The 230,686-nt window shown below is 66.0% G+C and carries 177 protein-coding genes, 4 tRNA genes and 55 pseudogenes (2 of these 236 only partly in view); 110 read left to right on the plus strand and 126 right to left on the minus strand.

Annotation, left to right across the window (positions count from 1 at the left end):
• Nucleotides 1-552, minus strand: the 5' portion of a protein-coding gene (locus tag NHF48_RS12410; protein WP_253071289.1) for a fumarylacetoacetate hydrolase family protein. The gene continues 468 nt to the left of window position 1, outside the view; the window shows 552 of its 1,020 coding nt (coding positions 1-552); the start codon lies at nt 550-552; its stop codon lies off the left edge, out of view.
• A gap of 151 nt (nt 553-703) precedes the next feature.
• Here NHF48_RS12410 and NHF48_RS25990 point away from each other — a divergent pair, with 151 nt between their 5' ends.
• From NHF48_RS25990 to NHF48_RS12425, 4 genes are all read left to right on the plus strand, one after another.
• A complete protein-coding gene (locus NHF48_RS25990; RefSeq protein WP_446741152.1) occupies nt 704-1,030 on the plus strand; it encodes a DUF6894 family protein in 327 nt (108 codons plus the stop codon).
• Between the two features lie 82 nt (nt 1,031-1,112).
• Nucleotides 1,113-1,847, plus strand: coding sequence for a Crp/Fnr family transcriptional regulator (locus NHF48_RS12415; RefSeq protein WP_253071290.1), 735 nt, complete (start codon nt 1,113-1,115; stop codon nt 1,845-1,847).
• Nucleotides 1,848-2,073: 226 nt separating this feature from the next.
• Nucleotides 2,074-3,507, plus strand: a complete 1,434-nt coding sequence (locus NHF48_RS12420; protein ID WP_253071291.1) for a DEAD/DEAH box helicase — start codon at nt 2,074-2,076, stop codon at nt 3,505-3,507.
• Nucleotides 3,508-3,564: 57 nt separating this feature from the next.
• Nucleotides 3,565-3,831 carry a hypothetical protein gene (locus NHF48_RS12425; RefSeq protein ID WP_132896051.1) on the plus strand — a complete coding sequence of 89 codons (267 nt, stop codon included), beginning with the start codon at nt 3,565-3,567 and terminating at the stop codon, nt 3,829-3,831.
• A 222-nt stretch (nt 3,832-4,053) separates the two neighbouring features.
• Here NHF48_RS12425 and NHF48_RS12430 read toward each other — a convergent pair whose 3' ends face one another.
• The 5 genes and pseudogenes from NHF48_RS12430 to NHF48_RS12450 all read right to left on the minus strand — a co-directional run bounded on the left by NHF48_RS12430 (nt 4,054) and on the right by NHF48_RS12450 (nt 7,967).
• Nucleotides 4,054-4,719: a nitroreductase gene (locus NHF48_RS12430; protein WP_253071292.1), complete on the minus strand. Its 666-nt coding sequence runs from the start codon at nt 4,717-4,719 to the stop codon at nt 4,054-4,056.
• Nucleotides 4,720-4,831: 112 nt separating this feature from the next.
• A complete protein-coding gene (gene hslU, locus NHF48_RS12435; protein WP_253071293.1) occupies nt 4,832-6,127 on the minus strand; it encodes an ATP-dependent protease ATPase subunit HslU in 1,296 nt (431 codons plus the stop codon).
• Between the two features lie 122 nt (nt 6,128-6,249).
• Nucleotides 6,250-6,793: pseudogene (gene hslV / locus NHF48_RS12440) on the minus strand (ATP-dependent protease subunit HslV).
• A 314-nt stretch (nt 6,794-7,107) separates the two neighbouring features.
• A pseudogene (locus NHF48_RS12445) lies at nt 7,108-7,341 on the minus strand (3TM-type holin); the annotation flags it as partial.
• A gap of 88 nt (nt 7,342-7,429) precedes the next feature.
• A pseudogene (locus tag NHF48_RS12450) lies at nt 7,430-7,967 on the minus strand (glycoside hydrolase family 108 protein).
• Nucleotides 7,968-8,501: 534 nt separating this feature from the next.
• Here NHF48_RS12450 and NHF48_RS12455 point away from each other — a divergent pair.
• Nucleotides 8,502-10,785 (plus strand): annotated as a pseudogene (locus tag NHF48_RS12455) (NADP-dependent malic enzyme).
• Nucleotides 10,786-10,996: 211 nt separating this feature from the next.
• Here the strand turns inward: NHF48_RS12455 and NHF48_RS12460 are convergent.
• Both NHF48_RS12460 and NHF48_RS12465 read right to left on the minus strand, forming a co-directional pair.
• Nucleotides 10,997-11,074: transfer RNA gene (locus tag NHF48_RS12460), tRNA-Pro, on the minus strand.
• A gap of 93 nt (nt 11,075-11,167) precedes the next feature.
• Nucleotides 11,168-11,476, minus strand: a complete 309-nt coding sequence (locus NHF48_RS12465) for a putative quinol monooxygenase (protein ID WP_253071294.1) — start codon at nt 11,474-11,476, stop codon at nt 11,168-11,170.
• Between the two features lie 170 nt (nt 11,477-11,646).
• On the opposite strand from NHF48_RS12465, the gene yajC reads away from it, so the two are divergent.
• The 4 genes and pseudogenes from yajC (at nt 11,647) to NHF48_RS12485 (ending at nt 14,877) form a co-directional block, all read left to right on the plus strand.
• Nucleotides 11,647-11,991, plus strand: coding sequence for a preprotein translocase subunit YajC (gene yajC, locus NHF48_RS12470; protein ID WP_056066746.1), 345 nt, complete (start codon nt 11,647-11,649; stop codon nt 11,989-11,991).
• Nucleotides 11,991-13,596 (plus strand): annotated as a pseudogene (gene secD / locus NHF48_RS12475) (protein translocase subunit SecD). The gene yajC and the pseudogene secD overlap by 1 nt, the downstream one beginning before the upstream one ends.
• Before the next feature lie 14 nt (nt 13,597-13,610).
• Nucleotides 13,611-14,576: a protein translocase subunit SecF gene (secF, locus tag NHF48_RS12480; protein WP_132737393.1), complete on the plus strand. Its 966-nt coding sequence runs from the start codon at nt 13,611-13,613 to the stop codon at nt 14,574-14,576.
• 7 nt (nt 14,577-14,583) lie between these two features.
• Nucleotides 14,584-14,877 carry an Mth938-like domain-containing protein gene (locus NHF48_RS12485; protein WP_342454640.1) on the plus strand — a complete coding sequence of 98 codons (294 nt, stop codon included), beginning with the start codon at nt 14,584-14,586 and terminating at the stop codon, nt 14,875-14,877.
• Between the two features lie 221 nt (nt 14,878-15,098).
• Here NHF48_RS12485 and NHF48_RS25085 read toward each other — a convergent pair whose 3' ends face one another.
• From NHF48_RS25085 to NHF48_RS12495, 3 genes and pseudogenes are all read right to left on the minus strand, one after another.
• Entirely contained in the window at nt 15,099-15,749 is a 651-nt protein-coding gene (locus NHF48_RS25085) for a glycosyltransferase (protein ID WP_342454748.1), read from the minus strand.
• Nucleotides 15,732-16,043 (minus strand): annotated as a pseudogene (locus NHF48_RS25090) (glycosyltransferase); the annotation flags it as partial. The pseudogene NHF48_RS25090 and the gene NHF48_RS25085, both read right to left, overlap by 18 nt.
• A gap of 619 nt (nt 16,044-16,662) precedes the next feature.
• Nucleotides 16,663-17,325, minus strand: coding sequence for a class I mannose-6-phosphate isomerase (locus NHF48_RS12495; RefSeq protein ID WP_253071295.1), 663 nt, complete (start codon nt 17,323-17,325; stop codon nt 16,663-16,665).
• A 319-nt stretch (nt 17,326-17,644) separates the two neighbouring features.
• On the opposite strand from NHF48_RS12495, the gene NHF48_RS12500 reads away from it, so the two are divergent.
• Nucleotides 17,645-18,544, plus strand: coding sequence for an outer membrane protein assembly factor BamD (locus NHF48_RS12500; protein ID WP_435368546.1), 900 nt, complete (start codon nt 17,645-17,647; stop codon nt 18,542-18,544).
• 80 nt (nt 18,545-18,624) lie between these two features.
• Nucleotides 18,625-20,291, plus strand: a pseudogene (gene recN / locus NHF48_RS25095) (DNA repair protein RecN).
• A gap of 135 nt (nt 20,292-20,426) precedes the next feature.
• Here the strand turns inward: recN and NHF48_RS12520 are convergent.
• Together NHF48_RS12520 and NHF48_RS12525 are read right to left on the minus strand one after the other, a co-directional pair.
• Nucleotides 20,427-20,771 carry a hypothetical protein gene (locus NHF48_RS12520; RefSeq protein WP_253071299.1) on the minus strand — a complete coding sequence of 115 codons (345 nt, stop codon included), beginning with the start codon at nt 20,769-20,771 and terminating at the stop codon, nt 20,427-20,429.
• A 125-nt stretch (nt 20,772-20,896) separates the two neighbouring features.
• Nucleotides 20,897-21,868, minus strand: a complete 972-nt coding sequence (locus NHF48_RS12525; protein WP_133020412.1) for an SDR family oxidoreductase — start codon at nt 21,866-21,868, stop codon at nt 20,897-20,899.
• Nucleotides 21,869-21,980: 112 nt separating this feature from the next.
• Between NHF48_RS12525 and ligA the strand changes: the two genes are divergently transcribed.
• The 8 genes and pseudogenes from ligA to NHF48_RS25995 all read left to right on the plus strand — a co-directional run bounded on the left by ligA (nt 21,981) and on the right by NHF48_RS25995 (nt 33,434).
• Entirely contained in the window at nt 21,981-24,104 is a 2,124-nt protein-coding gene (gene ligA, locus NHF48_RS12530; protein WP_253071300.1) for an NAD-dependent DNA ligase LigA, read from the plus strand.
• Nucleotides 24,105-24,310: 206 nt separating this feature from the next.
• Entirely contained in the window at nt 24,311-27,781 is a 3,471-nt protein-coding gene (locus tag NHF48_RS12535; protein ID WP_253071301.1) for a TonB-dependent receptor, read from the plus strand.
• 137 nt (nt 27,782-27,918) lie between these two features.
• A complete protein-coding gene (locus NHF48_RS12540) occupies nt 27,919-29,064 on the plus strand; it encodes a sensor histidine kinase (protein ID WP_082441718.1) in 1,146 nt (381 codons plus the stop codon).
• On the plus strand, nt 29,061-29,858 hold the full coding sequence (locus NHF48_RS12545; protein WP_031393111.1) for a LytR/AlgR family response regulator transcription factor: 798 nt from the start codon (nt 29,061-29,063) through the stop codon (nt 29,856-29,858). Before NHF48_RS12540 ends, NHF48_RS12545 begins: the two co-directional genes overlap by 4 nt.
• A gap of 209 nt (nt 29,859-30,067) precedes the next feature.
• Nucleotides 30,068-30,820 carry a cell wall hydrolase gene (locus NHF48_RS25100; RefSeq protein WP_342454641.1) on the plus strand — a complete coding sequence of 251 codons (753 nt, stop codon included), beginning with the start codon at nt 30,068-30,070 and terminating at the stop codon, nt 30,818-30,820.
• Entirely contained in the window at nt 30,817-31,083 is a 267-nt protein-coding gene (locus NHF48_RS12555) for a hypothetical protein (RefSeq protein ID WP_253072528.1), read from the plus strand. Before NHF48_RS25100 ends, NHF48_RS12555 begins: the two co-directional genes overlap by 4 nt.
• A gap of 480 nt (nt 31,084-31,563) precedes the next feature.
• Nucleotides 31,564-33,166 (plus strand): annotated as a pseudogene (locus NHF48_RS12560) (ABC-F family ATP-binding cassette domain-containing protein); the annotation flags it as partial.
• A 118-nt stretch (nt 33,167-33,284) separates the two neighbouring features.
• Nucleotides 33,285-33,434 (plus strand): hypothetical protein, encoded by a 150-nt coding sequence (locus tag NHF48_RS25995; RefSeq protein WP_446741153.1) that lies wholly within the window; start codon nt 33,285-33,287, stop codon nt 33,432-33,434.
• A gap of 133 nt (nt 33,435-33,567) precedes the next feature.
• On the opposite strand, the gene NHF48_RS12565 is transcribed toward NHF48_RS25995, so the two are convergent.
• Nucleotides 33,568-33,888, minus strand: a complete 321-nt coding sequence (locus NHF48_RS12565) for a DUF3297 family protein (protein WP_253071302.1) — start codon at nt 33,886-33,888, stop codon at nt 33,568-33,570.
• Nucleotides 33,889-33,994: 106 nt separating this feature from the next.
• Nucleotides 33,995-34,399 carry a hypothetical protein gene (locus NHF48_RS12570; protein WP_056066696.1) on the minus strand — a complete coding sequence of 135 codons (405 nt, stop codon included), beginning with the start codon at nt 34,397-34,399 and terminating at the stop codon, nt 33,995-33,997.
• A gap of 211 nt (nt 34,400-34,610) precedes the next feature.
• Between NHF48_RS12570 and NHF48_RS12575 the strand changes: the two genes are divergently transcribed.
• The gene (locus NHF48_RS12575) at nt 34,611-35,483 is read left to right on the plus strand and encodes a L,D-transpeptidase family protein (RefSeq protein WP_342454642.1); all 873 of its coding nucleotides are present in this window, start codon (nt 34,611-34,613) and stop codon (nt 35,481-35,483) included.
• Nucleotides 35,484-35,694: 211 nt separating this feature from the next.
• Here the strand turns inward: NHF48_RS12575 and typA are convergent, their stop codons facing one another.
• A complete protein-coding gene (gene typA, locus NHF48_RS12580; RefSeq protein ID WP_253071303.1) occupies nt 35,695-37,539 on the minus strand; it encodes a translational GTPase TypA in 1,845 nt (614 codons plus the stop codon).
• Between the two features lie 90 nt (nt 37,540-37,629).
• The gene (locus NHF48_RS12585) at nt 37,630-38,241 is read right to left on the minus strand and encodes a DUF2268 domain-containing putative Zn-dependent protease (RefSeq protein WP_253071304.1); all 612 of its coding nucleotides are present in this window, start codon (nt 38,239-38,241) and stop codon (nt 37,630-37,632) included.
• A gap of 15 nt (nt 38,242-38,256) precedes the next feature.
• Here NHF48_RS12585 and NHF48_RS12590 point away from each other — a divergent pair, with 15 nt between their 5' ends.
• Nucleotides 38,257-38,403 (plus strand): hypothetical protein, encoded by a 147-nt coding sequence (locus NHF48_RS12590; RefSeq protein ID WP_253071305.1) that lies wholly within the window; start codon nt 38,257-38,259, stop codon nt 38,401-38,403.
• Entirely contained in the window at nt 38,366-38,692 is a 327-nt protein-coding gene (locus tag NHF48_RS12595) for a hypothetical protein (protein ID WP_263816852.1), read from the plus strand. Before NHF48_RS12590 ends, NHF48_RS12595 begins: the two co-directional genes overlap by 38 nt.
• 352 nt (nt 38,693-39,044) lie before the next feature.
• On the opposite strand, the gene NHF48_RS12600 is transcribed toward NHF48_RS12595, so the two are convergent.
• Complete coding sequence (locus NHF48_RS12600) at nt 39,045-40,058, minus strand: zinc-binding alcohol dehydrogenase family protein (protein ID WP_253071307.1); 1,014 nt, start codon at nt 40,056-40,058, stop codon at nt 39,045-39,047.
• A 152-nt stretch (nt 40,059-40,210) separates the two neighbouring features.
• Between NHF48_RS12600 and NHF48_RS12605 the strand changes: the two genes are divergently transcribed.
• From NHF48_RS12605 to NHF48_RS12625, 5 genes are all read left to right on the plus strand, one after another.
• Nucleotides 40,211-41,422, plus strand: coding sequence for a toxic anion resistance protein (locus NHF48_RS12605; protein ID WP_133020402.1), 1,212 nt, complete (start codon nt 40,211-40,213; stop codon nt 41,420-41,422).
• 5 nt (nt 41,423-41,427) lie between these two features.
• The gene (locus tag NHF48_RS12610) at nt 41,428-42,135 is read left to right on the plus strand and encodes a hypothetical protein (RefSeq protein ID WP_253071308.1); all 708 of its coding nucleotides are present in this window, start codon (nt 41,428-41,430) and stop codon (nt 42,133-42,135) included.
• A 403-nt stretch (nt 42,136-42,538) separates the two neighbouring features.
• On the plus strand, nt 42,539-42,802 hold the full coding sequence (locus NHF48_RS12615; protein WP_253071309.1) for a hypothetical protein: 264 nt from the start codon (nt 42,539-42,541) through the stop codon (nt 42,800-42,802).
• Between the two features lie 13 nt (nt 42,803-42,815).
• The gene (locus tag NHF48_RS12620; RefSeq protein ID WP_253071310.1) at nt 42,816-43,283 is read left to right on the plus strand and encodes a hypothetical protein; all 468 of its coding nucleotides are present in this window, start codon (nt 42,816-42,818) and stop codon (nt 43,281-43,283) included.
• A 58-nt stretch (nt 43,284-43,341) separates the two neighbouring features.
• Nucleotides 43,342-43,674, plus strand: coding sequence for a hypothetical protein (locus NHF48_RS12625; RefSeq protein WP_253071311.1), 333 nt, complete (start codon nt 43,342-43,344; stop codon nt 43,672-43,674).
• Nucleotides 43,675-43,680: 6 nt separating this feature from the next.
• On the opposite strand, the gene NHF48_RS12630 is transcribed toward NHF48_RS12625, so the two are convergent.
• The 3 genes and pseudogenes from NHF48_RS12630 to ubiA form a co-directional block, all read right to left on the minus strand.
• Nucleotides 43,681-44,445, minus strand: coding sequence for a 3'(2'),5'-bisphosphate nucleotidase CysQ (locus NHF48_RS12630; RefSeq protein ID WP_253071312.1), 765 nt, complete (start codon nt 44,443-44,445; stop codon nt 43,681-43,683).
• Between the two features lie 43 nt (nt 44,446-44,488).
• Nucleotides 44,489-45,837 (minus strand): annotated as a pseudogene (locus tag NHF48_RS12635) (TldD/PmbA family protein).
• 9 nt (nt 45,838-45,846) lie between these two features.
• Nucleotides 45,847-46,774: pseudogene (gene ubiA, locus NHF48_RS12640) on the minus strand (4-hydroxybenzoate octaprenyltransferase).
• Between the two features lie 98 nt (nt 46,775-46,872).
• On the opposite strand from ubiA, the gene NHF48_RS12645 reads away from it, so the two are divergent.
• From NHF48_RS12645 to NHF48_RS12655, 3 genes and pseudogenes are all read left to right on the plus strand, one after another.
• Complete coding sequence (locus tag NHF48_RS12645; protein WP_165895495.1) at nt 46,873-47,034, plus strand: hypothetical protein; 162 nt, start codon at nt 46,873-46,875, stop codon at nt 47,032-47,034.
• A 363-nt stretch (nt 47,035-47,397) separates the two neighbouring features.
• On the plus strand, nt 47,398-48,168 hold the full coding sequence (locus NHF48_RS12650) for a 16S rRNA (uracil(1498)-N(3))-methyltransferase (RefSeq protein ID WP_253071313.1): 771 nt from the start codon (nt 47,398-47,400) through the stop codon (nt 48,166-48,168).
• A 117-nt stretch (nt 48,169-48,285) separates the two neighbouring features.
• Nucleotides 48,286-49,633: pseudogene (locus NHF48_RS12655) on the plus strand (glutamate--cysteine ligase).
• 110 nt (nt 49,634-49,743) lie between these two features.
• On the opposite strand, the pseudogene NHF48_RS12660 reads toward NHF48_RS12655, so the two are convergent.
• A pseudogene (locus tag NHF48_RS12660) lies at nt 49,744-51,017 on the minus strand (methyltransferase family protein).
• Nucleotides 51,018-51,601: 584 nt separating this feature from the next.
• Nucleotides 51,602-52,351, minus strand: a complete 750-nt coding sequence (locus tag NHF48_RS12665; RefSeq protein ID WP_235524791.1) for an RMD1 family protein — start codon at nt 52,349-52,351, stop codon at nt 51,602-51,604.
• Between the two features lie 299 nt (nt 52,352-52,650).
• Between NHF48_RS12665 and NHF48_RS12670 the strand changes: the two genes are divergently transcribed.
• The 3 genes from NHF48_RS12670 to NHF48_RS12680 all read left to right on the plus strand — a co-directional run bounded on the left by NHF48_RS12670 (nt 52,651) and on the right by NHF48_RS12680 (nt 54,844).
• Nucleotides 52,651-53,313 (plus strand): DUF2490 domain-containing protein, encoded by a 663-nt coding sequence (locus NHF48_RS12670; protein WP_253071314.1) that lies wholly within the window; start codon nt 52,651-52,653, stop codon nt 53,311-53,313.
• Between the two features lie 120 nt (nt 53,314-53,433).
• Nucleotides 53,434-54,531, plus strand: coding sequence for an alpha/beta fold hydrolase (locus NHF48_RS12675; RefSeq protein ID WP_253071315.1), 1,098 nt, complete (start codon nt 53,434-53,436; stop codon nt 54,529-54,531).
• A 94-nt stretch (nt 54,532-54,625) separates the two neighbouring features.
• On the plus strand, nt 54,626-54,844 hold the full coding sequence (locus tag NHF48_RS12680; RefSeq protein ID WP_120300599.1) for a hypothetical protein: 219 nt from the start codon (nt 54,626-54,628) through the stop codon (nt 54,842-54,844).
• A 103-nt stretch (nt 54,845-54,947) separates the two neighbouring features.
• Here NHF48_RS12680 and NHF48_RS12685 read toward each other — a convergent pair whose 3' ends face one another.
• Nucleotides 54,948-55,220, minus strand: a complete 273-nt coding sequence (locus tag NHF48_RS12685) for a hypothetical protein (RefSeq protein WP_253071316.1) — start codon at nt 55,218-55,220, stop codon at nt 54,948-54,950.
• A gap of 291 nt (nt 55,221-55,511) precedes the next feature.
• Nucleotides 55,512-56,054, minus strand: coding sequence for a GDSL-type esterase/lipase family protein (locus NHF48_RS12690; RefSeq protein WP_263816853.1), 543 nt, complete (start codon nt 56,052-56,054; stop codon nt 55,512-55,514).
• A 153-nt stretch (nt 56,055-56,207) separates the two neighbouring features.
• Between NHF48_RS12690 and NHF48_RS12695 the strand changes: the two genes are divergently transcribed.
• Nucleotides 56,208-56,696, plus strand: coding sequence for a metallophosphoesterase family protein (locus tag NHF48_RS12695; protein ID WP_253071318.1), 489 nt, complete (start codon nt 56,208-56,210; stop codon nt 56,694-56,696).
• A 55-nt stretch (nt 56,697-56,751) separates the two neighbouring features.
• Here NHF48_RS12695 and NHF48_RS12700 read toward each other — a convergent pair whose 3' ends face one another.
• Complete coding sequence (locus NHF48_RS12700) at nt 56,752-57,639, minus strand: LysR family transcriptional regulator (protein ID WP_253071319.1); 888 nt, start codon at nt 57,637-57,639, stop codon at nt 56,752-56,754.
• A 294-nt stretch (nt 57,640-57,933) separates the two neighbouring features.
• On the opposite strand from NHF48_RS12700, the gene NHF48_RS12705 reads away from it, so the two are divergent.
• Nucleotides 57,934-58,839 carry an aldo/keto reductase gene (locus tag NHF48_RS12705; RefSeq protein WP_253071320.1) on the plus strand — a complete coding sequence of 302 codons (906 nt, stop codon included), beginning with the start codon at nt 57,934-57,936 and terminating at the stop codon, nt 58,837-58,839.
• 128 nt (nt 58,840-58,967) lie between these two features.
• Nucleotides 58,968-59,912 (plus strand): NAD(P)/FAD-dependent oxidoreductase, encoded by a 945-nt coding sequence (locus tag NHF48_RS12710; protein WP_253071321.1) that lies wholly within the window; start codon nt 58,968-58,970, stop codon nt 59,910-59,912.
• 231 nt (nt 59,913-60,143) lie between these two features.
• Here the strand turns inward: NHF48_RS12710 and NHF48_RS12715 are convergent.
• A tRNA-Ser gene (locus tag NHF48_RS12715) sits at nt 60,144-60,234 on the minus strand.
• 88 nt (nt 60,235-60,322) lie between these two features.
• Between NHF48_RS12715 and NHF48_RS12720 the strand changes: the two genes are divergently transcribed.
• On the plus strand, nt 60,323-61,180 hold the full coding sequence (locus NHF48_RS12720; protein WP_253071322.1) for a peptidylprolyl isomerase: 858 nt from the start codon (nt 60,323-60,325) through the stop codon (nt 61,178-61,180).
• Here NHF48_RS12720 and NHF48_RS12725 read toward each other — a convergent pair.
• The 11 genes and pseudogenes from NHF48_RS12725 to NHF48_RS12780 form a co-directional block, all read right to left on the minus strand.
• Entirely contained in the window at nt 61,177-62,031 is an 855-nt protein-coding gene (locus NHF48_RS12725; RefSeq protein WP_253071323.1) for a pirin family protein, read from the minus strand. The two genes, NHF48_RS12720 and NHF48_RS12725, sit on opposite strands and share 4 nt — an antisense overlap.
• A 1-nt stretch (nt 62,032) precedes the next feature.
• On the minus strand, nt 62,033-62,605 hold the full coding sequence (locus NHF48_RS12730; protein WP_253071324.1) for an NADPH-dependent FMN reductase: 573 nt from the start codon (nt 62,603-62,605) through the stop codon (nt 62,033-62,035).
• A gap of 10 nt (nt 62,606-62,615) precedes the next feature.
• Nucleotides 62,616-63,410, minus strand: coding sequence for a DODA-type extradiol aromatic ring-opening family dioxygenase (locus NHF48_RS12735; RefSeq protein WP_253071325.1), 795 nt, complete (start codon nt 63,408-63,410; stop codon nt 62,616-62,618).
• A gap of 76 nt (nt 63,411-63,486) precedes the next feature.
• On the minus strand, nt 63,487-64,554 hold the full coding sequence (locus tag NHF48_RS12740; protein WP_253071326.1) for a spore photoproduct lyase family protein: 1,068 nt from the start codon (nt 64,552-64,554) through the stop codon (nt 63,487-63,489).
• 36 nt (nt 64,555-64,590) lie between these two features.
• Nucleotides 64,591-65,124, minus strand: a complete 534-nt coding sequence (locus tag NHF48_RS12745) for a response regulator transcription factor (RefSeq protein WP_056412686.1) — start codon at nt 65,122-65,124, stop codon at nt 64,591-64,593.
• Entirely contained in the window at nt 65,121-67,157 is a 2,037-nt protein-coding gene (locus NHF48_RS25105) for an SURF1 family cytochrome oxidase biogenesis protein (RefSeq protein WP_342454643.1), read from the minus strand. The genes NHF48_RS12745 and NHF48_RS25105 overlap by 4 nt, the downstream gene beginning before the upstream one ends.
• Entirely contained in the window at nt 67,154-67,537 is a 384-nt protein-coding gene (gene cyoD / locus NHF48_RS12760) for a cytochrome o ubiquinol oxidase subunit IV (protein WP_056063531.1), read from the minus strand. Before cyoD ends, NHF48_RS25105 begins: the two co-directional genes overlap by 4 nt.
• Nucleotides 67,534-68,157, minus strand: a complete 624-nt coding sequence (gene cyoC / locus NHF48_RS12765; protein WP_093400566.1) for a cytochrome o ubiquinol oxidase subunit III — start codon at nt 68,155-68,157, stop codon at nt 67,534-67,536. Before cyoC ends, cyoD begins: the two co-directional genes overlap by 4 nt.
• A 19-nt stretch (nt 68,158-68,176) precedes the next feature.
• Nucleotides 68,177-70,178: pseudogene (cyoB, locus tag NHF48_RS12770) on the minus strand (cytochrome o ubiquinol oxidase subunit I).
• A 10-nt stretch (nt 70,179-70,188) separates the two neighbouring features.
• On the minus strand, nt 70,189-70,350 hold the full coding sequence (locus NHF48_RS12775; RefSeq protein ID WP_253071327.1) for a hypothetical protein: 162 nt from the start codon (nt 70,348-70,350) through the stop codon (nt 70,189-70,191).
• Nucleotides 70,350-71,429, minus strand: coding sequence for a COX aromatic rich motif-containing protein (locus NHF48_RS12780; RefSeq protein ID WP_446741154.1), 1,080 nt, complete (start codon nt 71,427-71,429; stop codon nt 70,350-70,352). Before NHF48_RS12780 ends, NHF48_RS12775 begins: the two co-directional genes overlap by 1 nt.
• Nucleotides 71,430-71,643: 214 nt before the next feature.
• On the opposite strand from NHF48_RS12780, the gene NHF48_RS12785 reads away from it, so the two are divergent.
• The gene (locus NHF48_RS12785; protein WP_253071330.1) at nt 71,644-72,975 is read left to right on the plus strand and encodes an MFS transporter; all 1,332 of its coding nucleotides are present in this window, start codon (nt 71,644-71,646) and stop codon (nt 72,973-72,975) included.
• A 324-nt stretch (nt 72,976-73,299) separates the two neighbouring features.
• On the opposite strand, the gene NHF48_RS12790 is transcribed toward NHF48_RS12785, so the two are convergent.
• Nucleotides 73,300-74,460, minus strand: a complete 1,161-nt coding sequence (locus tag NHF48_RS12790) for an MFS transporter (RefSeq protein ID WP_253071331.1) — start codon at nt 74,458-74,460, stop codon at nt 73,300-73,302.
• Nucleotides 74,461-74,520: 60 nt separating this feature from the next.
• On the minus strand, nt 74,521-75,138 hold the full coding sequence (locus NHF48_RS12795) for a flavin reductase family protein (protein WP_253071332.1): 618 nt from the start codon (nt 75,136-75,138) through the stop codon (nt 74,521-74,523).
• A 51-nt stretch (nt 75,139-75,189) separates the two neighbouring features.
• On the opposite strand from NHF48_RS12795, the gene NHF48_RS12800 reads away from it, so the two are divergent.
• From NHF48_RS12800 to NHF48_RS12810, 3 genes are read left to right on the plus strand one after another with little or no spacing between them, the layout of a single operon-like run.
• Nucleotides 75,190-75,936 (plus strand): cytochrome b/b6 domain-containing protein, encoded by a 747-nt coding sequence (locus NHF48_RS12800; RefSeq protein ID WP_253071333.1) that lies wholly within the window; start codon nt 75,190-75,192, stop codon nt 75,934-75,936.
• Complete coding sequence (locus NHF48_RS12805; RefSeq protein WP_253071334.1) at nt 75,933-76,694, plus strand: molybdopterin-dependent oxidoreductase; 762 nt, start codon at nt 75,933-75,935, stop codon at nt 76,692-76,694. Before NHF48_RS12800 ends, NHF48_RS12805 begins: the two co-directional genes overlap by 4 nt.
• A gap of 50 nt (nt 76,695-76,744) precedes the next feature.
• Nucleotides 76,745-77,971, plus strand: a complete 1,227-nt coding sequence (locus tag NHF48_RS12810; protein WP_253071335.1) for an SAM-dependent methyltransferase — start codon at nt 76,745-76,747, stop codon at nt 77,969-77,971.
• A gap of 163 nt (nt 77,972-78,134) precedes the next feature.
• Here the strand turns inward: NHF48_RS12810 and NHF48_RS12815 are convergent, their stop codons facing one another.
• On the minus strand, nt 78,135-78,587 hold the full coding sequence (locus tag NHF48_RS12815) for an EF-hand domain-containing protein (protein ID WP_253071336.1): 453 nt from the start codon (nt 78,585-78,587) through the stop codon (nt 78,135-78,137).
• Between the two features lie 89 nt (nt 78,588-78,676).
• Between NHF48_RS12815 and NHF48_RS12820 the strand changes: the two genes are divergently transcribed.
• Nucleotides 78,677-79,921, plus strand: coding sequence for an argininosuccinate synthase (locus NHF48_RS12820; RefSeq protein WP_253071337.1), 1,245 nt, complete (start codon nt 78,677-78,679; stop codon nt 79,919-79,921).
• A gap of 122 nt (nt 79,922-80,043) precedes the next feature.
• Nucleotides 80,044-81,634, plus strand: a pseudogene (locus NHF48_RS12825) (hypothetical protein).
• On the opposite strand, the pseudogene NHF48_RS12830 reads toward NHF48_RS12825, so the two are convergent.
• The 4 genes and pseudogenes from NHF48_RS12830 to NHF48_RS12845 all read right to left on the minus strand — a co-directional run bounded on the left by NHF48_RS12830 (nt 81,594) and on the right by NHF48_RS12845 (nt 84,466).
• Nucleotides 81,594-82,743: pseudogene (locus tag NHF48_RS12830) on the minus strand (GNAT family N-acetyltransferase). The pseudogenes NHF48_RS12825 and NHF48_RS12830 sit on opposite strands and share 41 nt — an antisense overlap.
• A 43-nt stretch (nt 82,744-82,786) precedes the next feature.
• Nucleotides 82,787-83,251: a RidA family protein gene (locus NHF48_RS12835; protein WP_253071338.1), complete on the minus strand. Its 465-nt coding sequence runs from the start codon at nt 83,249-83,251 to the stop codon at nt 82,787-82,789.
• A 307-nt stretch (nt 83,252-83,558) separates the two neighbouring features.
• Nucleotides 83,559-84,185, minus strand: a complete 627-nt coding sequence (locus tag NHF48_RS12840) for an HAD family hydrolase (protein WP_253071339.1) — start codon at nt 84,183-84,185, stop codon at nt 83,559-83,561.
• Complete coding sequence (locus NHF48_RS12845) at nt 84,182-84,466, minus strand: DUF3572 domain-containing protein (RefSeq protein WP_056054478.1); 285 nt, start codon at nt 84,464-84,466, stop codon at nt 84,182-84,184. Before NHF48_RS12845 ends, NHF48_RS12840 begins: the two co-directional genes overlap by 4 nt.
• Before the next feature lie 36 nt (nt 84,467-84,502).
• Here NHF48_RS12845 and NHF48_RS12850 point away from each other — a divergent pair.
• Nucleotides 84,503-84,866: pseudogene (locus NHF48_RS12850) on the plus strand (response regulator).
• 357 nt (nt 84,867-85,223) lie between these two features.
• Here the strand turns inward: NHF48_RS12850 and rpmG are convergent.
• The gene (gene rpmG / locus NHF48_RS12855; RefSeq protein ID WP_055881863.1) at nt 85,224-85,391 is read right to left on the minus strand and encodes a 50S ribosomal protein L33; all 168 of its coding nucleotides are present in this window, start codon (nt 85,389-85,391) and stop codon (nt 85,224-85,226) included.
• 530 nt (nt 85,392-85,921) lie between these two features.
• On the opposite strand from rpmG, the gene NHF48_RS12860 reads away from it, so the two are divergent.
• The 4 genes from NHF48_RS12860 (at nt 85,922) to NHF48_RS12875 (ending at nt 89,841) form a co-directional block, all read left to right on the plus strand.
• Nucleotides 85,922-86,488: a TMEM165/GDT1 family protein gene (locus NHF48_RS12860; protein ID WP_056063575.1), complete on the plus strand. Its 567-nt coding sequence runs from the start codon at nt 85,922-85,924 to the stop codon at nt 86,486-86,488.
• Between the two features lie 61 nt (nt 86,489-86,549).
• A complete protein-coding gene (locus tag NHF48_RS12865) occupies nt 86,550-87,047 on the plus strand; it encodes a Dps family protein (protein ID WP_253071340.1) in 498 nt (165 codons plus the stop codon).
• 265 nt (nt 87,048-87,312) lie between these two features.
• On the plus strand, nt 87,313-88,905 hold the full coding sequence (locus NHF48_RS12870) for a cisplatin damage response ATP-dependent DNA ligase (protein WP_253072418.1): 1,593 nt from the start codon (nt 87,313-87,315) through the stop codon (nt 88,903-88,905).
• Between the two features lie 204 nt (nt 88,906-89,109).
• The gene (locus NHF48_RS12875; RefSeq protein WP_253071341.1) at nt 89,110-89,841 is read left to right on the plus strand and encodes a virulence factor; all 732 of its coding nucleotides are present in this window, start codon (nt 89,110-89,112) and stop codon (nt 89,839-89,841) included.
• A 196-nt stretch (nt 89,842-90,037) separates the two neighbouring features.
• Here the strand turns inward: NHF48_RS12875 and NHF48_RS12880 are convergent, their stop codons facing one another.
• Both NHF48_RS12880 and NHF48_RS24325 read right to left on the minus strand, forming a co-directional pair.
• Nucleotides 90,038-90,835 carry a glutaminyl-peptide cyclotransferase gene (locus NHF48_RS12880; protein WP_263816858.1) on the minus strand — a complete coding sequence of 266 codons (798 nt, stop codon included), beginning with the start codon at nt 90,833-90,835 and terminating at the stop codon, nt 90,038-90,040.
• A gap of 67 nt (nt 90,836-90,902) precedes the next feature.
• On the minus strand, nt 90,903-91,775 hold the full coding sequence (locus NHF48_RS24325) for a cold-shock protein (RefSeq protein WP_274705141.1): 873 nt from the start codon (nt 91,773-91,775) through the stop codon (nt 90,903-90,905).
• A gap of 302 nt (nt 91,776-92,077) precedes the next feature.
• Here NHF48_RS24325 and NHF48_RS12895 point away from each other — a divergent pair, with 302 nt between their 5' ends.
• The 5 genes and pseudogenes from NHF48_RS12895 to rpoN all read left to right on the plus strand — a co-directional run bounded on the left by NHF48_RS12895 (nt 92,078) and on the right by rpoN (nt 96,426).
• Complete coding sequence (locus tag NHF48_RS12895; protein ID WP_056063589.1) at nt 92,078-92,698, plus strand: ribonuclease D; 621 nt, start codon at nt 92,078-92,080, stop codon at nt 92,696-92,698.
• A gap of 224 nt (nt 92,699-92,922) precedes the next feature.
• A pseudogene (lptC, locus tag NHF48_RS25115) lies at nt 92,923-93,312 on the plus strand (LPS export ABC transporter periplasmic protein LptC); the annotation flags it as partial.
• A 45-nt stretch (nt 93,313-93,357) separates the two neighbouring features.
• Nucleotides 93,358-93,906: an LptA/OstA family protein gene (locus tag NHF48_RS12905; protein WP_253072419.1), complete on the plus strand. Its 549-nt coding sequence runs from the start codon at nt 93,358-93,360 to the stop codon at nt 93,904-93,906.
• Nucleotides 93,907-94,040: 134 nt separating this feature from the next.
• The gene (gene lptB, locus NHF48_RS12910; RefSeq protein WP_056063598.1) at nt 94,041-94,823 is read left to right on the plus strand and encodes an LPS export ABC transporter ATP-binding protein; all 783 of its coding nucleotides are present in this window, start codon (nt 94,041-94,043) and stop codon (nt 94,821-94,823) included.
• A gap of 121 nt (nt 94,824-94,944) precedes the next feature.
• Entirely contained in the window at nt 94,945-96,426 is a 1,482-nt protein-coding gene (gene rpoN / locus NHF48_RS12915) for an RNA polymerase factor sigma-54 (protein ID WP_263817036.1), read from the plus strand.
• A 161-nt stretch (nt 96,427-96,587) separates the two neighbouring features.
• Here rpoN and NHF48_RS12920 read toward each other — a convergent pair whose 3' ends face one another.
• Complete coding sequence (locus NHF48_RS12920; protein WP_253071344.1) at nt 96,588-98,228, minus strand: S10 family peptidase; 1,641 nt, start codon at nt 98,226-98,228, stop codon at nt 96,588-96,590.
• A gap of 62 nt (nt 98,229-98,290) precedes the next feature.
• Nucleotides 98,291-99,289, minus strand: a complete 999-nt coding sequence (locus NHF48_RS12925; protein ID WP_253072420.1) for a ligase-associated DNA damage response exonuclease — start codon at nt 99,287-99,289, stop codon at nt 98,291-98,293.
• 93 nt (nt 99,290-99,382) lie between these two features.
• Between NHF48_RS12925 and lepB the strand changes: the two genes are divergently transcribed.
• Nucleotides 99,383-100,321, plus strand: a complete 939-nt coding sequence (gene lepB / locus NHF48_RS12930) for a signal peptidase I (protein ID WP_253071345.1) — start codon at nt 99,383-99,385, stop codon at nt 100,319-100,321.
• Nucleotides 100,322-100,390: 69 nt separating this feature from the next.
• On the opposite strand, the gene NHF48_RS12935 is transcribed toward lepB, so the two are convergent.
• Complete coding sequence (locus NHF48_RS12935; protein WP_253071346.1) at nt 100,391-100,978, minus strand: hypothetical protein; 588 nt, start codon at nt 100,976-100,978, stop codon at nt 100,391-100,393.
• Between the two features lie 136 nt (nt 100,979-101,114).
• On the opposite strand from NHF48_RS12935, the pseudogene NHF48_RS12940 reads away from it, so the two are divergent.
• The 3 genes and pseudogenes from NHF48_RS12940 to NHF48_RS12950 all read left to right on the plus strand — a co-directional run.
• Nucleotides 101,115-103,511, plus strand: a pseudogene (locus tag NHF48_RS12940) (ligase-associated DNA damage response DEXH box helicase); the annotation flags it as partial.
• Between the two features lie 207 nt (nt 103,512-103,718).
• Complete coding sequence (locus NHF48_RS12945) at nt 103,719-104,702, plus strand: retroviral-like aspartic protease family protein (protein ID WP_253071348.1); 984 nt, start codon at nt 103,719-103,721, stop codon at nt 104,700-104,702.
• Between the two features lie 59 nt (nt 104,703-104,761).
• Nucleotides 104,762-106,170 (plus strand): annotated as a pseudogene (locus NHF48_RS12950) (M20/M25/M40 family metallo-hydrolase).
• A gap of 402 nt (nt 106,171-106,572) precedes the next feature.
• On the opposite strand, the gene NHF48_RS12955 reads toward NHF48_RS12950, so the two are convergent.
• Nucleotides 106,573-108,546: a potassium transporter Kup gene (locus tag NHF48_RS12955; RefSeq protein ID WP_253071349.1), complete on the minus strand. Its 1,974-nt coding sequence runs from the start codon at nt 108,544-108,546 to the stop codon at nt 106,573-106,575.
• Nucleotides 108,547-108,672: 126 nt separating this feature from the next.
• Here NHF48_RS12955 and pdeM point away from each other — a divergent pair, with 126 nt between their 5' ends.
• Nucleotides 108,673-109,335, plus strand: a complete 663-nt coding sequence (gene pdeM / locus NHF48_RS12960) for a ligase-associated DNA damage response endonuclease PdeM (RefSeq protein ID WP_253071350.1) — start codon at nt 108,673-108,675, stop codon at nt 109,333-109,335.
• 156 nt (nt 109,336-109,491) lie between these two features.
• On the opposite strand, the gene msrA is transcribed toward pdeM, so the two are convergent.
• From msrA to pabB, 4 genes and pseudogenes are all read right to left on the minus strand, one after another.
• A complete protein-coding gene (gene msrA / locus NHF48_RS12965; RefSeq protein ID WP_253071351.1) occupies nt 109,492-110,151 on the minus strand; it encodes a peptide-methionine (S)-S-oxide reductase MsrA in 660 nt (219 codons plus the stop codon).
• A 63-nt stretch (nt 110,152-110,214) separates the two neighbouring features.
• Nucleotides 110,215-110,364, minus strand: a complete 150-nt coding sequence (locus tag NHF48_RS12970; protein ID WP_167397741.1) for a hypothetical protein — start codon at nt 110,362-110,364, stop codon at nt 110,215-110,217.
• A gap of 211 nt (nt 110,365-110,575) precedes the next feature.
• The gene (locus tag NHF48_RS12975; protein WP_121905087.1) at nt 110,576-111,775 is read right to left on the minus strand and encodes a pyridoxal phosphate-dependent aminotransferase; all 1,200 of its coding nucleotides are present in this window, start codon (nt 111,773-111,775) and stop codon (nt 110,576-110,578) included.
• Nucleotides 111,776-111,825: 50 nt separating this feature from the next.
• Nucleotides 111,826-113,586 (minus strand): annotated as a pseudogene (gene pabB, locus NHF48_RS12980) (aminodeoxychorismate synthase component I).
• An 80-nt stretch (nt 113,587-113,666) separates the two neighbouring features.
• Between pabB and NHF48_RS12985 the strand changes: the two are divergent.
• Nucleotides 113,667-114,346, plus strand: a pseudogene (locus NHF48_RS12985) (MBL fold metallo-hydrolase).
• A 269-nt stretch (nt 114,347-114,615) separates the two neighbouring features.
• Here the strand turns inward: NHF48_RS12985 and NHF48_RS12990 are convergent.
• Both NHF48_RS12990 and NHF48_RS12995 read right to left on the minus strand, forming a co-directional pair.
• Nucleotides 114,616-116,243 (minus strand): annotated as a pseudogene (locus tag NHF48_RS12990) (M28 family metallopeptidase).
• The gene (locus NHF48_RS12995; RefSeq protein WP_253071352.1) at nt 116,240-116,683 is read right to left on the minus strand and encodes an MAPEG family protein; all 444 of its coding nucleotides are present in this window, start codon (nt 116,681-116,683) and stop codon (nt 116,240-116,242) included. The pseudogene NHF48_RS12990 and the gene NHF48_RS12995 overlap by 4 nt, the downstream one beginning before the upstream one ends.
• A gap of 215 nt (nt 116,684-116,898) precedes the next feature.
• Between NHF48_RS12995 and rpmF the strand changes: the two genes are divergently transcribed.
• The 5 genes and pseudogenes from rpmF (at nt 116,899) to NHF48_RS13020 (ending at nt 119,983) form a co-directional block, all read left to right on the plus strand.
• Nucleotides 116,899-117,078 (plus strand): 50S ribosomal protein L32, encoded by a 180-nt coding sequence (rpmF, locus tag NHF48_RS13000; protein ID WP_056054400.1) that lies wholly within the window; start codon nt 116,899-116,901, stop codon nt 117,076-117,078.
• 41 nt (nt 117,079-117,119) lie between these two features.
• The gene (gene plsX, locus NHF48_RS13005) at nt 117,120-118,148 is read left to right on the plus strand and encodes a phosphate acyltransferase PlsX (protein WP_253071353.1); all 1,029 of its coding nucleotides are present in this window, start codon (nt 117,120-117,122) and stop codon (nt 118,146-118,148) included.
• Nucleotides 118,145-119,114: pseudogene (locus NHF48_RS13010) on the plus strand (beta-ketoacyl-ACP synthase III). Before plsX ends, NHF48_RS13010 begins: the two are co-directional and overlap by 4 nt.
• A gap of 94 nt (nt 119,115-119,208) precedes the next feature.
• On the plus strand, nt 119,209-119,508 hold the full coding sequence (locus NHF48_RS13015; RefSeq protein ID WP_056063634.1) for an integration host factor subunit alpha: 300 nt from the start codon (nt 119,209-119,211) through the stop codon (nt 119,506-119,508).
• Between the two features lie 115 nt (nt 119,509-119,623).
• Nucleotides 119,624-119,983, plus strand: coding sequence for a MerR family transcriptional regulator (locus NHF48_RS13020; RefSeq protein WP_253072421.1), 360 nt, complete (start codon nt 119,624-119,626; stop codon nt 119,981-119,983).
• Nucleotides 119,984-120,053: 70 nt separating this feature from the next.
• On the opposite strand, the gene NHF48_RS13025 is transcribed toward NHF48_RS13020, so the two are convergent.
• From NHF48_RS13025 to NHF48_RS13035, 3 genes and pseudogenes are all read right to left on the minus strand, one after another.
• On the minus strand, nt 120,054-120,569 hold the full coding sequence (locus tag NHF48_RS13025; RefSeq protein ID WP_056490139.1) for a MucR family transcriptional regulator: 516 nt from the start codon (nt 120,567-120,569) through the stop codon (nt 120,054-120,056).
• Nucleotides 120,570-120,991: 422 nt separating this feature from the next.
• On the minus strand, nt 120,992-121,276 hold the full coding sequence (locus tag NHF48_RS13030) for a hypothetical protein (protein ID WP_253071354.1): 285 nt from the start codon (nt 121,274-121,276) through the stop codon (nt 120,992-120,994).
• 313 nt (nt 121,277-121,589) lie between these two features.
• Nucleotides 121,590-122,016, minus strand: a pseudogene (locus NHF48_RS13035) (organic hydroperoxide resistance protein).
• A gap of 117 nt (nt 122,017-122,133) precedes the next feature.
• On the opposite strand from NHF48_RS13035, the gene NHF48_RS13040 reads away from it, so the two are divergent.
• Entirely contained in the window at nt 122,134-122,583 is a 450-nt protein-coding gene (locus tag NHF48_RS13040; RefSeq protein WP_253071355.1) for a MarR family winged helix-turn-helix transcriptional regulator, read from the plus strand.
• Between the two features lie 104 nt (nt 122,584-122,687).
• On the opposite strand, the gene NHF48_RS13045 is transcribed toward NHF48_RS13040, so the two are convergent.
• Nucleotides 122,688-123,248, minus strand: coding sequence for an alpha/beta fold hydrolase (locus NHF48_RS13045; protein ID WP_253071356.1), 561 nt, complete (start codon nt 123,246-123,248; stop codon nt 122,688-122,690).
• A gap of 4 nt (nt 123,249-123,252) precedes the next feature.
• Nucleotides 123,253-123,606, minus strand: coding sequence for an alpha/beta fold hydrolase (locus NHF48_RS13050; RefSeq protein WP_253071357.1), 354 nt, complete (start codon nt 123,604-123,606; stop codon nt 123,253-123,255).
• A gap of 110 nt (nt 123,607-123,716) precedes the next feature.
• Between NHF48_RS13050 and NHF48_RS13055 the strand changes: the two genes are divergently transcribed.
• The 4 genes from NHF48_RS13055 to NHF48_RS13070 all read left to right on the plus strand — a co-directional run bounded on the left by NHF48_RS13055 (nt 123,717) and on the right by NHF48_RS13070 (nt 127,624).
• Nucleotides 123,717-124,646, plus strand: a complete 930-nt coding sequence (locus NHF48_RS13055; RefSeq protein WP_253071358.1) for a LysR family transcriptional regulator — start codon at nt 123,717-123,719, stop codon at nt 124,644-124,646.
• Nucleotides 124,647-124,707: 61 nt separating this feature from the next.
• Nucleotides 124,708-126,315: a sensor histidine kinase gene (locus NHF48_RS13060; RefSeq protein WP_253071359.1), complete on the plus strand. Its 1,608-nt coding sequence runs from the start codon at nt 124,708-124,710 to the stop codon at nt 126,313-126,315.
• Nucleotides 126,312-126,896, plus strand: coding sequence for a response regulator transcription factor (locus NHF48_RS13065; protein WP_253071360.1), 585 nt, complete (start codon nt 126,312-126,314; stop codon nt 126,894-126,896). Before NHF48_RS13060 ends, NHF48_RS13065 begins: the two co-directional genes overlap by 4 nt.
• 245 nt (nt 126,897-127,141) lie before the next feature.
• Nucleotides 127,142-127,624 carry a PilZ domain-containing protein gene (locus NHF48_RS13070; protein ID WP_263817037.1) on the plus strand — a complete coding sequence of 161 codons (483 nt, stop codon included), beginning with the start codon at nt 127,142-127,144 and terminating at the stop codon, nt 127,622-127,624.
• Nucleotides 127,625-127,711: 87 nt separating this feature from the next.
• On the opposite strand, the gene NHF48_RS13075 is transcribed toward NHF48_RS13070, so the two are convergent.
• Nucleotides 127,712-128,197, minus strand: coding sequence for a DUF2846 domain-containing protein (locus NHF48_RS13075; RefSeq protein WP_253071362.1), 486 nt, complete (start codon nt 128,195-128,197; stop codon nt 127,712-127,714).
• Between the two features lie 338 nt (nt 128,198-128,535).
• Here NHF48_RS13075 and NHF48_RS13080 point away from each other — a divergent pair, with 338 nt between their 5' ends.
• Nucleotides 128,536-128,874: a hypothetical protein gene (locus NHF48_RS13080; RefSeq protein ID WP_253071363.1), complete on the plus strand. Its 339-nt coding sequence runs from the start codon at nt 128,536-128,538 to the stop codon at nt 128,872-128,874.
• A gap of 77 nt (nt 128,875-128,951) precedes the next feature.
• The gene (locus NHF48_RS13085; RefSeq protein ID WP_253071364.1) at nt 128,952-129,908 is read left to right on the plus strand and encodes a bifunctional methionine sulfoxide reductase B/A protein; all 957 of its coding nucleotides are present in this window, start codon (nt 128,952-128,954) and stop codon (nt 129,906-129,908) included.
• 142 nt (nt 129,909-130,050) lie between these two features.
• Here NHF48_RS13085 and NHF48_RS13090 read toward each other — a convergent pair.
• A pseudogene (locus NHF48_RS13090) lies at nt 130,051-130,302 on the minus strand (winged helix-turn-helix transcriptional regulator); the annotation flags it as partial.
• A gap of 85 nt (nt 130,303-130,387) precedes the next feature.
• Here NHF48_RS13090 and NHF48_RS13095 point away from each other — a divergent pair.
• Nucleotides 130,388-131,122, plus strand: coding sequence for an SDR family NAD(P)-dependent oxidoreductase (locus tag NHF48_RS13095; protein ID WP_253071365.1), 735 nt, complete (start codon nt 130,388-130,390; stop codon nt 131,120-131,122).
• A 165-nt stretch (nt 131,123-131,287) separates the two neighbouring features.
• Nucleotides 131,288-133,114, plus strand: a complete 1,827-nt coding sequence (locus NHF48_RS13100; RefSeq protein ID WP_253071366.1) for a DUF885 domain-containing protein — start codon at nt 131,288-131,290, stop codon at nt 133,112-133,114.
• Between the two features lie 128 nt (nt 133,115-133,242).
• Here the strand turns inward: NHF48_RS13100 and NHF48_RS13105 are convergent, their stop codons facing one another.
• The 11 genes and pseudogenes from NHF48_RS13105 to NHF48_RS13160 form a co-directional block, all read right to left on the minus strand.
• Nucleotides 133,243-134,919, minus strand: coding sequence for a GMC family oxidoreductase (locus NHF48_RS13105; RefSeq protein WP_253071367.1), 1,677 nt, complete (start codon nt 134,917-134,919; stop codon nt 133,243-133,245).
• A gap of 53 nt (nt 134,920-134,972) precedes the next feature.
• Nucleotides 134,973-135,806, minus strand: a complete 834-nt coding sequence (locus tag NHF48_RS13110) for a sugar phosphate isomerase/epimerase family protein (protein WP_253071368.1) — start codon at nt 135,804-135,806, stop codon at nt 134,973-134,975.
• The gene (locus tag NHF48_RS13115; RefSeq protein ID WP_253071369.1) at nt 135,803-136,207 is read right to left on the minus strand and encodes a gluconate 2-dehydrogenase subunit 3 family protein; all 405 of its coding nucleotides are present in this window, start codon (nt 136,205-136,207) and stop codon (nt 135,803-135,805) included. Before NHF48_RS13115 ends, NHF48_RS13110 begins: the two co-directional genes overlap by 4 nt.
• A 174-nt stretch (nt 136,208-136,381) precedes the next feature.
• A complete protein-coding gene (locus tag NHF48_RS13120; RefSeq protein WP_253071370.1) occupies nt 136,382-136,669 on the minus strand; it encodes a family 16 glycoside hydrolase in 288 nt (95 codons plus the stop codon).
• 53 nt (nt 136,670-136,722) lie between these two features.
• A pseudogene (locus NHF48_RS13125) lies at nt 136,723-137,217 on the minus strand (3-keto-disaccharide hydrolase); the annotation flags it as partial.
• Nucleotides 137,214-138,125 (minus strand): hydroxypyruvate isomerase family protein, encoded by a 912-nt coding sequence (locus NHF48_RS13130; protein WP_253071371.1) that lies wholly within the window; start codon nt 138,123-138,125, stop codon nt 137,214-137,216. The gene NHF48_RS13130 and the pseudogene NHF48_RS13125, both read right to left, overlap by 4 nt.
• Nucleotides 138,122-138,391: a c-type cytochrome gene (locus NHF48_RS13135; RefSeq protein WP_342454646.1), complete on the minus strand. Its 270-nt coding sequence runs from the start codon at nt 138,389-138,391 to the stop codon at nt 138,122-138,124. The genes NHF48_RS13130 and NHF48_RS13135 overlap by 4 nt, the downstream gene beginning before the upstream one ends.
• 132 nt (nt 138,392-138,523) lie before the next feature.
• Complete coding sequence (locus NHF48_RS13140) at nt 138,524-139,648, minus strand: Gfo/Idh/MocA family protein (RefSeq protein ID WP_253072422.1); 1,125 nt, start codon at nt 139,646-139,648, stop codon at nt 138,524-138,526.
• Between the two features lie 17 nt (nt 139,649-139,665).
• Nucleotides 139,666-140,730: a sugar phosphate isomerase/epimerase family protein gene (locus NHF48_RS13145; RefSeq protein WP_253072423.1), complete on the minus strand. Its 1,065-nt coding sequence runs from the start codon at nt 140,728-140,730 to the stop codon at nt 139,666-139,668.
• Between the two features lie 282 nt (nt 140,731-141,012).
• Nucleotides 141,013-141,573 (minus strand): annotated as a pseudogene (locus NHF48_RS13155) (MFS transporter); the annotation flags it as partial.
• Nucleotides 141,464-141,979, minus strand: coding sequence for a hypothetical protein (locus NHF48_RS13160; protein WP_253071372.1), 516 nt, complete (start codon nt 141,977-141,979; stop codon nt 141,464-141,466). The gene NHF48_RS13160 and the pseudogene NHF48_RS13155, both read right to left, overlap by 110 nt.
• A 125-nt stretch (nt 141,980-142,104) precedes the next feature.
• On the opposite strand from NHF48_RS13160, the gene NHF48_RS13165 reads away from it, so the two are divergent.
• The gene (locus NHF48_RS13165; RefSeq protein WP_446741155.1) at nt 142,105-143,250 is read left to right on the plus strand and encodes a LacI family DNA-binding transcriptional regulator; all 1,146 of its coding nucleotides are present in this window, start codon (nt 142,105-142,107) and stop codon (nt 143,248-143,250) included.
• 147 nt (nt 143,251-143,397) lie between these two features.
• Here the strand turns inward: NHF48_RS13165 and NHF48_RS13175 are convergent.
• Nucleotides 143,398-143,473: transfer RNA gene (locus NHF48_RS13175), tRNA-Thr, on the minus strand.
• 187 nt (nt 143,474-143,660) lie between these two features.
• Here NHF48_RS13175 and NHF48_RS13180 point away from each other — a divergent pair.
• Together NHF48_RS13180 and NHF48_RS13185 are read left to right on the plus strand one after the other, a co-directional pair.
• On the plus strand, nt 143,661-144,761 hold the full coding sequence (locus tag NHF48_RS13180) for a PAS domain-containing protein (protein ID WP_253071373.1): 1,101 nt from the start codon (nt 143,661-143,663) through the stop codon (nt 144,759-144,761).
• A gap of 76 nt (nt 144,762-144,837) precedes the next feature.
• Nucleotides 144,838-149,454, plus strand: a complete 4,617-nt coding sequence (locus tag NHF48_RS13185) for an NAD-glutamate dehydrogenase (protein WP_253071374.1) — start codon at nt 144,838-144,840, stop codon at nt 149,452-149,454.
• 163 nt (nt 149,455-149,617) lie between these two features.
• Here the strand turns inward: NHF48_RS13185 and NHF48_RS13190 are convergent, their stop codons facing one another.
• The 8 genes and pseudogenes from NHF48_RS13190 to NHF48_RS13220 all read right to left on the minus strand — a co-directional run bounded on the left by NHF48_RS13190 (nt 149,618) and on the right by NHF48_RS13220 (nt 158,061).
• Nucleotides 149,618-150,736 carry a PepSY-associated TM helix domain-containing protein gene (locus NHF48_RS13190; RefSeq protein ID WP_253071375.1) on the minus strand — a complete coding sequence of 373 codons (1,119 nt, stop codon included), beginning with the start codon at nt 150,734-150,736 and terminating at the stop codon, nt 149,618-149,620.
• Between the two features lie 189 nt (nt 150,737-150,925).
• Nucleotides 150,926-151,610 (minus strand): annotated as a pseudogene (locus NHF48_RS13195) (Fe2+-dependent dioxygenase).
• Nucleotides 151,604-152,971, minus strand: a complete 1,368-nt coding sequence (locus NHF48_RS25125) for a TonB-dependent receptor (RefSeq protein WP_342454647.1) — start codon at nt 152,969-152,971, stop codon at nt 151,604-151,606. The pseudogene NHF48_RS13195 and the gene NHF48_RS25125 overlap by 7 nt, the downstream one beginning before the upstream one ends.
• Nucleotides 152,964-154,184 carry a TonB-dependent receptor gene (locus tag NHF48_RS25130; protein WP_342454648.1) on the minus strand — a complete coding sequence of 407 codons (1,221 nt, stop codon included), beginning with the start codon at nt 154,182-154,184 and terminating at the stop codon, nt 152,964-152,966. Before NHF48_RS25130 ends, NHF48_RS25125 begins: the two co-directional genes overlap by 8 nt.
• Before the next feature lie 71 nt (nt 154,185-154,255).
• Nucleotides 154,256-154,451 (minus strand): annotated as a pseudogene (locus NHF48_RS13205) (ribbon-helix-helix domain-containing protein).
• Between the two features lie 70 nt (nt 154,452-154,521).
• Nucleotides 154,522-156,288: pseudogene (gene cobT, locus NHF48_RS13210) on the minus strand (cobaltochelatase subunit CobT).
• Between the two features lie 65 nt (nt 156,289-156,353).
• Entirely contained in the window at nt 156,354-157,358 is a 1,005-nt protein-coding gene (gene cobS, locus NHF48_RS13215) for a cobaltochelatase subunit CobS (RefSeq protein ID WP_056052421.1), read from the minus strand.
• Nucleotides 157,359-157,536: 178 nt separating this feature from the next.
• The gene (locus NHF48_RS13220) at nt 157,537-158,061 is read right to left on the minus strand and encodes a J domain-containing protein (protein WP_253071376.1); all 525 of its coding nucleotides are present in this window, start codon (nt 158,059-158,061) and stop codon (nt 157,537-157,539) included.
• Nucleotides 158,062-158,198: 137 nt separating this feature from the next.
• Between NHF48_RS13220 and NHF48_RS13225 the strand changes: the two are divergent.
• The 6 genes and pseudogenes from NHF48_RS13225 to NHF48_RS13250 form a co-directional block, all read left to right on the plus strand.
• A pseudogene (locus tag NHF48_RS13225) lies at nt 158,199-158,477 on the plus strand (BolA family protein); the annotation flags it as partial.
• A gap of 9 nt (nt 158,478-158,486) precedes the next feature.
• Entirely contained in the window at nt 158,487-159,194 is a 708-nt protein-coding gene (locus tag NHF48_RS13230) for a glutathione S-transferase (RefSeq protein WP_253072426.1), read from the plus strand.
• A 134-nt stretch (nt 159,195-159,328) separates the two neighbouring features.
• On the plus strand, nt 159,329-159,775 hold the full coding sequence (locus tag NHF48_RS13235; RefSeq protein WP_263816867.1) for an NUDIX hydrolase: 447 nt from the start codon (nt 159,329-159,331) through the stop codon (nt 159,773-159,775).
• Between the two features lie 4 nt (nt 159,776-159,779).
• Nucleotides 159,780-160,679, plus strand: a complete 900-nt coding sequence (locus tag NHF48_RS13240) for a pirin family protein (protein ID WP_253071377.1) — start codon at nt 159,780-159,782, stop codon at nt 160,677-160,679.
• 229 nt (nt 160,680-160,908) lie between these two features.
• Nucleotides 160,909-161,782, plus strand: a pseudogene (locus NHF48_RS13245) (alpha/beta fold hydrolase).
• Nucleotides 161,783-162,066: 284 nt separating this feature from the next.
• Nucleotides 162,067-162,547, plus strand: a pseudogene (locus tag NHF48_RS13250) (RcnB family protein).
• 61 nt (nt 162,548-162,608) lie between these two features.
• Here NHF48_RS13250 and NHF48_RS13255 read toward each other — a convergent pair.
• Nucleotides 162,609-163,634, minus strand: a complete 1,026-nt coding sequence (locus NHF48_RS13255; protein ID WP_253071378.1) for a DUF2332 domain-containing protein — start codon at nt 163,632-163,634, stop codon at nt 162,609-162,611.
• Between the two features lie 44 nt (nt 163,635-163,678).
• Between NHF48_RS13255 and hisG the strand changes: the two genes are divergently transcribed.
• The 14 genes and pseudogenes from hisG (at nt 163,679) to NHF48_RS13325 (ending at nt 175,743) form a co-directional block, all read left to right on the plus strand.
• Nucleotides 163,679-164,347, plus strand: coding sequence for an ATP phosphoribosyltransferase (gene hisG, locus NHF48_RS13260; RefSeq protein ID WP_253071379.1), 669 nt, complete (start codon nt 163,679-163,681; stop codon nt 164,345-164,347).
• A 125-nt stretch (nt 164,348-164,472) separates the two neighbouring features.
• Complete coding sequence (gene hisD, locus NHF48_RS13265; RefSeq protein WP_253071380.1) at nt 164,473-165,768, plus strand: histidinol dehydrogenase; 1,296 nt, start codon at nt 164,473-164,475, stop codon at nt 165,766-165,768.
• Between the two features lie 220 nt (nt 165,769-165,988).
• Nucleotides 165,989-166,444 (plus strand): transcription antitermination factor NusB, encoded by a 456-nt coding sequence (gene nusB, locus NHF48_RS13270; protein ID WP_056488135.1) that lies wholly within the window; start codon nt 165,989-165,991, stop codon nt 166,442-166,444.
• 113 nt (nt 166,445-166,557) lie between these two features.
• Nucleotides 166,558-167,450, plus strand: a pseudogene (gene thiL / locus NHF48_RS13275) (thiamine-phosphate kinase).
• Nucleotides 167,451-167,542: 92 nt separating this feature from the next.
• Nucleotides 167,543-169,699, plus strand: a complete 2,157-nt coding sequence (locus tag NHF48_RS13280; protein ID WP_253071381.1) for a sodium-translocating pyrophosphatase — start codon at nt 167,543-167,545, stop codon at nt 169,697-169,699.
• Between the two features lie 242 nt (nt 169,700-169,941).
• Nucleotides 169,942-170,619: a hypothetical protein gene (locus NHF48_RS13285; RefSeq protein ID WP_253071382.1), complete on the plus strand. Its 678-nt coding sequence runs from the start codon at nt 169,942-169,944 to the stop codon at nt 170,617-170,619.
• A gap of 36 nt (nt 170,620-170,655) precedes the next feature.
• The gene (locus tag NHF48_RS25135) at nt 170,656-171,897 is read left to right on the plus strand and encodes an alpha/beta hydrolase family protein (RefSeq protein ID WP_253071383.1); all 1,242 of its coding nucleotides are present in this window, start codon (nt 170,656-170,658) and stop codon (nt 171,895-171,897) included.
• A 102-nt stretch (nt 171,898-171,999) separates the two neighbouring features.
• Nucleotides 172,000-173,274, plus strand: a complete 1,275-nt coding sequence (locus tag NHF48_RS13295) for a DNA methyltransferase (RefSeq protein WP_253071384.1) — start codon at nt 172,000-172,002, stop codon at nt 173,272-173,274.
• A 2-nt stretch (nt 173,275-173,276) separates the two neighbouring features.
• A complete protein-coding gene (locus NHF48_RS13300; protein WP_253071385.1) occupies nt 173,277-173,486 on the plus strand; it encodes a hypothetical protein in 210 nt (69 codons plus the stop codon).
• A gap of 169 nt (nt 173,487-173,655) precedes the next feature.
• On the plus strand, nt 173,656-173,874 hold the full coding sequence (gene infA / locus NHF48_RS13305; protein WP_031441079.1) for a translation initiation factor IF-1: 219 nt from the start codon (nt 173,656-173,658) through the stop codon (nt 173,872-173,874).
• A gap of 48 nt (nt 173,875-173,922) precedes the next feature.
• Complete coding sequence (locus tag NHF48_RS13310) at nt 173,923-174,489, plus strand: Maf family protein (protein WP_253071386.1); 567 nt, start codon at nt 173,923-173,925, stop codon at nt 174,487-174,489.
• A pseudogene (locus NHF48_RS26000) lies at nt 174,482-175,431 on the plus strand (ribonuclease). The gene NHF48_RS13310 and the pseudogene NHF48_RS26000 overlap by 8 nt, the downstream one beginning before the upstream one ends.
• Complete coding sequence (locus NHF48_RS13320) at nt 175,428-175,613, plus strand: DNA gyrase inhibitor YacG (protein WP_253071387.1); 186 nt, start codon at nt 175,428-175,430, stop codon at nt 175,611-175,613. Before NHF48_RS26000 ends, NHF48_RS13320 begins: the two are co-directional and overlap by 4 nt.
• Before the next feature lie 54 nt (nt 175,614-175,667).
• Nucleotides 175,668-175,743: transfer RNA gene (locus tag NHF48_RS13325), tRNA-Phe, on the plus strand.
• Nucleotides 175,744-176,043: 300 nt separating this feature from the next.
• Here the strand turns inward: NHF48_RS13325 and NHF48_RS13330 are convergent.
• From NHF48_RS13330 to NHF48_RS13350, 5 genes and pseudogenes are all read right to left on the minus strand, one after another.
• Entirely contained in the window at nt 176,044-177,051 is a 1,008-nt protein-coding gene (locus tag NHF48_RS13330) for a 5-(carboxyamino)imidazole ribonucleotide synthase (RefSeq protein ID WP_253071388.1), read from the minus strand.
• An 84-nt stretch (nt 177,052-177,135) separates the two neighbouring features.
• Nucleotides 177,136-177,590: pseudogene (gene purE / locus NHF48_RS13335) on the minus strand (5-(carboxyamino)imidazole ribonucleotide mutase).
• Nucleotides 177,591-177,809: 219 nt separating this feature from the next.
• The gene (gene gpmA / locus NHF48_RS13340) at nt 177,810-178,496 is read right to left on the minus strand and encodes a 2,3-diphosphoglycerate-dependent phosphoglycerate mutase (RefSeq protein WP_056052480.1); all 687 of its coding nucleotides are present in this window, start codon (nt 178,494-178,496) and stop codon (nt 177,810-177,812) included.
• Between the two features lie 123 nt (nt 178,497-178,619).
• Nucleotides 178,620-179,737: pseudogene (locus tag NHF48_RS13345) on the minus strand (M14 family metallopeptidase).
• Nucleotides 179,738-179,748: 11 nt separating this feature from the next.
• Entirely contained in the window at nt 179,749-180,288 is a 540-nt protein-coding gene (locus NHF48_RS13350) for a DUF4136 domain-containing protein (protein ID WP_253071389.1), read from the minus strand.
• 245 nt (nt 180,289-180,533) lie between these two features.
• Between NHF48_RS13350 and ykgO the strand changes: the two genes are divergently transcribed.
• Both ykgO and NHF48_RS13360 read left to right on the plus strand, forming a co-directional pair.
• Nucleotides 180,534-180,659 carry a type B 50S ribosomal protein L36 gene (gene ykgO / locus NHF48_RS13355; RefSeq protein ID WP_003046794.1) on the plus strand — a complete coding sequence of 42 codons (126 nt, stop codon included), beginning with the start codon at nt 180,534-180,536 and terminating at the stop codon, nt 180,657-180,659.
• Between the two features lie 4 nt (nt 180,660-180,663).
• Nucleotides 180,664-181,280 (plus strand): annotated as a pseudogene (locus NHF48_RS13360) (HAD-IA family hydrolase).
• Between the two features lie 111 nt (nt 181,281-181,391).
• On the opposite strand, the gene NHF48_RS13365 reads toward NHF48_RS13360, so the two are convergent.
• Nucleotides 181,392-182,006 (minus strand): L,D-transpeptidase family protein, encoded by a 615-nt coding sequence (locus NHF48_RS13365; RefSeq protein ID WP_263816891.1) that lies wholly within the window; start codon nt 182,004-182,006, stop codon nt 181,392-181,394.
• 204 nt (nt 182,007-182,210) lie between these two features.
• Here NHF48_RS13365 and NHF48_RS13370 point away from each other — a divergent pair, with 204 nt between their 5' ends.
• Nucleotides 182,211-182,915 (plus strand): murein L,D-transpeptidase catalytic domain family protein, encoded by a 705-nt coding sequence (locus tag NHF48_RS13370; protein ID WP_253071391.1) that lies wholly within the window; start codon nt 182,211-182,213, stop codon nt 182,913-182,915.
• On the opposite strand, the gene NHF48_RS13375 is transcribed toward NHF48_RS13370, so the two are convergent.
• The 7 genes and pseudogenes from NHF48_RS13375 to NHF48_RS13400 all read right to left on the minus strand — a co-directional run bounded on the left by NHF48_RS13375 (nt 182,897) and on the right by NHF48_RS13400 (nt 193,219).
• On the minus strand, nt 182,897-184,024 hold the full coding sequence (locus tag NHF48_RS13375; RefSeq protein ID WP_253071392.1) for a glycosyltransferase family 2 protein: 1,128 nt from the start codon (nt 184,022-184,024) through the stop codon (nt 182,897-182,899). The genes NHF48_RS13370 and NHF48_RS13375 overlap by 19 nt on opposite strands.
• 29 nt (nt 184,025-184,053) lie before the next feature.
• A complete protein-coding gene (locus NHF48_RS25150; protein ID WP_342454651.1) occupies nt 184,054-185,106 on the minus strand; it encodes a hypothetical protein in 1,053 nt (350 codons plus the stop codon).
• Complete coding sequence (locus NHF48_RS25155) at nt 185,045-186,565, minus strand: DegT/DnrJ/EryC1/StrS family aminotransferase (RefSeq protein ID WP_342454652.1); 1,521 nt, start codon at nt 186,563-186,565, stop codon at nt 185,045-185,047. The genes NHF48_RS25150 and NHF48_RS25155 overlap by 62 nt, the downstream gene beginning before the upstream one ends.
• A 139-nt stretch (nt 186,566-186,704) precedes the next feature.
• A complete protein-coding gene (locus NHF48_RS13385) occupies nt 186,705-188,513 on the minus strand; it encodes a CocE/NonD family hydrolase (protein WP_263816892.1) in 1,809 nt (602 codons plus the stop codon).
• 195 nt (nt 188,514-188,708) lie between these two features.
• On the minus strand, nt 188,709-189,008 hold the full coding sequence (locus NHF48_RS13390; RefSeq protein ID WP_253071394.1) for a hypothetical protein: 300 nt from the start codon (nt 189,006-189,008) through the stop codon (nt 188,709-188,711).
• A 17-nt stretch (nt 189,009-189,025) separates the two neighbouring features.
• Nucleotides 189,026-191,858: pseudogene (locus tag NHF48_RS13395) on the minus strand (M16 family metallopeptidase).
• A gap of 119 nt (nt 191,859-191,977) precedes the next feature.
• Complete coding sequence (locus NHF48_RS13400; RefSeq protein ID WP_253071395.1) at nt 191,978-193,219, minus strand: DUF1624 domain-containing protein; 1,242 nt, start codon at nt 193,217-193,219, stop codon at nt 191,978-191,980.
• Nucleotides 193,220-193,483: 264 nt separating this feature from the next.
• On the opposite strand from NHF48_RS13400, the pseudogene NHF48_RS13405 reads away from it, so the two are divergent.
• The 3 genes and pseudogenes from NHF48_RS13405 to NHF48_RS13415 all read left to right on the plus strand — a co-directional run.
• Nucleotides 193,484-193,723: pseudogene (locus NHF48_RS13405) on the plus strand (TonB-dependent receptor plug domain-containing protein); the annotation flags it as partial.
• Between the two features lie 217 nt (nt 193,724-193,940).
• A pseudogene (locus NHF48_RS13410) lies at nt 193,941-194,741 on the plus strand (TonB-dependent receptor domain-containing protein); the annotation flags it as partial.
• A gap of 115 nt (nt 194,742-194,856) precedes the next feature.
• Nucleotides 194,857-195,378, plus strand: a complete 522-nt coding sequence (locus NHF48_RS13415) for a TonB-dependent receptor domain-containing protein (RefSeq protein WP_253071396.1) — start codon at nt 194,857-194,859, stop codon at nt 195,376-195,378.
• A 21-nt stretch (nt 195,379-195,399) separates the two neighbouring features.
• On the opposite strand, the gene NHF48_RS13420 is transcribed toward NHF48_RS13415, so the two are convergent.
• A complete protein-coding gene (locus NHF48_RS13420) occupies nt 195,400-197,637 on the minus strand; it encodes a TonB-dependent receptor (RefSeq protein ID WP_342454653.1) in 2,238 nt (745 codons plus the stop codon).
• Nucleotides 197,638-197,681: 44 nt separating this feature from the next.
• On the opposite strand from NHF48_RS13420, the gene NHF48_RS25160 reads away from it, so the two are divergent.
• Nucleotides 197,682-197,816 carry a hypothetical protein gene (locus NHF48_RS25160; protein WP_342454654.1) on the plus strand — a complete coding sequence of 45 codons (135 nt, stop codon included), beginning with the start codon at nt 197,682-197,684 and terminating at the stop codon, nt 197,814-197,816.
• 314 nt (nt 197,817-198,130) lie between these two features.
• Here the strand turns inward: NHF48_RS25160 and NHF48_RS13425 are convergent, their stop codons facing one another.
• On the minus strand, nt 198,131-199,438 hold the full coding sequence (locus NHF48_RS13425; RefSeq protein ID WP_253071397.1) for a sugar porter family MFS transporter: 1,308 nt from the start codon (nt 199,436-199,438) through the stop codon (nt 198,131-198,133).
• A gap of 200 nt (nt 199,439-199,638) precedes the next feature.
• On the opposite strand from NHF48_RS13425, the gene NHF48_RS13430 reads away from it, so the two are divergent.
• Nucleotides 199,639-200,661, plus strand: a complete 1,023-nt coding sequence (locus NHF48_RS13430) for a spore coat protein U domain-containing protein (RefSeq protein ID WP_263816893.1) — start codon at nt 199,639-199,641, stop codon at nt 200,659-200,661.
• Here the strand turns inward: NHF48_RS13430 and NHF48_RS13435 are convergent.
• The 14 genes and pseudogenes from NHF48_RS13435 to NHF48_RS13500 all read right to left on the minus strand — a co-directional run bounded on the left by NHF48_RS13435 (nt 200,650) and on the right by NHF48_RS13500 (nt 213,361).
• On the minus strand, nt 200,650-201,495 hold the full coding sequence (locus tag NHF48_RS13435; protein WP_263816894.1) for a mechanosensitive ion channel family protein: 846 nt from the start codon (nt 201,493-201,495) through the stop codon (nt 200,650-200,652). The two genes, NHF48_RS13430 and NHF48_RS13435, sit on opposite strands and share 12 nt — an antisense overlap.
• Nucleotides 201,386-203,044 carry a DUF3772 domain-containing protein gene (locus NHF48_RS13440; protein ID WP_253071399.1) on the minus strand — a complete coding sequence of 553 codons (1,659 nt, stop codon included), beginning with the start codon at nt 203,042-203,044 and terminating at the stop codon, nt 201,386-201,388. The genes NHF48_RS13435 and NHF48_RS13440 overlap by 110 nt, the downstream gene beginning before the upstream one ends.
• A gap of 517 nt (nt 203,045-203,561) precedes the next feature.
• Nucleotides 203,562-205,675, minus strand: a pseudogene (locus NHF48_RS13445) (ATP-binding protein).
• Between the two features lie 52 nt (nt 205,676-205,727).
• Nucleotides 205,728-206,087 carry a lysozyme inhibitor LprI family protein gene (locus NHF48_RS13450; protein ID WP_342454655.1) on the minus strand — a complete coding sequence of 120 codons (360 nt, stop codon included), beginning with the start codon at nt 206,085-206,087 and terminating at the stop codon, nt 205,728-205,730.
• Nucleotides 206,078-207,140: pseudogene (gene bioB / locus NHF48_RS13455) on the minus strand (biotin synthase BioB). Before bioB ends, NHF48_RS13450 begins: the two are co-directional and overlap by 10 nt.
• Complete coding sequence (locus tag NHF48_RS13460) at nt 207,137-208,672, minus strand: methylmalonyl-CoA mutase family protein (RefSeq protein WP_446741156.1); 1,536 nt, start codon at nt 208,670-208,672, stop codon at nt 207,137-207,139. Before NHF48_RS13460 ends, bioB begins: the two are co-directional and overlap by 4 nt.
• Before the next feature lie 91 nt (nt 208,673-208,763).
• A pseudogene (locus tag NHF48_RS25165) lies at nt 208,764-209,018 on the minus strand (methylmalonyl-CoA mutase family protein); the annotation flags it as partial.
• 100 nt (nt 209,019-209,118) lie between these two features.
• A pseudogene (locus NHF48_RS25170) lies at nt 209,119-209,292 on the minus strand (methylmalonyl-CoA mutase family protein); the annotation flags it as partial.
• Nucleotides 209,293-209,552: 260 nt separating this feature from the next.
• Entirely contained in the window at nt 209,553-210,338 is a 786-nt protein-coding gene (locus NHF48_RS13475) for an enoyl-CoA hydratase-related protein (protein WP_253071400.1), read from the minus strand.
• 10 nt (nt 210,339-210,348) lie between these two features.
• Complete coding sequence (gene mce, locus NHF48_RS13480; protein ID WP_253071401.1) at nt 210,349-210,774, minus strand: methylmalonyl-CoA epimerase; 426 nt, start codon at nt 210,772-210,774, stop codon at nt 210,349-210,351.
• Complete coding sequence (locus NHF48_RS13485; protein WP_253071402.1) at nt 210,771-211,106, minus strand: hypothetical protein; 336 nt, start codon at nt 211,104-211,106, stop codon at nt 210,771-210,773. The genes mce and NHF48_RS13485 overlap by 4 nt, the downstream gene beginning before the upstream one ends.
• Before the next feature lie 168 nt (nt 211,107-211,274).
• Nucleotides 211,275-211,490, minus strand: a complete 216-nt coding sequence (locus tag NHF48_RS13490; protein WP_133020237.1) for a hypothetical protein — start codon at nt 211,488-211,490, stop codon at nt 211,275-211,277.
• Nucleotides 211,487-211,771, minus strand: coding sequence for a hypothetical protein (locus NHF48_RS13495; RefSeq protein ID WP_133020236.1), 285 nt, complete (start codon nt 211,769-211,771; stop codon nt 211,487-211,489). Before NHF48_RS13495 ends, NHF48_RS13490 begins: the two co-directional genes overlap by 4 nt.
• Before the next feature lie 59 nt (nt 211,772-211,830).
• Nucleotides 211,831-213,361 (minus strand): annotated as a pseudogene (locus NHF48_RS13500) (acyl-CoA carboxylase subunit beta).
• A gap of 100 nt (nt 213,362-213,461) precedes the next feature.
• Here NHF48_RS13500 and NHF48_RS13505 point away from each other — a divergent pair.
• From NHF48_RS13505 to NHF48_RS13515, 3 genes and pseudogenes are all read left to right on the plus strand, one after another.
• Nucleotides 213,462-214,232 carry a helix-turn-helix transcriptional regulator gene (locus tag NHF48_RS13505; RefSeq protein WP_263816895.1) on the plus strand — a complete coding sequence of 257 codons (771 nt, stop codon included), beginning with the start codon at nt 213,462-213,464 and terminating at the stop codon, nt 214,230-214,232.
• Nucleotides 214,184-214,432 (plus strand): annotated as a pseudogene (locus tag NHF48_RS13510) (ImmA/IrrE family metallo-endopeptidase); the annotation flags it as partial. The gene NHF48_RS13505 and the pseudogene NHF48_RS13510, both read left to right, overlap by 49 nt.
• Nucleotides 214,433-214,490: 58 nt before the next feature.
• Nucleotides 214,491-214,856, plus strand: a pseudogene (locus NHF48_RS13515) (short-chain fatty acyl-CoA regulator family protein); the annotation flags it as partial.
• A gap of 124 nt (nt 214,857-214,980) precedes the next feature.
• Here NHF48_RS13515 and NHF48_RS13520 read toward each other — a convergent pair.
• From NHF48_RS13520 to NHF48_RS13545, 6 genes and pseudogenes are all read right to left on the minus strand, one after another.
• Nucleotides 214,981-216,345 carry an ammonium transporter gene (locus NHF48_RS13520; protein ID WP_253071403.1) on the minus strand — a complete coding sequence of 455 codons (1,365 nt, stop codon included), beginning with the start codon at nt 216,343-216,345 and terminating at the stop codon, nt 214,981-214,983.
• Nucleotides 216,346-216,357: 12 nt separating this feature from the next.
• Nucleotides 216,358-216,696, minus strand: coding sequence for a P-II family nitrogen regulator (locus tag NHF48_RS13525; protein WP_056053652.1), 339 nt, complete (start codon nt 216,694-216,696; stop codon nt 216,358-216,360).
• Nucleotides 216,697-216,971: 275 nt separating this feature from the next.
• Nucleotides 216,972-218,537, minus strand: a pseudogene (purH, locus tag NHF48_RS13530) (bifunctional phosphoribosylaminoimidazolecarboxamide formyltransferase/IMP cyclohydrolase).
• Between the two features lie 235 nt (nt 218,538-218,772).
• A complete protein-coding gene (locus tag NHF48_RS13535; protein WP_253072431.1) occupies nt 218,773-220,488 on the minus strand; it encodes a heparinase II/III family protein in 1,716 nt (571 codons plus the stop codon).
• A gap of 21 nt (nt 220,489-220,509) precedes the next feature.
• Nucleotides 220,510-221,163 (minus strand): annotated as a pseudogene (gene rpe, locus NHF48_RS13540) (ribulose-phosphate 3-epimerase); the annotation flags it as partial.
• Between the two features lie 164 nt (nt 221,164-221,327).
• Nucleotides 221,328-222,606, minus strand: a pseudogene (locus NHF48_RS13545) (RsmB/NOP family class I SAM-dependent RNA methyltransferase).
• 106 nt (nt 222,607-222,712) lie between these two features.
• Between NHF48_RS13545 and NHF48_RS13550 the strand changes: the two are divergent.
• On the plus strand, nt 222,713-222,871 hold the full coding sequence (locus tag NHF48_RS13550; RefSeq protein WP_082441494.1) for a DUF1674 domain-containing protein: 159 nt from the start codon (nt 222,713-222,715) through the stop codon (nt 222,869-222,871).
• Nucleotides 222,872-222,892: 21 nt separating this feature from the next.
• Here NHF48_RS13550 and NHF48_RS13555 read toward each other — a convergent pair whose 3' ends face one another.
• Nucleotides 222,893-223,306 carry an acyl-CoA thioesterase gene (locus NHF48_RS13555; protein WP_253071404.1) on the minus strand — a complete coding sequence of 138 codons (414 nt, stop codon included), beginning with the start codon at nt 223,304-223,306 and terminating at the stop codon, nt 222,893-222,895.
• A 181-nt stretch (nt 223,307-223,487) separates the two neighbouring features.
• On the opposite strand from NHF48_RS13555, the pseudogene clpB reads away from it, so the two are divergent.
• A pseudogene (clpB, locus tag NHF48_RS13560) lies at nt 223,488-226,069 on the plus strand (ATP-dependent chaperone ClpB).
• Between the two features lie 74 nt (nt 226,070-226,143).
• On the opposite strand, the gene NHF48_RS13565 reads toward clpB, so the two are convergent.
• The 3 genes and pseudogenes from NHF48_RS13565 to NHF48_RS13575 all read right to left on the minus strand — a co-directional run.
• Entirely contained in the window at nt 226,144-227,124 is a 981-nt protein-coding gene (locus tag NHF48_RS13565) for a TonB-dependent receptor domain-containing protein (RefSeq protein WP_253071405.1), read from the minus strand.
• Between the two features lie 52 nt (nt 227,125-227,176).
• Nucleotides 227,177-227,281 (minus strand): annotated as a pseudogene (locus tag NHF48_RS13570) (hypothetical protein); the annotation flags it as partial.
• Nucleotides 227,282-228,716: 1,435 nt separating this feature from the next.
• A pseudogene (locus tag NHF48_RS13575) lies at nt 228,717-229,241 on the minus strand (TonB-dependent receptor plug domain-containing protein); the annotation flags it as partial.
• Between the two features lie 314 nt (nt 229,242-229,555).
• Here NHF48_RS13575 and NHF48_RS13580 point away from each other — a divergent pair.
• Nucleotides 229,556-230,038, plus strand: coding sequence for a hypothetical protein (locus tag NHF48_RS13580; RefSeq protein WP_263816896.1), 483 nt, complete (start codon nt 229,556-229,558; stop codon nt 230,036-230,038).
• 11 nt (nt 230,039-230,049) lie between these two features.
• Here the strand turns inward: NHF48_RS13580 and NHF48_RS13585 are convergent.
• Nucleotides 230,050-230,686: pseudogene (locus tag NHF48_RS13585) on the minus strand (M23 family metallopeptidase) (it continues 207 nt past the right edge of the window).

A 230,686-nucleotide genomic window follows, 5' to 3' on the forward strand; every position in this document is an offset into this window, starting at 1 on the left:
TTCGCCGGGGATCAGGTTGCGCAAGGAGACGTCGTTGGTCAGCCCGACCAGCAGGATCGCCGCCAGCGCCTCGTCGCGACTCGCGCCGAGCGGGACGTCGCCGGTAACGACGACGACTTCGCCCTCCATGTCACAACCCCAGGACTCGTCGGCGAGCGGAATCGGATCGCGGGGCCCGAGGAACCCGTCCGAGCCACCCTGGTACATCAACGGATCGTGCCAGAAACTGTCGGGCATTTCCGCCGCACGCGCCTGTCGTACGAGCGCAACATGATTCACGTAGGCCGAGCCATCCGCCCATTGATACGCACGCGGCAAGGGCGACTCGGCATCATGCTCGTGGAATCGCCGCATCGGGATCATCTCGTGCTCGAGATCGGTCGACAAATTCTTGAGGTCGATCGAATGCCGGTCCCAGTCGTCGAGCGCGGCCTGCAGCGTCGGCGCGATGTGGCTCGCATCGGCATACCAGGCGAGGTCGTTGGAGACGACCACGAGCTTGCCGTCTCGTCCACGGATGGTGTCGGGATGCTTCAGGCTGGCCAGTTTCATGGGGCGGATCCTCTATATGTTTGTACGCATCCTACGCCCGTGACGGAGTTCAAGTCGAGCATGCCGCGTGCAGCAAACCTGATTTTGGTAAGAGCGGAGCCAATGTCGACCTGATAGGTTCGAACTTGCGTAACGGTCGAGGAAGGTAAGCATGCCCAGATACTTCTTCGATATCGACAACCATAAACACGTCAACGACGACGACGGCACGAATCTGGCGGACGACGAGGAAGCACGCGTTCAGGCGGTTATCTTCGCAGGTGATTATCTCAGCGATCATCCGGGGGATCGCACGCGACGGCGCTCGGTTCAGCGTAGCCGTCCGGAACGAGGCGGGCAGCGTTCTGCTCACGGTCACGGTGACGATCGACGAAACGAGCTAGCCGAACGGCTGGGCCTCGTTTTTCGCCGCGGTCCCGGCAATCGCCGCATAAATGTCATAACATGGGTTTTGTCGGCACGGTCAATCCTGGGATAAGGTGCGTATTGTTGCAACGCGCTATTCCAGAGAGGGTGACAGCGAGAAACGAGTGCTCCTGCACTGGATGCGGAGAGTGCACGTGGATATCTCCACCGTGACTGAGAAGGTGTTACGGAAGTTCGAATCGCGGATGGCGATGGGTGCGGACGATCGCGCGCAGATCGCGGCCTTGCCGTTCAAGGTGCGGACGATCGATGCGTCGACCTATATGCTGCGCGAAGGCCAGCGCCCGACGCGCTGCGCTTTCATTCTCGAGGGGCTGGCCTATCGGCAGAAGCTGACGCCGAACGGCGAGCGCGAGATCGTGTCGATCCTGATGCCGGGCGAGTTCGTCGATCTGCAGAACCTGTTCCTCGATGAATCCGATCATGACATCCAGGCGCTGACGCGACTGACGCTGGCCGAAGTGCCGATCGCGGCGCTGCGGCTCTTCATCGAGGCGTGTCCGGCGGCGGGCCAGGCCTTGTGGATAGACGCGCTGATCGAGTCGTCGATCCACCGCGAGTGGCTGTTGAATGTCGGGCGGCGCAATGCGCGGAGCCGGCTGGCGCATTTGCTGTGTGAATTTTCGGTGCGGTTCCAGAAATCGACGCTCGCCGATGCGATGGCGTATGAGTTGCCGATGACGCAGGAGCAGTTGGGCGATGCGCTTGGGCTCACCCCCGTACACGTCAATCGCGTGCTGAAATCGCTCGAGACCGACGGCCTGATCGCGCGCAAGAAGCGCCAGGTGAGCGTGATCGACTGGCCCCGCCTGCGCGATGCCGCCGAGTTCAACGAGCGCTATCTGCACCTTGGCCAGATCCGCCGCTGACCCCGCCATGGGTGCAAAAACGGGCCTAAGGTTGACTTTTCGACCGTGATACGCCAGATGGCCGCTATCGAGGCGTAATGCAGCGTGATTGGACCCTAGCCGGTCTTAGCTCCGCCTCGGTCGTTTCCAACGGGCTTCCCTTTTCACGCGGGGTGTCAAAACACCACCGCCCCTCGCGCGTCCTTGTGTGGATTCGCGAGCCCGGCATCTATTTGAGAGACTATTCATGTCATTTGCAAACCTCGGCCTTGCCGAGCCGCTCGTCCGTGCGCTCGAAGCCAAGGGCTATACCGAGCCGACGCCGATCCAGGCACAGTCGATCCCGATCCTGCTCGAGGGCGGCGATCTGCTCGGCATCGCGCAGACCGGCACCGGCAAGACCGCGGCGTTCGTGCTGCCGTCGATCCAGCGCCTGACCGAAACCCAGAAGCGCGTCCTGCCGACGCATTGCCGCATGCTGGTGCTCGCGCCGACGCGCGAACTCGCCAGCCAGATCGCCGACAGCGCCCGCGCCTACGGCCAGTTCAGCAAGATGTCGGTGACCACCGTGTTCGGCGGCACCAGCATCAACAAGAACCGCCAGGACCTGAGCCGCGGCGTCGACATCCTCGTCGCCACGCCGGGCCGCCTGATCGACCTGATCGAGCAGGGCTTCTGCAACCTGTCGATGATCGAGATCCTCGTGCTCGACGAAGCCGACCAGATGATGGATCTCGGCTTCATCCACGCGCTGAAGAAGATCGTCCGCATGCTGCCGAAGAAGCGCCAGACTTTGTTCTTCTCGGCGACGATGCCGGTCGCGATCCGCGAGCTGGCCAGCCAGTTCCTGCTCGACCCGAAGACGGTGTCGGTGAAGCCGGCTGCGACGACCGCCGAGCGCGTCGACCAGTATGTCACCTTCTGCAACCAGTCGGAGAAGCAGGCGCTGCTGACGATCACGCTGGCCGATCCGGCGATCGACCGCGCGCTCGTCTTCACGCGCACCAAGCATGGCGCCGACCGCGTCGTGAAGCTGCTGGCGGGTAACGGCATCGCGTCGAACGCGATCCACGGCAACAAGAGCCAGGGCCAGCGCGAGCGGGCTCTCGGCGAATTCAAGCAGGGCAAGGTCAAGGTCCTGATCGCGACCGACATCGCCGCACGCGGCATCGACGTCTCGGGCGTTTCGCACGTCATCAACTTCGAGCTGCCGAACGTCGCCGAGCAGTATGTCCACCGCATCGGCCGTACCGCGCGTGCGGGCGCCAGCGGCATCGCCGTCGCCTTCTGCGCGGACGACGAGAAGGCCTACCTGCGCGACATCGAGCGGATCACCCGCCAGAAGGTCCAGGTCCGGTCGCTGCCGGACGATTTCGTCAACCTGTCGAACCAGATCAAGCAGACGCGCGTGAAGACGATGGGCGCCGATCCCGAGGTCCGGATCGACCGTCCGCGCGATCCGGCACGTCCGCGCGCGACGCATTCGCCGCGGGCGACCGGTACGACCGGTCGCAACTATGCGGGTGCTAGCCGTGGTGGCCAGGGTGGCGGCGGCGGTCAGGGCGGCGGCGGTCGTCCGCAGGGCGGTGGTCGTCCCGGCGGCCAGGGCGGCGGTGGCCGTCCGGCTGGTGGCGGTGGCCGTGGTCCTGCACGTGGCGCGGGTTCGGGCCCGGCACGCTAAGGAGCATTCGTTAGCCTCGCGGGTTTGGTGTAGACCGGTCCCGCGAGGAGAATGCTCATGGACGTTTCCACTACACCTGTCGCCGAACGCGTCGCGCGCGTGCTGGCGGGACAGCGGATCAGCGCGAATGCCGGCGGCGATGCCGAGTCGGCTTCGCGGCTGATTGACGCGGCTTGGGCGGATTATCTTCCCGATGCGCTGGCGGTGCTGAAGACGTTGCGCGAGCCGGATAAGGCGATGGCTGCGGCGGGTGATCCGGCGGTCTGGGAGGCTATGATCCTTGCGGGGATCAAGGGGGCCAAGCCGGTGACGGTGGTCCTCTAGAAACTTGTTTCCCCGCGAAGGCGGGGACCCAGTCTGGGCACCCGCCTTCGCGGGTGAACAAGCTTTGCGACCGAAGAGATCGAGTGCGTGCACCACCCCGGCGGAGGCCGGGGCCCAATTGGCAAGGCCGACGTGACGAGGCGCTTCGCTCCGTTACCATCGTTACCCAATTGGCCCCGGCCTTCGCCGGAGTGGTGTTTTGGTTAGCGTCGATGGCTTAAATCAGCTGATCGTCGTCAGCCATTCCGCTTCGTCCGCGCGCTCCGTGCGCAACGCATTGGCAGGTGCCCTCTTGTCCTCGTAGCCGATCGCCATGCCGCAGAAGAGCATGCGGTCTTCGGGCATGTTCAAGACCCTGCCGACCGTTGCCGGATACATCGCCCAGCATTCCTGCGGGCAGGTGGCGAGGCCGGCGTCGACCGCGAGCAGCATCAGGTTTTGCAGGTACATGCCGAGGTCCGACCATTGCGGCGGGCCCATGCGCTTGTCGACGGTGCAGAAATACGCGGCGGGGGCGCCGAAGAAATCGAAGTTTCGGGCGAACCATTTCTGCCGCGCCGGCTTGTCGTCGCGGGGGATGCCGAGGTGGGCGTACATCGCTTCGCCGACGGCGTAGCGGCGGTCTCGGTATGGGGCGACGAGGTCTCGCGGGTAGACGTCGTAGGCTGGGGTTTCGGTTGCGCCGGTGGCGAGCGTGTCCGCCATCGTCGCCTTGAGGCGGACCAGCGGTTCGCCTTGGACGATGGCAACGTGCCAGGGTTGGAGATTGCCGCCGGTTGCTGCTCGGGACGCTTTTACCGCGATGTTGTGGAGGAGTGCGGGATCGACCGGCGTGTCGAGGAAACCGCGAACGGAACGGCGAGCGGCGATGGCTTCGGTCACGTCCATGGGTTCTCCTACGCATTTCCGTTTTCCTGCGTACGCAGGAACCCAGGGTTACGAGCGATGCCCTTTTATACCCTGGATTCCTGCGTTCGCAGGAAAACGTTAGGCCTGCCAATCACAGCACGAACCGGCTCAGGTCGGTGTTGCGGGCGATTTCCTTCAGCTGGCTGTCGACGTACGCGCCGTCGATAACGAGGTTCGAGCCGCCGCGGTCTTCGGCGTTGTAGCTTACTTCTTCGAGCAACTTTTCCATGACCGTCTGCAAACGCCGCGCGCCGATGTTCTCGATCTCCGAGTTCACCTCGGCGGCGATGCGCGCGATCGCGGCGATGCCGTTTTCGGTGAACTCGATGCCGACGCCTTCGGTCGCGATGAGCGCCTTGTATTGCAGCGGCAGCGACGCCTTGGTGTCCGACAGGATCGCGACGAAATCGGCTTCGGTGAGGCCTTTCAGTTCGACGCGGATCGGCAGCCGGCCCTGAAGTTCGGGGAGAAGGTCGCTCGGCTTGGCGACGTGGAACGCGCCGCTGGCGATGAAAAGGATGTGGTCGGTCTTCATCGGGCCATACTTGGTCGCAACCGTCGTGCCCTCGATTAGCGGGAGCAGGTCACGCTGGACGCCTTCGCGGCTGATCGAACCGCCGCGGCCGTCGGAAACCGCGATCTTGTCGATCTCGTCGAGGAAGACGATGCCGTTGGCCTCCGCGTCGGCCAGCGCCGCGCGGCTGACCTCGTCCTGGTCGAGGCGCTTGTCGGCCTCTTCCTCGACGAGCTTGTCCCAGGCCGCGTGGACGGTGAGCTTCCGGCGCTTCAATTGCTGGCCGCCGCCGAACGACTTCATCATCTCGCCGAGATTGATCATCTGCGGCGCGCCGCCGGGAATTTCGAACGGCGTGGTCGGCGCCTGCTCGACCTCGATCTCGACTTCGGCGGAGTTCAGATGACCGTCGAGGAAGCGCTGCTTGAAGCTTTCGCGCGTCGCGGTGCTCGAATCCTTGCCGACCAGTGCGTCGAGCAGGCGACCCATCGCCGCTTCTTCCGCCTTGTCCTTGACGGCGATGCGGCGCCGTTCCTTTTCGAGGCGGATGGCTTCCTCGACGAGGTCGCGGGCGATCTGCTCGACGTCGCGGCCGACATAGCCGACCTCGGTGAACTTGGTCGCCTCGACCTTCACGAACGGCGCGTCGGCGAGCTTGGCCAGACGGCGGCTGATCTCGGTCTTGCCGCAGCCGGTCGGTCCGATCATCAGGATGTTCTTGGGCGTGACCTCGTCGCGGAGGTCTTCGCTGAGCTGCTGGCGGCGCCAGCGGTTGCGCATCGCGACCGCGACCGCGCGTTTCGCGGCGGCCTGGCCGATGATGTGGGCGTCGAGCGCGGCGACGATTGCCTTCGGGGTGAGCTGGTCGTTCATTTTGTTACCTTCTCCCCTCCCGCTCGGGAGGGGTCGGGGGAGGGCGTGGCCGCAGCGGAAGGCTTGGGTGGGGGTATATTTCAGCCCCTCTTCCCTAGCCCCTCTCGCAAGCGGGAGGGGAATTAGCTAGTCGAATCCATCGTTTCGACCGTGAGGCGGTCGTTGGTGTAGACGCAGAGCTCGGACGCTATGCCCATTGCCTTGCGACACAGGACTTCGGCGTCGGTCTCGTATTCTACCAGCGCTCGGGCCGCGGCGAGCGCGTAGTTGCCACCGGAGCCGATCGCCGCGACGCCGTTCTCGGGTTCGAGGACGTCGCCGTTGCCGGTGAGGATCAGCGTGACGTCCTTGTCGGCGACGATCATCATCGCTTCGAGGTTGCGGAGGAACTTGTCGGTGCGCCAGTCCTTGGCGAGCTCGACCGCGGCGCGCAGGAGTTGGCCCTGATGCGCTTCAAGCTTGCGTTCGAGGCGTTCGAACAGCGTGAAGGCGTCGGCGGTCGCGCCGGCGAATCCGCCGATGACGCTGCCGTCACCTAGGCGGCGGACTTTGCGCGCGTTGGGTTTCATGACGGTCTGGCCCATCGAGACCTGGCCGTCGCCGATCACGACGACCTTGCCGCCGCGGCGGACCGGAGAGGATCGTGGTGCCGTGCCATGTCGGCATGGCGTGGTGGGGTCGTTGCTCATGGCAGCGATGTAGGGTTTGGTTTTGGGGGTGCAACGCCCCCTGCCCGAACGCGCGCCGTTCGTCGGCGGACCTCCCGTTCGTGTCGGCCATCCCACTTCCGTTCGTCCCGAGTAGCGATCGAGCTTGTCGAGAGCGCGTATCGAGGGATTGAGGTTGCGCGTGTCACCTGTACCTCGATACGCGCCCCTCGATACGCCCAAGGGGGCTACTCGGTCGCTACTCGGCACGAACGGGTGTGGGGAGTGCGAGCGATTTGTTCTTCGCGAATGACATCCCGGGACGGGCGCACTTCATCGCCCCTTCCCCCATTCTCGCGCCACCGTGTAGCCGAGATAGCCCGTGCCGAAGAGCGCGTAGAGCGGTTCGGGGATCGCGTTGAGGTACGCGGACATGCCCGCAGCGATCGCCTGAGCCATCTGCGGGCGGACCGCGGCGATCAGGCCTGCGGGGATCGCGCCGAGCAGCAATGCGTACATCACGTAGAGAAAGGTGGGGCGGGCGCGGGTGATCCAGGGGTCTGGTGCTGGATCAAGGGGTTGCGGGGTCATTGGCTGTCTCCGGCAATCTGGAAGTGCACAAAGTTCACACGCTGGGAGCGTTTTCGCAGAGGCCTCAGACGCGGTTCGCGAGCCAGCCGTAGAGGAAGGCTTCGTTCGCGGGACGGGTCTCGGCGAGCGCGACATAGCGTTCGCCTTGGAGGGCCTCGATCGCTTTCAGGAGCACGGTTTCGCCGCCGGGTTTGCGGCGGGCGAGGAAGGCTTCGAGCGCGGTGAGCGTGGCGGGGCCGATGCGGCCGTCCAGGATCATGTCCGGGTAGTCGGTGGCGCCGCGGTTCAGCGCGTTGAGGGCGCGCTGGAGGAAGGTGGCGGCGACTGCGGGGCCCATGTTGATGCCCGTGTCGAAGAGTTCTTCGGCGATTTTAGGGGCTCGGGGGGGCGATCTGGTCGAAGGCCGGGCGGGTCCAGTAGAGGCGGTGGTAGATGGTTTCCGCCTGGTCGCGGGGGAAGTTGCGCATGTCTCCGGGGTAGCCGTTGGTGCGGGCTACGCTTTCCGTGATGCCGTAGCGGGTGGGGCCGCCTCGGTCTGCGGGGTGGTTCGAGTAGCCGCCTTCGCGGTCGATGACGGCGTCGATGAGGTGGTCGATGGTCATGGCTGGCTCCCGGTTTTGTTGGGGGGCGAGCGAACCATATTGGTTTGTTGTAGGACAGGGGAATTTGGCGGATCATGCCCTGCATCGTTCCCTCACTTCCGCTCTCTACCGTTCCCCCGCGGAGGCGGGGGCCAGGGTTACGGCGGACGCCGCTCGTAATTCCTGGGCTCCCGCTTTCGCGGGAGAACCGAAAAGGGAGCCCGGCCCATCCGATTAGATCGCACCTCCCCGGCGGAGGCCGGGGTCCAGTTGGGGAACGGTGCTGAGGGAGGGCGGCGCTTCGTTACCCCCGACGTTCCAACTGGGCCCCGGCCTTCGCCGGGGTGGTGGCCAGTTCCCGGGTGGCATCCAGCTCTGGGGTGATGACCAGTTCCAGGGTAGCCAGCGTGCCCCCCCGCCACCCAAACCGACGCTACGTCCGCGCGGGGTTGGCGGATCGGTGTGCCTAAGGCTATGCGCTCCCTTGAACATTCGCCGCGGGCTCTGTCTGCGCGCCCACCCGGTCGCCGCCGCGGCCGACAGGTTAGGAAGACCATGGAAGACGATTTCCGCAAAGCCGCGCTCGATTATCACCGCTATCCAAAGCCCGGGAAACTCTCGGTCGAGGCGACCAAGCGGATGGCGACGCAGCGCGATCTCGCGCTTGCGTACTCGCCGGGCGTGGCTGCCGCGTGCGAGGAAATCGCCGCCGATCCGGACAAGGCGCGGGATTACACCGCGCGGGGCAACCTGGTTGCGGTCATCACCAACGGTACCGCGGTGCTCGGGCTCGGTGCGATCGGTGCGCTCGCGTCGAAGCCGGTGATGGAGGGCAAGGCGGTGCTCTTCAAGAAATTCGCCGGGATCGACTGTTTCGACATCGAGATCGACCAGCTCGACCCGCAGGCGTTCATCGAGGCGGTCCGCGTGCTCGAGCCGACCTTCGGCGGGATCAATCTCGAGGATATCAAGGCACCCGAATGCTTCGAGATCGAGACGAAGCTGCGCGAGCTGATGAACATCCCGGTGTTCCACGACGACCAGCACGGCACCGCGATCGTGTGTGCGGCGGCGGTCCGCAACGTGCTCGAACTGCGCGGCAAGCGGCTCGACCAGATGAAGCTGGTGACGTCGGGCGCGGGCGCGGCGGCGCTGGCGACGGTCGACCTGCTGGTGTCGATGGGGCTCAATCCCGAAAACGTCACGCTGACCGATATCGCCGGCGTCGTGCACAAGGATCGCGGCGACGTGATGCCGCCGAACATGGCGCGGTACGCGCGGACGACCAACGCGCGGACCCTGCCGGACGTTCTGGAGGGGGCGGACATCTTCCTCGGGCTGTCGGCGCCGCGCGTGCTGAAGCAGGAATGGCTGCATCTGCTCGCGCCCGATCCGCTGATCCTGGCGCTGGCGAACCCCGAGCCCGAGATCCAGCCGGCGCTGGTGCATGCGACGCGACCCGACGCGATCATCGCCACGGGCCGCTCGGATTTTCCGAACCAGGTCAACAACGTGCTGTGCTTCCCGTTCATCTTCCGCGGGGCGCTCGACGTCGGTGCGACCGAGATCAACGAGGCGATGAAGGTCGCGGCGGTCGACGCGATCGCGGCTCTCGCACGCGCGACGGCTTCCGATGTGGTGGTCACCGCTTACGGTGGCGCGACGCCGGTGTTCGGGCCGACCTACATCATCCCGAAGCCGTTCGATCCGCGGCTGATCCTGCATGTCGCGCCGGCGGTGGCGAAGGCGGCGATGGATTCGGGCGTGGCGACGCGGCCGATCGAGGATTTCGACGCGTATCTGCGCGACCTCGAAGTGTTCGTGTATCGCTCGGGCCAGCTGATGCGGCCGATCTTCGCGCGCGCCAAGCAGGCGGGGCGCTCGATCGCATATGGCGAGGGCGAGGACGACCGCACGCTGCGCGCGGTGCAGACGGTGATCGACGAAGGGATCGGGCGGCCGGTGCTGATCGGGCGGCGCGAGGTGATTGCCGAGAAGATCCAGTCGAGCGGACTGCGGATGGCGATCGGCACCGACGTCGAGGTGCTCGATCCGGGTACCGACCGCGAAGTGTTCGATCCGCTGCTTGCCGGGTATAACGCGCTGGTCGGTCGTCGCGGATCGCCGCCCGACAGCGCCGAGCGGGCGCTGCGGACTCGGCCGAGCGTGGCGGCGGCGATGCTGCTGCGCGAGGGGGCGCGTCGATGCGGCCTTGTGTGGTGGCATCGGCGACTGGTGGACGCAGATGACCTACGTCATGCCGCTGATCCCGCGGATGCCGGGCGTCTCGCGCCTGTATGCGATGTCGGCGGTGATCCTGCGCACCGGCAGTCTTTTCTTCTGCGATACGCATGTGACGGTCGATCCGACCGCCGAGCAAATCGCCGAGATGACTTTGCTCGCGGCCGAAGCGGTACGGGCGTTCGCGATCGAGCCGAAGGCGGCGTTGCTGTCGCATTCGAGCTTTGGTGCGTCGCGGTCGCCCTCGGCGCAGAAGATGCGCGCCGGGCATGCGTTGCTGAAGGACGCGGCGCCGGAGTTCGAGTTCGATGGCGAGATGCACGGCGATGCGGCGTTGTCCGAGGCGCTGCGGCGGCGGTTGGTCGCGGACAGCCCTTTGACCGGGTCGGCGAACCTGCTGGTGATGCCGAACATCGATGCGGCGAACATCGCGGTGTCGTTGCTGTCGGCATCGACCGAGTCGCTGCCGCTGGGGCCGATGCTGCTGGGGCTTGCCAAGCCGCTGCAGATGATGGTGCCTAGCGTGACCGCGCGGGGGATCGTGAACCTCAGCGCAGTGGCGGTGGGTCATGCGGCGACGGTGAGCGAGACGGCCTAAACCTTCTTCTGCCCCCCCCCCTGGCAGGGGGGGGTTGGGGGCGGGTCGGCTTCCGCCTGTTCGGACCGGTGGGGCTCGAGCCGGCCTACCCACCCCCAGCCCCCTCCCTTTCAGGGAGGGGAGCGCGGTTGTGGGCAGGGCGAGCGTCGCGCAAGAACCAACGCACGCCGCTTGGCCAGCAGCGCCGCGTCTTTTCATCGATGTAAGAAAATGGTCGGAGCGACAGGATTCGAACCTGCGACCCCCCACACCCCCAGTGTGGTGCGCTACCAGGCTGCGCTACGCTCCGACCGAACGGGCCGCATAGCAGCCCGAGCCGCGCGCTCTACGCAGGGTCGGCGCGCGATGCAAGTCGCAACGCCGCTCGCCCGCAAGAATTGCCTCAGTCGCCCATCAGCGTACGCCAGAAGCTGCCGTCATAGGCCTTCACGCTAACCTGCTCGATGGTGTACGCGCGCAGGGCGCGACCAAAGGCCTTCTGGTGTTCGGCCTGGCCGTGCGCGGCGATCGCCTCGGGACTCGCCCAGCGTTCGGAGATCCGGATCAGGTCGGGATCGACCAGGTCGAGCGCGAGATTGTAGAACTCGCAGCCGTCTTCCGCGGCGCAGGCGGCCATGTGCGCGATCAGCGTGTCGGCGATCTTCGCGCCGTCGCCTGCGGCCAGCTTGATATGTCCCATCACCAGAATCATCGCATCTCTCCTGTTTCGTGCCGGTTTCGCCGTGACTTCATCGTGGTCTCTACACGAACCGTCCGCGCCTGCGTCAGTTGCACGCGACATCAAGCGATGATAGCGGGCGGACCAATGCGACCGGCCGCGCGGCGCGCGAACCGAGCCACCCTTCACAGATACGGAACTCCATGTTCATCTCACCAGCATACGCCCAGGCCGCAGACGGCGCCGCCACGACGGCGGGAGGCGGGATCGCCTCGTTCCTGAGCCTCGCGCCGCTCTTCCTCGTGTTCGTCGTGTTCTATTTCCTGATGATCCGCCCGCAGCAAAAGCGCATGAAGGCGCTGCAGGCGTCGGTCGCGGCGGTGAAGAAGAACGACAGCGTCGTCACCTCGGGCGGGATCCTGGGCAAGGTGACCAAGGTCGAGGATAATGTCGTCGAGGTCGAGATCGCGCCGAATGTCCGCGTGCGCGTCGTCAAGGCGACGCTGACCGACATCACCAGCCCTAACACGAAGCCGGCGAACGACTGATGCTCGACTTCCCGCGCTGGAAAATCGGGTCGATCATCGGGTTGCTGGCGGCATTGTGCCTGCTGGCGATCCCGAGCTTCCTCCCCCGAGAGCACCACGAGCCAATGGGGGCGGATTCCGCATCCGCATATCAACCTCGGGCTCGATCTCGCCGGCGGCAGCTACCTGCTGCTCGAGGCGGATACCGCCGACCTCGCCGCGACGCGGATCGAGGCGATGCGCGACAGCGTCGCGGGGACGATGCGCAACGGGACGCCGCGGATCGAGATCGGCGACATTTCGACGCGGGGCGGCCAGCTGACCTTCCTGCTGCGTGATCCGAGCCAGGTCGATGCGGCGCGCGAGCGCCTGCTGGCGATCACCGGCGGTGGCGCCGGGATGAGCGGCCAGCGCGAATGGGACATCACCGTCGTCGACACGAGCCGGTTCGTGCTCAAGCCGACCCAGGCCGGCCTGACCCAGGCGGTCGACACCGCGATGAAGGACGCGACCGAAGTCGTCCGTCGTCGTATCGACGCGCTCGGCACCAAGGAGCCGACGATCGTTCGCCAGGGCGCGACGCGGATCGTGGTGCAGGTGCCGGGGCTAAAGAACCCGCAGGCGCTGAAGGAGCTGATCGGCAAGACCGCCAAGCTCGAGTTCAAGCTGGTCGACGAGACCGCGAACCCGGCTGACCTGGTCAAGGGGATCGCCCCGGTCGGCAGCCAGGTGCTGCCGTATCCGGGCAACCCGCGCGGCGTGCCGTTCATCGCGGTCAAGCGATCGGTGATCATCTCGGGCGACCAGCTCGCCGATGCGCGCCAGGAGTTCGAACCGCAGACCAACGCGCCGCAGGTGGCGATCACGTTCGACGCGGTCGGCGGCCGACGCTTCGCCAAGGTGACGACCGAGAACACCAACAAGCCGTTCGCGATCATCCTCGACAATTCGGTGATCTCTGCGCCCAACATCAACGAGCCGATCCTCGGCGGTCGTGCGTCGATCTCGGGCAACTTCACCGTCGAGTCGGCCAATGCACTGGCGATCTCGCTGCGGTCGGGCAAGCTGCCGGTCAATTTGAAGACGATCGCCGAGAGCACCGTCAGCCCCGATCTCGGCAAGGATTCGATCCGCGCTGGCGTGCTCGCGTCGATCGTCGCCGCGCTGCTCGTGATCGTGTTCATGTTCGTCACCTATGGCCGGTTCGGCCTGTATGCGAACCTCGCGGTGGTCATCAACATCCTGGTCATCGTCGCGGTCATGGCGATGCTGAACGCGACGCTGACGCTGCCGGGTATCGCCGGGTTCGTGCTGACGATCGGTACCGCGGTCGATGCCAACGTGCTGATCAACGAGCGTATTCGCGAAGAGCGGCGACGCGGGCGTAGCGTCGTCCAGTCGGTCGAGCTCGGCTACAAGGAAGCATCGCGGACGATCTTCGAGGCCAACGTGACGCACGCCATCACCGGCGTGATCATGCTGCTGCTCGGCTCGGGTCCGGTGAAGGGCTTCGCGGTCGTGCTGCTGATCGGGATCTGCACGTCGGTGTTCACCGCCGTCACGTTCACGCGGATGATGGTCGCGCTGTGGCTGCGGAAGAACCGCCCCACCACGATCAATATTTGAGGCGGGAGATTACCATGCGCCTGCTGAAACTCGTACCCGACAACACGAACCTGAAGTTCGTCTCGCTCCGCAAATGGGCGTTCGGGCTGACCCTGCTACTGTCCCTGCTCGCGATCGGGCTGGTCGTGACGAAGGGCCTCAACATGGGCGTCGACTTCGTCGGCGGCGTCCTGATCGAGGAGAAGTTCGCGACCCCGCCGTCGATCGACGCGGTCCGTACCGAAGTCGACCGTCTCGGCGTCGGCGAAGCGTCGATCCAGTCGTTCAGCGATCCCAAGACGCTGTCGATCCGCCTGCCCGTGCCCGCGGGCGATGAAGGCGCGACCAACCGCCTCGTCAAGAAGGTGTCGGACGACCTCGCGGTGAAGTTCCCCGGGGCGACCTTCTCGAAGTACGACACGATCTCGGGCAAGGTCTCGGACGAACTGATCAGCAAGGGGCTGCTCGCGGTCGGCCTCGCGATCCTGGGCATCGCGCTGTTCGCGGTGGTGCGGTTCGAGTGGCAGTTCGGCGTCTCGACCGTCGTCGCGATCGTCCACGATCTGTTGATGACGCTCGGCTTCTTCGCGCTGACGCAGTTCGAGTTCGACCTGAACATCGTCGCGGCGGTGCTGACGATCATCTCGTATTCGATCAACGACAAGATCGTGATCGACGACCGTATCCGCGAGAATATGCGCCGGTACCGGAAGATGGACATGCGCGAGATCATCGACCTGTCGGTGAACGAGACGCTGCCGCGTACCGTGATGACCTCGGTGACGATCCTGCTCGCGCTGGTCGCGATGCTGGTGCTCGGCGGCCATGTGCTGCGCGGGTTCACCGCGGCGATGATCCTGGGTATCGTCGTCGGGACCTACTCGTCGATCTACGTGTCGTCGTCGCTGCTGATCACGCTGGGTCTGCGGGCCGACCCTGCTCCGCGCAAGGGCGGCGTGCAGGACGGCGCCGAGCGGGTTGGTCCGAAGGTCGAGCGTTGATCACATCATGAGGATGGACCGCGAGAAGACCGATGGGCCGATGATCTCGGCGATCGGTCGGGCCGGGTTCAAGGTCGACGACGGGTATTATACCGCTTTGTCGATAAGTCCCGAGCGTGCGGATGGCTGGGAGCCGCCGGCGTTCGAAGCGCTCGGCGAGGCGGACGTGGCGGCCTTGCTGGCGGTTGATCCGCCGCCGGAGTTCCTGTTGTTGGGTACCGGTTCCGCGCTTCGCCAGCCGCCGCTTGCGTTCAAGAAGGCGGTCGAGGCACGGGGGGTTCGGGATCGAGGCTATGGATAGCCGGGCTGCCGCCTCGGGCTTGGGCGGTTCTGCGTGGTGAGGGTCGCTGGATCGTGGCGGCGTTGTACCCGCTCGAGGGGTGATCTGAGGCTGCCGATCCTCCCCCGCCATTGGGAGTTGTCGCCGTAGGTGACGGAGGAGGAGCACGCGCAACCGACGTTTCCCTTTCCTCCCCCTCCGTCTGGCAAGGGCCAGCCACCTCCCCCTGGCGGGGGAGGATTCTAAATTCGGTGTTCCGCGGCCAGCGTTGCGAGGTGCTCGTAGAGCGCGGTGGTGTTGGCTTCCCAGGTGAAGCTGGTGACCGTGGCGCGGGTGGTTTCAGGCGCAGGAGGATCGGCTAGAAGCGCGCCGATCGCGGCGGCGAACGCTAGCGGGTCGCCGATCGTGACTCGGCCTGCTTCCGGCGATGTCACCACGTCATGCGCGCCGCCGGCGTCGGTGATGACGATGGGTGTACCGCAGGCAAGCGATTCGACCCAGGCGTTGGCGAGGCCTTCGGACTCGGAGGCAAGCGCGCTGACATCGGCAGCGGCGATCAGCTTCGGGATTTCGGCGTGCGGCACGGCGCCCAGCAGGCGGACGCGGTTGGCTATGCCGAGTCGTGCGATCTGCGCTTCCAGTGTCGCGCGCGCGGGGCCCTGTCCTGCGATGAGCAAAGTGACGCCGGGGAGCGCGGCGACCGCGTCGATGACGATGTCGTGGCCCTTGCGCGGGATCAGCGCGCCGACCGAGACGACCAATGGGCCGGCGACGCCGAGGGCTCCCTTGGCGGCGGCGCGATCGACGGGATGGAAGCGGTCCTGGTCGACGCCGGTGTGGTGGACGCGGATGCGGTCGGCCGGCAAGCCCATCGCGACCATGTCGGCCTTCATTGCGGCGCTGACCGCGAGCATGCCCGTGGCGTTGCGGCCTGCGGCGCGGACCTGCGCGGCGGTGGCGGGTGCGTTGCCCCAGATGTGGATGTCGGACCCGCGCGCCTTGATCGAGACGGGGACGCCGTAGCGCTTGCCGAGCGCGACCGCGGCAGGGCCGTCGGGGAAGAAGAACGAGGCGTCGATGACGTCGAACGCGAAGTTTTCGCGGATCGTGTCGAGGACGGGGATGAGCGCGCGCTGCAACGCTGCGGCGTGGTGGCGGCCCCTGGAGGAACGGGCGGACGGTGAAGCGCGGGCGGTGGAGGTCGATGCCCTTCCAGCGTTCGTGCGTCGCGAGCGTGGCGAGGGTCGCGTAGTGGCCGAGGCGGCGGAGCGGGCCTGGCGGGAGGCCTATCGGTGCTACCGCTTGCAATGAAACGTCGGGGTGCGCGGCGAGGCCGAGCGTCTGGCGTTCGACGAAGACGCCGAAATTGGGGCGGGTCGCATCCGGGAACAGGGTGGAGAGGGTTAGGATGCGGAGCATGGACTGGGGGTTACAGGGGGTGGGTTAATGCGGGGTGAGTTTGGGGCTCGATGTCGTGGAACGCGAACTTGCTCACAAGACTCCACCCCGGCGGAGGCCGGGGCCCAGTTGGGGGACGTAACTAACGGAGCGTGGTTCTCCATTATTGCCACCTTTCCACCTGGGCCCCGGCCTTCGCCGGGGTGGAGTTCATGTGAGGAATGGTTGCCCTCGATTACATTGTTTCTCCGCGAAGGCGGGGACTCAGACTGGGCTCCCGCCTTCGCGGGAGAACAAGGAGGTGGGACGTGAAGGTGCCCTCAGATTCGCTTCGCCAGCGGATACGCGAACAGAACGTCCGCATCCGCACTCGTCGAGACCGTCTCGCTGCCCGTCATCGTTGCGCATTCACCGGCCTTGAACGCGACGCCAGCGACATCGCCCGATCCGGTGATCGGGATCACCCAGCCGGTCGTGCCTTCGGGCAGGTTGACGACGTGGTCGCCGCCCCTTCCAGCGCTCGAGCACGAACTTGGGGCCTTCGACCATGATCGTGCGGCCGGTCTCGACTTCGATCGGCGGCGCGACGGGGACGTAGGGCGTGGGGTCGGCGACCTCGATGCCGTCCTTGAGGTGCAGCTCGCGGTCGCTGCCGTAATCGTAGAGGCGGTAAGTGGTCTCGGAGTTCTGCTGGACCTCGATCACCGTCAGGCCGCCACCGATCGCGTGGATCGTGTCCGACGCGCAATACATGAAGTCGCCCGACTTGACCGGCTTCCAGTCGAGCTTGTCCTCGATCGTGCCGTCGATTGCCGACTGCCGGAGTTCGTCCTTCGAGATCGGCTGCTTCGTGCCGACCGCGATCGTCGAGGTCGGCTCGGCAGCGAGGACCGTCCAGCACTCATCCTTGCCGCGCGGCAGGCCGCGGGAATGTGCCTGTTCATCGTTGGGATGGACCTGGACCGAGAGCTTCTCGCTGGTGAACAGATATTTGATCAGCAGGTCGGGGGGTGGTGTTGCCGGGCTCCTGGAACCAGACTTCGCCGATCGGCGGCGTACCGGGGGCGGCATCCTCGAAACCGGGCCAGAGCGTGTCGCGACCCCAGGGCTTCTCGACGCGGTGGGTATGCAGCAGGGTGGCGGGCATGGGATATCCTCGACTGGAATGACGGGTCGGCAACGCACGACTATTGCCGTGTGATCCGGCTCACGGAAACCCCCATGGTCGGCAACCGCGGAGCCGGTATTCAGGCGCCGAACGGGGGTGGCGAAAGGGATTGTTCGCGAAGCCCCGCATACGCTAAGGACAACGCCGATGCGTATCCCCCAGTCCCTTCCGAGCATGTCGCGTGCCTTTGCTGTCACGCTCATCGCAGCGCTTGCGCTCCCCATGGCCGGTTGTGCGGGTCGTTCCGCCAAGGGCGACTTGCCCTATGTCGCGCGCGACGTGGGAACGCTGTACTCGACCGCCAAGGCGCGCCTCGACCAGGGGCGCTACAAGGAGGCGGCGCAGCTGTTCGACGAGGTCGAGCGCCAGCATCCCTATTCGATCTGGGCGCGCCGCGCGCAGATCATGTCGGCGTTCAGCTATTACCTCGCCAAGGACTACACCGCGTCGATCAGCTCGGCGCAGCGTTTCCTCGCGGTGCATCCGGGTAACCGCGACGCACCCTACGCCTATTACCTGATCGCGCTCGGCTATTACGAGCAGATCACCGACGTGACGCGCGACCAAAAGATCACGCGCCAAGCGCTCGATTCGCTCGGCGAGCTGATGCGTCGCTATCCGAACACGCGTTACGCATCGGATGCACGGCTGAAGATCGATCTGGTCAACGACCATCTCGCCGGCAAGGAGATGGAGATCGGGCGGTTCTACGAAACGCGCGGCCAGTGGCTCGCAGCGAACGGCCGCTTCCGCACCGTGATCGACAAGTTCCAGCAGACCACGCACACGCCCGAGGCGCTGATGCGGCTGACCGAGACGTATCTGCAGCTCGGCGTGCCGATCGAGGCCGAGAAGGCCGCCGCGGTGCTGGGCCGCAACTATCCAGGCACCGACTGGTACGATCACGCCTACAAGCTGATGCAGGACCATCCGGTGAAGCCGATCGCACCACTGGCACCGGGCGAGCCAGTCGTGCCGACGGGAACCGCAGGCACGCCGGGTACCGGGGCGCTGGAGCTTCCGAAGGCGAATGGCAACACCGGTGGTACGGGCGCGGGCAGTGTTTCCAGCCCCGCACCCGTCGGTCCGGGCAGCGCGACGCGGACCGGCCCCGGCAACTGATCGCAGAATACGCCATGAGAACCCGGGCGTGAGAACAATGGGGGATCAACTTCGCGTGCGGATCGTCTAAGACGCGCGGGATGCTGACCGATCTTTCCATTCGCGACGTGGTGCTCATCGAGGCGCTGGATCTGGGATTCGGCGAAGGGCTAGGCGTGCTGACCGGCGAGACCGGCGCGGGCAAGTCGATCCTGCTCGACGCTCTAGGGCTGGCGCTGGGCGGGCGTGGCGACAGCGGGCTGGTGCGGCATGGCGCTGCTCAGGCTGTCGTGACCGCGACGTTCGATGCCCCTGCCCCCCGAATCGCCGCTCGCGATGTTGTTCGACGAGAACGGGCTGGAGATCGAGCACGGCGAGCCGTTGATCGTGAAGCGGATCGTCAAGGCGGACGGCGGCAGTCGCGGGTTCGTCAACGACCAGCCGGCGTCGGCGGGGCTGCTGCGCGAGATGGCGCCGCACCTGGTCGAGATCCACGGGCAGCATGACGAGCGCGGATTGCTGAATGCGCGCGGGCATCGGGCGCTGCTGGATATTTTCGGGCGGACCGAGCCTGGGGCTACCGGGAAGGCGTACGCTGCGTTTCGGGCGGCCGAAGCGGAGTTGGCGGCGGCTCGCGCGGATATCGAAACGGCGGCGCGGGATCGCGAGTGGCTGGAGCATACGGTTGCCGAACTGACCGCGCTGGCGCCTGTCGCGGGCGAGGAGGAGACGCTGGCGGATACGCGGCGGTCGATGCAGCGCGCGGAGAAGATCGCGGACGACCTGGCGGCGATCGACGATTTTCTCGAGGGCAAGGACGGCGGGATGGCGAAGCTTCGCCAGGCCGCGCGCGTGCTCGAGCGGATCGCGGAGGATCATGTCGCGCTGGGCAATGCGCTGGCGGCGGTCGATCGCGCGGTGATCGAGGCTTCGGTGGCGGAGGAGAGCCTGCGCGATGCTCGGGCGGAGATGGCGTATGATCCCCGCGCGCTGGAGGATGACGAGGCGCGGTTGTTCGAGCTTCGGGCGATGGCGCGCAAGCACCGCGTGCAGCCGGATGATTTGGCGGCGCTGGCGGACGAGATGCGCGCGCGGCTGGAACGGCTGGATGCGGGCGAGGGTGGGATCGCGAAGATCGAGGCACGCGTGGCGTCGGCTCTGGAAGGCATTCGATGCGGCGGCCGATGCTTTGACGAAGCGGCGGTTGGCGGCAGCGAAACGCCTCGACGTGGCGGTTGCGGGTGAGTTGGCGCCGTTGAAGCTGGATGCGGCTCGGTTCCAGACCGTCGTTGCGCCGCTGGGTGAAGAGGGCTGGTCGGCGGCAGGCAAGGACCGCGTCGAGTTCGAGATCTCGACCAATCCCGGTGCGCCGTTCGCCGCGCTGACGAAGATCGCGTCGGGCGGCGAATTGTCGCGCTTCATCCTCGCGCTGAAGGTCGCGCTGGCGGAAGAGGGCGGCGCGTCGACGATGGTGTTCGACGAGATCGACCGCGGCGTCGGCGGGGCGGTGGCGAGCGCGATCGGCGAACGACTCGCGCGGCTGGCGCTGAGCACGCAGCTGCTGGTGGTGACGCACAGCCCGCAGGTTGCGGCGCGCGGGGCGAAGCATCTGTTGATCGCCAAGAGCAGCGACGGCACGGTCACGCGGACCGGCGTGCGCGCTTTGTCCGAGGACGAGCGGCGGGAGGAGATCGCACGGATGCTGTCCGGCGCGCAGATTACCGATGAGGCGCGGGCTCAGGCGGAGCGGTTGCTCGAGCGCGCCTGAGGTTTACGGTTCTAGGCTCGACTTCGCGAAGCCAATACCATTCCCCTGCGAGGCGGGGATCCAGGATACCACCCGCAGCGCCTGTAACCCTAGATTCCCGCGTTCGCGGGAGAACGGTGCCGCGAAAGGCTAATCTCAGGGCATCGCCTGCCGCGGGTGACCCAAGTGAATCTTCAGCACTGGCACGACGATGTAATCGCCGCCGACTTTGCGCAGTCCGTGCAGCGCCCGACTACCGAACGCGCCGTCTTCGTGGATCACCGCACGGACCGGTGCCTGTTCGGTTTGGATCATGTCGTCGAGCCCGGCGGCACTGGCGTCCGAGCGCGGCCACAGCGATTGCTGAACGCGGTCGTCCGCGGACGAATCGTCGTTCCAGTCATAGCCGATCGCCGGGGGCGGCTCAGGGGAGACGTGAGTCTGCTGGGCGGCGGCGGGGGCAGCAAAGACTATGGCGACGATCGTAACTGCTGTCTTCATCGCACCCCCGATTCCACCCCGGCGAAGGCCGGGACCCAGTTGGCAAAGTTAGTTGGGGAACACGGTGCTCCCTTACAACGACCTTGCCAACTGGGCCCCGACCTTCGCCGGGGTGATGGGCGAATTCAGGACGCGCCGGTGCCGCCGTTCGCGCCGAAGAAGCTACCGGTGGTGTAGCTGTCGCTCGGGTCCGCCAGCGCAACGTAGAGACCCGCCAGTTCGGCCGGCTGGCCGGCGCGACCGAGGGGCGTATCCTGGCCGAACTCGCCCATCTTGCCCGGCAATTGCCCGCCTGCGACCTGCAACGGCGTCCAGATCGGGCCCGGCCCTACCGCGTTGACGCGGATGCCCTGCTTGGCGAGTTGTTTCGCCAGCGCCTTGGTGAAGATCAGGATCGCGCCCTTGGTCGAGGCATAATCGAGCAACTCCTTTTCCGGGCTGACCGAGTTGACCGACGCGGTGTTGATGATCGAGGCGCCGGGCTTCATCAGCGGGATCGCCGCCTTGCAGAGGTGGAACATCGCGTAGACGTTGGTCTTCATGGTGCGATCGAACTGCTCGAAGCTGATCTCGGCGATCGAGTCCTTCGACTGCTGGTAGGCTGCATTGTTGACGAGGATATCGAGCCCGCCGAGTTCGCGATTGGCGCGCGCGATCAGGTCGTTGCAGAATTTCGCATCGGTCAGGTCGCCGGGGATCAGGACGACTTTGCGCCCTTCCGCGCGGAGCAGCTTGGCGACATCCTGCGCGTCGGGTTCCTCGGTCGGGTAATAGTTGATCGCGACGTCGGCGCCTTCGCGCGAGAACGCGATGACGGCGGCACGACCGATCCCCGAGTCGCCGCCGGTGACGAGTGCCTTGCGTCCCGCTAGGCGGCCCGAGCCGCGGTAGCTCGCCTCACCGCAATCCGGAACGGGGTGCATGTTGCGCTGGAGCGCGGGCCATTTCTGGCGCTGTTCGGGGAAAGGTTGCGAGGGATATTTGGTCTTCGGATCGGCGAGTGGCGCGGCACCTTGCGCGAAGGCGGGTGCGGCGGCGGCGGCGAGGCCGGTGACGGCGGCGCCCTTGAAGAGGTCTCGACGGCTGGTGTCTGTCATGATCATGTTTTCCTGAAAATGCCTTGGGATGTCAGCGCGCAACTCGGGCGAATGTTCACGCCATGTTGATCGAGGTCTTGTCGAAATATGCCCCCTCCCCTAACCCGGCGCGATGACCGATCTTCCCGCGACCGAGACAGAAGCCGCCGCCGAGCTGGAGACGCTCGCCGCGCAGATCGCGTATCATAACGCGCGCTATCATACCGACGACGCGCCTGAGATCAGCGATGCCGAGTATGACGCGCTGGTGCGGCGCAATGCGGCGATCGAGACTGCGTTTCCGGCGGCGGTGCGGGGCGATTCGCCGAGCCGGACGGTGGGCGCGGCGCCTGCGGGGCATTTGGCGAAAGTCGCACATGCGAAGGCGATGATGAGCCTCGACAACGCGTTCGCGGACGAGGAGGTCGAGGAGTTCGTCGCGCGCGTGCGCCGGTTCCTGAAGCTGGCGGACGACGAACCGGTCGCGCTGACCGCGGAGCCGAAGATCGACGGGCTGTCGTGTTCGCTGCGCTATGAGGATGGGCGGCTGGTGCAGGCCCTCACGCGTGGCGACGGGCAGGTCGGCGAGGACGTGACGGCGAACGTCCGCACGATCGGCGATATTCCCCAGCAATTGCACGGCGAAGCGCCCGCAGTCTTCGAGGTTCGCGGCGAGGTCTATATGGCGAAGGACGACTTCGCCGCCTTGAACGCGCGCCTGCTCGCCGAAGCCGAGGAGACCGGCAAGGACGCGCGACAGTTCGCCAATCCACGCAATGCCGCCGCAGGATCGCTGCGCCAGAAGGACGCCGCCGTCACTGCAAGCCGGACGCTGAGGTTCCTCGCACATGGCTGGGGCGAGGCGAGCGTCGTGCCGGGCGAGACGCAGGCCGAGGTCGTCGACACATTGCGCGGCTGGGGCTTCCCGATCGCCGACGGGTTCGCGCGGGTCGAGGGCACCGACGCCGCCCTCGCCGTGTACCGCAAAATCGAGGCGGAGCGCGCCGACCTGCCGTTCGACATCGACGGCGTCGTCTACAAGGTGGACCGGCTCGACTGGCAGGCACGATTGGGTCAGGTCGCGAAGGCTCCACGCTGGGCGATTGCGCACAAATTCCCCGCCGAGCGCGCGCAAACGCTGCTCGAAAAGATCGACATCCAGGTTGGCCGCACCGGCGCGATGACCCCGGTCGCGCGCCTCTCGCCGGTCACCGTCGGCGGCGTCGTCGTGACTAACGCGACGCTGCACAATGCCGACGAGATCGAGCGGCTCGGCGTGCGGCCAGGCGACCGCGTGCTGGTCCAGCGCGCCGGCGACGTGATCCCGCAGATCGTCGAGAACCTCACCCCGGACGCAGAGCGCGAGGCGTATGTCTTCCCGCATGTCTGCCCCGAATGCGGGTCCGCCGCCGAGCGCGAGGAGGGCGAGGTCGTCTATCGTTGTACCGGCGGACTGATCTGCCCGGCGCAGCGCGTCGAGCGGCTGATCCACTTCGCCTCGCGCCACGCGTTCGACATCGGCGGCCTCGGCCAGACGCTGATCGAGGCGTTCTTCCGCGACGGGCTGATCGAATCGCCGGCCGATATCTTCCGGCTGACCGAGGAGCAGTTGGCGGCGCGGAAGAAGGACGGGCGCGTGTGGGCGGCCAAGGTGATCGCGGCGATCGAGACCAAGCGGACGATCCCGCTCGACCGGTTCCTGTTCTCGCTCGGCATCCGCCACGTCGGCGAGATTACCGCGCGCGACCTTGCGCGACGCTATGTATCCGCGCGCGCGCTCGGCACGGTGCTCCGTCACGCGGTGTTCCTCCGCAGCCAGATCAAACCCGTCATCGGCGAACCCGAGCGGAAATTCGTCCTCCGTCGCGACAAGCTGCTGGTTGGCGCGATCGAGACCGCGGGGATCGGCCCCGAGGTCGCGAGCGCCCTCGTCGGCTTCTGCGCCGAGCCGCACAATCGCCGCGTCGTGTTCGACCTGTTGCGCGAAGTGAAGCCCGCGGATGTCGTCCACGAAACCCGCGAGTCGCCCGTGACGGGCCAGATCCTGGTCTTCACCGGCAGCCTCGAAACGCTGAGCCGCGACGAGGCGAAGGCGCAGGCGGAAGCACTCGGCGCCCGCGTGGCCGCGTCGGTGTCGAGCAAGACCGCCCTCGTCATCGCCGGCCCCGGTGCCCGATCGAAGCTCAAGAAAGCCACCGACCTCGGCATCCGCGTGATCACCGAAGCCGAATGGGCCGCGATCGTCGGAGCAAGTTGAGGCGCACGTCATACTCTCCACAATGGTTCCGGCTGCCCCGAAAGGGTTCGATTGCGTGGCTTTTTTTGCAACGCACCATGACCGAGTGCGTCTGTGACACTTCGCGACTCGCCAATGTCACAGAACCGAAATATCCGGCGTGCAGGGGCGCGGCAGGCCGAACGAAAAGTCGCGGATCTCGAGCAGAAGCTCAAAGGGGAACTTCAATGCGTAACAACCTATTCCTGGGTGCGGCAGCGATTGCGCTGATCGCCCCGATGACTGCGTCCGCGCAGGAAACCACCTCCTCGATCCGCGGCACCGTGACCGCGAATGGCGCGCCGGTTAACGGCGCGACTGTCGAGATCACCAGCCCCTCGACCGGTTCGCGCTCGACCGCGACCACCGACACATCGGGCACGTTCAACGTCAACGGCCTCCGTCCCGGCGGCCCCTACACCGTTGCCGTCGCAGCAGCCGGCTATGGCAGCAAGCAGGTCACCGACGTCAACATCACCGTCGCGCAGGCGTTCGATCTTCCGATCGATCTGGCCACCGACGCTGCTGGTGGCGCCGACGAGATCGTCGTGACCGCCGCCAGCCTGCCCAACGCGCGGTCTATCTCGCAGGGGCCGACGACCGTCCTCAACGCGCGCCAGATCGCCAACATCGCTTCGGTCAACCGCGACATCCGCGATCTCGAGCGTCGCGATCCGTTCGCCCGCCTCGACGACAGCCCCTCGGGCGGCCGTTCGGTCTCGTTCGCCGGCCAGAACGCGCGCTATAACCGCTTCACCGTCGACGGCGTGTCGGTCAGCGACAATTTCGGCCTGAACAGCGATGGCCTGCCCAGCCGCCGTTCGCCGATCCCGCTCGATGCGATCGGCCAGTTCCAGGCACAGGTCGCACCATATGACGTGCGCCAGGGCAACTTCCAGGGCGGCGCGATCAACATCGTGCTGAAGTCGGGCACCAACGACTTCCACGGCACCGGCTTCTACTCGCAGTCGCGCGACGAGTTCGTCGGCAAGCGCACCAAGGACCTGCGCGTCAGCGTCCCCAACTTCAAGACCGAGAACTACGGCGCCGAACTGTCCGGCCCGATCATCAAGGACAAGCTGTTCTTCATGGTCGCCGGCGAGCGCCTTCGCGGTGGCCGTCCGATCGCCGAAGGTCCGACCGACAACAACGCCGGCACCAGCATCCTGGGCATCAGCCAGGCGCAGGTCGACCAGATCAGCGCGATCGCGAAGTCGGTCTATAATTACGACACCGGCGGCGTGCTGCGTAACCTCGGCGACAAGGACGACCGCGTCGTCGCCAAGATCGACGCGAACATCACCGACAAGCAGCGTCTGTCGTTGACCTCCACTTACGCGAACGACGCCATCAACCTGCTCCAGAACACCTTCCCGACCGCACCGACCGGTCTGGGCCTGGCGTCGAACGCCTATATCCAGGGCAACCGCCTGCACACCGGTGTCGCGCAGCTGAACTCTGAGTGGTCGGACAGCTTCTCGACCGAAGTTCGTGGCTTCTACAAGAACTACACGCGTATCCAGGATCCGTTGCTCGGCCGCGGCTTCGCGCAGTTCCGTGTTTGCACCAACCCGACGAGCACGGCCGCGACAGCGGGCCTGACCGTCTCGCCTACCGCCTGCGAGAACAACGCCGGCACCGTGTCGTTCGGTCCTGACAGCTCGCGCCAGACCAACGAACTGCGCACCGAGACATGGGGTGGCCTGGTCCAGGCGCGCCTGACCATGAACGACCATGACGTTCGCGTTTTCACGGAAGTATCGAGCGTATCGATCTTCAACTCGTTCCTGCAGAACAGCGCGGGCAGCTATTATTTCGACTCGATCGCAGACCTGCAGAACCGCAATGCGGGGTCGTTTGCGTACGGCAACGCGATCGTGGGCAATAACGGCCTGGCCGCACTCGATCCCAATGCCGCCGCAGCACAGTTCGGCTACCAGAGCTACACGTTCGGCGTGATGGACTCGTGGAAGGTTACGCCGACGCTGAACGTCAGCTTCGGCGCACGCTACGACCTGTATGCGATGGACGACAATCCGCCGCTCAGCGCTGCCTTCGCCAGCCGTTATGCGAACGGTGCGATCGTCAACGGCCAGCGCATCAACATCAACAACAACAGCGCGAACATCTCCGGGTTCGACCTGTTCCAGCCGCGCGCCGGCTTCGACTGGAAGCCATCGCAGCGTATCAGCATCCGCGGCGGCGGCGGCGTCTTCGGCGGCGGCACCCCCGACGTCTATGTGTCGAACAGCTTCTCGAACACCGGCGTGCTGACCAACTCGTTCAACGTCAGTCGCACGGCGACCGGGTTCAACGGCTTCCCGGCCGGCACCCCGGCTGCCACGCAGGCAGCCACCGCCTCGGCCCTTCTGACCGGCGTTACCGGTACGTCGGTTCCAGCCGCGGCTAACACGTTCCTGACGGGTGGTTCGGTTCCGGCCAACTCGACGGTCAATGCACTCGACCCGAACTTCAAGATCCCGTCGCAGTGGCGCGCCACGCTGACGGGCGAGTATAGCGCAAACCTCGGCCCGCTCGGCGACAACTGGGTGTTCGGTGCCGATCTGCTGTACTCGAAGGTTCGCAACCAGGTGTATTTCACCGACATCCGTTCGGTGCCGATCGCCGGTTCGCTCACCCCGGACGGCCGCCAGCGTTACCAGAACCTGATCGATGGCGGTGCGACGAGCACCAACACCAACACCGACATCCTGCTGACCAACACCAACAAGGGCCGCGCCTACATCGCGGTCGCGCGTCTCGACAAGGCATGGGATTCGGGGCTGAGCATCAATGGCAGCTTCACGTACCAGGACGTCAAGGACGCAGCGCCGGCGACGTCGTCGACCGCAGGGTCGAACTATTCGAACGGTGCGTTCGTCGATCCCAACAACGTCGCCTATGGCATCTCGAACGACCAGGTTAAGTACTTCTTCAAGTACGGCGTGAACTACGACCACGCCTTCTTCGGGGACTACAAGACCACGTTCGCGCTGTTCGGCGAATCGCGGATCGGTCATCCGTTCAGCTACACGTTCCAGGATTTCGGCAACAACGGCAGCGGCCGCGCGTCGGTGTTCGGAACGACCGGGGTCAGCTCGAACTCGACCACAGGCGGCAACCGTTACCTGATGTACGTGCCGACACTGGACGATGCGAAGGTTTCGTACAGCAGCGCCGCAGTCCGCGATGCGGTCAACGCGTTCATCGACTCGTCGGGTCTCGGCAAGTATCGTGGCAAGACTGCGCCGCGCAACGGCTTCAACTCGAAGTGGTTCACGCGTCTCGACCTTCATGTCGCGCAGGAAATTCCGACCTTCGTCGGCGGCTCGCGCGTCACGCTGTTCGCGGACATCGAGAACTTCACGAACTTCCTCAACAAGAACTGGGGCCAGCAGCGCGAGTACGTGTTCCCGTACAACACGCCGGTTGTCCGCGTGCAGTGCCTGCAGACCGCGGTGCCGACCGGCATCGCGCCAGGTGCGGCCAATCCTGCCGGTGGCACCTATGGCGCCGTGGCGACCAATGCCGGACAGGCTTGCGCCCAGTATCGCTACTCGCCAGTCGGCGGCAGCGCGAACTTCACGCCGCAGCCTGACCAGGTGTACGTGAACCAGTCGCTCTACTCGATCCGTATCGGTGCACGCTTCACCTTCTAAAGCGCGTCCGACCTGATCGGTCGAATTGGCCGCCGCTTCCTTCGGGATGCGGCGGCCTTTTCGTTTTGCGGCCTTGCGCCGGACCAAACCGTTCGGCTTTTGCGTGTGCCTTGCACGGCGTGTAAGACGGTGGGCCAATGGCTAATTCTTCCGTCCCGCCCCCCGGCTCGTCCGCCTTGAACTCCACGCGGCGCCTGCCCTTCACCGCGCGGCCGTTCTTCGAGAACAAGGCGCGGGCGTTCTGGATCCTGCAGGCGGTCGGGTGGAGCGGCTATCTGCTGCTGCGCGGCGTGGTGTCGATCTCGAACGGGCTGTCGCTCGACGGGGTGATCCCGGTGATCGTCGAGGCGATCGTCGGATACTGCATCACGCTGCTGCTCTCGACGATGTACGGCCAGTATCGGCGGATGAACCGGCTTGTCGGGATATTCCTGACGATCGCGACGCTGGCGGCGGCGACGTTCCTGTATGCGGTACTCGACGCGTTCACCTTCTCGTTCATCGCGACCGCGACGCCTGGGGTGACGCTTACGCGGCTGTTGGGGTCGGTTTATGTCACGTTCACGGTGCTGTTCGGGTGGTCGGCGCTGTATTTCGGGATCAACTTCTACCTGATCGTCGAGCAGCAGATCGACCAGATGGAGCATCTCGAGAACCAGGCGTCGTCGGCGCAGCTGGCGATGCTGCGCTATCAGCTCAACCCGCATTTCCTGTTCAACACGCTGAACTCGATCTCGACCTTGGTGCTGCTCAAGCAGACCGAGCGGGCGAATGCGATGCTGAGCCGGTTGTCGTCATTCCTGCGCTATACGCTGGCGAACGAGCCGACCGCGCACGTCACCGTCGCGCAGGAGGTGGACCAGCTGAAGCTGTATCTAGAGATCGAAAAGATGCGCTTCGAGGATCGGATGCGGCCGAAGTTCGACATCGATCCGCGTGCCGAACGGGCGCGGCTGCCGTCGCTGCTGCTGCAACCGCTGGTCGAAAACGCGATCAAATACGCCGTCACGCCGCAGGAGGAAGGCGCCGAAATCTGCGTCGAAGTGCGGCTCGCCGGGGAACGCGTGCAGATCGCCGTATCCGATACCGGTCCGGGCTTGATCGAGGGCCGGATCGGTTCAAGCCAATCCACAGGCGTGGGGCTCGCTAATATTAGAGACAGGTTGGCTCAGGCATATGGGCCCGACCACCGTTTCGAAACCCGCTCCACGCCCGCTGGCGGCTTCTCGGTCGAGATCGAGATTCCGTATCAGCTTGAAGACGTGAACAGAGAGGCCGCATGACCATCCGTACCATTCTCGTCGACGACGAGCCGCTGGCGATCCAGGGGCTGGAACTCCGACTCCAGGCCCATGAAGACGTCGAGATCATCGAAAAATGCTCGAACGGCCGCGAGGCGATCCGCGCGATCAAGACGCACAAGCCCGACCTGGTCTTCCTCGATATCCAGATGCCAGGGTTCGACGGGTTCTCCGTCGTGCAGGGGCTGATGGAGGTCGAGCCGCCTTTGTTCGTGTTCGTCACCGCCTATTCGGACCACGCGTTGCGCGCGTTCGAGGCGCAGGCGGTCGATTACCTGATGAAGCCGGTCGAGGAATCGCGGCTGGCCGATACGATCGAGCGGGTTCGGCAGCGTCTGTCGGAGAAGCGCGGGGTCGAGGAAGTCGATCGGTTGCGCGAAGTGCTGGCCGATGTTGCGCCGGATGCGGCGGCGGACATGCCGGATGGGGACGCTGTTTCGGCGAACCGGTTCGAGAAGCTCATCAACATCAAGGATCGCGGGCAGATTTTCCGCGTCGATGTCGATACGATCGAGCGGATCGATGCGGCCGGCGATTACATGTGCATCTATACCGGCGATAATACGCTGATTTTGCGCGAGACTATGAAGGATCTGGAGAAGCGGCTCGATCCGCGGCGGTTCCAGCGGGTGCATCGGTCGACGATCGTGAACCTGGATCTGGTCAAGCAGGTTAAGCCGCATACGAATGGGGAATGCTTCCTGGTGCTGAATTCGGGTGCGAGCGTGAAGGTGTCGCGGTCGTATCGTGATGTGGTGGCGCGGTTCGTTCACTGAGTTCGAACATCACGATCTCAAGCTCGCGATAAGTTAGGGCCTTCCGTCATCCCGGCGAAAGCCGGGACCTCGCCGTTCCAAGGGTGTCCTTGCCGATCGAGGTCCCGACTTTCGTCGGGATGACGGCGGTGCGCTCCCTTAGCGAGCGCTTCCTCCGTTTCCCGTGGCCATTAACCAGTCCCTAAACCCCGCGGCCTAGAGCGGGGGGGATGAAGACGTCGGGTTACGGCCTTTATCCCCATGCGCTGATCAGCTTGCCCGCTCTGGTGATGGCGACGTCGTGCGTGCCGGCGGATCGGCCGGCGGCGATTGCTCGGGTCCAGCCGGAGCGAAACTCGCGCGCTTTGCTGAGCCGGATGGCGTTGCATGTGCCCGACGACATTTCGGCGAAGATCGCGACGGCAGCGCCGGATGCATCGTTTGCCGCTGCGGCGCCGTTCGTGGCTCCGCCGTTTCTGACTTCGAACTCCGTTGATGATGCTAGCCGTGCCGCCGACTGCCTGACTGCGGCGGTGTATTACGAGGCGCGGTCGCAGTCGGAGGATGGGCAGCGGGCGGTGGCGCAGGTGGTGTTGAACCGGGTGCGCGATCGGGCCTTTCCGAACAGCGTTTGCGGGGTCGTGTACCAGGGGGCCGAGCGGCGGACCGGGTGCCAGTTCAGCTTTACCTGCGACGGTTCGATGAACCGGGCGCGAGAGCCGGGGGCTTGGGATCGGGCGCGGGCGGTGGCGAGCGCGGCGCTTGGGGGGGAGTGTATATGCGCCGGTCGGGGCGGCGACATCGTTTCATACGACGAGCATCCTGCCTTGGTGGGCCTCCAGTCTTGCGCGGATCACGACGGTCGGGGCGCATGTGTTCTATCGCTGGCAGGGGGGCGTTGGAGCGGGCTCTCACGTTTCGGCAGGCTTATGCCGGGGTCGAGCCTGGGGTTCGGGGTGTTGGCTTTTCCGGTAGTGTTGTGACGGCGGTTGCGGCGCAGGTTTCTGGGGTTTCGGTGCATTATGGTAATCGGGACGACGTTGCGGACTCGGGTGCGGAGCCGGCCGATGCGCTGCATGGGGTGACGGTGCACCGGGGGGTGTTGCGCTCTGACTCGGCGATGGCGGGCGCGGCGGTTGTGCAGACGCGGTTGGTTTCGGGGGTGCGGGTTCACGTTGGTGGGCGGGCGGCTGCTGTGATCGGCGGTGGTACCGGGGACGGTGCGGTAGTCTCGGACGAAACCTGATAGCTCCCTCCCCTTCAGGGGAGGGTCGGGGGGGGGCACTGCCCCGAGCGACATGTTCGTGGATAAGCCCCACACCCAGCCCTCCCCTGAAGGGGAGGGAGTTTTAGAGACTCCGTATTCCAATACCTGCACCACCCCGGCGAAGGCCGGGGCCCAGTTGGGGGACGTCGCCAACTGCGAACCGCGTTTCGTTACGACCACCTTTCCAACTGGGCCCCGGCCTTCGCCGGGGTGGTGGCTTATATAGAGAACGGATCGGCAATCTGATCCTCCCCCGCAAGGGGGAGGTGGCTGGCGCTTGCCAGACGAAGGGGGAGGCATGCGAAACGTCTGTTGCGTGGTCCTCCCCCCCTCCGTCGCCTTCGGCGCCACCTCCCCCTGCCGGGGGAGGATCGAGAGCGCACCGACTAGGGACCGGGCGGCAAACTCCCCCTTCCCCAACCCTCGCAAAACCATGCTGCATCTGCTAACGGCTCGCGCATGCTGAACCTGAACAATATCACGGTGCGCCTGGGCGGACGCGTTATCCTCGATGGCGCCACCGCCGCGTTGCCGCCGGGCTCGCGCGTCGGGCTGATCGGGCGCAACGGTGCGGGCAAGTCGACGATGGTGCGCGTGATCGCAGGGCAGCTGGAGCCCGACGACGGCTCGGCCGACATGCCCAAGGGCGCGCGGATCGGCTACCTCGCGCAGGAAGCGCCACACGGCGTGAAGACTCCGTTCGAGACCGTGCTCGAAGCCGATCTGGAGCGGGCCGCGCTGATGATCGAGAGCGAGACGAGCGAGGATCCCGACCGGCTCGGCGACGTGTACGAGCGGCTGATCGCGATCGACGCCTACACCGCGCCCGCCCGCGCGGCGCAAATCCTGCTCGGGCTCGGGTTCGACGAGGACATGCAGGCGCGCACGCTCGACAGCTTCTCGGGCGGCTGGAAGATGCGTGTGGCGCTTGCCGCTTTGCTGTTCTCGCAGCCGGACCTGCTGTTGCTCGACGAGCCTTCGAACCATCTCGATCTCGAGGCGGTGATGTGGCTCGAGGACTTCCCTCAAGGGCTACAAGGCGACGATCGTGGTGGTCAGCCACGAGCGCGATTTCCTCAACAACGTGGTCGATCACATCCTGCATCTGCAGGGCGGCAAGATCACGCTGTATCCGGGCGGCTACGACGCGTTCGAGCGCCAGCGTGCCGAGCGGCTTGCGCAGATCGAGGCGGCACGCGCCAACCAGGCGGTGCAGCGCGAGAAGCTGCAGGAATATATCGCTAAGAATTCCGCGCGGGCCTCGACCGCGAAGCAGGCGCAGTCGCGGCAGAAGATGCTGTCGAAAATGCAGCCGATCGCCGAGAGCTACAATGATCCGACGCTGTCGTTCGGCTTCCCCAACCCGACCGAGCTGCGCCCGCCGTTGATCACGCTCGACATGGCGACCGTGGGTTATGCCGACGTGCCGATCCTGAAGCGGCTCAATATGCGGCTCGATCCCGACGACCGGGTCGCGCTGCTCGGGCGCAACGGCAACGGCAAGACCACGCTCGCGCGGCTGTTGGCGGCGCAGCTGACGCCGATGGACGGCGAGATGTCGTCGTCGGGCAAGATGAAGGTCGGGTATTTCACGCAGTATCAGGTCGAGGAACTCGATCCGACCGATTCGCCGATCGAGCATATGTCGCATCTGATGAAGGGCGCGACCCCGGCGGCCGTGCGCGCGCAATTGGGGCGGTTCGGGTTCTCGGGCGACAAGGCGACGACCCGGGTCGGCAAGCTGTCGGGTGGCGAGCGGGCGCGTCTGGCGCTGGCGCTGATCACGCGCGATGCGCCGCATCTGCTGATCCTCGATGAGCCTACCAACCATCTGGACGTCGATGCGCGTGAGGCGCTCGTGCAGGCGCTCAACGCGTATACCGGCGCCGTGGTGCTGGTCAGCCATGATCGGCACATGCTGGAGCTTACCGCGGACCGACTGGTGCTGGTCGACGACGGGACGGCGAAGGAATTCGACGGCAGCCTCGACGATTACATCGCGTTCGTCCTGAAGGGCGATGGCGGCAAGGGCGATGCGGCGTCGAAGGCGGACAAGAAGGCGGGGGAAGAAGGCCGCGGCCGAGGCGAAGAGCAACGACGCGGCTCTGCGGAAAGCGCTGCGCGATATCGAGGAGCAGACTGCGAAGTTCACCAAGGAGCGTAATGCTCTGGATCGCGCGATGGTCGATCCGGCGACTGCGGAGCCGCGGTTCTCGCGGATGTCGATGGGGGATCTGAGCAAGCGTCGCGCCGAAGTGCATGCGAAGCTCGAGGCTAGCGAGGCGAAGTGGCTGGAGGCTAGCGAGGCTTTGGAGGGAGTCGAAGCCTAAGCTTCTCCTTACGCCCCTCCCTGGAAGGGAGGGGGTTGGGGGTGGGTCGGGTTCCGCGTGTTCAGGCGGTTGCGACTCAAGCTGGCCTACCCACCCCCAGCCCCCCTCCCTTTCAGGGAGGGGGAAGATCGGGTCAGCCCTCGTCGGTGTCCGCTCCCGCTGCCGGCCGCTCGAACCACGCCTCGACCGGCCCGACCAGCTTCAGCGTCAGCGGATTGCCATTGCGGTCGACCTTCTTGCCGAGCGCGACTCGGATCCAGCCTTCCGAGATGCAATATTCCTCGACGTCGTGGCGCACCTTGTCCTTGAAGCGGATGCCGATGCCGCGTTCGAGCAGGTCCTGCTGGAAGAACGGGCTGCGCTGGTTGATCGACAGGCGATCGGGGGGCGTGTCGCCGGTTGCGGCCGGGGTGGTGGCGGCTTCGGTCTCGGGGGTGTTTGGCGTGTCGGTCATGGTCGCGCGTCTAGCGGCAAGCACCGGGCACGCGCCAGAAAAAGGCACCGGACGCAAAAGAGGCGCCGGGATTACTCCCGACGCCTCTCCACGATCTATGGTCGGATCAGCTGCAAACCTGAACCGATACCCGGTCGCCATAATAGGGGTCGACGCGCCACTCGTTCCAGCACCGCGGGCGGTAATCCTCGCGGTAGTAGGTGCGGACCGGCGGATTGTAATAGGCCACCGGTGGCTGCGCGTAATAGCCGCCATTGTAGTAACCGCGGTCGTAGTACCGATTGCGGTTGTTGCTGCTGGCGATCGCCGCACCTACGCCGAGGCCGAGGATGCCACCGAGCACCGCTGCGCCGGCTGCATTGCCGCCGCCACGATGGCCGTGCCAGCCGCCGCCGTAGCCGCGCCCATAGCCGCCGCGCCCCCAACGCTGCGCGTCGGCTGGTGCTGCTGCCGTCAGAGCCGTTGCGGCGAGTGCTACGCCGAGGCCTGCTTTCTTGAAAAATCCGTTCATCTCTTCCGAACTCCGTTACTAGTTACGCCCGGTCCGCTTGGGACAAACGCATAAGTGTCCGACCGTGTTTCAGGGTTTAGGCGATTCGGCCTGAACTGGTTCGGAACGGCTTGTTAACCCACGGTATAGCTGGCGGTGCTGGTCCCGTGCGGGGACACGGGCGGCGCGGCACTGCTGGGCAATGTTTACGAATATCGGATAGGGTGCGGCGATGCGCAGGATGATGACGACGCGAGCGATCGCCTTTGCCGTGCTCGGCGGGAGTGCGGTGCTGATCGGTGGGCTGGCCTTGTCGGGGTCGCCAGTCAAAGTGCGGGCGGTCGAGGCGCCTGCTCGGGTGGCTCGGATCGCCACGCCGGTTGCGAAAGCGGCGCCGAAGCCCGTTGCCGTCGCTGCGGAGGACCCGGCCGATGCGTATGTCGTGAAGCGGGTGCTGAACGTGCCGGAGCCTTTGCGGCATGGGGCGTATTATTGGGATACGGCGGGCGTGCCGGAGGGGCCGATCGTGATCACGGTCGACCTGGTGGCGCAGACCTTGTCGATCTTTCGCAGCGGGTACGAGATCGGGACGGCGGCGGTGATCTACGGTGCCGACGAGAAGCCTACCCCGCTCGGCGTGTTCAAGATCACTCAGAAAGACGCGCATCATGTGTCGAACCTGTACGGGGCGCCGATGCCGTACATGATGCGGCTGACTAACGATGGGGTTTCGATCCACGGCAGCGCGTTGATGGATGGGAAGTACGCTACGCATGGGTGCGTCGGGGTGCCGACTGCGTTTGCGAAGCTGATCTTCGAGCAGGTTAAGCTGGGGGATCAGGTGATCGTTACGAGTGGGGGAGATGTTGGCGCGGGGTGGGCGGATTACTGCTGCTTGAGGGTGGGGCCATTTCCTTACGGTAGCGCACCGTGCCCTCACCTTTCGCCGCCTTTGGCGTCTCTTCCTCCCCGGTGGGAGAGGGATCCTTTAGCTTCCTGGACTAGGTTTAGTTCGCCACATCGCCGTGAAGGCCGCCATTCCCACCTCCCTGGAAGGGAGGGGTTGGGGGTGGGTCGGCCAGCTTTGGCCGCAGCCGTGCCATGATGCGGAAGCCGACCCACCCCCGGCCCCTCCCTTCCAGGGAGGGGGGAGAATTGGGTTTGTTCTGACTTTCGCGCACAAAGAAAAAGGCCGGAGGTTTCCCCGGCCCTTCTGCATCTCTTGCCCAGCGCGACACGGCAAAGCCGCGTCGTCGGACCTCGCCTAAGCGAGGCCGGCCGAGCTCGTAAGCTTGGCCGGCTTCGCCGTGCCAGGCTTACGAGCTCTGCTTAGCCCGGCTAGCGCGCTTGCGCTCGTTCGCGTCCAGGAAGCGCTTGCGCAGACGGATCGACTTCGGCGTGACTTCGACCATCTCGTCGTCGTCGATGTAGGCGATCGCCTGCTCCAGCGTCGCGCGCTTCGGCGGGGACAGGCGGACCTGGTCGTCCTTGCCGCCGCTCGCGCGGAAGTTGGTCAGCGCCTTGGTCTTCATCGGGTTGACCTCGAGGTCGTCCGGCTTGGCGTTCTCGCCGACGATCATGCCCTCATAGAGTGCCTCGCCGTGGCCCACGAACAGGATGCCGCGCTCTTCGAGCGGACCCAGTGCGTAGTTGTTCGCCTCGCCCGAACCGTTCGAGATCAGCACGCCGTTCTTGCGACCCTCGATCGCGCCCTTGTGCGGACCGTACTTCTCGAACAGCCGGTTCATGATCCCCGTGCCGCGCGTGTCGGACAGGAACTCGCCATGATAGCCGATCATCCCGCGCGACGGCGCCGAGAAGGTGATGCGGGTCTTGCCGCCGGTCGACGGACGCATGTCGGTCAGCTCGGCCTTGCGCGTGTTCATCTTCTCGACGACGGTACCCGAATGCTCCTCGTCGACGTCGATGATGACGGTCTCGTACGGCTCGGTCTTCTTGCCGTTCTCGTCCTCGCCGAACAGCACGCGCGGACGCGAGATGCCCAGCTCGAAGCCTTCGCGGCGCATCGTCTCGATCAGCACGCCCAGCTGAAGCTCACCGCGGCCGGCGACTTCGAAGCTGTCCTTGTCGGCCGCCTCGGTCACCTTCACGGCAACGTTCGACTCGGCTTCGCGGAACAGGCGCTCGCGGATCATGCGGCTCGTCACCTTGCTGCCCTCGCGACCCGCCATCGGCGAATCGTTCACGGCAAAACGCATCGACAGCGTGGGGGGATCGATCGGCTGCGCGTGCAGCGGCTCGGTCACCGTGATGTCGGCGATCGTGTCGGCAACCGTAGCGACCGAGAGACCTGCCAGCGAGATGATGTCGCCGGCCTTGGCTTCGTCGACGGGAACGCGCTCGAGACCACGGAACGACATGATCTTGGACGCACGACCGGTCTCGATGATCTTGCCGTCGTTATCGAGCGCGTGGATCGCCTGGTTGGTCTTCACGGTACCCGAATTGACGCGACCGGTGAGAACGCGGCCGAGGAACGGATCGCGGTCGAGCAGCGTGACGAGGAAGGTGAACGGCACGCCGGCGACTTCCACGGCGGGCGGGGGCACGTGCTTCACGATCGTCTCGAACATCGGGATCAGCGTGCCTTCGCGCGCGTCCATGTCGGTCGAGGCATAGCCGTTGCGACCCGATGCGTAGAGCACGGGGAAGTCGAGCTGGTCGTCGTTCGCGTCGAGCGACACGAACAGGTCGAACACTTCGTCGAGCACTTCCTGGATGCGCGCGTCGTTGCGATCGACCTTGTTGACGACGACGATCGGCTTCAGGCCGAGCGCCAGCGCCTTACCGGTGACGAACTTGGTCTGCGGCATCGCGCCTTCCGACGAATCGACCAGCAGGACGACGCCATCGACCATCGACAGGATGCGCTCGACTTCGCCGCCGAAATCGGCGTGGCCGGGCGTGTCGACGATGTTGATGCGGATGCTCTCGGACTCGCCGGGAGGGGTCCAGTCGACCGAGGTCGGCTTGGCGAGAATGGTAATGCCACGCTCTTTTTCGAGGTCGTTCGAATCCATTGCGCGCTCTTCGACGCGCTGGTTGTCGCGGAAGGTGCCGGACTGGCGGAAGAGCTGGTCGACCAGCGTCGTCTTGCCGTGATCGACGTGCGCAATGATCGCCACGTTGCGGAGGCTCATGAATGTATTCTCTTGATCGAGGAACGGGGTTGGCGCGCGCCATAGCGTAATTGTTGCGCCGCGGGAAGACGCAGCGGCATTTCGTCGCCTTTAGAGGGAACCTCCGCGGCGCTTGTATGTTCCGGCGGCGAGAATAGCACGGGGATCGCGGACCGCTAGCATTGCCCTCAGCGCGGCGTGCTTGTCGGGCGCGGCGGCATAGTAACGCTGCCAGATCCGCAGCCCCATCCAGTAGCCGAGTTCGGGCGGCCAGCCGGCGGGCGGCGTGGAGTAGTTGCCGATCCAGCGCGCGTACGCCTTGGCTTCGGGCGAGCCTTCTTCCGGGTCGTCCTTGTCGGTGAGCGTGCGGGTGAGCGCGATGTCGGCCTGCATCTGACGCCAGAGTTCGGCCTCGCGTGGGGTGGCCCAGGCGGCGCGCGCGGCGTCGGGCTCCTCGCCGGTGACGAGTTGCGCGATGAAGTCGGCGGCGCCTTCGACGAGGATCGCGGTGAGCAGGGGATCGCGGGCGAGCGTCATGCCGGCGTCCTGCTGGAAGGAATGCACCGTCTCGTGCGCGAAGAAATGGCGGAGCGTCTGGCGGAGTTTGTCGGGCGTCGGCGACATGCGGCACAGCACTTCGAGCCCGAGCACCTGCGCGCCGGGCTTGGCGGTGCCGCCAGAGGTGTTCGCGCCGAAGACTATATAGACTTGCGGGAGCTTCACGTCGGGGAGTGCGCCGTGGAGGCCGAGATAGATCGCGCGGAGATCGGCGGTCGCGGCCTTGGCGGCGGGGAGACAGGTCTTGATCGCCTGCGCGTAGCGGGTCGGGTTGGCGGCGATGGCGCGCGTGAGAGTGTCCGCATCGACGATCCGGCCGGGGGGTGAAGACGCCGATGCCGAAACTGCCCTTGTCGAGGTAGTCGCGCTCGAGTTGCGCGGCGGTTGGCTTGCCCTTGGTCTTGGCGAAGAGCGCGGCGAAGCGGTCGGCGTCTTCGGTGTGGATCGTGGCGGTGAGCGGATCGGCTGGTGGGGGACGATTCGTGGCTGCCGCGGGGAGGAGGGCGAGCGCGAGGATCAGCGGGCGAAGCATGGTGCAGAGTATCGCGTGTTTGCCGGGGCGCCAGAGTGGATATTGCGATCCTCCCCCGCCAGGGGGAGGTGTCGCCGAAGGTGACGGAGGGGGGAGGACACGGAACAGAGGTTGGGGCGCGCCTCCCCCTCCGTCAGGCAAGAGCCTGCCACCTCCCCTTGCGGGGGGAGGATCGTGAGGAGGCGGCGACCTGCAACGCCCCACCCTCCATTCCACCCCGGCGAAGGCCGGGGCCCAGTTGGAAAGGCGGCAATAATGACGTGCCGCGATCCGTTAGCAACGTTCCCCAACTGGGCCCCGGCCTCCGCCGGGGTGGTGCGAGCAACCGCAAGTCATCCCTGCGGAGGCGGGGACCCATATTCTCAAGCGGCTGGCGACTATATCTCGAGGCCTGCCAGTATAGATCCCCGTCTGGGCGGGGATGACGAGCGCGGTATTAGAACCCCTCCAGCACGATCTTCCCCTTGGCCGTGTGGCTCTCGATCCGCTCATGCGCCCGCCGCAAGTTCGCGGCATCAATCCGCCCGAAATTCTCCGCCAGCGTCGTCCGGATCGTCCCCGCATCCACCAGCCGCGCGACCTCGTCGAGCAACACCCCCTGCTCGCCCATGTCCGCGGTCTGGAACAGCGAGCGCGTGTACATCAGCTCCCAGTGCACCGAGATCGACTTCTGCTTCAGCGGCACGATGTCCAGCGTCTTCGGATCGTCGATCAGCGCCAGCCGACCCTGCGGCGCCAGCAGCTCGCCGATCTCGGCGATATGCTCGTCGGTATGCGTCGTCGAGAACACGAACCCCGGTGCGCCGATCCCCAGCGCCTCGATCTGCGCGGCGAGCGGCTTGCGGTGGTCGATCACGTGATGCGCGCCGAGCTCCTCGACCCAGCCGCGCGTCTCGTCGCGCGACGCGGTGGCGATCACGGTCAGGTCGGTGAGCTGCCGCGCGAGCTGGATCGTGATCGAGCCGACCCCGCCTGCCCCGCCGATGATCAGGATCGCGTTCGCCGCACCGGGAACGGGCTTACGCACGTCGAGCCGGTCGAACAGCGTCTCCCACGCGGTGACCGAGGTCAGCGGCAGCGCCGCCGCCTGCGCCCAGTCGAGCGACGCCGGCTTGTGGCCGACGATACGTTCGTCGACGAGGTGATATTCGGAATTGGTACCGGGCCGATCGATCGCGCCCGCGTAGAACACGTCATCGCCGACCTTGAACCCGGTCACGTCCGGGCCGATCGCGACGACGACGCCCGATGCGTCCCAGCCCAGCACCTGCGGCTTGCCGTCCGGATCTTCGCGACGCTGGCGGATCTTGGTGTCGACCGGGTTGACCGACACCGCCTTCACCTCGACCAGCAGGTCGCGGCCGGACGCCTCGGGCTTGGGGAGGTCGAGGTCGACGAGCGACTGCGGATCGTCGATCGGGAGCGACTTGGTATAGCCGATGGCGCGCATGCTGGAACTCCTGTGATGTCGCCGACAAGCTGTCCACGCGCGCGCCAGGTTTCAAGGAGAGCAGTTGGCAAGCCTAAGTGTATTATCTATATACGCCACTTGAACGCGGGGCGGGTTGCAGCCACGATGCCCCACCGAACGGAGACACGAGCATGGCGACGACCCCGAACACGCTGACGGAAGAGCCGGGCCTGGTGCTGACCCCGCCCGATCCGGTGCCGACCGTCGCCGCCGCCAAGGCGTCCGGCCTCGTCCCCGTCGATGCCGGCGTGAAGTCGCAACTGGAGGAGCGCGTGTCGGGCTTCGTCACCGATCTCGTCGCGCAGGACGTCAACTCGCCCGAATTCGGCAAGCGAGTCGATGCGATCACCGCGATGGGCGCGAAGGAGATCCGCGAGGCCGCCGGCCAGTCGAACCGCTTCCTCGATCGCCCGGTCAAGGCGATGGATCAGGAGACCGGCGTCGGCAAGGACCTCGCCGAACTGCGCCGCGTCGTCGAGGATCTCGATCCCGGCAAGAAGGGCAATCTGACCGCGCCGCAGAAGCTGTTCGGGATCATCCCGTTCGGTGGCAAGATGCGCAATTATTTCGACGGCTATAAATCGTCGCAGACGCACATCGCGCAGATCCTGAAGAGCCTCGGCTCGGGCAAGGACGAGCTGCTGATGGACAATGCCGCGATCGATACCGAGCGCGCGAATCTGTGGGCGGCGATGGGTCGGCTCGAGCAGATGATCCATCTGTCGAAGACGATGGACGCCAAGCTGGAGGACGTCGCCAACGATCTCGACCACAGCGATCCCGCCAAGGCGAAGGCGATCCGCGAGACCGCGCTGTTCTACACGCGCCAGCGGACGCAGGACCTGCTGACTCAGATGGCGGTGACCGTGCAGGGCTATCTCGCGCTCGATCTGGTCAAGAAGAACAATGTCGAGCTGGTGAAGGGCGTCGATCGCGCGTCGACCACGACCGTCTCGGCGCTGCGGACCGCGGTGACGGTGGCGCAGGCGCTGACCAACCAGAAGCTGGTGCTGGAGCAGATCACCGCGCTCAACACGACCACCGCGAACATCATCGATTCGACGGGCAAGCTGCTCAAATCGCAGACCGCGCAGATCCACGAACAGGCGGCGTCGGCGACTATCCCGCTGGAGACGCTGCAACGCGCGTTCCAGAATATCTACGACACGATGGACGCGATCGACGTGTTCAAGCTGAAGGCGCTCGATTCGATGAAGGTCACCGTCGGCGCGCTGTCGAACGAGGTCGATAAATCCCGTGGGTATATCGCGCGGGCTGAAGGCGCGACGCAGGGGCAGTTGGGCGGACCTTCCGCCAGCCCGTTCAAGCTGGAGGCGATGTAACCCTCGTGAGCGAAGTCGACGACGCCATCGCCAGCGCCCGCGCCTCCTGGTCGCGCATTTCCGACGACCGCACCGGCACGGTGATCGGGCGCGTGCCATCGCGGGGGCGGGCGCGGCAGACGCAGGCGATCGGCAAGCGGCTGACCCGGATCGCGGTCGCCGACGTGTCGATCCTGATCGCGGCGATGGTGATCGGCTGGATCGTGCCGCTCGGCATCGGCGGCGCGATGCTGGTGATGGCGCTGCTGGTCGCCGCGACGGTGTTGTTCGCGGTCTGGCCGGCGGAACGCGCTCCCACGCCCGAGCGCTTGGCGGCGGTCGACATCCGCGCGTTGCCTGCCCAGACCGAACGCTGGCTGGAGGCGCAACGCCCCGCACTCCCCGCGCCCGCGATGACGCTGGTCGACAAGATCGGCCTGCGCCTCGAAACGCTAACCCCGCAACTCGCGATGCTCGACGCGAACACGCAGGAAGCGGTCGACGTGCGGAAACTGATCGGCGAACAGCTCCCCGCCTTCGTCAAGGATTACGAGAAGGTGCCGGCGTCGCTCCGCACGACGCCGCGCAACGGGCGCTCGCCCGACGCCGAGCTGGTCGACGGCCTGAAGCTGATCGAACAGGAGATCGGCGAGATGACCGCCCGCCTCGCGCAGAGCGACCTCGACAACCTGTCGACCCGCGGCCGTTTTCTGGAGATGAAGTACAAGGATTGAGCAGCTGAAACGCACCCGGCTTAGCGTCTGCCGCAGGAAGGCACGCTTCGTCTCCGAAGCCGACGCGCTCGTTGTGGCGCAGACCGGACGCGTACCGCTGAGGGCCTATCGCTGCGACCGCTGCCTACAGTTCCACCTGACCAGCCGAACGAAAGGCAAGCGCGTGCTCGGGTAGCTGGCATTTCGCCGCTCGAGCGGTGTTTCAGTGATAAGCGCGTCTGGATTAGAGCGACCTCGACAATCTCGCGACGCGCGCGTTTCGGAAATAAGATCGAATACGAGAAAGACGGCGCGCAGTAGCGCGAGCGCGTGCCACGAACTGCAATCAGACCCGATGAATTTAGACTTTGATCGTTGATCCGAATCATGCACGATGTCGCCGGATAGATCCGGAGGCTGGACCATGATCGGGTTGCTTTTCGTGCTGGCGATGCAGGCTGCTACACCCGACATCGTCGTGTCGGGCAAACGTCTGGACGAAGCATACCAGGCCTGCGTCGAACAAGGTTGCCCGCCGCTTCGCGATGCGCAGGTCTCGATCGCGTTTGCCGAACAGCAATTCCGCCAAGGCGCCTATCAGCGGGCCAGGCGGACGCTCGCCTGCCGCGGTTGCGCGCAACAAGCAGAATGCCGCGATCGCACCAAAGCCGGTCGCGGCGCTATATGAAGCCTATGCGACGGTGTCGCTGCACGACGGCGAAATGGATGTCTTCAAGAGAGCGGTAGGCGGCCAAGTTCGCACGCTGCGCGAGAATTTACCGCACGACGATCCCGCGGTGACTGCCGCCGCGTTCGCCACCGGCGACATGTGGCTGGCACTGCGCGACGGACGCACGGCCGAGCTTTCCTATCGCGCGGTCGAACGGCAGGCGCTTGCCGACGGCAACGCGACGTTGGCGATGCTGGCGACATTGCGTCGCGCCGAACTGGCCAACGCGCGGAACGATCCCGCCGGGGCCTCCCGCCTTCTCGCCGAAGCCGAGGCAAGACCTGCCGCGACCGACCCCGCGCTTCGATCGGTGTCGCGGGTGGTCCGCTTGCGACTGGCAGCGCAACGTGCCGATGATAGTCAAGTCGACCGGTTGGTGCGGGAGATCGGCCACGACAATTCGACCCGACCGGTGCTGATCTGGGGCCCTCCCCTATGAACCAACGGCAGAGGCGGCGGCACGGGACGCAGCCGCCAAATTCGACCTCAGGAACCCGGTGCCGGCCAGTTCGTCCGATGTCGGCTCGATCCAGTGGGTCGATATCGGGTTCTGGATCAAGCCCGATGGCAAGACCGACGATGCCGAGATCCTGCGCGGATCGCGGTCGACGGGGTGGGCGGGGTATCTGGTCAAGCAGGTATCCGCGCGCCGCTATACGGGTACGGACGGAGCGGCCGGCGCGCGGGGCGTCTACAGGGTCGAGCGGTTCTCGCTGCGGGGCACGTATCAAACGCCTACCGGCAGTCTGATCAATAGACGAGGCGGCCCCGGCGAACTGGAGGTGCTCGACCTGACGCTGCCGGATACGACGATAACGGCAAGTCGCTGACCGGCACTAGCCGTTGATCGCGCGGGCCCGGTCCGCCAGGCGCTGGACTGCCGATGCATGTATTCCCGGTGTCGAGACAAGTACGCCGAACGCCTGCGGGCGCGGTTTGTTGAAGATCAGCGGTGCACCGAGTGCATCGGTCACCACCGCACCCGCTTCGCTCGCGACGAGGATTGCGGCGGCGATGTCCCATTCGTTGCCCCAGCGGAGGGTGGCTACGAGGTCGGCTTCGTCGGCGGCTACCATGGCTATGCGCAGGGCGATCGAGTTGGGTTTGTGGACCATGACGAGGTCTCGGTCGGCTTTGGGGAGGGCGTCCACCGGGGTCCGGCTACCGGGGAAGTCGGTTCGGTTGCCGGCTTTCAGCGGGATGCCGTTGCGCGTGGCGCCCTGCCCTGCGACCGCGTGCCAGCGTTCGTCGCGGGACGGCGCTTCGAGGATGCCGATCACCGGCTTGCCACGGTCGACTAGCGCGACCGAGACGCACCAGCCGGGCCTGGCGCGGATATAGTCTCGCGTTCCGTCGATCGGGTCGACGACCCAGAGCAGGTCGTGGGCCAGGCGGTCGGCGTTGTCGGCGGTTTCCTCGGAGAGCCAGCCGGCTTCGGGGAGAAGGGTCGACAGCCGCGCCTTCAGCATCCGGTCGATCGCGATGTCGAGTTCGCAGACCGGACTGCCGGGGGTCTTTTCCCAGCGCTGGAAGTCGGTGTCGAAGCGGTCGAGCGCCATTGCGCCAGCCTCTGCGGCGATACTCGCTACCGCGTCCGCCATAGCGCGCAGCCATGCCGGCGAGCGCTCGGGCCCGCGCCGCCGCTCAGCCACTCGCCACCGTCATGCCCTCCACGCGCAGCGTCGGCACGTTGACGCCGTAGCGAAATTCAAGGTCGTTCGCGGGGGTCATCGCGAGGAACATGTCCTTGACGTTGCCGGCGATCGTGAACTCCGCGACCGGCGTGGTGATCTGGCCGTTCTCGATGCGGAAGCCCGCTGCGCCACGGCTGTAATCGCCGGTCACGCCGTTCGCGCCGCCGCCCATCAGTTCGGTGACGTAGACGCCCGACTCGATGTCGGCGATCAGCGTTTCGAGGGGTACGTGGCCCGGCTCCATGAACACGTTGCTGGTCGATACGCCGGGCCCGCCACCGACACCGCGCGCGGCGTGGCCGGTGGGTTCGAGGCCGAGCTGGCGTGCCGAGGCGGAATCGAGCAGCCAGCGTTCGAGCATGCCATCCTCGATGATGTCGCTTGGCGAGACGGGCAGGCCTTCGCCGTCGAACGGTCGCGAACGCAGGCCGTGCGGGCGGTGCGGATCGTCGCGGATGGTGATGCCGTGCGCGAACACCTGGCTGCCGAGCGAGATCGAGCAGGAAGCTCGTCTTCCGGGTGATCGCCTGGCCGGAGATCGCGCCGAGCATGTGGCCGACCAGTGACCCGCCGACGCGGCGATCGTAGACGATCGTGGTGGGCCCGCTGACGAGGCGGCCGGGGTTGAGGCGCGCGACGGCTTGTTCGCCGGCGCGGCGACCGATCGCTTCGGGCGATTCGAGATGCGCGCGGAGACGGGCGCTGCTGTGCGCATAGTCGCGCTGCATGCCGCCGCCTTCACCCGCGAGCACGCTGGCCGACACGCCGTAGCCGGTCGCGGCGTAGGCGCCGGCGAAACCGTGGCTGGTGGCCAATGCCCAGACGCTGCGCGAGGCGCTAGCGCCGCCGCCTTCGCTGTTCGAGACGCCGGGGACGGCGCGCGCGGCGTCCTCGGCCTCAAGCGCGGCGTCGCGGAGTTGCTCGGGGCTGGCTTCGCCACCATCGTCGAGGCCGAGCATGGGCGTGATACCGTGGAGGAGGCGGTCGGCGGGGGGCCAGACCTGCCCAAGGATCTTCCGGTGCCTCACGCGCCATCGCCACCGCGCGTTCGACCAACGCGTCCATCGCGGCGGTCGAGAGGTCGGAGGTGGAGACGCTCGCGGAACGCTGGCCGACGAACACGCGCAGGCCAAGATCCTCGCTTTCGGAGCGGCCGATATCCTCGAGCTTGCCGAGGCGGATCGACACGTCGAGCGCGGCGTCGGCGGCGAAGACTGCGTCGGCGGCGTCGGCGCCTGCCGCCCTCGCGCGCTGGACGATGTCGTGGGCGCGGTCGCGGGCTTGGTCTGGGGTCAGCATATCAGCGACTTAAGGATGCAGGCTCGTGCCGACAACCACGCAGGCGAGGAACATCAGCAGTCCGGCGAAACGGTTCGCGCGGAAGCGGGCGAGTGCGGCGGTGCCTGCGCCCCTCGTGCGTGTCGGGTTTGAACGTTACGACCTGCCATGCGAGGTGGAGCGCGACGGGAACGAGCGCGGCGATCGCGAGCGGGTCGGGGCGGACTTGCCAGAACGCTGCGGCCCATAAGGCGACGGCGGCGACGTAGAAGATGCCGACGCCAGCCTTCACGTGCGCGCCCATGCGGAGCGCGGACGAGCGGATGCCGATCATCGCGTCATCTTCGCGGTCCTGCAGCGCGTAGATCGTGTCGTAGCCGATCACCCACGCGATCGAGCCGGCGTAGAGCAGCCACATCGGCGTATCGAGCGCGCCGGCGATATCGCTCCAACCGACCAGCAGCGCCCAGGAGAAGACGATGCCGAGCCACGCCTGCGGCCACCAGGTGATGCGCTTCATGAAGGGGTAGGCGGCGACGGGCGCGAGGCTGGCGAGCGCGACGATCGCGGCGAAGAAGGTGAGTTGCAGGAGGACCGCAAAGCCGATCAGGCAGAGCGCGACGAGCCAGACCCAGGCGAGCTTTATCGACACGAGGCCGCTCGGGATCGGGCGGGCGCGGGTGCGCGCGACCTGCGCGTCGAGGTCGCGGTCGACGATGTCGTTGAACACGCACCCGGCGCCGCGCATCGCGATGCTGCCGAGCAGGAGCCAGAGGATCAGGTCCCAGCGCTGCACCGCGCCGCCGGCTAGCGCGACTCCCCAGGCGCCTGGCCAGAAGAGCAGCCACCAGCCGATCGGGCGGTCGAAGCGGGCGAGTAGGGCCAAGCCGCGGAGGGTTGGCGGGAGGCGGCCGACTAAACCCCTGTGCTCGCTGTCGGGGACGATTTCGTCGTGCATCGGCTTGGTCTGCATGCTGGGGGGCGTAGGAAGACGGGGTTTGGCGCGCAAGCCTTTGCCGGGTACCGGTGGGGCGTGACGCGTTCGGACCCTCCAGCATGATCGGCCTTTCGGTCGCGGTCGGCCGCTTCGTCGAGGCGTTGTTCTGGGGGATTTTTCGCGTCGCCGGGGCAGTCGCGGGGGTGTTGATCCTTGGGGTTGTGGTCCTGGTTGTCGCTTGGGTGATCGCGCGAAAAATGTGGGCGCGGCGGAAACGCTGAACTGAGTTTTTGCGTGGGCCGGAAGGGGCTAATCTTCTCCCCCTCCCTGGAAGGGAGGGGGTCGGGGGTGGGTCGGCTGCTTGGCGGACGTGCCGGCAATTCGAGCCAACCCACCCCCAGCCCCCTCCCTTTCAGGGAGGGGAGCGAGAGTGCCATCCTCCCCGGCACGGGGAGGGGGGACCGTTCGCCATCGGCGAAGGGCGGAGGGGGATCGCCGCGAGCGTATTGCTGGCGGAATGCGCAACACGCGCCGCAACCCTGGTGGAAGACGCTGAACGCAAGCGCTTCTTGCGTGGAAGCCCCCCTCCACCAGCTTCGCTGGTCCCCCTCCCCGTGCCGGGGAGGATTTGCTAGGACGCCACCATGCCTGCAACCCCAGCTTGGCCGCCGCAGTCCACGCCGCGCCTCTTCGTCGATACGCCGCTCGCGGCCGGTCCGCTCCACGTCGACGGGTCGGCGGCGCATTATCTCGCAGGCGTAATGCGGATGAAGATCGGCGATCCGGTGAAGCTGTTCGACGACCGGACTGGGGAATGGCTCGGCATCGCGTCGAGCGTCGGCAAGCGCGATCTAATGCTCGACGTCACCGAGTTGCTGCGGCCGCGCGAGGATGTGCCCGATCTCTGGCTGTGCGCCGCGCCGCTCAAGAAGGGGCGGGTCGACTGGATGGCGGAGAAGGCGTGCGAGCTTGGCGTCGCGCGGCTGGTGCCGGTGGTCACGCGGCGGACGATCGTCGACAAGCCCAATACCGAGCGGCTGCGGACGCAGATGATCGAGGCGGCGGAGCAATGCGGACGCACCGCGCTGCCCGAGGTGACCGAGCCGGTGAAGCTCGCCGTGCTGCTCCGCGACTGGCCCGAGGACCGCGCGCTGTTCTTTGCCGACGAGACCGGCGGCGTGCCTGCCCTTGAAGCGATGCGGGCGCGGCCTGGTCCGGCGGCAATCCTGATCGGCCCCGAAGGTGGCTTCGATGCCGACGAGCGTGAAGTGATCCGCGCGCATCCGCAAGCGGTTGGAGTCGGGTTGGGGCCGCGCATCCTGCGGGCGGAAACCGCGGCTGGCGCTGCCGTCGCGCTGTGGATGGCGGCGGCGGGCGACTGGCGCGGCAACGAGGCGGGCGGCGGGGACGGATAAGGTGGCCGGATAACGAGGCTGCGGCGCAATACCTACCGATTGGTCCGGATACCCTCTAGCACCCTCGTTCATCGACGCGTAAGGCGCGGCGATGACGACGATTCCCGCTCCGAAAAGATTAGCCCGACGATCGAGTCGCGCGACCAGTTGATCGCCAGCTTCGCGGGCGGCGAAAAGCCGAAGGACGCGTGGCGGATCGGCACCGAGCATGAGAAGTTCGTCTATGCGAACGGCGATCACCATGCGCCGTCCTATGACGAGCCGAGCGGCATCCGCGCGTTGCTCGGCGAGCTGGAGCAATATGGCTGGAAGCCGGTCATGGAGGGCGGAAACGCCATCGCCATGTCGGGCCCCGACGGCAGCATCAGCCTGGAGCCCGCGGGCCAGTTCGAACTGTCCGGCGCACCGCTCGACTCGTTGCACGAGACCTGCGCCGAGACCGGGCGCCATCTGGAGCAGGTGAAGGCGGCGGGCGAGAAGCTCGGGATCGGCTTTCTCGGGCTCGGCATGTGGCCGGACAAGACGCGTGTCGAACTGCCGACGATGCCCAAGGGGCGCTATGCGATCATGCTGCGGCACATGCCACGCGTCGGCAGCATGGGCCTCGACATGATGCTGCGGACCTGCACGATCCAGGTGAACCTGGATTACGCGTCCGAAGCGGACATGGTGAAGAAATTCCGCGTGGGGCTCGCGCTCCAGCCGCTGGCGACCGCGCTGTTCGCGAACTCGCCGTTCACGGAAGGGCGGCCCAACGGCATGCTGTCGTATCGCAGCCATATCTGGTCCGACACCGATCCGCACCGCACCGGCATGCTGCCGTTCGTGTTCGAGGACGGCTTCGGGTACGAGCGCTATGCCGAATACGCGCTCGATGTGCCGATGTACTTCGTCTACCGCGAGGGCAAGTATATCGACGCCGCCGGCCTCTCGTTCCGTGACTTCCTGAAGGGCGAATTGTCGGTGCTGCCGGGCGAGAAGCCGACGCTCGACGACTGGACCGATCATCTGTCGACCGCGTTCCCCGAGGTGCGGTTGAAGACGTTCCTAGAGATGCGCGGTGCCGATGGCGGGCCGTGGAACCAGAATCTGCGCGCTGCCGGCGCTGTGGGTCGGATTGCTGTACGATCAGGATGCGCTCGATGCGGCGTGGGACCTGGTCAAGGACTGGACGATCGACGAGCGTCAGGCGTTGCGCGATGCGGTGCCGAAGCTCGCGTTGAACGCGCCGATCGCGGGTGGCGGGAAGCTGCGCGACATCGCAGGACAAGTGCTCGACATCGCCGGTGCCGGGCTGTCGGCACGGGCGCGGTTCAACCGGGCGGGCGACAACGAGACAGGCTTCCTCGATCCGCTGCGCGAGATCGTACGGAGCGGCAAGGTACCAGCTGAAGTGCTGCTCGATCGCTATAACGGCGCCTGGAATGGCGACGTGTCGAAGGTCTACGACGAGGCCAGCTTCTGACGGCTCCCCTCCCGTTTACGGGAGGGGTCGGGGGAGGGCTTGGCCGCGGACGTCGCGCTAGAGGCGTAGAACAGCCCCTCCCTAACCCCCTCCCGCAAGCGGGAGGGGGATTAGCCGCGCAACCTTGCGAACAGCCGCGGTACCAGGCCGTTGCGCGACATCCAGTCGAAATACACGCGATAGTCCGGGTCGAGCTTCAGATGCCGCTCTTCGGTCTTCGCGCGCCAGTAATACACGCCGCTGACCGCCGCCATCAGCAGCGTCGCACGGGCCGCGTCGACCATGCTGCCGAGCGTCAGCACCGGGATCGTCGAAATCCACCAGAACAGGTTCTTCGACAGATACGCCGGATGCCGCGAGACCGCATAGGGACCATGCGTCAGGATCCCCCGGTTGGTGAGGTTCGAGAAACGGAAGCCGAACGCCATCGTCGCCCAGGCATAGATCGCGGTCAGCCCGACCAGGATCGCACCGATCAGCGCCAGCAGGACCGGGTGTCCCTGGAACCAGTAGGCCCAGTCCGACGTGCCCGGATGATAATCGAGCGGGCCGCCTGTCGTCATCAGGATAAACGGCGGATAGCACATGAGCGCGGGCATCCAGGCCGCGGCGAACGGATTGGCGCTGCGGATGTGCGAATCGAGCGGGCGGAACGTGAGCAGATAGCCGACCGTCGCGAACGCCACGTCGATCAGGAACATCAGCGTCACCAGCCAGCCCGACAGCGCGACCGGATCACGCAGCACCGACGCGACGTCGCCGCGGACGAAGTTACCGAAGCCCGGCGGGACGATCGCAAGCATGAAGGCGAGGAAGAACGTCTTCACCCCCATGCGCGCAGATGACCGTAGATCGCCTCGCGGTCGACGCCCGCCTGCCCGGTCAGCCACGCGCCGAGATGCCAGGCGCCATCACGCGGCTCGACCAGATAGCGGTCTATCCAAAGGACATAGGGAATCGACGCGACGAACAGGATCGGCGCGGCGTTGGTGAAGCACCACATCGCGAACGCGAAATTGCCTTCCCAATAAAATCGCCCGGCACCGTAGATCACCGCGATCCCTGCCCACGTCGCCCACAGCCCGGCGAGCTTCGTCAGGCTCAGGTCCAGCGTTTCGCGCCAGAGCCCGGCGGCCGACCAGTCGATCCCGGTACTGGGATTGCGATGAACCTTGTCGATCAGCAACGACCAGGCGATCATCGGCAGTCCGCAGGCAACTACGTTGACGAGCGCGGAATATGGCCCGTCCATGCCGTAGTGTCGCGCAAACCCGATCCAGACAAGCACCCCGACGAGTCCCGACAGACCCGCGCCGTGACTGACCGCCGACCGCGGACGAGGGTCGGTCTCGGCCGTACCGGCAAGCTGAGCGTCGTGATCCATGGCGGTGATTCGTAGCGCGGATTGGTAAGCAAGCCATGAAGCATGTTTGGCCGCCAGTCCGAAGCAAGGTCATCCCCGTCGATTTGGGATGATCGGCAATGGCAGCATCGGATCCGAAATAACGCAGCGCGGGCCGGGCTGGGTGGGAAGAGAAACTCGCTCGGTGCTGAATAAGAGGGGGCAATCTGGACGCGGCGGCCACCTGTGGATCACGAGCGCGAATGTTCTATTTCGGGACCTGAATGACCGCGAATTTAGTCGCGGGCGTCCCGTCGAGCGTTACCTTACGATCAAGGAGATCGCTATGTTTCAAAGACTTATCGGACGCGCCAAATGCATGATCGGCATACATCGTCGGTCTCGCAGACACACCGTCTTCAAAGGTCGCGGCGCGGATACGAGCATCTGCCGCTATTGCAGGAAATCGATGCGGAGTACGCCGGCGGGCTGGGTCGTCGAACACTCGAGCTGAACCGATCGTCTGAATGCGAGGCGGGGCCGCAGGTTCTGTGGTGCTCGTCGCGCTATCGCCCGCGAGGTGGTGCGATGAACGAACTAAAGCCCGGTCCGACAGCGCGTCGTGGTCAGTGACGCCACAATTCGTAGATATTCAGTATGACCTCGAACGCGATCAGCCCGATTACGGCAAGCTCGAGCCGTAACGAGCGCTTGTCCTGGACCAGGTCGAGCAGCCACTCGGCAGCGTCGCCGATGACCTCGAGCTTGCGCTCCATGGCGCGTGCGCGGTCGCCGAGTTCGAACTCGGCTTCGAGACGCCCGTAGAGCCGGTCGAGTTCGGGATGATCCCAGAGCAGGTCCGGCTTCTCGGAGATCTGCGCCCGGCCGACGACGCGGTGCTGCGCCGCGAGAACGTCACCGATGCTCTGCATGACGCGTCGGATCGGCATCACCGCACGACCGTGGATGCGGAGTTCGTTGATGAGCGGCTCCACGCGATCGAATGCTTCGGCAATACGGCCTTCATCCCGTGCGAGGACGACGCTCCGGGCGACGACGGTGGCCGTCAGCAACAAGCGTTCCCGCGACGCCTCCCTCAATCGTATGTGTCCGTCTGCACTGACCGTCTCCTCGCGGTCTGCGGAAATCTCGATCCAGGCGGTTTCCGTTTCGGGCGTGGCCAAGGGATCGATGATGTGCTCGGACAGGGTTTCGATGAACCGACGCTCGGTTTCGACCGCCGCCCCGATCAGCACCAGGACACCGTAGCGAAAGACGAACGCGGCCCCGACCCCCGACAGGTTGAGGGTCTCGGGCTCCGCGAAGTCCTGCAAATTGCGGGTATCGATACGCGTACCCAGCAGAAGCGCTCGCACGTCGCCCCTGGCGGGTTCGCCAGGCAGGGGTGCACCCAGCACCTCCCTGATCCCGACGCTTACCGTTCGCAGCGATCCGCCCTCAACCATGTCGCGTCACAACCATGGGACCGGCCTTATCAGTTTCAGACACATCGTCTCGCGACCGATTTAGCGGCTGCCGAGCAAGACCGTAGCGTCACACGATTGTTGCCAGGCATGCAATCGATGAAAGGGACCGAGGCGACGCCAGTCCATTGCCTGTGTTGGCAAAGCCGTGCCAACACCATGCGATGTATCGCGCTTCATCCCTGGCGGTTTTGTCGCTGCTTCTGGCTGCCGCCCCCGCCTGGGCACAGCAACAGGATACGCAGGCGTGGGAGCAGCTGAACGTGGTCGTTCCCATCGCACCAAAATTGCGGGTGACGCTGGAAGAGATTGCGCGGACCAGCGACCGCCAGGACGGGATCTACACCACCGAATTCGGTGCGCTTCTCGGCTGGCAGTTGGCCAAGGGCGTCGAGCTCGGATTCGGCTACCGCCATGTCGGCTTTCACAGTCGCAACCTCGCGCCGGACGAGGACCGGCTCCGCCAGCAGATCGTGGTCACCAGCGGGCGCTTCGCCGGGCGGTTGCGACTCGACGAACGCTTCAACCCCGACGGTAGCGAGATCGGCTTCCGGGTCCGGCCGTTGCTCCGGTACAATTTGCCGCTCGGACCCAAGCGATTGGCCTTGTTCGTCAGCCACGAAAGCTTTTTCCTGCCGAACAGTACGACCTGGGGCCAGCGCGCCGGGTATGAGCGGATGCGCAACATCGTCGGGCTGGCCTTCCCGATCGGCAAGGCGGTGACGGCCGATGTCGGCTATCTCAACCAGTACCGGTTCGCGCGCGGTGGCGCACGCGCCCAGATGGACAATGCGCTGAACCTGCAGCTTACCTTGAACCTGGGGACGCTTGGCGTGGCGGGTCTTCACGACTGAGGTCTCCGCGCTGGATGCGGATCCCGAACTCGGATTTGCCGCAAGCCCTGCTTCCGAACGTTCGCCCCTGTGTATCGGGACGCCACTTGCGCGCGGTCCGCTTAGACGCAACGATGGGTCATGTCGTTCCTGCTCTCGCTGCTGCTTCTCCAGGCCGCCGTCCCCCAGACGCCGCCGCTTACGCCCGCGGTCAAGACCGCCCCGTCCACGTCGAAATGGCCGGCACGCGACGCGCAGTTCACGGTCCGCCGCTTTCGCTTCCGCTCGGGCGAGACCCTGCCGGAACTGCGTCTCAACTATACGATGCTGGGGCAGCCGCACCGGAATGCGCGGGGTGAAATCGACAATGCGGTGATGGTCCTGCACGGTACGGGTGGCACCGGCCGCCAGTTCCTCAGCCCGCAGTTCGCCGACGAACTTTACGGCCAGGGTCAGCCGCTGGACATCACGCGCTACTGGATCATCCTTCCCGACGGGATCGGGCACGGCAAATCCTCGAAACCGTCCGACGGGCTGCACATGCGGTTCCCGCACTACGACTATGACGACATGGTCGAGGCGCAGTACCGGCTGCTCCACGATGGCCTGGGCATCCGCCGCATGCGGCTGATCATGGGAACGTCGATGGGCTGCATGCACAGCCTGGTCTGGGGCGAGACGTACCCCGAGTTCGCCCGCGCGCTCATGCCGCTCGCCTGCGAGCCTGTCGAGATCGCGGGGCTGAACCGCATGTGGCGCAAGCTCGCGATCGACGGGATCAAGGCCGATCCGGCCTGGGCGGGCGGCGAGTATCGGACGCCACCGGTACAGGGTCTGCGCACGGCCGCCAGCCTGCTGTTCGTTGCTGGTGGTGCGCCGCTATTCTTCCAGAAACAATATCCCGGGCGCGATGCCGCCGAGGCCTTTGCCGAGCAGCGGGTCGCAGCCTCGATCGATGGGACGGATGCCAATGACCTGATGTATCAACTCGATGCCTCGCGGACCTATGCGCCCTGGTCGCGGCTGGAGGCGATCACCGCCCCGACGACCTGGATCAACTCGGCCGACGATTTCATCAACCCACGCAATCTCGATTACCCGCAACGCGCCGTCGCCCGCATGAAGAACGCGCGATTCCGGATGATTCCGGAGAGCACCGACACGCGCGGCCACGGCACCCACACTGCGGCCCGGTTCTGGAAGCAGGACCTGGCCGAACTGCTGCAACGCACCGAATAGATGTCGGAGGACGCAGAGACAAAAATTGCGTAGTCCAGCCGTGCGTTATCGCCTGCGTGGCAATCGAGCCGTCAGATGCAAGATGGGAAATGACATGCGATTTGTTCAGATCGAGATCCTGCCGCAGGGCAAGGCGCTGGTAGATATCGACAAGCTGACCCACGCGGTGCCCGAGGGCGATGGATCACGCCTGTTCCTGGGGGCGCAGCACATCGACGTGCCGCATTCACTCGCCGAACTCGAGAACGTCCTGGCTGGTCGCGAGCGAACCGACGATGGCGCGAACAGCACGGCGGGGTTCGGCGTCCGGTAGGCTGACGCGACGGCGCGCGCTGGTGCAGATTTGATCTGCCGGCGCGGTCGTCATGGGTCGCGTTACGACCGGGTGGCTGCGCGTCAGGCCGTTGCCCGACGCGTCAGGCCTCGTCGGTGGAGATCGGCTTCCTCGCCGCCAACTGGACCGGCTTGCCGATGACGGGACGGCCAGATGGCCAGCGTCGCGCGATGCAACGGTCCTTGGCGATCCGGGCTACGCTGACGGTATCGCCCTGGTTGCCGCCGAGGACGTGATAGGCGGTCGCGTCTTCGCCGACATAGAACCCGACATGACCACCCCCGGACGCTCGAACACCAGCACGGCGCCGGGAGCCAACCGCTCCGGTCGCAGTGCCGATCCCCATGTCGACCATGACGTCGCGCGCACCGCGATAGCGACCGGCTCGATACCGTCTTCCTGAAGACAATAGGCGACGAACACCCCACACCACGGGACGCTGTCGGCATTATAGACCATCCCGAGGATCTTCGTCCCCAGCCGCTTCGCCCAACCCAGGATCGTCGCGCTGTTGGCCGATCCAGCAGCTTCCTTCGTGCCCAGCTTCGCGCGCGCGGCTTTCAACCATTTGGGCTCCGTCACCATGACTCACTCGGCGTCATAGCTGAAATCCGGGAACGCCCGTGGTTGCGCTCGAACACGGGCACTACAGCATCCGCTTTACGGTCGGCAGGATCGCCGCGACCACCGCCGCGATCGCCGCGCCGTTGGGATGCACCCGATCCGCCAGTACCATCTCGGAATGTCCCAACACGCCAGGCGGGAAGAACGGCCAGACCGTCGCGCCATGCTCGGCAGCCAACCCCGCGTGGATGCCCAGATACGCCGCAGCGCGGTCACGGATGAACGCCGGGGGATCGACGGTGGTCAGCAACACGGGAGTGGCACAGCTACCCAGGCTCAGCAGAATCTGCTCCAGGTTAGCCCGCGTACGCGCCACCGGGATCTGCCGCAGGACATCGTTCGGTCCCACCTGAACGATCGCGAGTACGGGCCGCTGGTCGAGCGCGGACAAGAGGCGGGGCAAGCGCCGCAGAACGTCGGCGGTGGTATCGCCCGACACCCCGGCGTTCACCACGCGGGCGCCGGGACGTGCCGTCTGCAGCGATGCCTGCAATCGTGCGGGAAAACTATCGGCAGCCTGCAGGCCGTAACCGGCAATCAGGCTGTCACCTATTGCCAGGATCAAGGGTCGGTCGGTCGTCATGCGTTGCCGCGAGATAGTTCACGTTCGACGCATTGTAAGACGTTCGGGTAAAGGCGCCGGATTGCTATCGCGCCGAACCTTTGACGCTGGTGCTCGTTCCTACGCGATGACAGACGAACGGACGTCGCGGCGCTCATGAGCGTATTCTTCACGGCCGACACGCATTTCGGCGATCATCGCACGATCAACATCTCGCGACGACCGTTTGCCAACACCGCCGAAATGGATGCGGCGATGGTCGAGCGCTGGAACGCCGTCGTCGGCCCCGATGACGTGGTGTGGCACCTGGGCGACGTGGCACGTCGCCCGACGGATGTCGCCGAACTGCTCGCCCGACTGAACGGGAGCAAGCACCTGCTGCGCGGCAATAACGATCCGGATGCGACGCTGGCGGCGCACGGATGGGCGAGCGTCGGCGACTATGCGGAGATCGAGTTGGATGGCCGACAGCTTGTCCTGTGTCATTATCCGTTCCGAAGCTGGAACGGGCAGCACCGCGGCGCGCTCAATCTGCACGGGCACAGCCATGGTCGGCTGAAACCGATGCCGCGCCAGTTCGACGTCGGCGTCGATGGCCACGACTTCGCACCGATCCTGCTCGACAGCCTGATTCAAGCGCGCTGATACACCTACGTTCGACTATCCGTCGCTCCGCGAGCCAACCTCGGCATGCATGCGATCAGGCGCGCATTGCCGTCACGAAGGCCTGGAAGGCGGCGGTGGGCTGGCGTCGGCTGGGATAATAGAGATGGTTCGGTGCCAGCGTGGGTGCCCAGCCGGTGAGCACCTCGACCAGCGTGCCGTCGGCTAGCTGCAGCGCGGCGTGCGGCAGCGGCAGGCAGGTTACGCCTAGCCCCGACACCGCGGCGTCGCGCATCACGTCGATGTCGTTGGTCGTGAAGTCGCCGCGGACCGATCGTTCCAACGTCCGGCCATCCCGTTCGAATTCCCAGCGGTGCACCACGCCGGACGACGTGTACCTGTAACACAGGCAACGATGCGCCGAGAGATCGTCGGGATCGACCGGTGCGGCACGCCCGGCGAGATAGGACGGGGCGGCGACGAAGACGAGCGGCACCGGCGCGCTGATCCGGACCGATATCATGTCGGCTTGCAAGCTCTGCGCGTGGCGGACTCCGCAATCGAAGCGGTCCGCGACGATGTCGACGAACCCGTCGTCGACCACCAGTTCGACGGCGATGTCGGGATAGGCGCCCGCAAAGTCGGTCAGCCGCGGCAGGATCGCGTAGATGGCGGCGACCCGGTGCGCGCTGACCCGGATACGCCCCGCCGGCCGTTCGCGAGCGTTGTCGAGATCGGCCAGCGCGCCCGCGACCGAAGCGATCGCCGGCTTCAACCGCGCCAGCAGTTCCTCGCCCGCAGGCGTCGGCGCCAGCGACCGAGTGGTACGGTCGAGCAGCCGGACGCCCAGTTTCGTTTCCAGCGACCGCATCGCATGGCTCAAGGCAGAGGCGGACAATCCAAGCCGCGTCGCCGCCCGTGCAAAACTGCCGACCTCGACGATCGTCTCGAACACCGCGAGACCGGACCAGAGATCGCGATCCATTCGTGAACATCCTTCAGCAACCCATGCGCCGCAGACGATCTAATCCTCGGGCGGTCCTGCGTCCATCTGGAGGCGACACAGTGCAGGATGCCATCATGAACCTCGACACCTACCGTCCGCTCGGCCGCTCCGGCTTGCTCGTCAGCCCGCTGGCGCTCGGCACGATGACCTTCGGCACGCCGCGCCGGGGGCTGGACGAGCGCGGCAGCCGCGCGGTGTTCGATCGCTACACCGATCTCGGCGGCAATTTCGTGGATACCGCCGACGTCTATGCAGGGGGGACGATCCGAAGAGATGGTCGGAAGTTTCGTCGCTGCGCAATCGTCGCGCGACCGGATCGTCATCGCGACGAAATCCGGGTTCGCTACCGGCCGCGGCTGTCACGCGGGCGGCAATGGTGCACGCCACATTATGGCCTCGGTCGAGGGTTCGCTCCGACGGCTCAAGACGGACTTCATCGACCTGTACTGGGTGCATGTCTGGGACGGCGTCACCCCCGCCGAAGAATTGCTGCGGACGATGACCGCGCTCGTCGCAGCGGGCAAGATCCGCTATTGGGGCATATCCAATACGCCAGCGTGGTATGTCGCCGAACTCGCCACCCTGGCCCGCGTCCAGGGTCATCCGGCGCCGATCGGCCTGCAATATTTCTACTCGCTGGTCGAGCGTGGGGTCGAGGCCGAGCACGTGCCGCTCGCGCGGTCGGCGGGCATGGGCCTCGTTCCCTGGAGCCCCCTCGCCTATGGCTTGCTGACCGGCAAGTACGACCGCGCCACCGTCGAGGCGGGACCGCAGCGGGTGGGTGGCGTCCCCAACCAGGCCGGGCCGGACGACACCGCGCGGCCCGCGGACGACAAGCGGCTCGACGGCGACAATCCCTTCGGCGACACGCTGTTCACCGAACGCAACTGGCAGATCCTCGAAATACTCAAGCGCATCGCAGGCGAAATCGGCGAGACGCCGGCACGCGTCGCACTGTCTTGGGTGGTCGGGCAGCCGGGGGTCGCGTCGACGTTGATGGGCGTGAGCCGGCCCGAACAGGTGACCGACAATGTCGCCGCACTCGGCCTTCGCCTGCCGCCGGAACACCGTGCCGCGCTCGATGCGGTGAGCGGCGGCAACCTGCCGTTTCTCTACGGCCTGTTCCAACCTGCCGTGCGCAACCAGGTCGTCTTCGGCGGGGGAGATGTCCGAAGCTGAAACTTCATCCTGAAGCCGGCAACGTGGGACGAAATCTGCGCTCGTCCGGCTCCAATCGACAGTCTTGGCGTTTGAGGATGTCCGGTCCGCTGCACGCTGGGATGCGGCGCGCCGGCACAGGGGGTATCATGCGGATTGGGATCATCGGCGCGGGGATGGCGGGCCTGTCTTGTGCGCATGCGCTACGCGGCATGGGTCATCACCCCGTCCTGTTCGACAAGGGTCGCGGGCCCGGCGGCAGGATGTCGACGCGCCGGATCGACGCGCCGCTGGGCGAGGCCGCGTTCGATCACGGCGCGCAATATCTCACGGCGCGCGATCCCGCCTTCGTCGCGCAGGTCGATCGTTGGGCGCAGGCGGGCCACGTCGCGCGCTGGTCGCCTGCTGGCCCCGATGCCTGGGTCGGGACGCCAGCGATGAATGCGCCGGTCCGCGCGATGGCGAGCGACCTGGATGTTCGATGGAACACGGCGATCGACAGTCTCCACCACGACGGCGAATGGCGGATCGGCGGCGAGCGGTTCGACGCGGCGATCGTCGCGGTACCCGCCGAACAGGTCGCACCCCTGGTCGCAACTCACGACGGTGCGCTCGCCGATGCGGCCCGCTCCGCGGTGTCCGATCCCTGCTGGACCGTCATGGCGGCGTTCGATGGTCCGGTGCCACTCGAATACGACCGGGTGACGAATTTGGGAGCGATCGGCTCCGCCGTCCGCAACTCGGCCAAGCCCGGGCGGACCGGACCGGAGGCGTGGGTACTTCAGGCCAGTGCCGACTGGTCGCGCGCGCATCTCGAAGATACGCCGGAGATGGTCGAACACGCGTTGCTCGCCGCCTTCGCCGACCACATCGGCGTCGCGTCGCCTAACGTCATTGCGACCAGCGCCCATCGCTGGCAGTATGCGAAGACCAACGCGCTGGACCGCGGTGCGTTCTGGAACACAGATATTCAACTGGGCGCATGCGGCGACTGGCTCCTCGGGCCGCGGATCGAAGCCGCTTGGCTATCCGGGCAGCGGCTTGCGACACTCGTTGATCCAACCGGATCAACTGCCGCTGAAGGACGTCGATGAGGCCTACCTTGCGCTGTCGCCGTGCGCCTTCGTGCCCCCGCTACGATCGCTTTCGTAATACCGGCACCAAGCTCCGCCGACGCTAATCTTTTGGTCGATCGCTATATCCGTCGACCGATAAGCGCGACGAAGACGCGTCGCCAGTCCAGTAGCACCGTGGTCAGGGAGCCGGCCCTTTGCAAGATCGTTTCTCGCAACGCATGTCCGCGAATGACTCGGTAGGGAAACCAGTGGCGGAGCGGGTGGGATTCGAACCCACGATACGCTTTTGACGTATACTCACTTTCCAGGCGAGCGCCTTCGACCACTCGGCCACCGCTCCGCATTGCTCTGGAAGCGGGTCTGCTAGTGCGGGTTTCGCCCGCGCGCAAGCAATTGCGTGCGGTGATCGGCTGGGGCAGTCTGCGGGGATGTTGAATATCCTTCTCGCTGCCATGCTAGCGCAAGCCGTTCCGGCCGCCGCGACGCTCCCGTCAGATCCGGTGCCGGCGGACTGGGTCGCGGTGCCGGACGACGAACTCATGGTGTTCACGCTGGCCAATGGGCACCGGTTCACGGTGCGGCTCGCGCCTCGATATGCTCCGGTGCATGTCGCGAACATACGCAAGTTGGCGCGTGCGCATTGGTGGGATGCGGGGACGAGCGTGTACCGCGTTCAAGACAATTACGTCGCGCAATGGGGTGACGCGACGGAGAAGAAGCCGCTTGTCGCTGGCGTCGTCGCCAACCCGCCGGCGGAATACTCGCATGCCGGGTCGACGACCGTGGCGCGGCTGTCGCAGCGCGATCCTTATGCCGAATGGGCGGGGTATAGTCGCGACGGGTGGCCGCTGGCGGGCAATGGCGCGACCGAGTGGGTGCCGCATTGCTATGGCATGGTCGGCGTCGCGCGCGATCTGGCGCCGAGCACGGGGAGCGGCGCCGAGCTGTATACCGTGATCGGCCATTCGCCGCGTGCACTCGATCGGAACATCGCGGTGGTGGGCCGCGTGATCGACGGTGTCGAGTGGCTCTCGTCGTTGCCGCGCGGGACGGGGGATTTGGGATTCTACAAGACCGAAGGGGAGCGTAGCCCGATCGTGTCCGCTCGCCTCGTGAGTGACCTGCCTGTCGGCGAGCGACCGCATTTCGAATATCGGGCGGCGGACAATGCGCGGTTCGTGGCCTGGATCGCGTCGCGGGAGAACCGGGCCGGGCCGTTCTTCACGGTGCCTGCCGGGGGCGCCGACATCTGTGCCGCGCTGCCCCCGGTGCGTAAAGCGCCCTAGCGGATGACGGGCGGCTTGCCGAACAGGCCCGCGTTATAGTCCTCGATCGCGCGGACGATCTCTTCGCGGGTGTTCATGACGAACGGGCCGTGGGAGACAACGGGTTCGCCGATCGGGTCGGCATGGCCGTAGAGGATTGTGGCGGGGGCTTTGGTCGTGACGGTGATCGCGTCGCCTTCGTTGCCGAACGTGGCCAAGTGATGCGGCTTGATGGGTGTGTCGTTGGCGTTGGGGGCGCCGGCGACGACGTAGAAGAAGACCGCGCGGCCGGTTGGGGCTGGCAGGTCGACCTTGGCGCCGGCTTCGAGTTCGATCGTCATCATCGCGACATCGGTCAGCGATTCGAACGGGCCCTGTCGTCCGGCGAACGTGCCGGAGATCAGGTTCACGGTGCCGCCATCGACCGGGATCGCGGGAATGTCCTCGCGCTGGAGGCCGGTATAGGCGGGCTTGGTCATCTTGAGCCGGCCGGGGAGATTGACCCAGAGTTGCAGGATCTCCAGCGGGCCGCCGTTGCGCTTGAATGAGGCGGGCGAAATTTCCGCGTGGATCAGGCCCGAGCCTGCGGTCATCCACTGGACGCCGCCCGCGCGAATGACGCTCTCGTGGCCACCGCTGTCGAGATGCGCCATCTCGCCTTCGAGGATGAAGCTGACCGTTTCGAAGCCGCGGTGCGGGTGCGGGCCGAACGGCAGGCCGTTGTTGCCGGGGCGATAGGTCTGCGGGCCGTGATGGTTGAGGAACAGGAACGGATCGACCTGCGACAGGCCGGGACCCGGTAGCGGGCGGCGGGTGACGAGATCGGCGATGTCGTCGCGCTGGGCGGGATACTGGTTGAGGACGTGGCGCATGTCAGGAGGCCTCGCGGTCGGCGGTGTTGGGCCGCGCGATGTCGGCGAGCAGATCGTCGACGCCGCCTTTCAGGAAGTCGAGCGTGCGCTGGTCGGTCAGGCGACCGTCGGCGATCTTCTCGTGGACCGCGCCGACGACGGCTTGTGGACGCAGGACGGTGCGTGCGCCGATCGAGGCCAGCGTCTCGTTCAGTTGCGCGTGGGCGCGTGCGCCGCCGACTGCGCCGGGTGACGAGGTGAGCGTGAAGACCGGCTTGCCCGTGAGCGTCGCCTTGCCATGCGGGCGTGAGGCCCAGTCGAGCGCGTTCTTCAGGACGCCGGACATGCCGTGATTGTATTCGGGGGAGGCGATGACGATCCCGTCGGCCGCGCCGATTGTCGCACGCAGGGCTGCGACAGCGGCGGGCGGCGTGTCGGTGTCGGCGTCCTGGTCGTAGAGGGGCACGTCGTTCAGCGCGAAGACCGTCAGCGCGGCCTTGTCAGTGGTCGCTTCGCCAAGCGTGGTCAGGATCGCCGTATTGTACGAGCCGCGGCGCAGGCTGCCGGAGATCGCGAGCAGGACGGGAAGGGCCATGGAAATTCCTTTAATTGAAGCGGTAGCCGGAGATTGCGGTTTGCAGCACGCGCTCGTTGTAATCTTGCGTGCCGGCTTGATCGGAAGCGCCGACGGCGACCATCAGCGGGAGGAGATGCTCTTCGCGGGGGTGCGAGAGGCGGCCGGAGGGGGCTTCGGCCCAGCCGGCTAGCGCCTCTGCTCGAGCGGTCGGTTCGGACTCGACTGCGGCGGTCAGCCATTGGTCGAAGGCTTCGGACGGCGCGGTGAAACGCGGGTCGCCGTAGCCGCGCATGTTGTGGAAGCTCATGCCCGAGCCAACGATCAGCACGCCTTCGTCGCGCAGCGGGGCGAGTGCGCGGCCGGCGGCGGCGTGGAGCGCTGGGTCTAGATCGCGGTCGACCGACATCTCGACGACCGGGATGTCGGCGTCGGGGAAGGCGACCTTCATCGGGATGAAGACGCCGTGGTCGAGGCCGCGGGTTGGGTCCACGGTGGCGGTCAGGCCGGCTTCGCGGAGCAGGTCGGCGGCGCGAGCGGCCAAGGCGGGATCGCCGGGCGCGTCGTAGCGGATCTCGTAGGTATGCGCGGGGAAGCCGCCGTAATCGTAGATCAGCGAAGGCGTGGCGGCGCCGGTGAAGGCGAAGCCGCGCGTTTCCCAGTGGCCGGATACGACCAGGATCGCCTTGGGCTTTTTGGGCAGTGAGGCGGCGATCGACCGGAGGTACGCGGCCATGCCGGTCCAGTTCCCGGCGGGGTCGTCCATGAAGAAACAGGGCCCGCCGCCGTGCGGGATGAAGAGCGTGGGCTGGCGGGTGTGTGTCATAGTCTCGAGGTAGGCGGCGGTCGCGGCGATCGGAAGGTCGGGAATGGCAACGCTGCGTTGCCGGTGGGCGTGGCGGTCAGGTCCAGTAGAGGATGCGGGCCTGCGGAAGCTTGGCGGCGATCTCATCCTGGAAGAAGCTGCGGAGCGCGCGCATCGTGTCGGCGTCGTAGACGTATTTGACCGAGCCGAACTTGGTGCGTTTCTCCGTGCGGTTGGCCATGCTGAGGTCGAGCGACGATCCGGGATACCAGGTTTCGAGCACTGCCTTCGATCCGGGGGTGTAGCGGTGGGTGATCAATTCGATCGTCACGTCGGCGATGTCGGCGAGCACCCTGCCCGCCTCCGCCAGCAAGTCGCCATACGCCTCGCGCCAGCCCTCGGCGGCGATGATCGGGGCGACCGTCAGGCCGATCTTGTAGCCTGCGTCCGCCATCCTCCGCAGGGCGACAAGCCGGGCTGCGACCGGGCTGGTGCCACCCTCGAAGCGCGCATAGGCGGCGGGGTTGATCGAGGCGCGCATGCGGGTGCGGCCGCGGTGGTCAAGCGTCAGCAATGGCCCGACCGCGGCGAACTTCGTGGTGAAGCGGAGTTGCACGTCGGCTTCCCACGCGCCGAAATGCGCGATCAGCGCGGACAGCGATCCGGTGACGTGCTCGATGCCGAGCGGGTCGGTGTAGCAGGAGGCCTCGAACGTCGTGCCTTCATGCGCGCGGGCGGTCGAGCGCGACGTGACGGTGCCCTGGCCGAGGTGCGCGGGGAGTTCGGCGAGGATCTCGGGCAGGTTCGCGTAGACGCGCGTGATGGGTGGCCCTTTCAGCGAGCCGGCGAGGTAGCAATAGCCGCAATGCGCGGGACAGCCCTCGGCGAGGTCGATCCGCCAGTCCGCGCTGGGGGCGATCGGCTGGAGCTTGCGCTTCGAGGGTGGCGCGACGACGAGCGCCAGCGTTGCCTTGGCTTCGACATAGGCGCGGCGGGAATCGTCGGGAAAGTCGAGCTTGAGGCGGTCGCTCGGTAACGTGGTGACCGGGACGCCCAGCGCTGTTGCGCGCGCGGCGATCTCCGCACCGTGGTCCCACGTCAGCGCGGACGGGGTCGCTAGCAGTCGCTTCGGCTGCCAGAGTCGTGAGGGTTTTGGCGCTGGCATCGGATGATAACGCGCGCCTTCGGCGAAGCGTTGCGGCTATTTTACCGGGCGTTTCTCGAGCTTTCGCGCGAGCGTGCGGCGATGCATGCCGAGGCGGCGCGCGGTCTCGGAGATGTTGAAGTCGGTTTCGGCGAGCGTGGTGTGGATGCGCTCCCATTCGAGCGTCTTGATCGAGGTCGGGCGCTCGGACAATTCGGTGTCGACGCTGCCCTCGGTGCGGTCGAACGCGGCTTCGATATCGTCGGTGTTCGAGGGTTTGACGAGGTAGTGCGAAGCGCCGAGCTTGATTGCCTCGACCGCGGTGGCGATGCTCGCGAAACCGGTGAGGACGACGACGAGGATCTCGGGATCGTGCGCGTGGAGCGTCTGGACGCAGACAAGGCCGGACGCGCCGCCAAGTTTCAGGTCGACGACCGCGTAGCGGGGCGTGCGCTCGGCCAGTTGCTCGACGAGTTCCTCGTGGCTGGCGGCCTGCATCACTTCGTAGCCGCGGCGTTCGAACGAGCGGCGCAGCGTGCGGGCGAAGGTCTCGTCGTCCTCGACGATGGCGAGGAGCTTGGCGTCCGTCATGACAGCGCGATCGCGGAGAGCGGCATGGTGATCGTGACTTCCGCGCCGCCGCCTTCACAGTTCACGACGGACACGCCGCCGCCGAGCTTGCGCATGACGTTGACCGCGAGGAACAGGCCGAGGCCGTGGCCGGGTTCGCGCTTGCTCGACTGATAGGGTTTGCCGAAACTGGCGAGACGTTCGTCGCTGAAGCCAGGGCCGCGGTCGCGGACGATCAGCGCGAGGTCGCCCTCGGTGCGTTCGCCGCGGAAGGCGACCCAGTGCGGCGAGGCTTCGGCGGCGTTGTCGAGCACGTTGGCGATCACCTGTTTGAGCGCGGGGTCGGACACGACCTGGGGATCGTCGCCGACTCGGGTGGTGTAGTCGAAATCGACCGATGGGTGCACCGCGCGCCATTCGTCGACGATCCCGTCGAGGAGCTGGTGGAGCGGCATGATCTCCGGTGCCTCGCCGCGCGCTTCGCCAGCGGACAGGAGGATGCCGGTGACGATCGCCTTGCAGCGCTGGACCTCGGATTGCATCTCGACGATCTCGGCCTGGAGGTCGGCGTCCTGTGCGAGCGTCGGCATGCGGCGCCAGTCGGCTAGGATCACGGCTATCGATGCGAGTGGCGTGCCGAGCTCGTGCGCCGCGCCCGACGCCAGCAGACCCATGCGGACGATGTGGTCCTCCTCCGCGGCCTGCTGGCGTAGGTCGGCAAGGCGCGTGTCGCGGGCGCGCAGGTTGCCGGTGATGCGCGTCATGAAGAGCATCAACAGCGTCGCGATCAGCATGAAGCAGAGCAGCGAGCCGATCGTGTAGAGCAGGAAATACTCGCCGCTGTAATCGGGGGGCAGGATCAGCGGGCGGTAATAGAGCGTGAGCACGCCGAAACACGCGGCAGTGACGGCGACGATCGCCCAGCTCGACCAGCGATCGAGCAGCACAGCGCCGAGCACGACGTGAAGCAGGTAGAGCGAGATGAACGGGTTGGTCGCGCCACCCGCCAGATAGAGCTGCGTGGTAAGCAGGCCGACATCGAACAGCAGCGCGAGGAGGAGCTGGATGTTCGCGCCCTTGCGCCAGCCGTAGAGCGGCATGCTGGCGAGGTTGAGGCCAACCGCTGCGGCGAGCGCGGCCATCATCGGCACGAGCGGAAGGTCGAAGCCGAGCCCGAAGCGTGCGAACAAGATGGTGACGAACTGGCCGGCTACCGCGATCCAGCGCAGCGTCACCAGCTGGCGCATGTTGGCGTTGCCGGTCGCGTCGGTGCGCGCGGTGGCGAGCGCTAGCCAGCGTTGCCAGCCCTGGCGTGCCGCCTCCGAGGTCATTCCGCCCCCCCGGCGTTTCCGCGCGTCCTGGCGGACGAATACGACGAACGCACCGATCGTCATCGCGGCGAGCGCGAACCAGGTCAGCATGTAGACGAGGTGGTTGTTGGGGAAGGCGATGATCGTCAGGCCGCCGACAGGGGCGACGGTGCCGGACTTGTCCGCATCGACGAAATAGGGCGCGACGTTCGACAGGCCGCGCGCCTTGGCGATCGCGGCGACGTCGCGCGAATACCATTTGCCGGCAGCGGGGTCGTTGTGGCGCAGGAAGCCGCCACCGGGCTCGGTGATACGGAGATAGGCGGTGATCGTGATCGGGCCGGTCGGCTTGGTATGCGCGACACGCTGCTCGGGCGAGACGTAACCGCGGTTGACGAGGACTGTGAAGCCTTGCGCGGTCCGCAAGGGCGTCACGACCCAGTAGCCGCTGCCGAGCGCGGTTGCGGCTCGGACCAGCGTCTCGCGACTGTTATCGAAAATGCCATCGAGGCGGATGCGCCGATAGGCGTCGGTGGTGGCGGTGATCGAGTTCCAGGAGACTGGTCCGGGCGGGGCGACCGGCGCGGCGTGCGAGCGCGCCGCGACCTGTTCGATCAGGTTGAGCTTCCAGGTGCGGCGCTCGACCTGCCAGATGCCGAGCGCCATGAACCCGGCGAACAGCAGCAGCGCGACCAGGCCTGCGACGTAGACGGCAGGACCCGGTCGCGCGCCCCGCGTGCTCACATGTCCGCCGCGGCCTGCATCGGCATCATGTTCGTGTTCATGTGGTACATCACCCAGATCGATCCGCTGAGCGTGATGACGACGAGGATGATCGTGAAGATCAGCGCCATCATCGTCCAGCCGCCTTCCGACTTGCCGCTCATGTGCAGGAAGTAGATCATGTGGACGACGATCTGCGCGACTGCGAAGACCATCACGACGAGCGCTGCGGTCGACGGATCCTTGAACGCGCCCGTCATGACGGCCCAGAACGGGATCGCGGTCAGAATGACCGAGAGGAAGAACCCCTTGAGGTAGCTGCCACGCGTGCCGTGCGCTGCGCCATTGTCATGGTCGTGATCGGCGTGCGGATTGTTCGCCGGTGCTTGGGGGTCGCTCATCGCAGGGTGCCCATCAGATAGACGAAGGTGAAGACGCCGATCCAGATGACGTCGAGGAAATGCCAGAACATGCTGAGGCACATCAGACGCCGCTTGTTCGCGGCGATCAGGCCGTGCTTCTGGACCTGGACCATCAGCGTGACGAGCCAGATCAGACCCATCGTGACGTGAAGGCCGTGCGTGCCGACGAGCGTGAAGAACGACGACAGGAACGCGCTGCGGGTCGGGCCCGCGCCCTCATGGATGAGGTTGGCGAACTCGTACATTTCGATCGACAGGAATGCCAAGCCGAACAGGCCGGTGAAGACCAGCCACATCTGCATGACGCGCTGGCGACCTTCCTCCATCGACAGCATCGCGAAGCCGTAGGTGATCGACGAGAACAGCAGCATCGCGGTGTTCACCGCCACCAGCGGCAACTCGAAGATCTCCTTCGGGCTGGGGCCGCCGGCATAGCTGTTGCCGAGCACGGCATAGGCCGCGAACAGCACCGCGAAGATGAGGCAGTCGCTCATCAAGTACATCCAGAAGCCCAGCATCGTGCTGGCGCCGTCGGGATGCTCGTGCTCCTCGATGTCGTAGAACGAGACCTTCTCGGTCTCGTTCAGGCCATCCTTCATGGGTATTGCGGACATCGCGTCAGGCTCCCTGGGTCGCGAGCTGGCGGGTGCGCGCGTTCTCGGTGGCGATCACGTCCTCGACCGGGATGTGGAAGTCGCGCTTGTAGTTGAACGTGTGGAAGATGGTGGTGCCGAAGATGCCGGCGAGTGCCAGCCCCGCGAGCCACCAGACGTACCAGATCATCGCGAACCCGAACGCCACGCTGAGACCGGCGAGCACGACGCCCGTGCCGGTGCCGCTCGGCATGTGGATCGACTTGAAGCCGGTCACGGGCCGCTCGTGCTTGCGATCCTTCATGTCGTACCAGGCGTCCAGGTCATGGACGATCGGCGTGAACGCGAAGTTGTACTCCGGCGGCGGCGACGAGGTCGCCCACTCCAGCGTGCGACCGTTCCACGGGTCGCCGCCGTGATCGGCCAGCGCCTCGCGGTTGCGGATGCTGACGAAGATCTGGAGCAGGAAGGCACCGATGCCGGCTGCGATCAGCGCTGCACCGAAGGCGGCGATGACGAACCAGATCTGTAGGTTCGGATCGTCGAAATAGCGCATCCGGCGAGTCACGCCCATCAGGCCGAGCACGTAGAGCGGCATGAAGGCGAAGTAGAAGCCGACCACCCAGCACCAGAACGATACCGTGCCCCACTTCTTGTCCAGCTTGAAGCCGAACGCCTTCGGGAACCAGTAGTTGATGCCGGCGAACATGCCGAACAGCGTGCCGCCGATGATCACGTTATGGAAATGCGCAACCAGGAACAACGAGTTGTGCAGCACGAAGTCGGCTGGCGGCACCGCGAGCAGCACGCCGGTCATGCCGCCGATCGTGAAGGTCACCATGAAGGCGATCGTCCACATCATCGGCAGTTCGAACCGGATCCGGCCCTTGTACATCGTGAACAGCCAGTTGAAGATCTTGGCCCCGGTCGGGATCGAGATGATCATCGTGGTGATGCCGAAGAACGAGTTCACGCTCGCGCCCGACCCCATCGTGAAGAAGTGGTGCAGCCAGACGAGATAGGCGAGGATCGTGATGACGAGCGTCGCATAGACCATCGAACTGTAGCCGAAGAGGCGCTTGCCCGAGAAGGTCGAGGTGACCTCCGAGAAGATGCCGAACGCCGGCAGGACCAGGATGTAGACCTCCGGGTGACCCCAGATCCAGATCAGGTTGACGTACATCATCGGGTTGCCGCCCGAGTCGTTCGTGAAGAACGCGGTGCCGATATAGCGATCGAGCGACAGCATCGCGAGAACCGCGGTCAGCACCGGGAAGGCGGCGACGATCAGGATGTTGGTGCACAGCGACGTCCAGACGAAGATCGGCATCTTCATCATGGTCATGCCGGGTGCGCGCATCTTGACGATGGTCGCGACCAGATTGACGCCGGACAACAGCGTCCCGATGCCCGCGATCTGCAACGCCCAGATATAGTAATCGACACCGACGTCTGGCGAATACGCCAACCCTGAGAGGGGGCGGCATCGCGAGCCAGCCGGTCCGTGCGAACTCACCGATGAACAGCGACATCATGACGATCACGGCACCCGCCGCGGTCATCCAGAAGCTGAAATTGTTGAGGAACGGGAACGACACGTCGCGCGCACCGATCTGGAGCGGGACGACGTAGTTCATCAGGCCCGTGACCAGTGGCATCGCCACGAAGAAGATCATGATCACGCCATGTGCGGTGAACACCTGGTCGTAGTGATGCGCGGTCAGGTATCCTTCGGAACCGTTGAACGCCATCGCCTGCTGCGCGCGCATCATGATCGCGTCGGAGAACCCGCGCAGCAGCATGACGATCGCCAGGATGATGTACATGATGCCGATCTTCTTGTGATCGACGCTGGTGAACCACTGGTTCCACAGATAGCCCCAGACCTTGAAATAGGTCAGCGCGGCGACGAGCCCGAGCCCACCGATCGCCACCATCGCGAAGGTGGCGACGACGATCGGTTCGTGCAGCGGCAGCGACTCCAGGGTCAGGCGGCCGAAGATAGTCTTCAACAGGGTGTCGTTCATGATGGTTTCTCTAGCCGTTCGCGACGGGGCGCGTGCCCGGCATGGTGGAGGGGGTCAGCATCGTGTGATTGCGGTTGGACTGCGAGCCGGGTGCGCTGTTGGCGCCGTCCTGTTTTATGTCAGCCGGCGCGGTCCAGTGGTTGCCGCTTCCCTTTTCGTTCGCGTCCTTCATCAGGGCGCCTTCGGGATGACCGGTGTCCTGCGGGCCCTTGCCGCCATTGACTCCGGGCATCGCCATACCGGCGTGCGAGTCCCCCCCCCGCCTTTGCCGCCGTGCATCATCTGCGACATGCAGACCTTGCCGGGCTGGACGCACTGTTCGACGACCAGCTTGAACATGTTCGGCTCGACCGCATTGTAATAGCGGACCGGGACCTTCTCGCTTGGCTTCTCCAGCTGGAGATAGCTGGCGCGGTTCAGACCGCCCCCACGCTGCTTGACCTGGTTGATCCAGGCATCGAAGCCCGCGTCGCTGACGCCGTGGAAGCGGAAGCGCATCCCCGAGAAGCCCGCGCCGCTATAGTTGGACGAGAAGCCCTCATAGTTGCCGGGCTTGTTGATGACCGCGTTCAGCGTCGTCTGCATGCCGGGCATCGTGTAGATCATGCCGGCGAGCGCAGGGATGTAGAACGCGTTCATCACCGATGACGAGGTCATCTGGAAGCGGATCGGCCGATCAACCGGCGCGGCCAGTTCGTTGACCGTGGCGATGCCATATTCCGGATAGATGAAGAGCCACTTCCAATCGAGCGCGACAACCTGAACTTCCAGTGGTTTGCCGGCGCCGTTCGGACCGTTGCCTGCCTGCTGCTTGTCGACCAGGTTGCCGACCGGCACGTTGTTCGCGAGCGTCGGCGTGTCCGGCTTGATCCGGCCGAGCGGGCGATACGGATCGAGCAGATGCGTACTGGTCCAGGTCAGCGCGCCGAGCGCGATGATGATCAGCAGCGGGATGCCCCAGATCAACAGCTCGAGGCCGACCGAGTGATCCCAGTTGGGTTCGTACTTGGCCGCCTTGTTCGACTGGCGATACCGGAACGCGAAGAACAGCGTGAGGCAGATCACCGGCACGATGATCAGCAGCATCAGCCCGGTCGAGATCAGCACGAGGTCGCGCTGCTGCACTGCGATATCGCCGGATGGCGACATCACTACCCAGTCGCAACCGCTGGTGAGCAGTGCCAAGGGCATGGCCACCAACCATTTTCGAGCCGAGATTTTGGTGCGGGAAAGCTGTGTCACGACGGTCATTCGGTCCCCCTACGCCTCGGTTGCGCTGCGCTACAGTGGACAATTTGTCCAATGGGCGCTGCACTGCAACATCGGCATGGTTTTATCGTCGCCCGGAGTAGCTATAGATCACCCCTGCCCGCATTGGGCGCGGGAGATTGGCGCGGAATATATCTGCCCGCATCCGCCGGAACAGCGTATCATCGGGTTCGCGCCCTGAAGAGCGAGTTGAAGAATGAGTGTAAATACAGTCCCCGAGACGAGCTTCGAAGCCGATGCTCGCAGTATCCACAGCGACGGCGAGCACGTCACGCCCGGCGTGATCGCGATCGGCGTGGTGATCGGCCGCACCTCGGAATTCTTCGACTTCTTCGTGTACGCGATCGCCTCGGTGCTCGTGTTCCCGACCTTGGTCTTCCCGTATGTCGACCGATTGCAGGGCACGCTCTATTCGTTCGCGGTGTTCGCGCTGGCATTCTTCGCCCGGCCGATCGGCACGGTCATCTTCATCGCGGTCGATCGCGCCTATGGCCGCAGCGTGAAGCTGACGATCTCGATCTTCCTGCTCGGCACGTCGACGGTCGCGATGGGCTTCATCCCGAGCTATGATTCGGTCGGCAACTGGTCGGTCGCGATCCTCGCGCTACTGCGCATCGGCCAGGGCATCGCGCTCGGTGGCGCCTGGGATGGTCTCGCCTCGCTGTTGTCGCTGAACTCGCCGGAAAAGCATCGCGGCTGGTACGCGATGCTGCCGCAGCTCGGTGCGCCGATCGGCCTGCTGGTCGCCAGCGGCCTGTTCGCGTTCTTCGTCGCCGCGCTGCCAACCGAGGATTTCTTCTCCTGGGGCTGGCGCTATCCGTTCTTCGTGGCGTTCGCGATCAACGTCGTGGCGCTGTTCGCGCGCCTTCGCCTGGTGGTAACGCCAGAGTTCGAAGAAATGTACGCCAAGCGCGAGCTCGAGCCTGCCCCGGTCGTCGAGACCGTGCAGTCGCAGTGGAAGGCGATCTGGCTCGGCTCGTTCGTGCCGCTCGCGAGCTTCGCGTTGTTCCACATGGTCACGGTGTTCCCGCTGTCGTGGGTCGTGCTGTTCACGCGTGAGGCACCGGCGCGCTTCCTGGTGGTCGAAGTGATTGGCGCGGTGATCGGCATCGGCGCGATGCTGGTGTCGGGGCTGCTCGCAGACCGGTTCGGGCGTCGTACGATGCTCGGCACGATCGCGGTGCTGATCGCTCTGTTCGCGATTGCCGCACCGAAGCTGCTCGATGGCGGCGACGTCGGCGAGCGCCTGTTCATGGGCGTCGGCTTCCTGCTGTTCGGCCTGTCGTTCGGCCAGTCCTCGGGCGCGATCGCGTCGAGCCTGTCGCCGCAGCACCGCTACACGGGCTCGGCACTGACGACCGATCTGGCGTGGCTGTTCGGTGCAGGGTTTGCGCCGCTGGCGGCGTTGCTGCTGACGAGCAAGCTGGGTCTGGCGGCAAGCGGCGCGTACCTGTTCTCGGGCGCGGTGTTCACGCTGATCGCACTGGGTCTGAACAAGCAGCTCGCCAAGCGCGACATCGCGCGGTGATTGGTCGGGGCTGACGGACTTACCGAACGGCCCCCTCACGAACGATTAGCACCGCCCGTTCCGGTACGAACGCGACCCACACCCATCTGCACCACCCCGGCCGGGGCCCAGTTGGCAAGGTCGTGGTAACGACGCGCTATCCTTAGTTGGCACCGCCCCCCCAACTGGGCCCCGGCCTTCGCCGGGGTGGCGGCGGTTAGGAAGGCGCGGGCGCCCCACCAGAACGGTTCCCCCGCGAAGGCGGGGGCCAGGAGCCCCCAGCGCCACCGCCTGTAACCCTGGACTCCCGCCTTCGAGGGAGAACACTACTCGGTGGGCACTCACTCAAACCCGCCGGCGATCCAGTCCCCAGGACACCGCCCAGATCGCAAACCCGCCAAGCGCCAGCGCCGTCCCGACCCAGCCGGTCGACGGCAACCCATACCCACCCGCAATCGCCAGCCCGCCAAGCCAAGGCCCAAGCGCATTGGCGGTATTGAACGCGGAGTGATTGAGCGCCACGGCCAGGGTCTGCGCCTCCTCTGCGACATCCATCAGCCGCGTCTGGAGGATCGTCGACAACCCGCCCCCGCACCCGATCAGTACCACCACCGGTAGCATCGCCCAGAGATGCGGCGTCGCCGGCGCGTAGAGCGCGAGCGCCCCTGCCCCGAACAGCAACGTGATCCCCGCCGCCGGCATCAGCGCCACGTCCGCCGCCTTGGCACAGACCAAGGTCCCGATCGTCATGCCGACGCCGAACAGTGCAAACGCAACCGGCGTGAACGCGGACGACACCCCCGTGACCTCGGTCAAGGTCGAGGCGAGATAGGTGTAGACACAGAAGATCCCGCCGAACCCGACCGCACCGATGGCAAGCGTCAGCCACACCTGCCCGTTACGTAGCGCCGCCAGTTCCCCGAGCGGGCTCGCATCCTTGGCGGGGCGCAAGACCGGCGCGAACCTGAACAACATCGCGACCGTCGCGGCCGCGATGATCGCGACGATCCCGAACCCCCAGCGCCAGCCGAACCACTGCCCGATGCCGTTCGCCAGCGGCACGCCAGCTATGGTTGCGATCGTCAGCCCGAGCATCATCCGCGACACCGCCCGCGACCGCTTCTCGCGCGGCACCATCGACGCCGCCACCAGCGATCCGACGCCGAAATACGCGCCATGAGGCAATCCGCTCAGGAACCTGGCCAACAGCATAAGGTGATAGGTCGGCGCGAGCGCGGACAGGCCGTTGGCGATCCCGAGGAACGTCATCAACCCGATCAGCAGCACTCGCCGCTCGATCTTCGCCGACAGCACCGCGATCGTCGGCGCACCGACGACGACGCCTAGCGCATACGCGCTGATGACGTGCCCCGCGGTCGGCTCGTCGATACCAAGTCCCCGCGCGAACTGCGGCAACAGGCTCATCGCCGCGAACTCTGTGGTCCCGATCGCGAACCCGCCGACGGCGAGCGCAAGCAGCGCCATGCGCGTATCGACAGGTTTCATGGGGTATCTCTTTCGTAAGTCGGTGCGGCGCCACATGCTGCGCCGCAACATCGACCTATATCAGCCCGGGCGGCGCATCTTGAACAAGGAATCTTCCGTGATCGCAAAGTAATCCGCGGGGCCGCCTCCGCGCAGGATCGGTTGCGCGCGGGCGGTCTGGTAGACACCGTCCTCCAGCATCGCGGGATCAATGTGGATCGCGACAGCCTCGCCGAGCACCAGCCACTGGTCGAGCTCGCGGCCTTCCTTGGTCTCGAGCCGGATCAGCTGCGTCAGCTTGCACTCGAACTGTGCGCGCGAAGCGGCAACGCGCGCCGGCTTGACCTTCGTCGAGGCCGCCATCTCCAGTCCGGCCAGCGCGAATTCGTCGACGTCCGCCGCCACGCTCGCCGAGGTCGCGTTCATCGCCTCGCCCAGGTCGCGCGTGACGAGGTTCCAGACGAACTCGCCGGTCGCCTCGATATTGGCGACGCTGTCCTTCCACCCCATCGACGAAAAGCCGATGATCGGCGGGGTGTAGTTGAACAGGTTGAAGAAGCTGTACGGCGCGAGGTTCGCGACGCCGTCGGCGGATACCGTACTGACCCAACCGATCGGCCGCGGCGCGACGATCGCGTTGAGGGGATCGTGCGGCAGGCGATGGCCGTTTATGGGCTCGTAAGAATGCCATTCGGTCATACATGTATTCCTGCTATGTCACGGTCTGACTGCCTATAGCTAAGGTCGAGCATGAACGATCCCACTGCCCCGATTGTCATCAAGCGCCACCGGATGGCGACGCGCGTCTGGCACTGGGTGACGGTGGTGACGATGTTCATCATGATCGGCAGCGGCATCGGCATCCTGAAGGCGCATCCGCGGCTGTATTGGGGACGGTATGGCGCGAATTTCGATACCGCGTGGACGACGCTCGACCAGTGGCCGAGCTGGCTCGTGTCGCTGCTCAACCTGCTGACGATCCCGGCGGGCTATAATCTGGCGCTGTCGCGACGCTGGCACTTGTTGTTCGCGCTGGTGCTCGCCTTCGCGTTGCTCGGTTTCATGATCGTCAGCCTGATCAACAAGCACTTCCAGCGCGATCTGCGCGTGCGGGCCGCCGATCTGTCGCCGCGCGAAGTGGTGCATGACGTGAAGGAGCATCTCGCGTTCCGTTTTCACGATCCCAAGAAGCCGGGCGCGTACAACATCCTCCAGAAGCTGTCCTACGTGGCGACGATCTTCGTTCTGATCCCGGTAATGATCCTGACCGGGCTGACGATGTCGCCGGGGATGGACGCGGCATGGCCGTGGCTGCTGGAGGTGTTCGGCGGACGGCAGTCGGCGCGATCGATCCACTTCATCGCTGCCACCGGGCTGGTGCTGTTCATCATCGCGCATCTGGCGCTGGTGATCCTCGCGGGGACGTGGAACGAGGTGCGCTCGATGATCACCGGGCGCTGGAAGGTTCCCGCCCACCCATCGGAGGACGTCGCATGAGCTCGCTGATCACCCGCCGCTCTCTCGTCATGGGCGCGACCGTCGGTGCAGGCGCGCTGCTGGCCGGCTGCGACAAGATCGCCGCGAACCCCGGGGCACGGAAGATCCTGTTCATGGGCGAGGACATGAACCGAGGGCTGCAACGCGCGCTTACCAACCGCAATGCGCTGGCGCCCGAGTTCAGCCCCGCGCAGATGTCGCCGATCTTCCGCTCGAACGGCACGAGCAATCCGGGGACTGCGGAGTATACCGCGATGGTCGCCAACAATTTCGCGGATTACCGGCTGAAGGTCGGCGGGTTGGTCGATCGGCCGCTGTCGGTGTCGCTGCCGCAACTCCGCCAGATGCCGTCGCGTGCGCAGATCACGCGGCATGATTGCGTCGAGGGCTGGAGCGCGATCGGCAAATGGCAGGGGCCGAAGCTCGGCGCGCTGCTGACCGCTGCGGGGTTGCAGAAGTCCGCGCGCTACATCGTGTTCACCTGCGCCGACTTGTTCGGCGGCGCGAACTATTACGAGTCGGTCGATCTGGTCGACGCATTCCATCCGCAGACGATCCTCGCCTGGGCGCTGAACGATCAGGTGCTCGACGTCGCGCACGGCGCGCCTGTCCGTCTGCGGGTCGAACGACAGCTCGGGTACAAGCACGCCAAATACGTCATGGCGATCGACGCGGTCGCCAGTCTCGCCGGGATCGGCAAGGGCAAGGGCGGCTATTGGGAAGATAACGTGGATTATGACTGGTACGCAGGCATCTGAGCCGCCCCGAGGGGTAGCGCAATTCCGTACCAGTCATTAGCTAACGCGACATGGCCCTATTCGATCGTTTCCTGGCTCGGCAGGTTAAAACCGGCGAACTCACGCTCATCCACGCGGACGGCACGACCAAGCATTTCGGCAAGCCCGATGCTGCGTATAACCCGGTCGCGATCCGGCTGACCCAGCCGGGCGTCGCCGGCGCGATCGTCCGTCATCCGGCGCTCGGCGCGGCGGAGGCGTTCATGGACGGCCGCCTGGTGATCGAGCGCGGTGACATTCGCGATCTGGTAAACCTGCTCAAGGGAAACAGCCCGTGGGAGCGTGGCGGTGGGCTCAATCCGTCGCTGCCGATCAAGCTGCTCGACAAGGTGGTGCACCGCGTCGACCGCGTGAACATGGCGCGCCGCTCGAAGAAGAACGTCGCGCATCATTACGATCTATCCGATCGTCTGTACGACCTGTTCCTCGACGCGGACCGGCAATATTCGTGCGCGTACTTCACTGGCGCTGGCAACAGCCTGGAGCAGGCGCAGAACGACAAGAAGGCGCACATCGCCGCCAAGCTTGCGATCCAGCCGGGGATGCGCGTGCTCGACATCGGTTGCGGCTGGGGCGGGATGGCGCTGTACCTGCACGCGAAGACCGGCGCCGAAGTGCTGGGCGTGACGCTGAGCGAGGAGCAGTTGAAGGTCGCACGGCGGCGCGCCGAGGAAGCGGGCGTCGCCGACAAGGTGAAGTTCGAGCTGATAGACTATCGCGCGTTGACGGGAAGTTTCGACCGGATCGTCTCGGTCGGGATGTTCGAGCATGTCGGCCCGGCGCATTACAAGGCGTTCTTCCGCAAGTGCCGCGACCTGCTGACCGCGGACGGCGTCATGCTGCTCCACACGATCGGCCGGATGGGCGGTCCGGGCGTCACCGATACGTTTACGACGAAATACATCTTCCCGGGTGGGTACAACCCTGCGCTGTCGGAGATCGTGAAGGGGTATGAGGGGCTGCGGATGTTCCCGACCGATATCGAGGTGCTGCGCGTCCATTACGCGCTGACGATCGACCTCTGGTATGATCGGACCGTGGCCGCGAAGGACGCGATCGTCACGCTCTATGACGAGCGGTTCTACCGGATGTGGACGTTCTATCTGGCAGGTGCCGCGGCGGCGTTCCGGACCGGGGGGATGGTCAATTACCAGATCCAGTTGTCGAAGAGCCGGATGACGTTGCCGCTGACGCGGGATTATATGATCGAGGGTGAGCGGGCGTTGCGCGAAGGTTGAGCTCTTCCCTTTCCTGAAAGGGAAGAGCCTGACCTGCTCCCCTCCCCTGTAAGGGGAGGGGCTGGGGGGTGGGTCTGCTGCTTGGGATGACCGGCACCTGCAAAACAGGCCAACCCACCCCTAACCCCTCCCATTCAGGGAGGGGGATCGGTTGCGCTTTATGTTATCGCGGACCCTGGACGTCGGCCTTCGCCGCAGCGCGCTCGTCGCCGCCGATCTTGCCGTCGTGGTTCGCATCGTATTTCGCGAAGGTCGCCGCGAGCAGTGCCTGCGCTTCGGCCTGCGTGACCTTGCCGTCCTTGTTCTTGTCCGCGCTGGTGAACCACAGGTCGGCGAGACGCTTGGCGTGAACCGGATCCGGGCGACCTTGACCGCCGACTTTCATGTTGCCGATCCGTGCCTGTACTTCGGCGCGCGTGAGGACGCCGTCCTTGTTGGTATCCGACGCGGCGAACTCGGCCTTGAACTTGGCCGAGGCGGACGCGCGGGTTTCCTGCGCGAGCGCCGGAGTCGCAAGGCCGGCGAGAACGAGAAGGGTGAGGCTTTGGCGTAGCACGGTGGGTAAACTCCAGAGGATTTGCGGCGCGAATAGCGGGGGATCGGTTGTACGCGCCATTAACGCGCGCGGTTGTATGCACAGGTTGCATGAGGGGCCCCCAGCGCATAGGGGCGCGGGCATTGGATATTGCCCGAAGGATTCTGCCCGTGACCGATCAGATCAATCGTCCCGCCGGCGAGGCCGGCATCAATCGGGTCGTGCTCGCCTATTCCGGTGGCCTGGACACGAGCGTGATCCTGAAATGGCTCCAGCAGACGTATAACTGCGAAGTCGTGACGTTCACCGCCGATCTCGGCCAGGGCGAGGAACTCGAGCCGGCGCGCGCCAAGGCCGAGATGATGGGCGTCAAGCCCGAGCACATCTTCGTCGACGATCTGCGCGAGGAGTTCGTGCGGGATTACGTGTTCCCGATGATGCGCTCGAACGCGCTGTACGAGGGGCTGTACCTGCTCGGCACGTCGATCGCCCGGCCGCTCATCGCCAAGCGCCAGATCGAGATCGCCAAGATGGTCGGTGCCGACGCGGTCAGCCACGGCGCGACCGGCAAGGGCAACGACCAGGTCCGCTTCGAGCTCGGCTATTACGCGCTGTCGCCCGACATCAAGGTCATCGCGCCGTGGCGTGAGTGGGACCTCACCAGCCGCACGCGCCTGATCGAGTTCGCCGAGCAGCACCAGATCCCCGTCAGCAAGGACAAGCGCGGCCAGGCGCCGTTCTCGACCGATGCGAACATGCTGCACACGTCGAGCGAAGGCCTCGTGCTCGAGAACCCGTGGGACGAGGTCCCCGACTATGTCTACTCGCGCACGGTAAACCCAGAGGACGCGCCCGATGTCCCCGAGTACATCACGATCGATTTCGAGGGCGGCGACGGCGTCGCGATCAACGGCGAGGGCATGAGCCCGGCCACTGTGCTCTCGACGCTCAACGAATACGGGCGCCGTCACGGCATCGGCCGTCTCGACCTCGTCGAGAACCGCTTCGTCGGGATGAAGAGCCGCGGCATGTACGAGACTCCCGGCGGCACGATCTATCACCTCGCGCATCGCGGCATCGAGCAGCTGACGCTCGATCGCGGCGCCGCGCACCTGAAGGACGAGCTGGCGCCGCGCTATGCCGAGCTGATCTACAACGGCTTCTGGTTCAGCCCCGAGCGCGAGATGCTGCAGGCGGCGATCGACCACAGCCAGGAGAAGGTCTCGGGCACCGTTCGCCTGAAGCTCTACAAGGGCGGCGTGTACGTGGTCGGCCGCAAGTCGCCGAACTCGCTGTATTCGGAGAAGGTCGTGACGTTCGAGGACGACCAGGGCGCCTACGACCAGCGCGACGCGGCCGGCTTCATCAAGCTGAACGCACTACGCCTGCGCCTGCTCGGACGGCGCGATCAATAGGGGCGACCAGTAACCCGTTCCCCGTCGGACCTCAGTCTTATGCCGAAGTTTGCGGGGAAGATCGTCAACTCGTCGTGCGCGCACTTGTCTAGTGCGCCCACCCGCCCCTAGGGTTCGACGATATGATTACTCAGGGGGAAAAGCTGCATTGGTGGCAGACGCGCGCATTCGTCGCCGCGGTTGCGATCGCATCGATCATACCGTTGCTGTGGCCCGAAATCCCGCCGCTGGTCGACCTGCCCGGGCATATGGGCCGGTACCGCGTCCAGCTGGCGATCGCCGACAATCCCTGGTTGAATCAATGGTATAACTTCCGTTGGCAGATGATCGGCAACCTCGGCATCGACCTGCTGATCGTGCCGCTCGCGCCGATCTTCGGCTTGCAGCTGGCGGTGAAGCTGATCGTGATGGCGATCCCGGCGCTGACAGTGACCGGGCTGCTCTGGATCGCGCGCGAGGTGCATGGGCAGAATCCCCGCGACCGCGCTGTTCGCGCTCCCGCTCGCCTACAGCTATCCGTTCCAGTTCGGATTCGTGAATTTCGCGCTCGGCATGGCGCTCGCGCTCAACCTGTTCGCGCTGTGGCTAAGGATGGGGCGGCTCGACCGGCGGCAGCTGCGGACCATCATCTTCGTGCCCGTCTCGTGCCTGTTGTGGCTGTGCCATACGTTCGGCTGGGGCGTGCTGGGCGTGCTCGCCTTCTCCGCCGAGCTGATCCGCCAGCACGACATTCGCCGCGACAGCGATCCCAAGAGCTGGGCGCATGGCTGGTTCAAGGCGTGCATTCAGGCGGGGCTGAATTGTCTGCCGCTCGCGCTGCCGATGGTGATGATGGTGGTCTGGCGGTCGGGCGATCATGTCGGCGGGAAGACGCAGGACTGGTTCAACTGGCGCTGGAAGATGAACTGGATCACGATGGTCCTGCGCGATCGGTGGATGACGTTCGACATCGCGTCGGTCACCGTGCTGTTCGTGATACTGTTCCGCGGCGTGCGCGACCAGACGATCGAGTATTCGCGCAACCTGAGCCTGTCGGCGCTGTTCCTCGCGATCGTGTATATCCTGTTGCCGCGGATCGTGTTCGGGTCGGCCTATGCGGACATGCGGCTCGCGCCGTTCATGCTCGGGATCGCGGTGATCGCGTTGCGGCCTCGCCACGGGCTGTCGCTGCGCGGCGCGGCGGTGCTGGCGGTGTTGGGCTTTGCATTCTTTGGCGTGCGGCTGGCGGGGACGACCGTCAGCTACCTGATGTACGATCGCAGCTACGACCAGGCGATCGCAGCGATCGATACGGTGCCAGAGCGGTCTCGCGTTGTGTCGTTCGTCGGGCGGCGGTGTCGCGACGACTGGGCCTATTCGCGGCTTGAGCATGTCCCGGCGCTGCTGCTGGAGCGGCGACTGGCGTTCACCAACGACCAGTGGTCGATGGCCGGCGCGCAGTTGATGACGACGCACTATCCGGCGGCGAAGGGCTTTGCGCATGATCCGTCGGAGATCGTCAGCGATATCAAGTGCCGCGGGCAGTTCTGGCGGCCGATCGGGGTGGCGCTGCAGAAATTCCCGCGCGATGCGTTCGATTACGTGTGGCTGATCCACCCGCCGAAGTTCGATTCCAAGCTGGTCCGCGACCTGACGCTCATCCGGCGTGACGGCACCAGCCTGTTGTACCGCGTCAACCGAGCTGCTGCTGCTCGCCCCGCCGGAACGGAGTAAGCTCGCCGAGATATTCCTGCTGCTCGGCGACGGCTTCGCGTTCACGGAGCAGATAGTCGGCGATCGCGCGGCGGAAGCTCGGGTCGGGGATGTAGTGCGCGGAATAGGTCGCGACCGGGGGCATAGCCGCGCGCGAGCTTGTGTTCGCCCTGCGCGCCGGCCTCGACGGTCTGCAATCCCCGCGCGATGGCCGCCTCGATCGCCTGGTAATAGCAGAGTTCGAAATGGAGGAACGGCACCTCCTCCGTCGCGCCCCAGTATCGGCCGTAGAGCGTGTCGTCGCCGATCAGGTTGAGGGCGCCGGCGATCGGTACGCCATCACGCTCGGCTAGGATGAGCAGCACGCGGTCGCCCATGGTCTTGCCGATCTGGTCGAAGAAGCCGCGCGTGAGGTACGGTTGGCCCCATTTGCGGCTGCCGGTGTCCTGGTAGAAAACCCAGAACGCGTCCCAGTGCTCGGGCGTGATCTCGGTACCGACGAGGTGGCGGATCGTCAGGCCTTCGACGGCGGCGGCGCGCTCCTTGCGGATCGCCTTGCGCTTGCGGCTGGCGAGGACGGCGAGGAAGTCGTCGAAGCTGGCGTATCCCTCGTTCTTCCAGTGGAACTGCGTGCCCTGGCGGATTAGCCAGCCCGCCGCCTCGAACAGCGCCACTTCGTCGGGGTCGATGAAGGTGGCGTGGGCGGAGGATAGCCCGCTCTGGTCGGTAACCGCTTCCAGCGCGGCGATCAGCGCAGGGGCCTGCTCGCGGTCGCGGAGCAGCAGGCGCGGGCCCGGCACCGGGCTGAACGGCGCGGCGATCTGGAGCTTGGGGTAATATTGCCCCCCTGCCCGCTCCCACGCATCGGCCCAGCCCTGGTCGAAGACGTATTCGCCCTGGCTGTGGCTCTTGGCGTAGGCGGGCGCGATGGCGGCGGGTCTGCCGTCGGGGCCGTCGACCACCACCGGCAGCGCCTGCCAGCCGGAGCGGCCGCCGACGCTTTTCGAGGCTTCGAGCGCGGAGAGGAAGGCGTGGCCGACGAACGGGTTGGCGGTGCCGGAGCACGCCTCCCAGTCCTCGGCCGCGATCGAGGTGACGCCTTGGGCGATGCGAGCAGTGACCGAATTCATCACTGCGTTAGGTAGAGACGCGGGGGGCGCACCTCCAAGACGGTCAGGCGGAAACCTGCACGATCGCGTCGATCTCGACGGCGGCGCCGAGCGGGAGGACGGGAACGCCCACTGCCGCGCGCGCATGCTCGCCGGCATCACCGAACAGCGCAACCATCAGGTCCGACGCGCCATTGGCGACTTTCGCCTGATCGGTGAAGTCGCCGGTCGAGTTGACGAACACGCCAAGCTTCACGATCCGCTCGACGCGGCCGAGCGTGCCGAGTGCCGCCTTCATCTGTGCGACGAGCATGAGCGCGCAGAGCTTGGCGGCCTCCTGTGCGTCTTCGAGCGAGACGCCGTCACCCACTCGGCCGGTGACGAGCGCGCCGTCCTTGAACGGCAACTGGCCCGAGATGTGGAGCATGCCGTTCGCCAGCACGGTCGGGACGTAGGACGCCACGGGTGCGGCAGCCTGCGGGAGGGTGAGGCCCAGCTCTTCGAGCTTGCGGTCGATACGATCGGTCATGGGGGAGGTATCACCACAGCGGTGGGGGATGGGTCAAGTGGGGGCGGGTTGCCGCCCTAGGGCCGGGCCCCAACACCTGTCCGTGATGCTCACGCACGCTGGAGCCAGACTGGCTGACGTACACCGTCACAAGCGTAGCGCGTATGGGTCCCGGCCTCCGCCGGGATGACGGACGATTTGAGTGCGGCGTCCTCGGCGGATGAGATGCCCGCGCCCCTTCCTGTTCTCCCGCGAAGGCGGGAGCCCAGGGTTACGGGCGATATCGCTTTTGGCTCCTGGCCCCCGCGTCCGCGGGGGAACAGACGACTCAGGCGTCCGCCGGCAAACCCGCCTCGAACCGCGCAGCAATCCAGTCCGCCGCTTCGCGCCAGTCGTCGATCCGCGCGTGGGCCTCGGGCGCCTTCGGCACGCTCACCGCCAGCGTCGGCTCAGAGACCATGTGCAGCCGGTGCACCTCCGGCGCGTGCTTGGCGACCGACTCGTGATGCACCGCCAGATCGTCCACGAACACGGTGACCGGCGACCCATATTCCTCGACCAGCCGCGACACCGGCGTCCCCTTGCCGCCCTGGTTGCATTCGACCCGGTGTTCGATGCCGAACTTCGCCAGCTGTTCGATCCGCGGCTGGCGGCATTCGTCCTGGAGGTTGGTGAGGATGACGATGTCCGCCATCTGGGCCAGCCGCTCCAGCGCCTCGACCGCATGCGGGACCAGCGTCTGGCGGTGCATTTCGCCGGGGAAGAATTCGCCCAGCATCGCCCACATGTCCTCGCGCGAGGGCGGCGGGCCGCCATCGCGACGCGTCATCGCGGTCGAGAAATCGCCGTGCTGGATCGCGAAGTCGATGTCGTGGCGCTCGTCGAGCCAGACGCCGAAATGCTTGACCATGTGCAGCAGCACTTCGTCGCAATCGCTGATCAGCAACGGCCTCATGCTTCAAACTCCCCCTGGTCCAGTTTCGCATGGGCGCGGACCAAAGCTTCCGGCTTCACGCCGAGCGATTCGGCGCAGGCGATCAGGTCCGGCTCATGGTTTTCGAGGAACCCCAGCGCGGCCGACAATACGGTCGGATCGCTCGCCCTTGCCCGCAAGTCGTGCGGCTCTAGACCGGTCACCGACAGCAGCCGCATCGCGCGATCGGGCTCGACCAGCGTCCATACCAGCGCGCGCAGGGCGAGCGCTTCGGCGTCTTCGTTTGAATCGCGGTCGCGCATTGCCTATCGTGCCTTCTTTCCGGATAAGGTGCGGCGGTGACAAAGAAGGTGCTCGTTGTCGAGGACAACGAACTCAACCTCAAACTATTCTGCGACCTGCTGCGCGCGCATCAGTTCGCCGTCGAACCCGTGCGCGACGGCCGAGAAGCCGTTGCGCGCGCTCGCGGATTTGTGCCCGACCTGATCATCATGGACATTCAGATGCCGCACGTCACCGGCTACGAGATCATCCTCGAACTGAAGGCGGACGAAGACCTGCGCGCGATCCCGGTGATGGCGGTGACGGCGTATGCAGGGCGCGAGGACGAGGAGCGGATCCGCGCGGCTGGGGGCGGACTCGTATGTGTCCAAGCCGATCAGCTTGGCGCGGTTCATGGACGCGGTGGGGGCGCTGATCTGAAACGGGAGAGGGCGGATATCCATCTGCTCCGCCTGCCCGTTGCTTCCACCTGAAATTCGCTGCCGACCCGAACCCCCCACCCCCGTTCGTGCTGAGTAGAGACCGAGTAGCTTCGTCAGAAGCGTATCGAGGGCTCGTATCGAAGCATGGGTTCCGCGCGCCAACCTGTCCTTCGATACGCCATCTCGATACGCCGCCTACGGCGACTACTCGATGGCTACTCAGGACGAACGGGAGAGGGGGCAAACGGAAGGGGGGACGAACGGAAGGGAATCACAAACGCCAAAAGCCGCGAGGGGCTACCCCGCGGCTTTTCGGATCTTCGCAATCGGACGGCGGTTCGCACCGCCGGCCGGATTACTTGATCTTGGCTTCCTTGAACTCGACATGCTTGCGCACGACGGGATCGTACTTCGAGAAGGAGAGCTTCTCCGTCTTGGTACGGGGATTCTTCTTGGTGACGTAGAAGAAGCCGGTGTCAGCGGTGCTGAGCAGCTTGATCTTTACGGTGGTCGGCTTGGCCATGAGCCCAATTCCTATGGCTTGAAAATGCGAAAGCGGCGAACTGACGCCGCCGCTCCATCAGGGGCGGCGCATGGCGGACGCAGGGAGCGAAGTCAAGCTTTACCCCGTCGCTGGACGGCGAGACCGTTCATTTAACCGGCTATTCACTACCGCAAGCGCATCATATCATCAGATAAAGACAGGAGCGGGATCGTGGGGCAGGCGCTGGTTCAGAATCGACGACATGATCGCGGTGAAGGCCGATCTCGCGGCGCGAATCGCGGCGATCGATGTCCGAGCGCCCTATTCCCGCCCCTGCGACATCGCCACCGAGATCGATGCGATCCGCGTGATCGCGCATACCAACGGCCTCAACCCGGCGGTGACCGTCGCGCACTTCGTCGATTCGGCCCCTGTCGCGCGGCGAGCATGGCGCGCTGGTGCATGGCTGGCTGTCGATCCTGCGCGATGCGGTCGGGTGCGAGCGGCAGGACGTCCAGGCGTGCCACGCGTTCGCCGCGGCGTGTTCGGTGCGCCTTGCGGGATAATTCATGGACGCGTTGATGGCAGCGCTGGTCGCGGCAGCGCTCGCACAGGTCGGCGATCGAACGGCGTGGCTCGCGGCGATCCTGTCGGACCGATACCGAAAGCCGGGTCTTGTGATCGCGATGGCGGCGCTGGCGTTGTTCGCGGCGAGCGGCTTGGCGGCGGCGCTCGGCGCGGTGATCGGGCCGAAGCTTGCCCCCAATGCGCAACAACTGATGCTCGCGCTCGCGTTGCTGTTGCAGGGTGGTGGATCGTTCTTTCCGGCCAAGGCACCCGAGCGGCTGGATCGCTGGAAGATCGGCGCGATCGCCACTACCGCGCTCGGCCTGTTCATCCTGGCTTTCGGCGACGGCGTTCAGTTCATCGTCCTGACGCTTGCCGCGCGGACGCCCGTCCCGGCCCTCGCGGCGATCGGCGCGACGATCGGCTCGCTAGTGGTGATCGTCCCCGCCGCGCTGATGGGCGAGGCAGCGTGGCTGAAACTGCCGCTCAAGCCGCTCCGCATCGCCATCGGCACCGTGTTCCTCATCTTCGGTATCGTCCTGGCGCTCGGCGCACTACGCTTGGTCTGACGGCCGGGAGCAAGTGTGCGTTCGGATCGTTCACGCGACGACTTTCCAACGGGAGCTAAACATGGCCGAGATCAACCCTGCCCTCGACACGCCGACCGGCCTGCCGAGCAACAGCACCAAGTCGGTCGCCGACGCGCTGAACGCCGCGCTCGCCGATTGCTATGCGCTGTACCTCAAGACCAAGAATTTCCACTGGCACATGTCGGGGCCGCATTTCCGCGACTATCATTTGCTGCTCGACGACCAGTCCGCGCAGATCATCGGCGTGACCGACGCGATCGCCGAGCGCGTGCGTAAGACCGGCAACACGACGCTGCGCTCGATCGGGGATATTTCGCGGCATCAGACGATCGCCGACAACGACATGGCGTTCGTCGGCCCGACCGAGATGCTCGCCGAACTGCGCGAAGATAATCTCAAGCTCGTCGAGCAGTTCCGCATCGTCAAGGACGCTGCCGACGCGGCGAAGGACAACGCGACGAGTGGCATCGTCGACGAATGGACCGACCATGCCGAGGAGCGCGCGTGGTTCCTGTTCGAGGCGAGCCGAAAGGGTTGAGCCACGCGGACCTAACGATCCTCCCCCGCGAGGGGGAGGTGGCGCGAAGCGACGGAGGGGGAGGACACAGAGCAGAGGTTTCCCTTACCTCCCCCTCCGTCTGGCAAGGACCAGCCACCTCCCCCTGGCGGGGGAGGATTGTTAGGCCACTCCACCCTCAACTGTCCGGCAACTTTCAAAACTCCGGATTGACCGTTGTCGGAGCCATCCGGCGGCGGTCGTTTCGCTTCTGCATCCCTTCGGGCAGCAGGTGCGTTTACCGACGATGCACGCATTCGCCGCCCTGCTCGACTCGCTCACCTACACTCGGTCGCGTAACGCCAAGCTGAAGCTGATTGCGGATTACCTGCGCGCGACGCCCGATCCGGATCGTGGCTGGGCGATGGCGGCGCTGACCGGCGATCTCGATCTCAAGGGCGTGAAGTCCGCTGTGATCCGCGGGTTGATCGAGGAGCGCGTCGATCCGGTGCTGTTCCGGATGAGCCGCGATTATGTCGGCGATACCGCGGAGACGGTCGCGCTGCTCTGGCCCGAGCCGACGGTTCCGGTCGACCTGACCCCCTTGTCGATCACCGACGTCGTCGAGCGGCTGGCAGCGCTGTCGCGGGCCGATGCGCCGGGTGCGCTGGCGGACATGCTCGACCGATCCGATGCCGAGGAGCGGTTCGCGTTGCTCAAGATGGCGACGGGCGCGTTGCGGATCGGCGTGTCGGCGCGGTTGGCGAAGACGGCGCTCGCCGATGCATTCGGGCTCGATGTCGATGCGGTCGAGGAGGTCTGGCACGGGCTCGACGCGCCCTATCCGAGCCTGTTCGCGTGGGCCGAGGGCACCGGCGCACAGCCTACGCCCGCGGACGTCCCCGTGTTCCGGCCGTTCATGCTCGCGCACGGGCTCGAAGATCTCCGCGTCGATCTCGCCGACTATGCTGCCGAGTGGAAATGGGACGGCATCCGCGTGCAGATCGTCCATGTCGCGGGAGAGACACGGCTTTACAGCCGGACCGGCGACGACGTGACGGGCAGCTTCCCCGAGATCGCCGCTGCGTTCCGGACGCCGGGAACGGTCGATGGCGAATTGCTAGTGAAGGGCGAGCACCAGGGCGGGACGCTGGAGGATGGCGGCGGGGCGGCAAGCTTCAACGCGTTGCAGCAAAGGCTTGGGCGCAAAACGGTGTCGGCAAAGATGCTGGCCGATTATCCTGCATTCGTCCGGCTCTACGATCTGCTGATCGACGGCGAGGAGGATCTGCGCGCACTGCCCTGGACCGAGCGGCGCGCGCGGCTGGAGGCGTTCGTGCCGCGGCTGGATCCCGAGCGGTTCGATCTGAGCGCGGTGATCGAGGCGGACGACTTCACCGCGCTCGAAGCGATCCGCGCGACTTCGCGCGATGCCGCGATCGAGGGCGTGATGCTCAAGCGCCGCGACTCGCCGTATGTCGGCGGACGGCGCGCCGGGCTCTGGTACAAGTGGAAGCGCGATCCGCTGACCGCAGACTGCGTGATGATGTACGCGCAACGCGGTTCGGGGCGGCGCTCGTCTTACTATTCGGACTACACCTTTGGATGCTGGACCGAGGAGGGCGAGCTGCTTCCTGTGGGCAAGGCATATTCCGGGATTACCGACGAAGAGCTCAAAATGCTCGACAGCTTTGTGCGCAACCATACGCAGAACCGGTTCGGACCCGTGCGGGAAGTCGAGAAGACGCTGGTGCTGGAGATCGCGTTCGATTCGCTACACGACTCGAAACGCCATAAATCGGGCGTGGCGATGCGCTTTCCACGGATCGCCCGGATCCGGACCGATAAGCCCGCAGCGGAGGCGGACCGGATCGAGACGCTCAAGCGGATGATTACGTAATCGGCGGTTCATCAAAGCAGGTGGCGATGCGGGCTATCGCGCCTTATCTTGGTACGCGTAAGGACGGTCCGGTGAAAAATTCGAAACAGCCGCGCATGGCATCCGCACGGCGTTGGCCGCGCGGGGCGTGCGTGACCGGCATCCTCTCCGCGATCGTGGTGTTGTTCGTCTACTTGGCGGGCTATTTCGACCGCGATCCGGTGCATGTGTATCCTGCCACCGGCGTCCACTCCTCGGAGGCACCACCAATCGCGGTGGTCAATTTCTCGGGCGACATGGGGCTGCGATTCCTGCTCGGTGCGTCGACCTCGCGGGGGGTTGACCGAGCACGGCATTCCGGTCGTCGGGATCACTACGCCGGCGCTGTTCGCGCATCATCGGACACGACAGGAACTGGATGCGATCATTGCAGACGGCGTACGGACGGCGTTGGCGCGCACGGGTGCGAAGCGGGTCGTGGTGATGGGGCAGTCCTATGGCGCAGATATCGTCCAGACGGGTTTGGCGAACCTGCCGACCGATCTACGCGCGCGCGTCGCGGCAATTGTGCTGATCCTGCCGGGTGATACCGTCTTCTACCGCGCCGATCCGTCGGGGCTGCTTTATGACCATACGACGCCCGACAGCATGGGAGCGACGACCGGCAACCGGCTGACCTGGGCGCCCGTTACGTGCATTTATGGGGTAGAGGAAACGGACAGCTTGTGTCCGCTGCTGACGACTGCAAACGCGCGAAAGGTGGGAATGCCGGGGGGCATAATATCCATCACGATGCGGAGGGATTGCTGGGGCATGTGCTGGCTGCGATCCGTGCGGTGGCGCCGCGGGCTGGCCGGGGGTTCTAGAGCAACTGACCATCTACGAAGCGATCCTCTCCAGAGAGGCGCGCCTGATTACTCCTTTCGTCGTCCTGACGAAAGTCAGGATTCCGGGTAAAACAGGATAGCTCTAGTGGCTCTGGATCCTGACTTTCGTCAGGATGACGGAACTCTGATTGCAGCGGTTGAAGACTGCGTTCACGAGACGGCCGACGACCCTCCATGTTCTCCCGCGAAGGCGGGAGTCCAGTCTGGGCTCCCGCCTTCGCGGGAGAACAAGTAAGGGTGCGTTGGCAGGGACCCGAACCGCGCAATTATTGCGGCGTGGCGGCAATCTTTATTTCGAAGAGCGTCGGCCAGTATTTGCCGGTCACGAACAATCGGTCGGCTTTCGCATCCCAGGCGATGCCGTTGAGCACGGCCTCCGGGTCGGTCGCGGCGATTTCGGCGACCAGCGGGCGGAGGTCGATGACCGCGGTCACCTTGCCGGACGCGGGATCGATGCGGACGAGGAAGCCGGTGTGCCAGACGTTGGCGAGCAGCGCGCCGTGGACATATTCGAGTTCGTTGATGTCGCGTAAGGGGCGCCCGTCGATCGTTACCGCCACGCGTTTGCGTTCGGCCAGAGTGAGCGGATCGCGGACGATGATGTCGGGGCTGCCATCGGACTGGAGCAGCGAGACGCCGTCGCTGGTCAGGCCCCAGCCTTCGCCGGTGTAGCGGTTCTGGCCCTTGGGTTTCAGCGTGCGGATGTCCCAGCGGTGCGCGATGCCGTCGTGCCAGGTGAGGCTGACGAGCTGGTCCTTCCACAGCGCGAGGCCCTCGCCGAACTGCGCAGGGTCGATTCGTGCTTTCGCAAGGATCTTGCCGTCCTTGAGCGAGACGCGGCGGACGTCGGATTGCCGCTCCTGCCCGGTGCTCTCGTACAGCGCACCGTCGTGCCAGAGCAGGCCCTCGGTGAACGCAGTGCGATCGTGCGGATAACGCGCGACGATCGTTGCCGAGAACACCGGCACGCGGGTCGGCTCGCGCGGAGCCGCGACAGCACCCTGCCCGGCCTGCGCCGCGGACGACAGCGAAGACGATGAAACGAGAACGGCCGGTCCCGCCAAAGCGAAACCGGCCGCAATCATTATCCTACCGAACACGGTACGATCAGCGTTCTGAGTCAGACAGCTATCAGCCGCCTGCGCTCAGGTTCACTGCTGCGTACTTGCCGCGACGATCGACTTCGAGCTCGAACTCGAGCTTGTCGCCCTCGTTCAGCGTCGCCATGCCGGCGCGTTCCACGGCCGAGATGTGGACGAATGCGTCAGGCTGTCCGTCGTCGCGCTGGATGAAGCCGAAGCCCTTCATCGCGTTGAAGAACTTGACCGTACCGGTCGCCTTCTCGCCGGTGAGCTGACGCTGTGCGCCACCTGCACCACCGTCACGGTCGCGATCGCCACCACGGGGTGCACCCGGGCCGGCATCACGGTCACGCGGCGGGCCGCGATCGGTGACGGCCATCGGCTCGCCGTCGATCTTCAGGTCGGTTGCCGAGATACGACCACCGCGGTCGACGAGCGTGAAGCCGAGCGGCTGACCCTCGGCGAGAGCGACCATACCGGCCTGCTCGACTGCGCTGATGTGGACGAACACGTCCTCGCCGCCGTCATCGCGAACGACGAAGCCAAAGCCCTTCTGCGCGTTGAAGAACTTTACGACGCCGGTGCCTTCGCCGACAACCTGGGGAGGCATGCCGCGACCACCGCCGCCGCCGCCACCGCCCGAGAAGCCGCCGCCACCGCCGCCGCCACGGTAACCACCGCCGCCGCCGCCGCTGTTGCCGCCACCGAAGCTGCTGCCGCCGCCGTAGCTGCTGCCACCGCCGCCGCCGTAGCTCGAGCCACCGCCGCCGCCATAGCTGCTACCACCGCCGCCGCCGAACCGATCGCCGCCACCGCCAAAGCTGCTGCCGCCGCCGAACTCGTTGTCGCCGCCGCCGAAGCTGTCGCGCTTGTCGCGGCCACGCCCGCCACGGTTCCCGCGGCCACCTTTATCGAAACCCATAAGCTCTGTTCGTCTTCCCGGTTCGCCCGCAAATTTCTCAAAACCCTTGTGCCGGACGACGAACGCGGGTTTTCCAGCGCGAAACCTTTTGCGCCTTGAGGGGACCCTTAGCGTAAAATACAAGCCGTCGCGAATAGATTCTGATCCGGGAGGCCGCGATTTGGATCGATACTGGCGCAAGTGTCGCTTGTGAGCCACGGCTCGTCGCATCGTCCAAGTGACAGCCTTCTTGTCGCCTGATTCGGACCGATGACATAGAGAGAGCCATTGAGCGTTCCGTCGCGGGCCGCTACGGCCGACGCATGACAGTTCATCTCCACGAAGGCGATATCCCCGCCGACCTGTTCGCGGCCGGCGCCGCGATCGCCGTCGATACCGAGACGATGGGGCTGATCACACCCCGCGATCGGCTGTGTCTCGTCCAACTCTCCGATGGCGGCCCCGACGAGCATCTGGTCCGCTTCGCCGCGGGTGCCGGTTATGACGCACCCAACCTCAAGGCCCTGCTGGCCGACCCGGCGCGTGTGAAGCTCTACCATTTCGGCCGATTCGATATCGCCGCGGTCCAATATTATCTCGGCGTCGTCGCGGCACCCGTCTATTGCACCAAGATCGCGTCGCGGCTCGTGCGGACCTATACCGATCGCCACGGTCTCAAGGAAATCGTGCGCGAGCTGCTCGGCCAGGATATCTCGAAGCAGCAGCAGTCGTCGGACTGGGGCAGCCCCGAACTGTCGGAGGCGCAGAAGGATTATGCGGCGTCGGACGTCCGCTTCCTCCACCGGTTGCGGACCGAGCTCGACAAGCGACTGATTCGCGAAGGCCGGATGGAGCTCGCGCAGGCCTGCTTCGACTTCCTGCCGACCCGCGCCGCGCTCGATATCGCCGGCTGGCCCGAAATCGACATTTTCGCACACGCGTGATGGACGTTCCGCCCCCCTCACCCGTCGCTCGTCGCGTCCGTAGTGCGCGCCAGGATTGGGCCGCGCCTGGCGGCAGCCACGATCGGTTCGTGGCGATCGCCCGCGTCGGCCTGCCTACCGCGATCGGCGTGCTGGCGGCGTTCCTGGTGATGGCGCCGCTGACCGCGGGCGGCGACGTGTCGTTCCTGCTCGACAAGAACAAGGTCGACGTCGCGCAGGAGCGGATGAAGACGCAGGCGGCGCGCTATCGCGGCGAGGATACCAAGGGCCAGGCGTTCACGCTCGACGCGGCCTCGGCGATCCAGAAGAGCTCGGCCGAGCCTATCGTCCAGCTCAACCAACTCGCCGCACAGATCCAGCTGACCGACGGCCCCGCCAATATCAAGGCGAACACCGGCCGCTACGACATGGACACCGAGAAGGTGCAGCTGTTCGGCCCGCTGAACGCCACCGCAGCGGGTGGGTACGACCTGAAGACCACCAACGCGACGATCGACATGAAGGCGCGTACGCTCGAAAGCGGCGGGGCTGCGACCGGCACCGTCCAGCAGGGGACGTTCAGCGCGAACAAGCTGCGCGCGAACCTGGAAGAGCGGACCGTGACGCTCGATGGCAATGCGCGCTTGCGGATCATCCCCCAGAGGGCCGAAATAGCCGCCATGCGCGCCACTCACATCTTCGCCGGCCTGTCCGCCGTCTTGCTCTCCACGACCGCGGTCGCGCAGCAACCGCACAACTCCAACGCCCCGATCGATTTCGGCGCGGATCATATCGAGCTTCAGGACAAGGCGAACCGCGCCATCCTGTCGGGCAACGTCGCGGTCAAGCAGGCCGAGATGACGCTGAACTCGGCACGGATGACGGTGGCGTATACCGGCCAGGTGATCGGCGGGAACCCGCAGGTGTCGCGGCTCGACGCGTCGGGCGGCGTGATCGTCAAGCGTCCCGACCAGACGGCCAGAAGCCAGTACGCGATCTACGATCTCAACCGGCGCGTCATCACGATGCTCGGTGCGGTGACGCTGACGCAGGCGGGTAACACCGTGAACGGCGGGCGCCTGACGATGAACCTCGACACCGGGCGGTCGGTGATCGACGGGTCGTCGGTCGCAGGCGGCAGCGCTGGCGGATCGGCAGCGAGTGGCGGCACCGTCACGCAGACCGGCGGCCGCGTGACCGGTACGTTCTCGGTCCCCAAGCGCAACTGAGCGTGTGAGCATGTCGCGAGGGCTTCCCTCAAACGGCGCGCGCCTGCATGTTTCCTGCCAACCGTCTGCCGAGCGTTCGGCGGCACCATTCATGCCGAGTGTTCGGCGACTGATTATTGCGAGGGCCTGATCCCATGGACGCCACCACGCTGCCCCCGATCGAGGACGTCGCGCCGATCTCCGAGCCTCCGGTGAACAACGGGCTTCAAGTCGTCTCGATCGCGAAGTCCTACGACAAGCGCGTCGTGTTGACCGACGTCTCGGTGTCGGTCGGGCGCGGCGAAGTGGTGGGGCTGCTCGGGCCCAACGGCGCGGGCAAGACGACGTGCTTTTATTCGGTAATGGGCCTGGTGAAGCCGGATTCGGGCCGCATCATGCTCGACGGCGAGGACATTACGAAGCTGCCGATGTACCGACGCGCGATCCTCGGCCTCGGCTATCTGCCGCAGGAGACGTCGATCTTTCGTGGACTGACGATCGAGAAGAACATCCTGACGGTGCTGGAGTTGTCCGAGCCGGACAAGGCGGCGCGCCAGCGGAAACTCGACACGCTGCTGGAGGAGTTCGGTTTGACTCGGCTCCGTGCTGCACCGGCGATGGCGCTGTCGGGTGGCGAGCGGCGACGGGCGGAAATCGCCCGCGCGCTGGCAGCGGATCCGTCGATCATGCTGCTCGACGAGCCGTTCGCGGGGATCGATCCGATCTCGATCGCCGACATCCGCGACCTGGTGAAGGACCTCAAGCGTCGCGATATCGGCGTGCTGATCACCGACCACAACGTCCGCGAGACGCTGGAAATCGTTGATCGCGCGTACATCATCTATGACGGTCGGGTGCTGTTCTCCGGCTCGCCGGAAGAACTGGTCGCCGACGCCAACGTCCGCCGCCTGTACCTGGGCGAAGGCTTCTCGCTTTAAGCCGATGGATACGCCCCTTTCTCCGTTCGCCCTGAGCGAAGTCAAAGGGCTGCGGCGCGAGCCCGTGCTTCGACTTCGCTCAGCACGAATGGAAGAGGTGTCGTGAGCCTCGCCCCCTCGCCTGGACATCCGCCAGTCGCAGTCGCTGGTGATGACCCCGCAGCTTCAGCAGGCGATCAAGCTGCTGGCGCTGTCCAACCTGGAGATCGAGGGGTTCATCGCCGAGGAGGTCGAGCGCAACCCGTTGCTCGAAGCGAGCGCCCCCGAGGATAACGACGCACCCGACCGCGAGCCCGTCGCCGAAGTCCGCGACGAACGCGTCGCCGCCGACGAACTGGTCTCCGGTACGGGTAGCGGCGACGAACCGACGCTCGACGTCGACTACGCCACCGAAAGCCACCAGCAGGACAGCGTCGCCGACGGCGGCAGCGGGATGGACGGCGCGCTGTCGATGACCGGCGCGAGCGCGGGTGGCGCAGGCGGCGAGGACGGTCCCGATCTCGACGCGTTCGCCGATACCAGCCTCAGCCTTGCAGACCACCTGCTCGCCCAAGCCGGGCCCGCGATCCCTCGCGAGGACGCCTTCATCGCTGCGCACCTGATCGACCAGATCGACGAGGCGGGATACCTGACCGTGTCGCTGCTCGACATCGCCAACCGGCTCGGCGTGCCCTTGGTCCGTGCCGAAGCCGTGCTGGCGACGATCCAGACGTTCGACCCGACCGGCGTAGGCGCGCGCGATCTATCTGAATGCCTCGCATTGCAGGCGAAAGAGGCGGATCGTTACGATCCGTGCATGGCGCGGTTGATCGACAACCTCGACCTGCTTGCGCGCGGCGAACTGACGCGGTTGAAGCGGATGTGCGATGTCGACGACGAGGACATGGCCGACATGATCCGCGAATTGCGCGGTTATGATCCGAAGCCGGGGTGCCGCTATGGGGGCGAGCCGGCGCAGTCGGTGACGCCGGACCTGTTCGTGGCGCGGACCAAGGCGGGCTGGGCGATCGAGATCAACGCCACCACGCTGCCGCGCGTGCTGGTCAATCGCAGCTATTACACCGAATTGTCGGGCGGGCAGCAGGACAAGGCGTCGAAGGCTTGGCTGAGCGACTGCCTCGCGAGCGCGAACTGGCTGGTGAAGGCGCTCGACCAGCGCCAGCGGACGATCATCAAGGTCGCCACCGAGATCGTGAAGCAACAGGAGGCGTTCTTCCTGAAGGGCGTCGCGCATCTGCGGCCGCTAACGCTGCGCCAGGTGGCCGACGCTATCGAGATGCACGAATCGACCGTCAGCCGCGTGACGAGCAACAAATACGTGTCGTGCGCACGCGGGCTGTACGAGCTGAAATACTTTTTCACGAGCGCGATCCAGTCGGCGGACGGCGGCGAGGCGGTGTCGGCACAAGCGGTGAAGTTGGCGATTCGGGCGCTGATCGATACCGAGGGTGCGAAGATCTTGTCGGATGACACGCTAGTCGATTTGCTCAACGCGAAGGGCTTCGACATCGCGCGCAGGACCGTCGCCAAGTACCGCGAGGCGCTCGGGATCGGAAGTTCGGTACAGCGGCGGCGTGCAAAAGCGCTGGAGGGGGTTCGGTAGGCGTTGCGCGTGGGTGGGAGAGTTATGTTTCGAAAGAGAGCACCACCCCGGCGGAGGCCGGGGCCCAGTTGGAGGGTCCTAAGTAACGACGCGCAACATCCCTTAGCTACGTTTCCCAACTGGGCCCCGGCCTTCGCCGGGGTGGCGTACTCAGGAATGGCTCAGTTCGGAACCTGCCCCGAGTCCCCCGCCCCCGACACGCTCGCGCCACCCGGTGGCGTTGCGCTCCGCGCCTCGCCGATCGCCTGATCATACCAGCGCGCCAGGTCCGCCTTCATCTGGTGCAGCGCCTCGGGGTTGAGATATGTCATGTGCCCCGCGGGATAATAGCGAAACGCCAGATTCCGCTGTCGTGACGGGTCGAGCATCATGTGCCCGAGGTCGTTCTCCGTCCCGAAGAATGGCGTCGCCATGTCGTAATAGCCGTTCATCGACAGCACGTTAAGATACGGATTCTCGCGCATCGCCGCGGCGAGATCGACCGCGGTGTTCGGGTTGTTCTGCGACTGGCCGCCGCGACCCGGCGCGTCGTGCTTCCAGTTCCACGTCCAGCCGGGCGCGTCACGCGCGCTGAGGCGGTACGGCATCTCGGTCTTGTAGCCGAGCGTGTGCGTCACGTAATCGTTGAACGTAGCGATGAACGCGCCGGCGATCGCGGTGTCCGACGCGTCCGTCTCCGGCCGCTCGCCCGCCGCGTCGCTGTCGACGCCGGTGTAGCGCGAATCGAACCGGCCGAGCGTGAGACGTTGATCACGCAACAGCTCCTTCTGGAAGCGGGCGAGATCGATGCGGAGGTTGGCGCGTTTGATAAAGTCGGGCGAGATGCCGATCAACTGGCTCATCCGGGTGGCGACCGCATCGCGCTCCGCATCCGAGATCGTCTGCCCCTTCGACAGCGCCGCCGCGTACGGCCCGGTCGCGAATGCACGCGCTTCGGCGACCGTGGTGGCGACGTCGGCAGGGCGGTTCTGGAGGCGGTTATGGTACCAGGCGCTCGCCGCATAGCTCGGCAGATAGTTGAGGTAGATCTCGTCGAGCCCAGGCTGCCTGTATCCATAATTCATGATCGACGACAGCAGCACGACGCCGTTGAGCGCCATCCCGCGATCCTGCAACTGGTATGCGAGCGCACCCGAGCGCGTGGTGCCGTAGCTTTCGCCGAACAGGAATTTCGGGCTGTTCCAGCGACCGTATTTCGTGGCGTAGCGCAGGATGCCCTTGGCGAACGCGTCGGCATCCTCGTCGACGCCGTAGAACGCGGACGGCTTGGTATCGCCGAGCGGCCGCGAATAGCCGGTGCCGACCGCGTCGATGAACACCATATCGGTCTTGTCGAGCAGCGTGTCGGGATTGGGACCGAAATCATAGGGCGCGGGCTTGATGTATTCGGGGTTGGCCGTGCGCAGCCGAACCGGCGCGAACGAGCCCATGTGCAGCCAGAAGCTGGGCGAGCCCGGCCCACCATTGTAGAAGAACGTCACCGGGCGCTTGGTGCCGGGCTTCACGCCGTCGAGCGTGTAGCCGGTGTAGAACAGACTCGCGGTCGGCTTGCCCTCGGTATCGCGCAGCGTCAGCGTGCCAACGGTCGCGGTATAGCCGAGCGACTTGCCGCCGACGGTGACGCGCCCCTTCGACTTGACCTCCTGCTCGGCGATGGGAGCGTTGGCGTAGTCCGCCTCCGCCTCGGCCTTCATCCGGTCGGCGTTGGTTTCCGACTTGTCCTTCTTCGGCGCGTCCTGCGCGATGGCAGTGGTGGAAAGCGCGAGCAGCAACAGGGCGGCGAACTTGGTCGAACGGGCCACGGGAGGTCCTTGTGACAGAAACGATACCCTATCCTGCCGCAGCCTCCGCAAAGCGCAAGGGCTCAGTCGTCCTCGTCCTCGAACCCCACCAGCGCGAGCGCGCGTGCCTTGATCTGGCGGGTCATGCACCAGTGGACCAGCGCGTCCTCGCGGCCGTGCGTGACCCATACCTCGCGGGGCGCGATCTCGGTCAGTGTGGCGATCAGTTCGTCCCAGTCGGCGTGATCGCTGAGGATCAGCGGGAGTTCGACGTTCTTCTGGCGTGCACGGCCCCGGACACGCATCCATCCGCTCGCCATCGCGGTGATCGGATCGGGCAGCCGCCGCGACCAGCGATCGTTGAGCGCGCCGGGCGGGCACATCACGACATGCCCCGCCATGTCCGCCTTCTTCGCATCGGCGACGGGGAGGAGTTCGCCGAGCCTGACGCCGTGCTCCGCATACAGGTCGCACAGCCGTTGCAGCGCGCCATGGATGTAGATCGGTGCCTCATGTCCGCGTTCGCGCAGTTCGGCGATCACGCGCTGCGCCTTGCCGAGCGCATAGGCGCCGACGACGACGCAGCGATCGGGGTTGGCGTGCAGCGCTGCGATCAGCTTGTCGATCTCGTCGCCGGTATCGGGATGGCGGAAGACCGGCAGGCCGAACGTCGCTTCGGTGATGAAGACATCGCATTTGACGGGCTCGAACGGGGTGCAGGTCGGGTCCGCGCGGCGCTTGTAATCGCCCGAGACGACGATCCGCTCGCCGCGATAGTCGAGTACGATCTGCGCAGAGCCGAGCACGTGGCCGGCAGGGACGAAGCCGATGTCGACCTCCCCCATCCGGATCGTCTCGCCATACGCCACCGGGTGGCCGGCCTGCGGACCATAGCGCGCGTCCATGATCGCGAGCGTTTCCGGCGTGGCCCAGACGGCTTCGTGGCCACCGCGCGCGTGATCGGCATGGCCGTGCGTGACGAGTGCCTTGGCTGTCGGGATCGAGGGGTCGATCCAGGCGTCGATCGGCTTGACGAGAATGCCGTGCGGATGCGGTTCGAGCCAGTCGCCGAGTTTTGCCATGCCAGTACTACGCGTGAACCGGGCGTGCGGTGCCAGCATTGCCGAACGCACCGTGTCCAGTACGATGCGGGCGCTCACCGGGGGGGATGTCGCATGAACGATACGATAGAAGACCCGGTCGACCGGCGAAGCGTGCCAGCACGGGTAGGCGTCGCCGCGCTCAACCTGATCCTGCCCGGACTTGGGCTGATCCGCGTCGGAGATCGGCGTGGGGCGGCGCTGACTTTCATGGCGCAGTTCGCACTCGCCGCACTCGTCACGTTCGGGTTGGGGCACCTTCCCATCACAGGTTACGGTGTCGCGGTAGCGGCGCTGGTGCTGGTCATCGCGTTGTTCGGTGCCGTTTACGTCGTGCCGATCATGCTCACATGGCGCAAGAGCAGGCTTCGCGGTCCCACGCGTTGGTGGTCGCGCTGGTATGCGCTGGCGCTGATCGCCGTGGTCGTGCTGGGCCTTTGGGAACGCGTGCCGCCGATGATGCACCATTTCTACAAGCCGTTCTACGCACCGTCCGACAGCATGGCGCCGACGATCGGCAGCGGTGACAAGTTCGTCGTCGACATGCGCCGGCGTGGGCCGCCAAGACGCGGCGACGTGATCGTCTTCCAGGCGGCCGACAGCGTCCGCGTCAGTCGGATCGCGGCGATCGCGGGCGACAGGATCGCGATGGGCGCTGGCTTGCCGATCGTGAATGGGGTCCCGGTCGCGCAGCACACCGAAGGCAGGGTGATGGTCGACGATATCGAAGGCCGGCATCCTGCGACGATTCTGACGGAACGCCTGCCGGGCGAGCGATCCAGCCATCGCATATTGGACACGGATGCGTCGCTGTTCGACGACGCGAGCGAGGTCACCGTCCCGCCGGGCCATGTCTTCGTGCTCGGCGACAATCGCGATCGATCCGCCGACAGTCGCGTGCCGCTTGAGCAACAGGGCGTCGGGATGGTGCCGACGACAGCGATCATCGGCCAGGCGATGTACCTGCATTGGAGCAGCAATCGCGCGAAGATCGGCGATCGGCTCGACCGCTAGAGGATAGCTTCGAGTCTCGACGCCGCATCTCACGGGACGCGACCGCCGTTTTCGGCTTGGAGCGTCGAATTAGCGGCGGCGGCCTATCTTTATCGTCGCGACGATCGCATCCATCTGGGCCGCGGCTACCGCCTGGCTCGGTGCGTTGCGTGCCGGCGCTGCCGCCGCCTTGACCGCGTAGGTGACGCGGTCGATCGCGTAGCAGGTGCCGTCGACGACGGTGCGCAGGTTCGTCGCGTTGACCTGTTGGCTCATGCCCGCGTCGCCATTGGCATATACCGTCCAGCGGTGACCGCCGAGCATCCGGTTGGGCAGGCGCCGACCGCTTCCCGACTTCAGCCCCGCGGTGCCGCAGGTCGCGACGACCGCGGCGCTGCGGCTGAAACCGACCTGCACCATTTCCGTGACCTGGCCTTGGCCGTCGCTCGGCTTGGCGACCTGCCAGAAGCGGACGATGCCGACGCCGCGACCGACCGGGCTGCCGTCCCAGATCTGGCGCCAACCGGCGTTCATCAGGGCGCGGCCGGCGAAGTTACGCGTCGGGGTCAGCGCCGACGGGTAGGATAGCCGGAGCATGCCGCCCGCCCCGAGGAAGGACTTGGTCGCGGCGCTGGCGTTGGCGAAGGGGAGAAAAGCGAGCAGTGGCAGTGGCAGCAAAAAAGCGAAGAAGCGTCACCGATCGTCTTTCATATAGAGAGGCTTGGCAGTGTGCCGGCCGTTTGCGCCGCGTCCATAGCGGTGCGGCGCAACGCCCCCATATGACGATGATGCGTGAACAGGCCGTGAGCGACCTCCCCCTCCCCTCGAAAACTGGTTCGCGTCGCGCGGGTGGCGGCCGCGGCGGCATCAGCTGGAGATGCTGGCGGAAGGCCGTGCTGGGCATCACGCACTGCTGGTGGCGGCAACCGGGGCGGGGAAGACGCTCGCGGGGTTCCTGCCGACGCTCGCCGAGCTGATCGAGGCGCCGACCAACGGGCTCCACACGCTGTACGTCTCGCCGCTGAAGGCGCTTGCGGTCGACGTGCAGCGCAACCTGCTGACGCCGATCGACGAGATGGGCGTCGATATTCGCGTCGAAACGCGGACCGGCGATACGCCGTCGGACCGCAAGGCGCGGCAACGGGTCAAGCCACCGCAGATCCTGCTGACGACCCCAGAGTCCCTGTCGCTCTTGCTGAGCTATCCCGACAGCATCACGATGTTCGAGAACCTCCGCACGATCGTCGTCGACGAGGTGCACGCGTTCGCGACCGGCAAGCGCGGCGACCTGTTGTCGCTGTGCATGGCGCGGTTGCAGACGATCTCGCCGGGGATGCGCCGCGTTGCGCTGTCGGCGACGGTCGCGGATGCGGACGGCTACCGCGCGTGGCTCGCGCCCGACGGCGACATCGACCAGGTCGCGATGATCCGCGGCGAGGCGGGCGCCGATCCCAACATCGCGATCCTGCTGCCCGAGGGCCGCGTGCCATGGTCGGGACATTCGGGCCGCTATGCCGCCGCGCAGGTGATGGCGGAGATCGAGGCGCACGAGACCTCGATCGTGTTCTGCAACACGCGCAGCTTGGCTGAGCTCATCTTCCAGGATCTTTGGAAGGTGAACTCGGGCAACCTCCCGATCGGCGTCCACCACGGCAGCCTCGCCAAGGAGGCGCGGCGAAAAGTCGAGAACGCGATGGCCGAGGGGAAATTGCGCGCGCTGGTCGCGACGTCGAGCCTCGATCTGGGCGTCGACTGGGGCAATGTCGATTGCGTGATCCAGATGGGCGCGCCGAAGGGGTCGTCGCGGCTGCTGCAGCGGATCGGCCGCGCCAACCACCGACTCGACGAATCGTCGCAGGCGATAGTCGTGCCGGGCAATCGCTTCGAATATCTGGAGGCGCGCGCGGCGCTCGATGCGGTCGAGGCGGGCGAACTCGATGCGGACATCTTCCGCGTCGGCGCGCTCGACGTGCTCGCGCAGCATGTGATGGCGTGTGCGTGCGCGGCGCCGTTTCGCGAGGCCGATCTGCTCGACGAGATCCGCTCTGCGCTGCCCTATTCCGCGCTGCCGACCGAAACGTTCGAACGCGTGCTGCACTTCATCAGCGACGGCGGCTATTCGCTGAAAGCGTATGACCGGTTCAAGCGGCTGACCAAGGACGCGGACGGGACGTGGCGCGTCAGCCATCCCAAATTCATCGGCCAGCATAGGCTGAACGCGGGGATTATCGTCGAGGCGACGATGCTCAACGTGCGGTTCGGCAATGGCCGCGTGCTGGGACGGGTCGAGGAGGCGTTCGCGGCGCAGTTGAGCCACGGCGATACGTTCTTCTTCGCCGGATTGAGCCTGGAGGTGATGAAGATCGACCTTGAGGATCTGGTGGTGCGCGCGACGTCGAAGCCGGCGCGGATCCCGACCTATGGCGGCAGCCGGATGCCGTTGTCGACCAACCTCGCCGACCGCGTCCGCGGGTTCCTCGCGCATCCGGGCGACTGGGCGCGCTTCCCCGACGACGTGCGCGAATGGCTGGAGATGCAGGCGTATCGATCGGTGATGCCCGAGCCCGGCCAGCTGCTGGTCGAGACGTTCCCGCGCGAGGGGCGGCATTACATGGTCGCGTACAGCTTCGAAGGCTGGAACGCGCACCAGTCGCTTGGCATGCTGATCACGCGGCGGATGGAGACGCAGGGGCTCAAACCGCTCGGCTTCGTCGCCAATGATTATGCGCTGGCGGTGTACGGGCTGGAGAAGATCACCGATCCAGCGGCGCTGTTCTCGGCGGATATTCTCGAGCACGAGTTCGTCGAATGGGTGCAGCAATCGCATCTGCTCAAGCGTGCGTTTCGCGAGGTCGCGGTGATCGGCGGGCTGGTCGAGCGCCAGCATCCGGGCAAGCGCAAGACCGGCAAGCAGGTGACGTTCTCGACCGACCTGATCTACGACGTCCTGCGCAAGTACGAGCCGACGCATCTGCTGCTGGAGGCGGCGTGGGCGGATGCGCGCGCGCGGATGACCGATGTCGGGCGGCTCGCGTCTTTGCTCGACCGTGCCGCGGCGACGATGGTGCATGTCGATCTGGAGCGCGTGACGCCGCTCGCGGTGCCGGTGCTAACGCTGATCGGGCGCGAGAAGATCTCGACGAACAGTTCGGACGATGCGCTGCTGATCGAGGCGGAAGCGATGATCGCGGACGCGATGCGGCCGGATTGAGCTATTTTTGATCCTCCCCCGCCAGGGGGAGGTGGCTGGCACTTGCCAGACGGAGGGGGAGGTAAGGGAAACGGTTGTTGCGTATTCCTCCCCCTCCGTCGCCTACGGCGCCACCTCCCCCTCGCGGGGGGGAGGATTTCAGAATAGCTTCGACCCTCCCCAAACGAACGGTTGCTTGCCCGCAATATCAGGCGCAGCATTTGCAGCATGCGCAGGTGGCTAGCCCCTCTACTGCTAGTTATCGCCGCCCAAGCTAGCGCTCAGGACGCAGCCTCTCCACGCTCCAATGCTGCACCTCCGCCCAGCGCAGCATCGGCAATAGAACCCGACCCCGCCACGCTGCTGTTCGGTGACGATCAGGCCCGGATGACGGTGCCGGTCACGATCGCCGGCGCAGGACCGTTCGCGTTCGTCGTCGATACTGGCGCCCAGCGGACCGTCATCGCGCGCGAACTCGCCGCAACGCTAGGCCTGGCGCCAGGCCGCATCGTCCGCGTGACCGGCATGACCGGATCGAGCGCGATCGGCACCGTCGTCATCCCCTCGCTGAAGGTCAGCGTGATCGGCAGTGCGGCGATCGAGGCGCCGGCGATCAGCGCGATCAATCTCGGCGCGCGCGGGCTGCTCGGAATCGATGCGTTGCAGGCCCACGCGGTGGGAATCGACTTCGACACCAACACGATGACCGTCACGCCCTCGCGCAAACGGCAGAGCCGCGAGCGCACGAGCCCAGACGAGATCGTCATCCGGGCGCGCAGCCTGTTCGGGCAGCTCGTCGTCACCGACGCCTATTGCAACGGCATCCGCATCCGCGTGATCCTCGACACCGGTACATCGATCAGCATGGCCAATGCCGCGCTCCGCCGGAAGGTGACGCGCAAGGGACTGGGCAGCGCGGGGTCAGCGCAGCCCGTGTCGCTGACCGGCGTCACCGGCGAGACCGTGGTCGCCGACTATACGACGATCGACCGCGTCACGATCGGCAGCCTGACGCTCGGCGACCTGCCCGTGGCGTTCACCGCAGTCGATGCACCGCCGTTCCGCCTGTTCGGCCTTGCCGAGCGGCCGGCGATGCTGCTCGGGATGGACGTGCTGCAACTGTTCCGCCGCGTCGACATCGATTTCGCCAACCGTGAGGTACGGCTCACCTTGCCACGTGAGACGCGCCGTCGTGGCGAGCTGCGCCGCTGAGGTTGCGTCCTGGTGCGTTCGCTGCAACTCTCCCGCCTGAAACGAAAAAGGGGACGACGATGCGCGCGACTGGCTGGCTACTCACGGCGGCAATCCTCACGACACCCGTGACAACGGCGCTCTCCGCACAGGCGCAGTCGCGGCCCGACCAGAAGGCGTTTCTCGGGCTCTACAAGGAGCTGGTCGAGACCAACACGACCATATCCTCTGGCAGTTGCACGCAGGCCGCGGCACAGATCGGCGCGCGTCTGAAGACCGCGGGCTATGCGGACGCCGACATCACCTATTTCTCAGTGCCCGAGCATCCCAAGGATGGCGGGCTGGTCGCGGTGCTGAAGGGATCGGACGCTTCGATCAAGCCGATGCTGCTGCTCGCGCATCTCGACGTGGTCGAGGCCAAGCGCGAGGATTGGGTGCGCGATCCGTTCAAGCTGATCGAGGAAGGCGGCTATTATTACGCGCGCGGCACCGTCGACGACAAGGCACAGGCGGCGATCTGGTCCGACGCGATGATCCGCTTCAAGACGAGCGGGTACAAGCCGAAGCGGACGATCAAGCTCGCGCTCACCTGCGGCGAGGAGACGACGTTCGCGTGGAACGGCGCGCAGTATCTGGCGAAGTCCAAGCCCGACCTGATCGCGGCGGAGTTCGCGCTGAACGAGGGCGGCGGCGGGCGGCTGGACGACAATGGCAAGCGCCAGTTGCTGGCGATCCAGGTCGGCGAGAAGGCTGCGCAGAACTACACGTTCCTAGCCACCAATCCAGGCGGGCACAGCTCGCAGCCGATCCCGGAGAACGCGATCTACGAGCTCGCCGATGCGGTGAAGGCGGTACAGGGCTACGAGTTTCCGGTGAAGTTCACCGACACGACCAAGGCGTTCTTTGCGGCGAGCGCGAAAGCGATGCCGGGCGAGATGGGGGAGGCGATCACGCGGTTGCTCGCCAATCCGGAGGACAAGGCGGCGGATGCGATCGTCAGCCGCGACAAGGCGATGCACTCGACGCTCCGGACGACCTGCGTGGCGACGTTGCTGAGCGCGGGGCATGCAGAGAACGCGCTGCCGCAGCGCGCGACTGCGAACATCAACTGCCGGATCTTTCCGGGGAGACGGTGGATGCCACGCTCGCCAAGCTGAAGGAACTGGCGGGGGCGAAGGTGACGGTGACCGCGAACCAGCCGGTGCGGCCGACCGCGATCCCGCCGATGCTCGATCCCAAGATCATGGGGCCGGTGACCAAGGTTGCGACCAAGCACTTCCCCGGCCTGCCGATCCTGCCGCTGATGTCGACGGGGGCGACCGACGGGATCTTCTTCGAGGCGATCGGGATCCCGGTTTATGGGGCTCCGGGCGTGTTCATCGACAAGGACATGGGGGGTATTCATGGCCTCAACGAACGCATCCGGGTCGCTTCGCTGTATGACGGCCGGGATTACCTCTTCGACTTGGTTAAGGCGTTTGCGGGGTGAGCGTCTTTTCCCTCGCCCCTTCGGGGGAGGGGGAGGGAGGAGCCGTAGGCGACGGAAGGGTGACGGGCGTGGGGCTCGGGACGGCGCATCCCAACGCCCCTCTCCCTTCCCACGGCAAGCGCCGCGGGCCCCTTCCCTCTCCCCGTAGGGGCGAGGGAGTTTAGACGTCCGGGTTATATGTTCGATCTGGTGGAGGCGTTTGCTGGGTCACGAGGCCTTCCCTCGCCCCTTCGGGGGAGGGGGAGCGAGGAGCCTTAGGCGACGGAAGGGAGAGGGGGCTTGGGGCTCGGGACGGTGCGTCCCAACGCCCCTCTCCCTTCCCACGGCAAGCGCCGCGGGCCCCTTCCCTCTCCCCGGGGGGGGGCGAGGGAGTACGCGCTAACCGCCCGCCCCGCCCTCGGCTTACACTGTGACCTGTTCGCCTAGTTCGAGCACCTTGCCGGGCGGGATCTTCAGGAAGTCAGTGGGGTCGCTCGCATTCCGCTGCAGGAACAGGAAGATCCGGTCCTGCCACGGCGGCATGCCCTTTTCCGCATCGGGTTTCAGCGTGTTGCGACCGATGAAGAACGAGGTGCGCATCGGGTCGAGCCCGAGTTGCTCGGTCTTGTTGCCGACGCCGAGATCGCGGGGCACGTCGGGGGATTCCATGAAGCCGTATGTCAGCACGACGATCGAGAAATTGTCGTCGACGCGTTCCACTTTCGCGCGGGACGCTTCGTCGACGAACGGACGGTCCGCGGTGCGGATGCTGACGATCAGGTTGCGCTCGTGGAGCACCTTGTTGTGCTTGAGATTGTGCAGCAGCGCACCCGGCGTCGCGTGCGGATTGCCGGTCAGGAACACCGCGGTGCCCGAGACGCGTTCGGGCGGGCGCTTCTCCAGCGCGGCGGCGAGATCGCTCAGCGGGATGCTCTGGCGCTTCTCGAACGCGCTGACGATCTTCTTGCCGCGCACCCAGGTGAAGATGATCAGCCCGATCGCGGCGGCGATGACCAGCGGTACCCAGCCACCCTCGATCACGCGGAGGATGTTCGCGCCGAAGAAGATCAGGTCGAGCGTCAGGAACGGCAGGATCGCCGCCAGCGCGAGTGGGCGCGACCAGTTCCAGCGGTGGCGGACGACGATATACGCCAGCAAGGTGGTGACGACCATCGTGCCGGTCACCGCGATGCCGTACGCCGCCGCCATCGCCGACGACGTCTTGAACTGGATCACCAGCACCAGCACGCCGATCAGCAACAGCCAGTTGATCGCCGGCAAGTAAATCTGGCCGGCGAACACCGCGGAGGTCTGGCGGATGCGCAGCCGCGGGAGCAGGCCGAGCTGGATCGCCTGCTGCGTCAGCGAGAACGCGCCGGTGATGACCGCCTGGCTGGCGATGACGGTCGCGAAGCCGGCGAGGATGATCAGCGCCGGACGCAGCGACTCGGGCGCCATCAGGAAGAACCAGTCCTGATTGACGAACGGCACGCCGCGCGCCGCCGCCTCCTCGAGCCGCGACAAAGCGAATGCGCCCTGCCCGAGATAGTTGAGCGCGAGCGCCGGGAATACCAGGAAGAACCAGCCGATCCGGATCGGCAGCTTGCCGAAATGGCCCATGTCGGCGGTCAGCGCCTCGGCCCCGGTGACGGTGAGGAACACCGCGCCGAGCACGAACAGCCCGGTGACGCCGTGCGTCGCGAGGAACGAGATGCCGTAGGTCGGCAGGAACACGCGGACGATCGAGGGCTCGTCGGCGATATGCCAGATGCCGAGCGCACCGATCGCCACGAACCAGAGGATGCAGACCGGGCCGAACAGCTTCGATACCTGCGCCGTGCCGCGCGACTGGATCAGGAACAGCCCGATCAGGATGGCGATCGTCAGCGCACGGACGACGCCTTCGTTGAAGATGTGCGCGGCGCTCGGGATCGTCCGCAGGCCCTCCATCGCCGACAGCACTGACAGCGCCGGCGTGATGATTGCATCGCCGTAGAACAGCGATGCGCCCGCCGCGCCGAGCACGATCGCGATCCGCGACCGCATCCCGAGCGCACGACGGGCGAGCGCGGCCAGCGCTAGTACGCCGCCCTCGCCCTGGTTGTCGGCGCGCATCAGGAAGATGACGTATTTGACGGTGACGACGAGGAACAACGACCAGAGCGCGAGGCTCAGCACGCCGAGGATCTCAGTCGGATCGATGCCGCCTGCGGACGTCTGGCCGAGCGCCTCGCGGAACGCGTAGAGCGGGCTGGTGCCGATATCGCCGAACACCACGCCGATCGCGCCGACGGTCAGCGCGGCGAGTGCGGGGTGCGGATGCAGATGCGCCGCTGACAGATCGCCAGGCGTTTCCGGTACAGCGGCAGTTTGGGGTGTTCCGGCGACGGACGTCATGGCGCGAAGAGCGCTCCTCCTGAGGGGACGGCGCGCTTTACGCCGATTGGGGGGCATGCGCAAGCCCCACCCGGTTCGCGACGATGGCGGCTTGATTCGGTGCGGCGGGGGCGGCATGGCGGGCGGATGGTTCCCTTTTCGTTCGGCGGGCATGCGCTTCTGGCGTTGGCGCAAGGCGCGCTGTTCTGGCCGGAGCGGCGTGCGCTGCTGGTCGCCGACCTGCATTTCGAGAAGGCGAGCTGGTTCGCGAAACGCGGCCAGATGCTGCCGCCGTATGATTCGATCGCGACGCTGGCCGATCTCACCGCGCTGGTCGCCGCGACCGGCGCGCGCGAAGTCTGGTGCCTGGGTGACAGCTTCCACGACAGCGAGGGGTGCGAGCGGCTGCCGCAGCGCGCGCAGGACATGCTGCGGGCGATGACCGACGGGACGCGCTGGACGTGGATCACGGGCAATCACGATCCGGCTATCCTCGATCGGTGTGGCGGGGACGTCGTCGACGAGGTCGTCGTCGATGGACTGGTGCTGCGGCATGAAGCGGACCGGGCGGAGACGCGACCGGAACTGTCTGGGCATTTCCACCCGAAGTTGCGGTTGCGCGTGCGGGGGAAGCAGGTGGCGCGGCGGTGTTTCGTGGCAACCGCGACGAAGCTGATTTTGCCTGCTTTCGGGTCGCTGACTGGCGGGTTGGATGTGGACCATCCGGAGATCGTGCGTGCGGTTGGGGTTGGCGCCGAGGCTATGGTGCCAGTGGCGGACCGGATGCTGCGGTTCCCGGTTGCTGCCTGACGTTTGTCGCCGGGCAAGTAGATAGACCACCACCCCGACGGAGGCCGAAGTCCAATTGCGGGCCGCTTATAACGGAGGTTCGTCCGCCGTTACTTCAACCTTTCCAATTGGGCGCCGGCCTTCGCCGGAGTGGTGGCCATCCTAAGAAGGTCGCCCTCAGCTAGAAATCGTCGGAAACGCGGCGCGGAAGGCGGCCACCTTCGGCTTGTCCCACATCACGACATACGGATGCGTCGGGTTCCGATCGTAGAAATTCTGATGATACGCCTCGGCCGGATAGAACGTCCCGGTTTCCAGCTTCGTCACGATTGGCCCGGAGAACGCATGCGTCGCGCCGAGCTGCGCGATGTATGCGCGCGCGACCTGCGCCTGGGCGGGCGACTGCGGGAAGATCGCCGAGCGGTAGCTAGTGCCGCTGTCGGGTCCCTGGCGGTTCAGCGTCGTCGGGTCATGCGCGATCGAAAAATAGACGCGGAGCAGCGTGCCGTAGCTCACCACACGGGGGTCGTAGGCGATCTTGATGGCTTCGGCATGCTTCGTCGTCTCGGCGGAGACCTGATCGTAGGTCGCGGTCGCCTTCGTACCGCCGGCATAGCCGGTCGTGACCGCCTTGACGCCCTTCATATGCTCGAACACCGCTTCCATCGTCCAGAAGCAGCCGCCCGCTAACACCGCGGTCTGGATACCGGGCGCGGCGGGAAGGTCGGTCTTGACGGCGGGGATCACGACGGCGCGGGCGCCTTGCGCGGTGCCGGTGGCAATAAACGCACCGGCGATACCGATGGCGGCGAGCGTGGCGAGAAGCGGCTTTTTCATGTTTTGATACATGGGGTTGCGCTTGCGCTTCGCCAGGCCGTCGCCGCAGTTATCAGGTGGCGGTTATCGCGCCGTGGCGGAGGCGCTGTGCTCGAAATGGCTGGCGAAGGTCTGGCGGGCTTCGGCGGGCTGCAGCGCGAGCAAGCCGATGGCGCCGAGGACGAAACCGCCGCTGAACTGCCAGAAGAAACTCGACTTTACGATGCTGCGCATGATGCGATCCCAATGAAACCCAGTGATGGCGCCGACCGGATAGGTCAGCGTCAGTTACGGACCGGCATGTCGTAGAGATGCCGGCCAACCACAATGTCGTTTTTAGAAACTCTCGATTAACGCGCCGTGGCCGATGCGTTCATCGTGCAGCAGGCATCGCCCGACAGCGTTGCCGGGAGATGTCGCCGCATGTCTCGAATGTTGCCGACGTCTATTTCAGCGCGGCGCAGGCCGTCTGGATACGCGTGCAGGCCTCGCGGAGCAGCGCATCGGACGTTGCGTAGCTGATCCGGAACGCCGGCGAGAGGCCGAACGCAGCACCCTGGACAACCGCTACCTTGGCGTCGTCGAGCAGATAGCCGACCATCGCCTCGTCGGTGTCGATCAGGCGGCCGTTCGGCGTCGTCTTGCCGATCAGTTCCGCGAACGACGGGTAGACGTAGAACGCACCCTCCGGCGTCGGGCAGTGCATGCCGTCGATCTCGTTGAGCATCGACACGACGAGGTCGCGACGGCCCTGGAACGCGGTGTTGCGCTCGGCGAGGAACGACTGGTCGCCGTTGAGGGCGGCGACAGCGGCGGCCTGGGCGATCGAGCACGGGTTCGAGGTCGACTGCGACTGGAGCTTGGCCATCGCCTTGATCAGCCACGATGCGCCTGCGCCGTAGCCGATCCGCCAGCCGGTCATCGCATACGCCTTCGAGCAGCCGTTGACGGTGAGCGTACGCTCGAACAGCTCGGGGCAGGCCTCGGCGATGGTCGCGAACTTGAAGCCGTCATAGACGATGTGCTCGTACATATCGTCGGCGAAGATCCACACGTGCGGGTGCTTCGCCAGCACCGCGCCGAGCGCCTTCAGTTCGTCGATCGTGTAGCCGGCGCCGGTCGGGTTCGACGGCGAGTTGAGGATCACCCACTTGGTCTTCGGCGTGATTGCAGCATCGAGCGCGGCGGGATCGAGCTTGTAGCCCACCTCTGGCCCCGCCTTGACGATCACCGGCACGCCGCCGGCGAACTGGACGACGTCGGGATAGCTGACCCAGTACGGCGCGGGGATGACGACCTCGTCGCCCGGATCGATCGTCGCGACCATCGCGTTGAACAGGGTGTGCTTGCCGCCGACGTTCACGCTGATCTGATCGGTGGTGTAGGTGAGGTTGTTGTCGCGCGCGAACTTGGCGACGATCGCCTGCTTCAGTTCGATCGTGCCGTCGACGTTGGTGTACTTGGTCTTGCCGTCGCGGATCGCCTGGATCGCGGCTTCTTTCACGAAGTCCGGCGTGTCGAAATCGGGTTCGCCCGCACCAAGCCCGATCACGTCGACGCCTGCGCGCTTCAGTTCGAGGACGCGGCTGGTGATAGCGAGCGTCGGCGAGGGGCTGATGCGGCCGAGCGCGGCGGATGCGTGCATGGTGTAACCTTTGCGGTTGTCCGCGAGCGTGGCCGCGGAATTCGCGGGCGCTATACGCTCCGATCGGTCGAATTCGCAACCGTAACGATGGCCGGAATGAGCCCGCGGACCGCATTTCCGATGAAGAATCCGGCGGTCAGGTCGGCTCGGGTTAGTGGGGCTTCGATCGCGCGACCCGATTCGACCATTTCGGCGCGGAGAATGCCGGGGAGCAAGCCGTGCCGTAGCGGCGGCGTGACGAGGCCTTCGCCGCGTTGGACAAACAAGGAGGTGAAGCTGCCTTCGGTGAGGAACCCCTCAGCGTCCTCGAACACCACCTCGAACGTCCCCGCGGCTTTCCGCGCATCGTCGTAGAAGGCGCGCGCGCTCGTCTTGTGCCGGAGCCGGAAGTCGGTCGCGGCGACCGGCAGCGGAACGATCGCGACGGTCGCTTGGGCAGGCGAGTGCGGGAGCGGCGCCGCCTCGATCGCGATCGCGCCGGACGGACTGAGCAACAGGCGGATGCGGCGGGGGCCGCGCAGCCGGAAGGTCGCGGCCTGGAGTTCGTTGCGCGCGGTGTGGCGGTCGAAGGTGAATCCCAAGGCCTGGGCACTGGCCTTCATCCGCGCGAGATGCGCTTCGAGACGGGTCAGGCCGGCCTCGGGGTCGAACGCCATCGTTTCGATCAGGTCGAAGCGGCGCTGGCCGGCGGTGACGAACGCGCCCCTTGGCATAGCATTCGTCCCATTCGGCGTCGCCCACGCTGTCCGCGACGATGCCCGAGCCGAGACTCATCATCGCCGCGCCGTTCTGGATCGCCAATGTGCGGATCGCGACATTGAATATGGCGTCGCCGTTCGCGTCGAAGCGACCGATCGCGCCGGTGTAGATGCCGCGAACGCGCGCGTGCTCGACCTCGGCGATGACCTCCATAGCGCGTTGCTTCGGGGCGCCGGTGATCGAGCCGCACGGGAACAGCGCGGTCAGGACGTCGACCGCGTCGCAGTCTGGTTTCAGCGTCGCAGTGACGGTCGAGGTCATCTGGTGGACGGTCGGATAGGTCTCGACGGTGAACAGGTCGGGGACCGCGACCTGGGTGGCGACGCGCGACAGGTCGTTGCGCATCAGGTCGACGATCATGAGGTTTTCGGCGCGCTGCTTCGGGTCGGCGGCGAGTGTTTCGGCGAGCGCGCGGTCGGCGTCGGGCGTGTCGCCTCGCGGCGCGGTGCCCTTCATCGGGCGGCAGGTGAGCGTGTCGCCGTCGAGCGCAAAGAAGAGTTCGGGGGAGAGCGACAGGAAGCGCGTCTCGCCGGTGTCGATGAGCGCGCCATAGCCCGCCTTCGCCTGGCGCCGCAGCCGGGCATAGAGCGCGAGCGGATCGCCGACGAACGGCACGGTGGCGGCGAAGGTGAGGTTGGCCTGGTAGATGTCGCCCGCCGCGATCAGGTCGAGCACGCGCGACAGGCTGGCGTCGTAGGTGTCGCGGTCGATCAGCGGCTCGGGCGCACCAGTCCACGCGCCGGCGGGGTCGGGGAGCAACGCGGCGACGTCTTCGGGCGCTATCGTGTCGTACTCGGCGAACAGGCCGAACCAGAGCAGCGGGCCTTCGGTGCGGACGTCGACGGGCTTCGATGCAAGCGCGGCGCCGGCTTCGTAGGTGAGGTAGCCGGCGGCGTGCAGGCCCTCCGCGCGGGCGCTTCGTAACGCATCGAGTGCGGGGCGGACCTCGGCGAGCGTATCGGCGCGGACGATCCGGACGGGATCGCGGTACAATCGTGCCGGAGCGCCCCCTCGCGGGCGTCATCGAGCAAAACGAAGGGCGCGGTCCACATCGTCGCGACTGTTGCACGGAGCGCGAGGCAAACCGCAAGCGGCGATTGCTCCTACGGGCGCGCTATCCTATTTCGAGGGCATGACAAATCCTCCCCTCCGCGCTGCGCCCCCGCTCCGCGCTGCCATCGTGCCCGTCACGCCGATCCAGCAGAACTGCACGATTATCTGGTGCACCGCGACGATGAAGGCGGCGGTAATCGATCCGGGCGGCGACCTGCCGCAGATCATGGCGGCGGTCGAACAGGCGGGGGTCACGGTCGAGAAGATCCTGCTGACACATGGCCATATCGATCATGCGGGCGGGGCCAAGCGGCTGTCGAACGATCTCGGCGTGCCGATCGAGGGACCGCATGAGGCGGATAGGTTCTGGTTGCAGCGGCTCGATCAGGACGGGCCGAAATACGGGATTTCGGGGGGGTCAATTTCGAGCCGGACCGGTGGCTGGTCGAGGGTGATACGGTGTCGGTCGGCGACCTCGTGCTCGATGTGTACGAGACGCCCGGGCACACCGAGGGGCACGTGATCTTTCACCATGCGCCGTCGAAGTTCGCGCAGGTGGGGGATGTGCTGTTCCAGGGATCGGTCGGGCGATCGGACATGCCTGGGGGGAATCATGAGACGCTGGTGAAGTCGATCGTCGAGAAGCTGTGGCCGCTGGGGAGCGATACGAGCTTTATTCCAGGGCATGGGCCGGCGAGCACGTTTGCGCATGAGCGGGCGACGAATATGTTCGTTAGCGATCGGGCGCTGGCGGAATAGCGGTTGCCCTTGCGCTTTCCTGCGAACCTTCCTGTTCCCTCGCGAACGCGGGGGCCCAGGATACCAAGCGACATCGCCCGTAACCCTGGGCTCCCGCCTTCGCGGGAGAACAAGAAGAAGCACGCCCCTTCCCGCCGCTCACCCCACCCCGGCGAAGGCCGGGGCCCAATTGGGCGAGGTAGATTGGCGTAGGTCAAACTCCGTTACAGCCACCTTTCCAACTGGGCCCCGGCCTTCGCCGGGGTGGTTACCCACGCGGTGAGAAGGTCTTACTTCCGCTCCCCCGCGCTTTCAGACCGCACCGACTTGAACTCCGACCCGTCGCGCCACTCGGGCCACAACCGGCTGTTCGCCAGCTTGGTGCCGATCGTCTTGAACAGGTCCACGTCCTGCGCCGCGCCGCGCAGGTCCCATTCAGCACCCCACGCGTCACACGTCTGGTGATAGCATTTCATATAGCCGTCGAGCCACGCCTGCCCCGCTGTCCGGCCGCCCTTGACCAGATCAGGCGCGCCACTGATCGCCATCAGCAGCAGCGTCGGCACGCCGCGCCGCGCGACCGAGAAATGGTCGGCGCGGTAGAATAGCCCGCGTTCGGGGAGCGCTTCCGGCGTCACGACTCGGCCCTGCGCTTTCGCCGCATCGCCAAGCATGTCCTCGAGGCTGTTCTGACCTGCACCGACCAGCATGACGTCCTTTGCAGGCCCTGCCGTCTGGAGGATGTCGAGCGTCAGATTGGCGACCGTCTTGGCGGCCGGATAGACCGGGTTCACCGCATAGGTCTCCGACCCGAGCAACCCGCGCTCCTCGCCGCTCCACAGCGCGAAGACGAGGCTGCGGTCGGTGCGGGGGGCCTTGGCGAAATTGCGCGCGAGTTCGAGGACGCCCGCCACGCCGAGGCCGTCGTCGTTGGCGCCGGGGCGGATGGTGCGCCCCCTGCGCATCGGGCGGGCCGATGCCATAGGCGTCCCAGTGCGCGCCGAACATCACGATTTCGTCCGCGTGCTTGGTGCCCGGCAGTTTCGCCAGCACATTCTGGCTCACCGCTGTGTCGTGCTTGACCGGCAGGTCGGTGGTGAACGCCTGCTTCAGCGCGACCGGGTGGAAGTCACTCCGCCGCGCCGCTTTCCGTAACGAAGCCAGGTCGAGGCCCGAGGCTGCAAACAACCGGGTCGCCGCACCACCTTCGAGCCAGCCCTGGAGCATCACCCGCGATTCGGGATCCTTCCGGACGATATCGTAATTCTCGCCGGCGGGAGCGGTGACCGTGTTCCAGCCGTACCCCGCGCCCGCCGTGTCGTGGACGATCAGCGCGCCGACCGCGCCACGTCGCGCGGCTTCCTCGTATTTGTACGTCCAGCGGCCGTAATAGGTCATCCGGCGATCGCCGAACTTGCCCCTTCGCATCGTCGCCTGGGACCGCCTCGAAATCGGGATCGTTGACGAGGAACACCGCAACCTTGCCCTTGAGATCGAGCCCCTTGAAGTCGTCCCAGCCGCGCTCCGGCGCGCTGACGCCGTAGCCGACGAACACCATCGGTGCGTTCGCGATGACGACGCGGTCGACGCCGCGGACCGTACTCAGATAGACGTCGCGGCCCTGCACCAGCGCGGTATCGCCGGCGCGGACGGTGCCCGCGCCCATCCGCGTGTGGACGAGCGGTACGGGCTGCGTCCAGCCGCCGTTCGGGCCGCCGGGTTGCGCCTTCATCGCCTTGAACTGCGCGATCAGCCAGGCGATCGTCTTGGTCTCACCCGGCGTTCCGGGCGCGCGACCTTCGAACGCATCGGAGGCGAGCGTCTTCACGTCGGCAGACAGGCGCTCTGGCGAGACCTGCGCGGCGGCAGGGGACGCGGCCAAAAGCGTGGCGGCGGTGAGCAAGCGGAACGCGCTCATGCCTGCGACCCCGACGGCACAACCTGGAACGTCTTTGCGGCCGGCACGCTGTTCGCCTGATACGCGATCGCCAGCGCCCAGCCGGCCAGCAACGCCATCAGTGCCCATGTCGCCAGCGCACCCCCGGCCCGCGGCAGGCTCGACGTCGTCCGGTCCATCCCGAACGCGTGGGCGATTCGCGCGATTACGAACACCGCGCCGGCAATCCACAGCCACAGCGTCGATCCGCCGGCGAGTTCGATCAGCCCGATCAGGATCAGGATGAACGGCGCGTATTCGGTGAAGTTGGCATGCGCGCGCATCCGTGCCTGCAGGCGCTGGTTGCCATCGTCGCCGATCAGCACGCTTTCCTTCACGCGCATCGGCACGATTCGGAAGGCGAGCCACAGGTTGACGACGGCGGCGGCCGCGGCGATCGTCAGCGTTACGGGTAATATCACGGCGTTGCCCCTCGAATATCAGGTCTTTTGTCAGGCGCATGCCCTGCCACTCCGGGCCAAAGCTTGCAACGCGGGGTGAAATCGCTATAGCGCCACGCTTCGCGAGCGTCAGGCCGCATGGGTTGCTTCAGGCGGCCGGCATTCTTGTCGGTTGCCTGTGTCCTGTGTCCGGACGTACTCGGAGTCCCGACCTTTAGATTGAACAAGGTGCCGAAATGGCCGTCCCCAAAAGAAAAACCTCGCCCTCCAAGCGCGGCATGCGCCGTGGCCACGACTCGCTCACGATCGCGTCGTTCCAGGAATGCCCCAACTGTGGCGAGCTGAAGCGTCCGCACAACCTGTGCGGTTCGTGCGGTCACTATAACGGTCGCGAAATCCTCTCGATCGAGGGCTGAGGCTTCCGTCCGGAACCTCTAACTTGAACGAAGGATAAGCGATGCCCGACAGCGGCTGGATCGCGGTCGATGCGATGGGTGGCGATGACGGGCTGGCAGTGATGCTTGCCGGCGTCGCGCGAGCGCGTCACCAATTCGAGGGCATGCACTTCTTCCTGGTCGGTGACGAGACTGCGATTCGCGAGGGGCTGAAAGCTCATCCGAACCTGTCGCAGAACTCTGAAATCGTCCACGCACCCGAAGTCGTCGGTTCGAGCGAAAAGCCGAGCCAGGCGATTCGGCGTGCGAAGAAGACGTCGATGGGCATCGCGATCGACCTGGTGAAACAGGGTCGCGCCGCTGCAGCGGTATCATCGGGCAACACCGGCGCGCTGATGGCGATGGCGAAGATATCGTTGCGGATGCTGCCCGGGATCGACCGGCCGGCACTCGCGGCGCGTCTGCCGACGCTCGGCGACACCGACATGGTGATGCTCGACCTCGGTGCGAATACCGAGTGCGACGCGCGCAACCTCGTCCAGTTCGCGATCATGGGTGCCGCCTATGCGCGCACCGCGCTCGACATCCCGCATCCTCGTGTGGCGCTGCTGAATATCGGCAGCGAAGACATGAAGGGCACGGATGAGATTCGCGACGCAGCGGCCCAGCTGCGCGCGACGCCGGCCGTCGACATGCAGTTCAACGGCTTCATCGAAGGCGACCGGCTGTCGCGCGGTGAGGTCGACGTCGTCGTGTGCGACGGATTCTCTGGCAACATCGCACTGAAGACCGCCGAGGGCACCGCGCGATTCGTCGCCGACCTGCTCAAGCGCGCGTTCCGCAGCTCGGTTCGCTCGAAGCTCGGCTTCCTGATCTCGCGGCCGGCGACCGAATTGCTGCGCGATCACCTCGACCCGAACAATCACAACGGCGCGGTCTTTCTCGGGCTCAACGGCATCGTCGTGAAAAGTCACGGCGGCGCCACCGAGCGCGGCGTGGCGACGGCGATCGGCAATGCCGCCAAGATGGTCCGCAACGATCTGGTCCGGCGCATCGCCGACGATCTCGGCAGCGTGGAGAAGGCGGCATGATCCGGTCTGTCGTAATGGGCACCGGCTCGGCTTTGCCCGAGCGTCGCGTCTCGAACGCCGAACTGGCGGCGCAGGTCGACACCAGCGACGAGTGGATCGTCGAGCGCACCGGCATCCGCTTCCGCCACATCGCCGGCGAAGGCGAGACGACCGCGACGCTTGCTGCCGATGCATGCCGCGCGGCTTTGACTGCGGCCGGGATCGAAGCCGACAGCATCGACCTGATCGTGCTTGCCACCGCGACACCGGACCAGACCTTCCCCGCCAGTGCCACCAAGGTGCAGGCTATGCTGGGCATCGACGACTGCGTCGCGTTCGACGTCGCGGCGGTCTGCTCGGGCTTCCTGTACGCGGTGCAGGTGGTCGACAGCATGATCCGCAGCGGCGTCGCCAAACGCGCGCTAGTGATCGGGGCGGAGACGTTCAGCCGTATCCTCGACTGGGAAGACCGGACGACGTGCGTGCTGTTCGGCGACGGCGCCGGCGCGATCGTGCTGGAGGCGCAGGACACCGCTGACGAAGGTGGTCGCGGCATCCTGACGACCAAGCTGCACGCGGACGGCCGTCACAACGAGCTTCTTTATGTCGATGGCGGCGTCTCGACGACGGGCACCGTCGGCAAGCTGCGCATGAAGGGCCGCGAGGTCTTCCGCCACGCGGTCACCAATCTGGCTTCGGTGATGACCGAGTCGCTGGCGATGGCTGGCTTGTCTTCGGACCAGGTCGACTGGGTCGTCCCGCATCAGGCGAACGCGCGGATCCCTCGACGCGACCGCGCGCAAACTGGGCCTCGCGGCGGGCAAGGTGGTCGTCACCGTCGACCAGCATGCCAACACGTCGGCAGCCTCCGTGCCGCTCGCGCTCGACGTCGCGGTGCGCGATGGACGTGTCCGACAAGGCCAGATCGTCGTACTCGAGGCGATGGGCGGCGGGTTCACCTGGGGCGCGGCGGTTATCCGCTTCTAATCTCGTAGAAAGAGATCGATTCACTTGTAGAACAAAAGTTCTTCCGGTCGCGATCCTGCTTGTGTAGAGAAGCGCCGAGACTGGGAGCTTGCGAATGACGATGACCGGTACATTGACGCGCGCCGATCTGGCCGAGTCCCTCCACCGCGAGGTAGGATTGTCGCGTGCGGATTCCTCGAAGATCGTGGAACAGATTCTTTCCGAGATGTGCGGCGCGCTGTCCGAAGGCGAGAACGTCAAGATCTCGGGGTTCGGCACGTTCGTGCTCCGCGACAAGGGTGAGCGGGTCGGCCGTAATCCGAAAACCGGCATCGAAGTGCCGATCGCACCGCGTCGCGTCCTGACCTTCCGCGCGAGCCAGATGATGCGTGAGCGCATCGTCGGCGCCGACTGATCCTGTAATGCCCGATGACGCCGATACTTCCGGTGGCGATTTTACGGACGACATCGACGTAGCGGGCGATCCCGGTTCCGACGACGACGGCAGCCCATCCATAGGTGCCGTGGGTATAGCGGCGGCGGGTCCGGGCAAGGCGGGCGCTGCGTTCCGGACGATCGGCGAACTCTCGCGTGAGACCGGCCTGCCACAGCATATCCTGCGCTATTGGGAGACCCGCTTTCCCCAGCTGCGGCCGCTGCAGCGCGCGGGGAACCGACGCTATTACCGTGCCGAGGATGCGGTATTGGTCCGGCGCATCGATACGTTGCTCAACCGCGAAGGCTATACCGTCCGCGGCGTGCAGCAGTTGCTTGCGGCCGAAAAGACAACGCCCGTCGCGACGGACACGATCGAGCCGGTGATACCGGCACTGCGTGCGATCCCGCGCGTTTTGGCGCAGGCGCTGGTCGAGGACGGCCGGCGCGCATAACGCATAGCGCGTAACTGGCCGTCGTGAAGGGGAGAGGGGGAAGGACGACACCCTCCCCCCCTCGCCGATTTTAATCCTCGCTGCCGAGCGTCTTCTTGGCGGCATCAAGCGCTGCCTTGCCGCCCTTGCGAACGGTCTTCACCGCGTCTTCCGACGCCTTCTCGACCGTTGCACCAGCCTTGCGACCAAGCCCGATCGACTTCGCCATCGCACGGCGCGCTTCCGAATAGGTCGCGGCGACCATCGGATAGTCGGACTTCAGGTTGAAGCGCTCGCGATACTGCTCCGGCGTCATGCCGTTGGTCGACAGGTGACGACGCAACGTCTTGTACTTCTTGCCGTCGAGCATCGAGATGATGTGGTCGGGCGATGCCAGCGACTTGCGCACCGAAACGGCTGGCTCGGACGTCGGCTGTGCCGTTGCCTCGGGCTCCGCTTCGCCATTGCCGACCAGCTTCTCGACGGCCGAATGCATCGCGACGAGGAACGCCGGCACGTCGTCGGCGGCAGTGCGCGTATTGGGGTTGGCAAGCCATGCTGCCGTCAGTTCGGCGGCGAGCTCGACTGTATTAAGTGTATCGGTCACGGTATGTCCTTGAATTCGTAATGCACCCCTGCTGGCAGGCGCCTACTATATTTGTATGAAATTGAACACCAGGTGTTTAACATACGTGCATCATTACATTTTGTTCATCGTCCGACATAAATATAATCGGTTTGACTGATACTGGCTGGGCTTCGTCGCAACTTCGGCGCCACATCGTAGATGTCGGAGTAGATCATCAATTCTATGAAACGTGCCGGAATTGCGTGCCCGACCCGGCGATATCACGCCGCATTAAACGTATTGCATCCTTACCTATCATGGACAGGCAGCGCGGGAGTCCGGTGAGCAACTACCGTTACTTGCTTATCAACACGGATTTTGCGGCAAGTCGCCGGCTATTCTGTCACTCGCGGACTGCCCGCGACATCGTCGCGAACAGTCCTGTACCGTGAGTCCGGCGCCTATTTCGCCGCGGCGACGATGCAATACACAAGGATTGGCACGCCGATCACGAGGATCATTGGGACAAGATTCACGTCGATGAAGCGGTTCAACCAGTTCGGCTGCTTGCGAGCCCGACGATCGTCATCATCGGCACAATAGTTTTCGACGATCTCCAGCTCGAACTGGTTCGAGAAAAAATGCTTAGGCCTCATTCTAAGGAAGGGCTGCGAGGCGCGATCCTGCAGTTCGACGTCATGATCCGCCAAAGGGCGACTATCTTTATCAGGGTTCTGTTCCGACACTGTGCGGTTTCCGTTTACTCGAGATCATGGGCGCGCAGAGCACGTCCCAAAGGTCAGATCGAATAAAGCCCGAACTCGAACGGCGAACAGCCGCGAGCTCGGGCTAACCGCGTGCGGCGAGTTGGCCCGAATGGTCGAGGAAACGCTTATGTGTCGCAGGAGCGTACATGCAAGTTACATTGGAGCCGTGACCATTAATGTCAACACGCATCGGACGTGACTAAAAGGCCGCTGGATGTCAGCGACTTGGTCTTGCGACCAATTGAAGACGGTCGGGCAGCAGACGTACCGCCCGACCGTCAGGGCTTCACCTTCAGGCGAGCGTCAGGCCGACATCGACGTTGCCGCGGGTGGCGTTCGAATAGGGGCAGATCTCGTGCGCAGCATCGACCAGACGCTGCGCTTCGGCGCGGTCGATACCTGGCAGCGACACGGTCAGGTCGGTGGTGATCCCGAAACCGCCAGCCCGAGCGAGGGCCGATCCCAACCTTTGCGGTGACCGCGACGTCGTCGGGCACCTTCACCTTCAACTGCTGGCCAGCGACCTTCAGTGCGCCGATGAAGCACGCGGAATAGCCGGCTGCGAACAGCTGCTCGGGGTTGCTGCCGTCGCCGCCTGCGCCGCCCAGTTCCTTTGGCGTAGAGAGCGCGACGTCGAAACGGCCGTCCTGCGACCGTGCATGGCCGTCGCGGCCGCCGGTTGCGGTGGCTTCGGTGGTGTATTTTACATCGACGGACATGCTGAAATCTCCATATTGCTTATCGCGATAACGATCTATGATGTGGCGGTACCGAAGTCCAGTAAGATTTGCCGCGATAAGCAATTTTATGTACGGTCGAGCGTGAAGGAGCCTGCCGTGTCCGATCCCCTGCCCCTCGACGACCAGCTCTGCTTTTCGTTGTATGCCGCGACGATCGCGATCAATCGTGCGTACAAGCCCGTGCTCGACCGGCTCGGCATCACCTATCCACAGTTTCTCGTCCTCCAGACGCTCAACGAAGCGGAGGATGGCTGTTCGATCGGCGCGATCGCCGAACGGCTCGCGCTCGAACCGAGCACGATCACGCCGTTGGCGAAACGGCTGGAGGCGGCGGGGCTGGTTACGCGCATCCGCAACCCCGCCGACGAGCGACAGGTACGCGTGCGGTTGACCGAGGCTGGCAGAACGCGGTGGACGGAGACCGGGTGCCTTGGCCCGCTGATCGTCGAGCGGTCCGGCATGACGCAGGATCGACTCGCCGCCCTGAACGTGGAGGTCGCGGCGCTGCGGCGAGCGCTCGCCAGCGACCGCCCGGCGATGCAGTGACGCCCGCAACGCGGCGATCCTGAAGGCATGACTGACGATCGATTGGACGATGCCGACTGACTCGGCGCGGAAGGACACGCGCGACGATCGACGCTGACTTGCCCTTATCGTTTGGTGTCCAAGAACCCGCGTACGGCTGAAATTGTCGCGACAGGCTGTTCTTCCATCAGCCAGTGGCCAGAGTCCGGTATTACTACCTCGGTCACGTCGCTCGCGGCGAACCGCATGACCGTCGCCATCATCGGCCCGAACGACTTGGCGCCACCAATGGCAAGCACTGGCATGGTCAGCTTGCCCGCCGCGACGAAGCCGGCATTGTCCGCTGCGTCGCGGTCGAATGCGGCGAACTGCGCAAACCCCGCATGCATCGCGCCGGGCCGGGCATAGAGCGCGGCATAATGAACGCGGGAGGCTTCGCTGAACTTCGCCGGTGACGCCGAGAACTCGTTCCAGAACCGGTCGAGATAGATGCGCTCGCGACCCGCGACGAGCCGCTCCATGTCGGGACCGCCGAACCGGAAATGCCAGAGCAGCGGGTTCTTCAGCAGTTCGTCCCACGGCCCGACGCCCGGCAAGGGTGCGTCCATCAGGACGAACCGGGTCACGCGGTCGCGGTTCCGGGCGGCGAAGGCATAGCCGACCATGTTGCCGATATCGTGCGTCACCAGATCAGTCCTGCCGATCTGCAGCGCGTCCAGCACACCGACCAATGTCGACTGCCTGCGTCGACTTGTCGTAGCCGCCCGCCGGTTTCGACGAGAGGCCCATGCCGCGCAGGTCGGGAACGATCACCAGGTGGTCGCGCGCCAGATCGGCGGCGAGCGGTGCCCACATGTCACCGGTCTCGCCATAGCCGTGCAGCAACAGGACCGCTGGACCGTGCCCCCCCGCGCGCACATGGATCGTCGTACCGTTGGTCGCGATATCGCGTTCGGTGAAGCCGGGTGGGAATGGCTGGACCTGCGCCAACGCGGGCGTGGCGACGAGTATCGCCAGGATGGCGGCAGCGGCGTGTCGTAGCATCACGGTGCTCCTGGGCAGCATGGCCGCTGCAACTGGACAGGAGCGTGCCGCGCGAGCACCGTTCGCACTAGCCGGCAAAAGCCGAAACCGCCTTCCGGGATTGTCGAACGATGATGAAGCTCGACGGTATTGCGGCGTTCGTTGCCACCGCGGAAGCGGGGTCGATCAGTGCGGCGGCGCGGCGTCTCGGCAACGCCAAATCGGTGGTCAGCGAACGACTGGCGGAGCTGGAGCGATTGCTCGACACGCGCCTGATCCAACGCACGACGCGCAAGCTGTCGCTGACCGAGGACGGCCAGACCTTCCTGCCGCGCGCGCAGCGGATCCTGTACGAGGCAGCGGAGGGCGCGGCAGAGATGGCAGCACGGCGCGGCACGCTGGTCGGGCCGTTACGCCTGTCCGCACCAGTCGGCTTCGGCGTGCTTCATCTGGGACCAGCAATCTGTTGCTTCCTCGCCGATCATCCGGGCATCGACCTGACGCTCGAACTCGACGACCGCTTCGTCGATGCGGCGGCTGACGGCTTCGACGCGGTCATTCGCCACGGCACGATCGCCGACACCAGGCTGGTCGCCAAGAGGCTCGCCACCAGCCAGCGCATCCTCGTGGCCTCGCCTGCCTATCTTGCGCAGCACGGCGTGCCGCAAAGCGTTGCCGACCTCGAAGCGCATTGCGGCATTCTCTACGCGAACCGCGATGCCGACTGGCGTTTTGCAGGGCCCGACGGGTGGACCGTCGTGCGACCGCGCGCCGCGCTACGCGTCAACAATGGCCTGGTGATGCGCGATGCCGCACTGGCCGGGCTGGGCATCACGTTGCTGCCGACGTTCTTCGCACATGCCGATGTCGCGGCCGGGGCCTTGGTCGGGATCGATATCGGCTGCGCGGCCGAGGGTGCCGAACTGTACATCGCCTATCCGCGAGAGCACAGCGCATCGGTGAAGATCGCTGCCCTGACGCTGAGCCTCAGGGCCTCGTTCGGCGATCCGCCCTATTGGGACTTGCCGCCGAGCGATCACGACGCGCCACCTTCAGCTTAGGATCGCATTCCGGGATACCCCCGGATAGGCTGGGGCGTCTCGATCTGGCAGGGAGGCCGTGATGACGACGCTCGCCAAGCCCTTCGTAGAGCCCCGTACCCCCTCCCGCGCCACTACCGTCCTGCCGACGGTCGCCGACCTGCCCTGGTTGGTCGGGTATGCGCTCGCGTTCCTGGCGGCGCATCATATCGCCGCCGAGTGGGGCGGGCGCGGTTTCTATTCGCTGCTGTATCCCGCTGCCGGCTTCCGCATCGCGCTGCTGTGGCGGCGCGGGCCACGGTTGACCCTTGCGATCATCGTGACCGAGATCCTCGTGCAGATCGGCACCGGCGTGATCGATCCGCGGTCGGCGGGATGGCTGACCGCGCTGATCGGCGTCATCCGTCCACCGCTGGTCTATGGCCTGATCGTGCTGCTGGTCCGGACGATGGCGGATCGTGCGCAGACGAGCATGAGCGTTGCGCCCATGCCGCTCGGCCTCGCCTCGGTCGGCGCGCCCGCCGCCGCTGCGTTGACCGCGTTGCCCTGGTCGTTGCTACGCCCCGATCTCACCGGCGTGTCCGGACTGCGCGAGACGGTGACGTCGCTGACCGGGTTCGTCGTCGGCGACCTGCTCGGCGTCCTGCTGCTGGCACCGCCTCTGCTTTGGGTGGCGGACCTTGCGACGGGCGGCACATTGCGGCCCGGACGCCCGAGCATGGCGTCGGTCGCGGAGGCCGTGGTGATCCTGGTCGCGTCGTTCGCGATCGAGATCCTGCTCGCGCGGATCGGCCTGGGCACGCCGCATACCCCCGTCCTGCTCGCGGTCGCGTGGATCGGGCTGCGGTTCGGGCGACTGGCGAGCTGGCTGGCGATCGTCGTCGTCGCGGCGATGGTCCTGCCGCAAACCGCGATGCCGATGGACATGGGCGGGCGCCTCGCGCTGCACATGAGCCTCGCCTCGATCATGGTCGTCGGGTATCTGGCGGGCAGTTTCGCGGATGCGCAGGCCAGGGTGCGGGTCGATCTGGAACGCCGCGATCGCCTGTTGTTCCAGGCCGAGCGGCTGAAGACGTTGCGGGCGATGTCGGTGGCGGTCATCCACGAGATCAGCCAGCCACTCTCGACGCTGGCGATCGAGGCCAAGCATCTACACGAGCTGACCGTCTCGGCCGATGTCGAGATCGCGACAACTGCGGCGCTGATCGATCGCAAGGCCGCCGCATTGTCGACGCTGGTCCGCCGGCTCCGGCGGTTCGGCGGGCGGACGGTCGACGTGCCGACGCCCCTGCCGCTCGCGACGTTGATCGACACCGTCGCGGCGCTGGCCCGGCCCGAGGCGAAATCCCAGGGGGTCACGCTGTCGATCGATGCCGTCGCGCCCGACCTCGTCATCCTCGCGCAGGAAGTCGAGCTGGCGCAGGCGATCGTCAACCTGGTGCGCAATGCGGTCCAGGCCTGCGGCAACGGCACCGTGACGCTCGGCGTGACCCGCACGAACCGAGGCGTCGAGCTGGTGGTCGTGAACGGATCGCGCCCCGCCCGCCCCGAGCAGCCCGGCATGGGCGTCGGCACGCTCGTCGCCCGCGCGATCGTCGAGGCGCATGGCGGCACCCTGTCGCGCGTCACCGATACCGCCGGAAACACGCGCGCGACCATTGCCCTTCCGCTCGTTGGAGAGCCCGAATGACCGATACCGCGTGTGGCATGGTGTATGTCGTCGATGACGACCAGGACCTCGGCGCGGCGGTCGCACGGCTGCTTCGCCGTCACGGTCATGTCGCGGAACCGTTCCTGGATCCCGCCCCGTTGCTGGCGGTGTACGAGCGGGCCCCGGCGCACTGCATCGTTACCGACGTGATGATGGGCGAGATCGACGGGTTCGACTTTGCCGACCGCGTCCGCCTGCTCGACCCCGCGGTCGCGATCATCTTCATGACAGCATGGCCGACGACCGCCAACGCGGTGGATTCGGTGCGTCGCTATGGCGGCCTCGACTATCTGGAAAAGCCGATCGACGAGGACCGGTTGCTCGCCGCCATCGCCGAGGGGGTCGCCTGGTCCAAAGCGCAACGCTCGGCACTCGCACGGACCTCGGGGCTGACGCCGCGGCAGCGCCAGGTGTTCGACCTGCTGGTGAAGGGCCACAACAACCAGGCGATTGCCGCCGCGCTCGACATCAGTCCGAAGACGGTGGAGGATCACCGTGCCGCAATCGTCGCGAAGACCGGCACCAACGGCATCGCCCAGTTGATCGCGCTCGCGCGGTAATCCGCGCTGTCGATCGGACCACCGGATGGGCAAGCTTGATGTAGATCGGGAGATGCGGTCGGCGGCTGCTGGAACGTTGGCGACGGATGGCCACTCTACACGCGCCGACCGATCTCGCTCGTCATCGTCGGCGCTGTCGGCAATGCATGACGCGTCTCGGTATATTTCCCGGATTGGGTGCGCTTCGACACCGGGATACGCATTCTGGACGGTGATCCAACCAGATCGGATGAGAATTGCGCGCTTTGAAGGAACTCTCGGTTCCCTGTCGCATGAATGTCGGCGGCAAATGGTCGAACGGATGCATTCACGACGTGTCCGACAAGGGCCTGCTCGTATCGAGCAGCGAACCGCCGATCCTCGGCACCTATGTCGACATCCGCCGTGGGACTCTCGTCATCATTGGTCGCGTGGTGTGGAACGGCGGCAGCCGCTTCGGCGTAAGGACGCAGGACCCGATCAGCCTTGCCGCATTGTTGAGCGAACCCGTCCTGAAACATCGCCCCCCCGCCGCCGACGCCGACCGCCGCGCTATGAAGCGCGAACAGTCTGCCCGGCGGATCGTCGAGCAGACCGACCGTACCAAACGCCGCGCATCCGCATTCCAGTTCATCTGCCTCGCGATCATCGGCGCGGGTATCGCCTGCTTCGCGGCCATGTCCTGTTACCAGGCGCTGGTTGCTCCACTCGGTACGACCGTCGACGTGCTCGCCGGCGCGGTGAGTTGACGCGCCTGCGGTGAATGACGGTCTTCTGCGCGCCGTTCTTCCGAGCGGCGCGAGCCGGCGACTTAACGGGACGGCACTTTCACGCGGCTATGCGACCGAAGCCGATCGATTGGTCCATTCGATCATCTTGGTCGTGGCGACGGCGGTTTGCGCTTCCGTGCCGACGATCCGCTCCTGCGTGGTCGTCGAGTGCAGCGACTGGACCTTCAGCATCGCCAGGATCACCACGACGTCGCCGCCCTGCACGGACAACGTGGTTTCGGAATTCGACGGCTTGATGCCGTTGCGCGCCATCGCGGTCTCGACGGTGTACGTGCCGGGCGGGACCTCGGCCATGACGAACTGGTTCATCCGGATCTGCCCCGAAGCGACGCCGCGGATGTCGATTTTCATACCGGCCATGCCACCCATGAAGCCGCGCCGCACGACATAGATCCGCGCGCTACCCGCAGCCGGGCGAAGCGTCCGCGCGTCCGCAATAAGGGCAGGCGGCGCAGTCTTGCCGACCCTGTTGCCGGACAGCGACCAGATCACGAACGCGATGGCGGCGACGAACAGACCCCCGAAAATCACGACCGCAGCGCCGCCGGACAAGGATTGCGCCCCCCGTCATGCCGAATATCACGCCGAAGAATGCCGCTATCCCGGTGAGAACAAACCATTTTGTATTTTTCGGCCTCATAACTACTCCTCGGATAGTCTATAGATTAGCGCTCACTGTTGAGCGGTCTGCGCCGATTACTGTTCGCGTATTAGCGCGCTACATTGCCCGATCAAGGCCGCCGCGCTGAACGATCAAACGTCCTGGATCGGCTTTGCCCTGCCGTGCGCGGCTGGCACCAGCCGACTGTCGCAACGGCGCCCGTCCCGCTAAGGAAGGCGCCGCAATCATCGGGACGTGAGACAGACGCATGGCGCGCAAACATTCGAAACACGGTCCCTATGAAGATCCACAGGCCGAGGAGGACGCGCCCATCGCCATCGTCTCGTGCTGGCTATGTAGTCGCCCGACCGGCAAGACCATCGTCTGGCACCATCCCGTCCCCAAGAGCCGGGGCGGCCGCGACGTCGTGCCGATGCATCCGATCTGCCAGCAGACGCTGACCGCGAACTTCACCAATTCCGAGCTGCAACGCCACGGCATGGACGTCAAGGGACTGCTGGCCGCCCCGGCAGTGCGAAAGTTCGTCGACTGGGTCGCGAACAAGGACCCCGATTTCACTGCGACGCTGACCAAGAAACAGCGCTGATCGCAGGGCGGCGGTGCCTGCCCGCACCTCGACAGCGAGATGACGGCACACCACATTCCGGTCAACGGAGTGCCGCCATGACCAGTTACCGCAAGACCGAAGATGCCGTCGCCGCGCTGACGCCCGAACAATACCGGGTGACGCAGGAGAATGCGACCGAGCGTCCCGGTTCCGGCGCGTTGCTGCACACCAAGGACGCGGGGATCTACGTCGATATCGTCTCGGGCGAGCCACTGTTCGCCAGCGCCGACAAATACGAGTCCAATTGCGGTTGGCCGAGCTTCACGCGGCCGATCGAACCGGCGAACGTCAAGGCCAGGCGCGACTGGTCGATGCTGATCCCGCGTACCGAAGTTCGCTCGGCGCATGGCGACAGTCACCTGGGTCACGTCTTCAAGGACGGTCCGCGAAGCCGCGGCGGCCTGCGCTACTGCATCAATTCGGCAGCGCTGCGCTTCGTCCCGCGCGGGGAGATGGTGGCGCAAGGCTATGCCGCGTATCTCGATCAGGTCGAGGAAGTCCCGGCCAGGACCGAACGCGCGGTGCTCGCGGGCGGATGCTTCTGGGGGATGCAGGACCTGATCCGCGCGCTGCCCGGCGTGGTCTCGACCCGCGTCGGCTATTCGGGCGGGGACATCGCCAATGCGACGTACCGCCGCCACGGCAACCATGCCGAAGCGATCGAGATCGTCTTCGATCCGGCACGCACCGATTTCCGCACGCTGCTCGAATTCTTCTTCCAGATACACGACCCGACGACGGTCAACCGGCAGGGCAACGATCGTGGCGTGAGCTACCGCTCGGCGATATTCTACACCGACGACGATCAGAAGAGGGCGGCGCAGGATACGATCGCCGACGTCGAGGCATCGGGCCTATGGCCGGGCAGGGTCGTGACCGAACTCTCCCCGGTCGGCGATTTCTGGGAGGCCGAGCCCGAGCACCAGAATTACCTGGAGCGCAAGCCGAACGGCTACACCTGTCATTTCGTCCGCCCGAACTGGAAACTGCCGCGCCGCGCCGAGGCGGCCTGAGCGCGGCGGGAGTATGGGTCAGCCTGCCTCGCGCTGCCAGTTGTCGCGCTCGGCGAACACGCGCGTGACCTCCGCCATGTTTTCGGTTCCCCCAGGTGCACAGCGGCGCCAGCGCCTCGGCGAGGCTGCAGCCCATCGGCGTCAGCGTATAATCGACCCGCGGCGGGACCTCATGGTGATCCGTCCGCGTCAGCACGGCGTCCGCCTCCAGTTCCTTCAATTGCTGGATCAGCATTTTGTCGCTGACGCCGCGCACTGCACGCTTGAGCTCCCCGTAGCGGTTGGGCCGCTGCAACAGGAAATACAGGATCAGCGGTTTCCATTTTCCCGCGATGATGCGGAGCGTGACGTCGAGACCGCAGGTGAAGCCATCAGTCGAGGGTGAAATTGTCATAACCTGGTACTTACCAAAAGGTGCATACTTGTCGATAGGTATGCGCTCCGCCAGCTAAGGATCTTCGCAAACACGGAGACGACAGATGGACAGATTGAACGGCAAGACGGCGATCGTGACCGGCGGCGGCAGCGGGATCGGCCTCGCATCGGCCAAGCGCTTCATTGACGAGGGCGCGTTCGTCTACATCTTCGGGCGGCGGCAGGACGCGCTCGATGCGGCATTGGTCGAGCTCGGCGAGAATGCCCGCGCGATCAGCGGTTCGGTATCCGACATGGCCGACCTGGATCGCCTGTTCGAGACGGTCCGGACGGAGCGCGGTTCGCTCGACATCCTGTTCGCCAATGCCGGTACCGGCGAGTTAGTACCGCTCGGCGAAATCACCCCGGAGCATTACGACCGGACGTTCGACGTCAACGTGAAAGGGCTGCTGTTCACCGTGCAGAAGGCATTGCCACTGATGCGGTCGGGCGGCTCGATCATCCTCACCGGGTCCAGCACGAGCGTCATGGGAACGCCGCGGTTCAGCGTCTACAGCGCGACCAAGGCGGCGATCCGCAATTTCGCGCGCAGTTGGGCGCTCGATCTGCGCGGCACCGGCATTCGCGTCAACGTGCTGTCGCCGGGACCGACCAGGACCGAGCTCGCGCTCGAGGTGGTCGGCGAGGATGCGATGGCGGAAATGGGTGCCGGTACCCCGATCGGCCGGATTGGCGACCCCGCGGAGATCGCCGCCGCCGCCGCCTTCCTGGCGTCGGCGGACAGCAGCTTCATGACCGGCAGCGAGATGTTCGTCGACGGCGGCGTCGCACAGATCTGAATGACGCGAGGCTGCGCCGCTGGCGGTGGAGCCTCGCCCAGTTTCGACGGAGCTTCGAACGGGCCGAGCGCACCCGCTTGTTGCAGTTCGAGCGGGCACGGGTGGCGCTTGCGGGAAATCCTGCCGCATCCTACCCCCGTGTCATCGCATCCAAAGGAACACGCGTTGTCCGTCAAACTGCTGCTTGCCGCTTTCCTGTCCACGACCGTCGGCAGCGCCGCGGCGAGTGCGCAGGCGCTGCCGCCTCCCGTCGCGCAGCCCGGTGAGAGTGCGGACGATGCGCGGCTCAAGCGGGTGTTCTACGACAGCGACGAGGCGAGCCTGAAACGCAATCCGATCGAGGGGATCTTCCGCGGCGATTTGCGCTATGCGGACCGGCTCGGCGATTATCTGACCGATGCGTATCTGGCCGCCGAACGCGCGGCGATCGAGCATGATCTGGCCGCGCTCAAGACGATCGACCGGACGAAGCTGACCGCGACCGATCAGATCGCGTACGACGTGTTCAAGACGCGCAACGAGACCGACCTTGCCGGCTACGCCCCCGCAATCGTCAGGGTCGAGCGCGACCTGCCGATCGACCATTTCAACGGGTTCCAGACCTTCTATCCCGACCTCGCATCGGGCAAGGGCGCGGCACCGTTCAAGACACTCGTCGACTATGAGAACAACCTGAAGCGCAACGCGCAATATGCCGCGGTGCTCGACCGCGCGATCGGACTGTTCCGCCAGGGCATGAAGGACAGGATCGTCCAGCCGAAGCTGGTCGTGACCAACATGATCCAGGAGTTCGACAACCTCATCGCGGAGGGTGTCGAGGGATCGACCTTCTACGGCCCGGTGAAGACCTTCCCTGCGTCGATCCCGGCGGCCGACCAGACGCGGCTGAAAGCGGCCTATGCGGCGCAGATCCGCGACGTCATCACGCCTGCGCACCAGCGGATGCGGGACTTTCTCGCCAAGACGTACCTGCCGGTTGCGCGCGACACGGTAGGCCTGTCCGCGCTGCCCGGGGGCGATGCCTATTATGCCTATCTGATCCGCAAGAACACCACGCTGCCGATGACCGCCGAGCAGGTCCACCAGCTCGGCCTGTCCGAGGTCGCGCGGATCCTGAAGGGGATGGAGACGCAGAAGCAGGCGGTCGGGTTCAAGGGCGACCTGCCCGCGTTCTTCACCTTCCTGCGGACCGACAAGCAGTTCCAGCCGAGTTCGGTCGACCAGTTGCGCGACGGCTATCGTGCGATCGAGAAGCGCATCGGCCAGCGCATTCCCGAGCAATTCTCGCTGACGCCGAAGACCGCGCTCGAGATCCGCCCGGTCCCAGCCTTCAAGGAAAAGACCGAGGCCGGTGGCTCGTATCAGGGCGGAACGCCTGACGGCCTGCGGCCCGGGGTATTCTATTACAATACCTACGACCTGCCCTCGCGCTACATGTGGGAGATGGAGACGCTGTTCCTGCATGAGGGCGTGCCGGGGCATCATTTCCAGATCAGTCTCGCGCAGGAGAACACCGCGCTCCCAGCCTTCATGCGGTTCGGTGGCAACACCGCGTATGTCGAGGGCTGGGCGCTGTATGCCGAGAGCCTTTGGAAGGAGTTGGGCATGGAGACCGATCCGTATCAGCGGATGGGCGGCTTGAACGACGAGATGCTGCGCGCGATGCGGCTGGTGGTCGACAGCGGCATCCATGCCAAGGGTTGGACGCGTGATCAGGCGATCGACTACATGCTGGCCAACTCGCCGATGGCGCGGACCGATGCGACTGCCGAGGTGGAGCGCTACATCGCCATTCCGGGCCAGGCGCTGGCGTACAAGATCGGCCAGCTGACGATCGCGCGGACCAAGGCGAAGGCGCAGGCCGCACTCGGCGCGAAGTTCGATCCGCGCGATTTCCATGCGCAGGTGCTCGATACCGGATCGCTGCCGATGCCGGTGCTCGAACGCAAGATCGACGCCTGGATCGCTGCCGGCGGCGGGGCAGCGAAATAATCGTACGGGCGCTACCCTGCTAGAATGGTTCGGCTGGCGCTTGGTGGACAGGGTTTATCCCTGCCTCGCCAAGCGCCAGTCATGAACCGCGGTGGGGACGACGCGTGAGCAGCTTGCCCGCCTAGCGCCTAGGCCTTCCGAAGCGATTTGACCGCATGATCGGCGGCACGCGCGGTCAGGGCCATGAAGGTCAGCGACGGGTTCACGCACGAGATCGACGCCATCTGCGCGCCGTCGGTGACGTAGAGGTTCGACGCCGCATGCGCCTGGCTCCATTCGTTGAGCACCGAGGTGCGCGGGTCGCGGCCCATGCGCGCGCCACCCATTTCGTGGATCGCGTCGCCGGGGACGTGCTCGCTTTCCGAACTCTTGACGTTGGTGAGCCCTGCACCTTTCAGCATCGCCTCCCCCTGCGCCCGTGCGTCGGTCATCATCTTCAGTTCGTTGTCGCGGAAGCGGACGTCGAAACGGACCAGCGGCACATCGAACCGGTCGACCTTGCTGGCGTGCAGCGACACCTTGTTGTCGGCATAGGGCAGGCATTCGCCGAACGCGCCCATGCTGAACCGCCAAGGCGCGTATTTGCGCATGCCTTGCTTCATCGATGCGCCGAACCCGACCGGGGCGGCGGGATTGCGATACGCGCTGCCCTGATAGCCATAGCCACGCTTGAAGCCGACGCCCTCGTCGCCGCCGATATTGCGGAAACGTGGCACGTAGACGCCGCCTGGACGGCGACCGAATTCGATGAACTCCTCCATGCCGGGAATGTCGCCTTCGATCCCGACGCGAAAGATGTGGTCCATGACATAGCGACCGAGCGTGCCGCTCTCGTCGAAATAGCTGCGGTCGCTGCCCGGTGCGCGCGAGTTCAGAAGGATTTGCGTCGAGGCGATCGCCGAGGCGCAGAGGAAGACGAGATCGGCGTTGACCGTTTCCGCTTGCCCGGTCTTGGCATCGATGTAGCGGACGCCGGTGACCTTTTTCCGCGCTGCGTCGTACACCAGGTTCGTGACGACCGAGTCCGACTTGAGCGTCAGGCGACCGGTCGCGCGGGCGGCGGGCAAGGTGACGGCCTGGGTTGAGAAATAGGCACCGAACGAGCAGCCATTGCCGCACTGGTTGCGGAACTGGCATTTCGTGCGGTTCTGGTCGGGCTTGTCCTCTGTCATGTTCGACAGCCGCGTGTTGATCAGTTTGCGACCGGGGAACTTGGATTCGAGCCCCTGCTTCAGCCACTTCTCGGCGACGTTCATCGGCATCGGCGGCTGGAATTCGCTGTCGGGCAAATATGCGAGGTTCTCGCGCGAGCCGGACACGCCGATGTATTTCTCGACATAGCTATACCACGGCGCTACGTCGTCGTAGCGGATCGGCCAGTCGCCATCGAGGCCGTCGCGCTTGTTCGCCTCGAAATCCTCGGGGCTCCAGCGGAAGCACCAGCGGCCCCAGATCAGCGACTTGCCGCCGACCGCGCCCGGCCGGATCCAGTAGAATTTGCTGCCCTCGTCATAGGCGTACGGGTTCAGCCGGTCGTCGTTGTGAAACTCGCGGTTGCTAGGCTGGACATAGCCGTGCTTGGCGATGAAATAGTCGCTGTCCACCAATGGCTTGGGCATGATGTTGCGCGCGGGCACCTCGTAGGCGGGCTTGCCATCATAGGTGTAGCCTTCGCCGTGCTCGACCATCTTGCCGCGGTCGAGCATCAGGACGCGGAGGCCCTTTTCGGTCAATTCCTTCGCAGCGAAACCGCCGCTGACGCCCGAACCGATTACGATCGCGTCGAACCTGTTGGTCTCGGCCATGATCTTCCTCTCCTAATATCCTGTAAGAAACGCACCCGTTCAGAAGCGGCCGATCAGAACCGAAGCGCGCGCAACGTCCGGAAACTCGTGGTGATGTCGGGCAGGTACGGCGCGGGGGCCTGGTCGTTCTCGACGTAGAAATGCCGAACGCCGGCGCTGCCCTTCAGCTTGAACAGCGCGGCGAAATCGACCGTGCCCGCGCCGACCGCCGCCATGCTGCGATCGGGCCGCATGTCCTTGACGTGATAGGCGTAGAGGCGCTGCGACAGGCGCTCGATCAGCGTCGTCAGGTTCTCGCCCGCATGCAGCGCCCAGTAGAGATCGAGCTCGAGCTTCACGAGCGCGGGGTCGGTCTCCTTCAGCAGCCGCTCGTACAGGCTGACGCCCCCTGGCTTCGTGGTGAATTCGAAATCGTGGTTGTGATACGCGAAGCCCAGCCCCGCCTTTTTCAGGTCGGTGGCGAACCGGTTGAAGTTCGGCAGTGCCGCGGTCCAGCCCGCTTCGTTGCGATGCTCGTCGGTCATGTACGGCAGCACCACCGTGGTCGCGCCGAGCGTCTTGGCCATCGTCACCGACTGGTCGAACCGCTGGAGCAGCGCGTCGTACCCGATATGTACCGACGGCGCGGTCAGGCCGAGCTTGTCCATCGTCCGGCGCAGCTGCGCGTGGTCCATGCCTTCATAGCCACCACCGCCGAACTCGACCTCGCGGTAGCCGATCTTCGCGACCTGCCCGAGCGTGCCGAACGGGTCCTTCGAGAAGATGTCGCGGATCGTGTAGAGTTGCAGGCCGATCGCCTTCAACTGTGCCGCGGAGGCGGTCGGCACGAACGCGAGCGCTGCGACCGCGCCGGAGCCGGCGAGCAGGTTTCTACGGCTGAGGATCATGCGGAATACACCTTGTTGACCTGAGAATAGGGAAATGCGCCGTTATACTCGCCCGGCACCGGCAGATATTCGCGCTCCTGCGTCATGCCGATTTCCGACGTGTAGTAGCCGGTGACGACGAGCTGGCGGAACGCCTCGAAGAAGATACCGCCGGACGGGATCTGGTCGTTCATCGCGAGCGTCAGCAGCGCGTCGTGCTGCGCCGCGGTCGCCTTTGCGCCGGGGACCTTGTAGTCCGCCAAGCTTCGCGCCTCGATCGCGTCGAGGCCGGCGAGGATCGGCACGCGATCGGTGGGTGCGGCCCAGTCGGCGAGCAACTTTTCGATAAACGCGGGGACGCCGGCCGCAATCGCGCCTGGCGTATCGGTGGTCGGCAGCACGCGTTCGCTCAGCGCGGTCATCAGCGCGCGCTGGGGGGGCCGTGAAGACCGCGACGCTGGGCGGGCCTTCGCTGATGACGGGGATCCCCGCCGCCGCGCCCGGTGTTGCCGCGACCCCGGCTGCGCGTGCGATCGGCGCGTACAAAGCCGTGCCGAACATGGCGACGACACCGGCGAGTGCTGTTCTGCGGTCGATCATTTACCGTCCTTCTTCAGGTCCTGCGCGATCGCCGCTTCGGTCAGCGGACGGACCCAGATGTTGCGGAACGACACCGGTGAGTCGTGATCCTGCAACTGGATCGGCGCGGCATCGGCGTGCGCGGTATACGTAGCGACCTTGCGCCAGATGGTGGTGCCGAGCATCGCCTGGTGATTCTGGACCAGCACGCCGTTAAGCAACGCGGTGACGTAGGCCGGGCGGAGCAGGCTGCCGTCGGCAGCGAAGCGGGGGCGCTCGAACACGATGTCGTAGGTCTGCCCCACCCGCCGGGCCGGCGCGCGGCGTTCACCAGTGGCGGCTTCCAGCCGTAGACCGCGCCAACGGTGCCATCGGCGTAGGTCGGGTTCTGCGAGCCATCGAGGATCTGCAGTTCGTAGCGCTGCATGAACCAGATGCCGCTGTTGCCGCGATCTTGCGAACTTTTCGTCGGCGGATTGGGCGAGCGGAATTCGAGATGCATCTGCACGTCGCCAAAGCTCTGCTTCGAGACAAGGTTGTTCTCGCCACCGCTTTTCGCGCGCGAGGGGATCGTCAACGCTCCGTTCGAGATCGGCCAAGCGATGCGATCGGGTTTCCATGCGTCGAGCGAGCGTCCGTCGAACAGCACGACCGCGTCGGCGGGCGGACCGCCGGGGGTCGCGGCCGGGGCGACGATGACCGGCGCGGGGCGGTCGGCATCATGGACGTGCCACTGGCCGCCGGGCAACATCGGCGTATCCTTGAAGCCGGGCTTGTCCTGCGCCGCAACTGGTCCCGCCAGCGCTACGATGACGCTCGCCATCACCACCGTCTTCATCCCCATCCCCCTCATGCTGCGTCGATCTCGCGGTACGCGGCAATCAGGCGATCCTCGCCTGCGCGTCCCGCGATCGAATTGCCGTGCTCCATGCCGATCACGCCGGTGTAGTGTTTTGCCTTCAACCACTTCACGATCGAGGCGAAGTTGATCTCGCCGGTCGACGGTTCGTTGCGACCAGGATTGTCGCCGAACTGGAGGTAGCCGATCTCGCTCCAGCAGGTGGCCAGCGTGGGGATCAGATTCCCCGACTGGATCTGCTCGTGATACAGGTCGGCGAGGATCTTCACCGCCGGGCTGTTGGCACCGCGCGCGACCGCATAGCCTTGCGCAATCGTCTGCATGTAAACGCCGGGATGGTTGGTTCGCGTGTTGAGCGGCTCCATGACCATCGCGGTGCCCGACGATGCGACGATATCGCCTGCGCGGCGCATTACGTCGATCACGCGGGCGGTCTGGATATCCACGGGCACCTTCGGGTCCATGAAGCCGGTGACGACGGTCATCCGCGTCGCGTTCAGCCGCTTGGCGACGTCGAGCGAGGCGCGGATGTCGGTCAGGAACGCCTCGCGCTCGGCGCCGTCGTTGGCGCCGAGAAGCGGCCGCGACTTCGACCATCTGGGCATGCTGGCGACGAACACGCCCATCGTCATGCCGCGTTGCGCGAGCGCCTTGGCCATCTGCTCCTGCTCGGCCACGGACCGCGTTGCCGCCTCGTTGTCCTCCCAGGCGGTGAAGCCCTGGTCGGCGGCGTAGGCGATCTGCTCGATCCGTCCGCCGCGGCTGGCGAAGCTGCCCTCGTGCGGCGCGTAGCCGAGCGAGAACCGTGCGGCATTGCTGCTGCGGCGCTGGGCGGCGATCCCGGCGGGGACCAGCGATGCCGCTGCACCGGCGGCGAGCAGGGTACGGCGCGAGAGCGTCATGTGCGCGGCGCGATCACTTCGCGCCCTCCGCCTTCAGGTACGCGATGATCGCCGCGCGCTTGGCGGCATCGGGCGTCGCGATCGGCATCCGCGTGCCCGGCACCTTCTTCTGGGGGGGCGGCGAGATATTCGTTGAGCGTCTGCTCGTCCCAGCGCAGCTTCGACGCCTTCATCGCAGCCGAATAGTTGAAGCCGGGCGTCGCGGCGGCGGCACGGCCGACCACGCCGTACAGGTTCGGGCCGATGCCGTTGCGGCCACCCTTCACGACAGTGTGACAGGCGCGGCAGGCGGCGAACGCCGGGGGGTGAGGCTGCAGTCGATTGTGCGGTGGTCGGCACGGATATCGTGACCGCCGCAACCGCCGCGATGCTTCCAGCGACCAAGGCCATGAGCAACTTCATTCATTCTCTCCCGGATTTACTGAAGTCCATTTCTGATCCGACGCGGCGTTGGCGATCACCGCCTCGATGAAGCGCATCGTCCGCAGGCCATCGGTCACGCCTGGAAACCAACGGTCGTTGCCATCGCCGCGGATCGCTGAGGCGAATGCGCGGTAAAGGTTGGCGAAGGCCTCGATGTACCCCTCGGGATGCCCCGCCGGAGTCCGCACCAGCGTGGCGGTCGCGTCGAGCATGCCGGGGCCGCCGGTCCGCACGATCTCGGTCGGGCGATCGAGCCAGCGGAGCGTCAGCGTGTTCGGCTCCATCTGTGACCAGTCGAGACCGCCGCGTTCGCCGTGGATGCGCAGTCGCAGCCCGTTCTCCTCTCCCGCCGCGACCTGGCTGGCCTTGAGCACGCCGCGCGCGCCGCTCTCGAACCGCAGCAGTGCGCTGACGTCGTCGTCGAGTCGACGGCCCTCGACATGCGTCGTGAGATCTGCCGAGACGGACTTCACCGACAGGCCGGAGACATGCTCGGCAAGCTGGAACGCGTGCGTGCCGATGTCGCCGAGACAGCCGCCGAGCCCCGCGCGGGCGGGATCGGTGCGCCACTCGGCCTGCTTGTTGCCGTCGGTGTCGATTGGTTGGCTGAGCCAGCCTTGTAGATATTCCACCTGCACCAACCGGATCGCGCCGAAATCGCCGCGTTCGACCCGCGCGCGCGCCTCTTCGATCATCGGGTACCCGCTATAGGTGAACGCCAGCGCAAAGTGGCGGCCGCTGGCCTTGGCGGCGGCGGCGATCGCTTCGGCCTCGACGACGCTCATCGCCATCGGCTTTTCGCAGAACACGTGGAAGCCGGCGTCGAGCGCGGCGATCGCCATCGGCGCGTGCAGGTGGTTCGGCGTGACGACCGCGAGCGCGTCGATGCGCTGGTCCGCGGGCAGCGTAATTTCGTGCGCAATCAGTGCATCGAGCGTCGGGTAGACCCGCTGGGGATCCAGACCGAGCAGCGCGCCGGTGCGCGTGTTGCGCCCACCATCGGTGCTGAACGCACCCGCGACCAGCTCCCAGTCGCCGTCTAGCGCGGCCGCCATCCGGTGCACCGCGCCGATGAACGCGCCCTCCCCGCCGCCGGCCATGCCGAGACGAAGCCGGCTCACGACCGCTCCTCCGATAGCCCAAGCAGCTTGCGGATCGCAGAGCGATCGATCCCGCTGGCGGCGAAATCGTCGAAAGAGCGCTCGGTCTTGCGGATGATGTGGTCGCGGATGAACGGCGCGCCTTCGCGGGCGCCGTCGTCGGACCGCTTCAGCGCGCACTCCCATTCGAGAACCGCCCAGCCGTCATAGCCATACTGCGCCATCTTGCTGAAGATGGACGAGAAATCGACCTGCCCGTCGCCGAGCGAGCGGAACCGGCCGGCGCGGTCGACCCAATTCTCGTAGCCGCCATAGACGCCAGTGCGACCGTTCGGGTTGAACTCGGCATCCTTGACGTGGAAGCACGAGATCCGGTCGTGATAGCGGTCGATGAAGTCGAGATAGTCGAGCTGCTGCAACACGAAATGCGACGGATCGAAGAGCAGGCGTGCGCGCGGATGGTTGTCGACCGCGGCCAGGAACCGCTCCCAGGTCGCGCCGTCATGGACGTCCTCGCCCGGATGCACCTCGAACGCGCAATCGACGCCCGCTTCCTCGAACACGTTGAGGATCGGAACCCACCGGCGCGCGAGTTCGGCAAAGGCCTCCTCGATCAGCCCGACAGGGCGTTGCGGCCACGGGTAAACGTAGGGCCATGCCAGTGCGCCGGAGAAGGTCGCGTGCGCGGAAAGGCCGAGATTGGCGCTCGCCCTCGCCGCCAGCTTCACCTGCTCGACCGCCCAAAGCTGGCGCTCCGCAGGCTTGCCGTGAAGATCGGGCGGCGCGAAGCCGTCGAACAGCGTATCGTACGCCGGGTGTACCGCGACGAGCTGGCCCTGCAGATGCGTCGACAATTCGGTGACTTCGATCCCGTGCTTGGCGAGGCCACCGCGAAGATCGTCGCAATAGGTCTTGCTCTCGGCCGCAAGCTTAAGGTCGATCAACTGTTCATTGCACGGAATCTGGACGCCGACGTAACCGAGCCCAGCTGCCCATTCCGCCAACCCGTCGAGCGTATCGAACGGGGCCCCATCCCCAAGGAACTGGGCGAGGAATATCCCCGGGCCCTTCATGCCGGTCATGCTGCGATCTTCCTGGTGTCGTCGCGGAACGTGAACTGGAACAGCAGCGCGATCACCGCCGCGGCGATTGCGGGATACCACCACATATGCTGCCAGTCGGCGATGGTCGGCGATGCGGGCAATTGCGCATACAACAGCGCACCGATCTGCGATCCAAGCAGCATCCCGACGCCGTACGTGAACAGCGTCAGCATTCCCTGCGCCTGCGCGTTCACCCCCCTTCGGCGTGGCGATCGTACCGGTGTAGATCGCACCGGCGACGAAGAAGAAATCATAGCACACGCCGTGAAGCGCGACGCCGAGATACACCGCCCACAGTGACGATCCGCCATCGCCGATCGCGAACAAGGCGTAGCGCAACGCCCATGCCGCCATCCCGACGAGCAGCAGTGGCTTCACCCCGAACCGGCGGTACAGCCACGGCATCGAGAACATGAAGACGAGCTCGGACATCTGCCCGATCGCGAGCGTGCCGCCGACGTTATTGATGCCGGTCGCGCCGACATAGGGCGACGCATAGGCGTAATACATCGCCAGCGGGATCGAGATCAGCGTCGCGCAGGTCATGAAGATCAGGAACGAGCGCTGACGGAGCAACCCGAACGCCTCAACGCAGAACACCTGCCGTAGCACGCTCTCGTCGCGTGGCGCATCCGCCGTGACGTTCGGCAGCGTGAAGCTGTAGAGCCCCAGCGCGATCGAGACGACCGCGGCGACGCGGAAGATCTCGGGGCTAGCCGACAGCCCCGCCCAACCGATGATCAACCCCGCCGTGATCCAGCCGAGCGTGCCGAACGCGCGGACGAACGGGAACTTGTCGGTCCGCTCGCCAAAGCTCTTCAACGCGATCGTGTTCGCGAGGCCGACCGTCGGCATGTAGAGGGATCATGTAGCACAGCAGCAGCCAGACGAAGGTCCCGCCATTCTCCGGTGTCACCAGCGACGGCAGTACGAACAACAGCACGCCGCCGACCAGATGCAGGACCACCATCAACATCCGCGGGCTGACATACCGTGCCGCCGCCATGCCGAGCAGGAAAGACCCAACGATCGACGCGATCGGCCCGACCGAGAAGGCGTTGCCGATGAGGTTGCCGATGCCGACGGTCTGCATGACGAGGCCGAGCGTGACCGTCCAGGCGCCCCACACGAAGAACTGCATGAACATCATCGCGCTCAAGCGACCTGTCAGCAGACCACCCGACTGGGCCATGCCTGTTGGATATTGTGCAGTGTCCGCAACGGCCATTCGCCACCTCTCCGATCGCAGTTTTACTGCTTGTCGGACATGAAGCTACGGAGCCTCCAATCGAATGTAAAGGATTACATCGGATATAGATCGACACTGCCCACGACCGGATACATGACGGCCTTATGCCGACGATCATCGAAGTGGCCGCTCTCGCAGGCGTCTCGACCGCCACGGTTTCGCGCGTTCTCAGCCGCCCCGAACAGGTGTCCGAGGAAACGCGGCGACGCGTCCTGGAGGTGGTTCGCGAGTCCGGCTACACGCCCAACGTCGCCGCGCGCAGCTTGCGGACGTTGCGCGCCGCCAAGATCCTGCTGACCGTCCCCGACATCTCCAACGCGTTCTTCGCGAGCGTCATCCGTGGCGCCGAAGAAGCCGCACGTGACGCCGGCTATTCGGTCGTGGTCGGCGACACGCGGCACGATCCGGAAGTCGAGGACCAATATGCGGACATGCTCTCGCGCCGCGAAGTCGACGGGCTGATCTTCCTCGGCCATCGCCTGCCCGCCAGCCTCTCGCCGCTGCTGGCGCGCAAAGGCACCGCCGCACCGATCGTCAACGGTTGCGAATACAGCCCCGACCTAGGCGTCCCCAGCGTCCATATCGACAACGCCGCGGCGAGCGCAGACGCGATCCAGCACCTGATCGACCTCGGCCACCGCAGGATCGGCGTGATCACCGGCCCGGAGATCAGCCCGATCAGCCGCGACCGCCTCGCCGGCGCGATCGACGCTGCCACCCGCGCCGGCCTGCGCGACAGCCTCCACATCCGCGTCGGCGACTATTCCGCCGGCTCGGCCATCGGCCACACGCGCAACCTGATCGACAACGACGTCACCGCGATCTTCTGCTTCAGCGACGAGATGGCGATGGGCGCGCTCAGCGTGATCGGCGACGCAGGGCTCAAATGCCCGAAGGACGTCTCGGTCATCGGCTTCGACGATCTCCCCCTCGCGCGCTATTTTCAGCCCCCCGCTGACGACGATCGCCCAGCCCAAAGGCATGATCGGCCGCCGCACGGTCGAATTGCTCGTAGACATCCTCCGTGGCGCCGCAAGCCCGTCGCAGCAGGTTACACTCCAACACGAACTCGTGATACGCAGCAGCACCGCCCCCTCTGCTGTGGGCCTTTGACCAGCATCGAACTCAGCGGTTGGCAGTTTTCGGCGAAGGGTCTGGCTCTACACCTGTATCTTGCGGAGAATGGAGTTGGCGCCGAACATCCGGCGCGATCAGGGACGAGATCGTCCAACAGCGACCAGTTAACCTAATAGAGCCCCATATTCCGGACCGATAACAGGCACGATGACTCACTACCGCGACGCTAAACCTTGCCGCTACAGCCCGGCTGCCATTGTCCGATATCGGCAAACACCAGTTGGAACTAGGTTCGAAGATACCGGCGATTTTCAAAAAAATGGTGCCGCTTACAGGACTCGAACCTGTGACCCCCGCATTACGAATGCGATGCTCTACCAGCTGAGCTAAAGCGGCCCGATGACGGATGTATCCGGTCGAGGGGGCGGCAACTACCAGCGGTTTTGCGGGCTGACAAGCGGTTTGCGAGTTTACTATGTGTTTACCAAGCGCGGTGCACAAGCGGGGCGACGATACGGGGATCTTTTGGGCATGACGACGGCGCGCAGCGTAGAGGGATGGACGCGTAGCGGGCGCGGATGGCGTGGCGATTACGGAGGCTCCGCCACGGGCGACTGCGCATACCGGCGCGTCCGATTCGACCGATGCGGGCGTCAACGACGTGATGTTCGACCTCGGCGGTGACGAACGGCGGATGCACGTGCGCGCGTACAATCACTGGGTGTCGCTGCTGAAGGACCGCCCTTACCCCTCGATCGCCGATCTCGAGCCGGAGACGATCACCGATTTCGGACCGCACAGCGTGCTGCTCGACTTCAGCCACGGCATGGGCGATCCTAAGATCGCGTATCTCGGCCGGGCGCTGCGCGAGGAATGCGGGCTGGATGGGCCGATCGCGACGATCGCGGACGTGCCGAGCCGCTCGCTGTTGTCGCGGCTGACCGATCATTACCTGCAGATCATTGCCAATCGTGCGCCGATCGGCTTCGAGGCGGAATTCGTCAGCAGCCGGGGGCGGACGACGCTGTACCGCGGGATCCTGATGCCGTTCGCGTCTGGCGGGGTGACGATCGATTTCATTTACGGCGTCATCAATTGGAAGGAGCTCGCGGACGCTGATTTGCAGGCTGCACTGTCGGCCGAGCTAGATGCCGCCGTTCACGCAACCTCGTATGGCTCGGGCGCGACCGCGCAGGTGTGGGCGGATGGACCGAGCGGTGGCTTCGATATCATGCCTGCCGAGCCGACGCCTGCTGCCTTGCAGGAACTGGTGCTGGATGACCCCTTGCCCGCCGACTATGTGCTTGTCGGAAGGCTCGGCGAGCAACTGGCGATGGCGCGTGAGAGCGCGGCGCAGGTCCGCGCGGCTGAAGCGCGCAGTCGGATGGCGCTCCACAGGACGTTGGGTCGGGCGCATGATCTCGCGGTGTCTGCCGAGCAGGATAGCGATAATTTCACGGCGATTCTCTCTGCTGCTTGCGTGCCGGGTGGGGCGGAAGCGATGATGCAGATCGTTGCGCTCGTCTTTGGCGCGAATTTCGAGGCAGCTAGGTTGGAGACGTTCGCGACGGTGCTGCGTCACGCCCAGCGGCATCAGGTGCCGGCAGGCGGTTTCGCAAGCTTTCTGAGTGGCTTCGGCAGCGACCTGGCGGCGATCGAAGCCGTGGAGCGATCCGCGTTTTAGGTGCGCCGCAGCATAATCCTTCGCACCTGCCACAAGGGTTGAGATAGGCGAACGGGGGGCGCATAGGCCCTGACCTATGGCGAACCAATCGTTGAACACGCTCACCGAGACCCTTGCAGGCCGGTTGACCGAACGGGCCCTTCCGGGCGAACTGAGGGACTTCGGGGCGAGCGAGGTCGCGCAGGCCGCGGCGTTCGTCGCCGCGACTGCCGCGCACCGCGACGACGGTGCGCCGGCGATCGCGATCGAGCCGATCAGCGGCGACGACACGCGGCGGCGGATGCGGCTTGCGATCGTCAACGACGACATGCCGTTCCTGGTCGATTCGATCGCCGCGGCGATCGGCGCGCAGGACATCGCGGTCGATCGGATCATCCACCCCGTGGTCCGCACGACGCGCGCGCCCGATGGCACGCTGCATGCGATCGACGCGGATGGCCAGGGTGCAGGTCGGCCCGAATCGATGATCTATCTCGAGATGGAACGCGCCGATGCGCGTGACCGTCGGGGGTTGATCGAGGATCTGACCGCCATATTGGCCGACGTCCGCGCGGCGGTGACCGACTGGCGCGCTATGCAAGCCGCGCTCGACGACGATATCGCCAAGCTGCCCGAGGGCGAAGGCGCGGCGCTGTTGCAGTGGTTCCTCAACGGGCATCTGACGTTGCTCGGGCATCAGATCTGGCATCGTGACGGCAGCGGCCACGCTGCGCTCGGTATCGCGCGCAACGAGCACCGCGTCCCGATCCTCGCCGAAGCGTCGCGCGCACTGGCGATCGAATGGTTCGAGGCAGGCAACGACGCGCCGTTGTTGCTGAAATCGAACCTGATCTCGACCGTCCACCGCGCCGTCCCGCTCGACCTTGTCGTCGTGCCGGTGATGGAGGGCGCGACGGTCGCCGGGCTGTCGATCTACAGCGGCCTGTGGACCAGTGCCGCGCTCGCCGCGATGCCGCGCGACGTGCCGGTGTTGCGCACGCGGCTTGCCGCGATGAAGGCAAAGTTCGGGTTCGATCCGCGTGGTCATGCCGGCAAGGCGCTAACGCATGCGTTCACTGCGCTGCCGCACGACCTCGTGATCGCGTTCGCACCCGATGCGCTGGAAGACCTTGCGCTGACCGCGATGAGCATCGCAGATCGGCCACGGCCGGCGCTCGTGTTGGTCGAATCGGCGCTCGGGCGGCATCTGTTCGGGTTCGTGTGGTTGCCGCGCGACGATGTCACCACCGGCCGACGGGTCGCGATCGGCGACATGCTGGCCGAGGCCGCGAATGCGAGCGTGCTCAACTGGTCGATTGCGCTGGAGGACGGCGAGGTCGCGATGATCCGCTACACGCTCGATCTGCGCGGCGATGGCCGGATGCCCGACGTCGCGCCGCTCGCGCTGCGGTTGCAGCGGATGGTGCGTGGCTGGGTGTCGGACGTCGAGGCTGCGCTGGTCGAGACGTTGCCGCCGCCACGCGCTGCGCGTCTTGCGCTCAAATGGGCGGCGGCGTTCCCGCAGAACTACCGCAACCTCAGCACGCCCGCCGAGGCCGCCGAGGATATCCAGCGGATCGCCGCGCTGGCCGATACGGACGCGCGTGGCGTGCGCCTTGTTCCGGGCGAAGCCGGCGCCGATCCGCAGTTGAAGATCTACAAGCTCGGCGGGGCGCTCCCCCTGTCGGACGCGGTCCCGGTGCTGGAGAATTTCGGCTTCCGCGTGATCGGCGAACTGCCGACGCGGTTGCGCGACGACAGCGTGCCGTTCGTGCATGACTTCGTGCTGGAAGCGAACGACGCCGCGCAGCAGAGCGACGCCCCCGTACTCGAAGGCGCGATCGCAGCGGTGCTGGAAGGCGCCGCCGAGAACGATGCGTTCAACCGGCTGATCGTCGAACTCGGCATGCGGCCCGAGGCGATCGTGCTGTTCCGCGCGTGGTTCCGGTATCTGCGCCAGGCGGGGCTTCCGTATGGTTTGACCACCGTGGTCGACGCGTTGCGGCGTGCGCCGAAGGTTGCGGCCGCTCTTATCGCGCGGTTCACCGCAGTCCATCATCCGGAGCACCCGGGTAATGCGATCGAGGCGGACCAGGCGATCGAAGCCGGGCTCGACGCGGTCACCGCGATCGACGACGATCGCATCCTGCGTGCGTATCGCAACCTGATCGCGGCGACTCTGCGGACCAACGCGTTCACGCCTGCAGCGTCGGAAGCGCTCGCGTTCAAGCTCGACAGCCACCTGATCCCCGGCCTCCCCGCCCCCGTGCCGTGGCGCGAAGTCTGGGTCTATTCGCCGCGCGTCGAGGGTATCCACCTCCGCGCCGGCCCGGTCGCACGCGGCGGCCTGCGCTGGTCCGACCGTCGCGACGATTTCCGCACCGAAATCCTCGGGCTGATGAAGGCACAGCGCGTCAAGAACGCGGTCATCGTGCCGACCGGTGCGAAGGGTGGCTTCTATCCCAAGCAACTCCCTGCACCGTCGAACCGCGACGCATGGCTGGCCGAGGGCACGGATAGCTACCGGATCTTCATCCGCACCTTGTTGTCGATCACCGACAACATCGTCGAGGGCGAGGTCGTCCATCCGGACGGCGTGACGATCCTCGACGGCGAGGACCCGTATTTCGTGGTCGCGGCGGACAAGGGCACCGCGACGTTCAGCGACGTGGCGAACGCCCTCGCGCTCGAACGCGGCTATTGGCTGGGCGACGCGTTCGCCTCCGGTGGCTCGGTCGGGTACGATCACAAGGCGATGGGGATTACCGCCAAGGGCGCATGGCTGAGCGTCCAGCGGCACTTCGCCGAACGCGGGCTCGACGTGCAGAGCGAGAGCATCACCGTCGTCGGCTGCGGCGACATGTCGGGCGACGTGTTCGGCAACGGCATGTTGTTGTCGAAGACGCTGAAGGTCATCGCGGCGTTCGACCACCGCCACATCTTCCTCGATCCCGATCCCGATCCGGCGACCAGCTGGGACGAGCGCAACCGGATGTTCGCGCTGCCGCGGTCGAGCTGGGCGGACTACGACGTCAGCCTGATCTCGAAGGGCGGCGGCGTGTTCGCGCGCACCGCCAAGGTCGTGAAGCTGTCGACTGAGGTGCAGGCTGCACTTGGTGTAACCGCGAGCGAGATGGAGCCGGGCGCGCTCATTTCGGCGATCCTCAAGGCGCCGGCGGACCTACTCTGGTTCGGCGGCATCGGCACCTATGTGAAGTCGGCGGCGGAAGCGAACGTCGCGGTCGGCGATCCGGCCAACGACCGCCTCCGCGTCAACGCCGAGGATCTGCGCGTGATCGCGATCGGCGAAGGCGCGAACCTGGGCGTCACGCAGGCCGCGCGCATCGCGTTTTCGGCACGCGGCGGGCGGATCAACACCGACTTCATCGACAATTCGGCGGGCGTCGACTGCTCGGATAACGAGGTCAACATCAAGATCGCGCTCAACCGCGAGATGATAGAAGGGCGGCTCGACTATGAGGACCGCAACACGCTGCTTGCCAGCATGACCGACGACGTCGCGCATCTGGTCCTGGAGGACAACCGCCTCCAGACGCTGGCGCTGTCGATCGCCGAGGCGGACGGTGCGGTCGCGGTGCCGAGCTATGTGCGTGTGATCGAGATCTTCGAGGGTGGCGGTCGGCTCGATCGTGCGGTCGAGGGGCTGGCGTCGAACGACATCCTGTTGCGGCGCGGGCAAGATGGTTTGGGGCTCACGCGACCTGAGCTGGCAGTGCTGCTGGCGACCGCCAAGCTCGGGTTGCAGGACGCGATCGAGCATAGCGACATCGCGAAGGACGACGCACTCAAGCCCGACCTGTACGCCGCCTTCCCGGCGGCGATGCGCGAGCGGTTCGGGACGGCGATCGACGAGCATCGGCTGCGGCCCGAGATCGTCGCGACCAAGCTCGCCAATCGGATCGTCAACCGGCTGGGCATCCTCTACCCGTTCGAACTGGCGGAAGAGGAAGGCGCGGCGATGGGCGATATCGCGGCGATGTTCGTCGTCGCCGAGCGCCTGTTCGACCTGCCGGCCTTGTGGGCGGAGATCGAAACGGCCGTAATGCCCGAGGCGGCACGGATCGCGCTGTTCGACGAAGTGGCGGTCGCGACTCGCTCGCAGATCGCCGACCTGTTGCGCGTGTCGGCGCCTGGCGCCGTACCGGGCGAAGTCCTCGCGCGATTGGCGAAGGGCATCACGCAGCTCGACAGCCAGACCGCGGCGTTGCTGCTCGAGGAGGCGAGCGCGCAGAGCAGTCGCATCGCGGGGCAGCTCGAAGCGGTCGGCGCGCCGGGTGATCTGGTGCGGAAGGTCGTTCGCCTGTTCGAGATGGACGGCGCGGTCGGGCTGGCGGATCTCGGCGAGCGGATGGCGCTCGACGAGGCGGTGGTGACGCGGGCGTTCACGCATCTGGGGCAGGCGCTGGGGCTCGATTGGGCGCAGGCGAATGCGGCGCGGATCAGTCCGACCGATCCCTGGGAGCGGCTGCTGGTCGCCGGGCTGGCGCGCGATTTCCAGCAGTTGCGGCTGGAGTTCCTGGCGCGGTGCGGGGCGCAGGATCCGCAGGGTGCGGTCGAGAAGTGGCTGCTGACGAATGCCACGCGGGTCGCGCAGTTCAAGGCGGTGATCGACCGCGCGCGCCATGCGGCGGTGCCGAACGCGGCGATGCTGGCGCAGATCGCCGGGCAAGCGCGGGTGCTGCTGGGGCGCTAACTGCTGTCCCTCTCCCCTGCGGGGAGAGGGGAGGGGCCCGCGTGCTCTTGCGCGTGGGAGGGTGAGGGGAATGGGGCTCGGGACGCGAGTCCCCACCACCCCTCACCCTTCCGTCGCCGAGAGGCTCCTCCTTCCCTCTCCCCAAAGGGGCGAGGGAGACTGGCTACGTCGCCCGCCGCGCTGCCAGCTCCGCCTTCCACTTCCGCGCGCGCCACCACATGATCACGCCGGTCACCGCCAGCACCGCGGGCAATACCCCGCCCAGAAAAATCACGATTTGCCACAGAGCACCCATGTCGGTGCCATCGTGGATCCGTCGCATCAACCGCGCCACGCCGCCCTGAGGCCGCGCGGGTGCGGCGGTCGCGCCGCCGGTGTCGTCCGCAACCTTCACCCCGATCGGCGCGCCGCCGCCCTGGCCCCTGCCCTGAAACGTTACTGTCCAGTCCGCGCTGAGGTCGGTCGGCCAGGTTACGCTCCGCAACGGTGCATTGTCGACGATGCCGCGGGCCTTGCCGATCGCCACCGCCAGTGGCTGCGCGGGCGACGCCAGCGGTTTCGCGCGCATCATCGCGCCGCGATCGGGCCCCCCTCTCGGCCGCGACGTCTCACCCGTGAGCTTCCCGAAGAATTGCGGGAACGAGATCCACGCGCCGGTCAGCGACAGCACGAACAGCGGCAGCGCGATCCAGAAGCCGAACAGGTGATGCAGGTTGGTCTCAACGTCGCGGTGCCGTCGGAACCGCAACCCGCGCGTCCACTTGCCCACCGTCGGCCACCACAGCCACAGGCCGGTAAAGCACGACACCATCATCGCAACGCCGATCCAGCCGACGATCGAGCGTCCGATGCCGGGCAGTTGCAGGCTCCCGTGCAGGACGTGGAGGAACCGCACGAGCCCGCCGTTCGACGGCGACACCTCCAGCACGCGCGCCGTCGGTGGATCGAGATACACCATCATCCGCTGGGGAGGCCCCGGCCGGGTCGGCGCGCTGGCTGAGCTGGCCGCAACGACCACCGGACCGCCGTCGTCGGGCATCGTCAGCGTCGCGATCCGCTCGCCATGCTTCAACGTAGCGCGCGCCGCCGCGACATAGCTGTCGGGCCCGATCACGGTCCTCCCCGAGACCGCATAGCGCGCCGGATCGACGATCCGGTCGAGTGCGTCATGCCACACCAGCGCCGCGCCGCTGAGCGACAGCGGGATGATCAGGATCGCCAGCACCAGCCCGATCCACTTGTGGACCTGGAACCACGCGCGCCGCATCGCCAGCTTGTTCATTATCTACTCCCTGTGTGGGGAGCGTGGCATGGGGGGCCGGCTCAAGTCCACAACCCTTGCCACACAGGCAACATGCTCCCCTCCCCTGGAAGGGAGCGGTTGGGGGTGGGTTGGCCTAATTTGGTCGCGGCACTCGCTATGCGGAAACCGACCCACCCCCTGCCCCCCTTTCAGGGAGGGGAGCAGAAGTCAGGCGTCCGCCCAGCGGCGAAGGAGGTTGTGGTACACGCCGGTCAGCCGCACCGTCGCCGGATCGCCCTGCCCTTGTGCGGCGGCGACCGCCTGCACGCCCTGGTCGAGATCGAACAGGATCCGCCGCGCGCCGTCGTCGCGAACCATCGACTGGAGCCAGAAGAACGACGCGGTGCGTACCCCGCGCGTGACCGGCGTCACCCGGTGCAGGCTCGATGCCGGGTAGAGGGACCATATGCCCGGCGGGTAGCTTGACCGACTGTGGGCCGAACTGGTCCTCGATCACCAGTTCGCCGCCGTCGTAGGTCGCGGGGTCGTCGAGGAAGAGCGTTGCGGACAGGTCGCTGCGGATGCGGAAGTCGGTGCCGCGCTTCATCCGGATCGCGTTGTCGACGTGCAGCCCGAAATCCTGTCCGCCGGCATAGCGGTTGAACAGCGGCGGGAACACTTTCAGCGGGAGCGCCGCCGCCACGAACAAGGCCGATCGCCCGAGCGCGTCGAGCACGATCCCACCAGCCTCGCGCGCGGCGGCAGAGTCCTCGGGCAGTTGCTCGTTGCGCTTGGCGAGCGCGCTTTGCGGCCCCGACGTGGCGTTGCCGTCGATCCACTCGGCGTGGTCAATCAGCGCGCGGACACGGGCGACGCCGGCAGCATCGAGGACGTCGGGGATCGCGATCAACATGGCTTCACCCTAGAATGCGGCGGCGATACCGGCAATCTGCCCGCATCGCCGCCCAGCCTCACAGGCTGTAGAACAGGGTCAGCCGCACCGAGCGCGCCTCGCCCGGCGTCGCCCAGCCATTGTTGCGGATGCCGGTGTAATATTTCTCGTTGGTGAAGTTCTGCACGTTGAGCTGCGCGGTCAGGCCGTTGCCGACGGTGTACGACAGGAACGCGCGATGCGTCAGGTAGTCCGCCGAGTGGAAGACGGGAGTCACCACGGTCGTCGGCGCGAGTGGGGGTGGCCAGCGCGCTGTTGTTGAGCGCGAACGCCCCCTGATAGGTCAGGCCGTAACCGAGCTGGAGGCCGAACGGCAGCGTGTAGGTCGTGAACAGGCTGCCCGAATGCTTCGGCGTGTTGGTGAGCTGCTGGTCCTTCTGCGGATCGAGCACCGCTGCGGAGTTGCCGCACGGATTGGTGATCGTCGTCGTGATCGTCGTCGGAGTGGTGACCGTCGTGCTTCGCGTACCCGGATTGTCGAGACAGAAGTTCGACACGCTCTGCAACACCTTGCCATCGAGATAGGTGTAGTTGGCAAAGATCGACCAGGCCTTCGACACGCTGCCGCTGGCACCCAGCGCAATGCCGTCGACGCGCGACCGGCCATCGGTGACGCCAAGCGTCGTCACGATCGGGTCGTTGGTGGCGACGCGGTAGTTGGTGCGTTCGTTGCGGAACAGTGCGGCAGTCAGCTGCAGCTTGCGCCCGAACAGGTCGGCCTTCGCGCCGATCTCGTAGTTGACCGCCTTTTCAGGCTGCACGTCGCACGGATCGACCGTACCCGCCCCCGCGCCGCCGATAGCTGGCGTCCCGATCAGCGTCCCGCAACCGAGCCGCACCGTCGCCGAGGTTGGCGTGGTGGAATTGCCGTAGGACGCATACAGGCTGACCGTCTCGATCGGCTTGAAATTGATGCCGCCGCGGTACGAGAACAGCGTTTCGTCGCTCGTCTGGTTCAGGCCGCGGGTATAGGTGCCAAGCGTCGCGGGGATCGTTACCGCCGTCGAAAAAGTATCCGCACGGAAGGTCCCCTTAGCGTGTTCGTAGCGCAGGCCAAAATTCGCCTCGATCTGCGGAATGATCTTGATCGTGTCGAATGCGTACACGGCGGCGTTGCTGGTCGTACCCTGCGACCGGCCCGATTCGATGAAGTTGAACGCCCCAGTATAGTCGGTGTTCGGATTGGCGAGATTGATCGGCTGCTGGGCGACCGTCGTACCGTCCGCGGTACGCAGCGTGTTGCCCGTGACGATCGTGTAATCTTCTTGCGAGAGCGACGCGCCGAGTACCAGCGTATGCTCAAGCCCAGCGGTATCAAACACCGCCCGGAAATCGGTCTGGTTGTAGAGGGATCTGGTTTTCCTGGTTCCGCACGAACCCGCGCGGACCGCTTGGGATGTAGGATCCCAGCTGCTGCGCGGGCGTGCAGGCTAGCGGTGTCGTGGACACGTTGGACGTGGCGATCGGCTGGAACCCGGTCGAAAGGCAGAACCCGTTCGGGTTCGGGGCCTGCGGTGCACTGGTCAGCGAATCCTGCTGGACGCGCTGCCAGCGGCTCAGGTTGCGGATCGAGACCTTGTCGGAGAAGCTGTGGCTGACCGTCGCGGTCGCCTGGTCGACGGTGATGTCCTGCTTGTCGAGATTGCGGATGCCGTAATAGGCGGAGTTGTCGGCACCCGGCAGCGGCCCGTTGTTCACCGCATTGCGGAAGTACGGCACGCCATAGACGGGGACGTTCTCGTCCTCCTGATGCAGATATTGCAGCGTCAGGCTGGTCGGGCCCTCGACGCCGACGATCAGCGACGGTGCGACCGCCCAGCGCTTATTGTTTTCGACATCGCGGCCGGGAATGTCGTTCTTGTGCGCGACCGCATTGAGGCGGACCGCGACGAGGTCGCTGACCCGGACGTTCGAATCGAGCGTGGTGCGGTAGTAATCGTCGGTGCCGACGCCGCCGGACACGACCGTCAGCGTCTCCGCCTGCGGGCGCTTGGTGATGAGGTTGATCGTGCCGCCGACCGATCCGCCGCCGCCGAACACGCTGTTCGCGCCGTTGTAGACCTCGACCTGTTGTAGGTTGAACGTCTCGCTGCGGCTATACTGCGCGCTGTCGCGGACGCCGTCGATCGTGATGTCGTTGTTGGCGGAATAGCCACGCAGGTTGATGCTGTCGCCGTATCCGCCGCCGCCTTCGCCTGCACCGAAGGTGATGCCTGGAATCGTCTGCAACACGTCGCGCAAGGTGAGCAGGTTCTGCTTGCGGATCGTCTGGTCGCCGATGATCGTAACCGTCTGCGTCGTGTCGAGCAGGCTGCGCGTCGCCTTCGGGCTCTCCAGCGTGGTCGCGGGAACGGTCTTGCCGTTGACGACGATTTCGTCGCGGTTGAGCTGTTTTTCCTGGTCGTCGGCCGCGTGGACCTTTGCCGATTCAGCTGGGCGATCGGCGGCGTAGGCTGGTGCGCTGGCAATGAACCCTACGCACGAGAGCGCCAGAAATGCAGGCGCGGCGGACGAACGCGACGAAGGACCAGACATGCGAAACCCCTTATTGTTGCGGGTTCGCTATTGAGAGTCGTTCTCACTGTCAACGCTATTGCGACTAATTCTCATGGGGCGTTTGAGAACAGCCATGATCTCAAGGCGCTAGCGAGATTGGGGGGGATTTTCGGCCAAGATACGTATCGCGTCGATCTCTGCGACCAGCGCAGACAAGGGCAACGCAAGGCGCGCCGCAGCGGCCTCCAGCGCTTGCCAGAAGATGGGTTCGAGGCTGATGGACGTCTGGTGGCCTGCAATCGTCATCGAGCGCTTGACGGGTCCGTGGAACCCGCCCGCGGGCACCGTAATGCCGCCGCCCGCGGTCACCGACGGATCATTCGGTATCGAACAGCGAGGCCAACTGCTCGATGATCGTGCCACCAAGCTGCTCGACGTCCATGATCGTGACGGCGCGCGCGTAATAGCGGGTGACGTCGTGGCCGATGCCGATCGCGACGAGTTCGACCGGCGACTTGCTTTCGATCCAGCCGATCACTTGGCGCAAATGGCGCTCCAGATACGAACCGGAGTTCACGCTGAGCGTCGAATCGTCGACCGGCGCGCCATCGCTGATCACCATCAGGATGCGACGTTCCTCGGGCCGCGCGACGAGGCGTGCATGCGCCCACATCAGCGCTTCGCCGTCGATATTCTCCTTCAGCAACCCCTCGCGCATCATCAGGCCGAGCGAGTTGCGCGCGCGGCGCCACGGCTCGTCCGCGCGCTTGTAGACGATGTGGCGGATGTCGTTGAGCCGCCCCGGCTGCGGCGGACGCCCAGCGGCGAGCCAGGTTTCGCGCGACTGCCCGCCCCTTCCACGCGCGCGTGGTAAAGCCGAGGATCTCGGTCTTCACGCCGCAGCGCTCCAGCGTGCGTGCGAGGATGTCCGCGCTGATCGCCGCGATCGAGATCGGGCGGCCGCGCATCGATCCGGAATTGTCGATCAGCAACGTCACAACCGTGTCCCGGAAATCGGTCTCGCGCTCGGCCTTGTAGCTCAGCGACAGAGTCGGGTTGACGATCACGCGCGCCAGCCGCGCCGCGTCGAGGATACCCCTCCCTCCTGGTCGAAATCCCACGACCGCGACTGCTGCGCCATCAGCCGCCGCTGGAGCCGATTGGCAAGCTTCGACACGGTTGATTGCAAGTGCACGAGTTGCTGGTCGAGATAGCCGCGCAGCCGCGCCAGTTCGTCGGCGTCGCATAGCTCGGTGGCGGCGATCACCTCATCGAACTGCGTCGTCCAAGGCTTGTAGTCGAACGCGCCGCCCATATCGGCAAAGGGGCGGTTCGGGCGGACCGGCTGCATGCCTTCCTCGCCATCGTCACCGGGCTCGCCGTCGATGTCGTCCATCGACTCGTCGCTCTGCTCCTGGCCGTCGCTTTCCTCATTCTGCTGCTCGGACTGTTCGCCGCGCGCCTCGACTTCGCCCTGGCCGTCCTCGCCTTGGTCGTCGCCTTCGTCGCCCTCGTCCTGCTGCTGCTCGTCGGTGCCCTCGTCCTCGGAGCCGCCTTCGTCGCTCTCCTCGGGGACCTGATCGCCTTCGACGAGTTCCAACTCCTGCAGCATTTTCCGCGCAAGGCCCTGGAATGCCTTCTGGTCGTCGAGCGCATAGGCCAGCGCATCGAGGTCGGTCTTGCTCTCGATCCACTCGCGGACCAGCGCGAGGCCGGGCGCGGCGATCGCGGGGGATTCCAGCCCGGTCAGCCGCTCGCGCACCATCAGGCCGAGCGCGGTCGACAGCGGCACTTCGTCGCGATTGCGCGCGCGCGTAATGGGATCCGCCCGCAGCCGCACGTCGAGCGCGCTTTCTAGGTTCTCGGTGATGCCGGCATAACCACGCGAGCCGAGTGCCTCGACTCGTGCGGTTTCGACCGAATCAAACACGGCGCGCGCAACCGCCTCGACCGGCGCCGCACGGTTGTGCAGCGCGATGTCGTGATGCTTCAATCGCAGCGCGAAGCCGTCCGCGAACCCACGCGCCTCGGCGACCTGCTCGAGCGGCAGGGCACGCGCGGGCATCGGCACCTTAATGTGCTTGCCCGACTGCGTCGGTGCGTCCGCGGTGAAGGCGAGTTCAACCTCCGGCTCCTCCGAGATCGCACGCGCCGTGCCGGCAAGAACCGCCTTGAAGCGATCGAGAGGGGGTTTCGTTGGCCAAAGGTTTAGGCCTTGCCCACCACGCTCTCGGGAAGATCCTTGCCGAACACGCGCTGGTAATATTCGGCGACCAGCGGCCGCTCCGCCTCATCGCACTTGTTGAGGAAGCTCAACCGGAACGCGAAGCCTACGTCGCCGAAGATCAGAGCGTTCTGTGCCCAGGTGATCACGGTGCGCGGGCTCATCACGGTCGAGATGTCGCCGTTGACGAAGCCCTTGCGCGTCATGTCGGCAACGCGGACCATGTTCTCGACAGTCTTCTTTCCCTCGGGCTTGTCGTATTCGCCGGACTTAGCGAGCACGATCTGCGCCTCGACCTTGGCGGGCAGATAGTTGAGCGTGACGACGATGTTCCAGCGGTCCATCTGGCCCTGGTTGATCTGCTGCGTGCCATGATACAGCCCGCTCGTGTCGCCGAGGCCGACCGTGTTGGCGGTCGCGAACAGGCGGAACCACGGGTTCGGGCGGATAACGCGGTTCTGATCGAGCAGAGTCAGCTTGCCCTCGGTCTCCAGCACGCGCTGGATCACGAACATCACGTCCGGGCGGCCGGCGTCATATTCGTCGAACACGAGCGCGGTCGGGGTCTGCAACGCCCAGGGCAACAGGCCTTCGCGGAACTCGGTGATCTGCTGGCCGTCCTTGAGGACGATCGCGTCGCGGCCGATCAGGTCGATGCGGCTGATGTGCGCGTCGAGGTTGATTCGGATGCACGGCCATTTCAGGCGTGCCGCGACCTGCTCGATATGCGTCGACTTGCCGGTGCCGTGATAGCCCTGGACCATCACGCGACGGTTATGCGCGAACCCCGCCAGCACGGCGAGCGTGGTGTCGGCATCGAAGACGTACGCCGGATCGAGATCGGGGACGCGCTCGTCGGCTTCGGAGAAGGCCGGCACTTCCATGTCGGAATCGATCCCGAACATCTCGCGCACCTTCACCATGCGGTCGGGTGCGTCGAGGATCGTGGTCTCGCGGCTGTCGGGCTGGGTATTCGGGATATCGGTCATGTTGGCCTCGTGTTCCCGGTAGCTCTAGGCCAAGCGCGGGCAGTTACTCAACCGCCGCTGTACGATTGGTCGGGCGATTGACCGGAAGAGTTAGACGAACCGCTCGCCAGCCGTGCGGTTCCGGATAGCGCGCCGTGAAATATCGATCAGAGTAAGTATGGATCACATTCCCGATCCTTCAGGCAAACGCGGTCGCGCCCTTCAGGTGCTGGTAGGCAGCGATCACCTTCTGCAATTCCGCTTCATGCGCCCGGTCGCCGCCGTTGCGGTCGGGGTGATAGCGGCGAACGAGTTCGCTGTAGCGTTTGCGGAGTGCCGTCCGGTCGGTGTCCGTGCCTAGCCCGAGGACGCGCAACGAGCGCCGTTCGCCGTCGGACAGCACGCGGCCGTCCTTGCGCGCCGCCGCCATCCGCTCGCCGAACCTTGCACCGATCGCGTCGATCGGATCGGCGAAGTCCGCCCATTTCGGCGGGGTGTCGCCGCCGCCATGCGCAAACGCGCGCGTCTCGCGTTCCCAGCCCGCCATCGGCCGTTGCGCGTAGTGGATTTCGTCCGCGGTCATACCGTCGAAGAAATTATAGCCCGAGTTGAACGCGCGGACGTGGTCGAGACAGAACCAGCGGAACTGCGGCGGTCCGCCGTCGCTCGGTCCTTCGAGCGGCGGCGCACGAAATTCGCCGGGCTCCTCGCAGTCGCGCCACATGCAGACGCGCCCCGTCCCTTCCACGCGGCCGTGAAACCGTGGGCTGGGGCGTTCTTTCCGCTCTTTTCGCCCATCGTTTGTGTATCCGTCGTCCGCCACCGGCTCCCCGCGCTTCCAAAACGGGCTATATAGGGAGCATGACAGACCTCGCCACCGGCTCCGTACAGGACCAGATCACCGCCCGCCTTACCGCGACACTCGCCCCGACGCAGCTGACCGTCGTCAACGAGAGCGGGCTTCACGCCGGCCATATGGGCGACGACGGCACCGGCGAGACGCATTTTCGCGTCGAGGTGGAAACCCCGCAGTTCGAAGGCCTTAATCGTGTCGCGCGCCAGCGGCTCGTGAACCAGGCGCTCGCCGAACTGTTGAGCACGAAGATTCACGCGCTCGCCATCAAGGCCCGCGCGCCTGGGGGAGATTTGATGGCGTACAAGCTCTGGTACTGGCCCTCCCTCCAAGGTCGCGGCGAGTTCGTCCGGCTCGCGCTCGAAGGGGCGGAGATCGCGTATGAGGATTGCGCGCGTGGCGTAGGCGAAGAGGGTTTGCTCGCCGATCTGAACGACCGCACCGGACGGACGCCGTTCGCACCACCGTATCTGGAACTCGACGGTCTGGTGATCGCGCAGGTCGCCAACATCCTGATGTATCTCGGCGAGCGTCATGGCCTCGCGCCGTCGAACATGGCGGATCGGCTGTGGCTCAACCAGCTCCAGCTGACGATCGCCGACCTCGTCGCGGAGGTCCACAACGTCCATCATCCGGTCGCGATGATGGACTATTACGACGATCAGAAGTCTGAGGCCGCACGCGCCGCCAAGCAGTTCCGCGAGGCGCGGATGCCGAAGTATCTCGGGCATTTTGAGGATGCCGCGCAGGCCAATCCGGGCGACTGGCTGATCGATCACAAATGGACCTATGCCGACACGTCTCTGTTCCAGGTGATCGAGGGGCTGCGGTACATGTTCCCGAAGCGGATGAAGACGCTCGAGTCCGACTATCCGAATTTGGTCCGGATTCATGATCAGGTCGCCGAGTTGCCGGGCATCAAGGCGTACCTGAAAAGCGACCGCCGCCTCGCCTTCAACACCGACGGCATCTTCCGCGCCTATCCCGAGTTGGATGCCGAATGAGGCTCATTCGATCCTCCCCCGCCAGGGGGAGGTGGATCGCGCAGCGAGACGGAGGGGGCGGTAAGCGATGACCGGCGTTCCGTGTCCTCCCCCCCTCCGTCGCTTACGGCGCCACCTCCCCCTGGCGGGGAGGATTGAAGCGCATCCCGCGCCCGGCCGCGCGCATTCTGCTCGTCGACGCGCAAGACCGCGTGCTGATGTTCCGCTTCACCCCCACGGACCGCCCGCCGCTTTGGTGCACGCCGGGCGGCGCGGTCGATCCCGGCGAGAGCTACGCCGCCGCCGCCCGCCGCGAACTCTGGGAGGAAGTCGGCCTCGACATCGACTGCGGTCCCGAAGTCGCACGCCGCGTCGTCGATTTCCGCACCTTCGAAGGCACAGAGGTCACCGCGGACGAGCGCTATTTCCGGATCGACGTCGACACCTGCGACGTGAAGGCGGGCAATCTCACCGAACAGGAGAAGCAACTGCTCGTCGGTCACCGCTGGTTTTCCCGAAACGACATCGCGGGCTTCCACGAAACGCTCTATCCAGCAGACCTGGTCGAACTCCTCGACGCCACGGAACCTGCCAAGGGATAACGCCATGCTCGATGATTTCGTCCTCCAGACCATCCTGCCGTCGACGCACGATCTCGGCGGCTTCAAGGTCCACCGCACGCTGCCGAACAAGGAACGGACGATGGTCGGGCCGTTCCTGTTCTTCGACCAGATGGGCCCGGCGCATCTCGACGTGGGCCAAGGCATCGACGTCCGCCCGCATCCGCATATCAACCTGTCGACCGTCACCTACCTGTTCGACGGCGCGATAGACCACCGCGATTCGCTCGGCACGCAGGCGCGGATCGAGCCGGGCGCGGTGAACCTGATGACGGCGGGCCACGGCATCGTCCATTCAGAGCGCTCGCCCGGCGACGAGCGTGCCGAAGGGCCGAACCTGTCGGGAATCCAGACGTGGCTGGCGATGCCCGAAGCGGTCGAGGAGATCGACCCGGCCTTCGAACACGTCACCAAGGCGCAGCTGCCGACGATCGAGGCGCATGGCGCGCGCTCGCGGATCATCATGGGGAGCCTGTGGGGCCAGACCGCGCCGACCACGACGTATTCGGGAACGATCTACGCCGACATCGCGCTCGATCCGGGCGCCAGCGTGCCGATCGATGCCGCGGCGGAGGAGCGCGCGATCTATCTTGCGATGGGCGAGGCGACGCTGGAAGGCGTGAAGCTGGAGCCGCAAGTGCTGTATGTCCTCCGCCCCGGTATCTCCGCAACGCTGAGGTCCGCGCATGGCGGCCGCGCGATGCTGTGTGGTGGCGACGCGTTCACGACACCCCGCCATGTCTGGTGGAACTTCGTCAGCTCGAACCGAGATCGTATCGAGCAGGCGAAACGCGACTGGAATGCGGGCAACTTCCCGAAAGTCCCCGGCGACGAGAAGGAATGGATCGAGATCCCGGCGGTGCCGAAGACGGTCAGCTATCCCTGACTCCCCCCCTCCCGCAAGCGGGGGGGGTAGGGGGGGGCACGCGCTATCACCGCCCATGCCCGTTTCTGACAGGCCGCGAGCCCACCCCCGGCCCCTCCCGCATGCGGGAGGGGAGCAGAAGGCGTAATCTCCCCTCCCGCTTGCGGGAGGGGTCGGGGGAGGGCATGACCAGCAGGCAGCGCGACGGGTAGGCCCTCCCTTAACCCCTCCCGCCAGCGGGAGGGGAACGATGACACTACAACGCATCCCATTATCCACCGGCGTAGAACTCAACGTGGCGATCAGCGGCGACCCGGCGAACCCGCCCGTCATCCTGCTCCACGGCTTCCCCGAATCGCACCGCACTTGGCGCGACATCGCCCCAGACCTCGCCCGCGACCATTACGTGATCGCCCCCGACCAGCGCGGCTTCGCACGCTCGTCCAAGCCGGAGGGCGTCGACAGCTACACCCCCGACAAGATCGTCGCAGACCTGATCGCGCTCGCCGATCACCTCGAGATCGACCGCTTCACGCTGGTCGGCCACGACTGGGGCGGCGCGGTCGCGTGGATGGCGGCGTTGCGTCACCCAGAGCGCATCGCGAAGCTCGTCATCATAAACGCCCCCCCACCCGCTCGTCTTCCAGCGGACCATGTTCGACGACCTCGAACAGCGCGCCGCTAGCCAGTACATCCGCGCGTTCCGCAACCCCGATCTCGAGAAGCACATCGAGGCGATCGGGCTCGAAACCTTCTTCGATACCAGTTTCTCGAAGCACGCCGACCTTGCCGCGATGGCCGAGGACAAGGCCGCCTATCTCGACGAATGGGGCCAGCCCGGCGCGATCACCGGCATGCTCAACTGGTACCGCGCGAGTGTCATCGTCGTGCCCGAAATGGACGAGACCCCGCCCCGTCCCGCCTTCCTAGACGCACCGTTTCCGCAGACCAGGATGCCGGTGCTGGTGATCTGGGGGATGCAGGACAGCGCTTTGCTGCCGAGCCAGCTCGACCTCGCCAAGTATGTGCCCGACCTCACGATCGAGAAGATCGACGCGGGGCATTTCGTGCCGTGGCAAAAGCCCGACGCGGTGATCGCCGCGATGCGTCGTTGGGCTGTCTGAGCCGACCGTCAGTCAGCGACGTAAGCACCCTCTGCCTCCCCCGGCGAAGGCCGGGCCCAGGTGGGGGGACGGTCGTAACTCGGGACGGCGTACGTTACTGCAACCTCTCCAATTGGACCCCGGCCTTCGCGGGGGGGTGCGTATCCCCTGGCGCATGTCCGCATATAATCCCGAACCTTCGCCACCTGTCTGAATCCTGACCATCACATTTGGCGATCGTTCAGCGCGGCGGGAGCAAAAGCCTGTCCATGCCGTTGACCCGGCCTCGAAACAGGAGAGCAATCATGCGTAAGATGATCCTTGCGGCCGTAGCCGCCGCCACCCTCGTCCCCACCTTCGCGACCGCGCAAAGCTATGGCGAAGTCCGCCGCGACCAGCGCGAAATCCGCGAGAGCCGTCGCGACCTCGATCGCGCCCGCCGTTACGGCGACCGCGGCGACGTCCGCGAAGCTCGCCAGGAGCTGCGTGAAGACCGCCGCGAGGCGCGCGAGGATTGGCGCGACTATCGCCGCACGCACGGCAACCTCTACCGCCGCCCAGCCTATGCTGGCCCGCGCGGTTATCGTTATCGCCCGGTCAGTGTCGGCTACCGGTTCGCGCCCGAATATTACGGCCGCAACTATTGGGTGAACGACTACCAGACCTATCGCCTGTCGCCCCCCCGCTTACGGCTATCAGCGCTGGGTCCGCTATGGTCGTGACGTCGTCCTGGTCGACACCCGCTCCGGCCGCGTCGTGCAGGTCAACAACGGCTTCTTCTACTAAGACTTTGTACCACGTTCGAGCGGCCCGGGAGCGATCCCGGGCCGCACTCGTATCTGGCGCCTCAGTCCTTCTCGTACGCTCCACGCCGCATGACATAATCGCGCGTCTCGTACGGCGGCGACAATCCCTCGACCCACGCGCCATGCGCATGCGTCAGCGCGACCAGTTCCATCGCCCGATCGCCCGGCCAGCCGCGCACGCGGACCTCATGTCGGTGCAGATCGCGATTCGGCTCCATCATCACCCAGCCGAGCGGCCTCTCGACCGTCGCCCGCGCGCCTGCAGCGTCCATCGCCACCCGGATCCGCTCGCGGGAGGTCGCCGACAGATACTGCCACACCACCGAATGCATCAGCACGCGCGTGACGCCCTCGGGTTGCGGCTCGGCCAATTGCGCTTCGACCCAGTCCGCCGCATCGCCTTCGACCAGGTCGACGCCGCCCGCGCGCACCATGGCGATCGCCGCCGCCAGCCGCGCCTGCCGCTCGACCGCATCGATCCACACATACGCCGCAAGTCGCGCCGCCGCGACCGGGTCGGCGACGTCGGGCCGGATCGTCACTGGCGATGTATCCGGCCCGACGGTGACGCCGCCAAGGTCGAACCGATAGCGATCGATCAGCAGGTTCAGTCCCGCGCTCGATCCGATCTCCAGCACCTCGAACCGCGGCCCGTACCGTTCGGCCAGATGCAATATGCCGGTCATCATGCCTGCCGACCGCGCCGCCTCGTTGGTCTGCGGCGGTCCGTCGAGCCACGGCAGCAATGCGGCATCGCGCGCGACGAGCGTTCCCTTCAACGTCGCCGACACACGCGATGGGTCGGTCTCTGCGCCGGAGAATACGGCAGAAAGCGTCGGATCGAGGCCCGCGCGGTGGAGCGCATGCAGCCCGCCGACCAGCCGCAACGCTAGCGCATCCGCGACCGGTTCGCCCGGCCAGTCGAGCACCCGCCGGCCCGTGTCACTGTCACGATCGAGCGCCTCCGCCAGCGCGGTGCAGACGCGAGCCGTGATGGGCGCGTCCATCGCGGTGCAATAGCCCGCCTGGATCTCGAACGCCGCACGGTTAGCCGGTTTATTTGCCATGCGCAGGTTGTTGCACCCGCCAAGCCCCCCGTAAAGCCCGGCGCGTGCCAGAGTCCCAGATCATCATCGCCGTCCCCAAGGGACGCATCCTCGCCGAGGCCCTGCCGCTACTCGCGCGCGCCGGGGTGCATCCCGAAGCGTCGTTCTCCGACGAGAATTCGCGCGCGCTGCGGTTTGCGACCAACGATCCCGCGATCTCGCTGATCCGGGTGCGGGCGTTCGACGTCGCCACTTTCGTCGCGCACGGAGCGGCGCAGTTGGGCATCGTCGGGTCGGATGTGATCGCGGAGTTCGGCTATTCGGAACTCTACGCACCGGTCGATCTCGGTATCGGCCATTGCCGGCTGTCGGTCGCCGAACCTGCCGAGATGGCCGCGCAGGACGATCCGCGCGGCTGGAGCCACGTCCGCGTCGCGACCAAATACCCGCACGTGACGGCCGCGCATTTTGCCGCTCGCGGCGTCCAGGCGGAGTGCGTGAAGCTCAACGGCGCGATGGAACTGGCGCCGACGCTCGGCTTGGCGCCGCGCATCGTCGACCTCGTATCGTCAGGCCGCACGCTGCTGGAAAACGGCCTGGTCGAGGTCGAGGCGATCATGGAGGTCACGAGCCGGTTGGTCGTAAACCGCGCTGCGATGAAGACGCGCGCACGGGTCGTGCCGCTGGTCGAGGCATTCCGCCGCGCGGTCGCAGCGCAGGAAATCGAAGCATGAGCGCTTACCTTCTGCTCCCCTCCCGCCTGCGGGAGGGGTCGGGGAGGGCACGCCCGCCCCGATCGTAGCGTGCGAGGCTATGTCATTCCCCCCCCTAACCCCCTCCCGCAAGCGGGAGGGGGGATGTGATCCGCCTCTCCACGTTCGACGCGGACTTCGCGACTCGCTTCACCGCGCTCGTCGAGGACCGTCGCGAATCCGACGCGGGCGTGACGCAGGACGTCGCCGCGATCATCGCGGCGGTCCGCCGCGATGGTGAAACCGCGCTCCGCGACCTTACGCAGAAGCACGACCGCCACGACATCGAGACCACCGGCTGGCAGATCGACGACGCCGACTGCAAGGCCGCGTTCGATGCACTCGACCCGGACCTGCGCACCGCGCTCGAACTCGCCGCTACTCGTATCCGCGCGTATCACGAGAAACAGCGCCCGCTCGACAGCGACTCGGTCGACTCCGTTGGCGTAAGGCTTGGCGCGCGATGGCTCCCCGTCGACGCCGCCGGCATCTATGTCCCCGGTGGACGCGCCGCCTACCCCTCGTCGTTGCTGATGAACGCGATCCCCGCCAAGGTTGCGGGCGTCGGCCGTCTCGCGATGGTCACGCCGACACCGGATGGCCAGATCAACCCGCTGGTCCTCGCCGCCGCACATCTCGCGGGCGTCGATGAAGTCTGGCGAGTCGGTGGCGCGCAGGCTGTCGCCGCGCTCGCGTACGGCGCGGGCCGGATCGAGCCGGTCGACGTGATCACCGGCCCCGGCAACGCCTGGGTCGCCGAGGCCAAGCGCCAGGTCTATGGCGTTGTCGGCATCGACATGGTCGCGGGTCCCTCGGAAATCGTCGTCGTCGCCGACGCGCTCAACGACCCCGAATGGACCGCCGCCGACCTGCTCAGCCAGGCTGAGCATGACACGACCACGCAGTCGATCCTGTTCACCGACGACGCCGCCTTCGCAGACAAGGTCGCGGATGCCGTCGACCGCCAGTTACGCGAGCTGGCTACGGAGGCGGTCGCGCGCGTTGCTTGGGAGACCAACGGCGCGATCGTTGTCGTGGAGACGCTGGCGGACGCGATCCCGCTGGTCGACCGCCTCGCCGCCGAGCATCTCCAGCTGGCGATCCCCGACCCGCAAGGCTTCTTCGACCGCATCCGCCATGCAGGTTCGGTCTTCCTCGGCCGCTACACCCCCGAGGCGATCGGCGATTACGTCGCCGGCCCGAACCACGTCCTCCCCACCGGCCGCCGTGCGCGGTTTGCGTCGGGGCTGTCCGTGCTCGACTTCATGAAGCGCACCAGCTTCCTGGCGTTGGACGAAGCTGCGCTGCGCGAACTCGGGCCAGCCACGGTCGCGCTGGCCAATGCCGAAGGGCTCCCCGCGCACGCAAAATCAGTGGCTTTGCGGTTGCGGCTTAACAGTTAGATTGTTCGCGCAGAGGCGCAGAGGCGCAGAGAGCGCGGAGGTGTTGCGCGCGGCGTAGCCGCTACGATCTCCTCATTGAACGGTTATGGGAGGGCCGCTCCGCGGCGAGCGATACACCTCCGCGCTCTCTGCGCCTCTGCGCGAACCATTCTTCCTCACCAACGCGCGCGAAACGCAAAGGGCTGACACACAGCCCCCCCGCGCCTACAGGCAACCGCTTATGACTCGAACCGCCCCCCGCACCAAGGCGCGTGCCGCCGCTCGCCTCGCCGCCGTCCAGGCGACTTACCAGCACGAGATGGAGGGCACCGCGATGCCCGTCCTGCTCAACGAATTCCACCAGCACCGGCTTGGCGCGACGATCGAAGACGTCGAATATGCCGAGGCCGATGTCGACTTCTTCGATGACCTCGTGACCGGCGCCAACGCGCGGGCCGGCGAGATCGACGTGCTGATTGAGGGCAAGCTCGCCAAGGGCTGGACGCTCGCGCGGCTCGACAAGCCGATGAAGGCGATCATCCGCGTCGGCACGTATGAGTTGCTGGCGCGCAAGGACGTGCCGGTGGCGGCGGTGATCAGCGAATATGTCGATGTGGCGCACGCGTTCTACGACAAGCGGGAGTCCGGCTTCGTCAATGGGTTACTTGATGGCATCGCCAAGGAAGTGCGGGCGTAATCTCCCTCTCCCCTTTGGGGAGAGGGTCGGGGTGAGAGGCAGCCAAGCAGTGCGGCGCCTGGAACAGCCCCTCACCCCAGCCCCTCTCCCCCGGAGGGGAGAGGGAGCAGATCGTGACTGAAGCCGAGTTCATTGCTGCACTGCGTCGGCTTCCGCTCCATCCGGCGGCGCGTGGTCTCGACGACGATACCGCGTTGATCGACGCGGGCCCGCTCGTCGTTACCACTGACACGCTCGTCGAAGGCGTGCACTTTCTCCCGACCGACCCCGCGCAGGACGTCGCGTGGAAGCTGGTCGCTACCAACCTCTCCGACCTCGCCGCCAAGGGCGCCAATCCCGAAGGCATCCTTCTCAACTACCCGCTTGGCGACGATGCGTGGGACCACGCGTTTCTCGAAGGGCTCTCGGAAGTCCTGACGGCCTTCGACACGCGCATTATCGGCGGCGATACCGTGACGCTCCCCCGAACGCCCCCCGCGTCCTGACCGTTACCGCGTTCGGCAGCGATGCCGCCGCCCCTGCTCGCAATGGCGCGCGCGACGGCGACGCGCTCTACGTAACGGGCACGATCGGCGACGCGGGCGCAGGGCTAGCCATCGCCCTCGGAAAGCAAGGCCCCGCCGAACTTCTCGCCGCGTACCGGCGCCCGCAGCCACGGCTCGCCGACGGCCGCATCCTTGCACCGCACGTCCACGCGATGATGGACGTCTCCGACGGACTGCTCATCGACGCGTCCCGCATGGCCTCAGCTAGCAACCTCGCCGTCAGCATCGACCTCGCGCGCATTCCCCTCTCCAACGCTTATCACGCCTTTTCCGGCGACCGGCTCGCCGCAGCCACCGCGGGCGACGACTACCAACTCCTTTTTGCTGCACCGCAAGATTTCGTTACCGACGCCATGCGGATCGGCGCGTTCTCAGCCGGTTCGGGGCTTACCCTTCACGACTGCGGCAAACCCGTCCCGCTCCCGCCAAGTCTAGGCTACGAGCACATCTCCCGAGGATAACTTGCGCAATGCCCCCGCACTGGTAGGTTCCCTTACATCGGGACTCGGCAAAGTCGGGACCGGAGAGGACCTGACAAGAGGGATAGCGCCGTATGACGACCGTCTATTTGGCCATGATCTGCGGCGTCATCGCCGTCCTATATGGTTTCGTCACCAGTCGACAGGTGCTCGCGGCCTCCCCCGGCAACGCGAAGATGCAGGACATCGCCGCCGCCATCCAGGAGGGTGCCAAGGCGTATCTCGGCCGCCAATACACGACGATCGCGATCGTCGGCGTCATCGTCGCGGCGATCCTGTTGTTCACGCTCGGCTATATCTCGACGATCGGCTTCGTCATCGGCGCGGTGCTGTCGGGCGTCGCGGGCTATGTCGGAATGAACATCTCGGTTCGCGCCAACGTCCGCACCGCAGAGGCCGCGCGGACCTCGCTGCAGGCTGGCCTGACGCTGGCGTTCCGATCGGGTGCGGTCACCGGCATGCTCGTGGCGGGTCTTGGCCTGCTCGCGATCAGTGCGTTCTTCTGGTACCTCACCGGTCCTGCAGGCCACGCGCCCAACGACCGGATCATCGTCGAGGCGCTGACCGCGCTCGCGTTCGGCGCATCGCTGATCTCGATCTTCGCGCGGCTGGGCGGGGGCATCTTCACCAAGGCGGCGGACGTCGGCGCGGATCTGGTCGGCAAGGTCGAGGCGGGCATTCCCGAGGACGACCCCCGCAATCCCGCCGTCATCGCGGACAACGTCGGCGACAACGTCGGCGACTGCGCCGGCATGGCGGCCGATCTGTTCGAGACCTACGTCGTCACGCTGGGCGTCACGATGATCTCGATCGCGCTACTGATCCAGGCGAGCGGCGCCGAGCTGATGCGGCTGATGACTCTCCCGCTGCTCGTCGGCGGGGTGTGCATCGTCACCTCGATCATCGGCACCTACACGGTCCGGCTCGGCGGCGGCAGCATCATGGGCGCGCTCTACAAGGGCTTCTTCACTTCGACGATGCTGTCGATCCCGGCTATCTATCTCGCCACGCAATATGTGTTGGGCGATCTCCACCGCGTGATCGGCGGCGCGGGCTTCCTCGATCCTGCGACCGACGATCTGACCACGCAGGCGGCACCTTCGCTGACGCAGAGCTTCACCGGCATGGACCTGTTCTGGTCGATGATGATCGGCCTCGTCGTCACCGGGCTGATCGTATGGATCACCGAATATTACACCGGCACCAACCACCGCCCGGTCCAGTCGATCGCCAAGGCGTCCGAGACCGGCCACGGTACCAATGTCATCCAGGGCCTCGCGATCAGCCTCGAATCCACCGCATTGCCGACGCTCGTCATCGTCGTCGCGGTGATCGTCGCGTACCAGCTCGCCGGAATCATCGGCATTGCGTTTGCAGCCACCGCGATGCTCGCCCAGGCCGGCATGGTGGTCGCGCTCGATGCGTATGGCCCCGTCACGGACAATGCCGGCGGGATCGCCGAGATGGCCGGGTTGCCTGATGACGTTCGCCAACGGACCGACGCACTCGATGCGGTCGGCAACACTACAAAGGCGGTGACGAAGGGCTATGCGATCGGCTCGGCGGGGCTCGCCGCGCTCGTGCTGTTCGGCGCATACACCACCGATCTCGCAACGTACTTCCCCGACGTCACGGTCGATTTCAGCCTCAGCAACCCGTACGTCATCGTCGGTCTGCTGCTCGGTGCGCTGCTTCCCTATCTGTTCGGCGCGTTCGGCATGACTGCAGTGGGTCGCGCAGCTGGCGCGGTCGTCGAGGAGGTCCGCGAGCAGTTCCGCAACAACCCCGGCATCATGCTCGGCACCAGCCGCCCCGACTACGCACGGACGGTCGACCTCGTCACCAAGGCGGCGATCCGCGAGATGATCGTGCCCTCGCTACTACCGGTGCTGTCGCCGCTCGCGGTGTACTTCATCATCACCGCAGTCGCGGGCCAGGCCGCCGGCTTCGCGTCGCTCGGCGCGATGTTGCTCGGCGTGATCGTATCCGGGCTGTTCGTCGCGATCTCGATGACGAGCGGCGGCGGCGCGTGGGACAACGCCAAGAAGTACATCGAGGACGGCCACCACGGCGGCAAGGGGTCCGAAGCGCACAAGGCCGCGATCACCGGTGACACCGTCGGCGACCCCTACAAGGATACTGCCGGCCCCGCGGTGAACCCAATGATCAAGATCACCAACATCGTGGCACTGCTGCTGCTCGCGGCTCTGGCCGGCGGCGGAGTGGGGTAAGCTGAACAGGATCGCCGATTGGCCAGTTACGCTGGCCGCTCTGCGATCCATTCACTGCCCAGTGCTTCAATGTTTGCCATCCATTCCCGCGCGATAACAAGGCAGTGCGCCGCGTGCGCAATTCTCGCTCAGTCCCGTCGACCTCGGCGTTGCACTGATCTGCTGCAGCCTCCTCTTGTGCCGGCTACCGAACGCGATACTCTGCGCAAACGGTCGTTGGGGAATGGCCGGGGGGACTGATAATGACGTGGCGTATGGGCCTGCTGGCCGGTGCAATGATACCGGCGATCGCGGTGGCGCAGACTGCGCCACCGCCCGCCTCCGCGCCGAAGGCGAACGCCACGCTCTCGGACCGGGTGCCGGTCGAAACCTTTGCCAAACTGCCCGGCATCGCCAATCCGAAGCTCTCGCCCGACGGCAGGCGTATCGCCGCGAAGATGGCGATCGACGGCGTCCAGGTGCTGGTCGTCGCGCCACTGTTTCCCGGTGGCAAGCTTGCCGCGATCAAGGTCGGAGCGACGGTCGACATCAATTGGTGGCGCTGGGTCGGTGACGACTGGCTCGCGGTCGGCATCGGATCGCAGGACATGCTGTACGGCGAGGAGATATACGTCACGCGCACGCTGGGCGTCAAAGCCGACATGACCAAGATCAACCGGATCGACTGGAAGAATTCGGGTGTCCGCGCGGACGAAATCCTCTGGGCGGCGCGCGACGGTACGCCGCGTGTCCTGCTGTCGCGCCAGACCGGGATCGAAAGCGAAAGCCAATGGTATCCCTCAGTCTCCGAGGTAGATCTGTCGACCGGCAAGACCAAGACCGTCGCGGGCAGCCAGACGAACGTCTTCGACTGGTATGCGGATGGCGCGGGCGTCGTACGGATGGGGTATCGGTACGAGGACGACACCCGCAAAGGCTAGCTTCTGTATCGCAGCGCCAATCGCGATTCGTTCAAGGTGATCGCATCGGCCCGCGGCAAGCAGGACATCGTCATCCCGGTGACGTTTCGCGCCGACGGCACGGCCATCGCGACGGATGATTCCGGCGGTCGGGACGAGGTGTTCGAAGTGTCGCTGCCCGACCTGAAGCTGGGCAAGAAGCTGTACGGCACGGATAGCTACGACGTCGATGGCGTGGTCGAGAACGCGACCGGCGACGACATCGACGGCATCACCGTCACCGATCGCTTCGGTCATATTGTCTGGCTGAACCCCAAGCTGAAGGAAATCCAGGACGCGGTCGACAAGGCGGTCGGCGAGCGACGCGCGCGCATCGTCTCGTGGGATCGCACCCGGTCGAAGTTCCTGGTGCAGGTCGGCTCGCCATCGCAGGCGGGGGCTCTGTATTTCTACGATCCCGCGAACGGATCGATGCAGCGCTATTCGTGGCAGAACAGCGACCTCAAGGCGCGGACATTGTCGCCAATGTCGACGATCCGGTACAAGGCACGCGACGGCGTCGAGATCGAGGCACTGTTGACCTTGCCCCGCGGACACAGTCCCAAGAACCTGCCGCTGATCGTGTTGCCGCACGGCGGTCCGTTCGCACGCGATTCGGAAGATTGGGACTGGTGGACTCAGTATCTGGCGGAAACCGGCTATGCCGTCGTCCAGCCCAATTACCGCGGGTCATCGGGGTATGGCACCAGTTTCGCCAAGCTCGGCGAGGGGCAATGGGGCCTGAAGATGCAGGACGATCTCGACGATGCGATCGTCGATCTTGCAAAGAAGGGCATCGTCGATCCGAAGCGCGTCTGCATGGCGGGGGCGTCCTATGGCGGCTATGCGGCGATGCGCGCGGCACAGCGGAACGGCACCGGCGACGCGGCACCCTATCGGTGCGCGATCTCCTATGCCGGCGTGTCCGATCTGCAGTCGATGCAGCGCTATGACCGCAAGTTCCTGTCCGGAAAGACGCGCGGCGATTGGCTGAAGAAGCAGGCGCCCGATTATCGCAGCGTCTCGCCGCGGTTCGGTGCACAGACCTTCTCGATTCCGATCCTGATGCTGCACGGCAAGGAGGACAAGCGCGTACCCGTGAAGCAATCGCGGATGATGGCAGCGGCACTCAAAGACGCGGGCAAGCCGTTCGAGTATATCGAACAACCGCTCGGCGATCATCATTTCACGCGCGCCGAGGACCGGCTCGATTTCCTCAAAGCAATGGGTGCATTCCTGACGAAATATAATCCAGTATAACGCACGGATACTGCCCGCCAAAACTCCATAACGGAGCATATACGCCGACTGTGGATGCATCTTGTTTGGACGAACGCAGTTTTGTCTCCGCATCATCACCGAATGCGCAACCGTCCCGAGAATCACCTCTTCTACGGCGGCAACCTTGCCGTCCTTCGCAAGGAGATCGCCGACGAGAGTGTCGACCTGATCTATCTGGACCCGCCGTTCAATTCGAACGCCAATTACGGCATCCTGTTCAAGGAGCCCGACGGCAAGTCCTCCAACGCGCAGATCGAGGCGTTCGAGGACACCTGGCACTGGAACGAGACCGCCGAGGACGCCTTCGATCAGGTCGCGCGGAGCGGTAGCACCAAGGCGTTCGACCTTCTTAACGCGATGCGCGGGTTCCTCGGCGACAATGACATGATGGCCTATCTGGCGATGATGGCGGTCCGGCTGCTCGAGTTGCACCGCGTGCTGAAGCCGACCGGCAGCCTGTATCTCCACTGCGATCCGACCGCGAGCCACTACCTGAAGCTGCTGCTCGACGCGATCTTCGGCAAGCGCCAGATCGCGAACGAGATCGTCTGGTGCTACCGGCGCTACACCGCGGCCAGCAACCGGTTCCAGCGGCTTCACGACACGCTGCTGTTCTACGGCAAGACCGACCAGCGGCGTTTCAACGACATTCGCATTCCGTATGGCGAGACCTCAGGCAAGAAGGACTCGCACTATCGCCAGGACGGCGATGGCCGCTGGTTCCGCTGGCAGAAGCGCAAGGACGCCGAACCCTATCGTATCTATCTCGCGGACGGGGTCAGGCTGGGCGACTGGTGGGACATTCCGATCATCAACGCGTCGTCGAAGGAGCGTCTGGGGTATCCGACGCAGAAACCGTCCGCGTTGCTGGAGCGGATCATCGCCGCCTCGTCGAACGAAGGCGACGTCGTGCTCGATCCGTTTTGCGGCTGCGGCACCGCGGTCCACGCAGCGGAAAAGCTCAAGCGACAATGGATCGGGATCGACGTCACGCATCTTGCCATTTCACTGATCGAAAAACGGATGAAGGACGCGTTTCCCGGCGTCACCTTCACCGTCGAGGGCACGCCGAAGGATCTCGCCTCCGCCTATGATCTCGCGCTGCGTGACAAATATCAGTTCCAGTGGTGGGCCGTCTCGATGGTCGACGCGCTGCCGTACGGCGGCAGGAAGAAGGGCGCGGATGGCGGGATCGACGGGCTGATCTACTTTAACGATCACGACCCGGCGTCGGGCAAGATGGTGACGCACCGCGCGATCGTGTCGGTGAAGGGCGGCCTCAATCCCGACACTGCGATGGTCGAAACGCTCGCCGCGACGATCGCGCGCGCGAGAAGGCGCCGATCGGCATCCTAATCATGAACGCCAAGCCTACGCGCGAGATGGAGCGCCGCGCCGCCGCGGTCGGCATCTACCGCGCGGGCGTCGACGAGGCGTTTCCGAAGCTCCAGATCCTGACGCTGGCGGACCTGTTCCAAGGCAAGCGCCCGCGCATTCCCAACGTCGACCGCGCTGCGTTCCGGCGTGCCGCGCGCGAGGCCACCGCGCTACAGCCCAGCCTGCTGTGATAGCGCCCGAGTCTGTCGCTCTTGTTCAATTGCCATCGAAGGCCGATATACGGAATACGCAAGTGGGTGCAGGCATGACGCTTGTGCCTGCCGTCGGCCGTGCTTTCCTTTTTCGCGAACCTGCGGTAAGGGCGCTCGTCCCGAAATTCCCCCAATTCAGAGATTATATTTGGCCAAGGAAGAACTGCTCGAGATGCGCGGCCGCGTGGTGGAACTCCTCCCCAACGCGATGTTCCGGGTTCAGCTCGAAAACGACCACGAGATTCTCGGTCACACCGCCGGCAAGATGCGTAAGAACCGCATCCGCGTGCTGGTCGGCGACGAGGTGCTGTGCGAACTCACGCCGTACGATCTGACCAAGGGTCGCATCACCTACCGCTTCAAATAAGCGCCACGCGCCGTTCGTACGGTGCGTAGCCCAAGCATCGAGGCACCAATGCTGGTCCTGGCCTCTTCCTCGCCCCGCCGCCGCGACCTGCTCGCGCGGCTCGGCGTCGTGCCGTCGCGCGTGGAATCCCCCGACATCAACGAGAACCCGCGCAAGGCCGAGCCGCCGCGCGCCCACGCGTTGCGTCTCGCGGTCGAAAAAGCCAGCGCCGTTGCGCGTGCTGAGGGTGAGATCGTGCTCGCCGGCGATACGACGATCGCGCTTGGCAGCCGTATCCTGCCGCCCGCCGACACGCTCGAAATCCAGCGCGATCTGCTCGGCAAGCTGTCGGGTCGACGCCACCATTGCCTGTCCGCGGTCTGCGTGATCGATGCGACCGGCAAGGTCCGCACGCGCATCGCCGACACGATCGTCGCGTTCAAGCCGCTCTCGCCTGCCGAGATCGACGATTATCTCGCGTGCGGCGAGGGGCTGGGCAAGGCCGGCGGCTATGCGATCCAGGGCCGCGCGGAGGCATTCGTCCGTTTCCTGTCGGGGAGCCATTCGGGCGTGGTAGGCCTGCCGCTGTTCGAGACGCGCGCGCTGCTGAAGACGGCTGGCGTCGCGCTTGCCTGAGTGGCTTTACGAAGCTGGTCTCGGCGAGGCACGCGCCGCGCTGATGGAGAATGACGAGATCGTCGAGGCCGCAATCGAACTCGACGACGGGAACGCGCTAAAGGTCGGCCTCGTCGCACGGGCGCGGCTCGTCGAACTGCTGCCGGGCCGTCGTGGCCGCGTCGCGCTTGATGGCGGCGAGGCGCTGATCAACCACCTCCCCCCAGCATCACGCAGGGCGCCAGCCTCACCGTCGAGATCGTCCGCGAGGCGCTGCCCGAAGCGGGGCGTGCAAAGCTCGCCAAGGCGGTTCCGAGTGACCTGCCGCCCTGCCCTGCCCCGACGCTGTACGGGCGCCTCATATCGACCGGCCTGCCCGTACGTAGTCCGCGCGCGCACGAACCCGACGCGCTGGAGGCGGCGGGCTGGTCCGAACTCCTCGACGAGGCCGTGAGCGGCGAGATCGTGTTCCCGCTTGGCGCACTGCGCCTTTCGCCGACGCCGGCGATGACGCTGTTCGACGTCGACGGCGCGCCACCACTCGACACGCTCGCGATCGCCGCCGCGCACGCCGTGGCGCGCGCGATCCGCCGACACGGTATCGGCGGCTCGATCGGGATCGATTTCCCGACGATCGCCGGCAAGGCGCAGCGCAACGCGGTCGCCGCCGCGATCGACGAAACGTTGCCGCAGCCGTTCGAACGGACCGCGATGAACGGCTTTGGGTTCCTCCAGATCGTCCGCTCGCGTCCGCGTGCGTCGATCCCCGAGATCCTCCGCGCCGATCCGGTCGGCGCAGCGACCCGCGCGACACTCCGTACGCTCGAACGCACGCCGCCGACCGCCTTGCGCCGTCATACCCTGCCCGCAGCCGTCCATGCTCGTCTGATGACGCGCCCGGATTGGCTCGCGGAACTCACGCGCCGTACGGGCGTCGTCCACGAACTGGAGAGTACCCGATGACACCCACCGCCCCCACCGTCAAATGCCCGATCTGCGACCTGCCTGCGGTGGCCGAGTACAAGCCGTTCTGCTCCAGCCGCCACCGCGACCGCGACCTGTTGCAGTGGCTCGGCGAAGGCTATCGCATTCCAGGCCGATCAATTGCGCAAACGGGGCTGGACAGCGCCGAAGACCCCGACTAAACGCGCCCCTTCCGATCGCAAGGTCGGACGCTTCTCCGGTCCCAGACCGGACGTGCCCGGATAGCTCAGTTGGTAGAGCATGCGACTGAAAATCGCAGTGTCGGCGGTTCGACCCCGTCTCCGGGCACCATCTTCTTCTTATACCGATCGCGTTGAGTGTACCCAGATCAGCCTAGTCGAAGCGGCGCGCTTCACTCGCTGCCGACGGTCAAAGTTTCCCCTCTCCCGTTCGTGCTGAGTAGAGACCGAGTAGCTCCGTAAGGAGCGTATCGAGGGCCTCGTATCGAAGCATGGGTTCCGCGCGCCAACCTGTCCTTCGATACACCATCTCGATACGTCGCCTGCGCGACTACTCGACGGCTACTCGGGACGAACGGGTGGGGGAGGCAATCGAGACGAACAATGCAATCAAGATGGCATCAAGTTCGGTTCAACGGACGATCCGCGTAACGTGCCCCATCTTACGCCCCGGCCGCGCGGTGCCTTTGCCGTACAGGTGGAGATGCGCGCCGGGCTCGCCAAGCAGCTCCGCCCAGTGATCCGCGTCGTTGCCGATCAGGTTCTCCATCGTCGCCTCACGCCCCGTCAGCGTCGTTGCGCCGAGCGGCAGGCCGCAGATCGCGCGGATGTGGTTTTCGAATTGCGAGCATTCGGCGCCTTCGATCGTCCAGTGGCCGGAATTGTGCACGCGGGGGGCCATCTCGTTGAAGACCGGGCCGTCGGCGCCGACGAAGAACTCACAGGCCAGCACGCCGACATAGTCGAGTTCGGCGGCGATCCGTTCGGCCAGCGTGGCGGCTTCGTCGGCCTGGGCCAGTACTGCGGCGGGTGCGGGGACGGTCGAGTGGCGGAGGATTGCGTCGTGGTGGACGTTGAGTGGTGGATCGTAGCGCGCGATGCCGCCGTCGAGGCCGCGGGCGATCAGGATCGAGAACTCGTGCTCGAACGGGACGAACGCTTCGAGCACTGCGGGGCCGCCGATCGTGTCCCAGGCGGCTTGCGCGCCGTCCGGAGCGTCGATCTTCACCTGGCCCTTGCCGTCATAGCCGAAGCGGGCGGTCTTGAGGATCGCGGGGGTGCCTATCGCCGTCAAGCCCGCCTGCAAGTTTTCGAGGCTGTCGACCGCGGCCCAGGGTGCCGGGCGGCCGCCGACACTCTCCACGAAGCGTTTTTCGCCGATGCGTTCCTGTGCGACGCGGAGAGCGCGCGGGCTTGGGTGGACTGGGACGCGGTCTGCGAGCCATTCCACCGGCTCGACCGCGATGTTCTCGAACTCGTAGGTCACCACGTCGCAGGCGTCGGCGAAGTCGGCGAGCACGATGCGGTTGTGGTAGTCGGCGCGCGTCATGGTCGAGGCGGACTGCGCGGCGACGCTCTCTTGGTCGGGCGCGAGGACGTGCGTGTGATAGCCGAGCTGCGCCGCGGCGGTCGCGAGCATGCGGCCGAGCTGGCCTCCGCCGAGGATGCCGATGGTCGATCCGGGGGAAGCGGCGTCATGTCAGCGTCTTTCAGGCTATCGTCTTCAAGCGGGGTCGGTGGCGACGGCGTCGGTCTGTGCGGCGCGCCAGGCTTTGAGGCGTTCGGCCAGCGCATCGTCGGACGTCGCGAGGATCGCGGCGGCGAGCAGGCCTGCGTTGATCGCGCCGGGCTTGCCTATGGCCAGCGTGCCGACCGGGATGCCGCCGGGCATCTGGACGATCGAGAGCAGGCTATCCATGCCCTTCAGCGCCTTCGATTCGACGGGGACGCCGAGCACCGGGAGATGCGTCATCGAGGCGGCCATGCCAGGGAGGTGCGCCGCGCCGCCGGCACCGGCGATCACCACCTTGAGGCCGCGATCGGCGGCGGTGGTCGCATAGTCGTAGAGGCGTTGGGGGTGCGGTGCGCGGAGACGACCTTGGTCTCGTAGGCGACGTCGAGCGCGTCGAGCGTCTCGGCGGCGTGGCGCATCGTCTCCCAATCGGAGGTGCTGCCCATGATGATGCCGACTAGAGCCACGATCGCCCCCCTGATTCAAGGAGCGCCGTGCCTAGCGACGTGGGGGGGATTGAGCAATGTTGTTGGTACACTGCTCCCCTCCCTGGAAGGGGAGGGGTTGGGGGTGGGTTGGCCGGTTGTCGGACGTCGTGGTCACCAAGCGGCCGACCCACCCCGGCCCCCTCCCTTCCAGGGAGGGGGGAAGCAAGGGACGGTGTGTCAGCGCTCGCTTAGGTAGTAGCGGTCCGTCGCGTTCAGGTCGGCGTCGAGTTCGTAGACGATCGGCTGGCCGGTCGGGATCTCGAGGCTGGTGATCTCGTCGTCGGGGATGTTCGAGAGGTGCTTGACCAGCGCGCGCAGCGAGTTGCCGTGGGCGGAGATCAGGATGCGCTGGCCGTCCTTCAGCGCGGGGGCGATCCGCTCGTCCCAATAGGGGAGGACGCGGGCGATGGTGTCCTTGAGGCTCTCAGTCCTGGGGATCGCGATGCCGTCGTAACGCCGGTCCTTCGAGAGGTCGAACTCGCTGCCGTCGTCGAGCACGGGCGGCGGGACGTCGAAGCTGCGGCGCCAGATATGGACCTGCGCGTCGCCGTGCTTGGCCGCGGTCTCGGCCTTGTCGAGACCGGTGAGGCCGCCATAGTGACGCTCGTTCAGGCGCCAGTCCTTCTCGACCGGGAGCCAGAGGCGCCCCATCGCCTCCAGCGCGATGTTGAGCGTCTTGATCGCCCGCGTCTGGAGGCTGACGAAGGTCTGGTCGAAGTCGAGGCCCTTGGCGGCCATCAGCTCGCCCGCGGCCTTGGCCTCGGCCTCACCCTTGGCGGTCATGTCGACGTCCCACCAGCCGGTGAAGCGGTTCTCGAGGTTCCAGGTGGACTGGCCGTGGCGGATCAGGACTAGGGTCGGCATTCGGGCTCCTGGGATGGCGGGACTGAACGGGAGCGTTCAAAAGTTAGGATAAGGTTAGGCCAACGCACGGTCCGCAGCGCTTGGACCCAAGCCTCCGGACCGTGCCAAGCCGTTGTTATCGGGTCAGATTTCGTCGATCATGGCGGCAAGTGTCTCTAGCATCGCATGCGCGAGCTGTTTCGACCGCTCGGGCGACCAGCCGAATTCGGGATCGGCGTTGGCGTCGTGATCCTTGAACGGCATCTCCAGCGTCATCGACACCGCGCCGAAGCGTTCGGCGAGCTGGTTGGTCGACATCGATAGGTTGGCCGAGCCCGGGGCGGACTTGGGATAGCCCTTCTCGGTCTGGAAATCGGGCGTGTGCGCCGCGAGACGACGGCCGTATTCGTAGAATTTCTCGCCGTGCGCGTCGGTCCAGGAGGGAATGCCCTCGAAGCCTGCGATGAAGTTCGCAGGGATCGCCTCGTCACCGTGGATGTCCATCGCGACGTCGACGCCGGTCAGGTCCATCGCGTTGCGCACGCACAGGACCTCCGGGCTCTTCTCGGGCGTCGGCGTGTGCCATTCGCGGTTGAGGTTCACGCCCACGGCATTGGTGCGCAAGTGACCGCGGCGCGTGCCGTCCGGGTTCATGTTGGGAACGACGTTGAAGGTCGCCTTCGCCAGCAGGTCCGCCGTAATCGGGTCGGCCGGATCGGTCAGCCGCTCCAGCGCGCCTTCCATCCACCATTCGGTCATCGATTCGCCGGGATGCTGGCGACCGTAGATCCAGACCTGCTTCGGGCCCGCCCCGATCGTGAAGCAGTCGATCGCCTGCCCGTCGAGCGACTGGCCGAGTTCGCGGTGCGCGACGCCCGGCAGCAACGCCGTGCGCGCCACCAGAGCCTCGTGCATCTCCATCGTGTACGGCGCGAAATACGCGAACCAGGCGAGATCGGTGTCCGCGGTGAAGTCAAATTCGAGCACGCCGTTTTCATAGCGTGTCTCGATCATCCGCCACGCCTGCCGATCGGTGCTGGCGCGCGCCTTGTAGCCCGGCCAACCGAACGGATAGGCCGACTTGCCCGCATTCAGGATGCGGTAGGTCAACGTGCGGCCGGCCGCCCCCGCCACGCGGAAATAGAACCACTGGAAAAATCGGACTGGAAATCGGTGACGATCTCCAGATCGATCCGGTCTCCCTCGACGGCGACAACACGGATGTTGCCGCCATCAAAGGCTGCGTTGACGGTCGGGCTCATGGTTTGCGCGTTCATTTCACCTGGATAGTGCGACCGGACTCGCCGGGGAACCCCATGAACAATGCGCGGGCGAGCTTGTCGGCCTGGATATCGGTCCGGGCATCCTCCTTGCGAGCATCGGCGAACGACTGGGCGCGGCCTTCCCAGACGGGCGACTGATCGGCGCTGCGCTTGATCGTCACCGACAGCTCGGAGACGAGGATCGCGGTGCTGCCGCCGCCGCCGATCGGGAAGCCGACCCCGCCGCCGAGCCCGACGCCACCGCCGCCGCCGCGACGACCACCGCCACCGCTGAAGCCGCCGCCACCGATGCCGATGCTGATCGGCGACTGCTTGGGCGGCCCTGCCTGCGTGGTGCGGGTAAAGCCTACGGTGGCGACCAGCAATGGCTTGGCCCCGGGCGCGGGGACGCTGTAGCCGGCCTGGAGCAACTGACCCTGCACGGCGGCGGCGTAGGTCTTGAACTCGATGCTGGCCGGGCCGCCGGCGGTCAGCGGCTGGACGGCGATGGTGCCGCGGTCGATCGGCTCGCCGAGATGATAGCGCAGCACCTCGGTCGGCGGCAGCGACGGGCCGGTCGCGCACGCGGTGAGGGGATGCGCTTGCCAGCGCCAGGACCAGGATCGAACGAACCGCCATCGGGACTTCCTTAGAATGTTGCGCTATAGTAACGCTCCGACCAGCCGAGTGGGTTCCCGGATGGTAGGAGCGTGTCCGTTGCTTGACTTGGACACACCCCGCCATTAGGCGATCCCGTCTTTCCGCACACCTAGATTTGAAAAGAAGCGAATCGATCATGAAGATCCGCAATTCCCTGAAGTCGCTCAAGGATCGTCACCGCGATAACCGCGTGATCCGTCGTCGTGGCCGTACCTACGTCATCAACAAGACCAACCGTCGCTTCAAGGCACGCCAGGGCTAACGCCCTGATTACCGCCGTCATTTTCGACGTCGGTCGTGTTCTTTACGACTGGGATCCCCGGATCCTGTACGAGCGCCTGATCGATGACGATCGGGCGCTCGACGCGTTCCCTGCGCGACGTCGTGACGATCGACTGGCACTTCCAGCACGACGCTGGCCGCGACTTCGCCGACACCTCGGCGGAGCTTGCCGCGTTGCATCCTCAGCATGCCGAGCTGATCGCCGCCTGGGGGGCCGCTATTCAACGAGAGCATCGGTGCGCGAATCGCCGGGATGCAGGAGATCGTCGAGGAGCTGGACGCGGCCGGCGTACCGCTGTTCGCGATCACGAACTTCAGCCACGAGTTCTGGCCACCCTTCCGTGCGCGTGAAGCGCATCTGTTCGACCGGTTCCGCGACGTCGTCGTGTCGGGCGAGGAGAAGATGGTGAAGCCCGATGCGCCGATCTATCGGTTGGCGCTGGAGCGATTCGGGCTGGCGGCGGCGGAGGCTGTGTTCGTCGACGACAATGCGGCGAACGTGGCGGCGGCGCGAGCGCTGGGGATCGAATCGGTGCTGTTTACGGACGCGGCGGATTTTCGCGCGCGGTTGGTCGAGCTGGGGCTTCCGATCGCGGCCTGACCTGCCGACATCTGTATCAGAGATTGTTTCCCCGCGAAGGCGGGGACCCAGACTGGGCTCCCGCCTTCGCGGGAGAACAAGGAAGGGATTACTGCCCTCCCCTATCGGCAATCACTGCTCCAGCGAGATCGATTGGCGCAGGTTCGCCACCGCCGTCTCCTGATCCGCGACGGGCGCTTCCGGCATCACGCCGCCCTCGAAATCGTCCGTCACCGTCACCGTCGTCCCCAGCGTGGTCACCCCGAACAGCTGCTTGGCGAAACCGAGCGGCACGCGGATGCAGCCGTGCGATGCGGGGAAACCTGGGTTGCGGCCTGCATGGATCGCGATGCCGTCCCAGGTCAGCCGCTGCATGAACGGCATCGACGCATCGTCGTACAGGCTCGACTTGTGGACCGCGTTCTTCTGCAGGATCGGGTAGGTGCCGACCGGCGTATCCTTGCCATCCTTGCCGCTGGAGATCGTGGTCGCCGCGATCATCGTCGACCCGCGATAGACGAACGCGCGCTGCTCCTGCAGGCTGACGACGACGCTGACGGGCTCGCTGGAGCCATTGTCCTTCCAGACGAACTGGTTGGGCGAGAGTTCGGTCGCGGCCTGTTCGATCGGCATCGTGGCGATGGCGGCGGCCGATGCGGCCTGCGCGGGGTTTGCGCCCACCAGAATCGCAAAGGTCAGCCCCATTGCCATGAACGACCGCGCCGTCCCGTTCGCCATCTTGCCCATCGTCGCGTCCGTCCTCGAATCCCGATATTTTCGCCCAACGCGCGATTCTCGAAAACGTGCCGTCGGAGGATTGAGTCGACGAACCGACCCCAAGCCGGGGTAGTTTGAGGGAACGGACCCACAACCAGTGGAAATGGTTGCAGAATATTCACGGAAAATCGGCTATAGGATGTTCCAAGAAACGGGGCAATTTCGGGAAAATCGATGCACGACGAGCAAAGTCTTGTGCGCGAACGACGCGCGCTTCTGAAGAATGGTTTGGTATTGGCGGGGGCTTTGGTGGTGCCGGGGGCGGTGTCGGCGACGACGCGTCTCGGACGTCCGCTGACCGCACGTGATTTGAAGCCGATGACGCAGCCACCGCTGCCGCGCACGACGGTTGCACTGACGTCGCCCAAGGTGGTTCGTCCCGACCTGCTGCGTCAGGCGATGGCGTCGCTGAGCCGTCACGGCAGCCGCATCCAGCATCACGACCGCATCGCGATCGCCGATTTCGCGGCGCCGTCGGGCAAGCCGCGCTTCCACTTCATCGATCTCGCCAGCGGGCGCAGCACGTCGTTGCTGGTCGCGCACGGCAGCGGCTCGGATCCGGCGCATACCGGGTATCTTGAGCGCTTCTCGAACCGCTTCGGCTCGAACGCCTCGTCCGAGGGCGCGTTCGTCACCGACGATTATTATGTCGGCAAGCATGGCCGCTCGCAGCGCCTGATCGGTCTCGATCCGACCAACGACAACGCGCTCGATCGTGCGATCGTCGTGCATTCGGCGTGGTATGCGAACAAGGACATGATCGAGAGCCACGGCATGCTCGGTCGTAGCCAGGGGTGCTTCGCCGTCGGCGAGCGCGATCTGGACCAGGTGTTCGCACGGCTTGGTGCCGGTCGGATGATCTACGCCGCCAAGGTCTGAAATACCGGCCCGGACCGCGCTACTCCGCGGTCTGGGCCATGCGGCTCTGCTGCATCCTCCGGCGGGCGCGCCTGACGCCGCCGATGAGTCCCGACCACAACAGCGCTTCGACGCCGGCATAGCCGAGCCCGAGATGATCGGGGCGCACGGCCAGCACGTCTTGCAGGCTGACCGTCCCGGCGCGTAGCCCCTGCCCGGCCGATATCGCCCCAGCGCCGTGCAGTCTCCCAGCGGATCAGGCGGATGTCATGCGCGGAACAGTCGTGCCTCGCCAGGAAGTCGGCCTGGATCACGCTCAGTGCGCTGCCCAGTGTCGCCAGCGCGGCGCGATCGGGGACCGGGCGCTTGGCCATGTTGTGCAGCATGATCAGGCGCGCAATCCGCTCCGCGCGATCGTCGAACAGCCGGGCATAGCGTTCGGTCAGGACGCGGACCGAAGCGGCTTCCATCGTATCGACGAACCGCTTCGAGACGCCGCCGGGGTGGACGCGGTACAGCACCAGCGCCTCGTCCAGCCGCGCGATCGCGCCGAAATGCTGGATCCGCTGATACAGGTCGAAATCCTCGGCATACAAGAGCTCTGGCCGGGTCACCGGGTCGAGCTGTCGTGCCACCTCGGTCCGCATCATCGTCGACGACCAGACCAGCGGGTTCTCGATACAGGTGAGCCATGCGACCAGCGCGGGCGTGGTGGTCGGCGCATAGCTGGACGGGCCGACCACGCCGGCAGTCAACAGTTCGGCGGCGGTGCCCAGCAGGACGGTGTTTGGATGCGCGTCGAGATACGCCACTTGCCACTCGAAGCGATCGGGGCGGCAGATATCGTCATGGTCGAGCGCGGCGATGTAGCGGCCGCGTGCTTCTGCGAAGCCGCGGTTGCGGGCGAGCACCGGGCCGCCGTTCTTCGCCATCTGGACCAGTCGCACGCGGGGATCGCGCCAGGCGCGCACCACCTCGCGCGTGTCGTCGGTCGAGCAGTCGTCGACGACGATCACCTCGAAATCGGTGAAGGTCTGGGCTTGCAGGCTGGCGAGCGTTTCCTCGATCAACCCGGCGCCATTATACGCGGCCATGACCACGCTGACGACGGGGCTAACGGCGGGGCTCACGACGGGATCGCCCGTTCGATCGTCCGACGTCACGCTGCTGCCAGTGCCTTCGATGCCATCACCTGATCGATTATCATCAACCCCACGTCGTTCTGCCAGAGCCATAAGCCATTGGCCTGCCCGGAGAAACTGGATTCGCCACCGAGAGCACCCCAGGGCACGAAGCCGGCGGCCAAGCCAAGCCCGTACAGGCCGGGGATCGGTGCGCCCTGATCGTCGACGATGCGGCAGTGGCGGTCGACCATCGGCTTTCCGTCATGCGCGGCCAGCGGTATCTGCGCGCCGTCGCGGTCGGCGATCGGCATCGCGATCGGTCGATAGCCTAGCGCCGCGATGACGAGGTCGGCTTCCGCGATTGCCGCCCGTGCGACCGCATCGTCGTCGCCCGTGATCCGGTGCAGCGCCACGCGGGGATCGGGTACGCGGCCGTCTATACCGAGCATCCGCAGCACGAGGTCGCGCGCTTCGAGGCGGAAACCGGCGAGGCGGTAGACGAACCCCGACACCGGACAGATGTCGTCGGCGCCGAAATCGGTGAACCCCTCGGCATGCGCGGCCTCGACCGAATGATAGAAGGGGCGGAGCGGCTTGCGGTGCAGGAGCGTGATCGCCCCGGCCCCCAACGGCAGCGGAGGCTGGCTCTTCAGCAACAGCGCGATCGTGGTCAGCGCGCTGGTCGAACCGCCGATCACCGCGATCTTCGGCGCGCGCTTGCCGGTCAGGATATCGGCAACCTTCTCGAACCCGCCGGTCGTCAGCACGTCGTCGGACTGGAGCAGGCGTCCGCTCGCCAACTCCATCAGGCCGGCGCCCGCGACCCGCTGCGTGGCGAGCCGGTCGAGCGGCTGGTGACCGCCCGTCGCGACGACGATGTTGCGCGCGAGCTGCTCGAAGACATGGCCATCGGCGAGGCGGCGGACCTGTACGCTCCACAGGCCGTCGCCGACGCGTTTCGCGCCCAGTGCCTCGTGCCCGGTCAGCACGACGCCGCCATTGCCGCGAACGATATCGGTCAGCCGGTCACCGGTCGCGCGCAACAGCGGCCCGACCTCGGTCAACGGCACGCCCAGCGCGCCCCTCATGCGCCGCAACCGCGCGTCCGGCGGGGTGATCGACCAGCCGCGCGAGTTCGGGATGCACATTGTCGCGCACCGCGGTCAGGAACGTCTGCGCGGTCGAGTCGGAGGTGATCGCATAGCGACCGAGCCGCCCGCCGCCGATCGCATTGCCGCGCTCGATCACCATCAACCCCGACGCCGCGAGATCGGGGAGCAGGCCGCGCTTGGTCGCCGACGTCAGCATCGCCGTCCCCGCGGGGCCGCCGCCGATCACGATGACCGAGGCGATCTTGCCGTTCGCACCGCGCACCGACGCACGCCGGTCGAGCGGCCGGACGATCGCCGCACACGCGTTGGCGAGCGCTTCCGCGGCACGTCGCGCGTCTGCGACCGACATCGCATCGGTGATCGGGAGCGACAGCATCCGCCCGGCGATCTTGTCGGCGACCGGGGTCGGCTCGATCATCGCGGTCGCCTGGAACCAGGGCTGCTCGCCGAGATGCGGGCTGAAATAGCGGCCGCAACCGACGCCGTCCGCCTCGATCGCCTCGACGATCGCGTCGCGGTGGTGGGCGATGTGCTCGGGGAGCAGCACCGGCATGAATTGCATCGAGCGACGCCGGCCCGATACCGCCTGGAACTGGAAATCGGGGAGCGTGGCGCGGTAGGTTTCCTCGAGCACGGCGCGGTGGTCGGCGATTCCATCGATCTCGGCCAGCTTGGTCTGCGCCATGATCGCGGTGATCTCGGGCAGCTTGGCGTTGATACCGGGCAGCGTGGCGTTGCGGCTGCCCTCGAACCCGAAATTGCCCATCGACCGCAGCGTCGCGATCAGGTCGACGTCACCGCTGTGGATCAGGCCGCCCTCACCCACCGCGAACGTCTTTGTCGCGTGCATCGAATGGACGACCGCGAACGGCGCGCGCGCGCCGAACCCGAGCCCCGAATCGTCGAGAGTGCCGAGCGACGAGGCCGCATCGATCACGATTCCGACGCCGTAGCGCCGCTGGAAATGCACGTAGCGGTCGAGGTCGATCGCGTTGCCGAACGTTGCATAGGGCACGACCACGCCGATCCGCTCGCCGTGGCGTTGGAGCAGCCGCTCCTCCTCCAGCGCGCACGCGCCCCAGTCGTTTGCGTCGATGTCGCATACCAGCGGCGTCAGCCCCGCCCATGCCGCCGCCTGCGCGGTCGCGGCGAAGGTGAGCGCGGGCATCAGCGCGAGCGTGCCCTGTTTCGGGTTCAGCCCGCCGGTCCGCATCCCCGACGCGTGGCGGATCGCGAGCATCAGCCCGAGCGTGGCATTGCCGACGGCGAGGCTGGCGCCGTGGCCGCCGAAGAGTTTATCGGTGACGCCGGCCTCGAACGCGCGAACCTCGGGGCCGTTGTTGCTGAACACGCCCGACGCCTCGACACGGCGCAGCGCATCGAGGTGCTCGCTCAGCCGCGGCGGGTTCGGCGCGATCAGGGGGAGGCGTTTCATCGGCGATCCGGTCTGTTGTGCCGCAGACCTATGATCCACGGCCTCCTAAGAACCAGTTACGCTGCCACATTACGATGGATGCAGGGCGATGTTTTTCCTTACATCATCCCGGCACGTGTCCGGGATGATGCAAGACTAATCAACGTATTAGCGGAAGGCTGATGTAACTTTCGTCGGGTCCGGCGACCGTCACCTTCTGCGTCGCCTTCACGTAATCCTTGGGTTGCGCGAAGAAGATGTTCGGGACGAAGGTCTGCGGGTTGCGATCGTAGAGCGGGAACCAGCTCGACTGGACCTGCACCATGATCTTGTGACCCGGCAGGAAGACATGGTTGGTGGTCGGCAGCGCGAACTTGTATTTCAATGGCACGTTCGCCGCGATCGGCTTGGCCACGGCCAGGCTCTCACGATAGCGGCCGCGGAAAATGTCCATCGCGACCGACAATTGATACCCCGCCATCGCCTTGTCGCCGGGATAAACGTCCGGATACACGTCGATGAGCTTCACCACCCAGTCGCTGTCGGTGCCGCTGGTCGAGGCGGTGAGGTTCACCTCCGGCACGCCCGCGATCGTGGTCGGCGTGGTAAGCGCGTCGGTGGTGAAGGTCAGCACGTCGGGACGGCCGGAAACGGCGCGCTGGTCGTCGACCAGCCACTGTTTCCAGGTCGATCCGCTCGCATAGGTCGGCAGCGTCGGGCGCACGCGGTAGCTGACCGGCGTGGCCGGATCGGAGATATAGTCCGCGGTCGTCGCCGCGCCGCCAGCCGCCTGGAAGCCGAGCGCGCCACCGGGCTTGAGGTATAGCGGCGTGCCAGCCGCGGATGCGGTCGGCCACTTGTCGAGCCTCTGCCATTCGTTGCGGCCCGACTGGAACATCGTCACGGGCGCGACGTCCATCGCCGGCTGGTCGCTCTCCAAATAATGCGCCAGGAACGGTGCGAGGACGTGCCAGCGCCACCATTTGGCGGTGTCGGCATCCCATTTGATCGCGCCCAGCGCACTGCCGTCGCGTACCTCTTGGCCGTGATACCAGGGGCCCATCGACAGATAGACCATGTCGTTGGCGGTGTCCTTGGGCTCCAGCGCGCGATAGACAGCGGGCGCACCGTAGATGTCCTCCTGATCCCACAGGCCGCCGACGATCAGCGTCGGTACCTTGAGCGGCTGGCCGGCGAGCACGGTGTCCATCGCCTGGGTCGACCAGAACGAATCATAGGCGGGATGCTGCGTGATCTTGCGCCAGAAGCCGAGCTGCTCCAGTCCTTGCGCCTTGCCGATCGCGCCGGCCGAGCCGCCCTTGAGGTAATAGTCGTAATCGTCGGCGGTGTCGGTGATCCACGGCGTGCCGGCGTCCTTGGTCGCCTCCTGGCCGAGGACGTAAGGCATCATGCCCTCGCGGAAGGCGCCGTTGTGGAACCAGTCGTCGCCGCGCCAGCCATCGACCATCGGGTTCATCGGCACCGAGACCTTCAGCGCCGGATGCGGATTGATCAGCGCCATCAGCGGCAGGAAGCCGTCATAGCTGATCCCGCTGATGCCCACGCGGCCGTTCGATTCGGGGACGTGCTTCACCAGCCAATCGATCGTGTCGTAGGTGTCGGTCGAATCGTCGGTCTTGGTCGGGTTCTGCGCAGTCCCGGCGCGCGCGGGGTTCATCATGTAGATGCCCTCCGAAGCGTGCATCCCGCGGACGTCCTGGATCACGCGGATATAGCCCGCCGCGGCGATCACGTCGCCCGCGCCGTCGCCGTGTTCGAGGATGCCGGCATAGGTGCCGCTGTCGACCTTGGTCTGGCCGTCGGCATCATAGGGCGTGCGCGTCATCAGGATGCCCGCGTCCTTCGCGCCCTTCGGCACGATGATGACGGTGTGGAGCTTGACCCCGTCGCGCATCGGGATCTCGACGACCTTGCGCACATAGTCGTAGCCGACGTCGCGCGGCGCCATCTTCGCGGGGCGTTCGTCGTAATTCTGTGCGGTCGCGGGGGGTGGTTGTCGCGGTAGCCAGCGCGGCGAGCGCGCAGGCGGCAAACAGACGGGTCGTGGATTTCATTTTCTTCTTCCTTCCCTCCCGGACTGAAAAAGAAAAAGGCCCGCCTTTCCGTGTGGAAAGACGAGCCCCTCTCGTAGCAATTCAGGCGATCAGGCCGTCCGCGTGCCGGTCAGCGGGAAGCTGCCAAAGGCGCCGGCCGCGACGCTGCCCTTGAGAACGTCGTCCTCGACGGTCGCCTTGCAGTCGAGCGTCATCGGCATCGGCACGGTCATGCTTTGCTTCCAGGTGATCGTGTCGCCATCGACGTCACCGGTGACGTCCATGCCGCCCATCGCGCCCGACACCGCACCGGTGAAGGTGCTACCGGTGCTGTTCACGGTCAGCGTCATCTTCTGGTCGCCCAGCGGCGACTTGACTACGCAATCCCAGCTGCCATCGACGTTTGCCATTGCTCTCTCTCCTGAAATCATTTGGCGCCGGCTACCGACGCCGCGGGAATGACCTCGACCGGGAGGCCGATGCTGTCAAGCTGCGGGCGCACCGTCTTCGCATCGCCGACCACGACCCAGATCGTCTTCTTCGGGTCGAGCGCCTGCTGGATCGCGGTGTTGAGTTGCGGCAGGTTAAGGCCCTGGTATCGCTGCGTGATCGTCGCGTAGTAATTGTCGGGCCGCTTGAGCAGATCGTTCTGCTGCATCGCCCCCAGAACCGCGTCCGACGTCTCGAAATTACCCGAAAGCGAGCGGATCGCGCCGTTTATCGCACGATCGAACTCTGCCTGGGTCATCGGCTCCTTGCCGAGGAACCCGCCAATATCGCTGCGCAGTGCGGCGATCGACGGGCCGGTCTGGTCCGCCTGCACCGGTGCCGACAGGATGTACGGCGCGGCGTTTTCCGACTGCTGGAAGCGACCCGAGACGCCGTAGGACCAGTGCTTGCTCTCGCGCAGGTCCATGTTGACGCGGCCGAGGAAGCTGCCGCCGAGCGCATCGTTCGCGGTTGCGATCGGCAACAGGTCCTGCGTGCCCTTCAGCCCGGTCGGAACGCCTGCGATGATCAGCGACTGCGGGCTGTCCGGCCGGTCGATCAGCACGATCTTCGGCGCGGACGGCGTCACGGTCGCGGGGAACGCCTTCACGCCCGCCGCGCCGGTCGGCCGCCATGTTCCGAAGCGCGCATCGAGCGCCGCCTTCACCTCGGCGAGCGGACGATCGCTGACGACGAAGATCTTCGCCTTGTCCGGCCGCAGCCACGCCAGCTGGAACGCGACCAGATCGGCACGGGTCAGCGCCGCCACCGCCTGCGGATCACCACTGCCCTGCGCCTTGGCATAGGGCGAGTTCGGCCCGAGCAGCGGCGGCAGGACGCGCGTCGCCAGCCCCCTGCGGGCTGGTCAGTTCCTGCGCGATCTGCGCGAGTTGCTGGTTCTTGACGCGCGCGACCTCGGCATCGGCGAAGGCCGGGTTCTGCGCGATGTCGGCGAGCAGGTCGACCGCAGGCGCGAGGTTCGCGCTCGGCACCTGCAGCGACAGGAAGGTCCGGTCGTTCGACGCACCCGTACCGATTTCCGCCCCCAGCCGCTCCTTGGCTTCGGCGAGCGCGACCGAATCGCGGGTCGGCGTGCCCTCGTCCATCATCGACAGCGTCAGTTGCTGCGTACCCAGCTTGCCGGGGACGTCCGCCGCGACGCCCGCATCGAAGCTGAGCACCGCCTGCGTGACGGGTACTGCCGTGCGCTGTGCGTAGACCAGCTCGATACCGTTCGCGAGGCGGGTACGCTGGACCGCCGGGAAGCTGAGGCCGGCAACGGTGCCGACGCCGGGCAGCGGCCCGCGCGTGCCTTTGAACGGCACGTCCGCGGCGGGCGGCACATCGACCTTGGGCGGCACGACCGCGTTGGCATAGGCATCGCGCGGTCCGGGCACGACGGTCAGCGAATAGGCCGGGCGCGACAGCCACTTCGCCGCGGCGGCCTTCACGCTCGCGGGCGTTTCGGCTGCAAGCTGCAACAGCTGTTTCTTGTAGAAGCCCGGATCGTTCGAATACAGCGCGCCCTCGGCCAGCGTCACCGCCTTGCCGCCGAACCCGCCGACGGACTCCAGTCCCTCCATCGTGCTGGCCGCGGTCGTCGTCGCGACGCGGCTGACCTCGTCGGCGGTCGGCCCGTTCTTGATGAAGTCCGCCATGATCTCGTCGATCCGCTTCGACACGAGCGCGGGGTCGACGCCCTGCCGGACGATCGCGCGGATGCCGAACATGCCGAGCTGGCTGAAGCTGCGGTTATAGGCGGAGATGCTGACGACGAGCTTCTCCTTCTTGACCAGCGCGGTGTCGAACCGGCTGCTGGCGAGGCCGCCGAGCACGCCCGCCGCGACGTCGAGCGCGGTGCCGTCCTTGTCGTTCAGGCCGGGCACCACCCAGTTGCGGCTGACCATGACGGCGGCGACGCGGTCCTTGATCGTCTCGCTGACCGGCGCCGGCAGGGTCGGGATCGGCGCGGGCGGAACGATGCTCTCGGGGCCCTTCGGGATGCCGCCGAAATACTTCTCCGCGAGCCGCTTGGCGGTCGCCGCATCGACGTCGCCGGCGAGTACCAGCACCGCGTTGTTCGGGCCGTAATGATCCTTGAACCAGTCCTTCACCGTCTGCAGCGAGGCGGCATCGAGATCCGCCATCGAGCCGATCGTGGTGTGGCCGTACGGGTGATCCGCGGGGAACAGCCCCTCGGTGATCTTGTACTGGGTCAGGCCGTAGGGCTGGTTGTCGCCCTGGCGCTTCTCGTTCTGGACCACGCCGCGCTGCTCGTCGAGCACGCCCTGCGTGATCGCGCCGGTGAGATAGCCCATGCGGTCGGATTCGAGGAACAGCGCGCGATCGAGTGCCGCGGTCGGCACGGTCTCGAAGTAATTGGTGCGATCGAAATAGGTGGTGCCGTTGAAGTCGGTCGCGCCGACCTGCTTCAGCGGTTCGAAGAAGTCGCCGGGTGCGTTCTCGGAGCCGTTGAACATCAGATGCTCGAACAGATGCGCGAAGCCGGTCTTGCCCTTGGGCTCGAACTTCGAGCCGACGTTGTACCAGACCGACACGGCCACCACTGGCGCCTTGCGATCGGTGTGCACGACGACGCGCAGGCCGTTCTTCAGCGTGAACTGCTGGTAGGGAATGTCGACCGACTTGACGAGATCGGCAACCGGCGCAGGCTTTGCCGCGGGAGTTGCTGTGCGCTGGCCCTGACCGAATGCGGGCGAGACGAGAGCAATTGCGGCGACGCCGGCAAGCGCGGTCATTTTCAAAGCCATATGCGAACATTACCCCGTGTTTCAGAATGATATCGTCGCAGCATAGCCACGCTTTGTCGCCGGGCAACAGATAGATACGTCGAGTTTCGAGGCGATCCGCGCTGGTACGCCGGGACGGCTCACAGGTATCGCCACCACCAGCCGGTATGGGTCCGTTTGAACCGCCCGAACCACCGGCACGCGAACCAGCAGGGCACGGCAGCGGCGGCGGCAACGAGCCAGATCGAGGCGACGTTCGGAACGCTGACCAGCCCCTTGATCGCACCGCCCGTCACCGCACCGGTCAGGCTGTTCACGCCGTGGAGCAGGAAGAGGTGCAGGATGTAGAAGAACAACGGCGCCGATCCGAACACCACGAGCACGCCGTTCAGCCGCGCCGATGTGCGCTCGAACGCCGCCAGAAGCAGCATGCCGATGCCGAGCGTGAGCAGGATGAAGTCCGCGGACGGCGGATATTTGGTGAGGTTGAGAACGCTCATGATCGTCGCGAGCGGCGTCGTGCCAACCTGCCACGGCAGCGGTTCGCCGTAGCCGTTGAGCGCGCGCAGTACCGCGAACAACGCGAGCGCCGCAGCGCCGGTCACCATCAGGCGGCGACGACGAACATCGCGGTCGATTTGCCGCGCGAACCACGGCCCGATCGACCAGCCGAGCGCGATCACGCCGATCCAGGGCAGCAACGGGTAGGACGTGCGCGCCCGCGCGCCGAACGGCAGGTCGATGAACCCGCGGTCGTGCAGCATGCTCCAGGCGACATAGCCCGGCTGGTCGGGTGTGAAAATGATCGGATCGAGCAGATTGTGGCCCAGCACGATCGCCAGCCCGAGGACGAGCACGGCGATGCGCGGAAGATGGACCAGTGCCGCCAGGGCGATCATCGCCAGCCCGATCACCCAGATCACCTGGAGATAGACGATTGCGGGGGCGGGATCGAACGACCAGGCGAAATTGACGACCGTCACTTCGAGCGCGACGAGAAACAGCCCGCGCTTCAGCAGGAACGACGACACCGCTGCCCTGCCGCTGCCAGCATCTTCGCCGCGCGAGTCCGCGTACAACGATGCCGCGAGCCCGGTCAGCAACACGAAAACGGGCGCGCACAGATGCGCCGTGAGCCGCGTGAAGAACAGGGACGGCGGCGTCGCCGGCAACGCCATCGGGTCGCTCACCTGCATGTGGTAATAAAAGAGTTCGCGGGTGTGATCGACGAGCATCAGCAGCATGACGAACCCGCGCAGCGCATCGACCGAGACGATCCGCGACCGCTTGGCCTGCGCGCCCGCCGGAGCTTGCGCATGGGTATCGGACGCCGAGGCTGGCGTTCCGGCGACGCCGGGTATCGGACTGAAAACGGTTGACAAGATCGAAGCACCTCCGCCAATCGCGATGTTACATCATCACAGAGAAGGCAACATTTTTTGTCGACGCGTCCACGATCGATCGCCTTCGCGAGCATTTTTCTGCTGCTCGCCTGCCCCGTTACCGCCGAAGCGCAGGACAAGACCGACCGCGAGCCGGAGCGCGAGGAACGACGGGCCGATGGCGAGGCCGAGACGATCGTCGTTCTCGGCACGCGCAGCACACGGGCGGATCGCACCCTGTCGTCGGACCTCGCCACCGAACGCATGTCGCAATCCAGCCGCTCGCTCGAACGCGACCTGCTCACCGCGGCGGGGACGTACCGGCTCGGCGACGCGCTCGAACTCGTCAGCGGCGTCAGCAACCAGAACAACCGCGGCGGCTTTCTCGACAATTTCGCGATCCGCGGTTTCCTCGGCACGCCCGACGGCGGCGCCGAATATTATGTCGACGGGTTCCTCGCCAATCGTGGCCTCGCGCCGCCCCGCGATCCGGCGACGACCGAGCGGATCGAGGTGTTGAAGGGCCCGGCCGGCGCGCTGTTCGGCGACATCGATCCGGGCGGCCGCGTCAACATCGTCAGCAAGACGCCGCGCTTCACGCCGGGCACGACCGCGACGTTCACCTATGGCTCGTTCGACACGCGCCGGGTCGAGATCGACGCGACGGGTCCGCTGTCCGACACGATCGCGGCGCGGATCGTCGTCGCCACCGAGGACAGCGATGGCTGGCGCGATTTCGTGCCGTTGCGCCGCCGCGTCGTCGCGCCCCTCGCTGACCTGGGCGCCGCGCGATGGCCTTCGGCTGACCTATGTCGGCGAGATCACGCGGTTCGATGCGCCGTTCGATCGCGGCATCCCGGCGATCGGCGGCGACGCCAACGCGCTGCCACGGTCGCGCTTCTACGGCGAGCCCGGCGACGGCATCACGCGGTTTCGCAACAAGCGTCATCAGCTGACTGGCGAGGCGCGGCTCGACGACCGCATCTCGCTCAACGGCGGCGTGGCCTGGCGGACGGGATCGCTGCGCGGGTTCTCGTCCGACCAGTCGCGGCTCGTCGGCGGCCAGACGCTGTGGCGCCAGCGACGTGCGCGCGACTACACCGTCGACGATCTGTCCGCGCGGCTGGAACTGACCGGACGGTTCGGCGCGCACCGTGCCAGCGTCGGCGTGAAGGGCTATACGCTCGACTATCACGAGGGGCTGTTGCGGCGGAACCCGACTGCGGCCAACCCGTATGCGATCGACGTGTTCGCGCCGGTGTACGGCGGGCAGGCGCTGCCACTGGCGCCGTTCACGGACAATGACGAGACGCGGCGGTCCGCCACGCTGTACGCGCAGGACATGTGGGACGTGACCGATCGGTTCACGCTGACCGGCGGCGTCCGCTTCGATGCGTATCGCCAGCAGATCCGCAACAACCGGACCGGCGTGGTCGGGCGAACGGTCGACGAGCCGGTGAACTTCCGACTTGGTGGCCGATACGCGCTGAACGACGTCTTTGCGGTCCATGCGAACTGGGGCGAGAGCTTCCTGCTCAACTCGGGCACGGGGCGCGACAACCAGGGCTTCTCACCCGAACGCGGCAAGGGGATACGAGATCGGCGCGACCGCCGCCCTGCCGGGCGTCGACGTCGCGGTGACGTATTTCGACATCGCCAAGCGCGACATCCTGACCAACGATCCGGTCGACCCGAACTTCCTCGCGCCGGTCGGCAAGCTGTCGAGCAAGGGGATCGAGTTCGACGCGTCGGTGCGCCTGGCGAAGCGCTGGCAGGTCGTCGCGAACTATGCGTGGACGCGCGCGCGGACCGACGACAGCATCTTCGCGACCGACCGCGTGTTGAACGTGCCCGAACATGCCGCGACATTGTTCGCGATCGGGCGCTTCCTCGACGACGGGGGCCGCGGGCCATCGATCAGCGCTGGCGCCAGCTACATAGGCAAGCGGGCGGGCGCGATCGATACAAGCGGGCTCGTCCTGCCCGACTATGTGAAGGCCAAGGCGGCGGTCGAATACGCGGTCTCGCGGCGTCTGTCGGTGCGCGCCGAGGCCGACAATCTGTTCGACGCCCGGTTCGCGCAGAGTTCGTACAGCCCGGTGTGGATCTTCCCGGGGGCACCGCGGACGGTCCGGCTGTCGGTCCGCCTGAGCCAGTGACGCGCGGCGACCTCGTCCCCGTTAGAAGAACAGCTTGCGGATGCTGAGGCGGACGGTGCGGCCGAGCGGGTCGAGATAGTCGGGCTGGTAGGTGTTGGGCACCGTGCCGGTCGCATCGGTGACGCGCTGGCGGGTATTGAAGACGTTGTCGACCGACAGGCTGACGCGCATGCCGCGCAGCCATGGATGCGCCTTCACCCATTCGAGCCGTTGGCCGAGATCGGCGAACAGGCGGGCATTGGCGGTGGCGAGGCCGCCGAAGTTGAGCGTTTCGGGCGCGGCGATCGTGCCGCCGTTGACGCGCGTGCCGGTTGCGTAGTTGGCGGAGATGCGCGCGCCGAGGCCGTTGTTGGTGTAGCCGGCCTGCGCCTCCAATTCGTGACGCGCCTGCCCGCCGCTGTTGCCGATCGCGTCGCCGTTCAGCAAATTCAGGCTCGGGCCGCCGTCTGCGACGAGGACGCGGTCGGTGAAATGCCAGGTGTGGTAAACCGCGAACTGGATGCGGCCACCGGCTTGGCCGCCGCGTCCGCCGAAGCCACGTCCACCGCCGGCTCCGCCGCCGGGACCACCAGCGCCGGGACCACCGGCACGCGCACCGTCGCCGCGTGCGCCCTCACCGCGCGGTCCGTCGCCGCCTGCGCCACCGGGACGACGGAAGCCACCTGGCGGTTGCAGACCCTCGAACGGGTTGGGACCGGTGCCGGCACGATACGCCTCGAGCTCGCGCTGGATCTTCGACTTGAGCGGCGCGGAGAAGTTGATTCCCCAGCGTAGTTCGGAGCGATCGCTGCGCGCGAAATTGATTGGCCGGCGGTCGACCTGCAGCAAATTGCCCTCTAAATCGCGCCGAAAGCGATCGGGGAATGCGTCCGCGATCGCCGCCGTGACGGCGGGGAACGCCGCGATCGGGTTGTCGACCCGGCTCTCGACATAGTTGGCGGTGATCGAGAGGTCCTTGGCGGACCAGGGCTTCAGGGTCAGCCCGACTTTCTTGACGTGGTTGTTGTCCGCGACCAGCCCGGGGTTGCCGCCGCTGATCGTCGTGACGGTCGCGGTCTCGCCGCGCACGTAATCGAACACACGGACGTTGGGCGTGGTGATCTGTGGATTGCCGAGCTGCTGCGCAGTCGGCGCCTCATCAGTGTCGGTAACCGAGGCGATCACCCGCACACCCTCGATCGGCGACCAGTTCGCACCGTAGCCGAGCGTGGTCAGCGTGCCGAAGTCCGAGAGATGATCCTCGGCAAGGTTGAAGTTCGCCGAGAGCGTGCCGAGGAACGGCAGCACGTTCTTCGAGCGGCTGGTGAGCGGGACGTCGACGTTGATCTGGCCGTTGACCGTATCGCGCGAGACCTGTCCGGGGGTCTCTCTCACGACCTGGTCGATAGTGCGATACGAGCGACTTTTGAAATCGGCGGTTTCGGCACCGAGCTTGATCGTCGTCGAGACTGCGCCGGCGGGTAGCGAGAACAGCGTGCCGTTGGCGACCGCGTCAAGTTCGCCGGTGCTCTGCGTCGCATAGGCGCGGTTGCCTGGCAGTGCACCGAAGTCGCTCGCGCTCAGGCGGCCGAACGGGTTCGCGGTGGGATCGCCGGCGCGGATGCGGGCATTGAAGGCACTCGCGTCGAGGCCCGTCTCGGTGAAGGTCTGCGTGTCGCTGCGGTCGTAATTGCCCGTCACGTTCCAGCGCCACGTGCCGATATCGCCGTTGAGCGTGGTTCCAAGATGCGCGGCGATCGACGAGGTGCGCTGGGTCAGCGGCAGGACGCCGTCGTCTTCGATCGCGCGATTGACGGGCGTGGTGCTGCCGAACGGCGTCAGCGCGACGACGGGCAGGCCGTTGAGGCTGCGGCTGTCGGTCGATTCGAGGCGGCCGTTGATCGTCGCGCCGATGTTGCCGAAGATGTTGCGCGCATAGACGCTGTTCGCGGTGAAGGTGCTGGTCGCGGACTGGAGCGTGCGGAACGGCCGCTGGTCGACGACATTGCCGTCCGCGCCGAGCGCGCTGTTCGCGGTGCGCTGAGGCTGGAGGATGTCGCGCTGCGATTCGGTGAGCGGCTCGCTCGACGTGTATTCGACGTGCAGGTTGAGCCGGCGATCGCGCGCGATGTTGAGCATGTCGAGCGAGCCCTTGGGGGTGTTGCCGCCACCCTCGGTCGCCTGCGTGTCGACCGCCTCGGCGGTAACCGCGCGGAAGCGGCGGCGCAGGACGAAGTTCACGACTTTCTGGTCGGCGCGGTAGCCGTATTTGAGCGCCACCTCCTCGGGGGAGGATCTCGACGCGCTGGATCGCCTCGGTCGGGATGTCGCGGATCTCGCTGAAGCTGGAGATGCGGCGGCCGTTGAGCAGCACGACCGGCGCGCCGCCGCTGCCGCGACCGCTGGTGGTCTGCGGACTGAGTTCGTTGAGCAGGTCGGAGACGGTGCTGACGCCGTAGGATCGGATCTCGGCCTGGCCCAGCGTCTGGTCGGGTGGGATGTCGCCGATCACCGCGCCGGGGAGTTTGCGCGAACCTGTGACGACGATCTCCTCGGATTCTGCGCCCCTCGTCCTGCTCGGGCGCTTGTGCGGCGGGTGCGGCGGCGGGACGCGAGGGTGCCTGTTGCGCGGCCACCATTGCGGGCATGCTCACTGCCAGAACCAGACCCAAACTGCGCATACCCGTTCCACCCCGATGATCGAGCATGCCGATTAGGCGGCAATTGTCGCAGGATTGTGCCGGTTCGGCGGTGCTTCCGTCACAAGCGCGGCTTATCGCGACATATGCGCTTCCATCTCCTCCAGCGGCACGCCCTTGGTCTCGGGGAAGTACAGGAACACGGTGACGAACTGGACCGCCATCATCGCGGCGAAGAACAGGAACGGCGCGCCTGCCGACCATGCAGCGGCTACGGGGAAGACCTGCGCGATCACTGCGTTCCAGCCCCAGTGACTCGACGAACCGATGCTCGATCCGCGCGCGCGGACGTTCTGCGGGAAGACCTCCGAGATATAGACCCAGATCACCGCACCCGAGCCCGGCGCGAAGAACATGATGAAGACGATCAGCGACGGCAGCAGCAGCCAGTTGGGCAGGACTCCCAATAGCGCCAACCCGCCGACGGTGAGCGCTGCGGTCATGCCCGCCGACCCCCAGAGCAGCAGCGTGCGGCGGCCGATCCGGTCGATCAGCAGCATGCCGAGCAGCGTGAAGACCATGTTGGCGACACCGATCATCACCGCCTGGAGATCGGGCGAGAGGCTGCCGCCGGACGCCTTGAAGATGTCGTTCAGGTAATAGAGGAACGCGTTGATGCCGCTGAACTGGTTGAACATCGCGACCAGGAAGGCGAGCGTGATCGGCTTGCGGTGGCGCGTCCAGGACAGCGACGCATCGCCCTTCGGCGCATCAAGGTCCGCGCGCGCGACGTCGGGGCTCATGCCGACCAGCGCGAGCACCTGCTTCGCCTCGACGTCGCGGCCCTTGGCGAGCAGCCAGCGCGGCGAATTGGGGATGCGGAAGAGGAGCGCGAAGAACACCAGCGAGGGCGCCGCGACGATGCCGAGCTTCCACCGCCACTCGACGTCGCCGAGATCGAGCGAACCGATGACCGCGTTCGAGACATAGGCGAGCAGGATGCCGAGGATGACGGCGAACTGGAACCCGCCGACCATTTTCCCTCGCTGGGCAGGCGGTGCCAGTTCGGCGATATAGGCGGGCGCGAGCACCGACGAGCCGCCGATCGCGATGCCGTTGATGAAGCGGAAGCCGATGAAGCTGTGCCAGTTCCACGCCAGTGCACAGCCGAGCGCGGTGACGACGTAGAGAAAGGCGAGCATCCGCAGGACGTTTCGGCTGCCGTAGCGATCGCCGAGCGATCCCACGAACAACGCGCCGATCAGCGTACCCCAAAGCGCGGACGAGACGGTGAAGCCGAGCCACGCCTCGCTCAGCGCGAACTTCGCCTTCAGCGCGCCGGTGACGCCGGCAATCACCGCGGTATCGAAACCGAACAACAGCCCGGCGAGCGCGGCGGTGGCGACGCTCGCGATCAGGATCGTGCGGGGCTGCGCGCTCACGAGGCGCCGTCGATGGAAGGAATGATCGTCATCACCGTGTTGTGAACGTTTTATGCGCCTTCGCAAGACCAACGCCGCCCATTTCGATGCGCGAAAACACCCGTTTCCGGTTCTTCAAAACGCATTAACGAATGTGGGGATAGCGCTGAAGCATCGAAACGGGTGCGAGGGATGCGGTGGGTATCGAACATTGTCCGGCAATGACTTCGGGACACGGACTGCGGGGACTGGTCGCCGCGATATTGCTGTATCTCGGGCTTGCCGCGGCCCCGGCGTTCGCGTGCGATATCGCGACGCCATCGACCGCCAGCCTGGGCACCCTGTCGCCTACCGCCGTGACGGGGGCGGGGTTCATCGCGACGACGGGCTCGTTCAAATGTGCGAACGCCAGCATCCTGTCGCTGCTGGCCGCCGACTATCTGCGCGCGACGTTGATAACGACCACCCCGCTGACGCTAACCGCGCCGACCGGAGGGTCGATGAGCTATTCGTTATCCGCCACCGCGGACGGCACCACGCCCTTCGTCGCCAATACCCCCCGATCCTATGTCGAGGGGACGACATTGTCGCTGCTCAGCAACAGCAAGGCCGCGGTGCCGATCTATATCAAGCTCATCAGCGCGGCGGCGCCGCCCGCCGGCATATACGCCGGCAACTTCCAGGTCCGTTGGACCTGGAAATTCTGCAACGGTATCGCAGCCCTGGGTTTATGCCTGTTGGCCGACAACGACCAGGACAGTAAGGTAGCCACCGTCAACGTCACGGTGACCGTCGCCAAGAACGCGGTCGTTACCGTGACACAACGTACGACGTGGGAAGCCTCGGCGACGACCAACAACCCGAAGGCCATTCCCGGCGCGAAGCTGCGCATGACGATGCAGATCCTGAACCCGAATCCGTTCGCGCTGGACAGTAACACGCTCACGTTCACGCTGCCCACGCCAGCCGGCCTGCGCATCGCGCTCGACGGCGACGGCACCAACATCGGCGCGGTCGTGCAAGCTGGCGATACGACCGGCACCACCGGGCTGAAGTTCAAGTATGCCTCGCCTTCGGACCCTGACGACGATGTCGACTTTGCCAGCGGCAACAACGTCTGGGGCTACAAACCCGTCGCGGGCGACTCGGCGACGCAGGGAATGGTCACCGCGGTCCAGTTCAACCCGAAGGGGGCTGATGGCAGCCGGCACGGCCTTTACGATCTCAATACCCTATTCGGTTAACTGATCCGCCGGCGTGTCCGGGGCGCGTGGTGCGGGCACGCCGCCGACGATCTCCATCTTGGTCGCGGTCGAGCCGACTTCGATCCCCGCCTCGCGGAACTGGCGGAGCAGCGTGAACAGCAGTTCGCTGCGCATCGGATAGGCATCGCGCGGGCTCGCCACGTACGCGAAGCAGTTGAACTTCGCGCGGCCGGCGTCGATCGAATCGATGAACACCTTGGGTTCGGGATCGTCGAGCACCTCGTGCTTCTCCGCGAACGCCGCGAACAGCATCGTCCGCACCGCATCGAGATCCTCCTCGAGCGGCACCGAGAATTGCAGCTGGATCCGGCCGATCGGCGCCGCCAGCGTCATGTTCTGGATCGTCTTGGTGATCAGCTCGGAATTCGGCACGATCAGCGTCGAGCGGTCCGCGACCTGGATCTCGGTCGAGCGGACGTTGATCCGCTTCACGTCGCCTTCCATGTTGCCGATCCGGACGAGGTCGCCGATCTTGACCGGGCGTTCGGCGAGCAGGATCAGCCCCGAGACGAAGTTCTGCGTGATCGCCTGCAGGCCGAAGCCGATCCCGACCGACAGCGCGCCGAGCACCACGGCCAGCTTCTCCATCCCGATGCCGAGCGCGCCGAGCGCCCACAGCACCGCGGCGATGATCCCGGCATAGCGCGCGACCATCATCACCGAATTCTGCGCGCCCGCATCCATCGCGGTGGTCGGCAGATAGCTATTCACCAGCCAGTGCTGCAGCCCGCGCATGATCGCGAGCGCGACGAACAGCACCGCGATCGAGCGCAGCACCGCGCCCGGCGAGATCGTGACCTGGCCGATCGTCACGCCGTTCGCGACCGTCCCGAACAGCTCGAACGCCGAGCCGACGCCCGCCCCGAACGGCGCCATGACGGCGCCGACCGCGAGCAGGATCAGCAACAGCCGCAGCGCCGCCGACAGCAGCACGCCAATCTGGTCGACGGTCTTGTTGTCGACCCCGAAACCGCTGTTCGCCGACCGGCCGAGACGGTTGCCGCTCGACAGCAACGTCCGGCACGCGTCGTCGGTGAAGGTCATCATCAGGTACAGCGACGCGCCGACGATCGCGCCCCCACAGCAGCCACGTCGCGACCTTCAGCGCGAAGTTCACATAGCCGATCAGGCCGGCGATCAGCGTCACGAGCAGGACCAGCCAGACCAATGTCGCGACGATCGCCAGCAGCGTGTTGCGCGCGGGCTTGGTCGGGTCGGGCAGCGCGGCGGCGCGGAGACGGCCGAGCGTTACCAGGATCGCGCCGAGCAGGACGATGTGCAGCAATGCGACGACCGCATTGGCCGCGCTCGATGCGGGCGCGCTGATACCGATCAGCGTGTTGGTCGCAATCAGGAGCTGGCCGAAGAAGATCAGCCCGGCCGCCATCCAGGTATAGGGGCGGAGCGCCTGCGCGGCCGGGTCGCCGATCGGCAACAGGCGCCATGTGGACTGGCCGCGCAGCAGCAGCGCGCCGCCGAGCGACGACACGAACGCGCAGAACCATGTGATCCCGACGAAAAGCGCGCCGAACCGGCTCCAGGCGGGCGAGACCAGCCCGGCCCAGCGCAACGACGCGACGATCGCCCAGGCGGCGAGGCCGGGCAGCGCGGTGCCGATCACCACCAGCCACAGCGCGTAGGCCGAGCGGCGCAGGCGACCGCCGGGCGCGTGGTTGGTCGCGTAGCGCCGGCCGACGCCGTGCAGCCAGCGTCGTAGCGGCACGATCAGCACGAGCGCGGTGAGGATCCCGATCAGCAGGCCGGTGCCGGCGCGCATGTCGAACCGCGCGCCGAACTGGCGGATCTCGACATTGGCGAACCGCATCATGCGCGCGGTGTCGCGCGGCAGGTGATCGACGATCGCGGCCCACAATGTCGGCGACAGCGGCGAACCGGTGTTTTCGGACAATTGCTGGCCGAGTTCCTCCGCTTCGGCAGCACCGATGTCGTCGATCTGCTGCTTGGCTTCGATCCCGATGAGGCGCGCGCGCTTGATCGCCGAGTCGATCGCCGACTGGCTCTGCGCGAGGAGCTTGCGTTGCTGGCGGATCTCGAGCGCTTCGACGACGCCGGGAGTGGCGGCACCGAGTTCCGCGACGCGCGCCTGGACCAGCGCCATCTCCGGCGTGAGCGTGCGGACGGCGTCGGCGGCGGTGGTCTGGACGGTTTGCGCGCGGGTACGGAGGGCTTGCCGCGCCTTGTCGTCGCGCGCGGCGGGGGTGGCGTCGTCGATCGCCTGGAGCTCGGTAGAGGCTTGCGTCAGGCTGGCAGCGACGGTCGCGACCTTGGGCTCGTCCTGCGCGATCGCGGGGCGCGCGGTGGCTAGAAGGAGGAGCGCGGCGAGGTAACGGAGGAGGGTCATCCGGGGTGCTGTACAGCGATGGGGCCGGAAACGGGAGGGGGTGGCGTTGGGCTTGGGTCCCGGCACCGCTGCCGCTGTTTTCGGCAAAGCCTCAGGATGAGCGCTTGCCCATCACACGTCCCACCCCGGCGAATGCCGTGGCCCAGTTGGCAAGGTCGCTGTAACGGAGCGCTGGCCTCAATCACCAGCCGCTCCCAACTGGGCCCCGGCCTTCGCCGGGGTGGTGTTAGGGGGACGCGATCCCGCAAACACAGCTGCCGGCCTACCCTTCCTTGTTCTCCCGCGAAAGCGGGAGCCCAGACTGGGTCCCCGCCTTCGCGGGGAAACATAGATGCGGATCGCTCGCCCCACCGGCGCTGGGAGCAACATACGCCCCTTCCCCGTCACCCCGGCGGAAGCCGGGGCCCACCGCACCGCACACTCAGTTCGATCGGGTGTGCAGAACGGTGGATGCCGGAACAAGCTCGGTATGACGGGGCGGGACGCGCTTTCGGAAGGCAAATCAGACCGCGCGTCGTCAGTCCAGCTCGAGGATTACCTGATCCACCGCGAGGCTGTCCCCCGTCTTCGCCGCAACCGACTTCACTGTCCCCGTCTTCTCGGCGCGCAAGATGTTCTCCATCTTCATCGCCTCGACCACCGCGAGCGCCTGCCCCGCCTCGACTCTGTCGCCCGCCGCTACGTCGAGCCGCACCAGCAGCCCCGGCATCGGACAGATCAGGAACTTCGACAGATCGGGCGCGACCTTCTCGATCAGGTGCGCGGTGTAGGGCGCGACGCGGGCGGGGAGGACACGGGCTACGTGGCTCGCGCCTCGCGTCGTGAGCTTGAAGCCGGCGCGGGCCTTGGCAATGCGGATCGTGAGGTGTTCGTCGCCATCGGTCCCGTGGCCGTCGGCGACCATTATGCGATCGCCGGGCGTGTATTCGAGCGCCAGGTCGAGGTCTTCTCCATCGACCATGATGCCGTCGGTCGAGACCGTCACCGCGTGGTCGGTCTTGTCGATTGTCACCACCCAGTCGGCGGGCGGACGGAGGCGCTTGCCGAGCTGGCCGTCGATCCGGCGGGCGCGATCGGCTTCGGCCGTCGCGGCGAAGGCGGCGACGGCGGCGAGCGTCTTCAGCAATTCGGCGTCGGCGGGGGCGCCGTGGAAGCCGTCGGGATATTCCTCGGCGATGAAGCCCGTGGTGAGCGCGCCCGACTGGAAGCGCGGGTGCTGCATGATCGCCGAGAGGAAATCGATGTTGTTGCCCGGGCCTTCCAGCTCGAACGCGTCGAGCGCGGCGATCTGCGCGGCGATCGCGCCGTCGCGGGTGGGGGCCCAGGTGATGAGCTTGGCGATCATCGGGTCGTAGAACATACTGACCTCGCCGCCCTCGCGGACGCCGTCGTCGACGCGGACCCTTGCTTCCCCCCGCCCACTTGCGGGAGGGGGCTGGGGATGGGCTCGCGTTATCGTCAAACGCAACGTTAGCGGTGGAGGACAGCGCGTGCCCACCCCCGGCCCCTCCCGCTTGCGGGAGGGGGGAGGTTTCGGGCGGATTATAGCGAACCAAGCGACCGATGCTCGGCAGGAACCCGCGATACGGATCTTCGGCGTAGACCCGGTTCTCGATCGACCAGCCGTTGAGCTTCACGTCATCCTGCCCGAACCCGAGCGGTTCACCCGCGGCGACCCGGATCATCAGTTCGACCAGATCCAGCCCGGTGATCTCCTCGGTCACCGGATGCTCGACCTGAAGTCGGGTGTTCATCTCGAGAAAGTAGAACCCCTCCCCCGTCGTGTCCGCGCCCGAGACGATCAGCTCGACCGTCCCCGCCGAATGATACCCAACCGCCTGCGCAAGAGCGACCGCCTGCTCCCCCATCGCTTTCCGCATGGCAGGCGTGACGAACGGAGACGGTGCCTCCTCGACGACCTTCTGATGCCGCCGCTGGATCGAGCATTCGCGCTCGTTGAGATAGACGATGTTGCCGTGCTGGTCGCCGATCAGCTGGATCTCGATGTGGCGCGGCGATTCGATGAACTTCTCGATGAACACGCGGTCGTCGCCGAAGCTCGCCAGCCCCTCGCGCTTGGTCGCCTCGAAGCCTTCGCGGACGTCCTGTTCGCTGTAGGCGAGCCGCATGCCCTTGCCGCCGCCGCCCGCCGACGCCTTCATCATCACCGGATAGCCGATGCCGCCGGCAATCTCGACCGCGTGATCGGTGCTGTCGATCTCGCCGAGATAGCCCGGCACGACGTTGACGCCCGCGGCCTTGGCGAGCTTCTTCGATTCGATCTTGTCGCCCATCGCGGCGATCGCGTTGGGTGGCGGCCCGACGAAGGCGATCCCGGCCTCGGCGCAGGCCAGCGCGAAACTCTCGCGCTCGGACAGGAAGCCGTAGCCCGGATGAATGCAGTCCGCGCCGGTCTCCTTGGCGGCGAGCAGGATCAGCTCTGCCTTGAGATAGCTTTCGGCGGCGGGGGGCCGGCCCGAGGCGCACGCTCTCGTCCGCCATCAGCACATGCGGCGCGCGTGCGTCGGCATCGGAATAGACCGCGACGGTCTTGATGCCCATCGCCTTGGCAGTCCGCATGACGCGGCATGCGATCTCGCCCCGATTGGCGACCAGGATTTTCTTGAACATCACTCGCCCTAATCTGTGCCGTCTTGCCGGACGCGGTCCGGGTGCGGACTGGTTATTGGTACCAAATCATCGTCTTGAGCTGCTTCGTGCGGGCCTGCGTCAGGTCGGTCCGACACCCGGCAATCGTCATGCCCTGCGCCGAACCGCCGGCATATTGCCCGCCTTCGATCACGCACTGCGTATCGCGGAACTTGAGCCACGCGCGCTGGCTCTCCAACAGCGCGGCCGCATAGCCAAACCCGCCGCCGCGCGACCCGTCCTGCGCGTCGCGCCGCTTCATGTAGGCGTACGTCCGGTTCCACTGCGCGGTCATCGTGGCATCGGCCTGGGCATAACTCGTACCGGCGGAACGGTTCATCGTCGCCTGCGACTGCATCGGCGCGGCGGCCATCAAAAGTGCGATCAGCAGCATGTCTTGGCCTCTCTCATCGGCTCCGCGCCGACCATCGGTTTCATCCCGAGCTTCGCCAGCAGCGTCGCGTCGGCGCTGTCGCCGGCGTTGCCGGTGGTCAGCAGCTTGTCGCCGGTGAAGATCGAGTTCGCGCCGGCCATGAAGCAGAGCGCCTGGGTAGCCTCCGACATGCTCTCGCGACCCGCAGACAATCGCACCATGCTGAGCGGCATCGTGATCCGCGCGACGGCGACCGTCCGGACGAACTCGATGTCGTCGATCTGCGCCATCGGCGTGCCGGCGAGCATGTCGCTGAGCGGCGTGCCCTTGACCGGGACCAGCGCGTTGACGGGGGACGCTCTCGGGGTGGCGCGGTAGCGTGGCGAGCGCGTGGACGAAGCCGACGCGGTCGCTGCGCGTCTCGCCCATCCCGACGATCCCGCCGCAGCAGACCGAGATCCCTGCATCGCGGACGTTCGCCAGCGTCTCCAGCCGATCGCCGAAGGTGCGCGTGGTGATGACGTTGCCGTAATTCTCGGGCGAAGTGTCGATGTTGTGGTTGTAGTAATCGAGGCCGGCGTCGGCGAGCTGCTTGGCCTGGTCCGCGTCGAGCATGCCGAGCGTCATGCACGTCTCGAGTCCCATCGCGCGGACGCCTTCGACCATCGCGACGACCTTCGGCATGTCGCGCGGCTTCGGGTTGCGCCACGCGGCCCCCATGCAGAAACGCTGCGAGCCGGCGGCCTTGGCCTGCGCGGCGTCGGCGAGGACGGCGTCGACATCCATCAGCTTTTCCGCCTTCAGGCCGGAGTCGGACGAGGCGGACTGCGAGCAATAGCCGCAATCCTCGGGGCAGCCGCCGGTCTTGATCGACAACAAAGTGCAGAGCTGTACCTCGCCGATCGCATGATGCGCGCGGTGGACGGTCTGCGCGCGGAACATGAGTTCGTCGAACGGGAGGTCGAACAGCGCGGCGATTTCCGGACGGGTCCAGTCGGTGCGGGAAACCGGAGCATCGCGCACCAGGCTCGGAGCCGCTGCATGTGCGAGAGTACGGAGGAGGGTATCGGTCATTCGGCGGCTTCCTCTTGCGGGGCCATATTATGGCCGAGGAGTTTCAACACGTCCTCGGCGGCCTGGATCAGGTTGGTGCCGGGTCCAAAGATCGCCTGGACCCCGGCATCGCGCAGCGCCTGATAGTCCTGTGCGGGGATAACGCCACCCGCGATCACCTTGATATCCGCGCGGCCGGCCTCACGGAGATAACCGATCAGTTCGGGGATCAGCGTCTTGTGGCCGGCGGCGAGTGACGACGCGCCGACGATATCGACGTCCTTCTCCAGCGCGAGCGCGGCAGCTTCGGCGGGGGTCTGGAACAGCGGGCCGGGGACGATCTCGAAGCCCAGGTCGCCGAACATCGACGAGACGAGGTTGGCGCCGCGGTCATGCCCGTCCTGGCCCATCTTGGCGACGAGCATGCGGGGTTTGCGGCCTAAGCGGCGCTCGGTCGCTTCGACGCCGTCGGTGAGGCGAGTCCAGCGCGCGTCGTCTTCGTAGGCGCCGCCGTAGATGCCGGAGACGGGAGTGGGCTGCGTGCCGTAGCGGCCGAATACATCCTCCATCGCGGAGGAGATTTCGCCGAGGGTGGCGCGGGCTCGGGCGCAGTCGACGGCGAGGGCGAGGAGGTTGTTCTCAAATCCTCCCCGACCCGGGGAGGTGGCAGCCGGAGGCTGACGGAGGGGGGGCTTCCGCGGGCGTATCCTTTTTGTGGAACGCCCCCTCCACCATCCTGCGGATGGTCCCCCTCCCCTTGCAGGGGGAGGAATTGAGCCGCTTCGTGCACCGTGGCGCAACGCATCTAGCGCAGCACGGCATGCCGCCTCATCCCGCGCGGCCTTAACCCGCGCGATTCGTTCGATCTGGCCTGCCCTCACCGCGACATTGTCCACGTCGAGGATCTCGATCGCGTCCTGTTCGGCGAGCTTGTACTTGTTGACGCCGACGATGACGTCCTCGCCGCGATCGACGCGCGCCTGGCGGCCGGCGGCGGCTTCCTCGATCATCGCCTTGGGCCAGCCTGCTGCGACCGCCTTCGCCATGCCGCCTTCGGACTGGATCCGCTCGATCAGGCTCCAGGCGCCGTCGACCAGCGACTGCGTCAGGCTCTCGATATAATAGCTGCCGCCGAGCGGATCGACGACCTTGGTCATCCCCGTCTCTTCCTGGATCACGATCTGCGTGTTGCGCGCGATCCGCGCCGAGAAGTCGGTCGGCAGCGCGATCGCCTCGTCGAGCGCGTTGGTGTGGAGCGACTGCGTGCCGCCCAGCATCGCCGCCATCGCCTCGATCGTCGTCCGCATGACGTTGTTGTACGGATCCTGCTCGGTGAGCGAGACGCCGCTGGTCTGGCAATGCGTGCGCAGCATCTTCGACCGCTCGTCCTGCGCGCCTAGCTGCGTCATCGCGCGGTGCCAGAGCACGCGGGCGGCGCGAAGCTTGGCGATCTCCATGAAGAAGTTCATGCCGATCGCGAAGAAGAAGCTCAGCCGCCCCGCGAACTTGTCGATGTCTAGGCCGCTCGCGACGCCGTATTTCACATATTCCATGCCGTCGGCGATCGTGAAGGCGAGCTCGTGGAGCTGCGTCGCCCCCCGCCTCCTGCATGTGATAGCCGCTGATCGAGATGCTGTTGAACTTGGGCATCTCGCGGCTCGTGTAGCCGAAGATATCCGAGATGATCCGCATGCTCGGCTCGGGCGGGTAGATATAGGTGTTGCGGACCATGAACTCCTTGAGGATGTCGTTCTGGATGGTCCCGTCGAGCAATTTGCGGTCGACGCCCTGCTCCTCGCCGGCGACGATGAAGAAGGCGAGGATCGGAATCACCGCGCCGTTCATCGTCATCGAGACGGACATCTTGTCGAGCGGGATGCCGTCGAAGAGGATCTTCATGTCCTCGACCGAGTCGATCGCGACGCCCGCCTTGCCGACATCGCCGGTGACGCGGGGGGTGGTCCGAGTCGTAGCCGCGGTGCGTGGCGAGATCGAACGCTACCGAGAGGCCTTTCTGGCCGGCGGCTAGGTTGCGACGGTAGAAGGCGTTCGAGGCTTCGGCGGTGGAGAAGCCGGCGTATTGGCGGATCGTCCAGGGGCGCCCCGCGTACATCGACGCGCGGACGCCGCGGGTGAAGGGGGCGAAACCTGGGAGGCCGGGGTCTTCGCGCACGTCTTCTGCGGTGTAGAGCGGCTTGACGTCGATGCCTTCGGGGGTCGGCCAGGTGAGGTCGGCGCCTTTGACTTCCTTGCCGGCGAGCGCCTGCCAGTCGGCTAGCGTGGGGGTTCGGTTTGTCAGTCATTACCTAGCACCTAGTTCCCCGGCGAAGGCCGGGGCCCAGCCCCTCAAATAAGCTGCGCGCGGGAGCGCGTTCGATGCTGCGCATCGAGCCTGGGCCCCGGCCTTCGCCGGGGAACGAGAAGAGCGAGTCGTCACTTGCCCGTGAACACCGGTTTGCGCTTCGTCAGGAACGCGATGCCGCCTTCCATCGAGTCCGCAGACCCGCGTGCATCCCGCTGGTTCGCAGCCTCCGCCTGCATCGCCGTCGCATAATCCGTTTCGTACGCAGCAGTGATCGCCCGCCGCATCAACCCGAGGGCGACCGTCGGCATCGCTGCCAGCCGTTCAGCCAGCGCGAACGCCTCCGCATCCAGCGCATCGTCCGCGACCACCTTGTGCACCATCCCCCAGTCGAGCGCCTTGGCCGCCGGCACCCGCTCGCCAAGCATCATCATCTCGGTCGCGCGGGCCTTGCCGATCAACCGCGGCAGCATCCACGACGCGCCACCATCCGGCACCAGCCCGATATTCACGAACGCCTGAAGAAAATACGCGCTCTCGCTGGCCACACAGAAATCGGCAGCGAGCGCGAGGCTGCAGCCGATCCCTGCCGCAGGACCACGCACCGCGCTGACCACCGGCACCGAGAGCGCGGCGATCGCTGCCATCGTCGGGTTGTAACTCCCGGTCAGTGCCGCGAACGTCGTCTCGCCCGGATTGTCCGAACCAAGCGCGCCACCACCGACATCAGCGCCCGAGCAGAACGCACGGCCGGCACCTGAAATCAGTACCGCGCGGGCGCCATCCAGATCGGCCAGCGCCGCCTTCAATTCCTCGAACATCGCCGGTGGCGCGGCGTTCAGCCGGTCGGGCCGGTTCAGCGTCAGCACCAGCACGTCGCCGCGCCGTTCGCTCAGGATATGCTCGTACGCGGCCATCAGATCTCTCCTAGTGCGCGCCGGTATCGCCCGGCGTCTCCATCAACTCGACCAGCATGCCGCCGAAATCCTTCGGGTGCACGAACACGATCGGCGTGCCGTGCGCGCCGATCCGTGGCTCGCCCAACACGGTCGCGCCCTTCGCCTTCAGGTCGGCGACCGCGGCGGCGATATCGGCGACCTCGAAGCAGACGTGATGCTGACCGCCGGCCGGGTTTTTGCGCAGGAAGCCGGCGATCGGCGAACTCTCGTCATATGGCTCGATCAGCTCGATCTGCGTGTTGGGCGCATCGATGAAGCACACCTTCACGCCCTGCGCAGGCAGGTCGAACGGCTCGCCGATCGCGGTCGCACCGAGCAGCAGGCGATACGTCTCGACCGACTTCGCGATCGACGGCGTCGCGACACCGACATGGTTGAGCCGGCCCAATGTCATTGCGCATCCTTCGGTGGTGGCGGCGGCGTGGGAACGACACCCAGCGTGTAACCGCACACGCCGAGCACCTGCCGGATCATCGCATCACCGGTCGGCGCGACGAAATTCGCCTGCACCGCAAAGCTCGCGCCGTTGGTGGTCTCGACCCGTACCGTCTTCGATTTTACCAGAAACGTGGTCAGCCTGGTGATCGCCTCTGGATCGGTGACGTAGGTCCCCGTTCCCGGAAACTGCCAGTTATAGGTGAACGCCGGCCCGCCATCGAAGCGCACCGCGACAGGTTTGTCCGGTCCCTGTCCGAGCGGCTGCGGCTGGATGAACTGGATTGACACGATCGGCTCCGGACGCCACGTCGCACTTTACGACGAAGCGCGACAAACCGTCATTGCCTGTGACCGACGCGGAGATGCTGCGCACGCCAGTCGCGTTGGTGCGATCTGCGAGCTTCCAGGTTGGTGCAGGCGCCGCCACGGCTGCGGCTTGAAGCAGAAGAAACGCGATCATCCCTCAATCCTCCGCTGCTGGGCCGCCGCCATTGCGGCACCTTCGATCACCCCTTCCAGGCGAGACACGCGATCGCGGAGATCACCATGCGCGCCGGCAAGACCGGCAAGTCGCCCGCCAAGCTGGGCGACGTCCCGATCAAGGCCATCCAGCTGATCCTTCAGCGTCAGGATCGTCTTGAAAACGCCGAATGCTTTCTCACCCGCACTCACGGTCTTTCGCCCGCCAGCACCGCATCGACCACAGCGCAGGTGCGCGCGATATTCTCACGCATCGACTGGATGGACATCTTCATGTCGTCGACAGCGGCCTCGATCTCCGGTGCGAGAAACGCCAATGCCGCTTCCTCGTCGCGCGACGCCGGTGCGGCAATGTACCGCGTTGTCGCTTCACGCACGACGCGGCCGACGGACATGCCGCTGTTCGCCGCGAACGCATCGAGCGCGGCCTTGTGATCGGGCGTAGTCAGAAACGTCACGCGTTCGGTCTGCATGTCACGACTCCTTCGCATGACATGATAATGTGCTTATCATCATGCAACAAGCCGCCGGATCACAACGGGATGTTGTCATGCTTCTTCCACGGATTCTCCAGCGCCTTGCCGCGAAGTTTCCGTAGGCCGAGGCGCGATGCGGCGGCGGGTCGAGTGGGGCTGGATGACCTCGTCGATAAAGCCCTTCGAGGCGGCGACGAACGGGTTGGCGAACCGCGCCTCGTATTCCGCGGTGCGTTCGGCGATCTCTTCGGGCGTCTTGCCGCGGAAGATGATCTCGACCGCGCCCTTCGCGCCCATCACCGCGATCTCGGCGGTCGGCCACGCATAGTTGAGGTCGCCGCGCAGGTGCTTCGACGCCATCACGTCGTACGCGCCGCCATACGCTTTGCGCGTAATGACGGTGATCTTGGGCACGGTCGCCTCGGCATAGGCGAACAAAAGTTTCGCGCCGTGCTTGATGATGCCGTTATGCTCCTGCGCAGTGCCGGGCAGGAAGCCGGGGACATCGACGAAGGTCACGATTGGGATCTCGAACGCGTCGCAGAAGCGCACGAACCGCGCCGCCTTCTTCGACGAATTGATGTCGAGCACGCCCGCGAGCACCATCGGCTGGTTCGCGACGAAGCCGACCGTGCGGCCTTCGATGCGGCCGAAGCCGGTGATGATGTTGGCGGCGTGTGCCGGCTGCGTCTCGAAGAAATCGCCTTCGTCGACGGTCTTCCGGATCAGCTCGTGCATGTCGTAGGGGCTGGTTCGCCGACGCCGGGATCAGCGTGTCGAGGCTTTCCCCGATCCGGTCCCATTCGTCCGCAGTCGGGCGCTCGGGCACGCCTTCGCGATTGGACGACGGCAGGAAATCGAAGAAATCGCGCGCCGCGAGCAAGGCCTCGATGTCGTTTTCGAACGCGTTGTCGGCGACCGACGTCTTGGTGGTGTGCGTCACTGCGCCGCCGAGCGCCTCCTGCGTCACGACCTCGTTGGTCACCGTCTTGACCACGTCGGGGCCGGTCACGAACATGTAGCTCGAATCCTTCACCATGAAGATGAAGTCGGTCATCGCGGGGGAATAGACCGCGCCGCCTGCGCACGGGCCCATGATCAGCGACAGCTGTGGCACGACGCCGGAGGCGAGCGCGTTGCGCTGGAACACCTCGGCATAGCCGCCGAGCGAGGCGACCCCCCTCCTGGATGCGTGCGCCGCCGCTATCGTTGAGACCGATGATCGGCGCGCCGACCTTCATCGCGCTGTCCATCACCTTGCAGATTTTTTGCGCATGACGTTCGCTGAGGGACCCGCCGAATACGGTGAAGTCCTGGCTGAAGACGAACACGAGGCGGCCGTTGATCGTGCCCGAGCCGGTGACCACGCCGTCGCCGGGGATCACCTGGTCCTGCATGCCGAAATCGACGCAGTTGTGCTCGACGTACATGTCGAGCTCCTCGAACGATCCCTCGTCCAGCAGCACGTCAAGGCGCTCCCTCGCGGTGAGCTTACCCTTGGCGTGCTGCGCTGCGATCCGCTTTATGCCCCCCGCCGACTCTGGCGGCTTCGCGGCGGCGTTCAAGCTCTTCGATCGTCGATGACATCGTCTCTCCGTCCTGTTGCTGGCCTTCACAGAGCGGGATGCGATGCGCAAATGCAATGTTGCAAACTTGTGCGTCGGATGTTTGCAAATTAGGCGGAGGGATGACCCTGCCCGCTCGTCGCCTCTTCGTCGGACATCGCCTGCGCGACCTGCGCCGCGTTCTGGGAATCAGCCAGGCGGCGATGGCCGTGCGGATCGGGTTGTCCGTCAGCTATCTCTCACAGATCGAGAATGGCGACCGCCCGGTGACGGAAGGCGTGCTGATCACGCTCGCGCGCGAATTTCCGGCGGATTGGGGCAGCATCGATGCGGCGGACGATACCGCGTTGCTGATCGCGACGCTGGAGGCGGTGTCGGACACGAGTGTCGAGGCGCCCGCGCTCGACGAGACCGCGGTGCGGCGGGCGGTGAAGCACCAGCCGTTGTTGGCGCAGCGCCTTGTCGCGATGCACGACGCGTATCGGCGGGCGCAGGAGCAGTTGCGGGCGCTGGACGACCGGCTGGTGGCGGGATCAGGGGCGCCGGGGTTGCTGCCGTGGGAGGACGTGCGCGACTGGTTTCATGCGGCGGGCAATTATGTCGATGCGCTCGACCGGCGGGCGGAGGAGATCGGCGAGACTTTGGGGGCGGACCGGATCGCGTCGCTTGAGGCTAGGCTTGCCGCGCGCGGCGTGTCGGTTGCGATCTCCGGAGCGCTTGCCGCGCCGCTTCGCGATTATGACGGCGCAACGTTGCGGCTCGACGGGTCGCAGCCGGGGAGACCACCCTGTTCTCGCTCGCGCATCAGGTCGCGCGACACGAATTCGGCGACGTCATCGGCGGGATCGTCGCGGCGTCGGAGATGGCGTCCGAAACGGCGCGCGCGCTGCTGACCGCGGGGCTGACCAATTACGCGGCGGGGGCGATCGTCATGCCTTACACGCGCTTCCGCACCGAGGCGCGCAACGTCCGCCACGACATCGACCGGCTACGGCGGATCTTCGGGACGAGTTTCGAGCAGACGTGTCACCGGCTCTCGACGTTGCAGCGACCGGGCGCGCTGGGCATCCCGTTCTTCTTCTGCCGCGTCGACATGGCGGGGAACATCACCAAGCGGCACTCCGCCACGCGACTTCAGTTCGCGCGGTTCGGAGGGGGCGTGTCCGTTGTGGATCGTCCACGAGGCGGTGGCGATCCCCGACCGGATACTGACTCAGCTGATCGAGACTACCGACGGCATCCGCTACGTCTCGATGGCGAAGGGGCTGGTGAAGCCGTCCGAGACGTACACGCGACCCGCGCGGCGCTATGCGGTGGCGCTGGGGTGCGAGGAGGCGAACGCGTCGGAGTTCATCTATGCGGACGCGCTGGGGACCGGAGGCACCGCCACGCCGATCGGGACGTCATGCCGCATCTGCCTGCGCACCGACTGCGACCAGCGCGCGTTTCCGCCGACCGCCAGCGAGATACGCGTCGATCCCGACCGCCGCGGCGCCGTGCCGTACGAGGTGGTTTAGCCCCATTGGAACTCGATCGAAGTCCTACTTCGATCGACACAAAGGCCCGGTGTGTTTCCACACCGGGCTAAGGTTGTCCGCAGGAGGAACGTCGTGGGTGCGGGCTCGACTGGCCCGCTACCGATCAGTTGTAGGCGCGCTCGCCGTGTTCGCCGATGTCGAGACCCTCGTGCTCGACTTCCGGCGAGACCCGCAGACCGGTGACGGCCTTGGCGACGTAGATCGCGATCGTGGTGCCGATCGTGGCCCAGATGATCGTGACGATCACCGCCTGGAGCTGCACGAAGAGCTTGGCGCCCATCGCATAGTCCACAGCACCAGGGCCGCCGAGCGACGGGGCGTAGACCACCGCGGTGCCGATCGCGCCGATCATGCCGCCGATGCCATGGATCCCGAAGGCGTCGAGCGAGTCGTCGTAACCGAGCATCGGCTTGAGCTTCGACACCGCCATGAAGCAGACGAGCGAGGCGATCGCGCCGAGGACGATGGCGCCGAACGGGCCGGAGTTGCCCGCGGCCGGCGTGACGGCGACGAGGCCGGCGACGATGCCCGAGCAGAAGCCCAGTGCCGACCCCTTGTGACCCGAGAGCTTCTCGGCAAGCATCCAGAACAAAGCGGCGGACGCGGTGGCGACGAAGGTGTTGAGCATCGCGAGTGCGGCCGAACCGTTCGCCTCGAGCGCAGAGCCTGCGTTGAAGCCGAACCAGCCGACCCAGAGCAGCCCGGTGCCGATGCCGGTCATGACCAGCGAATGCGGTGCCATCGGTTCCTTCGGATAGCCGATGCGCTTGCCGAGGATCAGCGCCGCCACCAGCGCCGAGACGCCGGCGTTGATGTGGACGACGGTGCCGCCGGCGAAATCGAGTGCGCCTGCCTTGAAGAAATAGCCGCTCGATGCCCACACCATGTGTGCGATCGGGAAGTAGACGATCGTCAACCAGACCAGGCCGAACACCATCACCGCCGAGAACTTCATGCGCTCGACGACCGAGCCCAGGACCAGCGCGATGGTGATCGCGGCGAAGGTCATCTGGAAACAGATGAAGACATATTCGGGGATCTCGACGCCAGCCGTGAAGGTCGCCGCCTGCGAGGCGGGCGTGACGCCCTTCAGGAACGCCTTGTCGAAGCTGCCGATGAAGTTGCTGAGCAGCGGGTTGGTCACGTCCGGACCGAACGCCAGCGTGTAGCCCCACATCACCCAGATCAGCATCGCGAGCGCCGCGACGGCACCGATCTGCGTCATGGTCGACAGCATGTTCTTCGACCGCGTGAGGCCGCCGTAGAACAGCGCGAGACCGGGCAGGATCATCATCAGGACGAGGATCGTCGAGGTCATCATCCAGGCGGTGTCGCCCTTGTTCACGGTAGCAACGACGGGCGCGACCACCGGTGCGGCTGCTGCCTGTGCCCAGGCGGGTGCGGCGGCGATCATCGTCGCGCCGAACCCTAGAGCCGCGATGGCGACCTTCTTCAAATCATGCTTCATCTCGTCCCCCCCTCAGAGCGCTGAATCGTCGGTTTCGCCGGTGCGGATCCGCACTGCCTGGCCGACGTCGAGCACGAAGATCTTGCCGTCGCCGATCGCACCGGTGTTCGCCGATGCCTGGATCGCCTCGACCACGCGGTCGGACAGGCTGGCGGCGCAGACCACCTCGATCTTGATCTTCGGCACCATGTTGGTGCTGTACTCGGCCCCCCGATAGATCTCGGTCTGGCCCTTCTGACGGCCGAACCCCTTGACCTCGGTGACCGTCATGCCCGCCACGCCGATCGTGGTGAGCGCTTCGCGCACCTCGTCGAGCTTGAACGGCTTGATGATGGCAATGACGAGTTTCATCGCGCCCCTTCCCCTTGTTACGGGAAATGCCTTGCAATGTGCGTGCCAGTTGCGGTGTGGGAGGGGTGGGGTATGCGTGCGGGGCGGGCAGAGGTGAAACTGCGGTTAAAACATGTGCAGTGCGGTGAGGATGCCCGATTAATAGGCAGGCCAACCCCACCTGCTGTTCTTCCGCGAAAGCGGGAGCCCAGGGTCACGAACGATGCCGTTTGTAATCCTGGGCCCCCGCCTTCGCGGGGGGAACAGTTAGCGCAAGCGATCCGAGGGTGTCGAACTCAGTGGCGGAAGTGGCGCATGCCGGTGAAGACCATCGCGAGGCCGGCTTCGTCCGCTGCAGCGATGACGTCGGCGTCGCGGATCGAGCCGCCGGGCTGGATCACCGCCGTCGCGCCAGCCTCGACCGCTGCAAGCAAGCCGTCGGCGAAGGGGAAGAACGCGTCCGACGCGACCGCCGAGCCGATCGTGCGCGGGGTAGCCCAGCCGGCCTTCTCTGCCGCGTCCTTTGCCTTCCAAGCTGCGATGCGCGCGGATTCGAGGCGGTTCATCTGGCCGGCGCCGATGCCCGCAGTGCTGCCATCCTTGGCATAGACGATCGCGTTGGACTTGGTGTGCTTGGCCACCGTCCAGGCGAAGCGGCAGTCGAGAAGTTCCTGCTCCGGTCGGCTGGCGCTTGGTGACGACCTTCAACTCACCCGGCGTACCGTTGTCGCGACCTTGGACGAGCCAGCCGCCGGCGATCGACTTGGCCGTCAAGCCGAGGCGGGCGGGATCGGGGAGGTCGCCAGTGAGCAGCAGGCGGAGGTTCTTCTTGGCGGCGAACAGCGCGATCGCCTCCCTCGTCGGCATCGGGAGCGACGACGACCTCGGTAAAGATGCCGGTGATCTGGCGCGCGGTCTCGGCGTCGAGCGTGCGGTTCACGGCGATGATGCCGCCGAACGCCGACACGGTGTCGCAGGCGAACGCCGCGGCATAGGCGTCGGCGAGCGTGGCGCCGGTGGCGACGCCGCAGGGGTTGGCGTGCTTGACGATCACCACCGAGGGGGGCGGCGTCGCGGAATTCGGCGATCAGTTCGAGCGCGGCGTCGGCGTCGTTGAGGTTGTTGTAGCTGAGCGCCTTGCCCTGGAGCTGGCGGGCCTGGCCGATGCCGCGGACCGAGCCGGTTGCCGTGTAGAAGGCGGCGGACTGGTGCGGGTTCTCGCCGTAGCGAAGCGTATCGCCGCGCTTGAGCGTGATCGGCAGCGTGGCGGGGAATTCCTCGGCCTGATCTACCGTGCCGAACCAAGTCGCGATCGCCGAATCATAGGCGGCGGTGGTGGCGAAGGCTTTCGCGGCGAGTTTCTTGCGGTCTTCGAGCGTGGTGGTGCCGCCCGAGACCAGCGCATAGTCGGCGGGGTCGGTGACGATCGCGACATAGGCGTGGTTCTTGGCGGCCGAGCGCACCATGCTGGGGCCGCCGATGTCGATGTTCTCGATCACGGTGTCGCGGTCGGCGCCCTTCGCGACGGTCGCCTCGAACGGGTAGAGGTTGACGATCACGAGGTCGATCGCGCCGATCTTGTGCTCGGCCATCGAGGCGGCATGGCCGGCGTCGTCGCGGACGGCAAGCAGGCCGCCGTGGACCATCGGGTGGAGCGTCTTGACGCGGCCGTCCATCATTTCGGGGAAGCCGGTGAGTTCGCTGACGTCGCGCACCGTGAGACCGGCGGCGCGGAGGGCGGTGGCGGTGCCGCCGGTGGAGACGAGTTCTACGCCGTGGCTCGCGAGCGCCTTGCCGAGATCGACGATCCCGGTCTTGTCGGAAACGGACAGGAGCGCGCGCTTGATCGGGATGCTGGTCATGGGGGTCTTTCGTCGGGAGTCGCCGTGCGGCGGTGCCTTAGCGTTGGTTGCCGTTGGGGAACAGGGGGCGTGCGGGTGACTCCCCCCCGTCCACCATTTCCCGTCATCCTGACGAAAGTCAGGATCCAGAGCCACGAAGGTGGTCGTTTGGTATCCTGGGTCCTGACTTTCGTCAGGATGACGGAAGTGCGTTGGTTGGCGTGGTTCTTCGCGCTGCGTCTGGGCAGACGTTGGGTCAGGCCTTCTTAAGCGCCCAACTCACACTCGCGCCGCCGGCCGCGGCTTCGCCCGTGATCATCAGCTGCTGCGTCGCGACCGGCCGGCCGTCGGCGTCGATCCAGACGCTGTCCTCGACGACCAGCGCGCCGCCGCGGCAGCGAAATTGCCATAGGGGACCGCCTGGGAGGCGGAGGATCGCGCCCAGGCCATCCGCGGTGGGGGAGACTTGCACGCCCTCCCCCAGGTGGAAGCGGATCGCGAACAACGACAATCCCGCGCGGCGCTTGCGGCCTTGCGGCAACAGCGCGTCCTCGCCGCGGAGTTCGCGGCCGTCGCCGGTGAGCATCAGCTGGCGGCGGTGGAGGAAGCCCCAGCGACGGACATAGCCGTCGTGGCTCGCCTCGATCCGGCTGGCGGCCTCCGATTCCTGGCGGCTGAGCTCGACTTCGCCGACGCCGCGGCCGAGCGTGCCGTCGGTGAGGATCGCGGTCGAATTGCTGTCGGCGATCGTCAGCGTGGAATGGGCGGCAGTCGAGCGCAGGCCTTCGACCATCGCGAGGGGGAGTTGGGCGATGCCCGCACGGGCGCCGCCGCAATTGACGACGATCCGCGCGGGGCCATCGGAGAATTCGAACGCGAGCGTCGAGGCGCAGCCGCCTTCGACGAGGCGCGCGATCGGCGGCGGGGCAGCGTCGACGATCAGCACCGCGGTGCCGGCGGCGAGCCGTTGATAGCCCCAGTCGCGCGCCTGGCGGAGGGGGCGGGTGCGGACGCCGCTGGCCTCGATGACCGCGGCGACCTGCGTTTCGCTGGCCGGGCCGCCGCCCTGCCAGCTCGACAGGCCACGATCGGCGTGCGCTACGCCGAGCAGGGCCGCGACCATCCGCGTGAGCGTGACCGCCACCGTCTCGGGGAGTTCGAGACCGCGGGCGACGTAGCTTTCCTGGAGCAGGGTGAGCAGCTGAATCGAATCGAGCAGCATCGCCGGGCTGCGCGAGACCGAGCCGCCATCGTCGAACAGGCCGGTGCCGAGCGCGCGGAGCAGGCCGGCCTCACCGAACGCCTGCCTTGGTTCTCCGCCGGGGATTAGCAGCCCGGCCGCGACGACTCCGCACCACGCGGCGATGCGGGGGGCGCCGGCGGGAGCCTTGTCGGCACTGCGATCGAGGTGGAGTGCGCCCTTTGCGAGCGCGTTGAGCACCTTCGAGCGGTAGATCTGGTCGGAGGACGACAGGATCAGCGGCGCGTGCGCGGTCCAGGCGAGGATGCGGCGGCCCCACATGTCCGGGCGCCACGCGATCCCGCCCTGCGTATCGGCATGCGCGGTCAGCCAGAGCCCCATGAGGTATTCGGCGATCGGAGCGCCCCGCGCGCGCGTCGCGACGGTCGACAGGTCGCGTAGCCACGCGAAACTGTGGAGGTATTCTGCGAACGGTTTGGGCAGCGGTTTCGAAAGATCGAGCGTCTCGATATCGCGCGCTTCGCCGCGGAACGAGAGGACGCCTTCGAGCAGCATCGTGCCGCGCGGAATGTCGCCGAGGATGGGATCGTCGGGGACCGCGATCAGCTTCAGCGGGTAGCGGCCTTTGAGGCGGAGCGTGTGGAGCGGGGTGCGCCACGTCAGGCGGTGGAAGCGCTCGGCCAGGCGGTCGGCGAGCGACAGCCCCTTGTCGCCGCCGAGACGGATCAGGCGGCGGCCTTCGTCGATCCCGTCGGGGGCGGGATCGGTCACAAGATCACGCGAACCGTTCACCCCCCGCAACGCAGCGATGTTGGCGGCATAATGATCGGGACCGCCGCGGAACACCGAGGTGCCAGCGACCAGCGCGTCGGCACCGGCCTCGATGCAGCGCTTCGCCCATTCCGCATCGACGCCGCCATCGACTTCAAGATCGATCGCGCGGCCGCTCTTTTCGATCATCGTGCGGATCGCCGAGATCTTCTTGAGCTGGCTGGGGATGAAGCTCTGGCCGCCGAAGCCGGGGTTGACGCTCATCACCAGCACGAGGTCGACCATGTCCATGAGGTAGTCGAGCATCTTCGCGGGCGTGCCGGGGCAGATCACCACGCCCGCGCGCTTGCCGAGACTCTTGATGTGCTGGAGCGAGCGATGGATGTGCGGGCCCGCCTCGTAATGCACGGTGATGCAGTCGGCGCCGGCCTCCGCGAACGCGTCGAGATACGCGTCGACGGGGGAAATCATCAGGTGGACGTCGAACGGCTTGGTGGTGACGCCGCGGACCGACTTCATGACCGCGGGGCCGAACGAGATGTTGGGGACGAAATGCCCGTCCATTACGTCGATGTGGATCCAGTCGGCGCCGGCCGCGTCGATGGCGCGGACTTCCTCGCCGAGTTTGGCGAAGTCGGCGGAGAGGATCGAGGGGGCGATGCGGACGGGTTGCATGATTTTGTCCTAGCGCGGGATTTGCGTGGTGCGAAGGCCTAGCTTCTCGCCCCTCCCTGTAAGGGGAGGGGGTTGGGGTGGGTCGGTTTCCGCGTGGTCAGGCGGTAGTGGCTCGAGCCGGCCAACCCACCCCCGACCCCTCCCTTCCAGGGAGGGGGGAAGAGTTACGCGCGCTTCAATCGGGTGATGAAGAAGCCATCGCAGCCGCCTTGGTTGCCGAGCATGCCGGGGAGCGTGCGGATCGTGCCCGCCTCTGTCGGGGTGATCCCGGCGGGGAGTTCGGACTGGTCTACCGGGGCGATCGAATAGTCGCTGCGGGCCGCGAGGAACGCGTCGAGTTGCGCTTCGCCTTCCGACGGTTCGAGCGAGCAGGTGGCGTACACCAACGTGCCGCCGGGCTTTACCCAGTCCGCCGCCCGCGCGAAGATGCGCGCCTGCAACGCCGCGGTCTCGGCGATGATCGAGGGGCGGACGCGGTGGAGGACGTCGGGGTGGCGACGGAAGATGCCCGTCGCGCTGCACGGCGCGTCGATCAGGATCGCGTCGGCGGGCTCGGTCGGCGCCCATTCGAGGATGTCGGCGTTGACGACCTCGGCCTTCAGGTGCGTGCGGTAGAGATTCTCGCGCAGGCGCTTGATGCGGCTCTGCGAATTGTCGACCGAGGTGACGGTCCAGCCGGCGCTCGCGAGTTGCAGCGTCTTGCCGCCCGGCGCTGCGCAGAGATCGAGGACGTGGCCCTCCCCTTTCCCGAGCAACCGCGCGGGAAGCGAGGCGGCGATGTCCTGCACCCACCAGGCGCCGTCGCCGAAGCCGGCCATGTCGGGGACCGAATCATGGTCGCCGAGGCGGAGATGCCCGGGCATGAAACTTTCGCCGCCGAGTTTCTCGCGCCAGCCTTCGGTTTCGGACGGGTTGGCGATCGTCAGATCGAGCGGCGGCACCTGCGCGATCGCGCGGCCGGCGGCGTCGACCATCTCCTCGCCCCACGCGGCTTCCCAGCGCAGTTCGACCGGGGCCGGCAGCGTGGGCACCTCGGGGAGCAGCATGTTGGCGCGGAACAGCGTGCCGAACACACCGTGGACCAGCTTGCGCGGACCGCCATCGACCAGCGGCAACACCGTCGAGATCGCGGCGTGCGAGGGGGGTGCCGAGGATCAGCACCTGGACCAGCGCGATGCGGAGCGCCATGCGCGCCTTCGCATCGTCGGGCAGGTTCGTCTTGGTCACCGAATCGATCATCGCGTCGAGATCGGGGAGGCGACGGAGCGTCTCGGCGGCGATCGCGTGCGCCAGGCCGCGATCGGGGCCGTGGATTGCGCGCGTTGCAGCGGGGAGCGCGGATTCGAGCGACTCGCCGCGACGCAGGACGGCGTCGAGCAGGCGGAGTGCGGCGCGTCGGGTCGGGACGCCGAGCGGCTCGGGGGCGTGGGTATAGTCGGGCATATGAAGGTCCTTCGCGTTCGGTTTGTCGCGCGGCTGTTATGGCAAAGCGGCGCGGCAGGGCCCATGTGGCGGTTACGACGCCAACACGCAAATCCGGAGAGCCGCGATGGGCCAGCGCCCCGATCATCTGAAGCCGCCAGAATATCTTGCGAAGAATACGCCGGTCCCAAAACCCGAGGCGATCGTGCCCGACAAGGATCCCGAGCCGCGCGATCCGACGCGCTATGGCGATTGGGAGCTGAAGGGCATGGCGATCGATTTTTGAGAACCGATCGCCCGAGAGACGTCAGTCTTTGACCTCGGCCTTCGGGAAGAAATGCTCGACGACGCTGTTCGCCAGCCTCGACGGGCGCAGCGTCTCGGCATCGAGGCAGCACCAGCTGGACTTGACCTCGGCGAGCACGTCCTCGCCGCGCTTGATGATCGTCTCGTAGAACGCGCGCGCACCCTGGACCTTCTCGAGCAACACCGTCGCGATGACGTCGTCGTCGAGGAACGCAGGCTTGCGGTACGTGATCTCGTGCTTGAGCGCGACCCAGAGGTGCCCCGCCACAGCCTCCGCGGGCGCAAGGCGCTGCCAATGGTCGATCACCGCGGCCTGTACCCACTTCAGATAGTTCGCGTTGTTGACGTGACCCATAAAGTCGATGTCGGCCGGCTCGATGCCGATGGCGTAGGTATGGGGGAGCGCTGTGGACACGCGCTGCATATAGCATGCGAACCTGAACATAGCGATGACGGCGGCGCTTCGATACCGACAATAAACGCTATTCCGGATGCCTCGCGCTCGCCCTAGCATCCGACCTGCGCGCGCCTCTTGTGTTGCCCAAATACAACACCATCTTTCGGCCAACACCGAAACACTCCCACAGGAATTCGTCATGAACATCGACAAATTCACCGACCGCGCGAAGGGCTTCCTGCAATCCGCGCAGACCGTCGCGATCCGCATGAACCACCAGCGGATCGCCCCTGAGCATCTGTTGAAAGCGCTGCTGGAAGACGAGCAGGGCATGGCCGCCGGGCTGATCAAGGCGGCCGGTGGCGACGCCAAGCGTGCGACCTCGGAGACCGATCTTGCGCTAGCGAAGATCCCGGTCGTGTCTGGCTCGGGCGCGCAGACCACGCCGGGAATCGACAACGACGCGGTGCGGGTACTCGATCAGGCCGAGCAGATCGCGAGCAAGGCGGGCGACAGCTTCGTCACCGTCGAGCGGTTGCTGGTCGCGCTTGCGCTGTCGCTCAACACCGCGGCGGGCAAGGCCTTGAAGGCCGGTGGCGTCACGCCCGAGGGGCTCAACACCGCGATCAACGGCCTGAGGCAGGGCCGGTCCGCCGACACCGCGGGCGCCGAGGATCGCTATGACGCGCTCAAGAAGTTCGCGCGCGATCTCACCCAGGCTGCGCGCGACGGCAAGCTTGACCCCGTCATCGGTCGCGACGAGGAGATCCGTCGCACCATCCAGATCCTTGCGCGCCGCACGAAGAACAACCCTGCGCTGATCGGCGAACCCGGCGTCGGCAAGACCGCGATCGCCGAAGGGCTAGCCCTTCGCATCGCCAATGGCGACGTGCCCGATACGCTGAAGGATCGCCGGCTGATGTCGCTCGATCTCGGCTCGCTTATCGCGGGTGCCAAATATCGCGGTGAGTTCGAGGAGCGGCTGAAGGGCGTGCTCGACGAGGTGAAGGCCGCCGAGGGCGACATCATCCTGTTCATCGACGAGATGCACCAGCTGATCGGCGCGGGCAAATCCGAGGGCGCGATGGATGCCGGCAACCTGCTCAAGCCCGCCCTCGCGCGCGGCGAACTCCACTGCGTCGGCGCGACCACGCTCGACGAGTACCGCAAATATGTCGAGAAGGACCCCGCGTTGCAGCGGCGGTTCCAGCCGGTGATGGTCGGCGAACCGACCGTCGAGGACACCATCTCGATCCTGCGCGGACTGAAGGAGAAATATGAACTCCATCACGGCGTGCGGATCACCGACGGCGCGATCGTTGCCGCCTCGACGCTGTCCAACCGCTACATCACCGACCGCTTCCTCCCCGACAAGGCAATCGACCTGATGGACGAGGCGGCATCGCGAATCCGCATGGAGGTCGAATCGAAGCCCGAGGCGATCGAGAATCTCGACCGGCGGATCATCCAGCTCAAGATCGAGCGCGAGGCGTTGAAGCGTGAGACCGACGACTCGTCGGTCGACCGGCTCGACACGCTGGAGGGCGAACTCGTCAACCTGGAGGAGCAATCCGCCGAGCTGACGACGCGCTGGAAGGGCGAGAAGGACAAGATCAATGCCGAGGCTCGGCTGAAGGAACAGCTCGATGCCGCGCGGCTCGAGCTGGAGCAGGCGCAGCGCTCGGGCGATCTCGCCAAGGCGGGCGAGCTTTCCTACGGTACGATCCCGGGCTTGCAGCGCCAGCTCGACGAGGCGGCGGGGGCGACCAAGGGCGCGATGCTGCGCGAGGGAAGTGACCGCGGACGATATCGCGGGTGTGGTCAGCCGCTGGACCGGGATCCCGGTCGAGCGGATGCTGCAGGGCGAGCGCGACAAGCTGCTCGCGATGGAGGCGACGATCGGCAAGCGCGTGATCGGTCAGGCGCACGCGGTGAAGGCGGTGTCGACCGCGGTTCGCCGTGCGCGTGCGGGATTGCAGGACCCGAACCGGCCGCTCGGCTCGTTCCTGTTCCTTGGACCGACCGGGGTCGGCAAGACCGAGCTGACCAAGGCGCTGGCGGAGTTCCTGTTCGACGATCCCAGCGCGATGGTCCGCATCGACATGAGCGAGTTCATGGAGAAGCACGCGGTCGCGCGGCTGATCGGCGCGCCTCCGGGCTATGTCGGCTATGAGGAGGGCGGCGTGCTGACCGAGGCCGTGCGCAGGCGTCCGTACCAGGTGATCCTGTTCGACGAGGTCGAGAAGGCGCATGGCGACGTGTTCAACGTGCTGTTGCAGGTGCTCGACGACGGCCGGCTGACCGATGGTCAGGGGCGCACGGTGGATTTCAGCAACACGCTGATCATCCTGACGAGCAACCTCGGCAGCCAGTATCTGGCAAACATGGCGGAGGGCGACGACGTGTCGTCGGTCGAGCCGCAGGTGATGGAGATAGTCCGGTCGCACTTCCGGCCGGAGTTCCTCAACCGGCTCGACGAGGTGATCCTGTTCCACCGCCTCGGCCAGTCGCACATGGCACCGATCGTCGACATCCAGGTATCCCGTGTCGACAAGCTGCTGGCGGATCGCAAGATCGTCCTCGACCTAACCGATGCGGCGAGGGCTTGGCTCGGCCGGGTGGGCTACGATCCAGTGTACGGCGCACGCCCGTTGAAGCGCGCGGTCCAGCGCTACCTACAGGACCCGCTCGCCGACATGATTTTGCGCGGCGAGGTGAAGGGACGGCTCGACCGTGAAGGTCGACGAAGGCGATGGGAAGCTGGTGCTGCAAGTCGCCTGACACGCTCATCTTCGAACAAAAAAGGGGCGGCAGATCGATGATCTGCCGCCCCAATTTCGGTCCCGAAGGATCGATTACATATCGATGGTCAGACCAACGAACAGATAGCGACCCGCGCCTTCGAAGATGCCAGGATAGGTGTTGCCGTTACCGAACGAGCCGATCGGCGTTGCCGTCGAGCTGAGGATCGGAGGCGACTTGTCGAACACGTTGTTCGCGCCGGCCCGGAAGGTGAACTTATCCTCAACCCGCACTGTGGCAGCCAGGTCGAAATAGCTCTGCGCCTTGATGCTCGCATCCAGCGGGAAGAAGCTGTTCGCAAGATCGGCATTGCTGCTGGTATTCTCGAACTTCGTCTTCGAGAGATAGCGCCAGTTGCCGGAGAGGCCCACGCCGCTCGGCGCGGTATAGGTCAGACGCACACTGTGGCGCCACTTGGACTGCGGATACCCGCACTGCGCACCGAAATAACCCGCGCAATCGAACTTGGCGCCAGCCTTATCCGACTCGAACTTGTCGGTGTAGGTACCGTTAGCGGCGAGCGCGAAGGTACCGATATTGGTCGTCCGCAGTGTGTAGCCGAGCGACGCATCGATGCCCTGGGTCGTCAACGAACCGGCGTTGACGTTGGTATCGACGATAAAGCCGCGGGTGGTCTGGTAGAGCGACCCGTTAGCATCGCGATTGATCGCACCGCACAGCGCGGCGTCGCCAGTCTGAAGACACTGGTTGATGATGGTATCGGCACCGATGACACCGATGATGTCCTTCACCTTGATCCGGAACGCGTCCACCGATGCGGTGAAGCCCGGGAGGAACGTTGGCTGGATGATCACGCCGGCCGTGAACGTGTCGGCCTTCTCGGGCTTCAGGTTCGGGTTGCCGCCGATCAGGCCGTTATACTGATCGGAACTGTTGACATCGATGCCGCCAAACTGGGCTGCGGTGACGCCGGTGAGGGCACATTGCGCCGCGGTGTTGCCGTTGACGAGGCCGCCGACGGCAGGACCCGCGCAGGGGATCGGTAGCGCCGTCGATCTGCACCGACTGGCCAACGAACAGCTCCTGCACGTTAGGCGCACGCACCGCGCGGTTGTACCCGCCACGGAAGCGGATGTCGCGGACCGGCGCCCAGACCAGTTCGCCCTTGTATGAGGTGACCGAACCGGCGGTGCTGTAGTCCGAGTAGCGGAAACCACCGTTGACCGTCAGCTCTTGGAAGAATGGGCGATCGCTGACGAGCGGAACCTGGAGTTCGGCGAAGGCCTCCCTTCACGTTGTAGCCGCCGCTGATCGGCAGGGTAGGGCCGCCCTGGCCGGCGAGATCGCCCGTCTGGAACGCCTGATCCACCTCGAGCGACAGCGACTCTTCGCGATATTCGGCACCGACGTTCAGCGCGATGCCCTCGGAGGCGAACGGCGACTGCACACCGTATTCGCTGCCCTTGAAGGTCAGCGAGCCGCTGACGATCTTCTCCTTGGTCTGGCCCTGTTGGAAGCCGCTCTGCTGCACATAGGCGAGGGCTTCCGGCGTGATCCGAGCCGCACCGAAGATGTTGAGCGGAACGCACGTCGGGTCCGAGCCGTCAACGACCGACCGGCAGGTGGGAACACCGCCGGGGCCCGCGATCACGTCGAGCGCGCGGGTCGTCTTGGTGATCGAGAACTCGTTGCGATATACCTCGTTGAAGATGGTGCTGCCGAACTGACCATAGACGTCATACGAGACACCCTTACCGATATCGCCCCGCGCACCGGCCAGGATGCGATACGAAGTGTGGCGCAGATCGGCCTGACGTCCGCCACCTTCGACGTTGCGACGCCCAATGTTGACGGCAGCGCGATTGTAGGTGCTGCCGTCAGGATTCAGGAATACCGCCGCCGGTACACCCGTAGTCCCTGCCACTGTGCCGGCGTCGGTCAGCAGGTTCGTCGCACGGCAGAAGGAAGCGACCTGGGCCGCGGACAGCAACGGGTTGTTGCAGTTGAGCGTGGTCGTGTTGCTGAAGTCGCCCGATGGCGCGATCTGCGCCACGGTGCGATCGTCCATGAACATGAATTCGGCATACGGCTTGAAGGCGCTGCTAACTTCGTAGTTGGCAAGGAAGCCGGCGGTGTAACGCTTGTCCGGACGCTGATAATAATTCAGCGGATTGGCGTTGTAGAGCGACTGACCGGATATTAAGTTACCAGCGCTGTCCAGCGTCAGGTTGCGCGGCAGGCCATCACGCGCCTGAAGCGTGAAATTGGCGGGGAAGCCAGTGCCTGATCCGCCGCAAACATATTCATTGCCGGCAGCAGGCACGTTCAGCCCGCACGAGCTATAATCGCGGTCACCCTGCAAGATCGCGCCGATCTTACGATACCCCATATAGCCGACGACATGGCCGCGGCCGTCGCTGGTACCGGCGCCGACTTTCAGGTTGATGTCAAATTGCGTACCGTCGAAGGCCTGACCACTCGGGGCGGGAAAACCCTTGGCGGCCGACAGCGACTGGAAGCGCTTGCTGCGGTTGTTGTGGTTGTAGATTCCGCCGGTCGTGTCGAGGCTGACGCCTTCATACTGGTCGTCGAGGACGAAGTTGACCACGCCGCCGACAGCGTCCGAACCATAGACCGAGGAGGCACCACCGGTCAGCACGTCGACGCGCTTGATCAGCGACGCCGGAATCACGTTAAGATCCGCGGCCGAGCTGGTCGAGACGGGATCGCCCGGCATCAGGCGGCGACCATTCACCAGCACCAGCGTGCGCTGATCGCCAAGGTTGCGCAGGTTCGCCGTGGCAGTGCCGTTCGAACCATTCGAGACCGACGAGCTCTGCGACGCGAAAGCCTGCGGCAGGCTGTTCAGCACGTCCTCGATGCGGCTGGAACCGCGCAGCTTGATCTCGGCTGCGTTAACGACGGTGATCGGGCTGGCCGACGTCAGGTTCGGATTCGAAATACGCGACCCGGTGACGACGATGTCACCGCTGCCAGCCGTACCGGCAGCAGCTGGGTCCTGGCTGGGCGTGTTGGACAGCGCCGGCGTGGTCGATGCTGCAGCGTCGTCACTCGTCGCGCCCTGCGGCGCGGGTGCCGGGGTGGTCTGCGCGTAGGCGGGCAATGCAATCGCAGCACCCGCGATCATCGTCGATGCGAGCAGGCAGTCCCGAAACATATGGTTTCGCATGGTTGGTCTATCCCTTTTATATCGGCGAACGTTTCCGGCCGATACGATCTATTGTGCGGTCGCCCGACCGCAGCTGACGACGATCTCGCAAGTCAGAGGTGCCTTGTCCAAAAGAAAATTACGGGATCGCCACCACTCGTCGCATTACGACAGTTATGTTACCCAATGGCCACAATTTCGGGACGATGCCGTAACGGCATGCTGCACGTGATGGACTTGCCGCTCTGGCCGGCGCTGCCTATTCCGACGCTTCTCGCTAACGAGGTAGGACGCTCATGCGGATCACGGTTCTGGCAATTTCAACCTCGTTGATCATGGCGCAGTATCCTGCGGCCGCGGCGTCCAAGCCGCGTAGGGCGGAGCGGTCCCCGCTGCTGGTTGCCGTCACGCAATGCCGCACCGTGACCGAACCGTTGGCGCGGCTGGCCTGCTTCGATCACTCGGTGGCGGCGCTGGATACCGCGGAAGCCGATCAAGCGGTCGTCGTCATCGACCAGCAACAAGTTCGCGAAACGCGCCGAAATCTGTTCGGGATAACGCTGCCCGATACCGGCTTGTTCGGCAACGGCAACGACCTGCCGCAGATCGAGACGACTCTCACCGGTGCGTCGGTGGATGGCGCCGGCCGATGGAGTTTCCAGTTGGCCGATGGCGCGCGATGGATCCAGACGGATGATTACACGATCGCGCGGCGTCCACGGGCAAACGATAAAGTCGTCATCAAGCGCGGTGCCTTAGGGAGTTTCAAGCTAAGCGTCGGCGGCCAGCCGGGTGTGAAGGCGAAACGGCTGAACTGAGCGCTCGTCACCTACGGTCGCATCACGCCCGCCACCAGCATCGGGTCGAGCTTGGCGTCGCGCCATCGTAGCGCCCAGTGGAGATGGGGACCGGTGGCGCGGCCGGTCATGCCGACGGCGCCGATCGGTTGGCCTTGGCGGACGTGATCGCCGGGTTTCACGTCGATGCGGGATAGGTGAAGGAACGCGCTGTTGAGGCCCATGCCGTGGTCGAGCATCAGGAGATTTCCCTCGAGCGTGAAGGGGTGGTCCGCCGCGAGGATCACGACGCCGTCGGCGGGAGCGGTGACGATCGCGCCGGTTGGCTTGGCGATGTCGGTGCCTGAATGATAGCTGCCGGGGTCGCCCTTGTAGATGCGTTGCGCGCCGAACAGGCCGGAGATGCGGCCTGTTGCCGGCCATGCGAAGGCCTGGCGCCAGCCTTGGGCGTCGGTAGTGCGCGCGCGGGCGGCGACGATCTGGGCGAGTTCGGGCGGACGCAGTTTGGCGAAGACCGGGTCGGGCGTGGGGAATTTCGGGAGCGTGTCGAGGCGCTCGATCCGCCAGGCTCTAGGCGCAATCGTCAGCGGCTGGGTAATGGTGCGTCCGTCGGCGAGGGTAGCGGTCAGTATCGCCTGCGGCCCCGCGTCGCGGTCGAAACCGGCGATG

This window comes from Sphingomonas sp. H160509 (genome assembly GCF_024124765.2).
In the GTDB taxonomy this organism is placed as follows: Bacteria; Pseudomonadota; Alphaproteobacteria; order Sphingomonadales; family Sphingomonadaceae; genus Sphingomonas.

What these genes read in the sequence shown, in the direction of transcription:
- NHF48_RS25990 (WP_446741152.1), top strand. Translation starts at nt 704, where the DNA reads ATGCCCAGATACTTCTTCGATATCGACAACCATAAACACGTCAACGAC.
- NHF48_RS12420 (WP_253071291.1), top strand. Translation starts at nt 2,074, where the DNA reads ATGTCATTTGCAAACCTCGGCCTTGCCGAGCCGCTCGTCCGTGCGCTC.
- NHF48_RS12425 (WP_132896051.1), top strand. Translation starts at nt 3,565, where the DNA reads ATGGACGTTTCCACTACACCTGTCGCCGAACGCGTCGCGCGCGTGCTG.
- NHF48_RS12430 (WP_253071292.1), bottom strand. Translation starts at nt 4,719, where the DNA reads ATGGACGTGACCGAAGCCATCGCCGCTCGCCGTTCCGTTCGCGGTTTC.
- hslU (WP_253071293.1), bottom strand. Translation starts at nt 6,127, where the DNA reads ATGAACGACCAGCTCACCCCGAAGGCAATCGTCGCCGCGCTCGACGCC.
- NHF48_RS12465 (WP_253071294.1), bottom strand. Translation starts at nt 11,476, where the DNA reads ATGATTCTGGTGATGGGACATATCAAGCTGGCCGCAGGCGACGGCGCG.
- yajC (WP_056066746.1), top strand. Translation starts at nt 11,647, where the DNA reads ATGTTCATCTCACCAGCATACGCCCAGGCCGCAGACGGCGCCGCCACG.
- secF (WP_132737393.1), top strand. Translation starts at nt 13,611, where the DNA reads ATGCGCCTGCTGAAACTCGTACCCGACAACACGAACCTGAAGTTCGTC.
- NHF48_RS12485 (WP_342454640.1), top strand. Translation starts at nt 14,584, where the DNA reads ATGAGGATGGACCGCGAGAAGACCGATGGGCCGATGATCTCGGCGATC.
- NHF48_RS25085 (WP_342454748.1), bottom strand. Translation starts at nt 15,749, where the DNA reads ATGAAGGCCGACATGGTCGCGATGGGCTTGCCGGCCGACCGCATCCGC.
- NHF48_RS12495 (WP_253071295.1), bottom strand. Translation starts at nt 17,325, where the DNA reads ATGCCGCCCCCGGTACGCCGCCGATCGGCGAAGTCTGGTTCCAGGAGC.
- NHF48_RS12500 (WP_435368546.1), top strand. Translation starts at nt 17,645, where the DNA reads ATGGCCGGTTGTGCGGGTCGTTCCGCCAAGGGCGACTTGCCCTATGTC.
- NHF48_RS12520 (WP_253071299.1), bottom strand. Translation starts at nt 20,771, where the DNA reads ATGAAGACAGCAGTTACGATCGTCGCCATAGTCTTTGCTGCCCCCGCC.
- NHF48_RS12525 (WP_133020412.1), bottom strand. Translation starts at nt 21,868, where the DNA reads ATGACAGACACCAGCCGTCGAGACCTCTTCAAGGGCGCCGCCGTCACC.
- ligA (WP_253071300.1), top strand. Translation starts at nt 21,981, where the DNA reads ATGACCGATCTTCCCGCGACCGAGACAGAAGCCGCCGCCGAGCTGGAG.
- NHF48_RS12535 (WP_253071301.1), top strand. Translation starts at nt 24,311, where the DNA reads ATGCGTAACAACCTATTCCTGGGTGCGGCAGCGATTGCGCTGATCGCC.
- NHF48_RS12540 (WP_082441718.1), top strand. Translation starts at nt 27,919, where the DNA reads ATGGCTAATTCTTCCGTCCCGCCCCCCGGCTCGTCCGCCTTGAACTCC.
- NHF48_RS12545 (WP_031393111.1), top strand. Translation starts at nt 29,061, where the DNA reads ATGACCATCCGTACCATTCTCGTCGACGACGAGCCGCTGGCGATCCAG.
- NHF48_RS25100 (WP_342454641.1), top strand. Translation starts at nt 30,068, where the DNA reads ATGAAGACGTCGGGTTACGGCCTTTATCCCCATGCGCTGATCAGCTTG.
- NHF48_RS25995 (WP_446741153.1), top strand. Translation starts at nt 33,285, where the DNA reads ATGGTCGATCCGGCGACTGCGGAGCCGCGGTTCTCGCGGATGTCGATG.
- NHF48_RS12565 (WP_253071302.1), bottom strand. Translation starts at nt 33,888, where the DNA reads ATGACCGACACGCCAAACACCCCCGAGACCGAAGCCGCCACCACCCCG.
- NHF48_RS12570 (WP_056066696.1), bottom strand. Translation starts at nt 34,399, where the DNA reads ATGAACGGATTTTTCAAGAAAGCAGGCCTCGGCGTAGCACTCGCCGCA.
- NHF48_RS12575 (WP_342454642.1), top strand. Translation starts at nt 34,611, where the DNA reads ATGCGCAGGATGATGACGACGCGAGCGATCGCCTTTGCCGTGCTCGGC.
- typA (WP_253071303.1), bottom strand. Translation starts at nt 37,539, where the DNA reads ATGAGCCTCCGCAACGTGGCGATCATTGCGCACGTCGATCACGGCAAG.
- NHF48_RS12600 (WP_253071307.1), bottom strand. Translation starts at nt 40,058, where the DNA reads ATGCGCGCCATCGGCTATACCAAGTCGCTCCCGATCGACGATCCGCAG.
- NHF48_RS12605 (WP_133020402.1), top strand. Translation starts at nt 40,211, where the DNA reads ATGGCGACGACCCCGAACACGCTGACGGAAGAGCCGGGCCTGGTGCTG.
- NHF48_RS12615 (WP_253071309.1), top strand. Translation starts at nt 42,539, where the DNA reads ATGATCGGGTTGCTTTTCGTGCTGGCGATGCAGGCTGCTACACCCGAC.
- NHF48_RS12630 (WP_253071312.1), bottom strand. Translation starts at nt 44,445, where the DNA reads ATGGCGGACGCGGTAGCGAGTATCGCCGCAGAGGCTGGCGCAATGGCG.
- NHF48_RS12645 (WP_165895495.1), top strand. Translation starts at nt 46,873, where the DNA reads ATGATCGGCCTTTCGGTCGCGGTCGGCCGCTTCGTCGAGGCGTTGTTC.
- NHF48_RS12650 (WP_253071313.1), top strand. Translation starts at nt 47,398, where the DNA reads ATGCCTGCAACCCCAGCTTGGCCGCCGCAGTCCACGCCGCGCCTCTTC.
- NHF48_RS12675 (WP_253071315.1), top strand. Translation starts at nt 53,434, where the DNA reads ATGTCGTTCCTGCTCTCGCTGCTGCTTCTCCAGGCCGCCGTCCCCCAG.
- NHF48_RS12680 (WP_120300599.1), top strand. Translation starts at nt 54,626, where the DNA reads ATGCGATTTGTTCAGATCGAGATCCTGCCGCAGGGCAAGGCGCTGGTA.
- NHF48_RS12685 (WP_253071316.1), bottom strand. Translation starts at nt 55,220, where the DNA reads ATGGTCGACATGGGGATCGGCACTGCGACCGGAGCGGTTGGCTCCCGG.
- NHF48_RS12695 (WP_253071318.1), top strand. Translation starts at nt 56,208, where the DNA reads ATGAGCGTATTCTTCACGGCCGACACGCATTTCGGCGATCATCGCACG.
- NHF48_RS12700 (WP_253071319.1), bottom strand. Translation starts at nt 57,639, where the DNA reads ATGGATCGCGATCTCTGGTCCGGTCTCGCGGTGTTCGAGACGATCGTC.
- NHF48_RS12705 (WP_253071320.1), top strand. Translation starts at nt 57,934, where the DNA reads ATGGTCGGAAGTTTCGTCGCTGCGCAATCGTCGCGCGACCGGATCGTC.
- NHF48_RS12710 (WP_253071321.1), top strand. Translation starts at nt 58,968, where the DNA reads ATGCGGATTGGGATCATCGGCGCGGGGATGGCGGGCCTGTCTTGTGCG.
- NHF48_RS12720 (WP_253071322.1), top strand. Translation starts at nt 60,323, where the DNA reads ATGTTGAATATCCTTCTCGCTGCCATGCTAGCGCAAGCCGTTCCGGCC.
- NHF48_RS12725 (WP_253071323.1), bottom strand. Translation starts at nt 62,031, where the DNA reads ATGCGCCACGTCCTCAACCAGTATCCCGCCCAGCGCGACGACATCGCC.
- NHF48_RS12730 (WP_253071324.1), bottom strand. Translation starts at nt 62,605, where the DNA reads ATGGCCCTTCCCGTCCTGCTCGCGATCTCCGGCAGCCTGCGCCGCGGC.
- NHF48_RS12735 (WP_253071325.1), bottom strand. Translation starts at nt 63,410, where the DNA reads ATGACACACACCCGCCAGCCCACGCTCTTCATCCCGCACGGCGGCGGG.
- NHF48_RS12740 (WP_253071326.1), bottom strand. Translation starts at nt 64,554, where the DNA reads ATGCCAGCGCCAAAACCCTCACGACTCTGGCAGCCGAAGCGACTGCTA.
- NHF48_RS12745 (WP_056412686.1), bottom strand. Translation starts at nt 65,124, where the DNA reads ATGACGGACGCCAAGCTCCTCGCCATCGTCGAGGACGACGAGACCTTC.
- cyoD (WP_056063531.1), bottom strand. Translation starts at nt 67,537, where the DNA reads ATGAGCGACCCCCAAGCACCGGCGAACAATCCGCACGCCGATCACGAC.
- cyoC (WP_093400566.1), bottom strand. Translation starts at nt 68,157, where the DNA reads ATGAAGGATGGCCTGAACGAGACCGAGAAGGTCTCGTTCTACGACATC.
- NHF48_RS12775 (WP_253071327.1), bottom strand. Translation starts at nt 70,350, where the DNA reads ATGAAGGACGCGAACGAAAAGGGAAGCGGCAACCACTGGACCGCGCCG.
- NHF48_RS12780 (WP_446741154.1), bottom strand. Translation starts at nt 71,429, where the DNA reads ATGACCGTCGTGACACAGCTTTCCCGCACCAAAATCTCGGCTCGAAAA.
- NHF48_RS12785 (WP_253071330.1), top strand. Translation starts at nt 71,644, where the DNA reads ATGAGTGTAAATACAGTCCCCGAGACGAGCTTCGAAGCCGATGCTCGC.
- NHF48_RS12790 (WP_253071331.1), bottom strand. Translation starts at nt 74,460, where the DNA reads ATGAAACCTGTCGATACGCGCATGGCGCTGCTTGCGCTCGCCGTCGGC.
- NHF48_RS12795 (WP_253071332.1), bottom strand. Translation starts at nt 75,138, where the DNA reads ATGACCGAATGGCATTCTTACGAGCCCATAAACGGCCATCGCCTGCCG.
- NHF48_RS12800 (WP_253071333.1), top strand. Translation starts at nt 75,190, where the DNA reads ATGAACGATCCCACTGCCCCGATTGTCATCAAGCGCCACCGGATGGCG.
- NHF48_RS12805 (WP_253071334.1), top strand. Translation starts at nt 75,933, where the DNA reads ATGAGCTCGCTGATCACCCGCCGCTCTCTCGTCATGGGCGCGACCGTC.
- NHF48_RS12810 (WP_253071335.1), top strand. Translation starts at nt 76,745, where the DNA reads ATGGCCCTATTCGATCGTTTCCTGGCTCGGCAGGTTAAAACCGGCGAA.
- NHF48_RS12815 (WP_253071336.1), bottom strand. Translation starts at nt 78,587, where the DNA reads ATGGCGCGTACAACCGATCCCCCGCTATTCGCGCCGCAAATCCTCTGG.
- NHF48_RS12835 (WP_253071338.1), bottom strand. Translation starts at nt 83,251, where the DNA reads ATGACCGATCGTATCGACCGCAAGCTCGAAGAGCTGGGCCTCACCCTC.
- NHF48_RS12840 (WP_253071339.1), bottom strand. Translation starts at nt 84,185, where the DNA reads ATGAGGCCGTTGCTGATCAGCGATTGCGACGAAGTGCTGCTGCACATG.
- NHF48_RS12845 (WP_056054478.1), bottom strand. Translation starts at nt 84,466, where the DNA reads ATGCGCGACCGCGATTCAAACGAAGACGCCGAAGCGCTCGCCCTGCGC.
- rpmG (WP_055881863.1), bottom strand. Translation starts at nt 85,391, where the DNA reads ATGGCCAAGCCGACCACCGTAAAGATCAAGCTGCTCAGCACCGCTGAC.
- NHF48_RS12860 (WP_056063575.1), top strand. Translation starts at nt 85,922, where the DNA reads ATGGACGCGTTGATGGCAGCGCTGGTCGCGGCAGCGCTCGCACAGGTC.
- NHF48_RS12865 (WP_253071340.1), top strand. Translation starts at nt 86,550, where the DNA reads ATGGCCGAGATCAACCCTGCCCTCGACACGCCGACCGGCCTGCCGAGC.
- NHF48_RS12870 (WP_253072418.1), top strand. Translation starts at nt 87,313, where the DNA reads ATGCACGCATTCGCCGCCCTGCTCGACTCGCTCACCTACACTCGGTCG.
- NHF48_RS12875 (WP_253071341.1), top strand. Translation starts at nt 89,110, where the DNA reads ATGTGTATCCTGCCACCGGCGTCCACTCCTCGGAGGCACCACCAATCG.
- NHF48_RS24325 (WP_274705141.1), bottom strand. Translation starts at nt 91,775, where the DNA reads ATGGGTTTCGATAAAGGTGGCCGCGGGAACCGTGGCGGGCGTGGCCGC.
- NHF48_RS12895 (WP_056063589.1), top strand. Translation starts at nt 92,078, where the DNA reads ATGACAGTTCATCTCCACGAAGGCGATATCCCCGCCGACCTGTTCGCG.
- NHF48_RS12905 (WP_253072419.1), top strand. Translation starts at nt 93,358, where the DNA reads ATGCGCGCCACTCACATCTTCGCCGGCCTGTCCGCCGTCTTGCTCTCC.
- lptB (WP_056063598.1), top strand. Translation starts at nt 94,041, where the DNA reads ATGGACGCCACCACGCTGCCCCCGATCGAGGACGTCGCGCCGATCTCC.
- NHF48_RS12925 (WP_253072420.1), bottom strand. Translation starts at nt 99,289, where the DNA reads ATGGCAAAACTCGGCGACTGGCTCGAACCGCATCCGCACGGCATTCTC.
- lepB (WP_253071345.1), top strand. Translation starts at nt 99,383, where the DNA reads ATGAACGATACGATAGAAGACCCGGTCGACCGGCGAAGCGTGCCAGCA.
- NHF48_RS12945 (WP_253071348.1), top strand. Translation starts at nt 103,719, where the DNA reads ATGCGCAGGTGGCTAGCCCCTCTACTGCTAGTTATCGCCGCCCAAGCT.
- NHF48_RS12955 (WP_253071349.1), bottom strand. Translation starts at nt 108,546, where the DNA reads ATGACGTCCGTCGCCGGAACACCCCAAACTGCCGCTGTACCGGAAACG.
- pdeM (WP_253071350.1), top strand. Translation starts at nt 108,673, where the DNA reads ATGGTTCCCTTTTCGTTCGGCGGGCATGCGCTTCTGGCGTTGGCGCAA.
- msrA (WP_253071351.1), bottom strand. Translation starts at nt 110,151, where the DNA reads ATGAAAAAGCCGCTTCTCGCCACGCTCGCCGCCATCGGTATCGCCGGT.
- NHF48_RS12970 (WP_167397741.1), bottom strand. Translation starts at nt 110,364, where the DNA reads ATGCGCAGCATCGTAAAGTCGAGTTTCTTCTGGCAGTTCAGCGGCGGT.
- NHF48_RS12975 (WP_121905087.1), bottom strand. Translation starts at nt 111,775, where the DNA reads ATGCACGCATCCGCCGCGCTCGGCCGCATCAGCCCCTCGCCGACGCTC.
- rpmF (WP_056054400.1), top strand. Translation starts at nt 116,899, where the DNA reads ATGGCCGTCCCCAAAAGAAAAACCTCGCCCTCCAAGCGCGGCATGCGC.
- plsX (WP_253071353.1), top strand. Translation starts at nt 117,120, where the DNA reads ATGCCCGACAGCGGCTGGATCGCGGTCGATGCGATGGGTGGCGATGAC.
- NHF48_RS13015 (WP_056063634.1), top strand. Translation starts at nt 119,209, where the DNA reads ATGACGATGACCGGTACATTGACGCGCGCCGATCTGGCCGAGTCCCTC.
- NHF48_RS13050 (WP_253071357.1), bottom strand. Translation starts at nt 123,606, where the DNA reads ATGCTACGACACGCCGCTGCCGCCATCCTGGCGATACTCGTCGCCACG.
- NHF48_RS13055 (WP_253071358.1), top strand. Translation starts at nt 123,717, where the DNA reads ATGATGAAGCTCGACGGTATTGCGGCGTTCGTTGCCACCGCGGAAGCG.
- NHF48_RS13060 (WP_253071359.1), top strand. Translation starts at nt 124,708, where the DNA reads ATGACGACGCTCGCCAAGCCCTTCGTAGAGCCCCGTACCCCCTCCCGC.
- NHF48_RS13065 (WP_253071360.1), top strand. Translation starts at nt 126,312, where the DNA reads ATGACCGATACCGCGTGTGGCATGGTGTATGTCGTCGATGACGACCAG.
- NHF48_RS13080 (WP_253071363.1), top strand. Translation starts at nt 128,536, where the DNA reads ATGGCGCGCAAACATTCGAAACACGGTCCCTATGAAGATCCACAGGCC.
- NHF48_RS13085 (WP_253071364.1), top strand. Translation starts at nt 128,952, where the DNA reads ATGACCAGTTACCGCAAGACCGAAGATGCCGTCGCCGCGCTGACGCCC.
- NHF48_RS13095 (WP_253071365.1), top strand. Translation starts at nt 130,388, where the DNA reads ATGGACAGATTGAACGGCAAGACGGCGATCGTGACCGGCGGCGGCAGC.
- NHF48_RS13105 (WP_253071367.1), bottom strand. Translation starts at nt 134,919, where the DNA reads ATGGCCGAGACCAACAGGTTCGACGCGATCGTAATCGGTTCGGGCGTC.
- NHF48_RS13110 (WP_253071368.1), bottom strand. Translation starts at nt 135,806, where the DNA reads ATGATCCTCAGCCGTAGAAACCTGCTCGCCGGCTCCGGCGCGGTCGCA.
- NHF48_RS13115 (WP_253071369.1), bottom strand. Translation starts at nt 136,207, where the DNA reads ATGACCGCGCTGAGCGAACGCGTGCTGCCGACCACCGATACGCCAGGC.
- NHF48_RS13130 (WP_253071371.1), bottom strand. Translation starts at nt 138,125, where the DNA reads ATGACGCTCTCGCGCCGTACCCTGCTCGCCGCCGGTGCAGCGGCATCG.
- NHF48_RS13140 (WP_253072422.1), bottom strand. Translation starts at nt 139,648, where the DNA reads ATGGCCGGCGGCGGGGAGGGCGCGTTCATCGGCGCGGTGCACCGGATG.
- NHF48_RS13145 (WP_253072423.1), bottom strand. Translation starts at nt 140,730, where the DNA reads ATGACCGGCATGAAGGGCCCGGGGATATTCCTCGCCCAGTTCCTTGGG.
- NHF48_RS13160 (WP_253071372.1), bottom strand. Translation starts at nt 141,979, where the DNA reads ATGGCCGTTGCGGACACTGCACAATATCCAACAGGCATGGCCCAGTCG.
- NHF48_RS13165 (WP_446741155.1), top strand. Translation starts at nt 142,105, where the DNA reads ATGCCGACGATCATCGAAGTGGCCGCTCTCGCAGGCGTCTCGACCGCC.
- NHF48_RS13185 (WP_253071374.1), top strand. Translation starts at nt 144,838, where the DNA reads ATGGCGAACCAATCGTTGAACACGCTCACCGAGACCCTTGCAGGCCGG.
- NHF48_RS13190 (WP_253071375.1), bottom strand. Translation starts at nt 150,736, where the DNA reads ATGAACAAGCTGGCGATGCGGCGCGCGTGGTTCCAGGTCCACAAGTGG.
- NHF48_RS25130 (WP_342454648.1), bottom strand. Translation starts at nt 154,184, where the DNA reads ATGTCTGGTCCTTCGTCGCGTTCGTCCGCCGCGCCTGCATTTCTGGCG.
- cobS (WP_056052421.1), bottom strand. Translation starts at nt 157,358, where the DNA reads ATGACCGATATCCCGAATACCCAGCCCGACAGCCGCGAGACCACGATC.
- NHF48_RS13220 (WP_253071376.1), bottom strand. Translation starts at nt 158,061, where the DNA reads ATGTGGCGCGACTGCGAGGAGCCCGGCGAATTTCGTGCGCCGCCGCTC.
- NHF48_RS13230 (WP_253072426.1), top strand. Translation starts at nt 158,487, where the DNA reads ATGGCGTACAAGCTCTGGTACTGGCCCTCCCTCCAAGGTCGCGGCGAG.
- NHF48_RS13240 (WP_253071377.1), top strand. Translation starts at nt 159,780, where the DNA reads ATGCTCGATGATTTCGTCCTCCAGACCATCCTGCCGTCGACGCACGAT.
- NHF48_RS13255 (WP_253071378.1), bottom strand. Translation starts at nt 163,634, where the DNA reads ATGGCAAATAAACCGGCTAACCGTGCGGCGTTCGAGATCCAGGCGGGC.
- nusB (WP_056488135.1), top strand. Translation starts at nt 165,989, where the DNA reads ATGACTCGAACCGCCCCCCGCACCAAGGCGCGTGCCGCCGCTCGCCTC.
- NHF48_RS13280 (WP_253071381.1), top strand. Translation starts at nt 167,543, where the DNA reads ATGACGACCGTCTATTTGGCCATGATCTGCGGCGTCATCGCCGTCCTA.
- NHF48_RS13285 (WP_253071382.1), top strand. Translation starts at nt 169,942, where the DNA reads ATGACGTGGCGTATGGGCCTGCTGGCCGGTGCAATGATACCGGCGATC.
- NHF48_RS13295 (WP_253071384.1), top strand. Translation starts at nt 172,000, where the DNA reads ATGCGCAACCGTCCCGAGAATCACCTCTTCTACGGCGGCAACCTTGCC.
- NHF48_RS13300 (WP_253071385.1), top strand. Translation starts at nt 173,277, where the DNA reads ATGAACGCCAAGCCTACGCGCGAGATGGAGCGCCGCGCCGCCGCGGTC.
- NHF48_RS13310 (WP_253071386.1), top strand. Translation starts at nt 173,923, where the DNA reads ATGCTGGTCCTGGCCTCTTCCTCGCCCCGCCGCCGCGACCTGCTCGCG.
- NHF48_RS13320 (WP_253071387.1), top strand. Translation starts at nt 175,428, where the DNA reads ATGACACCCACCGCCCCCACCGTCAAATGCCCGATCTGCGACCTGCCT.
- NHF48_RS13330 (WP_253071388.1), bottom strand. Translation starts at nt 177,051, where the DNA reads ATGCTCGCGACCGCCGCGGCGCAGCTCGGCTATCACACGCACGTCCTC.
- gpmA (WP_056052480.1), bottom strand. Translation starts at nt 178,496, where the DNA reads ATGCCGACCCTAGTCCTGATCCGCCACGGCCAGTCCACCTGGAACCTC.
- ykgO (WP_003046794.1), top strand. Translation starts at nt 180,534, where the DNA reads ATGAAGATCCGCAATTCCCTGAAGTCGCTCAAGGATCGTCACCGCGAT.
- NHF48_RS13365 (WP_263816891.1), bottom strand. Translation starts at nt 182,006, where the DNA reads ATGGGCAAGATGGCGAACGGGACGGCGCGGTCGTTCATGGCAATGGGG.
- NHF48_RS13370 (WP_253071391.1), top strand. Translation starts at nt 182,211, where the DNA reads ATGCACGACGAGCAAAGTCTTGTGCGCGAACGACGCGCGCTTCTGAAG.
- NHF48_RS25150 (WP_342454651.1), bottom strand. Translation starts at nt 185,106, where the DNA reads ATGAGGGGCGCGCTGGGCGTGCCGTTGACCGAGGTCGGGCCGCTGTTG.
- NHF48_RS25155 (WP_342454652.1), bottom strand. Translation starts at nt 186,565, where the DNA reads ATGAAACGCCTCCCCCTGATCGCGCCGAACCCGCCGCGGCTGAGCGAG.
- NHF48_RS13385 (WP_263816892.1), bottom strand. Translation starts at nt 188,513, where the DNA reads ATGGCGCCGCGCGACGTCGGCTACGACTATGTGCGCAAGGTCGTCGAG.
- NHF48_RS13390 (WP_253071394.1), bottom strand. Translation starts at nt 189,008, where the DNA reads ATGGCAAACGTCGATGGCAGCTGGGATTGCGTAGTCAAGTCGCCGCTG.
- NHF48_RS25160 (WP_342454654.1), top strand. Translation starts at nt 197,682, where the DNA reads ATGTCGCGGATCTCGCTGAAGCTGGAGATGCGGCGGCCGTTGAGCAGC.
- NHF48_RS13430 (WP_263816893.1), top strand. Translation starts at nt 199,639, where the DNA reads ATGACTTCGGGACACGGACTGCGGGGACTGGTCGCCGCGATATTGCTG.
- NHF48_RS13440 (WP_253071399.1), bottom strand. Translation starts at nt 203,044, where the DNA reads ATGACCCTCCTCCGTTACCTCGCCGCGCTCCTCCTTCTAGCCACCGCG.
- NHF48_RS13450 (WP_342454655.1), bottom strand. Translation starts at nt 206,087, where the DNA reads ATGCTGCTGATCGCACTTTTGATGGCCGCCGCGCCGATGCAGTCGCAG.
- NHF48_RS13460 (WP_446741156.1), bottom strand. Translation starts at nt 208,672, where the DNA reads ATGGAATATGTGAAATACGGCGTCGCGAGCGGCCTAGACATCGACAAG.
- NHF48_RS13475 (WP_253071400.1), bottom strand. Translation starts at nt 210,338, where the DNA reads ATGGCCGCGTACGAGCATATCCTGAGCGAACGGCGCGGCGACGTGCTG.
- mce (WP_253071401.1), bottom strand. Translation starts at nt 210,774, where the DNA reads ATGACATTGGGCCGGCTCAACCATGTCGGTGTCGCGACGCCGTCGATC.
- NHF48_RS13495 (WP_133020236.1), bottom strand. Translation starts at nt 211,771, where the DNA reads ATGCAGACCGAACGCGTGACGTTTCTGACTACGCCCGATCACAAGGCC.
- NHF48_RS13505 (WP_263816895.1), top strand. Translation starts at nt 213,462, where the DNA reads ATGACCCTGCCCGCTCGTCGCCTCTTCGTCGGACATCGCCTGCGCGAC.
- NHF48_RS13520 (WP_253071403.1), bottom strand. Translation starts at nt 216,345, where the DNA reads ATGAAGCATGATTTGAAGAAGGTCGCCATCGCGGCTCTAGGGTTCGGC.
- NHF48_RS13525 (WP_056053652.1), bottom strand. Translation starts at nt 216,696, where the DNA reads ATGAAACTCGTCATTGCCATCATCAAGCCGTTCAAGCTCGACGAGGTG.
- NHF48_RS13550 (WP_082441494.1), top strand. Translation starts at nt 222,713, where the DNA reads ATGGGCCAGCGCCCCGATCATCTGAAGCCGCCAGAATATCTTGCGAAG.
- NHF48_RS13580 (WP_263816896.1), top strand. Translation starts at nt 229,556, where the DNA reads ATGGCGCAGTATCCTGCGGCCGCGGCGTCCAAGCCGCGTAGGGCGGAG.